At 63.6% G+C, this 229,738-nt stretch carries 203 protein-coding genes, 5 tRNA genes and 1 pseudogene (2 of these 209 running past the window's edge); 102 read left to right on the forward strand and 107 right to left on the reverse strand.

Going from position 1 to position 229,738, the window contains the following annotated elements; genetic code table 11:
- From CLV78_RS05700 to CLV78_RS05720, 5 genes are all read left to right on the forward strand, one after another.
- Positions 1-334, forward strand: the 3' portion of a protein-coding gene (locus CLV78_RS05700) for a carbohydrate ABC transporter permease (protein ID WP_106203835.1). Its footprint begins 545 nt before the window's first position; 334 of the gene's 879 nt are visible here — the last part of the coding sequence; the start codon falls outside the window, past its left edge; it ends in the stop codon at positions 332-334.
- Positions 331-1,212: a carbohydrate ABC transporter permease gene (locus CLV78_RS05705; protein WP_106203836.1), complete on the forward strand. Its 882-nt coding sequence runs from the start codon at positions 331-333 to the stop codon at positions 1,210-1,212. Before CLV78_RS05700 ends, CLV78_RS05705 begins: the two co-directional genes overlap by 4 nt.
- 4 nt (positions 1,213-1,216) lie before the next feature.
- Positions 1,217-2,329, forward strand: coding sequence for an ABC transporter ATP-binding protein (locus CLV78_RS05710; RefSeq protein ID WP_106203837.1), 1,113 nt, complete (start codon positions 1,217-1,219; stop codon positions 2,327-2,329).
- Between the two features lie 13 nt (positions 2,330-2,342).
- Positions 2,343-3,029, forward strand: a complete 687-nt coding sequence (locus CLV78_RS05715; RefSeq protein ID WP_106203838.1) for a D-lyxose/D-mannose family sugar isomerase — start codon at positions 2,343-2,345, stop codon at positions 3,027-3,029.
- Between the two features lie 641 nt (positions 3,030-3,670).
- Positions 3,671-5,458, forward strand: a complete 1,788-nt coding sequence (locus CLV78_RS05720; protein WP_106203839.1) for a sodium:solute symporter family transporter — start codon at positions 3,671-3,673, stop codon at positions 5,456-5,458.
- A gap of 78 nt (positions 5,459-5,536) precedes the next feature.
- Here the strand turns inward: CLV78_RS05720 and CLV78_RS05725 are convergent, their stop codons facing one another.
- The 3 genes from CLV78_RS05725 to betC form a co-directional block, all read right to left on the reverse strand.
- The gene (locus tag CLV78_RS05725; RefSeq protein WP_106203840.1) at positions 5,537-6,283 is read right to left on the reverse strand and encodes a maleate cis-trans isomerase family protein; all 747 of its coding nucleotides are present in this window, start codon (positions 6,281-6,283) and stop codon (positions 5,537-5,539) included.
- 9 nt (positions 6,284-6,292) lie between these two features.
- Positions 6,293-7,450, reverse strand: coding sequence for a M24 family metallopeptidase (locus tag CLV78_RS05730; RefSeq protein ID WP_106203841.1), 1,158 nt, complete (start codon positions 7,448-7,450; stop codon positions 6,293-6,295).
- Positions 7,451-7,718: 268 nt separating this feature from the next.
- Positions 7,719-9,224 carry a choline-sulfatase gene (gene betC / locus CLV78_RS05735; RefSeq protein ID WP_106203842.1) on the reverse strand — a complete coding sequence of 502 codons (1,506 nt, stop codon included), beginning with the start codon at positions 9,222-9,224 and terminating at the stop codon, positions 7,719-7,721.
- Positions 9,225-9,496: 272 nt separating this feature from the next.
- Between betC and CLV78_RS05740 the strand changes: the two genes are divergently transcribed.
- Together CLV78_RS05740 and CLV78_RS23605 are read left to right on the forward strand one after the other, a co-directional pair.
- The gene (locus CLV78_RS05740; RefSeq protein WP_106203843.1) at positions 9,497-9,892 is read left to right on the forward strand and encodes a hypothetical protein; all 396 of its coding nucleotides are present in this window, start codon (positions 9,497-9,499) and stop codon (positions 9,890-9,892) included.
- A 474-nt stretch (positions 9,893-10,366) separates the two neighbouring features.
- Positions 10,367-10,696, forward strand: coding sequence for a hypothetical protein (locus CLV78_RS23605; protein WP_146136642.1), 330 nt, complete (start codon positions 10,367-10,369; stop codon positions 10,694-10,696).
- Between the two features lie 515 nt (positions 10,697-11,211).
- Here CLV78_RS23605 and CLV78_RS05750 read toward each other — a convergent pair.
- Positions 11,212-11,847, reverse strand: coding sequence for an acyl-homoserine-lactone synthase (locus CLV78_RS05750; RefSeq protein ID WP_106203845.1), 636 nt, complete (start codon positions 11,845-11,847; stop codon positions 11,212-11,214).
- A gap of 96 nt (positions 11,848-11,943) precedes the next feature.
- Complete coding sequence (locus CLV78_RS05755; RefSeq protein WP_106203846.1) at positions 11,944-12,570, reverse strand: helix-turn-helix transcriptional regulator; 627 nt, start codon at positions 12,568-12,570, stop codon at positions 11,944-11,946.
- A 112-nt stretch (positions 12,571-12,682) separates the two neighbouring features.
- On the opposite strand from CLV78_RS05755, the gene CLV78_RS05760 reads away from it, so the two are divergent.
- Positions 12,683-13,174 (forward strand): autoinducer binding domain-containing protein, encoded by a 492-nt coding sequence (locus CLV78_RS05760; protein WP_106203847.1) that lies wholly within the window; start codon positions 12,683-12,685, stop codon positions 13,172-13,174.
- A 271-nt stretch (positions 13,175-13,445) separates the two neighbouring features.
- Here CLV78_RS05760 and CLV78_RS05765 read toward each other — a convergent pair.
- From CLV78_RS05765 to CLV78_RS05805, 9 genes are all read right to left on the reverse strand, one after another.
- A tRNA-Val gene (locus CLV78_RS05765) sits at positions 13,446-13,521 on the reverse strand.
- Positions 13,522-13,654: 133 nt separating this feature from the next.
- Positions 13,655-15,889 carry a sialate O-acetylesterase gene (locus tag CLV78_RS05770; protein WP_106203848.1) on the reverse strand — a complete coding sequence of 745 codons (2,235 nt, stop codon included), beginning with the start codon at positions 15,887-15,889 and terminating at the stop codon, positions 13,655-13,657.
- 545 nt (positions 15,890-16,434) lie between these two features.
- The gene (locus CLV78_RS05775) at positions 16,435-17,157 is read right to left on the reverse strand and encodes a helix-turn-helix transcriptional regulator (RefSeq protein ID WP_158263449.1); all 723 of its coding nucleotides are present in this window, start codon (positions 17,155-17,157) and stop codon (positions 16,435-16,437) included.
- A 67-nt stretch (positions 17,158-17,224) separates the two neighbouring features.
- Positions 17,225-17,785: a histidine phosphatase family protein gene (locus CLV78_RS05780; protein ID WP_245924850.1), complete on the reverse strand. Its 561-nt coding sequence runs from the start codon at positions 17,783-17,785 to the stop codon at positions 17,225-17,227.
- Between the two features lie 159 nt (positions 17,786-17,944).
- The gene (locus CLV78_RS05785) at positions 17,945-18,931 is read right to left on the reverse strand and encodes a GGDEF domain-containing protein (RefSeq protein ID WP_106203851.1); all 987 of its coding nucleotides are present in this window, start codon (positions 18,929-18,931) and stop codon (positions 17,945-17,947) included.
- Between the two features lie 68 nt (positions 18,932-18,999).
- Entirely contained in the window at positions 19,000-19,605 is a 606-nt protein-coding gene (locus tag CLV78_RS05790; protein WP_106203852.1) for a heme NO-binding domain-containing protein, read from the reverse strand.
- Positions 19,606-19,686: 81 nt separating this feature from the next.
- The gene (locus tag CLV78_RS05795) at positions 19,687-21,285 is read right to left on the reverse strand and encodes a trimethylamine methyltransferase family protein (protein ID WP_106203853.1); all 1,599 of its coding nucleotides are present in this window, start codon (positions 21,283-21,285) and stop codon (positions 19,687-19,689) included.
- 108 nt (positions 21,286-21,393) lie between these two features.
- Entirely contained in the window at positions 21,394-22,107 is a 714-nt protein-coding gene (locus tag CLV78_RS05800) for an HAD family hydrolase (protein ID WP_245924851.1), read from the reverse strand.
- A 7-nt stretch (positions 22,108-22,114) separates the two neighbouring features.
- Positions 22,115-22,393 carry a DUF3572 domain-containing protein gene (locus CLV78_RS05805; protein WP_106203855.1) on the reverse strand — a complete coding sequence of 93 codons (279 nt, stop codon included), beginning with the start codon at positions 22,391-22,393 and terminating at the stop codon, positions 22,115-22,117.
- A 121-nt stretch (positions 22,394-22,514) separates the two neighbouring features.
- Between CLV78_RS05805 and CLV78_RS05810 the strand changes: the two genes are divergently transcribed.
- The gene (locus CLV78_RS05810; protein ID WP_158263450.1) at positions 22,515-23,915 is read left to right on the forward strand and encodes a diguanylate cyclase; all 1,401 of its coding nucleotides are present in this window, start codon (positions 22,515-22,517) and stop codon (positions 23,913-23,915) included.
- A gap of 47 nt (positions 23,916-23,962) precedes the next feature.
- Here CLV78_RS05810 and CLV78_RS05815 read toward each other — a convergent pair whose 3' ends face one another.
- From CLV78_RS05815 to CLV78_RS05830, 4 genes are all read right to left on the reverse strand, one after another.
- Entirely contained in the window at positions 23,963-24,535 is a 573-nt protein-coding gene (locus tag CLV78_RS05815; protein WP_106203857.1) for a periplasmic heavy metal sensor, read from the reverse strand.
- 12 nt (positions 24,536-24,547) lie between these two features.
- The gene (locus CLV78_RS05820) at positions 24,548-24,928 is read right to left on the reverse strand and encodes a dihydroorotate dehydrogenase (RefSeq protein WP_106203858.1); all 381 of its coding nucleotides are present in this window, start codon (positions 24,926-24,928) and stop codon (positions 24,548-24,550) included.
- Complete coding sequence (locus tag CLV78_RS05825; RefSeq protein ID WP_106203859.1) at positions 24,918-25,517, reverse strand: RNA polymerase sigma factor; 600 nt, start codon at positions 25,515-25,517, stop codon at positions 24,918-24,920. The genes CLV78_RS05820 and CLV78_RS05825 overlap by 11 nt, the downstream gene beginning before the upstream one ends.
- Positions 25,518-25,618: 101 nt before the next feature.
- Positions 25,619-26,182, reverse strand: coding sequence for an EF-hand domain-containing protein (locus CLV78_RS05830; protein WP_158263451.1), 564 nt, complete (start codon positions 26,180-26,182; stop codon positions 25,619-25,621).
- Positions 26,183-26,606: 424 nt separating this feature from the next.
- On the opposite strand from CLV78_RS05830, the gene CLV78_RS05835 reads away from it, so the two are divergent.
- On the forward strand, positions 26,607-27,044 hold the full coding sequence (locus CLV78_RS05835) for a DUF983 domain-containing protein (RefSeq protein WP_106203861.1): 438 nt from the start codon (positions 26,607-26,609) through the stop codon (positions 27,042-27,044).
- Positions 27,045-27,047: 3 nt separating this feature from the next.
- Positions 27,048-27,722, forward strand: a complete 675-nt coding sequence (locus CLV78_RS05840; protein WP_106203862.1) for an NUDIX hydrolase — start codon at positions 27,048-27,050, stop codon at positions 27,720-27,722.
- A 99-nt stretch (positions 27,723-27,821) separates the two neighbouring features.
- Here CLV78_RS05840 and CLV78_RS05845 read toward each other — a convergent pair whose 3' ends face one another.
- The 3 genes from CLV78_RS05845 to CLV78_RS05855 are packed head-to-tail and all read right to left on the reverse strand — an operon-like array spanning position 27,822 to position 30,177.
- Positions 27,822-28,742, reverse strand: coding sequence for a DMT family transporter (locus CLV78_RS05845; protein ID WP_106203863.1), 921 nt, complete (start codon positions 28,740-28,742; stop codon positions 27,822-27,824).
- A 6-nt stretch (positions 28,743-28,748) separates the two neighbouring features.
- Entirely contained in the window at positions 28,749-29,102 is a 354-nt protein-coding gene (locus CLV78_RS05850; protein WP_106203864.1) for a hypothetical protein, read from the reverse strand.
- Between the two features lie 31 nt (positions 29,103-29,133).
- Positions 29,134-30,177: an aldo/keto reductase gene (locus tag CLV78_RS05855; RefSeq protein WP_106203865.1), complete on the reverse strand. Its 1,044-nt coding sequence runs from the start codon at positions 30,175-30,177 to the stop codon at positions 29,134-29,136.
- Between the two features lie 766 nt (positions 30,178-30,943).
- On the opposite strand from CLV78_RS05855, the gene CLV78_RS05860 reads away from it, so the two are divergent.
- The 15 genes from CLV78_RS05860 (at position 30,944) to CLV78_RS05930 (ending at position 50,639) form a co-directional block, all read left to right on the forward strand.
- A complete protein-coding gene (locus CLV78_RS05860; RefSeq protein WP_245924885.1) occupies positions 30,944-31,618 on the forward strand; it encodes an ImuA family protein in 675 nt (224 codons plus the stop codon).
- A gap of 706 nt (positions 31,619-32,324) precedes the next feature.
- A complete protein-coding gene (locus CLV78_RS05865) occupies positions 32,325-33,548 on the forward strand; it encodes an MFS transporter (protein ID WP_106203866.1) in 1,224 nt (407 codons plus the stop codon).
- Positions 33,549-33,683: 135 nt separating this feature from the next.
- Positions 33,684-35,402: a methionine--tRNA ligase gene (gene metG, locus CLV78_RS05870; protein ID WP_106203867.1), complete on the forward strand. Its 1,719-nt coding sequence runs from the start codon at positions 33,684-33,686 to the stop codon at positions 35,400-35,402.
- A gap of 712 nt (positions 35,403-36,114) precedes the next feature.
- Positions 36,115-36,771, forward strand: coding sequence for an ABC transporter ATP-binding protein (locus tag CLV78_RS05875; protein WP_106203868.1), 657 nt, complete (start codon positions 36,115-36,117; stop codon positions 36,769-36,771).
- Positions 36,768-39,179 (forward strand): ABC transporter permease, encoded by a 2,412-nt coding sequence (locus tag CLV78_RS05880; RefSeq protein ID WP_106203869.1) that lies wholly within the window; start codon positions 36,768-36,770, stop codon positions 39,177-39,179. The genes CLV78_RS05875 and CLV78_RS05880 overlap by 4 nt, the downstream gene beginning before the upstream one ends.
- Positions 39,169-40,284 (forward strand): lipocalin-like domain-containing protein, encoded by a 1,116-nt coding sequence (locus CLV78_RS05885; protein WP_106203870.1) that lies wholly within the window; start codon positions 39,169-39,171, stop codon positions 40,282-40,284. Before CLV78_RS05880 ends, CLV78_RS05885 begins: the two co-directional genes overlap by 11 nt.
- 240 nt (positions 40,285-40,524) lie before the next feature.
- Positions 40,525-43,593, forward strand: coding sequence for a valine--tRNA ligase (locus tag CLV78_RS05890; RefSeq protein WP_106203871.1), 3,069 nt, complete (start codon positions 40,525-40,527; stop codon positions 43,591-43,593).
- Positions 43,594-44,022: 429 nt separating this feature from the next.
- Positions 44,023-44,358, forward strand: a complete 336-nt coding sequence (locus CLV78_RS05895; RefSeq protein WP_106203872.1) for a DnaJ family domain-containing protein — start codon at positions 44,023-44,025, stop codon at positions 44,356-44,358.
- A gap of 116 nt (positions 44,359-44,474) precedes the next feature.
- Positions 44,475-44,858 (forward strand): hypothetical protein, encoded by a 384-nt coding sequence (locus CLV78_RS05900; RefSeq protein WP_106203873.1) that lies wholly within the window; start codon positions 44,475-44,477, stop codon positions 44,856-44,858.
- Positions 44,859-45,002: 144 nt separating this feature from the next.
- Positions 45,003-46,955 (forward strand): threonine--tRNA ligase, encoded by a 1,953-nt coding sequence (gene thrS / locus CLV78_RS05905; protein ID WP_106203874.1) that lies wholly within the window; start codon positions 45,003-45,005, stop codon positions 46,953-46,955.
- Positions 46,956-47,065: 110 nt separating this feature from the next.
- Positions 47,066-48,115: a Hint domain-containing protein gene (locus tag CLV78_RS05910; protein ID WP_106203875.1), complete on the forward strand. Its 1,050-nt coding sequence runs from the start codon at positions 47,066-47,068 to the stop codon at positions 48,113-48,115.
- Between the two features lie 158 nt (positions 48,116-48,273).
- Positions 48,274-48,567: a BufA1 family periplasmic bufferin-type metallophore gene (locus CLV78_RS05915; RefSeq protein ID WP_106203876.1), complete on the forward strand. Its 294-nt coding sequence runs from the start codon at positions 48,274-48,276 to the stop codon at positions 48,565-48,567.
- Positions 48,568-48,651: 84 nt separating this feature from the next.
- A complete protein-coding gene (locus CLV78_RS05920; RefSeq protein ID WP_106203877.1) occupies positions 48,652-48,945 on the forward strand; it encodes a BufA1 family periplasmic bufferin-type metallophore in 294 nt (97 codons plus the stop codon).
- A 93-nt stretch (positions 48,946-49,038) separates the two neighbouring features.
- Positions 49,039-49,893, forward strand: coding sequence for an MNIO family bufferin maturase (gene bufB, locus CLV78_RS05925; RefSeq protein WP_106203878.1), 855 nt, complete (start codon positions 49,039-49,041; stop codon positions 49,891-49,893).
- Positions 49,890-50,639, forward strand: a complete 750-nt coding sequence (locus CLV78_RS05930) for an HvfC/BufC N-terminal domain-containing protein (RefSeq protein WP_106203879.1) — start codon at positions 49,890-49,892, stop codon at positions 50,637-50,639. The genes bufB and CLV78_RS05930 overlap by 4 nt, the downstream gene beginning before the upstream one ends.
- Here the strand turns inward: CLV78_RS05930 and CLV78_RS24435 are convergent.
- On the reverse strand, positions 50,626-50,835 hold the full coding sequence (locus CLV78_RS24435; protein WP_245924909.1) for a hypothetical protein: 210 nt from the start codon (positions 50,833-50,835) through the stop codon (positions 50,626-50,628). The two genes, CLV78_RS05930 and CLV78_RS24435, sit on opposite strands and share 14 nt — an antisense overlap.
- On the opposite strand from CLV78_RS24435, the gene CLV78_RS05935 reads away from it, so the two are divergent.
- From CLV78_RS05935 to CLV78_RS05945, 3 genes and pseudogenes are all read left to right on the forward strand, one after another.
- On the forward strand, positions 50,771-51,262 hold the full coding sequence (locus CLV78_RS05935; protein ID WP_245924886.1) for a DoxX family protein: 492 nt from the start codon (positions 50,771-50,773) through the stop codon (positions 51,260-51,262). The genes CLV78_RS24435 and CLV78_RS05935 overlap by 65 nt on opposite strands.
- A gap of 164 nt (positions 51,263-51,426) precedes the next feature.
- Positions 51,427-51,632: pseudogene (locus CLV78_RS24440) on the forward strand (cold-shock protein).
- A gap of 183 nt (positions 51,633-51,815) precedes the next feature.
- The gene (locus tag CLV78_RS05945) at positions 51,816-52,088 is read left to right on the forward strand and encodes a hypothetical protein (RefSeq protein WP_146136644.1); all 273 of its coding nucleotides are present in this window, start codon (positions 51,816-51,818) and stop codon (positions 52,086-52,088) included.
- Between the two features lie 455 nt (positions 52,089-52,543).
- On the opposite strand, the gene CLV78_RS05950 is transcribed toward CLV78_RS05945, so the two are convergent.
- The gene (locus tag CLV78_RS05950) at positions 52,544-52,876 is read right to left on the reverse strand and encodes an arsenate reductase family protein (protein ID WP_106203882.1); all 333 of its coding nucleotides are present in this window, start codon (positions 52,874-52,876) and stop codon (positions 52,544-52,546) included.
- A gap of 144 nt (positions 52,877-53,020) precedes the next feature.
- On the opposite strand from CLV78_RS05950, the gene pepN reads away from it, so the two are divergent.
- From pepN to CLV78_RS05965, 3 genes are all read left to right on the forward strand, one after another.
- Positions 53,021-55,573, forward strand: a complete 2,553-nt coding sequence (pepN, locus tag CLV78_RS05955; RefSeq protein ID WP_106203883.1) for an aminopeptidase N — start codon at positions 53,021-53,023, stop codon at positions 55,571-55,573.
- A 249-nt stretch (positions 55,574-55,822) separates the two neighbouring features.
- Complete coding sequence (locus tag CLV78_RS05960) at positions 55,823-56,698, forward strand: 1-acyl-sn-glycerol-3-phosphate acyltransferase (protein WP_106203884.1); 876 nt, start codon at positions 55,823-55,825, stop codon at positions 56,696-56,698.
- An 80-nt stretch (positions 56,699-56,778) separates the two neighbouring features.
- The gene (locus CLV78_RS05965; protein ID WP_106203885.1) at positions 56,779-57,843 is read left to right on the forward strand and encodes a pyridoxal phosphate-dependent aminotransferase; all 1,065 of its coding nucleotides are present in this window, start codon (positions 56,779-56,781) and stop codon (positions 57,841-57,843) included.
- 12 nt (positions 57,844-57,855) lie between these two features.
- Here CLV78_RS05965 and CLV78_RS05970 read toward each other — a convergent pair whose 3' ends face one another.
- The 4 genes from CLV78_RS05970 to CLV78_RS05985 all read right to left on the reverse strand — a co-directional run bounded on the left by CLV78_RS05970 (position 57,856) and on the right by CLV78_RS05985 (position 60,998).
- Positions 57,856-58,500, reverse strand: coding sequence for a LysE family translocator (locus CLV78_RS05970; RefSeq protein ID WP_106203886.1), 645 nt, complete (start codon positions 58,498-58,500; stop codon positions 57,856-57,858).
- Positions 58,490-58,957: an Lrp/AsnC family transcriptional regulator gene (locus tag CLV78_RS05975; RefSeq protein WP_158263453.1), complete on the reverse strand. Its 468-nt coding sequence runs from the start codon at positions 58,955-58,957 to the stop codon at positions 58,490-58,492. Before CLV78_RS05975 ends, CLV78_RS05970 begins: the two co-directional genes overlap by 11 nt.
- A gap of 111 nt (positions 58,958-59,068) precedes the next feature.
- Positions 59,069-59,749 (reverse strand): transglycosylase SLT domain-containing protein, encoded by a 681-nt coding sequence (locus CLV78_RS05980; RefSeq protein WP_342751802.1) that lies wholly within the window; start codon positions 59,747-59,749, stop codon positions 59,069-59,071.
- 124 nt (positions 59,750-59,873) lie between these two features.
- A complete protein-coding gene (locus CLV78_RS05985; protein WP_146136645.1) occupies positions 59,874-60,998 on the reverse strand; it encodes a J domain-containing protein in 1,125 nt (374 codons plus the stop codon).
- A gap of 339 nt (positions 60,999-61,337) precedes the next feature.
- Here CLV78_RS05985 and gatB point away from each other — a divergent pair, with 339 nt between their 5' ends.
- The 3 genes from gatB to CLV78_RS06000 all read left to right on the forward strand — a co-directional run bounded on the left by gatB (position 61,338) and on the right by CLV78_RS06000 (position 64,470).
- Positions 61,338-62,846, forward strand: coding sequence for an Asp-tRNA(Asn)/Glu-tRNA(Gln) amidotransferase subunit GatB (gene gatB, locus CLV78_RS05990; protein WP_106203889.1), 1,509 nt, complete (start codon positions 61,338-61,340; stop codon positions 62,844-62,846).
- Between the two features lie 310 nt (positions 62,847-63,156).
- Positions 63,157-63,669 (forward strand): DUF4177 domain-containing protein, encoded by a 513-nt coding sequence (locus CLV78_RS05995; RefSeq protein WP_106203890.1) that lies wholly within the window; start codon positions 63,157-63,159, stop codon positions 63,667-63,669.
- A gap of 66 nt (positions 63,670-63,735) precedes the next feature.
- Complete coding sequence (locus CLV78_RS06000; protein ID WP_106203891.1) at positions 63,736-64,470, forward strand: sulfotransferase family protein; 735 nt, start codon at positions 63,736-63,738, stop codon at positions 64,468-64,470.
- 160 nt (positions 64,471-64,630) lie between these two features.
- Here CLV78_RS06000 and CLV78_RS06005 read toward each other — a convergent pair whose 3' ends face one another.
- Genes CLV78_RS06005 through CLV78_RS06020 form a run of 4 tightly spaced genes read right to left on the reverse strand, consistent with a single transcriptional unit; the run spans position 64,631 to position 68,546 of the window.
- Positions 64,631-65,557, reverse strand: coding sequence for a metal ABC transporter permease (locus CLV78_RS06005; RefSeq protein ID WP_425427920.1), 927 nt, complete (start codon positions 65,555-65,557; stop codon positions 64,631-64,633).
- Complete coding sequence (locus tag CLV78_RS06010) at positions 65,557-66,762, reverse strand: metal ABC transporter permease (RefSeq protein ID WP_106203893.1); 1,206 nt, start codon at positions 66,760-66,762, stop codon at positions 65,557-65,559. Before CLV78_RS06010 ends, CLV78_RS06005 begins: the two co-directional genes overlap by 1 nt.
- Positions 66,763-66,766: 4 nt before the next feature.
- On the reverse strand, positions 66,767-67,576 hold the full coding sequence (locus CLV78_RS06015) for a metal ABC transporter ATP-binding protein (protein ID WP_106203894.1): 810 nt from the start codon (positions 67,574-67,576) through the stop codon (positions 66,767-66,769).
- Between the two features lie 7 nt (positions 67,577-67,583).
- Positions 67,584-68,546, reverse strand: coding sequence for a metal ABC transporter solute-binding protein, Zn/Mn family (locus CLV78_RS06020; RefSeq protein WP_106203895.1), 963 nt, complete (start codon positions 68,544-68,546; stop codon positions 67,584-67,586).
- A gap of 474 nt (positions 68,547-69,020) precedes the next feature.
- Here CLV78_RS06020 and CLV78_RS06025 point away from each other — a divergent pair.
- The 6 genes from CLV78_RS06025 (at position 69,021) to CLV78_RS06050 (ending at position 78,395) form a co-directional block, all read left to right on the forward strand.
- Positions 69,021-69,104: transfer RNA gene (locus CLV78_RS06025), tRNA-Tyr, on the forward strand.
- Between the two features lie 114 nt (positions 69,105-69,218).
- Positions 69,219-70,862 (forward strand): tyrosine-type recombinase/integrase, encoded by a 1,644-nt coding sequence (locus CLV78_RS06030; protein ID WP_106203896.1) that lies wholly within the window; start codon positions 69,219-69,221, stop codon positions 70,860-70,862.
- 450 nt (positions 70,863-71,312) lie between these two features.
- Positions 71,313-73,691: a hypothetical protein gene (locus CLV78_RS06035; RefSeq protein ID WP_106203897.1), complete on the forward strand. Its 2,379-nt coding sequence runs from the start codon at positions 71,313-71,315 to the stop codon at positions 73,689-73,691.
- A gap of 550 nt (positions 73,692-74,241) precedes the next feature.
- On the forward strand, positions 74,242-74,841 hold the full coding sequence (locus tag CLV78_RS06040) for a recombinase family protein (RefSeq protein ID WP_106204480.1): 600 nt from the start codon (positions 74,242-74,244) through the stop codon (positions 74,839-74,841).
- 304 nt (positions 74,842-75,145) lie between these two features.
- Entirely contained in the window at positions 75,146-76,954 is a 1,809-nt protein-coding gene (locus CLV78_RS06045; RefSeq protein WP_211300953.1) for a type I restriction-modification system subunit M, read from the forward strand.
- Positions 76,947-78,395 (forward strand): restriction endonuclease subunit S domain-containing protein, encoded by a 1,449-nt coding sequence (locus tag CLV78_RS06050; protein WP_106203899.1) that lies wholly within the window; start codon positions 76,947-76,949, stop codon positions 78,393-78,395. Before CLV78_RS06045 ends, CLV78_RS06050 begins: the two co-directional genes overlap by 8 nt.
- Before the next feature lie 87 nt (positions 78,396-78,482).
- Here the strand turns inward: CLV78_RS06050 and CLV78_RS06055 are convergent, their stop codons facing one another.
- Positions 78,483-79,340, reverse strand: coding sequence for a DUF7946 domain-containing protein (locus CLV78_RS06055; RefSeq protein WP_146136646.1), 858 nt, complete (start codon positions 79,338-79,340; stop codon positions 78,483-78,485).
- A 543-nt stretch (positions 79,341-79,883) separates the two neighbouring features.
- On the opposite strand from CLV78_RS06055, the gene CLV78_RS24255 reads away from it, so the two are divergent.
- The gene (locus CLV78_RS24255) at positions 79,884-80,024 is read left to right on the forward strand and encodes a hypothetical protein (RefSeq protein WP_211300954.1); all 141 of its coding nucleotides are present in this window, start codon (positions 79,884-79,886) and stop codon (positions 80,022-80,024) included.
- Positions 80,025-80,781: 757 nt separating this feature from the next.
- On the opposite strand, the gene CLV78_RS06060 is transcribed toward CLV78_RS24255, so the two are convergent.
- Both CLV78_RS06060 and CLV78_RS06065 read right to left on the reverse strand, forming a co-directional pair.
- Positions 80,782-82,146, reverse strand: coding sequence for an ArsB/NhaD family transporter (locus CLV78_RS06060; protein ID WP_106203901.1), 1,365 nt, complete (start codon positions 82,144-82,146; stop codon positions 80,782-80,784).
- A 12-nt stretch (positions 82,147-82,158) separates the two neighbouring features.
- Complete coding sequence (locus tag CLV78_RS06065) at positions 82,159-82,674, reverse strand: CBS domain-containing protein (protein WP_106203902.1); 516 nt, start codon at positions 82,672-82,674, stop codon at positions 82,159-82,161.
- Between the two features lie 560 nt (positions 82,675-83,234).
- Between CLV78_RS06065 and CLV78_RS06070 the strand changes: the two genes are divergently transcribed.
- Positions 83,235-83,309: transfer RNA gene (locus tag CLV78_RS06070), tRNA-Glu, on the forward strand.
- Positions 83,310-83,415: 106 nt separating this feature from the next.
- Here CLV78_RS06070 and CLV78_RS06075 read toward each other — a convergent pair.
- On the reverse strand, positions 83,416-84,972 hold the full coding sequence (locus CLV78_RS06075; RefSeq protein ID WP_106203903.1) for a glutamate synthase-related protein: 1,557 nt from the start codon (positions 84,970-84,972) through the stop codon (positions 83,416-83,418).
- Between the two features lie 351 nt (positions 84,973-85,323).
- Positions 85,324-85,806, reverse strand: coding sequence for a MarR family winged helix-turn-helix transcriptional regulator (locus CLV78_RS06080; protein ID WP_106203904.1), 483 nt, complete (start codon positions 85,804-85,806; stop codon positions 85,324-85,326).
- Positions 85,807-86,027: 221 nt separating this feature from the next.
- On the opposite strand from CLV78_RS06080, the gene ectA reads away from it, so the two are divergent.
- From ectA to CLV78_RS06105, 5 genes are all read left to right on the forward strand, one after another.
- Positions 86,028-86,558 (forward strand): diaminobutyrate acetyltransferase, encoded by a 531-nt coding sequence (gene ectA / locus CLV78_RS06085; RefSeq protein ID WP_106203905.1) that lies wholly within the window; start codon positions 86,028-86,030, stop codon positions 86,556-86,558.
- 53 nt (positions 86,559-86,611) lie between these two features.
- Positions 86,612-87,898: a diaminobutyrate--2-oxoglutarate transaminase gene (ectB, locus tag CLV78_RS06090; protein ID WP_106204481.1), complete on the forward strand. Its 1,287-nt coding sequence runs from the start codon at positions 86,612-86,614 to the stop codon at positions 87,896-87,898.
- Positions 87,899-87,902: 4 nt separating this feature from the next.
- A complete protein-coding gene (locus CLV78_RS06095; RefSeq protein WP_106203906.1) occupies positions 87,903-88,304 on the forward strand; it encodes an ectoine synthase in 402 nt (133 codons plus the stop codon).
- 3 nt (positions 88,305-88,307) lie between these two features.
- The gene (locus CLV78_RS06100) at positions 88,308-89,726 is read left to right on the forward strand and encodes an aspartate kinase (protein ID WP_106203907.1); all 1,419 of its coding nucleotides are present in this window, start codon (positions 88,308-88,310) and stop codon (positions 89,724-89,726) included.
- 328 nt (positions 89,727-90,054) lie between these two features.
- Positions 90,055-91,836, forward strand: a complete 1,782-nt coding sequence (locus tag CLV78_RS06105; RefSeq protein WP_106203908.1) for an SLC13 family permease — start codon at positions 90,055-90,057, stop codon at positions 91,834-91,836.
- A 271-nt stretch (positions 91,837-92,107) separates the two neighbouring features.
- Here CLV78_RS06105 and CLV78_RS06110 read toward each other — a convergent pair whose 3' ends face one another.
- Complete coding sequence (locus tag CLV78_RS06110) at positions 92,108-92,299, reverse strand: PLDc N-terminal domain-containing protein (protein WP_106203909.1); 192 nt, start codon at positions 92,297-92,299, stop codon at positions 92,108-92,110.
- 278 nt (positions 92,300-92,577) lie between these two features.
- Here CLV78_RS06110 and CLV78_RS06115 point away from each other — a divergent pair, with 278 nt between their 5' ends.
- Positions 92,578-93,504 (forward strand): PRC-barrel domain-containing protein, encoded by a 927-nt coding sequence (locus CLV78_RS06115; protein ID WP_106203910.1) that lies wholly within the window; start codon positions 92,578-92,580, stop codon positions 93,502-93,504.
- 407 nt (positions 93,505-93,911) lie between these two features.
- On the opposite strand, the gene CLV78_RS06120 is transcribed toward CLV78_RS06115, so the two are convergent.
- Positions 93,912-94,325: a hypothetical protein gene (locus CLV78_RS06120; RefSeq protein ID WP_106203911.1), complete on the reverse strand. Its 414-nt coding sequence runs from the start codon at positions 94,323-94,325 to the stop codon at positions 93,912-93,914.
- A gap of 166 nt (positions 94,326-94,491) precedes the next feature.
- On the opposite strand from CLV78_RS06120, the gene CLV78_RS06125 reads away from it, so the two are divergent.
- A complete protein-coding gene (locus CLV78_RS06125) occupies positions 94,492-95,508 on the forward strand; it encodes a hypothetical protein (protein ID WP_106203912.1) in 1,017 nt (338 codons plus the stop codon).
- 257 nt (positions 95,509-95,765) lie between these two features.
- On the opposite strand, the gene CLV78_RS06130 is transcribed toward CLV78_RS06125, so the two are convergent.
- A complete protein-coding gene (locus CLV78_RS06130) occupies positions 95,766-96,608 on the reverse strand; it encodes a c-type cytochrome (RefSeq protein ID WP_146136647.1) in 843 nt (280 codons plus the stop codon).
- Positions 96,609-96,937: 329 nt separating this feature from the next.
- Here CLV78_RS06130 and CLV78_RS06135 point away from each other — a divergent pair, with 329 nt between their 5' ends.
- The gene (locus tag CLV78_RS06135) at positions 96,938-98,230 is read left to right on the forward strand and encodes an O-acetylhomoserine aminocarboxypropyltransferase/cysteine synthase family protein (RefSeq protein ID WP_106203913.1); all 1,293 of its coding nucleotides are present in this window, start codon (positions 96,938-96,940) and stop codon (positions 98,228-98,230) included.
- 1,321 nt (positions 98,231-99,551) lie between these two features.
- Here the strand turns inward: CLV78_RS06135 and CLV78_RS06140 are convergent.
- The 3 genes from CLV78_RS06140 to CLV78_RS06150 all read right to left on the reverse strand — a co-directional run bounded on the left by CLV78_RS06140 (position 99,552) and on the right by CLV78_RS06150 (position 102,161).
- Positions 99,552-100,136, reverse strand: a complete 585-nt coding sequence (locus CLV78_RS06140; RefSeq protein ID WP_106203914.1) for a hypothetical protein — start codon at positions 100,134-100,136, stop codon at positions 99,552-99,554.
- A gap of 4 nt (positions 100,137-100,140) precedes the next feature.
- Positions 100,141-101,346 (reverse strand): hypothetical protein, encoded by a 1,206-nt coding sequence (locus tag CLV78_RS06145; RefSeq protein ID WP_106203915.1) that lies wholly within the window; start codon positions 101,344-101,346, stop codon positions 100,141-100,143.
- A gap of 101 nt (positions 101,347-101,447) precedes the next feature.
- Positions 101,448-102,161, reverse strand: a complete 714-nt coding sequence (locus tag CLV78_RS06150) for an SIMPL domain-containing protein (RefSeq protein ID WP_106203916.1) — start codon at positions 102,159-102,161, stop codon at positions 101,448-101,450.
- A gap of 160 nt (positions 102,162-102,321) precedes the next feature.
- Between CLV78_RS06150 and CLV78_RS06155 the strand changes: the two genes are divergently transcribed.
- Positions 102,322-105,447 carry a hypothetical protein gene (locus CLV78_RS06155; protein ID WP_106203917.1) on the forward strand — a complete coding sequence of 1,042 codons (3,126 nt, stop codon included), beginning with the start codon at positions 102,322-102,324 and terminating at the stop codon, positions 105,445-105,447.
- A 394-nt stretch (positions 105,448-105,841) separates the two neighbouring features.
- Positions 105,842-107,776 (forward strand): cation:proton antiporter domain-containing protein, encoded by a 1,935-nt coding sequence (locus CLV78_RS06160; protein WP_106203918.1) that lies wholly within the window; start codon positions 105,842-105,844, stop codon positions 107,774-107,776.
- 460 nt (positions 107,777-108,236) lie between these two features.
- Here CLV78_RS06160 and cobT read toward each other — a convergent pair whose 3' ends face one another.
- Positions 108,237-109,259: a nicotinate-nucleotide--dimethylbenzimidazole phosphoribosyltransferase gene (cobT, locus tag CLV78_RS06165; RefSeq protein ID WP_106203919.1), complete on the reverse strand. Its 1,023-nt coding sequence runs from the start codon at positions 109,257-109,259 to the stop codon at positions 108,237-108,239.
- Positions 109,260-109,336: 77 nt separating this feature from the next.
- Here cobT and cobS point away from each other — a divergent pair, with 77 nt between their 5' ends.
- Positions 109,337-110,095: an adenosylcobinamide-GDP ribazoletransferase gene (gene cobS / locus CLV78_RS06170; protein WP_106203920.1), complete on the forward strand. Its 759-nt coding sequence runs from the start codon at positions 109,337-109,339 to the stop codon at positions 110,093-110,095.
- Positions 110,096-110,335: 240 nt separating this feature from the next.
- Here the strand turns inward: cobS and CLV78_RS06175 are convergent, their stop codons facing one another.
- The 5 genes from CLV78_RS06175 to CLV78_RS06195 form a co-directional block, all read right to left on the reverse strand.
- Entirely contained in the window at positions 110,336-110,848 is a 513-nt protein-coding gene (locus tag CLV78_RS06175; RefSeq protein WP_106203921.1) for a CarD family transcriptional regulator, read from the reverse strand.
- A 325-nt stretch (positions 110,849-111,173) separates the two neighbouring features.
- The gene (gene fdxA / locus CLV78_RS06180) at positions 111,174-111,509 is read right to left on the reverse strand and encodes a ferredoxin FdxA (RefSeq protein ID WP_106203922.1); all 336 of its coding nucleotides are present in this window, start codon (positions 111,507-111,509) and stop codon (positions 111,174-111,176) included.
- Positions 111,510-111,557: 48 nt separating this feature from the next.
- Positions 111,558-111,932, reverse strand: a complete 375-nt coding sequence (locus tag CLV78_RS06185) for an RNA-binding S4 domain-containing protein (RefSeq protein ID WP_106203923.1) — start codon at positions 111,930-111,932, stop codon at positions 111,558-111,560.
- Positions 111,933-111,960: 28 nt separating this feature from the next.
- Positions 111,961-115,002: a helicase-related protein gene (locus tag CLV78_RS06190; RefSeq protein ID WP_106203924.1), complete on the reverse strand. Its 3,042-nt coding sequence runs from the start codon at positions 115,000-115,002 to the stop codon at positions 111,961-111,963.
- A 198-nt stretch (positions 115,003-115,200) separates the two neighbouring features.
- Positions 115,201-115,719 carry a tetratricopeptide repeat protein gene (locus CLV78_RS06195; RefSeq protein ID WP_245924852.1) on the reverse strand — a complete coding sequence of 173 codons (519 nt, stop codon included), beginning with the start codon at positions 115,717-115,719 and terminating at the stop codon, positions 115,201-115,203.
- A 119-nt stretch (positions 115,720-115,838) separates the two neighbouring features.
- Between CLV78_RS06195 and CLV78_RS06200 the strand changes: the two genes are divergently transcribed.
- The 6 genes from CLV78_RS06200 (at position 115,839) to CLV78_RS06225 (ending at position 120,511) form a co-directional block, all read left to right on the forward strand.
- Positions 115,839-116,132, forward strand: coding sequence for an SCP2 sterol-binding domain-containing protein (locus CLV78_RS06200; RefSeq protein WP_425427921.1), 294 nt, complete (start codon positions 115,839-115,841; stop codon positions 116,130-116,132).
- Positions 116,133-116,138: 6 nt separating this feature from the next.
- Positions 116,139-117,077 (forward strand): alpha/beta fold hydrolase, encoded by a 939-nt coding sequence (locus CLV78_RS06205; protein ID WP_106203925.1) that lies wholly within the window; start codon positions 116,139-116,141, stop codon positions 117,075-117,077.
- 321 nt (positions 117,078-117,398) lie between these two features.
- Complete coding sequence (gene ribB, locus CLV78_RS06210; RefSeq protein ID WP_245924853.1) at positions 117,399-118,502, forward strand: 3,4-dihydroxy-2-butanone-4-phosphate synthase; 1,104 nt, start codon at positions 117,399-117,401, stop codon at positions 118,500-118,502.
- A 4-nt stretch (positions 118,503-118,506) separates the two neighbouring features.
- Positions 118,507-119,058 carry a 6,7-dimethyl-8-ribityllumazine synthase gene (locus tag CLV78_RS06215; protein WP_106203927.1) on the forward strand — a complete coding sequence of 184 codons (552 nt, stop codon included), beginning with the start codon at positions 118,507-118,509 and terminating at the stop codon, positions 119,056-119,058.
- A complete protein-coding gene (gene nusB / locus CLV78_RS06220; protein ID WP_106203928.1) occupies positions 119,055-119,510 on the forward strand; it encodes a transcription antitermination factor NusB in 456 nt (151 codons plus the stop codon). Before CLV78_RS06215 ends, nusB begins: the two co-directional genes overlap by 4 nt.
- Positions 119,511-120,193: 683 nt before the next feature.
- Positions 120,194-120,511, forward strand: coding sequence for a hypothetical protein (locus CLV78_RS06225; RefSeq protein ID WP_106203929.1), 318 nt, complete (start codon positions 120,194-120,196; stop codon positions 120,509-120,511).
- Between the two features lie 410 nt (positions 120,512-120,921).
- On the opposite strand, the gene CLV78_RS06230 is transcribed toward CLV78_RS06225, so the two are convergent.
- A complete protein-coding gene (locus CLV78_RS06230; protein ID WP_106203930.1) occupies positions 120,922-121,347 on the reverse strand; it encodes an SRPBCC family protein in 426 nt (141 codons plus the stop codon).
- Positions 121,344-121,664: an ArsR/SmtB family transcription factor gene (locus CLV78_RS06235; protein ID WP_106203931.1), complete on the reverse strand. Its 321-nt coding sequence runs from the start codon at positions 121,662-121,664 to the stop codon at positions 121,344-121,346. Before CLV78_RS06235 ends, CLV78_RS06230 begins: the two co-directional genes overlap by 4 nt.
- A 277-nt stretch (positions 121,665-121,941) precedes the next feature.
- Here CLV78_RS06235 and CLV78_RS06240 point away from each other — a divergent pair, with 277 nt between their 5' ends.
- Complete coding sequence (locus CLV78_RS06240; RefSeq protein WP_245924854.1) at positions 121,942-122,376, forward strand: MmcB family DNA repair protein; 435 nt, start codon at positions 121,942-121,944, stop codon at positions 122,374-122,376.
- Here the strand turns inward: CLV78_RS06240 and CLV78_RS06245 are convergent, their stop codons facing one another.
- Positions 122,377-122,568, reverse strand: coding sequence for a DUF6324 family protein (locus tag CLV78_RS06245; RefSeq protein WP_106203933.1), 192 nt, complete (start codon positions 122,566-122,568; stop codon positions 122,377-122,379).
- A gap of 124 nt (positions 122,569-122,692) precedes the next feature.
- On the opposite strand from CLV78_RS06245, the gene CLV78_RS24855 reads away from it, so the two are divergent.
- Entirely contained in the window at positions 122,693-123,613 is a 921-nt protein-coding gene (locus CLV78_RS24855; RefSeq protein WP_158263456.1) for a bifunctional helix-turn-helix transcriptional regulator/GNAT family N-acetyltransferase, read from the forward strand.
- Positions 123,614-123,667: 54 nt separating this feature from the next.
- Positions 123,668-123,744 (forward strand) — tRNA-His (locus CLV78_RS06255).
- A 277-nt stretch (positions 123,745-124,021) separates the two neighbouring features.
- Here the strand turns inward: CLV78_RS06255 and CLV78_RS06260 are convergent.
- Both CLV78_RS06260 and CLV78_RS06265 read right to left on the reverse strand, forming a co-directional pair.
- On the reverse strand, positions 124,022-125,050 hold the full coding sequence (locus tag CLV78_RS06260) for a DUF1254 domain-containing protein (protein WP_106203935.1): 1,029 nt from the start codon (positions 125,048-125,050) through the stop codon (positions 124,022-124,024).
- Positions 125,047-126,054, reverse strand: coding sequence for a DUF1254 domain-containing protein (locus CLV78_RS06265; protein WP_106204485.1), 1,008 nt, complete (start codon positions 126,052-126,054; stop codon positions 125,047-125,049). Before CLV78_RS06265 ends, CLV78_RS06260 begins: the two co-directional genes overlap by 4 nt.
- Before the next feature lie 159 nt (positions 126,055-126,213).
- On the opposite strand from CLV78_RS06265, the gene CLV78_RS06270 reads away from it, so the two are divergent.
- A complete protein-coding gene (locus CLV78_RS06270; protein WP_106203936.1) occupies positions 126,214-126,915 on the forward strand; it encodes a Crp/Fnr family transcriptional regulator in 702 nt (233 codons plus the stop codon).
- Between the two features lie 298 nt (positions 126,916-127,213).
- Here CLV78_RS06270 and CLV78_RS06275 read toward each other — a convergent pair whose 3' ends face one another.
- Together CLV78_RS06275 and CLV78_RS06285 are read right to left on the reverse strand one after the other, a co-directional pair.
- Positions 127,214-128,758, reverse strand: coding sequence for a Ppx/GppA phosphatase family protein (locus tag CLV78_RS06275; RefSeq protein ID WP_106203937.1), 1,545 nt, complete (start codon positions 128,756-128,758; stop codon positions 127,214-127,216).
- Between the two features lie 1,237 nt (positions 128,759-129,995).
- A tRNA-Leu gene (locus CLV78_RS06285) sits at positions 129,996-130,082 on the reverse strand.
- A gap of 137 nt (positions 130,083-130,219) precedes the next feature.
- Here CLV78_RS06285 and lipB point away from each other — a divergent pair.
- Both lipB and CLV78_RS06300 read left to right on the forward strand, forming a co-directional pair.
- Complete coding sequence (gene lipB / locus CLV78_RS06290; protein WP_106203939.1) at positions 130,220-130,918, forward strand: lipoyl(octanoyl) transferase LipB; 699 nt, start codon at positions 130,220-130,222, stop codon at positions 130,916-130,918.
- Positions 130,919-131,377: 459 nt separating this feature from the next.
- A complete protein-coding gene (locus CLV78_RS06300; RefSeq protein ID WP_106203941.1) occupies positions 131,378-132,289 on the forward strand; it encodes an AEC family transporter in 912 nt (303 codons plus the stop codon).
- Positions 132,290-132,571: 282 nt separating this feature from the next.
- Here the strand turns inward: CLV78_RS06300 and CLV78_RS06305 are convergent, their stop codons facing one another.
- Positions 132,572-133,939: an MATE family efflux transporter gene (locus CLV78_RS06305; RefSeq protein ID WP_106203942.1), complete on the reverse strand. Its 1,368-nt coding sequence runs from the start codon at positions 133,937-133,939 to the stop codon at positions 132,572-132,574.
- A gap of 100 nt (positions 133,940-134,039) precedes the next feature.
- The gene (locus CLV78_RS06310) at positions 134,040-134,636 is read right to left on the reverse strand and encodes a VPLPA-CTERM sorting domain-containing protein (RefSeq protein WP_211300955.1); all 597 of its coding nucleotides are present in this window, start codon (positions 134,634-134,636) and stop codon (positions 134,040-134,042) included.
- Positions 134,637-134,924: 288 nt separating this feature from the next.
- On the opposite strand from CLV78_RS06310, the gene ctaD reads away from it, so the two are divergent.
- Positions 134,925-136,598 (forward strand): cytochrome c oxidase subunit I, encoded by a 1,674-nt coding sequence (ctaD, locus tag CLV78_RS06315; RefSeq protein WP_106203944.1) that lies wholly within the window; start codon positions 134,925-134,927, stop codon positions 136,596-136,598.
- Between the two features lie 208 nt (positions 136,599-136,806).
- A complete protein-coding gene (locus CLV78_RS06320) occupies positions 136,807-137,268 on the forward strand; it encodes a GatB/YqeY domain-containing protein (RefSeq protein ID WP_106203945.1) in 462 nt (153 codons plus the stop codon).
- An 843-nt stretch (positions 137,269-138,111) separates the two neighbouring features.
- Here CLV78_RS06320 and CLV78_RS06330 read toward each other — a convergent pair.
- Positions 138,112-139,026: a glycosyltransferase family protein gene (locus tag CLV78_RS06330; protein ID WP_106203947.1), complete on the reverse strand. Its 915-nt coding sequence runs from the start codon at positions 139,024-139,026 to the stop codon at positions 138,112-138,114.
- A 4-nt stretch (positions 139,027-139,030) separates the two neighbouring features.
- The gene (locus CLV78_RS06335; RefSeq protein ID WP_106203948.1) at positions 139,031-139,543 is read right to left on the reverse strand and encodes a DUF2244 domain-containing protein; all 513 of its coding nucleotides are present in this window, start codon (positions 139,541-139,543) and stop codon (positions 139,031-139,033) included.
- Between the two features lie 397 nt (positions 139,544-139,940).
- On the opposite strand from CLV78_RS06335, the gene carA reads away from it, so the two are divergent.
- Both carA and CLV78_RS06345 read left to right on the forward strand, forming a co-directional pair.
- Positions 139,941-141,098: a glutamine-hydrolyzing carbamoyl-phosphate synthase small subunit gene (carA, locus tag CLV78_RS06340; protein WP_106203949.1), complete on the forward strand. Its 1,158-nt coding sequence runs from the start codon at positions 139,941-139,943 to the stop codon at positions 141,096-141,098.
- Between the two features lie 263 nt (positions 141,099-141,361).
- Positions 141,362-143,263, forward strand: coding sequence for a glycosyltransferase (locus tag CLV78_RS06345; protein WP_245924855.1), 1,902 nt, complete (start codon positions 141,362-141,364; stop codon positions 143,261-143,263).
- Here the strand turns inward: CLV78_RS06345 and CLV78_RS06350 are convergent.
- A complete protein-coding gene (locus CLV78_RS06350) occupies positions 143,260-143,910 on the reverse strand; it encodes a GntR family transcriptional regulator (protein WP_106203951.1) in 651 nt (216 codons plus the stop codon). The two genes, CLV78_RS06345 and CLV78_RS06350, sit on opposite strands and share 4 nt — an antisense overlap.
- Before the next feature lie 134 nt (positions 143,911-144,044).
- On the opposite strand from CLV78_RS06350, the gene CLV78_RS06355 reads away from it, so the two are divergent.
- Entirely contained in the window at positions 144,045-144,689 is a 645-nt protein-coding gene (locus CLV78_RS06355) for a pyrimidine 5'-nucleotidase (RefSeq protein ID WP_106203952.1), read from the forward strand.
- An 18-nt stretch (positions 144,690-144,707) separates the two neighbouring features.
- Here the strand turns inward: CLV78_RS06355 and CLV78_RS06360 are convergent, their stop codons facing one another.
- On the reverse strand, positions 144,708-146,147 hold the full coding sequence (locus CLV78_RS06360; RefSeq protein WP_158263458.1) for a calcium-binding protein: 1,440 nt from the start codon (positions 146,145-146,147) through the stop codon (positions 144,708-144,710).
- 296 nt (positions 146,148-146,443) lie between these two features.
- Here CLV78_RS06360 and CLV78_RS06365 point away from each other — a divergent pair, with 296 nt between their 5' ends.
- Positions 146,444-146,680, forward strand: coding sequence for a hypothetical protein (locus CLV78_RS06365; RefSeq protein WP_106203954.1), 237 nt, complete (start codon positions 146,444-146,446; stop codon positions 146,678-146,680).
- Positions 146,681-146,764: 84 nt separating this feature from the next.
- Positions 146,765-147,964 carry an FAD-dependent monooxygenase gene (locus CLV78_RS06370; RefSeq protein ID WP_106203955.1) on the forward strand — a complete coding sequence of 400 codons (1,200 nt, stop codon included), beginning with the start codon at positions 146,765-146,767 and terminating at the stop codon, positions 147,962-147,964.
- A 69-nt stretch (positions 147,965-148,033) separates the two neighbouring features.
- Here CLV78_RS06370 and CLV78_RS06375 read toward each other — a convergent pair whose 3' ends face one another.
- Complete coding sequence (locus tag CLV78_RS06375; RefSeq protein ID WP_106203956.1) at positions 148,034-149,158, reverse strand: aminotransferase class V-fold PLP-dependent enzyme; 1,125 nt, start codon at positions 149,156-149,158, stop codon at positions 148,034-148,036.
- 124 nt (positions 149,159-149,282) lie between these two features.
- Here CLV78_RS06375 and CLV78_RS06380 point away from each other — a divergent pair, with 124 nt between their 5' ends.
- Positions 149,283-150,074 (forward strand): hypothetical protein, encoded by a 792-nt coding sequence (locus CLV78_RS06380; protein WP_106203957.1) that lies wholly within the window; start codon positions 149,283-149,285, stop codon positions 150,072-150,074.
- Here the strand turns inward: CLV78_RS06380 and CLV78_RS06385 are convergent.
- Together CLV78_RS06385 and CLV78_RS06390 are read right to left on the reverse strand one after the other, a co-directional pair.
- Positions 150,043-150,510: an Lrp/AsnC family transcriptional regulator gene (locus tag CLV78_RS06385; RefSeq protein WP_106203958.1), complete on the reverse strand. Its 468-nt coding sequence runs from the start codon at positions 150,508-150,510 to the stop codon at positions 150,043-150,045. The two genes, CLV78_RS06380 and CLV78_RS06385, sit on opposite strands and share 32 nt — an antisense overlap.
- The gene (locus tag CLV78_RS06390) at positions 150,507-150,962 is read right to left on the reverse strand and encodes an Lrp/AsnC family transcriptional regulator (RefSeq protein ID WP_106203959.1); all 456 of its coding nucleotides are present in this window, start codon (positions 150,960-150,962) and stop codon (positions 150,507-150,509) included. The genes CLV78_RS06385 and CLV78_RS06390 overlap by 4 nt, the downstream gene beginning before the upstream one ends.
- 137 nt (positions 150,963-151,099) lie before the next feature.
- On the opposite strand from CLV78_RS06390, the gene ilvC reads away from it, so the two are divergent.
- A complete protein-coding gene (gene ilvC, locus CLV78_RS06395) occupies positions 151,100-152,122 on the forward strand; it encodes a ketol-acid reductoisomerase (RefSeq protein WP_106203960.1) in 1,023 nt (340 codons plus the stop codon).
- 320 nt (positions 152,123-152,442) lie between these two features.
- The gene (locus tag CLV78_RS06400; protein ID WP_245924856.1) at positions 152,443-153,351 is read left to right on the forward strand and encodes a DMT family transporter; all 909 of its coding nucleotides are present in this window, start codon (positions 152,443-152,445) and stop codon (positions 153,349-153,351) included.
- 51 nt (positions 153,352-153,402) lie between these two features.
- On the opposite strand, the gene glmM is transcribed toward CLV78_RS06400, so the two are convergent.
- From glmM to CLV78_RS06440, 8 genes are all read right to left on the reverse strand, one after another.
- On the reverse strand, positions 153,403-154,746 hold the full coding sequence (gene glmM, locus CLV78_RS06405; protein WP_106203962.1) for a phosphoglucosamine mutase: 1,344 nt from the start codon (positions 154,744-154,746) through the stop codon (positions 153,403-153,405).
- Positions 154,743-155,768, reverse strand: coding sequence for a dihydropteroate synthase (gene folP / locus CLV78_RS06410; RefSeq protein WP_106203963.1), 1,026 nt, complete (start codon positions 155,766-155,768; stop codon positions 154,743-154,745). The genes glmM and folP overlap by 4 nt, the downstream gene beginning before the upstream one ends.
- 30 nt (positions 155,769-155,798) lie before the next feature.
- Entirely contained in the window at positions 155,799-156,713 is a 915-nt protein-coding gene (locus CLV78_RS06415; RefSeq protein WP_106203964.1) for a dihydroneopterin aldolase, read from the reverse strand.
- A gap of 128 nt (positions 156,714-156,841) precedes the next feature.
- Entirely contained in the window at positions 156,842-157,468 is a 627-nt protein-coding gene (locus tag CLV78_RS06420; protein ID WP_245924857.1) for a cell wall hydrolase, read from the reverse strand.
- Positions 157,469-157,715: 247 nt separating this feature from the next.
- Positions 157,716-160,283: a putative PEP-binding protein gene (locus CLV78_RS06425; RefSeq protein ID WP_106204486.1), complete on the reverse strand. Its 2,568-nt coding sequence runs from the start codon at positions 160,281-160,283 to the stop codon at positions 157,716-157,718.
- An 82-nt stretch (positions 160,284-160,365) separates the two neighbouring features.
- Positions 160,366-162,594 (reverse strand): glycine--tRNA ligase subunit beta, encoded by a 2,229-nt coding sequence (gene glyS, locus CLV78_RS06430; RefSeq protein WP_106203966.1) that lies wholly within the window; start codon positions 162,592-162,594, stop codon positions 160,366-160,368.
- A 10-nt stretch (positions 162,595-162,604) separates the two neighbouring features.
- On the reverse strand, positions 162,605-163,813 hold the full coding sequence (gene gltS, locus CLV78_RS06435; protein ID WP_106203967.1) for a sodium/glutamate symporter: 1,209 nt from the start codon (positions 163,811-163,813) through the stop codon (positions 162,605-162,607).
- Positions 163,813-164,280: a DUF6446 family protein gene (locus tag CLV78_RS06440; protein ID WP_106203968.1), complete on the reverse strand. Its 468-nt coding sequence runs from the start codon at positions 164,278-164,280 to the stop codon at positions 163,813-163,815. Before CLV78_RS06440 ends, gltS begins: the two co-directional genes overlap by 1 nt.
- 89 nt (positions 164,281-164,369) lie before the next feature.
- Between CLV78_RS06440 and CLV78_RS06445 the strand changes: the two genes are divergently transcribed.
- The gene (locus CLV78_RS06445; RefSeq protein WP_106203969.1) at positions 164,370-165,005 is read left to right on the forward strand and encodes a MarC family protein; all 636 of its coding nucleotides are present in this window, start codon (positions 164,370-164,372) and stop codon (positions 165,003-165,005) included.
- A 128-nt stretch (positions 165,006-165,133) separates the two neighbouring features.
- On the opposite strand, the gene CLV78_RS06450 is transcribed toward CLV78_RS06445, so the two are convergent.
- Positions 165,134-166,060: a glycine--tRNA ligase subunit alpha gene (locus tag CLV78_RS06450; protein ID WP_106203970.1), complete on the reverse strand. Its 927-nt coding sequence runs from the start codon at positions 166,058-166,060 to the stop codon at positions 165,134-165,136.
- 646 nt (positions 166,061-166,706) lie between these two features.
- Between CLV78_RS06450 and CLV78_RS06455 the strand changes: the two genes are divergently transcribed.
- Complete coding sequence (locus tag CLV78_RS06455) at positions 166,707-168,509, forward strand: serine protease (protein WP_106203971.1); 1,803 nt, start codon at positions 166,707-166,709, stop codon at positions 168,507-168,509.
- A 476-nt stretch (positions 168,510-168,985) separates the two neighbouring features.
- Positions 168,986-170,434 carry a TrkH family potassium uptake protein gene (locus CLV78_RS06460; protein WP_106203972.1) on the forward strand — a complete coding sequence of 483 codons (1,449 nt, stop codon included), beginning with the start codon at positions 168,986-168,988 and terminating at the stop codon, positions 170,432-170,434.
- A 330-nt stretch (positions 170,435-170,764) separates the two neighbouring features.
- Here CLV78_RS06460 and folE2 read toward each other — a convergent pair whose 3' ends face one another.
- From folE2 to CLV78_RS06475, 3 genes are all read right to left on the reverse strand, one after another.
- Complete coding sequence (gene folE2, locus CLV78_RS06465) at positions 170,765-171,868, reverse strand: GTP cyclohydrolase FolE2 (RefSeq protein ID WP_106203973.1); 1,104 nt, start codon at positions 171,866-171,868, stop codon at positions 170,765-170,767.
- A 110-nt stretch (positions 171,869-171,978) separates the two neighbouring features.
- Positions 171,979-172,719: a glutamine amidotransferase gene (locus tag CLV78_RS06470; RefSeq protein WP_106203974.1), complete on the reverse strand. Its 741-nt coding sequence runs from the start codon at positions 172,717-172,719 to the stop codon at positions 171,979-171,981.
- A 336-nt stretch (positions 172,720-173,055) separates the two neighbouring features.
- Positions 173,056-173,919 carry a helix-turn-helix domain-containing protein gene (locus tag CLV78_RS06475; protein ID WP_245924858.1) on the reverse strand — a complete coding sequence of 288 codons (864 nt, stop codon included), beginning with the start codon at positions 173,917-173,919 and terminating at the stop codon, positions 173,056-173,058.
- 115 nt (positions 173,920-174,034) lie between these two features.
- Between CLV78_RS06475 and CLV78_RS06480 the strand changes: the two genes are divergently transcribed.
- Complete coding sequence (locus tag CLV78_RS06480) at positions 174,035-174,298, forward strand: DUF2061 domain-containing protein (protein WP_106203975.1); 264 nt, start codon at positions 174,035-174,037, stop codon at positions 174,296-174,298.
- Between the two features lie 188 nt (positions 174,299-174,486).
- On the opposite strand, the gene metZ is transcribed toward CLV78_RS06480, so the two are convergent.
- On the reverse strand, positions 174,487-175,665 hold the full coding sequence (gene metZ / locus CLV78_RS06485; RefSeq protein WP_106203976.1) for an O-succinylhomoserine sulfhydrylase: 1,179 nt from the start codon (positions 175,663-175,665) through the stop codon (positions 174,487-174,489).
- 779 nt (positions 175,666-176,444) lie between these two features.
- Between metZ and CLV78_RS06490 the strand changes: the two genes are divergently transcribed.
- The 3 genes from CLV78_RS06490 (at position 176,445) to CLV78_RS06500 (ending at position 181,000) form a co-directional block, all read left to right on the forward strand.
- Positions 176,445-177,119, forward strand: a complete 675-nt coding sequence (locus CLV78_RS06490) for a DnaA/Hda family protein (protein ID WP_106203977.1) — start codon at positions 176,445-176,447, stop codon at positions 177,117-177,119.
- 82 nt (positions 177,120-177,201) lie between these two features.
- A complete protein-coding gene (locus CLV78_RS06495) occupies positions 177,202-179,376 on the forward strand; it encodes an RNA degradosome polyphosphate kinase (protein ID WP_106203978.1) in 2,175 nt (724 codons plus the stop codon).
- 49 nt (positions 179,377-179,425) lie between these two features.
- Positions 179,426-181,000, forward strand: coding sequence for a Ppx/GppA family phosphatase (locus CLV78_RS06500; RefSeq protein WP_106203979.1), 1,575 nt, complete (start codon positions 179,426-179,428; stop codon positions 180,998-181,000).
- Between the two features lie 36 nt (positions 181,001-181,036).
- Here CLV78_RS06500 and CLV78_RS06505 read toward each other — a convergent pair whose 3' ends face one another.
- The 7 genes from CLV78_RS06505 to CLV78_RS06535 form a co-directional block, all read right to left on the reverse strand.
- Positions 181,037-181,414 (reverse strand): hypothetical protein, encoded by a 378-nt coding sequence (locus CLV78_RS06505; RefSeq protein ID WP_106203980.1) that lies wholly within the window; start codon positions 181,412-181,414, stop codon positions 181,037-181,039.
- A gap of 24 nt (positions 181,415-181,438) precedes the next feature.
- On the reverse strand, positions 181,439-182,470 hold the full coding sequence (locus CLV78_RS06510) for an endonuclease/exonuclease/phosphatase family protein (RefSeq protein WP_106204488.1): 1,032 nt from the start codon (positions 182,468-182,470) through the stop codon (positions 181,439-181,441).
- Positions 182,471-182,643: 173 nt separating this feature from the next.
- Positions 182,644-183,324, reverse strand: coding sequence for a molecular chaperone DjiA (locus CLV78_RS06515; RefSeq protein ID WP_106203981.1), 681 nt, complete (start codon positions 183,322-183,324; stop codon positions 182,644-182,646).
- Between the two features lie 9 nt (positions 183,325-183,333).
- Positions 183,334-183,831 carry a GNAT family N-acetyltransferase gene (locus CLV78_RS06520; RefSeq protein WP_106203982.1) on the reverse strand — a complete coding sequence of 166 codons (498 nt, stop codon included), beginning with the start codon at positions 183,829-183,831 and terminating at the stop codon, positions 183,334-183,336.
- A complete protein-coding gene (locus CLV78_RS06525; protein ID WP_106203983.1) occupies positions 183,828-184,433 on the reverse strand; it encodes a VOC family protein in 606 nt (201 codons plus the stop codon). Before CLV78_RS06525 ends, CLV78_RS06520 begins: the two co-directional genes overlap by 4 nt.
- 95 nt (positions 184,434-184,528) lie before the next feature.
- Complete coding sequence (scpA, locus tag CLV78_RS06530) at positions 184,529-186,670, reverse strand: methylmalonyl-CoA mutase (RefSeq protein WP_106203984.1); 2,142 nt, start codon at positions 186,668-186,670, stop codon at positions 184,529-184,531.
- Positions 186,667-187,590 (reverse strand): hypothetical protein, encoded by a 924-nt coding sequence (locus tag CLV78_RS06535; protein ID WP_106203985.1) that lies wholly within the window; start codon positions 187,588-187,590, stop codon positions 186,667-186,669. Before CLV78_RS06535 ends, scpA begins: the two co-directional genes overlap by 4 nt.
- 184 nt (positions 187,591-187,774) lie before the next feature.
- Here CLV78_RS06535 and CLV78_RS06540 point away from each other — a divergent pair, with 184 nt between their 5' ends.
- On the forward strand, positions 187,775-188,374 hold the full coding sequence (locus CLV78_RS06540; protein ID WP_342751806.1) for a DUF4174 domain-containing protein: 600 nt from the start codon (positions 187,775-187,777) through the stop codon (positions 188,372-188,374).
- Positions 188,375-188,525: 151 nt separating this feature from the next.
- Here CLV78_RS06540 and CLV78_RS06545 read toward each other — a convergent pair whose 3' ends face one another.
- From CLV78_RS06545 to CLV78_RS06570, 6 genes are all read right to left on the reverse strand, one after another.
- Positions 188,526-190,523 (reverse strand): acetyl-CoA carboxylase biotin carboxylase subunit, encoded by a 1,998-nt coding sequence (locus CLV78_RS06545; RefSeq protein WP_106203987.1) that lies wholly within the window; start codon positions 190,521-190,523, stop codon positions 188,526-188,528.
- A 194-nt stretch (positions 190,524-190,717) separates the two neighbouring features.
- Positions 190,718-190,927 carry a hypothetical protein gene (locus tag CLV78_RS06550; RefSeq protein ID WP_106203988.1) on the reverse strand — a complete coding sequence of 70 codons (210 nt, stop codon included), beginning with the start codon at positions 190,925-190,927 and terminating at the stop codon, positions 190,718-190,720.
- Positions 190,928-191,243: 316 nt separating this feature from the next.
- Complete coding sequence (locus CLV78_RS06555; protein WP_106203989.1) at positions 191,244-191,630, reverse strand: hypothetical protein; 387 nt, start codon at positions 191,628-191,630, stop codon at positions 191,244-191,246.
- A gap of 45 nt (positions 191,631-191,675) precedes the next feature.
- Positions 191,676-192,050 (reverse strand): DUF6497 family protein, encoded by a 375-nt coding sequence (locus CLV78_RS06560; protein WP_106203990.1) that lies wholly within the window; start codon positions 192,048-192,050, stop codon positions 191,676-191,678.
- Positions 192,041-192,400: a hypothetical protein gene (locus CLV78_RS06565; protein WP_106203991.1), complete on the reverse strand. Its 360-nt coding sequence runs from the start codon at positions 192,398-192,400 to the stop codon at positions 192,041-192,043. Before CLV78_RS06565 ends, CLV78_RS06560 begins: the two co-directional genes overlap by 10 nt.
- 87 nt (positions 192,401-192,487) lie before the next feature.
- Positions 192,488-194,020 (reverse strand): acyl-CoA carboxylase subunit beta, encoded by a 1,533-nt coding sequence (locus CLV78_RS06570; RefSeq protein WP_106203992.1) that lies wholly within the window; start codon positions 194,018-194,020, stop codon positions 192,488-192,490.
- Between the two features lie 192 nt (positions 194,021-194,212).
- On the opposite strand from CLV78_RS06570, the gene CLV78_RS06575 reads away from it, so the two are divergent.
- Positions 194,213-195,433, forward strand: a complete 1,221-nt coding sequence (locus CLV78_RS06575) for a multidrug effflux MFS transporter (protein WP_106203993.1) — start codon at positions 194,213-194,215, stop codon at positions 195,431-195,433.
- A gap of 48 nt (positions 195,434-195,481) precedes the next feature.
- Positions 195,482-196,867 carry a helix-turn-helix domain-containing protein gene (locus CLV78_RS06580; protein WP_106203994.1) on the forward strand — a complete coding sequence of 462 codons (1,386 nt, stop codon included), beginning with the start codon at positions 195,482-195,484 and terminating at the stop codon, positions 196,865-196,867.
- A 27-nt stretch (positions 196,868-196,894) separates the two neighbouring features.
- Here the strand turns inward: CLV78_RS06580 and CLV78_RS06585 are convergent, their stop codons facing one another.
- Positions 196,895-197,137, reverse strand: coding sequence for an HP1242/YdcH family protein (locus tag CLV78_RS06585; protein ID WP_106203995.1), 243 nt, complete (start codon positions 197,135-197,137; stop codon positions 196,895-196,897).
- A 208-nt stretch (positions 197,138-197,345) separates the two neighbouring features.
- On the opposite strand from CLV78_RS06585, the gene CLV78_RS06590 reads away from it, so the two are divergent.
- The 4 genes from CLV78_RS06590 to CLV78_RS06605 all read left to right on the forward strand — a co-directional run bounded on the left by CLV78_RS06590 (position 197,346) and on the right by CLV78_RS06605 (position 202,292).
- Entirely contained in the window at positions 197,346-198,584 is a 1,239-nt protein-coding gene (locus CLV78_RS06590) for an aspartate kinase (protein WP_106203996.1), read from the forward strand.
- 196 nt (positions 198,585-198,780) lie between these two features.
- On the forward strand, positions 198,781-199,263 hold the full coding sequence (locus tag CLV78_RS06595; RefSeq protein ID WP_106203997.1) for a phosphatase domain-containing putative toxin: 483 nt from the start codon (positions 198,781-198,783) through the stop codon (positions 199,261-199,263).
- A gap of 218 nt (positions 199,264-199,481) precedes the next feature.
- Positions 199,482-201,731, forward strand: a complete 2,250-nt coding sequence (ptsP, locus tag CLV78_RS06600) for a phosphoenolpyruvate--protein phosphotransferase (protein WP_245924859.1) — start codon at positions 199,482-199,484, stop codon at positions 201,729-201,731.
- Between the two features lie 252 nt (positions 201,732-201,983).
- Positions 201,984-202,292: a hypothetical protein gene (locus CLV78_RS06605; RefSeq protein ID WP_106203999.1), complete on the forward strand. Its 309-nt coding sequence runs from the start codon at positions 201,984-201,986 to the stop codon at positions 202,290-202,292.
- Here CLV78_RS06605 and CLV78_RS06610 read toward each other — a convergent pair.
- Complete coding sequence (locus tag CLV78_RS06610; protein ID WP_106204000.1) at positions 202,265-202,780, reverse strand: GNAT family N-acetyltransferase; 516 nt, start codon at positions 202,778-202,780, stop codon at positions 202,265-202,267. The two genes, CLV78_RS06605 and CLV78_RS06610, sit on opposite strands and share 28 nt — an antisense overlap.
- Positions 202,781-202,854: 74 nt before the next feature.
- Here CLV78_RS06610 and CLV78_RS06615 point away from each other — a divergent pair, with 74 nt between their 5' ends.
- Entirely contained in the window at positions 202,855-203,460 is a 606-nt protein-coding gene (locus CLV78_RS06615; protein WP_106204001.1) for a flavin reductase family protein, read from the forward strand.
- A gap of 12 nt (positions 203,461-203,472) precedes the next feature.
- Here CLV78_RS06615 and CLV78_RS06620 read toward each other — a convergent pair whose 3' ends face one another.
- Together CLV78_RS06620 and CLV78_RS06625 are read right to left on the reverse strand one after the other, a co-directional pair.
- Positions 203,473-204,066 (reverse strand): SAM-dependent methyltransferase, encoded by a 594-nt coding sequence (locus CLV78_RS06620; protein ID WP_106204002.1) that lies wholly within the window; start codon positions 204,064-204,066, stop codon positions 203,473-203,475.
- 248 nt (positions 204,067-204,314) lie between these two features.
- Positions 204,315-205,940, reverse strand: a complete 1,626-nt coding sequence (locus CLV78_RS06625) for a SulP family inorganic anion transporter (protein ID WP_245924860.1) — start codon at positions 205,938-205,940, stop codon at positions 204,315-204,317.
- Positions 205,941-206,237: 297 nt separating this feature from the next.
- Here CLV78_RS06625 and CLV78_RS06630 point away from each other — a divergent pair, with 297 nt between their 5' ends.
- From CLV78_RS06630 to CLV78_RS06645, 4 genes are all read left to right on the forward strand, one after another.
- Positions 206,238-207,083, forward strand: a complete 846-nt coding sequence (locus tag CLV78_RS06630) for an NmrA family NAD(P)-binding protein (RefSeq protein ID WP_106204004.1) — start codon at positions 206,238-206,240, stop codon at positions 207,081-207,083.
- A gap of 83 nt (positions 207,084-207,166) precedes the next feature.
- The gene (locus tag CLV78_RS06635; protein ID WP_106204005.1) at positions 207,167-208,036 is read left to right on the forward strand and encodes an S-methyl-5'-thioadenosine phosphorylase; all 870 of its coding nucleotides are present in this window, start codon (positions 207,167-207,169) and stop codon (positions 208,034-208,036) included.
- Positions 208,037-208,046: 10 nt separating this feature from the next.
- Positions 208,047-208,430 (forward strand): hypothetical protein, encoded by a 384-nt coding sequence (locus CLV78_RS06640; protein WP_106204006.1) that lies wholly within the window; start codon positions 208,047-208,049, stop codon positions 208,428-208,430.
- A 148-nt stretch (positions 208,431-208,578) separates the two neighbouring features.
- A complete protein-coding gene (locus tag CLV78_RS06645) occupies positions 208,579-209,118 on the forward strand; it encodes an adenine phosphoribosyltransferase (protein WP_106204007.1) in 540 nt (179 codons plus the stop codon).
- Positions 209,119-209,346: 228 nt separating this feature from the next.
- On the opposite strand, the gene CLV78_RS06650 is transcribed toward CLV78_RS06645, so the two are convergent.
- From CLV78_RS06650 to coxB, 11 genes are all read right to left on the reverse strand, one after another.
- Positions 209,347-210,762: an FAD-binding oxidoreductase gene (locus tag CLV78_RS06650; RefSeq protein WP_106204008.1), complete on the reverse strand. Its 1,416-nt coding sequence runs from the start codon at positions 210,760-210,762 to the stop codon at positions 209,347-209,349.
- Between the two features lie 47 nt (positions 210,763-210,809).
- The gene (locus tag CLV78_RS06655) at positions 210,810-211,652 is read right to left on the reverse strand and encodes an MBL fold metallo-hydrolase (RefSeq protein ID WP_106204009.1); all 843 of its coding nucleotides are present in this window, start codon (positions 211,650-211,652) and stop codon (positions 210,810-210,812) included.
- A 188-nt stretch (positions 211,653-211,840) separates the two neighbouring features.
- Entirely contained in the window at positions 211,841-212,425 is a 585-nt protein-coding gene (locus tag CLV78_RS06660) for a GNAT family N-acetyltransferase (protein ID WP_211300956.1), read from the reverse strand.
- The gene (locus tag CLV78_RS06665) at positions 212,425-213,687 is read right to left on the reverse strand and encodes a M16 family metallopeptidase (protein ID WP_106204011.1); all 1,263 of its coding nucleotides are present in this window, start codon (positions 213,685-213,687) and stop codon (positions 212,425-212,427) included. Before CLV78_RS06665 ends, CLV78_RS06660 begins: the two co-directional genes overlap by 1 nt.
- Positions 213,684-215,072: a threonine synthase gene (gene thrC / locus CLV78_RS06670; RefSeq protein ID WP_106204012.1), complete on the reverse strand. Its 1,389-nt coding sequence runs from the start codon at positions 215,070-215,072 to the stop codon at positions 213,684-213,686. Before thrC ends, CLV78_RS06665 begins: the two co-directional genes overlap by 4 nt.
- Before the next feature lie 124 nt (positions 215,073-215,196).
- On the reverse strand, positions 215,197-215,868 hold the full coding sequence (locus CLV78_RS06675) for an SURF1 family protein (RefSeq protein ID WP_106204013.1): 672 nt from the start codon (positions 215,866-215,868) through the stop codon (positions 215,197-215,199).
- A gap of 91 nt (positions 215,869-215,959) precedes the next feature.
- On the reverse strand, positions 215,960-216,760 hold the full coding sequence (locus CLV78_RS06680) for a cytochrome c oxidase subunit 3 (protein WP_106204014.1): 801 nt from the start codon (positions 216,758-216,760) through the stop codon (positions 215,960-215,962).
- A 25-nt stretch (positions 216,761-216,785) separates the two neighbouring features.
- Complete coding sequence (locus tag CLV78_RS06685) at positions 216,786-217,355, reverse strand: cytochrome c oxidase assembly protein (protein ID WP_281261134.1); 570 nt, start codon at positions 217,353-217,355, stop codon at positions 216,786-216,788.
- A complete protein-coding gene (locus tag CLV78_RS24130; protein ID WP_170111653.1) occupies positions 217,352-217,522 on the reverse strand; it encodes a hypothetical protein in 171 nt (56 codons plus the stop codon). Before CLV78_RS24130 ends, CLV78_RS06685 begins: the two co-directional genes overlap by 4 nt.
- Entirely contained in the window at positions 217,519-218,463 is a 945-nt protein-coding gene (gene cyoE, locus CLV78_RS06690) for a heme o synthase (protein WP_106204015.1), read from the reverse strand. Before cyoE ends, CLV78_RS24130 begins: the two co-directional genes overlap by 4 nt.
- A 29-nt stretch (positions 218,464-218,492) precedes the next feature.
- A complete protein-coding gene (gene coxB, locus CLV78_RS06695; protein ID WP_106204016.1) occupies positions 218,493-219,386 on the reverse strand; it encodes a cytochrome c oxidase subunit II in 894 nt (297 codons plus the stop codon).
- A gap of 188 nt (positions 219,387-219,574) precedes the next feature.
- Between coxB and tldD the strand changes: the two genes are divergently transcribed.
- From tldD to topA, 4 genes are all read left to right on the forward strand, one after another.
- The gene (gene tldD / locus CLV78_RS06700) at positions 219,575-221,005 is read left to right on the forward strand and encodes a metalloprotease TldD (protein ID WP_106204017.1); all 1,431 of its coding nucleotides are present in this window, start codon (positions 219,575-219,577) and stop codon (positions 221,003-221,005) included.
- The gene (locus CLV78_RS06705) at positions 221,002-221,487 is read left to right on the forward strand and encodes a GNAT family N-acetyltransferase (RefSeq protein ID WP_106204018.1); all 486 of its coding nucleotides are present in this window, start codon (positions 221,002-221,004) and stop codon (positions 221,485-221,487) included. Before tldD ends, CLV78_RS06705 begins: the two co-directional genes overlap by 4 nt.
- Before the next feature lie 174 nt (positions 221,488-221,661).
- A complete protein-coding gene (dprA, locus tag CLV78_RS06710) occupies positions 221,662-222,816 on the forward strand; it encodes a DNA-processing protein DprA (protein ID WP_483860569.1) in 1,155 nt (384 codons plus the stop codon).
- Positions 222,817-222,954: 138 nt separating this feature from the next.
- Positions 222,955-225,576, forward strand: coding sequence for a type I DNA topoisomerase (topA, locus tag CLV78_RS06715; protein ID WP_106204020.1), 2,622 nt, complete (start codon positions 222,955-222,957; stop codon positions 225,574-225,576).
- 510 nt (positions 225,577-226,086) lie between these two features.
- Here the strand turns inward: topA and CLV78_RS06720 are convergent.
- Both CLV78_RS06720 and CLV78_RS06725 read right to left on the reverse strand, forming a co-directional pair.
- Positions 226,087-226,776, reverse strand: coding sequence for a helix-turn-helix transcriptional regulator (locus tag CLV78_RS06720; protein ID WP_106204021.1), 690 nt, complete (start codon positions 226,774-226,776; stop codon positions 226,087-226,089).
- Entirely contained in the window at positions 226,776-227,183 is a 408-nt protein-coding gene (locus tag CLV78_RS06725) for a VOC family protein (protein ID WP_106204022.1), read from the reverse strand. The genes CLV78_RS06720 and CLV78_RS06725 overlap by 1 nt, the downstream gene beginning before the upstream one ends.
- Before the next feature lie 398 nt (positions 227,184-227,581).
- Here CLV78_RS06725 and CLV78_RS06730 point away from each other — a divergent pair, with 398 nt between their 5' ends.
- From CLV78_RS06730 to CLV78_RS06740, 3 genes are all read left to right on the forward strand, one after another.
- Positions 227,582-228,286, forward strand: a complete 705-nt coding sequence (locus CLV78_RS06730; RefSeq protein ID WP_106204023.1) for a CoA transferase subunit A — start codon at positions 227,582-227,584, stop codon at positions 228,284-228,286.
- Entirely contained in the window at positions 228,286-228,912 is a 627-nt protein-coding gene (locus CLV78_RS06735) for a 3-oxoacid CoA-transferase subunit B (RefSeq protein ID WP_106204024.1), read from the forward strand. Before CLV78_RS06730 ends, CLV78_RS06735 begins: the two co-directional genes overlap by 1 nt.
- 259 nt (positions 228,913-229,171) lie before the next feature.
- On the forward strand, positions 229,172-229,738 hold the 5' portion of the coding sequence (locus CLV78_RS06740) for a lysylphosphatidylglycerol synthase transmembrane domain-containing protein (protein WP_245924862.1). The gene runs 423 nt beyond the window's last position; the window shows 567 of its 990 coding nt (coding positions 1-567); it begins with the start codon at positions 229,172-229,174; its stop codon lies beyond the right edge, outside the window.

Below are 229,738 nucleotides of genomic sequence, written 5' to 3' on the forward strand. Positions count from 1 at the left end.
CAACGAAATCATCAAGGCGGCACAGGTCGATGGTGCCAGCGGGTTCCTGATCTATCGCAAGATCATCATCCCGTTGATGCGCCCGGTCTTCCTGTCGGCCTTCGTCGTGCTCACCCACCTGGCCATCAAGTCCTACGACCTCGTCGTGGCGATGACCGGAGGCGGCCCGGGCCGGGCGACCGAGATGCCGGCGACCTTCATGTATTCCTACACGTTCACCCGCAACCAGATGGGGGTCGGTGCATCCTCGGCGATCATCATGCTGATCATGATCTTCTCGATCATCATCCCCTATCTCTACAGTGAAATCCGGGCGGGAGGAGACAAGCGATGAGCATTCCCAGTCAGGACAATGCCATCCAGTCCGGCCGCCTGATGCGCGTGGCGATCTACGTGCTGCTGATCTTCTTCGTGATCTACTACCTGTTGCCGCTCTGGGTCATGGTTTCGAACTCGCTCAAGACCCTGGACGAGATCCGCGGCGGCGACATGCTCGCGCCGCCAAAGGACATCACCTTCGAACCCTGGCGGCAGGCCTGGTCGCAGACCCAGATCGGCGTCGAGGCAACCGGGCTCAAGCCCTATTTCCTCAACTCGATCATCATGGTCGTGCCGGCCGTGACCCTGTCGACATTCCTCGGCGCGCTGAACGGCTACGTGCTGACGAAATGGGCCTTTCGCGGGTCGAACCTCGTCTTCGGACTGATGCTGCTGGCCTGCTTCATCCCGTTCCAGATCGTGCTGATCCCGATGGCGCGCATCCTCGGCATGCTGGGGCTGGCGGGCACGCTCGGCGGGCTGATCCTGGTGCACACGGTCTACGGGCTCGGCTTCACCACGCTGTTCTTCCGCAACTACTACGCGGCCTTCCCGACGGAACTGGTGCGCGCGGCGCAGATCGACGGGGCGAGCTTTTTCCAGGTGTTCTGGCGAATCCTCGTGCCCTCCTCCGGGCCGATCTTCGTCGTCACCATCATCTGGCAGTTCACCAATGTCTGGAACGACTTCCTCTTCGGGGCGTCATTCTCGGGCTACGAGTCGACGCCCATCACGGTGGCGCTCAACAACCTTGTGAACTCCTCGACAGGGGTGAAGGAATACAACGTGCACTTCGCCGGCGCGATCCTCGCCGCCCTGCCGACCCTCATCGTCTACATCGTCTCCGGACGCTACTTCGTGCGTGGCCTGATGGCCGGCGCCGTGAAGGGATAAGCCCATGGCCTCTCTGACCATTGACAACCTCGTGAAAAGCTTCGGCTCGGTCGACGTGCTGAAGGGGATCAACCTTGAGATCGAGGACGGCGGCTTCCTCGTCCTCGTCGGGCCCTCGGGCTGCGGCAAGTCCACCCTGCTGAACTGTATCGCCGGCCTGGAAAAGATCACCAGTGGCGAGATCCGCATCGGCGATCGCAACGTGGAAGGCTTGCACCCCTCCAAGCGCGACATCGCCATGGTGTTTCAGAGCTATGCGCTCTACCCAAACATGACGGTGCGCGGGAACATCTCCTTCGGGATGGAGATCCGTGGCATCGACAAGGTGGAACGGGACAAGGCGATCCAGGAGGTCGCCGACATGCTCCAGATCGGCAACCTGCTCGACCGCAAACCCTCGCAGCTTTCCGGCGGTCAACGCCAGCGGGTCGCCATGGGGCGCGCGCTTGTCCGCCATCCGCAGGTCTTCCTCTTCGACGAGCCGCTCTCCAACCTCGATGCAAAGCTGCGCGTGGACATGCGCACGGAGATCAAACGCCTGCACAATCGCATGGCGACGACCATCGTCTATGTCACCCACGACCAGATCGAGGCGCTGACGCTCGCCACGAAGATCGCGGTTCTGGAGGCGGGCTACCTGCAACAGTTCGGCACCCCGGACGAGATCTACAACGACCCCGCCAACATGTTCGTGGCGGACTTCATGGGGTCGCCGTCGATGAACCTGATCAATGGCACGCTGGAACAGGTCGATGGGTCGTTGCAGGTCCGGATCGAAGGGCACGGCGGCAGCTCGATCGCCCTGCCGGTGCCGGAGACGGACGAAATGCGCGCCCATGTCGGTGGTCCGATCGTGTTCGGAATTCGCCCGGAGGCAATGACCGATCCCGACGGCGCCGACCGCACCTCGCCCCATATCGAGACCCGCGACTGCTTCATCGAGGTCAGCCAACCAGCCGGTTCCGACACCTTCGCGCTGACCCCACTGGGAGGCAAGGAGTGCATTGCCCGTTTCCGCGCCGACGCCAGGATCGAGTTGGGCGCCTTCTCCCCGATTTCCTTCAACATGGCCAAGGCCGTGTATTTTGACCCCGCAACAACCAAACGCATCCGCTAGAAAGCCTGCCCCGATGAAACGCTCCACGATCAACGAGATCATGGCCGCCGCCGACGATATGATCCGGCACTACGGCTTTGTGCTTCCCCCTTTCGCTTACTGGACGCCGGAAGAGTTCCGGCAAAAGGCCCAATCCGCCAGCCGCGTGATCGACGCCCGCATGGGCTGGGACATCACCGACTATGGCCAGGGGGATTTCGACAAGCTCGGGCTGTTCCTGTTTACCCTTCGCAACGGCGATCTGGGCGACCTGCGACGCGGCGGCGGCATGTGCTACGCCGAGAAGCTGCTGATTTCCCGACAGGACCAGATCAGCCCCTGTCACACGCACGTCATCAAGGCCGAAGACATCATCAACCGCGGCGGCGCGACCATGGCCATCGAGCTTTATGGTTCCGACGCGGACGGCAATTTCGACGAAACCGCCGGCGGTACAGTGATGTGTGACGGATTGCCCCGCAGCTTCACGCCCGGCGAGGTCCTGTTGTTCCAGCCGGGCGAAAGCGTGACCCTGATGCCGGGCGACTGGCACGCATTCTGGGGCGAAGGCGGCGACGTGCTGATCGGAGAGGTCTCCACGGTCAACGACGACCTCACCGACAACATATTCCGCGAACCTCTCGGGCGCTTTGCGGAGATCGAAGAAGATGTCGACCCGACCCACCTGCTCGTCAGCGACTACGACCGCTGGCTCAGGTGACCGACGCCGACTCGGTGCGGGCGGCCGTTTTCCGGCGCGCCCGGGCCAGTCGACACGGTTTCCGCATGGCCTTTTTCAACCCGACCGGGCTGCGGCGTTTCGTCCGCTAAAGCCTTGCTTTCAGGTGAAAACCGCCATGCGCCCGTCGAAACTCTGACCCGGAAATCCTGCGCCCACCCGTGGCTCCGGCCACTATGGCTGGCGACCCAATCGGCCGCCACGACCGTCGTGCTACCTCTTGCCCGAAGCATGGTTTTTTACATTGTTTGGGAGACGATTTACAAATAATATCAAATTATTCCCTGTCCCTAGGACCAACCGGACCATTGCTGAATCCCGGCCTGCCCCGTCATCCGCCACTCGTTGCGCCGCAAGCGGCGCCTCTGACGTTGCCGCAAGTATACCGACCCCTGGTGCCGCCGCGTCGCATTCAGGTCGTGCAAATGCGGGCTTGCCGATTCCCGCAGAGCCCGGTAGCGCCGCCGTTGACAAGCGCGCGCCCGCGCGAGTCTGGCACTTCCCCGGGACACGGACGTCGACTTCTCCATCCGGGCAAGTCGATGTAGCCGACGACCCGATCTCATCCCACGTCGCCCTTCGGGACCCCCCGTCCGGGCATTCCGCGTTTTCAAGGAGAGCCCATGGAAAACGAGCTGTTGGTATCCCTGCTTGAGCGAAGGGTCGATTTTGCCCTCGTCGTTCTCTACCTCGTGTTCATCGTCGCCATCGGATTGCTGTTCAGCGGCAAGTCCAACACCCCCAGCAACTACTTCCGCGGCGGCGGAAAGCTCCTGTGGTGGATGACGGGCGCCTCGGCTTTCATGGTGCAGTTCAGCGCCTGGACCTTCACCGGGGCCGCCGGCAAAGCCTACAACGACGGCCTCGCGGTCGCGGTCATCTTCATCGGCAACTCGATCGGGTATTTCGTATCGTTCCTGCTGGTGGCAGAGATGTTCCGCCAGACCCGGTGCATCACCCCCGTGGACGCCATCCGGAGACGCTATGGCCCTGTAAACGAACAGTTCTTTACCTGGGCCCAAGTGCCGCTCGGCGTTATCCAGGCCGGGATCTGGCTCAATGGTCTTGCGATCTTCACCTCTGCCGTGTTCGGTATCTCCATTGAATGGACCATCGTGATCACCGGCATGATCGTGATGTTCGTGTCGCTGACAGGGGGCGCCTGGGCGGTTGTCGCCTCCGACTACGTGCAGATGCTCGTGATCATGGCAATCTCGATCACCGCGACGGTGTTCGTCGCCGCCGAGTTTGGTGTCGGCACGGTGATCGCCGAGTTCCCCAACGACCTGCTCACCAATGACATCAACTACTTCGGCCTCTTCGTCGTGTGGGCGCTGATGTCGATCTCCAAACAGATCTTCTCCACCAACAACATGTACGACGCCTCTCGCTACCTGGTGGCGAAGGACAGCAGCCACGCCAAGAAGGCAGCGCTGCTGGCCTCGGTTCTGATGTTCGCGGGCACGTTCATCTGGTTCCTGCCACCGATGGCCACGGCCGTCATGGGCGTGGACCTGGCCGCGCAATACCCGACGCTGGGGAACAAGGCCCCCGACGCCGCCTACCTTGCCTTCGTCGATTTCGCGATGCCGGTCGGGATGGTGGGCATCATGATGGCCGCGCTTTTCTCGGCCACGATGTCGTCGATGGACTCCGGGCTGAACCGCTCCGCCGGGATCATGTGCATGAACTTCTACCAGCCGGTCATCAAGCGCGGCCGGGCCACCGATGCCGAGCTTATGGTCGTGGGAAAGGTGATCACCTTCTGCTTCGGCGTGGTCATCGTGCTGGTCGGGCTGTTCATCTCCTCTCTCAAGGAGATCAGCCTCTTCGACATCATGTTGCAGATGGGCAGCCTGATCCAGATGCCGATCCTGATCCCGCTGTTCCTGGCCGTGTTCGTCAAAAAGGTACCGGACTGGGCGCCCTGGGCAACTGTCCTGGTCGGTGTGGGCGTCTCGCTGCTGTCGAAATATGTGCTCACCTCGGACGTGCTCGGCGGCATCTTCGGCGTCGAATTCACCAGCCGCGAAGGCAGCGACCTGGTGTTCATCGTCTCGATGGCCCTGCACCTGACCGTCACCACCGGCTTCTTCTTCTTCACCCGCTTCTTCTACAACGGGTTGACGGATCGGCGTCATGACGAGGTCGATGCGTTCTTCGAAGATATCGCCACCCCGGTGGTCTCCGAAGAAGGTGTCAGCCAGACCGATCTGGAGCAGCGCAACAAGCTGGGCACGCTGGCGATGATCTACGGCGGCACGATCTTCCTTCTGCCGCTGATCCCGCAGCCGGATGGTCGCACGGCCGCGGTTCTGGGCTTCGCGCTCGTGGGCGGGATCGTTCTCGGGATCGGAGCGCTGCTGAAGCTCTCGGCCAGACCGAAGGCGGGCCAGCGCGTCATTCCCTGACGCCCGGGACGCCAGCCAGACAACGCGGCCCGCTCCGAACGGAGCGGGCCGCTATCACATCGCCGCGCGGCCCGGGTCTCAGGCAGACGCGAACAACCGCCCGGCCGTCGGGAACGACCCCTTGAGCCCGGACAGTTTCAGCATATGCCAGCCAAGCGCCAGGTTGCTGGACAGCACGGGCATGCCGATCCGCGCCTCGATCTCCGGGATCACGGCAAGACAACGAAGGTTGGTGCAGGCGATCACCAGCCCGTCGCAGGACGCCTGCGACGCAACCTGCTCCGCCGCAGCCACGATTGACGGCTCAGTGATGCGGCCGACGATCCGGTCATCGGCCTCCTCGAACGAGCCGAAACCGGCGATCGCGAACCCCGCCTCTTCCAGTTTCGCACGCATCCGAACAGACACGTCGGGCACATAGGGTGTCACGAAGCCCAACCGCCGCAGCCCGAGCTGCCGCCCTGCCGCGATCAGCGCGGCGAGAGGATCCGTTACCTGCGCCCCGGGGAAGACAGATCGAATGGCCAAAGCCACCCGATCCGAACCGATCACCGTGGCAGCCGATGTGCAGGCGTAGCCGATCACAGCGAAGTCGGGCGCGCCGGGCAGGAGCCGGGCCGCATCCGGCAGCGCGGCTTCCATGCGCGCAAGCGTGTCGGTGGCAATCTCCGCGACCATGGGAATGCGGCTGTGATAGAGCGCCACCCCGTCCAGCGCCATCATGCGCGCAAACTCGGGCTCCACGGTTTCATCCGCCTGAAGGACGATCAGCCCCAATGTCGCGCGGGCACCAATCCCGGCATCGGTTTCGAATTGCAGTTTCATTTCGCCTCCTCAGATCACCGGCAACTCCGGCGCAGCGCGCTCGGTCAACAGCTCCGCCCCGCCCGCGCGAACGACGATGTTCTCTTCGTGAACCATGACATGCCCCGCACCATGGACAAGCGACGGCTCAAGGGTCAGCACCATGTTCTCCTGCAGCACCGTCTCGTCAAAACCGGCAATTGAGGGCCATTCCGTCAACTGCATCCCCAGCCCGTGGCCAAACCGCCCGACGGTACTGCCCTGCGGGCCAAGCTCCGCCTGCATGACCTCCTGCAATTCCCGGCAGGGGACGCCAGGGCGGACGGCAGCGATCGCCGCCTCCGTCGCGCGCCAGAGCGCGGCATAGGCACGACGCGCGGCGGCATCGGGAGTGCCAACGGCGTAGTTCCGGTTGAAATCGCAGAAATATCCGTCCCAGGTCGCGCCGGTGTCGAGCATCAGGATATCGCCCTTTCGCAAGGGTTTCCGGGTGGGCGGAGAGATCACGTCGCCATAGCCGCCCTGCCCGGCCCCACCGACAAGGTAGGGCACATCGTCGGCCCCCTGCGCCAGCGCCTCCTGCCGAAACTCCCGGAACAACGCCTCCAGCGGCTGGCCATCCCGGGCCAGTGCGGGAACGCGGGCAAAGGCGCGGGACCCGATGGCGCAGATATGGGCGATCTTCGCAATCTCGGTGTCGGACTTCACCATCCGCAATGACCGAAGAATTCCGGTGGCATCGACGATGTCGAGACCGGACAGACGGGCAAGCAGGGTTTCAAAGTCCCCAAGCGGCATGCGCAGATGGGTCTCCGGCCCCTTCGGAAGACCGACCCGCGCACCTTGCGCGGCCAGCGGGGCAAGGATGTCGGTCAACAGGCCAAGCCCGTCGTCCTGCGGTCGCGGAGCGGGCCATGTCCGGATGTCCTCGATCCAGCATCGCCGCATCAGCGGGGCGCCGATCTCCGGGATGATCGCAATGGGTTTGCCTTCTGCGGGCAGAAACAGGAACCACGGCCGTGTCGGACTCTGCCAGAACAGCGTGTGAAAACCACTGAAATAGCGCACCTCCGCTTCGGTCGTCAGCAACAGCCCGGACAGCTCCTGCGCAGCCATCAGCGCCTGAGCCCGCGCGGTGCGCGCGGCGTATTCAGCCACCGGGAACCCCTGCTCCGGAGCGTCAGACATGTGCCTTGCTCCCCGTTGCCCCTGCACGATACGCCACCGTTTGCGCGCGGAGCTGCCCTTCACTGTCACCTGTCACGTCAGCCCCTCCTCTGCATGTCCTTGCGGCCATCCTCGCAGGTCTCGGCGTACCGTGCGATTGCCATGCCCCTCGGCCACGCAAAACCTGCGCGACCGCTTGGGGATGCCGCGCGCGAAGCGGTGGCCGCCGCCGCCTGCCCCGGCACCTGGCTGGCGACGACGTCGGAAGCCCCGGCGTGGGCATGCGCGGTCAGTCTCCGCGCGGGTAGCGCGCACGGTGCTCGACCTCGTTGAGGTCCATGTGGTTGCGCATGAAACGTTCGCTGGCCCGTTGCAACGGCTGGTAATCCCAAGGAAAATACGCACCGTTCCGCAGCGCCTCGTAGACGACCCAGCGACGCGCCTGGCTCTTGCGGACAGCGGCATCGAACCGCTCAAGGTCCCAGCGGGCGTCGGCCTCGGACCGGAAACGCGCCAGCACCTCCGCGTGAGCCGGCGCGGCCACGAGATTGGTCAACTCGTTGGGGTCGGCCTCAAGGTCGAAAAGCTGTTCTGGATCGAGCGCACAGCGTGTGTATTTGAACCGCCCCGCGCGCAGCGCGACCAGCGGTGCATAGGATGCCTCGGCCGCATATTCCATCGGCACCATCCCACGCTCCGCCCCCCCGATCACGGGCAAAAGGCTGCGGCCCTGTGTCCACGGAGCGATTTCCTCCATGCTGATGCCGGCGAGGTCGCACAGCGTCGGGCAGACATCGATGGTCGAGACCGGATGGTCGATCCGACCAGGCGCCAGCCCCGGGGCACTGATCATCATCGGCACCCGCGCGGACCCTTCGAAGAAGGTCATCTTGAACCAGAGCCCGCGTTCCCCCAGCATGTCCCCGTGGTCGGAGACGAACAGGATGGTCGCCTCCTGATCGGTCGCCTGCAGGATGTCGAGGAACTCTCCGATCTTCTCGTCGAGATAGGAGATATTGGCGAAATAAGCGCGACGCGACCGGCGAATGTCGTCCTCGGAGATATCGTAGCTGCGCCAGTCGTTGGCATCGAATATCCGCTGCGAATGCGGGTCGTGCTCGGCATAGGGCATTGCCGCGACCTCGGGCAACAGGTGCTCGCACTCCTCGTAGAGGTCCCAGAACCGGCGACGCGCCAGATAGGGATCATGCGGATGGGTGAAGCTGACCGTCAGGCACCACGGCCGCTCGTCGTGGCGTCGTGCCAGATCGTAGAGCTTGCGCGAGGCGCAATGGGCGACCTCGTCGTCGTATTCCATCTGGTTGGAGATTTCCGCCACCCCGGCCCCGGTCACCGACCCCATGTTGTGGTACCACCAGTCGATCCTCTCACCGGGCTTGCGGTAATCCGGCGTCCAACCGAAATCGGCCGGGTAGATATCGGTGGTCAGCCGCTCCTCGAACCCGTGCATCTGGTCGGGTCCGACAAAGTGCATCTTCCCCGAGAGCGACGTGTGATAGCCCGCCCGCCGCAGGTGGTGGGCATAGGTCGGCAGGTCCGAGGGAAACTCGGCGGCATTGTCGTACACCCCGGTGACGGACGGCAACTCCCCCGACATGAAGCTTGCCCGCCCCGGCGCGCAGAGCGGTGAGCCGGTATAACAATTGGCGAAACGCACCGAACGCTCCGCAAGGCGCCGAAGGTTAGGCGCGTGCAGCCAGTCGGCCGGGCCGTCCGGAAACAATGTCCCGTTCAATTGATCGACCATCAGGATCAGGATATTCGAGCGGGTCATTGCGGGGCCTCCGGTTCTGGGTTCGATCGGCACGCTACATCGGTCACGAGGCGCGCTCCAGCGTTCCCGAACCGCGCGTCAGGTCCGCGCTGCCAGTGTCACGATTGAATTACCGAACCGGGTCTCTGGCTTTGCCCTTTCGGGCAACTCGCGCCCTCCAACTGGCGCAGCCCCGGCAACTGTTGGCTACCGTATCCTACAGGCAGGCACCTTCCGCGATCCCGTGGTTGCTCCCATCTGTTCAAGGGAAAGCAGATGAGGAGACAGAAACAATGGACCGTATGCAGCAACTCGCAATCCTTCGCGGGCAGTACCCGTCGACGACATCGGCGGCCCAGACCCTGTTTGTCGTTGCCGGCGACCTGAAGGACAACAACGTGGTTCCGGCATGGACTGATGCGGATGGCGTCGACCTTGCCCCTCGGTTCTTCGAGGACTGCCTCGACGAGACCATCGGCTGGGCCGTCCGCGAGAGCGGCGAGACCGACCCGAAACGGTTGCTGGCCTTCCTGGAAAGGATCCTCGCGCAGTATTTCGATGCCTGTCCCGATGCCGGCATTTCGCAGGGCCGGGTCGTCAATCGTCTGTCCGAGAGGATCGACGAAGGCTGTGTGGCATTCCGCGAAGCCAAGAAAGCGCTGGACGCCGACGCCCGCAGCGCCGCCTGATAGACCCGCGGCAGAACTCGCTGCGGAGTTTCGGCCCCGCAGCAACCTACGGTGCGACCCGCGCCCACGGCAGCCCACCACCATAGAGAGTAACCCCCCGGGAGGCCGCTTGGTCGCTGGGGCTGAGCAGTTTGAGGGGCGCGCAGATCCAATCCTTCGAATCCGGTGGGCTTTGCGGGCAGTGGCGCGCTCGTTGCCATATCGGTGCCAGGGCCACAGGGATGTCCGGTACGCCAAGGAATCATCGATAGTCCCGTTGGAGGCACTTGCAAATGGGTGAGGGTGCAGCCTCGGCCACATGCGGACCCGCCCCCCGAACGAACCGTGGCAAGTGGTTGGCCAATCGAGCCCCATGCCCTTGCAGGGAAGACCCCGAGTGGCGTGCATGTCCCGACTGCGACGCCGGTAGCGCTCCATCCCTGTGGCGCCGCCACCTAAGACAAGATAAGAACAATTTGCAGACAATTGGTCTGATTGTTCGAGAATCTACCGGCACTCTGCACCTTTGAACATGGTGCGCCACGAGCCAGGATCGCCAATTATCCAATGGCGGGGGGACGGGTATGGCAGGTGCTGGAAATGGGTGACTTACTGGTGATAGGCGGAGTTTTATTGTTCTTTGTTGTTATTCTGTATCCGAATATCCCAACCTGGTTCCGGCGCCTGTCATACTTTGTGCGCAACCTTGCGCTCGATGCCGTGGACGAAGCCGCGAGGCTCTCCCGCTTCGTCAAGGCCGGTGCGCGCAGGCTGAAGCTGTCCGGCTCGACGGCCTGCACATCGGAGGAGTCCCCCGACAGGTGAATTCCATTGATTGAACAAGCCAGTTCCCAGCTTCCGCCTCTATTGGACCGGAAGTTGGTATTGTCCCTGGGAAGGCGGAGTTGAAACGTGAAGTATTCTGTTGAAGTTTTAGATGATTGCTGGTTCGCGTTTCTCGCACCGAGTGCGAATACCAACCGTCAACTGCGGTCGCCGAGGAAACGCTTTGAAACCAACCCTAAAATGGAACGCTCGCCGACAAAGCAGTTGCCTTTGAACTCGGCTTCCGACCGCTCAAACCTCGCATCGACATAATCGTTGGAGAGACTTGGGAGGTTCCTTTCCCCGAACAGACGCGTGCAATGCACGTTCACCGGGGCGCAGTTTGCGCCCTCCGGTGGGGTCTTTTTCGATAGGGATTGTGTTTTCGCCATATGCCTGCAGCCCGTTTGCAAGCCCCCGCAACGTGACGGTTGCATGGAAAGCTAGCGTTGATTAAGGCCCAATCAGGAAACAAACCATTTCCCCGGACCGGTTCCGTCCCGGTGTAGCTGCCGCTACGACACCGCGCGAAGCCGCGGCGGACGATGGTGCGCACTTGCCTGGCTGGAGGTCAGCGCCGGCATGCTCAGTAGCGCATAGCTGCGGCCATCGTTCTCACAGCGATAGACACGACCGATCTGCAGGACGTTGTGACCGAGTTTTCGCAACGCCCGCAATAGTGCAGGCGGCGACAGGGACACCAGGGTGGTGGCGCCGTTCGCAGTTGCAATCTTGGCAAGGCCATCCACGATCAGGTCAAGACAACGGGTCCGGTCCTCGGCCCCCGAGATCTTGTCGGAAATCGCCAGCCGGGTGCATTCCCAACTGACCGAAGGCTCGAAAGGTCCGTCTATCAGGTCGGCAGGAATGCCATCCAGCAGCCCCATCGATGCGTCCTTGAACATGCTCGTATGATGACCCCAGTTGGCGTCCACCGGCATCGTTCTCGCGCCTCCGACAACCTCGCCATCCTGCACGACCAGCGAGAAATGTGCCAAGGGATTGTCGTACTGGTCCATCTCGACCACATCATTATGTGGTATGTCCCAGTTCAGCGTATCCACGAAGAGTTTCTTGCGAAGCCGCAGGAACCCGTAGAACGCGTCTCCATGCTCATGCATGGATGCCATGTCGAAGCAGATGTTTTGCATCGGTCCCCACCGTTTCTCTCGGGCAGAATGACAAGGTTGGATGCGTTGTGAAACGAAATCTCCGGGCGAGCTCGGATAAACTTGGGTCAGTGGCAATTATGCCATTCTGAACAAGCCCCTACGCTCCGCAATTGTCACGGCGTGAATGGTGTTCCGGGCATCGAGCTTGGTCTTCACGCTCTTCAGGCGCTGTTTCACCGCGCTCTCGCTGATCTCCAGTTCATGGGCAATCTGCTTGGTCAGCAGCCCGTCCCGAAGCATGCGGAGAGTCTCGATCTCGGCATCGGTCAGGATCAGCGCGATCGGTTCCTGCCGGTGGAGTCGGGCAAGGTGCGCCGTGAGCGTGGCAATCTCCTCGTCGGTGAAATCGGTGTCCGACCGGGCAAAGGTGCCGAACGTGCGAATGCCCGGTTCGTTCTCGTCGACCACACAGATCGCGGCGCCAAACGTCAGCCCGTGGTTCGCGGCCAGTGCGAGGACGTTTCGAGGATCGTCCAGCCCAATCTCACTCCACCTCACGGAGCCGGTGTTCTCGTAGATCCATCGGGTCACCGGGTCGTAGAGCATCAACGCGTCCCGCGTGTAGACACAAACCCAGGCGCGCGGCAACGTATTCCATTCATATTCCGGAAACGCGAAACCAACACGGACGGCGACGTGGAATCCGGCGGGCGCCAGCATTTCCAGTACATCCTTGTCCTGTTCGATTTCGTCTCGTGCCATTTCTACTGCCAGATCGTTTGTTGTCGAACTTTCGAGACTTCTGCTAGGCTGCAATCACGCGGCCGTATAGATCCACTCACAATCTAGGCCTACCGGGAAACAAAGGCAAAAAATGGACGACATAGGTCAAGTTCGTGTCATTCTGGCGGAGATCAACGATGCGTGCAGTGCTGGCTTCGCCGTTGCGCTTCATGTCAGCTTTTCAACACCGAAATTTCTGTTTCAGACCTACCGTCCGGACTGGGCAAAGGTCTATTCCGAGAAAGGGCTGGTCATGCACGACCCCACGGTCAAGTGGGGCTTGCAAAACGAGGGAATCATCGATTGGTCGGAGCTGGAAGGTGACGATCCCGCCAATGTCATCGGCCTTGCCCGGGAACACGGCATCGAACACGGTTTCACTGCCTCGGTAAATGATGTCGGAACGCGCAGCGTCGGCAGTTTCGCAAGGACGGATACGCCGTTTTCCGAGGAGGATCTCCGCGCCATCAACGACAGCTTTGTCCGCCTTCACGGTCTCACGAATGTTGACGGAGCCGATGACAAGGCGCTCGCGGAGTTCCTTAAAAACCTGTCGGTCGAACTGACCCACGGCTGGGCCTAGGGCGCGTCAGCAGTTTTTTTTGTCGCAACGGATCGGTTCCGGCAGTCGTTGACAACAGCTGGAGCGGCCTTCGCGCCGGGAGGCTGCATCTGCCTCGTCGACTGGGCCCTCACCGGTCGATGACGGCAGAAGCTGCCGCGCCCGTCTGTCCCCGTGCATATCACGCTCGGAATCGGCCATAGCAGTCGCAACGCGCATGGCCCTCTGCGGCGCCATGCGCGTTGAACACTGCGGGCCGATATAACTCGCAAGGTTTTGATTTCATGAAAAATGGTGGGTGATGAGAGGCTCGAACTCCCGACATCTTCGGTGTAAACGAAGCGCTCTACCAACTGAGCTAATCACCCTCGCGGCGGTTCATACCGCATCATTGGCAGAGCGTGCAACCCCGTCGCGACCGCGATCACACGGGGCGACATATCCCCGTGTCAATGCTTCCCCCGGGTGCAAAGGCTCCGGCACTCTGGCCCGCCCCATATCTCAAAGCGCAACGACCGGTGAATCCGCGGCGAGGGCTTCGCGGATCCCCTGGCGCGCTGCCTGATCCGGAATGGCGCGCAAGGCCACGAGGTTGAATAGCGCGGACGCCCCGGCACCAACTCCGCTGGTCGACCTGTGAATCCGCAGAACCTGCGTTTCAAAGGCCGACTTGTTCCCATGGGGCACCATCACGGGAGCCGTGCCGTTGATCGAGAACACCAATGCCGTCGTTGTCGACAGAACCTCCAGAACAAAGGCGCCGGGGGGAGGTGTCCCGTAGGCCGTCGTTGTCCCTCGATTCGGTCCGATGACACCGGAACTCTGACAGGAAATGGCGCTGATGAACCGATCGTCGTTCCAGTCATCGTCCCCCGGCAAACCGATGGAAACCAGCCGGCTGTTGGAGGCAAGGAACTCAGGCCGCACCGCTGCGGCCAGATAGAGTTCACTGCCCGAATGCACAAACGGAAGGTCCATGCAATCGTCCACCCCGTCGCCGACGATGGCCGGGTGCCCGTCCACCAACCCAAGCGTAGGTCGCGTCTCCAAGCCCCCCGCCTGCAAGGCCTGCCCCCACTGCCCGACCGGATCGCCGATGACCGTTGATGTCGTGGCGGAAACGTCCTGCCAGATCTGCCCCGCACTCAGGCTCTCTGCCACCGACAGTGCAACACCCGACGGATCCGCCGCGAGGGCCAGATCGCGTGCCTGATCAAAGGTCACCGCCATCGGCGGGATTTCTCCGGACAAAGCGATCCCTCTCACGGCCAGGCGCGACGCGGACCGCGCGAACACCTGTCCAATCTCAGCACTCGACAGAGCGGTGTCGAAATAGACCATCTCGGCGATGTCGTAGGCACTGTCGAAGCCGGGAATCTCGTTCACGAAGTGCACATCTCCGACGGCCAGCTTCAGGCCGGCATCATTGATCGCGCGCGGCGCCGAGCCGGTTGTGACGACATTGCCCCCGTCGTGAGACTTGAAACCGACGAACTCGCCGGTGGAGGCATGCGACCAGGCGACAAAAAACCACGACCCCGGCACGTAGGGGGCGGCGTGAATATCGTTGTTGGTGATCCCGCCGGTGCTGTTGACCGTGTTGCACCGAATGTGTCCGGTGCTAGGTGGGATCACGAAGGAACAGCTACCGGGACTGCCACTTGCCCGCATTGCGCCTCCGGAAATGACACCGAGCCCACCCGTGGGCATCCGGATCGCCATACACATCGTCATGTCCTGCGGTTCTTCCAGGTCGGACAGCAGCCCGTTCTTGTGGCCCGGCGCCAGGGTCATGTAGCCATCCGAGAGAGCCGGCGGATCTCCGAACTCGTTCAGACTGTTTCCAGCCTGCCCGTCGTGGTTCGGGTTGTCGGCCCCGAACATCCAGTGTCCAATGGCCTCGGTTTCCACGTGATCGACCTCGGCGTCCACCAGTTCGCTGTTCAGGTCCGAAAGCGCCGTGTGGAACCGCCCACCGAGAAGACGCAGACTTGCCGCATCGAAATGGAGGTCGTCGCCAATGTCGGTCAGGCCATCGGAACTCGCAAATGCCACATGGGTCAAACGCGTCTGGATTTCCTTGAGGGTGTCCTGAACCGTCGCCGAATATGGGAAAGCGTCGACGGGAATAGACGGCAAAAGGCCACCACAGACGAAGGGGGTCGTGGCACTGGCCGCGGTCACATCGTTCCGCAGACTAGCAACCATCGCCGCCAGCCGATCGCCATAGGCCTCCGCAGCCTCGACGCTCTTTGAATCCGCCTCTCCCTGTTGCCAGAGAATCCCCGCCAGTCGGAATGTCGGGTTCTCGGCAAAAAGCGTGTTGGCACGCGCGACGAGATCTTCGTACAGGTCATCTCCCGAGTTCCAGTGGCCGTCGGCGAAACCGGATCCGCCTTGCGCTGCGGGCAGGAGCACCAGATCGCGGTTCGGCCTGGCGGTCGTGTAGTCGATGGCAAACTGCAAGCTGAGGCCCATGCTGCCAGCCTGCGGGCTGTGGTGGTCGAGCGGTGGCGTCGCCGCAACAAGGGTGCCGGCGCGCGTATACTGCATGACCCCTGTCGGATAGAGTTGCCCCCCATCGAAATCCGCTCGCCCAGCCATGTTGGACTGACCTGCCAGCAGGAACACTTCGGTAATCCTTGAGGTTCCGCCTGGCCCATTCCCGCGACCACCGGGGATGGGCGCCGACATGGAGGTCGAGAATGGTCTCACAAGGGAACGGGTGGTGCTCATGGGAATCTCCTGAATTCGGACGCATTCCACGAGAGGCGGATTTCAGCAGCGCTAATCCCGCGCACGAACCGTTAACCGGTTGTTTGCAAATCGGAGCCGTACCCGCGACCGTGTCCGTTTTCTCGGGCCGGCCTGAAAGGTCGAACTTCCGACCGGCCTCAATCCGCCCGCCTTCCAGCAAGCCACTGTTGTCATTAAAATAAAAAGAGGGCGACAGGCCATCCCCATGAGCCTGCCGCCCTCGCGCCACCCGCAGGTGCTGCACGTGAGTGGTGCATAGTTCGCTCCTTCGAGAAGGAACGCCCCTTCGGCCGAAACGAGAAAAGGCCACCGGGGTGTTCGGGCTGACGCGTCACCTGGAATTGGACCGGTATCCGACATCGTGTTCGGCTGGGCCCGTCGCAGCTCTGCGGCGTGCTCGTCAAACCCGTGTACCGGCCACATCAGGTGGCGTCCTGCCTTCGATGAAAGGGATATAGTGGGTTCGAACCACTCGGATCAGTCCCGAACCTGCGTGACACCGGTTCGGGGGCGTCGGATTTCGCCTAGGCGGCGGGTTGCAATACCCCGACGCCAAGCCCTTTGACTGCGGCTGTGGTGCGATCGTTCACGCCGAGTTTTCGGAAAATACGTCGCACATGCGTATCGACCGTATGGATCGATATCCCCAGAATATCGGCAATGACCGAGTTCGACTTGCCCTTTGCAATCCACGCAAGAACCTCCTTCTCGCGGTCGGTCATGCCGTGGCTGTCCACTTGTCCGCGCTCCGACATCTTGCAGTAGGTCAGATGTGCCAACTGCGCACCGAGCTGAATCACACGCGCGTCCCGTTGGCTGGTTGCCGGGCGGGCGCCGCCATAGGCCAGTTGAAACAGGCCATTGCGCGAGGTCGGACCGAACACCGGAATGGCTAGGCCGTCACCGAGGTTCTTCTGGAGGACGTCGTCAATAAACGCCGTTTCCTCCTCCAGAAGGTCCGACATGCGCGCGACATCAGACCAGAACATGGGCTCAGTGGAGCGTGAGACGATGTCCGGGATCGGGTTAAGCAGATACAGCCGCTCGTTCAGAATCCGTTCGAGGAAGGCTTGCGGGATGCCATCGGTCGCCATCACCGGCACTTCGTTGGGGTCAGGGAGGCCCACGAAGTACCGATATCCGACCATCCTGACGCCAAAGCCATGAAAGAACTCCAGCGAGAGCGCCCAGAGCATGTCAGTGTCCTGAACCCTCTGGGCCCGGGTAATAAACTCACGCAACTCCATGCAGCTCACCGCTCCGGCAAATCGTGACGACTGGAGAGTAGCATGAAAGCAGCGGGGCACCAGAGATCTATGTGCGCTCCAGCCGGGTTTGCTGGCCATCTGCGACGCGATAGACCGCGCCCTGTCCGTCCCTGTAGCATGCCATTTCTTCGAGGTCGGCGCCGAGCAACTGCCCCCGGAGAAGGAGCGCCGTCACACCGTGGGTGACAATCACTGCCGACGCGGGACAGTCGGACAAAAAGGAGCGGACACGAGCCTGAGCGGCCTCCAGACGTTCTCCGCCGGGCGCGAAGAACTTCCACAGAAACGGGTGCGGGTCCGTCAGCGCGTCGGGCCATCCCTCTTCGATCTCGTCCATCGTGAGCCCCTGCCATTGACCCATGGCAACCTCGCACAAGCGCCCGTCTTCCCGGATGGGGGCACCGGGCAGAGCGATCCGCGCGGTCTCGATCGCGCGCGGCTGTGGACTACAGAAGACCGGAAGCTCACTCCCGCCGTTGGCCCGCAGGACGTCTCCCTGGCATTGCGCCTGGCCGCGCCCGCGCTCGGTGAGCGGCGAATCCTGGCTCCCCTGCATCCGGCCCTGCACGTTCCAGCGTGTCTCACCGTGGCGGAGGATATAGAGCATGGAGCCATCCATCTTCGATACACCGGCCCCGTCCAAACACACGCGTTGCACGCGGGAGGCGCCGGGGCCGAGCAGGACAATGGACCAAGCGGCGGCCGGTGACAAACCGCAATGTCGATCTACGAGTCCCGGCCGGCACAGTACTCGCCATCCCCTACGTCATTCCTTTACTATCGAGAAAACCGTACACCTCCCGCGGCCTGCAGCCTTGGAGCGATAGAGCGCAACGTCGGCGTCTTTCAGCATCGTGTCGGCCGAGACCGCGCCAGGTCGGATGAGGCTGGTGGTGATGCCGACACTGGCGGAGATACAGCACAGATCGTCGTGGTACGGCACCGGCTGCTCAATCCGGGCAATCAGACGCTTGGCCAGTTTCGTGAGCACTTCCGCATCTGTCAGCCTTTTGAAAATAATAACGAACTCGTCTCCGCCTAGCCGGGCAACGGTGTCGGTATCTCTGGTTTCCACGGCGAGAGCCTGCGCCGCGACCTGCAAAACCTCGTCACCGGCGGCATGACCATAGGTGTCATTCACCTGTTTGAAGAAGTCGAGGTCCACATGCATCATCCCAAACGGCACACAATCGTCGATCAGGCGTTTCAACACGTGATCCAGGGCGCGACGGTTCTTCAAACCAGTCAGCGTATCCGTAAAAGCCTGCTCCTCCGCCGCCACCTTGGCGCCCTGCAGGCGAAGGTTCAGCTTGCGGGATTCGTGCAAGGCAGCGGACTTGGCCTCCACAAGGTAGAGCATCTCGACCGCGAGATCCGTGGACGCGAAATCACCGGCTGTCAGATCGTGGTTGCGAACGGCATCAATCACGGAGAATCCGAAGGACAGGTTGAGCAACCCTCCAGCCTCGCAGGGCAACGGCACGATGAGCCCCTTGAAACTCTCCTTCGACCCCTCCCGAAAGGAAAGGGACACGCGCCCACCATCGCTTGCCAGCAAATCCCCGACGGTGCAGCAGTCACGGGGCCTCCGAATATCGAACAGATCGAACAGAGCCGCCCCCTGCAGGCCGATGTCCGGGCGAAGCTTGCGCAGCGTCGGGCCGGTTCGCAGGATGCGTCCGTCCTGCGAGACAGCCAGGTGCATGGGCATCATCAGGTCGAGTGAGTCCAGCCGGATCGAGAGGCCCGCCATGCAGCCGTGCTTGCCACATGTCTCCTTCCAACAGGGCAGCCTTTCCAAATGGGGCACAGCCGGCTTGTTCAACGCCCATCCCTCCCCGAGGCACCCGAGGGGTTGGCAAGGCTGAACGCCCTGCCCTCGCTGAAGTCGGAGTCGAATATCCGGATCAGTATGATCGACCGGTCTGCTCCGCTTTCCTCCAGATCCATCAACACGAGGGCACCGTAGTCGTCCGCAAGGGCACGCAATACCCCCAGCAGAACACAAGCAAATCCTGGATGTCCGGTGACGCTCAGCGTCAGGATTCCGTCCTCCCCGTCGGCAACTTCCAGTTGCGGGATCTCGAGGTCCGGAACGGCAAGCCGCGCACGATCGGGCAGATCGTCCAGAGAGTTGAGGAGTTCCGAAAAGGTGTCGCCGCCGAACCGGAGAAGCCGTCGAACCGCCTCGGCTTCCCGGTTGCTGATCAGGTAGGTTCCCACATCTTCCAGTACCATCGCCTCAGGCTTGTGGAGCCGCTCGGAAATGGTCGCGATCATTCGCTCCGTCAGTTCGTCATCATAGCTGAAAAGGGCTTCGAATCCCTCCGGCTCGATCCCTATCGCGGCTGCGACCTCTCCCCAGAGGTCGAGACCATAGGTATCTCGAACGAAACATTGAATGGAACGGTTCACCAGTCCGTGCATGGCCCACACCTCTTCTGATCAATGAGGCTAGTTCGCGTGGTTTAACAAAAGACGAAGCCGGGGCGAGAAATCTTTGCGGGGTCAGAAGTCGGTTGGCGCGCCGCCCTCGGACTTGCGACGGGCAACGAAATCAGAGAGTTGCTCTGCGATCGCAACGTCCATGGCGGGTGGCTCGAACTCGTTCACGATCTTCTTCCAAATCTCGTGCGCACGCGCGGCAGTCCAGGTGCCGCCCGCAAGGTCCCACGCCTCGTAGTTGCGCAAATCCGACAGAAACGGCTGGTAGAAGGCCGTGGTATAGCGCTCCTGCGTGTGCGGCGTTCCGAAGAAATGGCCGTTTGGCCCAACCGCTGCGACCGCCTCCACGGCGACATCCTCGGGGCCGGTGGCGACGATCCCGGGCTCAAAATAGCGCTGGATCTGCTGGATGATCTCGCAATCCATGACGAATTTCGCGGGGCTCGCAATCAGCCCCCCCTCCAGCCAACCGGCAGCGTGATAGACGATGTTGGTGCCCGATTGCACCGCCGACCAGAGCGCATTGGACGTTTCCCAGGTTGCCTGTCCATCCGGCACATTTGCCGCGCAGGACCCGCTGGCACGCATCGGCAGACCGTAGAAGCGCGCCATCTGTCCCGTCATCTGTGTCGCGCGCATGTATTCGGGAGTGCCAAATGCCGGTGCGCCGGATTTCATGTCGACGTTGGAGGTGAACGTCCCGATGACGCAGGGACACCCGGGCCGCACCCATTGGAACAGGGCGATTGCGGACAGCGCCTCCGCGATGGATTGTGCGACGGCCCCCGCCATCGTCACGGGCGCCATCGCCCCTGCAAGGGTGAAGGGCGTCACGAAGACCGCCTGCCCCCTGCGGATCAGCCGCAGGCAGCCATCGATCATGGGAATGTCGTGTTTGAGCGGCGATGTGGAGTTTATGTTGGTGTACATCCGGGGCGTGGCCTGAAAGGCCTCCTCCGACAATCCGCCTGCAATCTTAACCATCTCCACGACATCCTCGACGCGCTCGGGCCCAAGGGAATAGGCGTGCACCACCTTGTCGGTCAGCATCAACTTGTCATGAAGCACGTCGAGATGACGGACGGAGGCGTGAATGTCCACCGGCTCGACCGGATAGCCACCGGCAAAGTGGATACAGTTGAAGTATTGGGTGAGCTTGAGCAGATCGCGGCACTGGCTACGGGTGCCGGGGACTTTTCCGGTCTCCGCATCCCAGTAGTTGGGAGGGGAAGAGACATTGCCGAACAGGATCGTGCGCCCGCCCACGGTGAGCGTCCGATCCGGGTTGCGGGGAGTGAGCGTGAAACTGGAGGGAGCCTTGCCCACCATCTCCATGACCCAGTCGCGCCCCATGCGGACATTGGTGCCCGAGACCGTGCACCCCGCGTCCCGGAAAAGCGCCAGCGCCTCGTCGTTGAGGAACTCGATTCCCACCTCTTCCAGAATGCGCATTGCGCCGGCATGGATCGCCTGTACGCCGCCCTCGTCGAGCGGCTCGGTCGGACGGTCGGTGTTCTCTGGCAGGCGCCACGGCATCTGCTCGATCACGCCCGTCGCCACCCGCCGGGCATTACCCGCTCGCCCGCCGCTGCGCCCACGCCGTCGTGGCTGGCCTTCCCTGGACGGGACGCCGGAAGTGTTCGCAGGGGTCTCGGCAGTCATCACGGTCCTCCATCGAGCCCTCGAATCATGACGATGCCCCGGCAGAGCGAGCCTGCCGAAACCGACTGTCCGTGTCGCAAATGGCTCAGGCCGGGACGCCTCGCGCGGTCAGACCACGCCGAGCCATGCCGGAAGGTGACCGATATCGGGCAACACGACCTCGGCATGGGACGACAGGTCTGCTTCGCTCGCGGTGCCTGTCAGAACGGCAACGGGGACCATTCCGGCCGCGGCACCGGCGAGCAGGTCATGGGTACTGTCCCCGATCATGGCCACCTCGCCCGGCGCCACGCCAATGGCATCGGCAAAGGCCAGGCATTGCCCGGGGTCGGGTTTTGCCCCATGTCCCGAATCTGCCCCGATGATCAACTCGAAAACGCTTTCGACCCCCAGCCCGGCAAGCTGGGCGCGGGCTGGATCCTCCGAATCGTTGGTTGCCACGCCAAGCAGGAACCCAGCCTCCTTCAGTTGCGACAAAAGCGGTGCGAGCGGTGCGGCCTCAACCGGGGCCAATCCCCGGGACCGCTCGATCATCGTGAAGAGGATTTCGTCCTGCGACAGGTGCGGCAATCCGGGGTGCAGCGCGGCGGCGGCTTCGTCGGCGGTGCCAGCAATGGCAACGCTGTCCGGGTAAAAACGCCGGGCAGCGCGGTCCAACCGGATCAGCGCAGACGCGGCATCGGCCAGATCGGCGTCATTCCCCGCAAGCTCCAGAACGAGATCCGCGGCCCAGCCGCCCCAGCTCGCCTGGAAATCGAACAGCGTGCCGTCCTTGTCGAACAGCAGGCCGCGCAGACCTTTTCTGGTGGCTATCCCGGTCACGAAAACGTCAGGTCCAGTTGCGAACCAAGCCGCCGGGCAACGCCTGACGCGCCTCGAGCGGTGCTTCGAGGGGCACGCCGGTGCTTTCGCTGAATGCGGCGATCCAAGCGTCATCCATGATCAGGAAATCGAGAACGGAGGCAAGGAATTCAGGATCTTGCGCCCGGTTCTTCACATCGTCCAGCGAAGCGCCGGTGGCGCCGAGAAAGACCGGAAGCATGTCGTCGCTCCCAGCCAGCCAGGCCAGTGCCGTCAGGGCGAGTGTCTCGGCGCTTTCTTGCTTCATTCAGGCCTCCCCGGGCTTTTCGACCCTTTGCGTCGATGGCGTTAAAGGTTTCCTTAACCAATCCCAACAAAAGATGATCACGACAAGGGCCGGTGGAAGCCTATCACAGGAGTGCGTCGCAATGCCCGGAAGAATTCTGGTCGTCGACGATGTTGCGACCAATCGCATCATACTGAAGGTCAAGCTGACCAATGCGTGTTATGACGTGTTGCAGGCTGGCGGTGGACGTGAAGCGCTTGAGATCGCCCGGCGCGAACGACCGGAGCTGATCCTCCTTGACATGGCGATGCCGGACATGGACGGGCTGGATGTCTGCCGCGCGCTGCGGTCCGACCCCGCCACCGCGGATATCCCCGTGATCGTGGTAACGTCCCATACCGAAATGGATCTGAAGCTTGCGGCGCTGAAAGCGGGTGCCGCGGAATTCCTGTCCAAACCCTTTGACGAGATGGAGTTGCTGGCCCGCATCCGCAGCCTGCTTCGCGCCCGCGGTGTCGCGGCCGAACTTGCCCTGCGGGACGGCACCAGCCAGGCCCTTGGCTTTGCCGAACCGGCCAGCAGCTTCACCCCCGCCGGCCGCATCTGCCTTGTGGGTGCGGGGCACAAGGGTATGCAGCCGCTGAAACAGCAGCTGACCGACCTGACCAGCGACCGGATCGAGCTGCAAAGCCGCGAACAGGTTCTTAGTGGCGAAGAGCAGATGGACCTCTTTGTTGTTCCGGCCGATCTCGATTGGCCCGGCGGTGGTCTGCTCCTCCTGTCCGAGCTGCGCTCCCGCCCGGCAACCCGTCACGCCGGCATCGTCATCGTGACCGAACCCGGAAGCAGGCAATCCGCCACCATGGCGCTCGATCTGGGAGCATCGGACATCGTCTCGATGCCAATCCATGCCGACGAGTTGGTCTTGCGCCTGCGCGCCATGATGCAGCAGAAACGGCAGGCTGATCGGCTGCGCAGCAAGGTTCGCGACGGCCTTCAGATGGCAGTGACCGACCCCCTGACCGGGCTCTTCAACCGGCGCTATGCGATGTCGCACCTGAGCCGCATCCGCGAACAGGCGGAGACCGCAGAGCGGGCTTTTGCCATCATGCTCATCGATCTTGATCACTTCAAACGGGTGAACGACACCCATGGCCACGCGACTGGCGACCATGTGTTGAAGACCGTAGCCGAAACCCTCTCGGCCAACCTCCGCAACGTGGACCTGATTTCCCGCATCGGCGGGGAAGAGTTCCTAGCAGTGCTTCCGAACATTTCTGCCGCCGCTGCGGTCAACGCCGCCGAAAGACTCCGCGGGGCTGTTGCAAGTCAACGGTTCCGGGTGCCGGCGGTCGACGGCGCCCCGAAGCCGGCACCATTGGAACAGACCATCTCCATCGGGCTCGTGGTCTGTCAGCCCGATCCGCGCGGGCGGGAAAGGACCTCCAGCCTTCTCGACCGCGCGGACAAGGCTCTCTATGCCGCCAAGGCCGAGGGTCGGAACCGGGTCAATACGCATCAGACCAACCGGGCGGCGGCGTGATCGGAGCGGTCCAGCATCAGGACCCACTCAAGACAGCCTGAAGGCAATCAATCTGCGTGAGAACGCGGCCCCTCTCCGCGATCGCCCTTGCGATGACCCTCGCCGTTGGGCGGTTCGCCCTTCCGCCAGTCCCGGCCCCGGATCCCGTTTTCCAGATCATCGGCAAAGGCCCGGCGCGCCTCCGGAGACATCTCGCCCAGCCGCGCGACAAGGATGTCCTGTCCGAGCCGCCAGCCGGAAATCGCCTGCCTGTTCTGGATCTCCAGAAGGTCCGCCATGCGCATCGCATCAAAGGGGTCGGATCGCAACACGGCAAGGCTCTCCGCGAAGGCCTGCCGCCATGCGTTGCGCCCCTCCCGCAGGCTGTCTTTCCGCGCCCGCGAGGCCTTCAGGATTGCCCGGCGGTCATCTTTTTCCAACGCCATGAGATAGGGTCCAAGACCGAGTTCGCGGGAAATCCGGATCGGCCGATCCTCGTCATGGCGCCAGGTGCCGGATACCGCGCCCCCGACAAGTCCGAGGATCGCGAGGTTCAGTGCCAGCGAAACGAACAGCACCACCCGCATCCACACAGGGCTGCGACGGCGGGTCGGGTCGGGCGTTTGGGGCCCATGGGTCATGTCTTGCGGTTCCTATTCATCGGCCAGCAGCAGGTCATATGCAGGCAACGTTCCATCCAGCGGCAAACCATACCCACTGTCGAGAACGTCCAGCGAAAGGGTTTCGAGCGCGAGCGGGGGGCTGTAGCCGATCCAGACACCTGCCATCGTCGCCGCGGCAAGTCCGGTCATTGCCGGCCATCCTCCCATGGCCTCGATCGCCCCGGAAAGCCAGCCACGGCGCGGCGCTTTCGCGGGTGCGGTCACTGCAGGCCCGGGCGCCGGTTGCTCCTCATAGGCGTCGGCCAGAACGCGCGCCATCAGATCCGCAGAGGGATCGCCATCCACGTCACGGGCGGCCTTGAAGAACGTTTCCAGTTCCGTATCGACGGTTTCGGCAGACTTACGTGTCATCGCTCAACCCCAGTTCTGCCCTGCGTCCCAAAAGCCGGGACGCAAGAGCGCGCTTTCCTCGGGCGGTCAGGCTCTCGACCGCCTCGACGCCGATGTCCATCACAGCGGCAATCTGAGGGTTCGACAAGCCCTCGAGATGCCGGAGCACCACGGCCTGACGCTGCCGATCCGGCAATTCCGCCAGCGCCGCGCGCAAGGCTGCGGCGCGGTCGCGCTCCAGAAGGCGCTGGTCGGCACCGGGTCTTTCGTCCTCCGGCTCTCCGCCGTCGCCAAAAACCTCGTCGAGCCCCACCCCGCGCCGACGGCGCAACCGGTCGATGCAGAGATTGCTCGCCACCCGATAGAGCCAGGTCGAAACCAGCGCTTCTCCATCGCGCCACTCGGGCGCGATCTTCCAAAGCCGCAACATCGCTTCCTGTGCCACGTCCTCGGCCTCTGCCCGGTCGCCCAGCATACGCAGCGCCTGGGCCAGAACCCGCGGCGTCAGCCGGATCGTCAAGACGCGGGCCGCCGCCCGGTTGCCGCTCGCATAGAGCGCCAAGAGGGCTTCGTCCGATGTCTCGGCTTCGGCGTCAAGCGGCATGGTCATGGTATCCGTGGCCTAGACCTGAACTGGATCGGAACGCAATGCCCGGTAGTTAGAGCCCCGCGCGACCGCCGGCCGCGCGGGACATTGCCAGAGACCGTGCCTCAGTTGTTCCAGAACGGCATCCGGTCGCCGCCGCGCTTGCCGTCGCGATCGCCACGACCGCCCCGTTCCCCCTTGCCGCCGCGCATCTGCATGAATTTCTGCGCCTCGGCGAACTCCGCCTCGGAGATCGCTCCATCCTTGTCAGTGTCGAACCGCTCAAGGAAGCGGCCGCCCGGCTCCGCCGACCTGCGCTGTCCGGCGGCGGCCACCATTTCCTCCCCGCTGATGGCGCCGTCCTTGTCGGTATCCAGACGCGCGATCATGCGATCGACCCGCGCGGCCTGGCGATCCGAACGCGCCGTTTCGATCGCCGCGCCCATCTCCGCCTTCGAGATCTTGCCGTCGCCATCGGTATCTGCGGCCTTGAACCGTTCGGCCATCTTCGCGGCGGGGAAGGCCGCCATTTCCTCTGCCGTCACCTTGCCGTCGCCGTTCGTGTCCAGTTCGGCGAAAGTCGGGGCCTCCATGGGGCCACCCCTGCTGCCAAAGCCACGCGCCTGAACGTCGCTCGTCGCGGCGAGTCCGACGACGATGGCGGTCGAGAGAAGTGCAATCCGGATCATCACGTGTATCCTGTTCTTCGTTTCTGGTCCTACCCGGCTGTTCGCGCCGTGTATGGTTCTCCAACGCCGCGATGGCCGCGTTCCGTCGGCGACGGCAGTTTTTTCTTCGCTGCTGTGCGGGCAGGATCGGAGGGAAGAGGTTGGCGGCTGCGGAAAAATGCACTTCAGGGCACTGATATTCATGAATTTATCTCGAATTCACGACTGCGGAACCGCCCGCCACCCGGATGCCATCACATGAACGTGAGGCGCGATCCGGGTGCCGTGCCAGCGCCGCCCGGCGCGTTCAGGCATAGCCCGGCCCTGTTCGCGACATCCCGCCGCAAGCGGCGCCAACCGCTTCGCTTCCCCGTTCGAAACTGTCATCCTGCCGGCGCGAACGGGTGCGGCTCCGGAAAGGCCGCCAGACACAGGAGACGTGGGTATGCAAACCCCGAACACGGGCGCGGCCCTTGCAGCCGTCGAAGAGCGCCCGCTGAAACGTGCCATGGCGCGCGGGTGGCGCCGACGCTGCCCCAAATGTGGCAGCGGTCCGCTGTTTTCCGGCTATCTGAAGGTGGCTGACCATTGTGCTGTCTGTGGCGAAGCCTTCCACCACCAGAGAGCGGACGACGGGCCGGCCTATCTCACGATCCTGATCGTCGCGCACATGGTCGGTTTCGCGCTGCACCTCCTTTATTCCCAGTTGCGGCTGGACCCGCTGATCATGGCCACGGTCCTGAGCATTCTCTGCGTGGCTGCCTCGCTCTACCTGCTTCCGCGGATCAAGGGGGCCTTTGTCGCGCTGCAATGGTCGCGGCGGATGCACGGCTTCGGCCGGGAGCCCGCGCCGCCCGCAAAAGGGCACGAGACCGGAGCCTGAGACGTGAACCCAGACAAAACGGCACTCCGCGATGCCTCGACCGTGATCCTGTGGCGCCAGGGCGGCAGCGGCCCGGAGGTGTTGATGGGGCAAAGGGGGGCCGGTGCTGCCTTCATGCCGAACAAGTTCGTCTTTCCAGGCGGAGCTATTGACGACGACGACGGCGAGGTGCCGCTGGCGGACCTGCCGGATCCGACCTGCCTGAGGCGACTTGGCCAACAGGCGAGCGCCGCACGGGTTCCGGCGCTGCTGTCCGGCGCTATTCGGGAGGTCTGGGAGGAAACCGGGCTGGTTCTGGGTCGGAAGCAAGGGTGGTCCGCACCGGGTCCGGATTGGGAGAGCTTCGCCGCCACCGGGCACGCGCCCTCCGCGGCACATCTGTCTTTTGTGTTCCGCGCCATCACGCCCCCCGGTCGGCCCCGCCGCTTCGACGCGCGGTTCTTCCTTGTCCCTGCCAGCGCCGTAGCCGGCGATCCGGACGATTTCTCCGAGGCCTGTGACGAGTTGCGGCACCTGCAATGGATACCGCTCTCGGAGGTGCGCGGCTTCGATTTGCCGTTCATAACCGAAGTTGTTCTGGCGGAGGTGGCGCCGTTGATCTCCCGCTCTGGACCACCGCAAACCGTGCCGTTCGTACGCAACGACGACATGGTCTCCGGCATCACGCGCCTGCGCTGAGGGGCGGGCGGCTCCCGCCATCGGCGGACGCGGGCAAGCCGCGCCACGCAGATGTTGGGCCGGGCGGCGGCTGCGCCGCCGTGGCGCGTCAGGGAACCGTCATACCAACAGGACGAGCAGGACGAGGCTGACGAACAAGAGCGCGATGCCCGCGATCTCCCGCCGCGACAACCGCTCGCCAAAGAGTATGGCGCCACCGGCAATGGAGAACAGCAGTTCCACTTGCCCGACGGCGTAGACATAGGCCGCGTTCTGCAGGGCGAAGGCCACGAACCAGCAAAAACTCCCGGCGAGGCTGGTGAGCCCCATCACGACACCGGGGCGCCAGGCACGCAGCACGGTGCCGATCTGTGCCCGGTCGCGGGCGATAAACCAGACAGCCATCAGCAGGGTCTGGGCCATCGTCACCAATGCGAGTGCAAGGGCGGCACGGAAGACCACCGGCCCGTCGCCAAGTGCGAGGGTTGCGCCGCGATACCCGACACCTGCAAGCGCGAAGAACGCGCCACTGGAAAGCCCCAGCGCAACCGATGGGGTCAGGAACCGCCGCAGACCCTGCCCTCTCGCGTCGCCATCGACCTCTCCTGACAGCACCAGCAATGCGACGAACCCCAGGGCCAGCGCGCCGAAGCCGCTCGCGCTGACTGTCTCTCCGAGAAGCAGCCAGCCGACGAGAACCGTCTGCAACACTTCGGATTTCTTGAAGGTTATCCCCACCGCGAAGTTGCGCCGAGAAAACAAGGCGACGACGCAGATCGTGGCAAGGATCTGCGTCACGCCACCGGCAAGCGCAAAGGCCCAGAAACGGGCCGTGATCGGCGGCAGGTCGACCCCGGACACCGCCAGCCAGCCAACCATGCCGCAGCCAAGCAGTGGTGCGGACCACACGAACCGCGCCCAGGTTGCGCCCGTGGCGGACAGCCCGGCCAGTTTCAGCCGTTTCTGAAGGGCGAAACGTGCCGTCTGAAACAGCGCGGCGGCGATCGTGGCGACGATCCACAGGTCGGGCGCGGCGCTCACCCTACATCAGTCCAGACAGTTGGTGGCCAGTTGCCCGTTGTCCATGATCACCTCATGGCAGCCAAAGAGCGGCACCGCAGGGGCGCAGGTCTTGGACCGTGCGAGGCAGAGCCCCTCGCAATCGGCCCCGGTCGTACATGCCTGGTTGGCATCCCTCGGCGTGATCGTGCAGACCCGAAGAGCGCCACCGGGCCGGGTCGCAAGGTAGCCACCCCTGGCAGTGCAGCTTGCCTCGGCCTGCTGCACGGCTTCCGGCGTCCCCGGCAGGATCGGCGCGGGGTCTTCCTTTTCCGCCGGGAGACAGCCCGACAGGATGGCTGTCAGGGCAAGGCTTGCGAGTATCAGAGTGCGGTTGCGCATGGATTGTCCGGTGAATGTGGTGAGGGCGCGATCAATAGGGCATGGGGTGCCCGCGATGGGCCTCGTTGATATCCTTCAGCGTTTCCGCGTCGAGCACAAGGTCCCGACCGGCCAGGATGCGTTGCAGTTGCTCGCTGGTCGTGGCGCCGAAGATCGCCGACCCCATGAAGGGACGCGACCGGCAGAATGCCAGTGCCATGTGCACCGGATCGAGGCCGCGCGCCTGCGCGATGCCGACATAGGCGGCGACAGCGGCCGCGGAGCGTGGCGTGTTGCGCCCGCCGAGAGCGGCGTTGATGTCCATGCGACTGCCCTCCGGCACCTTGCCGTCAAGGTATTTTCCCGTGAGCAAGCCTGTCGCGAGGGGGGAATACGCCAGCAGCCCAACGCGCTCGTTGACACAGAGTTCGGCGAGGTCGGTGTCGAAGAGGCGGCACATCAGCGAGTATTCATTCTGGATCGAGATCATTCGCGGGCCGCCGGTCTGCGTGGCAAGACGCAGCCATTCGGAGGTGCCCCAGGCGCTCTCGTTCGAAAGGCCGACCTCGCGGATCTTGCCCTGGCGCTGCAGCCGACCGAGCGCCTCCAGGACGAGAACCATGTTGGCCTCGGTCTCGGCACGGTTCTGCGTGGACGGATCGAAGTCCCAGTATTGGCGGAAGTGGTAGGATCCGCGGTTGGGCCAGTGCAGCTGGTACAGGTCGATCACATCCGTCTTCAACCGCTGGAGCGAGCCATCGACGGCCTCTATCAGGGTTTCTGCGTCGATCCCCCGACCCTCGCGGCAGATACCGCCGTTGGCGCCGGTGATCTTGGTGGCAAGCACGATATCGTCGCGCCGTCCAGACGTGGCGATCCAGTTGCCGATGATCTCCTCGGTCTTGCCGATGTTCTCGGCGCGGACGGGATTGACCGGGTACATCTCGGCCGTGTCGATGAAGTTGATCCCGGCGGCCAACGCCATGTCGATCTGCCGGTGGGCATCGACCTCGGGTGTCTGGGTGCCGAAGGTCATAGTGCCAAGGCACAGGTCGCTGACCTCCAGGGCGGAGGTTCCAAGGGGGTGCTTCTGCATGATCGTTTCCATTCCTGCGGTTGCGCGGATTCATACCTATCGTCCGCCGGTGGGCAAGCCCGGAGCGACATTGCATGGGGCGAGGCACTCCCGCCCGTCGTCGATGCATCACAGATGCACCTCCTCCCGTTGGGCCGGGCGCCCTTCGGGCGCGGCGTCGCCCGATGTCTGACCAAACGCGGAGCTTTCAGGCACAATGCCCGGTTCCGCACTGCTCCAAGCCCGGTTCCAATGTCGCGGTCAGCCGCTCGGGTTTTTGTGCGCGGATTCGGGGGCATGGCGGGGCTTCGGCGTCGGGGCCTACACCGCGCAGCGGTGCTTTCGCCGCTCGAGCTCCGCTCGGTGGCAGTCCCCCCTTCCGCCGGCGCGTCGGTTTGTGGGGAGCGTTTTGCGGTCTCCCCGTCTCGCCTGCACCTATCGACTCCGAAGGCCACTGTGGACCATTGGCGTCGGCCTGCCCTGATGGTTTCGCGACCACATCCGTCGCTCCCCTTTCGATGGGCATCGCCCCCGTTTCCTGCGCCCTGCGGTCTCTCGGTGATCCGAAAAATCCCCGGGAGGATCGGGCTGGGCATGCCATGTCGCGAGCGCTGCCGGGGCTCCTGACGGGTCAGTTGCCTCCGGTCTTCTCTTGATCTGCCGGAACAATCGCTTCGCCCGTGGATCGGCACGTTCAGGCGCGCTACACGCGGGTGTCGCTGTGTTCCGGGCGTTCCTGCACTGCTCTGCACTTGAGAACATAAAGGGAACACTCTACACTTCCTCCATGAGCCGCCACGCTGCCCTGCTGTCCCGCACGTCCCAGCCCTCCCGTCCCGCGCTGCCGGTTCTGGGGGACATGACATTGTCGCTCGCCCGCGCCCACGAAATCTGCGGGCCGGCCCGGCGCACGCTGGCGCTGGACGTGGCGGCGGCCTGCGACGGGCCGGTGCTCTGGATCGCTCCCGCCTGGCTCCCGGAGCGGCTGAACGGCGAGGGGGTGACATCCCGCATCGATCCCGGTCGCCTGCTGGTCCTGCACCTGCGCCGGTCGGAAGACCTGTTGTGGTCGATGGAAGAGGCGCTGCGCAGCGGTGCGGTGCCGCTGGTGGTGGCAGATCTGCCGGGGCCACCGGGTCTCACCCCTGTGCGCCGACTGCACCTGGCCGCGGAAACCGGCATGGCGGAGGGGGCGGTTTCGCCGCTGGGATTGCTGCTCACGCCGGGGGATGGAGGCGCGGCCGGCGTCGAGAGCCGCTGGCACATCGCCCCGCACCACAGCGCCAGCGAGAGCCGTTGGACGCTGGAACGTCGACGTGCCCGTGCGGCGCCCCCGGGTCGCTGGCAGATCGGGCAGAGTTCCAAGGGATCCGAGCAGCGCCTGCGCCTGACCCCGCCGCCCGCCACCGAGACGCCAGAACCACGGGAGCCACGCGCCACGGTTCGTTCGCCCGAGCCATGAACGGGTTCACCACGCCGGGAATACGCCCCCGCCCGGCGTCAGTATCAGGCAAGGCCGGCGGTCCCGGCGCGCCTTCACAGCGTCCGACGGGATGCGGTCCAGAGACATCTCCTCCGGACCACCAAAACACCACGGTGCCGACGGCCGGCCGGAACTCACGGCGGAGACCGGGTTGAGAGACACGGCCACCGGACCGACGCAATCCAACGTGCCGAGACCGGACGAGCCCGTTCGAACGACGCGCCTTCGGTGGCATCCGCTGCAAGTCGGTCGCGGGAACCTTGTAGGGGCGCAAAGGGCCACCAGGTCACCCGGCGGACATGACGGCGCGAGGAATCGTCGAAGCAGGCACCTGTACGCGGCCTGAGACCATCTGCCCGACGCCCCGACCAACCGGCGAGTGCCGCAACCGATGCCGGCCAACCAGACACCCGGACGGCCATCGACGGACCGATCACCTCTCCACCACGACCAACGCAACCACGTAGCCTTTTCGGAACCGCCCAACGTTTGCGCAGCTTCTGTCGAACCGGGCCGCCCTCTCCTCAAAAAATCCACGCGTCGGCATTGCCCTGCTTTGACAAGCCAGTCGCACCCGGTCTATTGGCCCTGCGGGTCCCCAATCCGACACCGCCGTCGCAAACGGGCCAGAATCCCACCGACCCGGCGCCTAGAGCGGACAGGTCCATTACCAAAGCCTGATCCCATGCGCCTGCTGATCTCCTTCGCCGCCCTGTTCCTGTCCGTCTTCCTGTTGCAACTGTCTTCCGGCGGCGTGGGGCCTCTCGACGCGCTCTCCGGGCTGGCCCTTGGCTTCAGCACCGCGCAGATTGGTCTGCTCGGCTCGGCGCATTTCGTTGGTTTTTTCATCGGCTGCTGGTGGGCACCGCGGCTCCTTGGGACAGTCGGCCACTCGCGCGCCTTCGCCGCCTTCACCGCCGCGGGCGCCATCGGACTGCTCTCCCACACGTTGACCGAGAATCCCTACGCCTGGACCATCTTCCGGGTGGCCATCGGCATCTGCATTTCCGGCAGCTACACGGTGGTCGAGGCCTGGCTACAGGCCAAGGCCCGCAATGCCAACCGTGGACGTGTCATGGGCGTCTACCGGATCGTCGACACGGTGGGGTCGCTTGCGGCACAGTTGATGATCGCGGTGCTGGAGCCGGCGGCCTATGTTTCCTACAACATCCTCGCGCTGCTCTGCATGGCGGCGCTCTTTCCCCTCACGCTCAGCCAGGTTCGCCAGCCCCGGACACCGAAGGCACCGCGCCTGAGGCCCGGGCTAGCCTGGCGGCTGTCACCGCTCTCGGTGGCCGGGGTCATCGTCGCAGCGGTCTCAGCCGCGTCCTTCCGGATGGTCGGGCCCGTCTATGGCCAGGAGGTCGGACTCTCGACCGGGCAGATCGCTTGGTTCCTCGCGGCCTGGGTGCTGGGCGGCGCCATGGCGCAATGGCCCGTGGGCTGGCTCGCGGACAAGTTCGACAGACGCAACGTGCTGATCGGCCTGTCTGTGGCCTCGATCGTGAGTTGCGCAACCACCATCGCGCTCGGCGCGGCGGGCGATTTGGCCGTTTTTGCCAACGCCACGATCTTCGGAATGGTGAGCTACCCGATCTACTCGGTCTCCGCCGCCCACGCCCATGACTTTGCCGACAGCTCGGAGCGGGTGGAGCTTTCGGCCGGGCTGATGTTCTTTTTCGCCGTGGGGGCAATCGGCGCGCCCTACCTCTCCTCCACGCTGATCCAGGGCTTTGGTCCGGCAGCATTGTTCGGGATGATCGCCGTGGCCCATGCCGGGCTGATCCTCTTCGGGATGGTGCGACGCCGTGCCCGCCCGACGGTCGAGGACAGGACACCCTATGTCTATTCGCCGCGCACCTCCTTCACCATCGGCCGGCTGCTGCGCGGGCAACGCGACACGAAATAGGCCCGGCACCTCGCAGCCTGCCCTTGCTGCGCGCGAGCTGCCCTGCGCGACACAATCGGGCGGTGCGCAACGCTGGCACTTCTGGCGGGCTTGGTCTAAAGGCTCGTGGCAAGACGAAATGGAGCCTCACGAGACATGTCGCGCATCCTCATCACCTCGGCCATTCCCTACATCAACGGGATCAAGCACCTGGGCAACCTGGTGGGCAGCCAGCTGCCCGCGGACCTCTTTGCCCGCTACATGCGGGCCCGTGGCAACGAGGTCCTGTTCCTCTGCGCCACCGACGAGCACGGCACGCCCGCCGAGCTGGCCGCCGCCAAGGCCGACATGCCGGTGGACGAATACTGTGCCCAGATGCACCGCACGCAGGCGAAACTGGCGGCAGGGTTCCGGCTGTCCTTCGATCATTTCGGGCGCTCATCCTCGCCGCAGAACCATCGCCTGACGCAGTATTTCGCCGGAAAGCTGGCGGAGAACGGATTCGTAGAAGAGGTCTCGGAGAAGCAGGTCTATTCCAGCGCCGACGGTCGTTTCCTGCCGGACCGCTACATCGAGGGCACCTGCCCCAACTGCGGCTACGACAAGGCCCGTGGCGACCAGTGCGAGAACTGCACCAAGCAGCTCGACCCGACCGACCTGATCGACCCGCGCTCTGCCATTTCCGGCTCCACCGATCTGGAAGTGCGCGAGACCAAGAACCTGTACCTCCGGCAGTCGGCGCTGAAACGGGATCTGGACGCCTGGATCGACAGCAAGGCCGACTGGCCGGTGCTGACCACCTCGATTGCCAAGAAATGGCTGCATGACGGTGACGGCCTTCAGGACCGTGGCATCACCCGCGACCTCAACTGGGGTATCCCGGTGAAGAAGGGCGAGCAGGATTGGCCCGGCATGGAAGGCAAGGTCTTCTACGTCTGGTTCGACGCGCCGATCGAGTACATCGCTTGCGCCGCCGAGTGGGCCGAAGCGCAGGGCAAGGACGAGGAAGACTGGTGGCGCTGGTGGCGCACCGACGCGGGCGCGGAGGATGTGCGCTACGTGCAGTTCATGGGCAAGGACAACGTGCCCTTCCACACCCTGTCCTTCCCGGCCACGATCATGGGCAGCAAGGAGCCGTGGAAGCTCGTCGATTACATCAAGTCCTTCAACTACCTGAACTACGACGGTGGCCAGTTCTCCACCAGCCAGGGCCGTGGCGTCTTCATGGACCAGGCGCTGGAGATCCTGCCGGCCGACTACTGGCGCTGGTGGCTGCTGTCGAACGCGCCGGAGACGTCGGATTCGGAGTTCACCTGGGAAAAGTTCCAGGCGGGCGTGAACAAGGACCTGGCCGACGTCCTCGGCAATTTCGTGAGCCGGGTGACGAAATTCTGCCGTTCCAAGTTCGGCGAAACCATCCCGGAGGGTGGCACCCTGACCGAGGAGGGTGCGAAGCTGGTGTCCGATCTTTCGGAGGGCATGAAGGCCTATGCAAGCCACATGGATGCCATCGACGTCCGCAAGGCGGCAGCCGAGCTGCGCGCGATGTGGGTGGCGGGCAACGAGTTCCTGCAAACCGCCGCGCCCTGGACATCCTTCAAGACGGATCCGGAACGCGCCGCGGCGGACATTCGCCTCGCGCTGAACCTGATCCGCGTCTATGCGGTAATCTCTGCGCCGTTCATCCCCGATGCCACCGCACGCCTGCTGGAAGCGATGCGCACGGACGAGGCCGACTGGCCCGAGGACATGCAAGCCGCGCTACAGCTCCTCCCGGCCGGGCATGGCTTCGCCGTCCCAGACACGCTGTTTGCAAAGATCACGGACGAGCAGCAGGAAGAATGGGCGCAGAAGTTCTCTGGCGTCAGGACCTGACCCGAGCCAGCGACCTGTATGCGGCCGGCTGGACGAAACCGGCTGCAGACCTTCCGGGCGTACCTTTGACGCGATCGGTCTGACCGCCCCCCACCGTCTTCGGTGGCGCCGCGATGAAGCGGTTTCGCACCACGCTCAGGAACCGTGTCCCTTGACGGACCTGAGTGCGGCGCGGGGCATGCCCGCCAGCCCGCAAGAGCAATACAACGCCGGGATGCGCCCAGTGTGGCTCCGCCGATGCCCGCCCGACGATCCCCCGCTTCGACCGCCGCCGGGCCGACTGTGTCGATGACCAACGCGCCTTGACCACAGGCCTTGACCACGGGCCAGGTGTTTGATCTCGGGTCTTGATGGTGCGATCCGTGATTTGGAATGGGAGGAAGCCCTATGGCACAGGTAGGCCAAGGCTTCGCCACGATCGCGTTGACCCCCGGGCCAATGCCCGTATTCACCGAGAGGCGCGCCCGTCCTCAGAGCAGCAATTCTGCGATGGCAGGCTTCACGATCTGTATCCAATAGCGGTGCCGTTCTGGGTGCCGACCAATGCCTCGGCGCGAACGGGTGGCATTTCCACCGACCGCCACGCGACACCGCCGCCGCAGCATCGCCGGATGACCCGGCCAGACGCACGCCTTGCGGGGCACCCTTTTCCTTGGCTGTGCAACGGGCTAGGTCTCCACTGTGCACGTGAGCGCAAGTGACAAGGCCGACCATGCTGATCGACGCCCGGGACCTCCACAAGAGCTACATGACGGCAGAAGGGTCTGTGCCCGTTCTGTCCGGTGTCTCGCTTACCCTGGGAGCCGGTGAAACCCTTGCCCTGACCGGAGAATCCGGCAGCGGCAAGAGCACGCTGCTCCACTTGATCGCGGCTCTCGACCAGCCTGACCGGGGCGAGGTCCGGCTCGGCGGCACCTCCCTGACCGGACAGACCGACCGACAGCGCGCGGAGATGCGCCGCAAATCCGTCGGTCTCGTGTTTCAACAGTTCAACCTCGTTCCCTCTCTGACCGTCGCCCAGAACCTTGCCTTTCAGGCCCGTCTGGCCGGCCGGTTGGACTCCGCTTGGCTCGACCGGCTGACCGGGCAACTGGGCCTCTCCGGGATGACCGACCGCTACCCCGAGCAGCTCTCCGGCGGACAGCAGCAACGGGTCGCCATCGGGCGCGCACTCGCCGCGCGTCCCCCCGTACTGCTGGCCGACGAACCCACCGGCAATCTCGACGAGGCGACAGCCGATACCGTCCTCGCGCTGATCCTCGAACTGGTCACGGAAACCGGGGCGGGGCTGCTGCTCGTCACCCACTCCGATCGCCTTGCCGGGCGGCTTTCCCGCAGGCTGCACCTTCGTCAGGGCCATATCGCATGAGACGCGCCGCCCTGCAGGCGCTGCTGTCGCACTGGCGGAGGCAGCCGTTGCAATTGCTCACACTGCTGGCAGGGCTTGCGCTCGCCACCGCGCTCTGGTCGGCCGTTCAGGCCATCAATGCCGAGGCCCGCCGGTCCTATGCGCAGGCCGCCTCCGTCCTTGATCGCGGAACCCTCGCCAACCTGACCGCTCCGGGCGGAACGATAGCGACCGACACCTACGCCGCCTTGCGCCGGGCCGGCTGGAAAGTCTCCCCTGTCATCGAGGGGCGGATTGTTCGCGGCGGCCAGAGGGTCGCGATCGTCGGGCTGGAGCCCCTCACCGCCCCACAGGGCGCCCTGCCAGAGACGGTCGGGCCGGCGGTGCCGCCGCAGGAGATGTTCTCCCATCCCGGTGTCGGCTTTGCTGCCCCGCAGACAGTTGCGGCGCTTGCCGACCTGCCCGACAGCCACGACCTCCCCCGCCTTGTCGCCGCCGCCTCGATGCCACCCGGCCAGATCCTGACCGACATCGCGGTGGCCGGACGGCTCCTCGATCTGAAGGGGAGCATGCATCGCCTGATTGTCCTGCCGGAGCAGCCTGCCACCCGCCGCCCGCTGGAGGACGTGGCCCCGGACCTGACCCTCACGCCACCGCGAGACGGCGGTGATCTCGCCCGTCTGACCGACAGTTTCCACCTCAACCTCACGGCCTTCGGATTGCTGTCCTTCGCCGTCGGCCTGTTCATTGTGCATGGTGCCGTGGGCCTCGCCTTCGAGCAGCGCCGGCAGGTGTTCCGCACCCTGCGTGCGCTTGGACTGCCGCTCGGCACGCTTCTCGGCATGCTGCTGGCGGAATTGTTGATCCTCGCTCTGATCGCCGGGAGTTTCGGGGTCACCGCCGGCTACCTGATCGCCGGCGCACTGTTGCCCGATGTCGCCGCCACATTGCGCGGTCTCTACGGCGCTTCGGTCCCCGGCAGCCTGACCTTCGATCCGGGTTGGGCCGTGTCCGGGCTGGGCATTGCGCTGCTGGGCACGCTGGTCGCCGCCGCAAACGGGTTGCTCGCGGTCCGGCGCATGCCGCTTCTAGCCAGCGCCCAGCCCCGCGCCTGGGCCACGCTTTCGGGCCGCGCCGTGCGACGGCAGGCCGTCGCGGGCGCGGTCCTTGCCACGCTGGGCGCCCTCGCTCCATTGCTGGCAGATGGCCTCGTGGCGGGGTTCGTCCTGATGGGCGGCCTGCTTCTGGGCGCCGCTCTGGCCTTGCCGTTTTTTCTGACCACCGTTCTCGGGATCTGTGCCGGGCGGGCCCGTTCGGCAACATGGGAGTGGTTCTGGGCCGACACGCGGCAGCAATTGCCCGGCCTGTCGCTGGCGCTGATGGCGCTGCTGCTGGCGCTGGCGACCAATATCGGCGTGACGACGATGGTCTCCTCCTTCCGCCTGACCTTCACCGGGTGGCTGGATCAGCGGCTGGTCTCCCAACTCTATGTCACGGCCCGCAACGAAGCCGATGGCGAAGCCTTGCGCGCCTGGCTGACCCCGCGCGCCGAGGCGGTGCTTCCGATCTGGTCGCTGGAGCTGCCGCTCAATGGCACGGTCGGAGAGGTCTATGGTATCATCGACCATCCCATCTACGCCGAAAAGTGGCCCCTGTTGGCCAAGGTACCGGACGCCTGGGACCGGCTGGCCTCCGGCACCGGCGTTCTGGTCAACGAGCAACTGGCACGCCGCGAGGAGGTGTCCCTTGGCGATCCACTGTCCATCGGAGAGGACTGGACGCTGCCTGTGGTTGCCATCTACTCCGACTACGGCAATCCCCTGGGGCAGGCGATCACGGGGCTGGACCCGCTTCAAGCCGGCCACCCTGAGCTGCCGCGACTGCGCCATGGGGTCCTCACCGACGATCCCGACGGCTTGCTCACCGCGCTACGCGAAGACTTTGGCCTGCCCGACGCCAACATGACCCATCAGGCGAACCTCAAGGCTTTCTCGATGCAGGTATTCGAGCGTACCTTCGCCGTGACCGCCGCTCTCAACGTGCTGACACTTGCGGTGGCGGCCTTCGCGATCCTGACCTCGCTGCTGACCCTCTCAGCGATGCGCCTGCCACAGCTGGCGCCGGTCTGGGCGCTCGGCCTCACGCGCAGTCATCTTGCCCGGATGGAGGTGGTCCGCAGCCTCGCCCTCGCCGCGCTCACCTTCGTGCTTGCCCTGCCGACCGGGCTGTTGCTCGCCTGGGCGTTGCTGGCCGTGGTGAATGTCGAGGCATTCGGCTGGCGGCTGCCGATGTTCCTCTTCCCGGCGCAATGGCTCGCACTCTTCGCCCTTGCTCTGCTGGCCGCCCTGATCGCCGCCGCGCTTCCCGTGCGCCGCCTCGCCCGAACCGCACCGGCCCAGTTCCTCAAGGTCTTCGCCGATGAACGATAACCTCGCGCACCCGTTTCCCCGCGCCGGATGGCGCAATGCCCTCGGCGGTCTGCTTCTGGCGGCCACGGCAAGCCTGGCACACGCCCCGGCGAGTGCCCAGGGCTACGCGGGGCTCGGCACCGAGGCCGAGGGTTTTGCCCTGCCTTCGCCGGAGACCAACTTCTCCTTTCCCCGCGACCATGGCCCGCATCCCGATTTCCGGATCGAATGGTGGTATCTCACCGCGAACCTGAGTGGGGAGGACGGGAACGAATACGGGATCCAATGGACGCTTTTTCGCTCCGCTCTCCAGCCGGGCGAGGCCGACGGCTGGGACAGCCCACAAATCTGGATGGGCCATGCCGGCCTGACGACACCCGATGCCCACTTCGTCGCCGAACGCCTTGCACGCGGCGGGATCGGACAGGCCGGCGTCTCCGCACATCCTTTCGAGGCCTGGATCGACGACTGGCAGATGCGCCAGACGGGCGGATCAACCGCAACGCTGGGCTCCCTGTCGCTTTCGGCGCGCGGAGAGGGGTTCGGCTACGACCTCTCCCTGCAATCCGACGGGCCGCTGGTTTTTCAGGGAAACGACGGATACTCGGTGAAATCCCCGGACGGACAAGCCAGCTACTACTACTCGCAACCGTTTTACCGGATCACCGGCACGCTTTCGCTCGCCGACGGCCCTGTGCGGGTAACCGGCGAGGGTTGGCTCGACCGGGAATGGTCCTCCCAGCCGCTGTCGGAAACACAGGACGGATGGGACTGGATCTCGCTGCATCTTGCCACCGGGGCAAAGCTGATGGGATTCCGCCTTCGGGACCGGGCGGGAGAGCCCTTCACTTCCGCGACATGGATTGACCCGGACGGCACGGCATTCCCCTATTCCGACGGGCACCTGAGCTTGACCCCGCTGGCGGCGAGCGACGTGTCCGGCGCCGACATTCCGACCAGCTGGCAGGTCGACCTGCCGGACCGGGCGCTGTCGGTGACGCTCTCCGCACTGAACCCGCAAAGCTGGATGTCGACCTCCTTCCCCTATTGGGAAGGGCCCGTCATGATCAGCGGGACCCATTCCGGGCGCGGCTATCTGGAGATGACCGGATACGGTCCGGAATAGCCGACGGCGACACCACGCGGCTGACAGGTAACGCACCTCCCCCGCCTGCCCCCGCCCAGACGCCGTCGGCACAACCTGAGCGGGGCAGATCGACAGGCGGCAACGGCCCGCAGGGCGCAGGGGGAATGCGCCGCAGGCGCGCATTTTGGCAGCCTATCCCGCCTTTTGGGAGCCAGTCCGCCTTTTCCTTCCCGCCGGGTTTCTGTACACGAGGCGCGACGCTCGCGAGGGATCAGACCAATGCCGATGGAAAAGACATTCGACGCCGCTGCCGCAGAGCCGCGCATCTCAGCCGCCTGGGAACAGGCCGGTGCCTTCCGCGCCGGGGCCAATGCCTCGCACGAGGAGAGCTTCTGCATCATGATCCCGCCGCCCAACGTGACGGGCGCGCTGCACGTGGGCCATGCCTTCAACAACACGCTGCAGGACATCCTTGTCCGCTGGCACCGGATGCGCGGCTATCACACGCTCTGGCAGCCGGGTCAGGACCATGCGGGCATTGCCACGCAGTTGCAGGTCGAGAAGATGCTCGCCGCCCAGGGCAGCGAAAGCCGCCGCGAGATGGGCCGCGCGAAGTTCCTCGACAAGGTCTGGGAGTGGAAGGGCGAATACGGCGGCACGATCATCAACCAGCTCAAGCGGCTGGGCTGCTCCTGCGACTGGGACCGCAACGCCTTCACCATGGCCGGCGCTCCGGGCGACCCGCGCACGGGCCACGAGAACTCGCCGAACTTCCACGATGCCGTCATCAAGGTCTTCGTCGACATGTACGAGAAGGGCCTGATCTACCGCGGCAAGCGGCTGGTCAACTGGGACCCGCATTTCGAGACCGCGATCTCCGATCTGGAGGTCGAGAACATCGAGGTCGCGGGCCACATGTGGCACTTCAAATACCCGCTCGCCGGCGGCGAGACCTACACCTATGTCGAGAAGGACGAGGATGGAAATGTCGTGCTCGAAGAGGAGCGCGACTATATCTCCATCGCCACGACGCGGCCTGAAACCATGCTCGGAGACGGCGCCGTTGCCGTTCACCCGTCGGATGAGAGATACGCTCCAATCATTGGAAAACTCTGTGAAATCCCAGTCGGCCCAAAGGCGAATCGCCGCCTGATCCCGATCATCACCGACGAATACCCGGATCCGGACTTCGGTTCCGGCGCGGTGAAGATCACCGGGGCGCATGACTTCAACGACTACGGCGTCGCCTCCCGCGCGAACATCCCGATGTATCGCCTCATGGACAGCCGCGGCCACATGCGCTCCGACGGCGAGGGCTACCTGAAGGACATCGCAAAGATCGACGATATCGAGGGCGACGGCAGCGTGGCCGACATCGCCTTCATCGACGACATCAACGTGGTGCCGGACGAGTTGCGGGGCCTCGACCGCTTCGAGGCGCGCAAACGCGTGGTGCAGCAGATCACCGACGAGGGTCTCGCCGTCACCCACCAGATCACCCGGACCGACAAGGAGACCGGCGAGGAAATCACCGAGACGGTTCCTTACGTCGAGAACAAGCCGATCATGCAGCCGTTCGGTGATCGCTCCAAGGTGGTAATCGAGCCGATGCTGACCGACCAGTGGTATGTCGATGCCGAGAAGGTCGTCGGCCCCGCTCTTGAGGCCGTCCGCAACGGCGACACGAAGATCCTGCCAGAAAGCGGTGAGAAGACCTATTACCATTGGCTGGAGAACATCGAGCCCTGGTGCATCAGCCGGCAGCTCTGGTGGGGCCACCAGATCCCGGTCTGGTACGCGCCCGCGCTCTTCGATCATGAGGGCGAGCCAGAGGCCTTGTGGCGTCCGTTCTGCGCGGCAACGCAGGAAGAGGCGATGGCGAAGATGGCCGAGTACTACGGCCACAGCGATTTCAAGCTGGTCACCGACAAATCGGAGGCGGAGCAACTTCTGCGTGCCGCCGTGGGCCGGACCCGGACCGAAGGCCGCATTCGCTCTCCGCAGGAACCTTCTGCCCTGCCCTTCTACCGCGACCCGGACGTGCTCGACACCTGGTTCTCTTCCGGGCTCTGGCCGATCGGCACGCTGGGCTGGCCTGAAGATACCGAGGAGCTGAAGCGCTACTTCCCGACAGATGTGCTGATCACCGGCTTCGACATCCTCTTCTTCTGGGTCGCCCGGATGATGATGATGCAACTTGCCTTGGTCGATCAGATCCCGTTCCACACCGTCTACCTGCACCAGCTCGTCCGCGACGAGAAGGGCAAGAAGATGTCCAAGACCACTGGCAATGTCATCGACCCGCTTGAGATCGTGGACGAGTATGGTGCCGACGCCCTGCGTTTCACCAACACCGCGATGGCGGCACTCGGCGGCGTTCTGAAGCTCTCCAAGGAGCGTATCGCCGGCTATCGGAACTTCGGCACGAAGATCTGGAACGCCGCACGGTTCGCGGAGATGAACGGCTGCTACGAAAGCGACGTTCCCGCGCTCGATCTGGCCCACCTGCCGGCGGCGACAGTGAACCGCTGGATCATCGGCGAAACCGCAAAGGTCCGCGAAGAGGTGGATGCGGCCCTGGAAAGCTACCGCTTCAACGACGCCGCCCATGCGCTCTACGCTTTCGTCTGGGGCAAGGTCTGCGACTGGTATGTCGAGTTCTCCAAACCGCTGTTGCAAGGCGAGGATGCCGCCGCCCGGGCGGAGACACAGGCAACCATGCGCTGGGCCCTGGACCAGTGTTTCACGATGCTGCATCCGATCATGCCGTTCATCACCGAGGAGCTCTGGGGCACGCTCGGCGACCGGCAGAAGATGCTCGTGCATGCCGACTGGCCGACCTACACCGCGGCGGATCTGGTCGACGAGACCGCGGATGCGGAGATGAACTGGGTCATTCAGCTCATTGACGGGGTGCGCTCGGCCCGCGCGCAGGTGCGCGTGCCCGCCGGCCTACAGGTGCCAATGGTCCATGTCGGGCTCGACGCTTCCGCGCAGGCGGCATGGGACAACAACGAAGCGCTGATCAAGCGCATCGCCCGCATCGATTCCCTCGAAGGCTTCGACGAGATGCCCAAGGGCTGCATCACGGTGCCGGTCCCGGGCGCGACCTTTGGCCTTCCGGTGGCGAACATCATTGATGTTGCCGAGGAAAAGGCCCGGTTGGAGAAGAGCCTTGCCAAGCTGGACAAGGAAATCGGCGGGCTGTCGAAGCGGCTCGACAACCCGAAGTTCATCGCCTCCGCGCCCGAAGAGGTGGTCGAGGAAGTGCGGGGCAATCTCGCCGCGCGCAGCTCCGACCGGGAGAAGCTGGCGGAGGCGCTGCAGCGACTGGCCGAACTGGACTGACATCAGCCGACGAGACCGAACACGACGGCCCGGGTGCAACGCCCGGGCCGTTTTGCGTTCGCCCCCGGGTGAAGGCGGCAGCATCGCCCCGTGTGACCGGCGGGATTTGGTGCAACGGCATGGCGCATGTGTCTGCACAGTTGCGAAGAACCGTTCATTGCGCCCTACATTCCACACGGTGGCAGGATGCCCACAGATTCCGCCTGCCCCGGTCACGCCTTCTTTGCTCACACCTCCCCTGGTGCCCGTCCGAAACGAAGCAGACCGCTCCTTTGATGACTTTGAGGTCCCCTTTCCAAGCCCGACCCACCACGCTCTGACGTGAACGTGACCAACGGGCCACCGACGGCCGCTGCTGGATTGCCCCTTGAACTGGCGCAGCGCACCACGACCTACAGTGGTGGCAGGTCTCGCCGGAAGGAGAACGAGATGGTGACGCGCTGGGACAAGATCTCGGAACAACGTATGCGCAAGGCAGAGGCCGAGGGGCACCTCAAGGGGCTCTCCGGCGAGGGCAAACCTTTGCCGCATCGACCCGAAGCGGCATTGATCGACAGCGGCACCGCCGTGGGGCACCGGATCATGGCAGAGGCCGGGGCATTGCCACGGGAGATTGAGCTCAAGAAACAGATCGCCGCCCTTCACGAACGGCTTGCACTGGAAACGGATCCCGCAGCGCGGCGAGCATTGATGGCCGAGGTGTCGACGCTCCAGACGAGGCACGCGATGGAAGCAGAGGCGCGCCGCAAGTTCATGGGCATGTAGCCCCCCAACCAGCACCTCCGGGGAGCCTGTCCCCAAGTTCAGGGACTCGCCATCCGGCCGGGCGATATGCTTGTTGTTCTCCCGGACCCAGTTCCTTCCCGTTGGAAAGCCTCCTGATGCTCGAATTCGACATCACCCGCGGTGAGACCGCCGCGGCGCGTCGCAACCCGTTTCTGTTTGCCCAGGTTGTAAACGAGGCAACCCGCCCCCCCGCCATGGACGAACCAAAGCTGCGTGCGCTCTACGAAGCCCAGAACCCCAACGGGATCGTGCGCCGATACCTTGCCGCGACGAGCGAACACCCAGCATCCGGCGCGCCGGCAGAGGCTCTGCACTTCCTGATGCGCTTCGGCGGCCCCCAATGCCTTCACGCATGGCCGGAACGCCAGGGGCTGCACAATGCCATCCGGGTGCTCGAAACCCATCTGGCCCTGCTGGGGCCGCGGGGCCACGGAACAGATGCAGTCGACGGTACCCCGGTCACGCCCGTCCTGGACTGAGGCCGGAACGCGCGGGAGGCGCGCAGAGTTTGCCGCCACCGCCGGTTTCCGTTGACTTCCGCCCGACACGGGAGCACAGAGACGCCGCACATATATCCTGCAACCGGGCGTTCCGTGGGCGCCAAACCGACGAGGAGAGCCAAGATGGCCAACATTTCCCTCACATTCCCCGATGGCGCGAGCCGAGACTTCCCGCAGGGCGTAACGCCCGCCGAAGTCGCCTCTGCCATCTCCACCTCGCTGGGCAAGAAAGCCATCTCGGCACTGGTCAATGGCCAGCACTGGGATCTCCAGTGGCCGATCGAAACCGACGCGAGCGTTGCGATCAACACAATGAAGGACGACGGGCCGGCGCTGGAACTGATCCGGCACGACCTTGCCCATATCATGGCGCGCGCCGTGCAGGAGATCTGGCCCGACGTTCAAGTCACCATCGGCCCGGTCATCAAGGACGGCTGGTATTACGATTTCGACCGTGAAGAGCCCTTCACGCCCGAGGATCTTGGCCAGATCGAGACCAGGATGAAGGAGATCATCAACCGCCGTGACCCGGTCACCACCGAGGTCTGGGAACGCGAGCGGGCGGTGAAGTTTTATGCCGCCAACAACGAGCCCTACAAGGTCGAGCTGATCGAGAGCATCCCCGGCGACGAGCCGATCCGGATGTACTGGCATGGCCATTGGCAGGACCTGTGCCGCGGCCCGCACCTTCAGCACACGGGACAGGTCCCGGCGGACAGCTTCAAGCTTATGAAGGTGGCCGGCGCCTACTGGCGCGGAGACAGCAATCGCCCGCAGTTGCAGCGGATCTACGGCGTGGCCTTCCAGAACCGCAAGCAGCTCAAGGAGTACTTGACCTTCCTCGAAGAGGCCGAGAAGCGCGATCACAGGCGCCTTGGCAAGGAGATGGAGTTGTTCCACTTCCAGGAGGAAGCGCCGGGGATGGTCTTCTGGCACCCCAATGGCTGGACCATCTACCGCGAGATGGAAGAGTACATGCGCCGCAAGCTGGACAAGGCCGGCTACAAGGAGATCAAGACGCCGCAGGTCGTGGACCGCAAGCTTTGGGAAGCCTCGGGCCACTGGGACAAGTACCGCGAAAACATGTTCATCACCGAGATTGATGAGGAACATGCCAATGAAAAGCGGATGAACGCGCTCAAGCCGATGAACTGCCCCTGCCACGTGCAGGTGTTCAATCAGGGCATCAAGAGCTATCGCGACCTGCCGCTGCGGCTGGCCGAGTTCGGCTCCTGCCATCGCTACGAGGCGCATGGCGCGCTGCACGGGCTGATGCGCGTGCGCGGCTTCACGCAGGACGACGCGCATATCTTCTGCACCGAAGACCAGATCGAGCAGGAATGCGCGGCGTTCATCGACTTGCTGTCGGACATCTACCGCGACACCGGCTTCTCGAAGTTCGATATCAAGCTCTCGACCCGCCCCGAGGTTCGGGTTGGCTCCGACGAAGTCTGGGACAAGGCGGAAGCCGCACTGGAGAAGGCGATTCTCAAAGTGCGCAACGATTTCGAACTGGACCCCGGCGAAGGCGCTTTCTACGGGCCGAAGCTCGACTTCAAGCTGACCGATGCAATCGGGCGCGAATGGCAATGCGGCACCTTCCAGGCCGATTTCAACCTGCCCGAACGGCTCGACGCCCATTACATCGGCCAGGACAGCGAGAAGCACCGCCCGGTGATGCTGCACCGCGCCATTCTTGGCTCCTTCGAGCGGTTCATCGGCATCCTGATCGAGAACTACGCCGGCCGCATGCCGATGTGGCTTGCACCCCGTCAGGTGGTCGTGGCCTCGATCGTCTCGGATGCGGATGAGTTCGTTCTGGAGGCGGTGAAGACGCTGCGGGATGCCGGACTGCGCGCCGAGGCCGACATTCGCAACGAGAAGATCAACTACAAGGTCCGGGAGCACTCGGTGGGCAAGGTACCGGTGATCCTCGCGGTCGGGCAACGGGAGGTCGAGGAACGGACTGTCACCCTGCGCCGCCTTGGAGAGAAGCGCACAACAGTCGTGCCGCTCGACCAGATCGTGACGGAGCTGGCCCGCGAAGCCCTCCCGCCCGATCTCGCGGACGCCTGATAGCTCTGCTGGCGCGGCCCCGATCGGGGCCGCGTTTTTTTTGAGCCCATAAACCAATTCGAAACGCGCGCCGTTGCATGACCGAACTGGCTGCATGCAAGTGAGGCGCTATGGCGGAGAATTGGTTAACCTGTTGGAAACTTTCCGACTTTGACGGATTGATCTCCGGCGATTCAAAATCGGCGGAGACGGTGGGCCGATCGCTGGTGGGGTCGCGCGCCGAACTGTCGGACACGGCCAGCCAGGTCTCCTTCAAGGTCTCCGACGACGACAACCTGTTGCAGGACGCCTACAAGGAAACGGGCGAATACTCGACGCTGGCGCAGGATCTCGTGATCGACGGCATCACCTTCGCCGCGGACTCTACCTATATCGAGGCGGAGTATCGCCTCTACACGGACGACGATCCCGCGATCGAGTTCACCGTGATCGCAATCGGCGACAGCAGTTCGAACACAACCTCCAGCGGCACCAAGCTGAACTACCTCGTCTACGCGGACCAGCCGCTTGATCCCGGCGCGACCTACACCTTCGCAAAGCACTCAGACGGACCGTCGCTCGGATACGAAGGACCTCCCGACACCATCTGCTTTGCAGCGGGCACCATGATCGATACGCCGCACGGTCCCGTTGCGGTCGAGGCCCTTCAGCCCGGCGACAAGGTCCTGACCCGGGATTCCGGCGCCTTGCCGATCCTGTGGACCGGCCAGCGCCATTTCACGGGCAAACACCTGCATCTGGCCCCGCACCTGGCGCCGATTCGGATCCGCGCCGGTGCACTTGGCCCCGGAAGCCCGGCGAATGACCTCCTCGTCTCGCCCCAGCATCGCGTCGCGATCGAGAACTGGCGATGTGAAACATTGTTTGGCGAGGCGTCGGTACTGGCCCCGGCCAAGGCGCTCTGCGATGATTGCAATGTAACAATCGAAGGCTCTGCCGATGGCGTCACCTATTGCCATCTGCTTCTGGAGAGCCATGAACTTGTACGCGCAAACGGCCACTGGGCAGAGACGCTGCTGACAGGACCACAAGCACAGGAAGCCCTCGGCACCTCGCAGATCCTTGAAATAGAAGAAATTTTTCCAGAGCTTATCACCCAGGCCCAGATCCCGGCCTGCCCGATCCTGACCGTCTATGAAGCGCAGTTGCTGATGAACTGACACCCTGCCGCCGTTCACGAAACCTGTTTCACGGGATGACGGGGCTGTGTCACACGGCCCTGTGAATGGCAGTTGAACGGCCCCCCTGCCTAATCTTTGTTCATGCCCCGCAACGACGCGGCGGCTGACTGAACACGAGAACAGGAAAAGGGATCCCCATGTCCAACCACATGAAAACGCTCGCTATCGTCGGAGCCGTCGCCGCGGCCGTGTCCGCAACCGCAGCCACGCAGGCTGTCGCGCAGGACGGAAAGGAAAAGTGCTACGGCGTTTCGATGGCCGGCAAGAACGACTGCGCCGCGGGCCCCGGCACCACCTGCGCCGGCACCTCCACCGTCGACTACCAGGGCAACGCCTGGACGCTCGTCGATGCCGGCACCTGCACGTCGATGGAACTGCCGGACGGCCGCATGGGTTCGCTCGAACCGCTGGACCGCGACTTGCCGGCATAAAATGCAATCGTGCCCGGCGCGGACACCGTCGGGCACGCCGTGCCCACATTTTCAAGTGACCTCAGGACCTGGAGGAGAGATTCCATGACCAAGCATGTAAAGACACTCGCAATTGTCGGCGCTGTCGCCGCCGCCATTTCGGCCACCGCGACCACCGAGGCCGCCGCCCAGGACGGCAAGGAGAAGTGCTACGGCGTATCGATGGCCGGCAAGAACGACTGCGCCGCGGGCCCCGGCACCACCTGCGCCGGCACCTCCACCGTCGACTATCAGGGCAACGCCTGGACGCTGGTCGATGCCGGCACCTGCACGTCGATGGAGTTGCCGGACGGCCGCATGGGCTCGCTTGAACCTCTTGACCGGGACCTGCCGGCGTAATTCCCTTGTGTGACCCGGGCATATCGCCCGGGTATGGTTCCGATGCCCGGCAGCCCCCCTGCCGGGCATCTCCCGACCCCGACGGAGATTCCCATGCTCGATGCCACCACCCACGACGCCCTCCCCCTGGCTTCCGGTGTCGGGTACAAGCCACAGCATTTCAGTGACATCGTTGCCGATCCCGGGCCGGTCCGCTGGCTGGAAATCCACGCCGAGAACTACATGGGCGACGGCGGTCGGCCGATTGCCCAATTGCGGCACCTGGCGGAGCGGTTCCCGATTTCGGTGCACGGTGTCGGTCTTTCGATCGGCGGCGAGGGCACACTCGACACCGATCATTTGGCCCGCTTGCGGCACCTTGTGGACTGGTTGAAACCGGCCAGCTTCTCGGAACACCTGGCCTGGTCCACACATGACACCGCCTTTCTCAACGATCTGCTGCCGCTTCCCTATACGGAGGCGACATTGACCCGTGTGGCCGAGCACATCGACCAGGTGCAGGAAACGCTTGGCCGCGAGATGCTGCTGGAGAACCCCTCCACATATCTCGCCTTCGCCGAAAGCGAGATGGCAGAGACTGATTTTCTGCGCGAGGTCACCCGCAGGACAGGCTGCGGCCTGCTTCTTGATATCAACAATGTTTTTGTCTCCTGCACCAACCAGAAGCTCAACCCGCGCGACTACATTGCCAACTTCCCCCTCGATCTGGTGGGAGAGGTGCATCTCGGCGGGCATGACGCGCAGGAGGACGAGCACGGCGCGCCGCTGCTGATCGACTCCCATGGCACCGAAGTCGTGGACCCGGTCTGGACGCTCTACGCGGAAACCGTGGTCGCGATGGGCCCGCGTCCGACCCTGGTCGAGTGGGACAACGACGTGCCCGATTGGCCGGTGCTCGCGGCCGAGGCCGAACGCGCCGCCCGGATCCTGGCCCCGGTGCTGCAATGAACGTCGACCAGACACAGTTTCGCGCCGCCGTTCTCGATCCGGCCCGAACAGTCCCCGACGGGTTGATCGACCCCGAGGGTAGAAGGGCCGGAAAACGGTTCGACGTCTATCGCAACAACGTCGTCGTCAGCCTGTCGAAGGCCTTGGCGGAGGCTTTCCCGGTGATCTGCAAGCTCATCGGTGACAGTAACTTCAGCATCCTCGCAGGCCACTTCGTCCGCCAGCATCCGCCCGAAAGCCCGCTGATTGCCTTCTACGGCAGCGCGATGCCAGAGTTTCTCGCCGGGTTCGAACCGCTTCGGAACCTCGGCTACCTGCCCGACGTTGCCCGGCTGGAACTGGCCCTGCGGGAAAGCTACCACGCCGCCGATGGCACGTCGTTCGATCCAGTGATCCTTCAGGACCTGCCACCGGAGCGCCTTCTGGCCGCCCGCTTCACACTCGCCCCCGCGCTGCGGCTCGTGTCCTCCGACTGGCCGATTGCCGCGATCTGGCACTTCAACACGACCGACGGTCCCAAGCCGGAGATGACGCAAGAGGCGGCACTGGTCACGCGACCGGGGTTCGACCCGGTAGTCACGGCGCTGTCCCCGGCCGGCGCGGCCTTTGTGGAAGCGCTGACATCGGGGGAGACCTTCGGGACAGCCGTGGAGGCCGCCACCGCAATCGACCCCGAGTTCGACCTGACTCCAACTCTCGGCGCCCTTGTGTCCGGCGGCGCCCTCACCGCCATCATCGAGGATTGATCCCCATGTCCGACGCCAGCACCTCGCCCACCTCTTCGCGCAGCCACGCCGCCAGATCGGCCTTCACCGCAATTGTCTCGCTGCACAACGCGATCTTCTCCCGGATCGACGCTGCGCTGTCGTCCTGGGCAATACCGACGCTCGCACGTTTCACATTTGCCGCCGTGTTGCTGATGTATTTCTGGGCGTCGGCCATGACCAAGCTCGGCGACGGGATCTTCGGGCTCTTCAGCCCCTCCGTCGGCGCCTACGCGCAGATCTTCCCGCAGAAGGCCGAAGCGGTTCTATACGACACGTCCCAGTTCTCGATCTTCGAGAAGCTGGTGATCCTGGCCGGCACCTGGGCGGAGTTCATCCTCCCTTTCCTGCTGGTCATCGGCCTCTTTACCCGACTGGCCGCGCTCGGAATGATCGGATTCGTCGCTGTGCAATCGCTGACCGACATTCACGGTCACCATGCCGATGCCGCCACGATCGGCACCTGGTTCGACCGCGCATCCGACAGCCTGATCATGGACCAGCGCGCCTTCTGGATGTTCGTACTTCTCGTGTTGGTGCTACGGGGAGCAGGTCCGATCTCGGTTGATCGTTTCATCGGTATCGACAGGCCGAAAACCGGGTGAAGCCGGGACCGGCGGTTGTCTTGTTGCAAATCTCCGGCACCATCGGATCCGTGACGATGCCATACAGGTCCCACTGGCGCTGGCCTGAAGGAAGTCCGGCGACGTGACCACGCCGCCGCAATTTCTCGCGGGCGGAGAAAGGTGAGAAGAAGCGGACGCGGGAAATGCCGACAGGCGCCGTGAAATGATTTAACACTGCAAACGGTTACGGTTTTGTCGCCCCCGAAGACGGCGGCAAGGGTATTGTTCTGCCTATTTCATCCGTGGAACGGTCAGGCCCCACCGGCTACCGGACGACATGAAGGTAGAGTTGGACTTGCGCGAAGGGCGCGACGGACGCATGTCAGCCGTCGATATCGAGCCCGATTAGCCCGTCAACCGGCCGTCCGCCAAACGCGGGAGGCCCTTCCACTGCCCTGGGAAACGCCGCATTGCGGCATTTGCATGTCTCCCGGCCCACCGTTTGCGATAGATTCCCCACAGCGGGAGGGAGTCTTGCTGGCGAGGGCTCACCTTTCGATCGGAGTTCGGCCCTTGCCAGATGGAGCAGGAAATGCCGGATCTCTTGAAAATTCTTGCCTTTTACCAACTCGTTCTCACGTTCTCGATGGCCGGCGCCCTGCCGGGAGAATGCCGGGCAGCGGCCGAGCCGGAGCGGTCGCGCGTTTGCGAAGCCTTCCTGTCTCGCTCCGAGCGGAATGATCTTGCATCTGCGGACCCACGCCTGCGAGATGCCCGGCTTCGAAAGGGATACCTTCGGTTCGAATCCTGGGAGCGCGCAAATCCGGACATTGTTGCCGTGCTCATGCGCAAGGCCGCTACATGACTCAATAGTGACAGCAATTGCCTTTCTTCTGGGCAGTTTTGCTGGATGCCGCCGTGCATTTGATCAGTTTGATCACGACCCGATACGCCAAATGATCTCAGGCGCCAAGCATGCTGCGCTGCAGCATTGTTTGTGGTAGGAAAAACCCATGCGTCAACCCTTTGGCGCGGATCCAACGGAGGCAGGAACGCCACGCGCGGCTACTCCCTACTGCGCGGCATCCCCCCGGACCGCTTTCCTGCCTCCTACCGCTGTGGACCGTCAGCCTCGGCAAGCCCATTCCGGGCGTTCCAGCCGGCAGTTCAAGCCCTCAATGGCCATCGCCGCTTCGCCGGACTTCGGGACAAGGTCACTTCACTTCGCATGACCCCGCGATCCCGCTGAGTACCCATCGCCTGCCCTTCAGTGTCGCACCGAACCCGACCCTTGTGATCAAAGGGCGTGCGCCCCTGCGCTCACGCCTCGCACCCCCAGGTCGCCTTCGCAGCCGCATCCCAACCGAGCGTCCGTTTGCCCTTCGCTTCGATAACCGGCCGCTTCATCAACGTCGGATGGGCCCGCAAAAGCGCCGCAGGATCGCCCGCGCGGTCACTGTCCGACAGGCCCTTCCAAGTCGTGGATCGCCTGTTCAGCAAGGTATCTCCGAACTGCTCCAGCAAGGACACCCAGTCCGCCTCGTGCAGCGGTTCCTTGCGAATATCCCGAAAGGTGACGTCATGGCCGGCGGCTTCAAGCGCCTTGCGTGCCTTGCGGCAAGTGTCACATGTGGGAATGCCATAGAGGATCATCAGGAGCTCCGGAGTCGGGGGAAGAGGACGGGTTGCTGGACGCTATCGCGCGAGGCCTGTGGCGACAAGCCAGGCGTCCATTGCCGATTGCAGCCTGAACGCGGCCCCCATAAGTTGCGCGCACCTGAAGGGAGGCCATTTGCGATGCCCGATTCCGATCCCCGGACCATTTATCTCGCCGATTACACGCCGTTCACGCATGTCGTGGAACAGGTTGAGCTGACCTTCCGACTTGCCCCCGCGACCACGAGAGTTCTTTCGAAGATCACCTTCGCTCCGAATCCGGAGAGCGACGGCGGCACGTTTTTTCTGCATGGTGAAGCATTGAAGCTCATCAGTGCCAGAATTGACGGTGCAGCCGTCGAGGTCCGCCCCGTCGAGGGAGGGCTTACCTGTGATGTGCCTAGCGGTCGCTTTGTCTGGGAGGCGGAGGTCGAGATTTCCCCGGAGAGCAACACCGCGCTCGAAGGGCTCTACATGTCGAATGGCATGTACTGCACGCAATGCGAGGCCGAGGGCTTTCGCAAGATCACCTACTACCCAGACCGCCCCGACGTGATGGCCCCGTTCAAGGTTCGTATCGAAGGCGACTTGCCGGTGCTGCTGTCCAATGGCAATCCCGTGGCGCAGGGCGAAGGCTGGGCCGAATGGGTGGATCCCTGGCCCAAGCCCGCCTACCTCTTCGCGCTGGTGGCGGGCGAGCTGGTCAACCATCTCGACAGCTTCACCACAGCCTCCGGAAAGCAGGTGGAGCTGAACATCTGGGTGCGCCCCGGTGACAAGGACAAATGCGCCTTCGGAATGGACGCGCTGAAGCGCTCGATGGCGTGGGACGAGCAGGTCTACGGGCGCGAGTATGACCTCGACATCTTCAACATCGTCGCCGTGGACGATTTCAACATGGGCGCGATGGAGAACAAGGGATTGAACATCTTCAACTCCTCTGCGGTGCTCGCCAGCCCCGAAACCGCGACCGATGCCAATTTCGAGCGCATCGAGGGCATCATCGCGCATGAGTATTTCCACAACTGGACCGGCAATCGCATCACCTGCCGGGACTGGTTCCAGCTCTGCCTGAAGGAAGGGCTGACAGTTTTCCGCGACCAGCAATTCACCGGCGACATGCGCTCGCACCCGGTCAAGCGGATCTCGGATGTGCTCGAATTGCGCGCGCGGCAGTTCCGCGAGGACAACGGCCCTCTCGCGCACCCGGTCCGGCCGGAAAGTTTCGTGGAGATCAACAATTTCTACACCGCCACGGTCTACGAGAAAGGCGCCGAAGTCATCGGCATGCTCAAGACGCTTGTGGGCGACACGGGATACAAGGCGGCGCTGGATCTGTATTTCGAGCGACACGATGGCGATGCGGCGACGATCGAGGACTGGCTGAAGGTTTTCGAGGATGCCACCGGGCGCGACTTGTCGCAATTCAAGCGCTGGTATAGCCAGGCAGGCACACCGCGTGTCGGCGTGGAGGAGGCCCTCAGCGATGGCACCTACACATTGACGTTGACCCAAGCCACACCGGCGACACCGGGCCAGGAGGTGGCGGAGCCGCTGGTCATCCCGGTTGCCGTCGGATTGCTGTCGCCAAATGGGGACGAGGTGGTCCCGACGCAGGTGCTGGAGCTGACGGAGACACGGCAGGAGTTCACATTCGAGGGGCTCGGTGCAAAGCCGGTCCTGTCGATCCTGCGCAACTTCTCCGCCCCCGTGATCCTCGAGCGCGACAGCCCCAACGCGGAGCGCGCCTTCCTGCTGGCCCATGACACGGACCCGTTCAATCGCTGGGAGGCCGGCCGGGCACTGGCCAAGGATGTCCTGGTGCGGATGATCACTGAAGACGCCGCGCCTGCCCCGGACTATCTCTCTGCGCTGAACACCGTCGCGCGAGACGAAACCCTCGATCCTGCTTTCCGCGCCCTCGCGCTCGGACTGCCGAGCCAGGACGACCTTGCGCAGACGCTGTTCGAGGCCCGACGCACGCCCGATCCGCTCGCGATCCGCAGGTCCGTTCGCGCGCTGTCCCGGGCCATCGCCGAGCATTCCGGCGAAACCCTCTCGGATCTCTATGACGACATGATCGTACCGGGCCCCTATTCGCCGGATGCCGAGGCCGCGGGACAACGTGCCCTGCGCGGCGCCGCACTCGGCTACCTGACGCTTGTCGACGACGGCACCCGGGCGCGGGCACAGTTTGAAACGGCCGACAACATGACCGAGCAACTCGGCGCGCTTGCCGCGCTGCTGAATATCGATGCCGCCGAAAGCGAACTTGCGCGGTTCCGCGCGCAGTGGCAGGGCGACCGGCTGGTCATGGACAAGTGGTTCGGGCTCCAGGCTTCCATGGCGCCACCCGATCAGGCCGCCGAGCGGGCGCAGTGCCTGACCGAGGACAGCGATTTCGACTGGAAGAATCCCAACCGGTTCCGGGCCGTGATCGGCGGTCTGGCCATGAATGCGGCGGGCTTCCACGCGCCCACCGGCGCCAACTACCGGCTGGTCGGAGACTGGCTGATCCGGCTCGACCCCGTGAACCCGCAGACCACGGCCCGGATGACGACGGCTTTCCAGACCTGGCGGCGCTACGATGCAGATCGGCAGGGCATGATCCGGGAGGTGCTGGAGAAGATCGCCGCCACCGAGGGGCTGAGCCGCGATACCACAGAAATGGTTGGACGAATCCTTGCCGGGTGAGGCAGCGCGACCGGACGGGATCGCCGGGACCTGCGCCCGGCGCGCAATTCGGGTTCCAGGGCCAGAAAAGTGAGCGTCCGATTGCCGTTGTCCGCTCTGGGGGCTGTAAATGCTTCACAAAGACGTTAAGTTAGGGCTGTAGAGCGGGCGGACCGCACAAGCGGAACGCCGACAAGGCCGGGGTCGTCTCGATTGGAACAGACATTGGGTATTGCCCCCAGATGCCCCGAAACGGGGAGGTTTTGAGAGATGCGTGAGCGAATCGATCCCCTGATCGAGGAACGTGCCGCGTGGCTGTTCCAGGACAACCTTGTCGCCCGGAGTGCCCACAGTCTTCTCAACCATATGCTCGGCTACGAGCGTACGGTGGAACTCGGCCGTCAGCTGCAGGACGAACCCACCGACGTGATCATGGCCCATATGGCCAGGATGATCGCCAAGGATGTGGATATTTCCGGGCTGGAGAATGTCCCTTCGAATGGCCCCGCCCTGGTGGTTTGCAATCACCCGACCGGCATCGCCGACGGCATCATCATGTGGCACGCAATCACCCAGTCCCGCGCCGACCCGTTCTTCTATGCCAACTCCGACATCCTGCGGGTGCTGCCGCAGATGACCTCCATGATTGCCCCTGTCGAGTGGCGGCTTGAAAAGCGCAGCCATGCCAAGACGCGGGAGACGATGGCCTACACCCGCAAGGCCATCGAGGCGGGGCGTGTCGGTGTGATCTTTCCTTCTGGCCGGCTGGCAAAGCGGCGCTGGCTGAGGCTGCACGAACGGGACTGGATGGCCTCCGCCGCGATGATCGCGCGCAAGTTCGATCTCGATGTGATCCCGGTGAACGTCCGCGCCCGCAACTCGGCGCTGTTCTACCTGTTCGACATGATCCATCCGAGCCTGCGCGACATCACGTTGTTCCACGAGACGCTGAACAAGGACAGACAGCCCTACCGCCTGAACTTCGGCCGCCCGATCCCCGCGAAGTCGCTGTCATCGAATTCGAACGAGGCGATCGAGGAGTTGAAAGCGGCGACGCTGAAGCTCGGTGGCCGTCATGCGCCGACGGTCTCGCTGGCGGAGATGACCCGCCGCCCGCGGTGGGTCCGCTCGACAATGTCGGCCTGATCACAAGCCCATAGAGATGACAGGGTGACGTGGCCATGGGCAACGCGCCCGGTCCATTCCCCGCGAGAGAAAGCAGTGCCATGAGCCGGTTCTGGAGCCCGTTTGTCGAGACGCTTGCCCCCTATACGCCCGGCGAGCAGCCGCGCGGCAGGCGCTTCATCAAGTTGAACACGAACGAGAACCCCTACGGTCCCTCGCCCGCCGCGTTGGAAGCGATGCGCGCAGAGATCGGCGATACGATGCGTCTCTACCCCGATCCGATGGCAACCGACCTTCGCGCGGCGATTGCCGATGCCCATGATCTGGACCCCGGGCAGGTCTTTGTCGGAAATGGCTCCGACGAGGTCCTGGGGCACGCATTCAACGCCTTCTTTCGCGACAAGGGGCCGGTTCGCTTCCCCGATGTGACATACAGCTTTTATCCGACCTGGTGCGGCCTGCATGGCATTCCTTTTGCAACCGTCGCACTGGACGAGGCGTTCCGCTGGCGCGCCGATGCCTTCGATGGGCCGTGCGGCGGGATCGTGTTGGCCAATCCGAACGCGCCGACCGGGATTGCGGCCCCGCTGTCAGCGGTCGAGGCCGTGTTGTCGGCCCATCCCGACACCGTGGTGATCGTGGACGAGGCATATGTGGACTTCGGAGGCGAAAGCGCCGTGGGGTTGGTGCCGCGATATGACAACCTGCTGGTGGTGCAGACCTTCTCCAAGTCGCGCAGCCTGGCCGGGCTTCGTGTCGGCTTCGCGCTTGGGCAACCCGAGTTGATAGAGGCGCTTGTCCGCGTCAAGGACAGCTTCAACTCCTACCCGCTGGGCCGTGCCGCGCTCGCGGGGGCTCAGGCGGCCTTCGAGGACCGGGCGTGGTTCGAGGAAACCTGCGGCCGGGTCATCGTGGATCGGGACCAGATCGCAGAGACCCTACAGGGGCTTGGCTTCACGGTCCTGCCCTCCTGCGCCAATTTCATCTTCGCTTCCCATGCAACTGTTCCGGCAGAGGAAATCCTTTCCGGCCTTCGGGAGCGGGGGATCCTCGTGCGGCATTTTCCGCAGGAACGGACCCGCAACTGGTTGCGGGTTTCCATCGGGACGGCGACAGAATGCGATGCGCTGGCAGAGGCGCTTTCGTCGGTGGTGGCAACAGGCTGAGACGATGCCGGCTCAGAGGGCGGAGAGAACACTGGTTCCCCCCCAAAGCAGCAACACGATCCCGGACCCGAGGTCCAGCCAGCGCGTCGCGCCGGGGGTCAGCCGGGTCCGGGCCACAAGGGCCATCTGCACCAGCAACAGCCACCAGAGGGCTGATCCAGCGAAGACGCCGCCGACCAGCCAGTACGGGGCCGCCGGCTGTGAAGCGGCGGCCGAGCCGAGGGCAGCCACCATGCCGACAAAGGCAAGGATCGTCATCGGGTTCGAAAGCGTCAGCGCGAAGGTGGTCGCCCAGGCGGACAGGACACCGCGTGCCGGGTGGTCATGTCCCACCGGCAAGCCCGCGGTCAGTCCAGCGACCGGCGCCCGCAGGAAGCCCCGCACCGACATCAGGCCCAGCCAGGCGATCAACATCCCCCCACCTATTGCAAGCGGCCGGGCATGGGAGACCAGCACCCCGGTGGCCGCGAAGCCTGCCGCCACCATCAGCCCATAGACCGCATCGGCCGTCGCCGCCCCCGGGCCGGTGGCCACACCGGCCGCTCGCCCGTCTACAAGTGTGCGCCGGATACACAGCAGGCCGATCGGACCCACCGGCGCGGCGATGGCAAATCCGATCCCGACCGCGCGCAGGAATATGTCGAGGCTAGCGACCACTGTCCGACTTTCCTGAGATGGGAACTGTCAGCGTCTCCTTCAGTGTCGAGAGCGCTATCACGCTTTCTGTCCGCTGGACCGCCCGAAGGGGTTTGACCACATCGTTCAGAAAGGATTGCAGCGCACGTGTGTCCGGCAGCCGCAGCTTCATCAGGTAGGAATGCGCGCCCACCACATGATGCAGTTCGAGCACCTCAGGCCGGGCCACCAGGACCTCGCAGGCCTCCGCCTCTCCCTCGAAGGCCATGTCCAACCAGACATGTGCGCAGAGCGCCGCGCCGGCGGCCTGACGGTCCAGCACCGCGTGCCAACCCTGCACGACGCCCTGCGCGGCAAGGCGGCGGATGCGCTCATTGGCGGAAGAGACAGACAGGCCAACAGCCTCCGCAACCTCGGTGCTGGAGGTGCGGGCGTTGGCTTGGAGAAGCGCGCAAATTTTCCGGTCAGTGGCATCCATGTCCGAAAATTTGCGGGCATCCCCGTAGAGAGTCAACATATACTACGGCCATATCATGCAAGGGCGGCACATATTCCGGGAAAACACCCAGACTCCCGGAAGCGTTCCGCCCTAGCCGTTCATGCCTTTGAACAGTGTCGCCGGGCCCTTTACCTCCGGCTTCGGCTGGCAGAAGGGCTGCGCGTTCGTCCAGGCGATCATGTCATTGCGCTTCTTGGAGGAATGGAACGGCCCCCAATCCGCCGCGACGCCCCGCATCCCGCGCGAGACAACGCCATCGCGCGGCACGGTGCGGGACATGATGCGGATGGCACAGGAGACGTTCTGGGAGCCATTCTTCAGGGCCGTTCCGCTGCGCGCCTCGCAGCCATAGAGCCGCGCGGTCGAAGGCGCGATCTGCACCAGCCCGAACCAACGCCCCCCACCGCCCACGGCAGCCGGGTTCCATGTGCTCTCGTGCTTGGCCAAGGTCGAGATCAGCCCGATCCAGAACGCCTCGCGGTCCTCAAGGCTGGCGGTTGCATAACCCGGACACCAGGTCTCGATGTCATGCGGCACCAGCGAGGGCAGGACGGATCCGTGCGAGCGCAGAGCCTCCAGAGCCGTGTCGGTCCAGTTGTCGGATTCGGGGCGGTGGTCCCACCGCATGTTGTGATTCTTCGAGGATGCCGTCGCGGTCTTGGTGGCATCGCTTGCGTCATTCATCGCCTCGGTGGTCGAACAGGCACTGATCGACAGGCCGAGGCCGAAAACGAGGGCGACCTTGAGGACGCGGAGGGAAAACTGGGTCATCAGAACATCTCGTGGCAGCACCGGCAGGCTCCGGCGCGGCAAGTTCTAGCCGATCCGGGACGAACGGCAAAGGTGACACGGGCTCCCATCGGCATCTTCCTGCCCCCGGCGCGGGGAAACCGGCCTATCGGAACACGCCGCGATAGCGCACACCCGCGGTCGCGCACAGCTCTGGGGCCGCCGGTTCACCCTGCATGTCGAACTGCAAACGCAGCGGGCGCGCTGTCGATGCCTCAAGCCGGAAGCCGTAGCGACGCCAGTCAGTTGCGGATATTTCAAGCGTTTCGACCCCGTGTGGAACGTCCCTTAAAAGCGCCTGAACCGAGCCAGTCGGGCGGATCGCTCCCGCCTCGATCCCGCAGACGGGAAGCACGAGGATATTCGGACCGGGTTCCAACGGGCCGGGACAGCCCATGCAGAGCGCCCCGCCCTCGACCCAGATCTCCCGTGGCAGGTGAAGGGCCGGGCAGTGGCCGGGCAGCCGCAACCCCAAGGCCACCGCCATGCGCCGGCGGGCCGGATCTCTCGGCAGGCCCTGCGCATGCTCCAGCCAATCGTCCAGCGCGGTCAGCGCGATGTCCTGCATCGCCGCGCGCAGGAGTTCGTCCGGGACCATCCTGTCCGGGATTTCGGGCGCTCCGGAAGCGTCACTTGAGGGCTGGTCGGTACGGGTGTTTTGCCCGGGGCGGGCAGAAGGGCGTGCGCCGCTGTCCTCCGGTTGACCCGACCAGCCCCCCGAGAAAGGGCCGGACGTGTCCGCCCCCCCGTCCGCCCGCGGCATTTCAGGGCGCTGCGCCGCACCGCCCGAGTGGGCCCAGCTCGCCTCTGCCGCACGGCGCGCGGCATCCGAACGATGGCGTTCCATTGTCGGGTCGGACTCGGGTTGCGGGTCATCCTGGGCAAAGGGCCGGCTTGGCGCCCGCGCTGACGGATAGCCCCGAGCGTTGTCGGCGGATTGCACCCGCTCCTGCGCTTCGGCCCATTCCATCGCCTCGTCCCAGGCGCGGCGGTCTTCACCGGCGCGATCCCGCCCCGCAGTGCCTATGCCGCCTGGGTCCCTGTCAGCACGGCGCAGCGCATCGTAGGTCGCGTTGATCCGCGCCATGGCCTCTCGCGAGGCGCGCTCGCTTCCCGCGTCTGGATGATACCGCCGTGCAAGACGGCGATAGATCTTGCGCAACTCCTCCGGTGGCAGCCCCGGCCGGAGCGCCCCGATATCGGCCACAAGTCCCTCTGCACGGCCGCTCATGGCGCCCGCCATCGGCGCAGCACAAACGCCGGTCGTCCGAGGAGATACGGCATCCCCAGCCCCCTTTGACCATCGGGCCCGCACCGGCCCGCACCTTTTCCCATTGTTCAGGCTCGGGCCGGATCGAGGCAGAAATCTGGCGACGGGCGGATGGCGGGCGGGCGAGACCGGCAGATTTGGCGCAAATTCGGAAGGTTCGACGCCGGCGGAGCGGGTATTGGCTGGCAATCACCGCCGCACGGAGCGAAAACGCCCTCCCCGGCCGCCATGCCCTTGCCCCTGCGCGGCGCCTCCCCTAATACCACGTGGACTTCGGCCACCCGCTCCAAGGACGCTGCAATGCTCGACCTCACCTATGAAGCCCCCAAGCCCAAGGTCATCGCCGGGGCCAAGGAAGACTGGGAACTCGTGATCGGGATGGAGGTGCACGCGCAGGTGTCCTCCAATGCCAAGCTGTTCTCCGGCGCCTCGACAACGTTCGGTGCCGAGCCCAATTCCAACGTGGCCTTCATCGACGCCGGCATGCCCGGCATGTTGCCGGTGATCAACGAGTTCTGCGTGGAGCAGGCCGTGCGCACAGGCCTCGGCCTGAAGGCCGAGATCAACCTGTTTTCCGCATTCGACCGGAAGAACTACTTCTACCCGGACTTGCCGCAGGGCTACCAGATTTCGCAGCTCTATCATCCCATTGTGGGCGAAGGCGAGGTTCTGGTCGACATGGGACCGGGCGTGGCCCGCGAGGTTCGCATCGAGCGCATCCACCTGGAGCAGGACGCGGGCAAATCGATCCACGACATGGATCCGCACATGTCCTTCGTGGACCTCAACCGGACCGGCGTCGCGCTGATGGAGATCGTCTCCCGTCCCGACATTCGTGGCCCGGAAGAAGCGGCGGCCTATGTCGTAAAGCTGCGGCAGATCCTGCGGTATCTCGGCACCTGCGATGGCAACATGCAGAACGGCAACCTGCGGGCGGACGTGAATGTCTCTGTCTGCCGCCCGGGCGACTACGAAAAGTACCGCGAAACCAATGACTTTTCGCACCTTGGTACGCGTTGCGAGATCAAGAACATGAACTCGATGCGCTTCATTCAGCAGGCAATCGAGTACGAGGCCCGCAGACAGATCGCGATCCGCGAGGATGGTGGCGAGGTGGTGCAGGAGACCCGCCTGTTCGATACCGCGAAGGGCGAAACACGGTCGATGCGCTCCAAGGAAGAGGCGCATGACTACCGCTACTTCCCTTGCCCCGACCTGCTGCCGCTGGAGATCGAACAGGGATGGGTTGACAAGATCGGCAGCACTCTCCCCGAGCTTCCGGACGAGAAAAAGTCCCGTTTTGTGAGCGACTTCGGGCTGACGGAATATGACGCATCCGTTCTGACCGCCGATGTGGAATCGGCGGACTACTTCGAGGAAGTCGCCGCAAACCGGGACGGCAAGCTCGCGGCGAACTGGGTGATCAACGAGCTGTTCGGCCGGCTGAAGAAAGAAGATCACGACATCACTGAAAGCCCGGTGTCCGCGGCTCAGCTTGGCGGGATCATCGACCTGATTTCCAAGGGCGACATCTCCGGCAAGATTGCCAAGGAACTGTTCGAGATCGTCTATACCGAAGGTGGCGATCCTGCTGAAATCGTTGACAAACGCGGTATGAAGCAGGTTACAGACACCAGTGCGATCGAAAAGGTCGTCGACGAGATCATCGAGGCAAACCCCGCCCAGGTGGAGAAGGCCAAGGTGAACCCAAAGCTTGCCGGGTGGTTTGTCGGCCAAGTGATGAAGGCCACTGGTGGCAAGGCCAATCCGAAAGCGGTGAACGAGATCGTCGCGAAGAAGCTCGCCTAAGGCGCCGGCCCGAAGCGAGCGGACTGACGCTCGAAACCCGCCGGCGGGCGGCAACGTTGCGCCGGGTTTGCAGTGTGCATGCTCCGGCGCGTCCTGATCGTTTGGAGCGAACCCCGACAGACCCAGACAGCGGTGCAACGTCCCACGTCCCGGTATCGACGAGGTGCGCAAACGGCCGTTTCTTGCCGGTGGGCCGCCGGAACCGGCGCTGGTCGGCCAGAGGTCTCCGGTCCAGACGCACAGCAGTTTGGACCTTCCCGGGCGAATCGGTTAAGAGACGGGCTTTCACGCGGTATCGACGGAGCCCGAAATGCCCATCTTCGAATACAAGGTCATCCCGGCCCCGGCCAAAGGCCAGAAGGGCAAGGGCGTAAAGGGCGCCGCCGGACGCTTCGCCAACGCGCTCGAGGCGCGGATGAACGAGCTTGGTGCGCAAGGCTGGGAATATGTCCGCGCAGACACGTTGCCGGCGGAAGAACGTAGCGGCCTGACTGGGTCGCAAACGGTCTACATGAACATGCTGGTGTTCCGTCGCGCCAAGGGGGAAGCGGTGGCCAGCCCTGCCCCACAGGCCGCCGCAACCACTGCGCCGGCCCCGGCACAGGTCGCTACCGCACCGGAGCCTGCCGCGCCGGATACCTCCATCGCTCCCCCGACGCCTGTGGCCAAGCACCCGACGGAAACCACCACGGCGGCGGCTGCCGCTGCGGCTGCGGCGCTGACGGCCTATCGTGAAGCGTCTCCAAATGCGCCCAAGGTCGGCCCGGCGACCGGCGACTCCGGTCCCGACGACGAGGACTCCCGCGAAGTGGCCGCGCAATAGCAGCGGTCCCGGATCGCGGTGCTCTGCGGTCTTGCACCCACGCGCCGACCGGGGCACAGGTGGCACATGACGTATTTCGTGATCCTCGGCCTGCCGCGCAGCGGCACCACGTATCTGCAGACGCTTCTGAATTCCGACCCGCGCATCCAGTGCCGGGGGGAGAGTTTCGACCCCTGGCAGATTGACGACGACGGCCAGAAGATCAACGATTTCGACAGACTTGTGGCGCGCGATGCCAACCCTGCGGCGTTTTTCGACGAGCGGTTGAGCCTGCGGAAATGGGGGACCAAAGACGCGCTGGAGGCGGTCGGAATCAAGGTGCTGTTCCAGCACAACCCCCGTCTTTTGTCGGACATTCTGCCGTCACGTCCGGATCTGAAGCTGATCTTTGTGCACCGGGCAAACAAGCTGGCGCAGTTCGCATCCATGCGACACACCGAGATCACCGGCGAGTGGACCCGTACCGGCGCGGGACAGCCAGCGCCGAAGCTGAAGGCACATGTGCATTGGCTCACGTCGCAGTGCAACGAACTGGCCAACAAGGATTTCCTCCTGGGGCACTGGCTCCAGACATTACCCAACCAGCTGTTGACGGTGGAATACAGGGATATGTTCGCGCCGGGGTTCGACCGCCGAGTGCTGGAACATCTCGGCTTGCCACCCGGTGCCGGGCTTTCCAGCCCGCTGCGCAAGCAGGGCAACAACACGGTCGTTGAGCGGTATGAGAATGCCGACGAGATCGCGGATTACCTGACACGGGTCGGCAAGGCCAATTGGCTGGGGCCGGAGCTTCAGGCTTAGGAGATCCTTCCTCGGCACGCGCCCCCTGCCATGACGGGGATCACCGTGATCTGCGGTTGGACGCGGCAACGGATCACCGTGCCATCTGCACTGGTCGGCAATCAGCCGCAGAACCCGCAAACGGCGAAGCCTTTACCTGCCCGGCCCCGCGAACATGACCTCACCCCTCCGCGCTTGCGCCGGTGCGTTCACGACAGGGGCCAAAGGCGACGGCCAGCGCGAGGATGAGGCCGGAGACCGTGGCGATCATGCCAGCGGCGGAAACCGCGTCGGTGCCCCCCAGCCACAGCGGTCCGTACCCCGCCAGGACATATCCCAGAATGGCGGAGATCACCGCAAACACGACTGACCACGCGACCTGATGTTCAAGCCGGTTGGTCATCAGGCGCGCGGCAGCAGGCGGGCAGATGAACATCGCGATGACGATGATAGACCCGACGGCATCGAAGGCAGCGACTGCTGCGATGGCGGAGACGATCACCAGCGCCATACCGAGCGCGCCGGTGCGCATCCCGATCACGCGCGCGAAGCCCTCATCGAAGGTGGAGATCTTCAGCGGGCGCCAGAACACCCAGAGGAAGCCGATCACACCCAACATGGTCAGGAATATCCGCAGTAGCTCGGGCGGCAGACCGGCAAGTGCAACGGGATCAACAAGGCTCTCCCAGCCGGTCGCATCGAGCCAGATCAGGGATTCGAGGTTCCCCATAAGCGCATGTTCGACGTCGAGATGCACGGTTGAGGTGTCCGACCGTTCAAGCAGCAGCACGCCACCCGCGAACATCGAAGTGAAGACGACGCCCATGGCCGCGCCGGTCTCGATCCGACCAAGGCGGCGGATCGCCTCGATCAGGATCACGGCGAGGATAGAGGCGGCGGCCGCCCCGATCATCATGGGCCAGGTCCCGACAGTGCCGGTGACAAGGAAGGCCACGACGATGCCGGGCAGAACGACATGGCTGATGGCATCCCCGATCAAAGCCTGTTTGCGCAGCACGAGGAAGTTCCCCGGCAGCGCACAGGCGATCGCGGTGAAGATGCCGATCAGGATCGGAGTGAGGCTGAGGATGACAAACTCGGCTCCCATTATGCAGTCACCCCCTTCGGACCGCCGATCGTTGCGTCGATCTCGCTGATCTGGTCGCTGGTCAGGACGGTCTCGATGTCCCGCAGCCCGTCATAGAGACTTGCCGCACCTTCGTATTCCGGCAACCGATGCACGACCTGCCAGCGACGCTCGTCCCGCAGGGCTTTCGCCGCGCGTGCCTTGCCGGCCTCGGTCGGCACGCCATCAGGACGCGCGAGCCCCTCGCGAGCGAGAAGACGCCGGGTGAGCGGTTCGTAGACCGGCTGCTGCTGGGCAAGCGCAAGCAACCCCTGCCGCAGGTGGACCCGCTTCTGGAAGCGGCGATGGCGTAGGAAGGCCGCCAGCACCCCGCGTTCGGGGGCGAGGAAGAGCGAGAGGACGAAAAGCGCAAAGCAGGTCAGCACGATGATCGGACCGGTGGGCAGCGCGGGCGCGGAGGCAGAGATCGCGGCGCCGACATAGCCGGACACTCCGCCGATGGCACCGGCGATCAGCACGACGTTGGCGCTCTTTTCGGTCCAGAAACGGGCGGTGACGGGCGGAATGATCAGCAATGCCACGATCAGGATGAGACCAACGATCTTCAGACCGACCACCGTGACCGCCATGACAAGGCCCATGGTCATCATGTCCACCCGGCGCGGATCGATGCCGATGGACGTGGCGTATTGCGGATCGAAAGCCACCAGCGTCATCGGGCGGCGCAGGAGCAGCACCAGCGCCAGCGTGATGGCGCCACCGGCGGCGATAATCAACGCATCCGCATACAACATGCCGGCGGTCGAGCCCAGAAGCAGCCCGTCCAGCCCCGCCTGTCGGCCGGATGACATGGTCTGGATCACGGTCAGAAGCACCACGCCGAAGCCGAAGAACACGGAGAGGACCGCGCCGATGGCGGCATCTTCGGCGAGCCGCGTCTTGTGAGAGATGACCTGCACGCAGACCAGCCCGAGCCACGCGGAGACCGCCGACCCCAGCATCAGGCCGGCCAGGTTGCGCCCGTCGCCGCCCAGCGTGGCCATTAGGATGAAGGCAAGGCAAACACCCGGCAGAGTGGCGTGGCTGATCGCGTCACTGACCAGCGCGCGTTTGCGCAGAAAGAGAAACGTCCCCGTGACCCCGGCGGAGATCCCCAGCAGGGCGGCGCCGATGGCAACCAGCGTGGCGTTGTAGCCGAGCTGGAGCGTCAGGGCATCAACAAGCATGGATCTACCCGGCGGCCAGCGCCAGTTCCTCGATCTGGCCGGTGCCGAGGCGTCCGCCGTAGGCGTCCTGGAGGTTGGCCGACGTGAAAGTGGTTTCCACCGGTCCTTCGGCAACCTTGCGGACATTGATCAGGAAGACGTGGTCGAAATACTCGGTCACGGTCGACAGGTCATGGTGCACCGCAACCACGGTGCGGCCCTGATCCTTGAGGGATTTCAGAACGTCGATAATGGCCTTCTCGGTGGCGGCATCGACACCGGCAAAAGGTTCGTCGAGCAGGTAGAGGTCGGCCTCCTGGGCAAGCGCCCGGGCGAGGAAGACTCGCTGTTGCTGGCCTCCGGAGAGCTGCCCGATCTGCCGTTCGGCAAAATCCGTCATGCCCACCCGGGAAAGGCAGTCGAGGGCGGTCTTCCTGTGGCTGTCCCGGACCCGGCCGAGCAGGCCCAGTTCCCGCGACAGGCCCATCAGGACCACATCGATCACCCGTGCCGGGAAGTCCCAGTCGATGGAGGCACGCTGCGGCACGTAGGCAACGCGTGCGCGCTGGATGTCGAGCGGCTGACCGAAAACGGTGACAGTACCGGACAATGGCGAGACCACGCCGAGGGCAGCCTTCAGCATCGTCGACTTTCCGGCGCCATTCGGGCCGACGATGGCGGTCATCGAGCCTGGCGCGATGGTTGCGTCGATGGAAAAGACCGCCGGTTTCTCGCCGTAGGAGACCGTGAGGCCGCGAATAGCCAGCGGGCTGTCGGCGGCGGGGGCCTGAGCGACGGGATGTCCGTGGTCTGCAGCGAGTTCGAGATGGGTCATGTCTGCCTCACAATCCCGCGGAAAGCTTGCCGGAGACACCCTGCGCGGGCGCCTCCCCGCCGAGCGCACGGGTGATGGTGGTGACGTTGTGGTCGATCATGCCGAGGTAGCTGCCCTCGTAGGTGCCGGGCGTGCCCATGGCATCGGAGAACAGCTCGCCCCCGATGGAGACCGTGTGGCCCTGCGCCGCGGCGCCTTCGATCAGCGCACGGATATTGCGGTCAGAGACGGAGCTCTCGACGAAGACCGCGCCGATCCTGCGTTCGACAAGGGTGTTCACCAACGTGCCGATGCGGTTCAGCCCGGCCTCCGATTCCGTGGAAATACCCTGGATTCCCATGACCTCGAAGCCATAGGCCGCGCCGAAATAGGAGAAGGCGTCATGCGCGGTGACAAGAACGCGGCTCTCTGTCGGGATGGTCGCGGTGGCCGCCGCCGCATAGTCGCCCATCGCCAGAACCTCCGTGCGGAAGCTTTCGGCGTTGGCGGCAAAGGTCTCCGCATGGTCCGGCAATGTTGCCGAAAGGGCATCGCGAATGACGGGGATCACATCGGCCCAGAGCGTCGGTACCATCCAGACGTGGGGATCGAACTTGTCGTCATAGTCGGGATGGCTGAGCAGTTTGTCCCTTGGCAGCCCCTCGGCGACCGCGACGACATTGCCGCGTTTGCCCAGCTTGTGGAAGAAGTCCTCCATCTGGGCTTCGAGGTAGAGTCCGTGCCAGAGCACGAGGTCAGCCTTTGTAATGGCAACGATATCCGTTCGCGTCTGTCGGTATCCGTGCGGGTCGACGCCCGGTCCCATGAGGCCGCGGATCTTCACGAGGTCACCACCGATCCGCGCAGCCGTGTCGGCAATCATCCCGGTGGTCGCAACAACGGATATCTGGCCAGTAGATGCGCGGGCCGGCATCGCAACGAGCGCCATGGCGGCCGCACCGCTCATTGCCATGAAGTCGCGTCGTTGCATGCAATTCCCCTTTTTTCATCCGTAGCCATGGCGGACTCCGCCCAGTGTCGTCCGGTTCTATATGCGAGTCTCTCGCAAGAAGTCAATGCAGTTGCGAGTGATTAGCATCTGCAAAACGCGCATGCCTGCTATCTGCTGACGACAAGGGCAATCCACCAGAACTGCGCCCAGTTTGCAGGCGTCATTCGAATGCGCCCCCCGCATTTTGTGCAAACCAGACAGTGCCCCCTTTGGAAGGCCCACCCCCAGCCCGAGCGTCCCCGCCAGGCGAGACCGCCGCCCATGGCTAAACTGCTATGCAAAATCGCACTTGGATGCCCCAAACCCGCGCGCCGATCCATGGCGGGACTCCCGTGCCCGAAGCTCTGCCTGTCCCCTGTACACGAGAATCTCCGCCCTGCCCCATCGATCTGCGGGAAAACCGGATTTTCCGGTTGACCGCGTTTTCCGGTTTGGCTATTTCCGCCCGGCGTCGGGCGACGTGCTGCAAGGTGCGGCAGCGGACTGTAACTCCGCCGGGGAGACCCATGCCTGGTTCGATTCCAGGGTCGCCCACCATCTTTCCAAGATGTTGGTTTTCCTAAAAAATCCCCAAGGCACGAGCCGCAAAGTGCCTCAGATATCGTACTTTTTTGCCTTGATATCGTACTTTTGCTCTCAGACCATGGGGGCATGACCCAGCAAAAGATCCGATACCTGACCCCCGGAAACGACCGAAACTTCTACTATCAGCGCAAGGTGCCAAAGGCGCTCGTGCCGGTCCTCAAGATGTCCCGTTGGTATATCCCGCTCGGCGATGACTTCGAGACGGCGAAGGATCGGATTACCGATCTGAAGCGGGAACACAACGCGATGATTGCCGCCGCCAAGGCCGACCCCGACTACGCCACCAAGATTCGACGCGAGGCCGAGGGCACCCAACGCGCTAAGCGTGCGAAAAAGGCTGAGCCACTTCAAGAGTTCATGACGCAGGTGGAGAGCGGGATAATCGACTGCTACGCCGCGCGGGCGGAACTTGCCTTTCAACAGGCACTAGCCGAAGAGCGCGGCCCGGAGTGGAAGCACACCACCGGCTTCCTTGCCGATCTAAAATCGCTCCGAGAGCCATGGGTAGAGATGACGACCCACTCCCCACGCGAGACCCCTGTTAGCGAGCAGGAGGCGGAAGCTGCACTGGACAAGCACGACGACTTAATTCCGCGCGATGTTCGTCAACGTTGGCGTTCAATCATGGTGGGCAGCACCGCCAATCATAGACTGACCCGTATCGAACCGATATCGGACTCGGAATACTGCGACCGACTGCAAGAGCACCTTGATACGTTTTTCACTCCCAACAACGCCCCCACCGATGAGGAGGAGCGGATGGAATGGGACCTTTTCAAGATGCGCATTGAGCGCCTTATCGCAGCCAACGCGCAGGACCCGGACCGGCTGTCGGCGGTCTTCGAACGCTTCCTGCGTTTCAACGCCATCAGAACCGAGGACAAATACCGCCGTAGCTTCCGCCAGTTCACTGACGAGGTGGGAGACATACCGATCTCTCACGTCACGACAAAGATGCTCCGTGAGTATCGGGACCAGATGTTCAACCGGGGCGTCAAACTCGCCAGCGTGAAGGCGGCTTTCTCTCCCATCAAGAGCTTGTTTAGGTACGCATGTGACGAAGAGATTGTGGACTTGGACCCAACCTCCGCCGTGACTTTTCCTCGGGAAAAGCGCGGGATCAGCGAGGTCAAGCACCTGCCCTTTTCGCCAGACGAAATGGTGCGCATCCTCGACACTATAGACGACCGTTGGATGCACAATGTCCGATACCTGTCCAAGGATCGTGCCGCTGCCCTACGGCAGGCGGTGCGTGCAATGGCGTTCACTGCATGCCGATCCAAGGAAATCCTTACACTGGAACCCGGCGACGTGACCGATACAGCCATTCACATCCGCGTTTCAAAAACGGAAAGTTCAACACGCTACATTCCCGTACATCCCGAGATTTCCGACTTCCCAGCATTCGTCCGGTCTGGCGGATTGAAGTGCTTGCAGACAGCGGAAAAGGACCCTGTCTCGCCGGTTCGGCACAACTTCATCCGCATTATCCGCAAGATCATGGACCCACCAATACTGGAACCTCGCAAGTCGCTCTACAGCTTCCGTGCGACTTTCCAAGATGCTTTACGCCGCGCTGGTGCACCGGAGGATGTGCGCAAAGCGGTTCTAGGGCACAGCACCCCCGGAGCGATGAGTCACTATGACAGTGGGCCGGAGTTCGACGATCTGACGAAATGGGTTCATGCTGCCGACCCTCGCACTAGTTGACCATGCGTCCGCGTCAGCGGACCATCTCAACTCTGCTCTGAGCTTGCAGTGTAAGTGACCGAGGGACCCGCACGGGTATCCCCCGGTACGATTTCGGCCCCTTCGGCACCCGTTTGTATCTGTTGTAGCAACTGTTTGTTTTCGGTTGCATGGGGTCAAATGTGAGATCTCGCCAAGCCCATGAAATAACTCAAGATTCACGCCCAAAAATTTCAACAGAAGAACAGGAATCATTGCAACTGGAGCTTAACCAGACAAGAAAGCACCTCGTCGCCGGTTGAAAAATTGAAGGAAAGAGTGCATTTAGCCGCCCATCGCAACAGCCGCTCGCCCCGGCACAATGAACCAAGGGCGCTCACAAGGAGACGTCTGATGACGCATTCAAATCAAAATCGCCGGAGGCTCTCCCTGTAAGTTGCGGGGTCCTCCGCCCAAAATAGGAGGATCCAATTGTCCTTAGATCACGCTGAATACACCAAGCTTCGAGTCCAGATTGGAAATGCCGAGAGGCGTCAATACGATCAGGATGCCGAAGAAATTCCAGCGTTTGTGAAGGTGTTGACAAGAGCTTCTACCGATCAAGCGTCCTTGGCGGACGATTTCTGGGACGGCGTTCAAGATGTATTGAACCGCCCCACATCTGATCCCAGAGAGGATTGGGAATCCATCGCATATGATTTGGCAGGTCATGAGCTACTTTCCACCGGCGGCCTCTGTGTCGACGAGGACTGTCAGAACTGGCAACCAGTTCAGTATCACGCCGATGTTCTGAATCAGTTTGTTTCAGATCACTTCGCAGAGTGGCCGCAGGGTGATCGCTCCCACGATTTCGCACTTCGTGATGCGCGCTGCATTCTTTTTCAGGAAAAGTACAACCTTCTTCAGCGTGAGTTATCATCGCAGAAGAAAAAGGCACACAGTCAAAAGAAGACGAAGCAGCCCGAAGCCTTCCGCTTGATCAACAGAGAAATTTCAACACTTCAAGGCCCTATCGACAATTTGGAACTCGACGCAATAGTGCGGCGACTTTCGAGAAAGATTGGATTCTCCAAGGATCTGCAAGCCTTCAATTATCTGGTGGAGGGATTGGCGCAATGCGAACACATCCACTTAGGAAAGCGAGACGCTCGAAAGCTTGTCGATAGGATTGTCAAAGAGCAAGCCAAGGCAAACCGTCCCGTTAATCAACGCGATGCGGTTCCGATTGTAAACGAATGGTCGGACCACGAAATGGCTGACTTTGCGCAAGACCGGCTTTCCGAACAGACGGATCTGAATGGGGACCCTGTCGTGTACCACTTCAATGACGACGTATGCGACCTGCGCGATGGTACACGCCGCATGCTGACGGAAGCACAATTCGCAGCCGTTCTGGATACCCACACTCGGTGGGCGCGACGAAACGGAGAGGGCGATCTTAGGGGTGAATTTGCGCCAAAGCAGATCGTAAAGCACAACTTTCACCGTTCCGAGAAGAAGTACCCCGTTCTTTCTGAAGTGAAATCTTCACCCTTCTTCACGTCAACTGGTCGCCGCGTGGATGTATATGGGTATGACGAACCGTCTGAGACCTTTCTCGATTTCGACCTCGACGTGCCGACTGTAAGCTCTGCGCCTTCGATGCAAGAGGTCATCGAAGCAAAGACGCTCATAATCGATGAAATGATGGGAGACTTCCCGTTCGAAGGCATTGTAGATCGGGAAGAACGGATGGAGCGCGCGCTAAATAACAAGCCCGGCACCGTGCCGATGCCATCGGTCGCGCATGCAGTTTGCATGTGTCTCGAGAGATCTGTTCGCGATGTCATCAATGGTCCGACACCGGTATATGCTCCTACAAAGCCTCTTCCGGGAACTGGTGCTGGTAGACTAATCGGCGCCGCAACGCTTGCCGCTACAGGACGGAAGGCTGCGGCAGAGCCAATGCCGACATCAGATGAAGAATATGCCAAAGTAATGGGAGCGCACATCAGTCAATCGGCGGAGTTTGCATTCTTCGACAACATGAACGCAGCACTGACCCTCGGTTCTTTCGCCTCTAATGTCTCTGAGGGCCGCGTCCGCACGAGGCTCTTGGGTTCGAGTCGAATGATCGAAGCAGATGTCCGGCACACCTGGATCGCCGCAGCGAATAACATCAAGGGTACAAGTGAAATTCTACGGCGCATGGTAATGATAGAACTCGACGCCAAGACCCCGAATCCCGAAAAGCGAAGCGGATTTAGGCATGCCGATCTGGAGGCATGGGTGGCCGATAACCGCCCCAAGCTCGTGTGGGCAATTTTGACCTTGGTTCAGAACTGGATTGCCAAGGGAATGAAGCCGTGGACCGGAAAGCCAAAGGCAAGCTTTGAGGCGTGGAGCCGCGTAATGGGTGGCATTCTTCGCGACGCCGAAATTCGCGGCTTTCTAGAAAATGAAGACCGTTTGCGATCATACGGCTCCACTGGCGGAGATAGTGGGCTCGAAGTGTTCATCCAACATCTCGCGACTCATCATAGCTCGGGGGCGCTGTTTCGCGCGGGCGGCACTTCAGAGATCCGTGGTCGAATGGGCGATGCAGTCTATAGCATCAAGGACGAACTGAACCGGGCCGATGACGGTAAGCCCTTACTTTTGGATGGGTGGGGCTACAATCGCGAAGACGGGCAGTACAACCATGCACGAGGGATCTCATCCCAGTTCCGAGAGGCAGCACGACGAGCTTACGAGGTGACCTTGTTCGAGAGCGAACGACCTGTGCGATTTGCGATCAGCTTCACTGAAGAGCCTGACCCGCAGTCGCCAAAGCAGTTCTACTGGGAAATGACGAAGGACAAAGTCAACTAGAACATCAAGAGAGCATCGTCCCCGCGTCAGCGGGGCGATATGCGGTGTAAGAGCGGCGCCAAACCCTCTGCGGTCAACGTTCATCGATGCGGGCGTGCGCGGTCGTGCATGTCCGCAACCCCGCAGACCTGTTTTTAAAGGGGAGTCTTTCCTCCTTTCCGCTGTGCGGACAAGTATCTCGGTTCAATGGCCCTACTGGTGGAATTTTTTTCTGGGCCCTGCAGCGACCTCATCGTCGATGCCTCGCTTCACGCTTCTCGAAAAAAGAGCCTCACTCGCCAAGCAGCCAACCTAGACCCAGAGCCCCGCAAGCCCGCAGGTTCCTGTTTAGCGATTGAAATAATAACGAATTTTGACGCGGCCTTATGCCCGCCGCACCCCGCAATACGTCCGCACACTACGCAAGCCAAGAGCAAGCGGTGTCCGAATTGCGTACACTCTGACGAGACGCCGAAAATTCCCCCCAGAATGTCCGATTAGGCTTGCGAATCACTTATCGGACATTGCAGTATTTACAGGACACCAAATGAGACACTTGGAGAGTTTGTTCATGGGCGAGTTGATTGGATATGCGAGAGTCAGCAGCAAGGGGCAAAACCTGCAATCGCAAATCGATGCCCTAACGGACGCCGGGGTTCAACAAGAACACCTCTATTGCGAAAAGGTCTCGGGAACGACCCGCGCTGGGCGTACGGAACTCGAGGATTTGCTTTCTCGCGGCATTCGCAAGGGGGACACAGTCGTGTGCGTCCGCCTCGACAGATTAGCTCGATCGACTCGAGATCTCCTCCAGATCGCTGAGACCTTGGAGGACAAAGGTGTTCATCTGAGGTGCTTAGAGCAACCCATTGATACGACCACACCGGAAGGACGCTTGTTTTTCACGATGCTCGCCGCATTTGGACAGTTCGAGACAGAGATACGGAAAGAGCGGCAACGCGAAGGAATTGAGGCCGCAAAGGCACGAGGCCCGCAAAGCCCGTTCAAGGGTCGCCCCGCGAGCATAGACGCCCAGAAAATTGCTCTTCTACATCAGCAGGGCATGACGCCCACTGAGATTGCGAAAGAACTTGGGATCGCTCGTTCATCGGTTTATCGCCTCTTCTCCAAACGCGGAGCCGCACCCAAGACAACTCAATATGCTCGATGATTGACGCAAGGCGCGCGGCAAAAGTGCTCTCCGCAAGAAAACTTGCACGATTGCCAAACCCAAAAAACCGGACTGTATCGAGAATCTGGCTTTCACATGCTCCTTGAGAACCGAGAAGCTGTGAAGCGCACTACATGCAAGCCCACGTGAGTTGCCTCGCCAACTCACATCGCTCCCAACCGAACGTCTGCGTCGATGATTGTCGCTTCAAATGTTGACGGCCCCATCATATGGTGCCGAACACGAAGAAAAACACGAGCCACCAATGGACGGCGTTGCTGGCGCAACGGACCAGAGAGGCAGAATGCTAGTGACCGAAGAAGAAACTCGGGACGGGTATGTCCGTGACATAGTGTCAGGACGTGAAGTACGAGCGACCCCAGAAGAAGTCGAAGCCGTACAGGTCTTCGCGCGTCGACTCATTGAAGACTTTGACTACCCCAAGAGCCATATTCAGACGCGTCCGCAGTTTCGGGTCCGGGCACGACCATCTGAAGAGCGGGCAAGGACGTATCCAGTGGACATCGCAGTTTTCTCAGCCGAGAGAAAGCTAGAAGATGATGTAGATATCATCGTCGAATGCAAAAGAAAAAACAGAAGCGATGGAGAGAAACAACTTAAGCTGTACCTTTCCATGAGTTCGGCTCGGATCGGCGTGTGGTTCAATGGCGACGACCACCTCTATCTATATAAGCGCTACAAGACAGACGGCACTCTAGAATGGTCTGTGCTGCCAAACATTCCGAAATTTGGCCAAACTGTAGAAGATATCGGCCTTTTAAAGCGTCGAGAACTGCAAGCGCCTACAGATCTAAAAGCCCACTTCAGAACAATCAGAAACTACCTTGCAGGAAACGCAACTGGTATTACCAGAGACCAATCGCTTGCCGAAGCGATCATGTCTCTACTCTTCTGCAAGATCTACGATGAGCTAAACACGCCACCAGAAGACCTCCCACGATTTAGAACTGCTGTCGATGAACCAGTCGAAAGGGTTTTCTCGCGAGCTACAGAGCTCTTTCAACATGTCAAAGAAGAGTATCCGGATGTATTTCAAGAACATGAAATCATCGCGCTCGACCCTGAAAGCTTGCAATACGTAGTTGGCGAGCTACAAAACTTCGCAATTACCGAAAGCTCGCGGGACGCAATAGGTGATGCGTTTGAAGTATTCATAGGTCCGGCGGTTCGAGGTGAGGAGGGGCAGTTTTTTACGCCTCGAAATGTTGTCCAAATGATGGTTGATATACTCGACCCTCAACCGAATGAAACTCTAATTGATCCATCATGCGGTTCTGGCGGTTTTTTGGTGGTTGCTCTTGAGCACGTCTGGAAAAAGATGGAGAATCAAGGAGAAAGGAATGGTTGGTCGGAGACCGTTCTAGAACGACGAAAACGAGAAGTCGCCAGTCGAGGTTTCAGAGGCTTGGATAAGGATAGCTTTCTAACCAAGGTTACGAAGGCATATATGGCGATCATTGGCGACGGTCGAGGCGGAGTGTTCTGCGAAGACAGTCTTGCCGAACCTCAAAACTGGTCAGCTATGACTCAGGAACGGACAAAACTGGGTTCGTTCGATGTGGTGATCACCAACCCTCCATTTGGCTCAAAAATAAAGGTCACCGGGCGGCAGAAACTCTCTCAATACAGGCTGGGTCACAGATGGAGGCAACCCAGAGGAGAAGACTGGCGAGAGGAAGGTTCGGTTCGAACAGACCAGAGTCCGCAGGTCCTGTTTATTGAACGATGCATTCAGCTCCTTAAACCCGGAGGGCGCCTAGGCATTGTTCTACCAGAAAGCCTGTTTGGCATGTCAAACTATGGGTATGTCCAGAAGTATCTCCTTGAGAACTTTAAGTTGATCTCCTTCATATCTCTTCCAGATGAGGTTTTCCAGCCATACACGCACGCAAAAACTTGCGTCGTGATTCTGGAGAACTCCCCTCCTAGCGATGACGACATCCATATGGCCATCGCGGATTGGTGTGGTCATGACAGCCGTGGCAAGCCAACCAACCGCGTGAATGACGACGGCTCGATTGAGTTGCTGGATGACTTGCCCAAAATTGCAGAGAACTTGGCACCATTGATGGATTGGCACTCAAATGACTGATCATTTGAGGTTTTCCATTAAGCGCAGCGAGTTGCGATCTCGAATCCTAATTCCGAAGTATTATGACCCGGAACTGGGCGAAAATGCAGAGCTGGCTCAATCCGAATTCACGCTGAAACCTCTTGGAGAGCTACTTGAAGAGGGTCCGCAAGGGAGCCGTTTAGGGCATTGGGTGAGGCGCGACAACTACGGAACTGGAAGCATCCCTTACGTCCGAACCAGTGATTTGGAGGCGTGGCGTATAAGGCCAGACTTTAAAAAGGGTCTGAGCGAAGAAGTATACGAACAGTTCCGAGACAAGCAAGATGTACGTCCCTACGATCTTTTGTTCGTTGCGCATGGTACATACTTGGTCGGAAACGTGGGGATTGTGCTCCCCGGTGAAGAACGCTTAGTCCTTCAGGATCACGTGTTTCGCCTGCGGCTCTCCAATAGCGCCGAGATATCGCCGCATTACCTATTGGCGGCTCTCTCAACTTCATTTTGCCGACGTCAAGTCCGAGCGAAACAGTTTTCAGCAGATATTATTGACAAGATTGGAAACAGACATCTTGAAGTTCTCATCCCGATTCATAAAGAACGCACTATTAGAGAAGATGTAAGCCGGAGCGTCGAAGAGTTACTTTCAGAACAGAACTCGATATCTCAGAACGTGTCGAGGATCATTGGCGCTGATTTTCGTATGCTAAGGGAGAGACCTGAAACTAATCTTGGATTTAGAATTAAACCATCAGGGATAAAGTCCAGAATCCTAATTCCGAAGTACTATGATCCATCGCTTGTTGCGGACATCGAAGCGAAGGCTGCTGAACACGACGCAAACTGGATTGAGATTTCTGAACTTGTAGCTAGCGGACTGCTCTCGGTCACCACCGGTGTCGAGGTCGGAAAGCTCGCCTATGGCACAGGGGAAATTCCCTTTTTGCGGACATCGGACATCGCCGGCTTGGAGGTCCGACATGATCCGAAGCACTGCGTAAGCCACGCAATCTTTGAGCAATACGAAGACAAGGCTAGCTTGGAACCAAATGACATTCTCCTCGTGCGCGACGGAACGTATCTGGTGGGATCGTCTGCTCTGGTCGGCAACGAGACTGGGCCATCGCTGTGTTGCGGTGGAATGTATCGTCTGCGCTCCAACAACAAGGACGAACTTGATCCGATTGTGTTGCTAGCACTTTTGAACCAACCGCTTAGCAGAAGGCAGATGAGAGCAAAGCAGTTTACTCGAGACGTAATCGACACGTTAGGGAAGCGGCTGCTCGAAGTCTTGATCCCTTCTCCATTTTCGCCAAATTCGCTTGAGATGGGAGCAAGACTAAGTGCAGAAATGAGGCGAAAGGCCAGAGTCCGACTAAGACTTCAGGACGCAACGGGCCAAATTGAACCGGACATCCCGGATCGTTCAATAGGGCGTCCCGGCTGGTCAATGCGAGCGTAAAAAACGTACACGAGTAGAGTGCACGCTGAAGAGGTCCGAGATCGGCATGCACCGGAGGTCACTTCGCATTTCCAGAAAGAGCTGGTTCTATTCCTCAGGCGCTCTCTGGCAATCTACTAGCAGCAACCGCTTTATTTTTCCGCTTGCTGAGCTGACGCGACGAATCCTCATGTCTAGTTTGTTTCGGGTACCAATATTACTCCCATGTAGCGACCAAGTTAGCAAAGAAAGGTCACCCACGGAGAAATCGGCGTCAGGTCGAATGGGGATCACACGGTCGAACTGATCAACAAAGACCCGAGCGTTTCGCGATAGTGAATTGTAGCGGGTGACATTGCCGCGCACAACTTCTAGGCCGACCGACTCTTCTTGCGTGTTAACCCAATCTTTTGTGTCCTCGTTGAACTTGACAAGCTCGTTTCTTGCGGAACCAATAGAAATACTGGAAATTGTGCCCTCAGCGCCTATCGGGCGGTGTGCCGCTTGAAGGCTGCCCTCTAACGTTTCGGACAGCTCGTCAAAGTCTACCGGTGGCTTCTTAAGGGGAGGCGGTTGTTTCCGTTCATAAATCTTCCTGAGGGGTGTAGTCTGTGGCTCTGCATCAAGCGCGCCAGTTGCCCTGCTGAAGGCCGTCTTGATGAAGTCGTAGAACATCGGGCCACCCACAGAGGCCGCCAAGGCTGACATTGCGGGATAGGCTTCAATTAACACGATCAACTCGAAGATGAAGCTGCCTTGTCTGGCGGGCTTCAACAAAATGGACGCCTTTTTTAGAGCGGTGGCCCGTGTCGTGACTTCGCCAGTCATGTAGGCGTGAGTAGCGATATGCATAGCGCGAGCAATGCCGTCGATAGATGTGGCGCCATCATAGCCGGGGAGCACGTTTTCGTCGGCCAATCCGCCCATGTATTTGATTTTAATGCGATGTTCGGATAGTGTAACCATGTGCTGCCCCAGTGCTTTTGACTTTTGGGGAACGCTAGATCGTGTGAGCGCTTGATGCATCAAAAAAAGGAGGAAATCTGGCGCCCCAAATCCAACAGTTGACAAACCGCATGTGTCCATAAGGGGACGGCAAGGCTCTGGATGCATTGATCGAGTTGTCTGCTCTGTCCGCACGGGCGACTGTCGCTCCCAAAAACTTCTGCGGCGATATCGAAGGACCGATTCCAGTTTCGACACCGCTGCATTGAAGCTTGTTTTGCCAACCGAAAGTCCACCCTCCTTCCGTCCGCTATCTACGTATTGCCGCTGCTAGCGAACCCCGCAGCAGCTATCAAGCAGGCTCGCAACGGGCTTTTGCCGCACCGGCCACGAGCGGCTGATTCCGGTTTCGCGATGGCAAACCTTTCGAAAGCTGCTCTTGCGAAAGAGAAACGTTGTTCCAGTATGGAGAAAGCGAAGCCAATCGCTGCTCTCCCCTCCACCGAAATATCGCGGTTATTGCTTAAGGACGTGTCCGTACGCCTTGTGGTCCGGATGGATTGGGTGTCCGTCATTCTCCGCCGTGGCCGCAAGGACCCCGTGGATATGACCGGCAGCGAAGGCGAGGCCAGCATGACCAACATCGGCATGGCCCTGATTTACAACATCAACACGCCCGATGTGGACGGCTTCCGCAAAAGCTAAACTTAAACTGACGCGGATACATTCCGCTCCACGTTGCGTGCCGCCAGCAGGAACTGAAGGAGAGATGACCGAGCAAAACATCGACCTACAACGAAGCCCCATACCCTCTGGGGCAGCACCGCCCGGTGATTGAGAAGATCCGGCTGCGACTGAGATTGGACAAGAACGGCTTCAAAATTGACCGCCGCGCACGAGAACCGGAAGAGGAAGAAGGCGACGATTCCGACACCTGACTCTGCTCCCAATATCGTACTTTTTGCCTCCGATATCGTACCTTCTGCCTTAGGCGTCGGATTCCCTGTTGCTTTTATTTCCGTTTTTCAATCCCTTACAGGGTGCGTCAGACTTTCACACTTAGATTCCAGGGTCGCCCACCACCACATCGTGTGGTTTCCACTCCCCCCCCAAAAAACTTGATGCGTGGGCACCAGCGCCCCCTCGGGCCCGGGAGTTCCCCGCATCACGTGGTGCCTCTGGAGTCCACAAAGCGCTCCGCCTCAACAGTCTCTGAAGTCAACGCCGGCAATCCCTGCCATGTCGCTTCGCCTGGGCGACGTTTGCGCAAATGAACTGCGAAGCTCATCGGGTGATCCCCGGAACGCTCAGGGTTCAGGCTATCGCCGCGAGAAACAGCAATCCACGGAGCCGAGGACGCCCCGCATCCTCCTCTCCGCCGCAATCGCCTCACAAGCTGATCTCCGCTTCGGCGAAGCCGCGGCAGCGACCAGCAGCATCGCCTCCCCTGTCACATCCCGGTTCAGAAGTACCTCACCCACAGGTAGCCATTTGCGATCACCAGGGTCAGCACCATGATCGGGAAGGAGATCCTGGCGAAGGCGACAAATCCGATGGGCTGCTTGGCCTTTTCGGCAAAGGCCGCAACGGTGAGGTTGGCCGAGGCCCCCAACAGCGTGCCATTGCCGCCCAGACACGCGCCGAGCGCAAGCGACCACCAGAGCGGCTCGATCGCCTCGGCGCCACCGAAGGTATCGGCCGTGGATTGGATCAGCGGGATCATCGTGGCCACGAAGGGGATGTTGTCGAGGATCGCGGACAACAGGCCGGATGCCCAGAACACCAGGAAGGAGGCCTTCATCAGGTCGCCATCAGTCAGTTCCAGCACCTTTTCACCCAGCATCTCCAGCAGGCCCACGTTCTCGACACCGGCAACGATCACGAAGAGACCCCCGAAGAAGAAGATCGTCACCCACTCCACCTCGGCAAAGATATCATGCACTGATTCCGACTGCTTGTCGGCACCCTGACGCCCGAAGGCGAGCAACATCAGCAACGCTGCTCCGCCAAGCGCAGCCGTTCCGGGCGCGATCCCGTAACCATGGCCAAGGGTGAAACCCGCGAGCACCAGTGCCAAAACGAACAGCGACTTGACCAGGAGCGCGGTATCGGTGATCGCTTCCGCTTCGTTGAACTTCATGATCCGTTCGGAGGCCGAGGCCGGGATCCGCGACAGCGGGCCTCGGTTCATTAGGTAGATGATAATCGTCACCACGACGAGCAGGATCGCCGAGATCGGGGCAAGGTTGACGATGAAATCGTTGAAGCTGAGGTTCGCCGCCGACCCGATGATGATATTGGGCGGGTCGCCGATGAGCGTGGCGGTGCCGCCGACGTTGGAGGCCAGGATCTCCGCCACGAAGAACGGAAAGACCCGGGTCTCCAACGCCTCGGTGATGAGCAGCGTGATCGGTGCGATGAGCAGCACCGTGGTCACGTTGTCGAGCAAGGCCGAGAAGATTGCCGTGATCAGGGTCAGCATGATCAGGATACCGGTCGGATTGGCCTTGACCACCTTCGCCGCCTTGATCGCCGCCCATTGAAAGAGGCCACATTTCGAGGTGATGCCGACAATCACCATCATGCCGATCAACAGGGCCAGCGTGTTGGCATCCACTCCCGCAACTGCCTGTTCCTGGTTGATGATCCCGAACAGAACCATCAGCGCGGCGCCCAGCATCGCGAGGATCGCGCGGTTCAGCTTCTCGGTGATCATGACCGCGTAGATGGCAATGAGAATGCCGGTCGCGATCCAGAGCGGATCTATGCCCAGCAGGTCGGCGACGGAGAGGCCGGGCTCTCCGTGCGATGTCGTGTGTTCGGTCATGGTCGGTGTCCGCTAGTGGGGTTCGATGAGAACGTGATCGAGGAGGGAGTTGGCGCTCATGGTGCCGACGAAACGGCCGGTTTCCGGTTCCACCAGGATCACGTGTCGCTTGTACTGGTAGATCAGGAAGATACCCTCCATGACCGGCGTGTTGGGAGCGATGACGGGGATGTTGTTGGGGTCGGACATGTTGTCAAAGACCTTCTCCCCCTTCAGCCGCTCCACCTGGGCATCGAAATCGGCTTCGTCGAGGCTCATGAAGCTGAGGTTGCCAAGATGCCCGCGCTTGGCCTTCGACTTCGACGAGATCGATCCGAGCGGCGACAGGGTCGCGGCCTTGGGCAGGATCAGCTTCAGCAGCGTCGGCGCAGTGAAAACGCCGAGGTATTTGCCGTCAGCGTCGACCACGGGCAGGAATCTCAGGCGAGTGTTCTTGATGATGTTCAGGGCCGCGGCGACGGACGTGTCCGGCGGCACGGTGTGCTGCTTGTCCGGCGGCACCATAACATCCTTGCAGGTCAGTCCCATCACGCTCCTCCAGCCTTTGAGGGAAGAGCAGCCAGCCTGCCGCAAATTCGGTTTCCCCGGAAGGGTCTGAGGGGTGGGAATGCACCTTCAGGAGGGCCGGGCCGCTCTTCGGTGAGGGTCATTCCACGACGCGGATCGTATTGCTACCCACCCGGACCATGCGCCGCAGGTGTGCGTTCGGCCGGACACACCGATATCGGACAGGTGCCAGACGGAAGAGTCAGGAGAGACGGGACTTGCAGGAAATGGCGCAGACTGCAAATTTATTGTTAAGTTTCAATTTGTTAAATCCAAAACCTCGAGGGCAGATCTGCCTCCGGCATTCCACGGATCGCCCCGGTCGGCACTGTATGAGCCGGATCCCTTGCCCTCGGTCAGCCCCTGACTTCACACAGGCGGAGAGCGGCTATTCCGTGACAGCATGCCCGATCCGATGCGTGCGGGCGCGAGATACCGCTTCCACGTTTCGTCCGAGCACCCGACGGTGAAATACCCGGCGCTTCGGTGCGGGGTATTGCAATTCTGCGAATCCCCGGCTAGTACACCGCGACTGTCGGCATGCTCCGTTCGTCTATCGGTTAGGACGCCAGGTTTTCAACCTGGAAAGAGGGGTTCGATTCCCCTACGGAGTGCCACGGTTCCCTCGAATGCCCCCATGCGCCTTGCCGTCCGGCCACGCTCGAACGACATCTGCGGCGCGGACCATGCCAAGCCCCCCAACCGCATCCTGATCCACCCGCGTCATTGCGATTGGCCCACGGGATGGAAAGAGACCCCTGCAAAGCGGACGCCGCTCAGCTCCGCCATATCGCGTTTCCAGGTTGCGATGTCGGCCTGGCGGAAATCCGACAGGCTGTGGTGGCCGCAGGCCCGGGCCAGAACCTGCATCAACTCGACGCTCGCGCCGAAATAGCGTGCAAGGCGGTCTGCACCGGTCTGCACGTCCAGCCTTTTGCGCAGTTCCGGCTTTTGGGTTGCGATGCCTGCCGGGCAATTGTTGGTGTTACACATGCGCGCGGCAACGCAGCCCACTGCCTGGATGGCCGAATTGCTGACAGCGACCGCATCCGCCCCGAGCGCCATGGCCTTGGCAAAATCCTCGGCGACACGAAGCCCGCCGGTGATGACCAAGGTCACCTCTCGCCCAGCCCGATTGTCGAGGTAACGTCGCGCGCGGGCCAGCGCGGGAATGGTCGGGACCGAGATGTGGTCGCGGAAGATCAGCGGCGCGGCGCCCGTCCCGCCGCCGCGGCCATCGAGGATGATGTAGTCGGCACTGGCCTCCAGCGCGAAGTCGATGTCGTCCTCGATATGGTTGGCCGACAGTTTGAAACCGATCGGAATGCCCCCGGACCGCTCCCTAACCTCGTCGGCGAGTTTCCTGAAATCCTCGGGCGAAACGAGATCTGGGAATGTCGCGGGCGAAACCGCCGGCTCTCCGGGCTCCAGCCCGCGCACTTCGGCGATCTTGCCGCGCACCTTGTCGCCCGGCAAATGGCCCCCGGTTCCCGTCTTGGCCCCCTGCCCGCCCTTGAAATGGAACGCCTGCACCCGTGCAACCAGATCGAGGTCCCAGCCGAACCGGGCCGAGGCCAGTTCGTAGAAGTAGCGGCTGTTCTCGGCCTGCTCCTCGGGCAGCATCCCGCCCTCGCCGGAGCAGATGCCCGTCCCGGCCAGTTCCGCGCCACGGGCAAGCGCGATCTTGGCCTCCTCGGAGAGCGCGCCAAAACTCATGTCGGAGACGAAGAGCGGTATGTCGAGGCGCAGCGGCGCCATTGCGCGCGGTCCGATCGTGACGTTCGTTGATACCGGAGTATCGTCCAGCAACGGTTTGCGGGCCATCTGCGCGGCGAGAATCTGGATATCGTCCCAATGCGGCAGATCCTTGCGCGGCACTCCCATGGCGCCCATTTCACCATGGTGGCCGAGCTTCGACAGTCCGTCGCGCGCAAGCGCGTGGATGCGCGCCACGGTTGGCTCTTCGGGTGTCGGGCTGGCCTTTGGCACGTCGCCGGTGCTCTCCGGCGCAGGATCGCCCACCTCATAGTCGCCCAATGCGGCATGGCTTCCATCGCAAAACGGCGCATTGCTGCTGGTCTTGCAGCGGCACAGCGTGGCGGACCCGGTCTCCTCTGCGGTGAACTTGAGCGGGGACAGGCCCGTTCCCTTGTGGCTGCCGTCACAGAAGGGCTGGTTCTTCGACCGCCCGCACCGGCACCAGAAATATTCCTTTCCTTCTTCAAGGTCGACCTGTGTCGGCGTCTTGGCGGCGATGATGGGAGCTTTGGAATCAGTCATGGCGGTGTCACCTCGTTACTGTTCGTCAAAGATAGGAGAGAGAAGCCTTCCGTCTAGCCAGCATTTTTCCGGGCTGCCGCGTCGGCGAAGCCCGGTGCTGCGCAAGGGGGCATTGCCTGACCGGGACACGAAGGAGCAGGAGCGCTCTTCAGCAAGACCAAGGGTCCGCACCGAAGGCGTCGGTGCAGACAACGGTGCCGGTCGACACGGTACGAAGCCACCGGTCACATCGCACCGCACCCGGACGCCCGCACCATCATGGAAGGGATGAGACGAAAGGCCCGTGCACGGCGGCTTGACAGTCCGGGGCAGAAACGACCGCCATGGCCGTTGCGCGGATGGCCCGCTCACTCAGGCGTCGGTTGCGCGCTTGATATCGCCGGTGTGCAGAACCGGTGCTGCATCGATATCCTCGGCGTCGAGCATTGCCGCCACCCGTTCGAGATTGGCGACCATCATGGCCTGCTCCCAATCGTCCAGTTCCGAGAATTTTCTCACGAACCGTTGCTGAAGGGGATCGGGTGCCTCGGAGAGCGTCTGCCGGCCCTTGTCCGTGACCAGAATATTCGTCTGGCGCCGATCGAGTGCCGATTTCTCCCGCACCGCCATGCCATCGCGCACCAGCTTGTCCACCAGCGAGGTGACCGTGGCCTGCGAGACGCGCATGCGCTGCGCAATCTCCTTTGCGGTGACCTGGCCCGTTTCCGCGATGATCTGCAACACGCGGAACTGCACCGCCGTGATCCCGGCGGCCTGCTTGAGCTCCCGTCCAAAAAGCTCCGTTGCCCGCAGGATGCGGCGAAGGGCGATCAGGCTGCTGTCGAGGCGGTCCATCGGTGTCCCGGTTGCGAGGAATGCTTTAGCATATTTAGAGCTTTTCGACGACACAATCCCGATTTTATTTTGATAAACGAAGCATAATTCTGATCGATCTCAACCAATATTAAGCCAAGATAAATAAAAACAGCTGTGACAGTGAGTTTTTTGATTAGCCTGTTGAAGTTCCCGCCTCAGTCCGTTACTTCGCCTATCGAAGCAACTGGAGACCCTCGACCATGCAGCACCCACGCGATATCGTCCGCCCCCCCCTGCCAAGCCTGCGCAGACCAAGGGCCGTGGATGGCGCCGCGATCTGGAAGCTCGTGCGCAGTTGCCGTCCGCTCGACGAAAACTCGATGTACTGCAATCTCATCCAGTGCGATCACTTCGCCGACACCTGCGTGCTGGCGGAACTCGACGGCGAAGCCGTTGGCTGGGTGTCCGCATATGTCATGCCGAACGACCCCGAGACGCTCTTTGTCTGGCAGGTCGCGGTCGGTGAACAGATGCGCGGCGCCGGTCTGGGCGCGCTGATGTTGCAGAGCATCCTCGGTCGTCCAGCCTGCGAAGGCGTGCGTCGCTTGCAGACAACCATCACCTGCGAGAACGAGGCGTCCTGGGCGCTGTTCCGCAAGTTCGGGCGCCTGCAGGGCAGCTCGCTCGACGTGCAGCCCTACTTCACGCAGGCGCTGCATTTCCAGAACCGGCACAAGACCGAGAACCTCGTCACCATCCCGCTGGCGAGGAAAATGGCCCGCGCCGCCTGATGTGGCGCCCGCCGGTTCTCACAACACCCATTCCCGAATTCGAAAGAGGTCGTATGTCTACGAAACCCTCCAACATTTCGGTGTTCAAACGCCGCGAATCCGAGGCGCGCAGCTATTGCCGCGGCTTCGACACCGTCTTCACCTCGGCCAGTGGCTCCGAGATGACCGATGCCTCCGGCCGCAGCTATGTCGACTTCCTCGCCGGCTGTTCATCGCTGAACTATGGCCACAACGACCCTGACATGAAGGCGGCGCTGATCGACCACCTTCAGGCCGACGGGGTGGCGCACGGGCTCGACATGCATACGGATGCCAAGGCGGCATTCCTGGATGCCTTCTGCACCAGGATCCTCGCGCCCCGGAGCATGGATCACAAGGTCATGTTCACCGGCCCCACGGGGGCGAATGCCGTCGAGGCTGCAATGAAGATCGCGCGGAAGTCCACCGGGCGCACCAACATCGTGGCCTTCACCAACGGCTTCCATGGTGTGACACAGGGCGCGCTGGCCGCGACCGGCAACGGCTATCACCGTGGCGGCGCCGGCACGACGCTGCATGGCGTGACCCGGATGCCGTATGACGGCTACATGGGTGACGCGTTCGACACTCTGGACCTGCTCGAAGCAATGCTGACGGACAATTCCTCCGGCCTCGACATGCCGGCCGCGATCCTGCTGGAGACCGTTCAGGGCGAAGGCGGGCTGAACACTGCGCGTCCCGATTGGCTCAAGCGCGTGGCACAGCTTGCCCGTGACCATGGGATTCTTCTCATCGTCGACGACATTCAGGCCGGCTGCGGCCGCACCGGGTCTTTCTTCTCGTTCGACGGGTTGGACATCGTCCCCGACATCGTGACGCTTGCCAAGTCGGTTTCAGGCTTCGGTCTGCCGATGGGGCTGGTGCTGGTCCGGCCCGATCACGACGTGATGGGCCCCGCCGAGCACAACGGCACCTTCCGTGGCAACACCCATGCCTTCATCACCGCCCGCGTCGCGATCGAGAAATTCTGGGCCGACGATACGTTCCGGTCGGATATCGAACGCCGGTCCGGGATCGTCGAAGATGGGCTCAAGCTCATCGCCGCGATGGTGCCCGGCGCACGGCTCAAGGGGCGTGGCATGATGCGTGGCGTCGATGTCGGCTCAGGCGACCTTGCCGGCGAGATCTGCGCCCGCGCCTTCCAGAAGGGGCTGATCGTGGAAACCTCCGGGCCGGACGACGAGGTGGTCAAGATCCTCGCGCCGCTCACCACGCCAGATGCGACCCTTCGCAAGGGTCTGAACATCCTGGCGGATGCCGCGCGCGACGTCGTGGGCCAATCCCGTATCGCAGCGGAGTGACATCATGATCGTCAGGGATTTCAACCAGATCATCGAGAACGAACGCAACCGCGTCACCTCCGACGCGAAATGGACCAGTGTGCGCATGTTGCTGGCGGATGACGGGATGGGGTTCTCCTTCCACGTCACCTTCCTCGAAGCCGGGTCCGAGCACACGTTCGAATACAAGAACCACTTCGAGAGCGTCTATTGCATGCAGGGCACCGGCTCGATCACCGATCTTGCCACCGGCGAGACGCATCACATCAAGCCCGGTGTGATGTACGCGCTGGACAAGCACGACCGGCACACGCTCCGCGCGGACGAGGAACTGGTGATGGCGTGCTGTTTCAATCCGCCGGTCACCGGCACGGAGGTGCATCGCGAAGACGGGTCCTACGCCGCGCCGGAAGACGTCGAGGCCTGACACATGGCACATACTGTGGAAAAGATCGGCGGGACATCCATGTCCCGCCTCGATCAGTTGCGCGATACGCTCTTTATCGACAATGACGGCCCGCGCTACGGACGGATGTTCGTTGTATCGGCTTTCGGTGGCATCACGAACCTGTTGCTGGAGCACAAGAAATCCGGCGAGGCCGGTGTCTATGCCCATTACGCCAACGCGGATGACGGTCATGGCTGGCACGATGCGTTGACCCGGACGGCCGAGGCGATGATCGCAGCCCACGAGGCCGTTCTCGATTTCCCCGGCGATGTAGAGCGGGCCACCGCCTTCGTGCAGGAACGGATCGAGGGGGCGCGAAACTGCCTGATCGATCTGCAACGGCTGTGCTCCTACGGGCATTTCCGGCTGAATTCGCACCTGCTTCAGGTCCGCGAGCTTCTGTCTGGCCTGGGCGAAGCGCATTCGGCGCTGGTTGCGACGCTGATGCTACAGCGTGCCGGGGTGAATGCGCGGCTGGTGGACCTGTCGGGTTGGCGGGACGAGGCCGAGAAACCGCTGGAGGCACGGATCCTGCACGCCATGGACGGCGTCGACCCGACCCGCGAAATGCCCATCGTCACCGGCTATGCGCAATGCACCGAAGGTCTGATGCGGGAATTCGACCGGGGCTATTCCGAGGTCACCTTTTCCCGGCTCGCCGCGCTCACCGGCGCCCGGGAGGCGATCATTCACAAGGAGTTCCACCTCTCTTCCGCCGATCCCAAGCTTGTGGGCGCGGAAAACGTGCGCAAACTCGGCCATACGAACTACGATGTGGCCGACCAGATGGCGAACCTCGGCATGGAGGCCATCCACCCCTCCGCCGCAAAGACCCTTCGCCAGGCGGGCGTGCCGCTGCGCATCGCCAATGCCTTCGAGCCCGACGATCCCGGCACGATCATCGACGAACAGCCTGCCGAAACCCCCGCGGTCGAGATCGTCACAGGCCTCGACATCATTGCGCTGGAAGTGTTCGAGCAGGACATGGTCGGTGTCAAAGGCTACGACGCCGCCATCCTCGACGCATTGACCCGCCACGACGTTCGTATCGTATCCAAGGTCTCCAATGCCAATACGATCACGCACTATGTCGATGCCTCCCTCAAGTCGATGCGACGCGTCGAAAGCGACCTGGCGACGCTTTACCCGCAGGCACAGATCTCGGCGCACAAGCTGGCGCTCGTATCAGTCGTGGGGCGCGATCTTGGCGGGTTGCAGGTTCTGGCGCGAGGTATGCAGGCCCTTGCCGGGGCTGGGCTGGAACCGCACGGGGCGTGTCAGGGACCGAGAAACGTGGACTCACAGTTCATCGTCGACCGGTCGGACCGTTCGGCAGCGATCCGCAGCCTGCACGCAACCTTTGTCGAGTCTACAACGTCGGATTTCGCGCTGGTCGCCTGACCGACCGAACCGCCGGAAACGTGGGCCAAACAGTGACAGCGCGGCGCGCAAGGCGGCGCCGCACCTCTCCGGCAGGCCAGTCGGCAGCGTCGTCGCGTCCAGAGTCCGACACCGCGAGGCCGCGCTGCAACTCCCCCTGATCTGCGGCGGTCTGTACCACCCCCGTGACGTCTTCGGTCGCGAGGTTGGTTCCCGCCCCTCCGTCCGCCCGCCCTGCGCCATCGCTTCCCTGATGTCATAGGCGGCCAGACCATTCAGCACGATCCTGCAGCAAGCCCCAGAACCACCGGGCATTTACGGATTGTCCGACACCGAATAGGCTCACGGCATGACAGCGGACCAGACACTCCTTTTTGCCCTGTTTGGTGCAGTCTTCGCGATGCTCCTCTGGGGGCGGTTCCGCTATGATCTGATCGCCTTCTCGGCGCTGATGGCCGCCGTCGTCCTGAACCTCATTCCCGCCGATGCCGCGTTTGCCGGCTTCGGCCACCCCGCCACGCTCGTGGTCGCGCTTGTGCTGGTGGTCTCGGCCGGGCTCGAACGGTCGGGCGCCGTCTTCCTGATCACCCGGACCCTCGTCGATTCCGCCCGCAGCCTCGGCGCGCACATCGCCTTCATGGGCGCGATTGCGGCGGTGTTGTCCGCCTTCATGAACAACGTGGCCGCCCTTGCCCTGCTGATGCCGGTGGACATCCAGACCGCGCGCAAGGCCGGTCGCTCCGCCCGGCTCTCGCTCATGCCGCTGTCTTTCTGCACGATCCTGGGGGGCATGGCGACGCTCATCGGCACCCCGCCGAACATCATCATTGCGGGTATCCGCCGGGACCAGCTCGGCGAAGGGTTCAGCATGTTCGACTTCGCGCCTGTCGGTGGCGTGGTCGCACTTGCCGGGCTTATTTTCGTGGCCCTGATCGGCTGGCGCCTGATCCCGAAAGCCGAGGGCGACGGTGTCCTGTCCGAGGCGCGCGAGCGGGTGAAGGACTACATCGCCGAACTGAAGATCCCCGCCGGATCTGCCCTGATCGGGCAACGCCTGTTCGAAACCTACGATGTGGCCGAAAAGAACGATGTTGCGATTCTCGGGCTGACCCGGAACGGCACTCGCCGCTATGGAACCCAGCGCAACACCGTTCTGAAGGAAGGCGATGCGCTGGTTCTTGAGGCGCGGCCGGAAGCGCTGGACGAATATCGTGCCGCGGTGGGGCTGGACTTCATCGATGGCGACGAGGGCAAGCGGATCGGTATCGCCGGCGAGGGTCTGTCCATCGTCGAAGCCGTCGTGCCGGACACCGCGCGGCTTGTGGGCAAGACGGCGCGACAAGTCGGCCTCGCCCGACGGCAGCGCACAGTCCTGCTTGGGATCTCCCGTGGTGGTCGGCGCATAACGAAAGAAGTCCGTAGGACCGAGATCCGCCCCGGCGATATTCTTCTTCTGCTGACACCCGAGGGGGACGAGGCCGTGGTGACGGACTGGCTCGGCGTCCTTCCGCTGGCAGACCGTGGCCTCGTGGTCACGGATTTCGGCAAGGTCTGGACCGCGATCGGCATCTTCGCCCTCGCCGTCGCCGCAGCTTCCTTCGGCCTGGTCTACCTCCCCGTGGCCCTCGGAATCGTCGTCGTCGCTTACGTGCTGACCGGGGTGCTGTCGCTTTCTGACCTCTACGACAATATCGAATGGCCGGTCATCGTCTTGCTGGGGTCGATGATCCCGCTGGGCGCGGCGCTGGACTCCGCGGGTGGAACGGCGCTGATTGCCAACGCGCTGGTATCACTGGGCGCCGGATGGCCGGCATGGGCATTGCTCTGCCTGCTGATGGTCGTGACCATGACGCTGTCGGATGTGCTCAATAACACCGCCACGGCCGTTGTCGCGGCGCCGGTCGCGATCCAGATGGCGCAGAGCCTCGGTGTCAGTCCGGATCCGTTCCTCATGGCAGTCGCGGTTGCGGCCTCTTGCGCGTTCCTGACCCCGATCGGGCACAAGAACAACACGTTGATCCTCGGGCCCGGCGGCTATTCCTTCGGCGACTACTGGCGCATGGGCCTGCCGCTCGAAATCCTCGTCGTTGCGATTGCCATCCCGATGATCCTGCTTGTGTGGCCGCTCTAGCCCCGGAAGGCCTTCGCGGAGCGGCCGGGCGAGGGCAACGCACGCTGATGATCCTCCCTTCAATGGCAGAACAGCGATTTCCGACCGCTTCGGGTCGTGACTACCAGGTATCATGGAGTAACCGAAGTACCGGGTCCTTGATTGCCCGGCAAACCACAGATGAAAAAGCGGCCACCGGGTGTGATTCCGGTGGCCGTTGCATGGTGCCTTTTCTCGGAACGCACCTCAGAGCGCAGGCCGGCCCGATTGCATCACACGAAAGCGACGCGCCTTACACGTTCGCATTGGCCGATCGCGGTCCGGCGACGAACCAGATCAGGAAGCCGACGAGCGGCAGCAGGACCACGAGCAGGACCCACAAGACTTTGCTCCCCGTGCTGGCAGTGGACCCGACGATCGAGATGATCGCCCAAATGTCGAGAACGAGCAGCAGGACGCCGAAGAAACCGGAAAGTTCAAACATCGAATGTCTCCCTTGAGGTCAATTAGTCTGCATTGGCAACGCGCAGCCAGAACGAATGTTCCACGGGGCTTGCCAGTCGGTGCGTGGCACTGATGCCTCCGGCGCAGCGTCGCGACGGGCAACCCCGCCGCGTTAGAACGTTTTGGCCCCCACTTTTGTTCCAGTAAATTTCGCAAATATTTCAAATCGATAGCAGGAACATCCCTGCGCCATTGGCGTTGGTGTGGTGGAAGCGGAAGGCACGTGCCATCCGCAAGGGAAACGAAAGGAGATCTTCGATGCGACGCCTTCTGACCACCACAGCAGTCGTGCTCATGACAGCCATGCCGGTCTATGCCGAGACACAGACTGGAACGACCGATGGCATCGACCACTCCACCGGGGATATGGGCAAAGCCGATACGATTGGCCACGTTGCAGCAGATGCCGGCGCGGCCATGGCCGACGATCCGTTCACCACGTCGGGTTCCCTGACGATCCACGCCTCGCACCTGATCGGTCAGCCGGTCTACATCAGGGGCGATGCACCGTCTGATGCCGACGTACCGGCGGCACTGCCCGAAGTTCCGCAGACATGGGACACGGTCGGAGAGATCGGCGACGTGATCCTGTCGCCCGATGGTGAGATCGACGCAATCACCCTGGACGTTGGCGGTTTCCTCGGCCTTGGCGAAAAGCACATTCAAGCGTCGATGGAAAACCTGGAATTCGTGAAGGAATCCGACGGCGGCGATACCTTCTTCGTGCTGTACCGGGGCGGCCGATCCGCGCTTGACCTTGAGCGCGACTACGATCTGTCGGCACTCGAACTGGATGGATACAGCATCTGGTCGGCGCAGCGGGAAACCGTCCGCATGGCCAACGAAAGCGCCGCGGAAGTTGGTGGGATGGCCGCCTCCGACGGTATGAAAGCGGCATCGAACACGCCGCTGACCGCGGCGGAACTGAAAGGCATGCCCGTGATCGGCGAAGGCGGTGATCGCGTTGGTGAGGTCTCGGAAATCGTCATTTCCGAGGGTGGCGAAATCGAGAAGGTGATCGTCGATGTGGGCGGTTTCCTGGGGCTCGGCGAGAAATCCGTGGCCCTTGCGTTCGACGACATCGAGATCGCGGACAACATGGGGACGGCCGGACTTGCCGAGCATGTCGTGCGGATCGACAGCACGGAAGAAGAGCTGAAGTCCATGGAGACGTGGCAAGGCTGACGTCCACACCAGACATCAGCAAGGCAAACTGAACCCGTGACGGGTGACATTCGCGGCGGTCGGCACAACGTGCTGGCCGCCTTCCCGTCTGACCCGGGCGAGAGTACGTCAATCAGTCGTCGCTCGGCGCTACAACGCGAGACATCCTTGACCAAATGGATCTCGCCTTCGATCCGAGGGACGGGAGTTGGGCACGTTTGGCCTCGCTCGCGCGTTTTCTCCGCCCAGCGGCATCAAACGACCCATTGCCAATGGTTCCGTTCCAAGCTTCCCGAAACGGCGTCAGGGATCGTGCCGGATGGCGATGGTCGCGAAAGCCACCCCCGACACCACTGTGCGATCCTCCAAGCCGGTCGCGCATTCGACTCCCCGAGCCGGTCGGACTGTCCCAGCTCAAAACCCGCAGGCTACGGCATCAGAACCGCTGCGCGATCCCAACGCCCCTCTTCCGTCGTGCCGTCGTCAAACACGAGGCGCAAACTGATGCTTTCGACACTCCCGAGCGGCGCGGTGATGTAGATCTCGTGCCCTTCTCCCGTCAGCGCATTCGGCGCAGGCGTCCCCTCGTGACAGGGCTCCATGTCCAGCGCGACCTCGGGCGCGGCCCCGTTCAATCCGTAGAAAATGCCATCCAGCCCACAGCGCCAACTCAGGACAGCGGTAAAATAGACCAGATCCTGACCATCGAACTCGCGCACCGCGACCCAGCGGTCCTTCTGCATTCCGAGGATCGGCTTGACCTCGGCCGCAGTTGTGAAGTTTTGCGCCGCGACGGGCGTTGCCCCCAGGCCTAGGCAGATCAAGGCCATTGCAAGTCTCATGTGGCTTCCTTTCCCGCCCTCTCGGGCCGGTTTGCTCCGCGGTCGCCGCCAGTCTGCAACCGCGCGGAGGATCCGCCAACCCCTGCGGCCTTGGCGCCGCTGGCGGCATTCGCCATAAATCCGGCAAGGTCGCGTGGCAGGACGGGGCTCAAGCAAGGGATCGGCAATGGCAACGCAGTCGGAAGCGCAGGGAAGGCAAGCGACGCGGTTCAACGTCGCCGCCATCGTGCAGGGCGGCCGGTTGCAGTACGAGGCGCTTCTGCTGGCGGCCTCCCTGCGCGCCTCCGACCCCGATTTCGCGGGTCGCCTGATCCTGCTTGAGCCGCAGCCCGGCGGCGCCTGGCCCGAGGACCCGCGCATCACCGGCGACGCAACGCGTGCCGCTCTTGATCGACTGGGCGCGGAGATCGTGCCCTTTGACGCGCGCCATTTCGGCGCCAGCTATCCCTACGGCAACAAGATCGAGGCACTGGCCGCCCTGCCCGCCGGCGAACCGTTTCTCTTTCTCGATACCGACACCTTGATCACCGGGCCGCTGAGCCGCGTGGATTTCGATTTCGCCCGGCCCAGCGCCTCGATGCGGCGAGAAGGCACCTGGCCCGAGATCGAACTCTATGGACCCGGCTACACGGAGATCTGGAGCAGCCTCTACGATCGTTTCGGACTGGATTTCGCGCGCTCGCTCGACCTGAGCTGGCCGGACGAATACTGGCAGCGCTACCTCTATTTCAACGCGGGCTGGTTCTTTCACGCCGATCCGCATGTCTTTGGCGCGCGGTTCCTCGACTATGCTCGCAATGTGCGCGATGACCCGCCCGCCCAACTCGTCTGCCAATCGCTCGACCCGTGGTTGGACCAAGTGGTGCTGCCACTGGTGATTCACTCCCTCGGCGGGGGACGCCCGGGGCCGAGCCTCGCCGGTCTCGACGGTGAAATCACCTGTCATTGGCGGGTCCTGTCACTGCTCTATGCCCGTGAAAGTGTCAGGGCGGTGGACCTGTTGGAAGAGATCGCCCGGACGAACTGGATCAAGAAAGCGTTGCGGGAATACGAGCCGGTCCGGCGGCTGGTCTACCAGGGCAAGGGGCGACTGGTGCGGGACATGTTCGACCGCCCCAACCTGCCCCGGCCCGAACAGAAGATCCGCCAGAAGATCAAGGCGGCGGGCCTCTGGCTGCGATAGGACTTTCGGCCTGTGCGGGGCGCGTAGGCGACAGCGGACAGGCACGGTGAACACACCCACCCCGACAGGCCCGGACGCGCCAGACGTTTTCCAATGCGTATCATGCGCTGCGTGACCGTGCTCTGGCGTCACGACCATGGGCCTGACCACATGCCGCGACAGGTCGCAAGGTCATCGCCAGGACTGCCCCTCGAACCCGGGAGGCCCGGCAAATGGCAGCCTGGCCGGCTCAACTTGCCCGCCCCGCTTCGATCCGTTCAGCTTTTGTCCGGCAGAGGAGGAAGGGTCCGCAGATACATGATGATAGCCGCAAGATCATCCTCGCTCATCCGAGCAAGATACCCGTAGGGCATGGGCGGCATCAGCGGATTGCCATCAGCACCGAGTCCCTCGGTGATCATCGCCGCGATCTGCTCGTCGGAATATCCGGCCAGCCCATCCTCGTGGCTGGTCAGGTTCGGCGCGTGGGAGGTGCCCCATGGCCCATGGAAGGCGAACCCACCCCGGCCAAAGTCGGTCTCCAGCATCGGCCCTTTCGGCCCGAAGGGCGTATGGCACTCCATGCAATGGGCAACAGGCCCGGCGAGGTATTCGCCGTATTCGACCGTGACGCCACGCGGGATGTCGGCGACGCTCTCTACTGGAGGGCCGTATGCGGGCGGCAGGGGCATGTTGTAAACGGATGAACCGAGATCGTTTTCGACCGCCGGAAGGGTTCGCAGGAAAGCAACCATCGCGGCAGCGTCACTGTCGGAGAGGCCGCGGTACATTGCATAGGGCATCGGCGGCCCGATCAGCGAGCCATCGGGGCGAAGCCCCTCGCGGATCGCGCGTGCCAGTTCCGCATCGGTCCAATCCGCGATCCTGCCGGCCGGGGTGAGGTTTGGTGCGATGGCAGTGAATGCCTCGGTTTTCTCCACCAGTCGCCCGGCGAGTTCCTGATCCGCGAGAGGACCGTCCGGGCCCATGGGTGTGTGACAATTCCCACACCCGGCGATGCCGCGGACGAGGTATTCTCCCCGCTCCTCGGGCGTTTCCGCCTGCGCGGACAAGGCTGAAATCAATGCGCTGGCAAATAGGATACCTGCTGACCTGAACATACGTTTCTCCAATGCTGGACTGTTCGCGGCGGGATCGTAGCACAGGCGGGGCCATTCCCACAGCGCGGCGGACAAGGCCGGAGGAGCATTGGCCCGTGGTCGGGTCACGGTCAGATCTGAGCCGCGCTCTTCGAGGGCGCGGGACAGAGGATCGGTCAAGCCTGATAGGTGGTCCGCAGGAACAGTTCACCTGCGATTTCCCATGCACTCGGACAGAGCAAAACCTGCCCCCGGGGCGGGAACCGCGCGCTGCATCCTCCCGCCATTGTTCCCGCGCCCACCATCCCCTAGTCTCCGCGCGACGCAATGCACCATCCTTGGAGGACACCATGACCGACGACCGCCAGCAGGGCTTCGACACGCTGCAGATCCACGCAGGCGCCAGCCCCGATCCGGCCACGGGCGCGCGGCAGACGCCGATCTACCAGACCACAGCCTATGTCTTCCGCGATTCCGACCACGCGGCGGCGCTCTTCAACCTTCAGGAAGTCGGCTACATCTATTCCCGCCTGACCAACCCCACGGTCTCGGCATTGGCGGATCGGATCTGCGCGCTTGAGGGCGGCGCGGGCGCGGTGTGCTGCTCCTCGGGCCACGCGGCGCAGATCATGGCGCTCTTCCCGCTTATGGGTCCGGGCTGCAATATCGTCGCCTCTACCCGGCTTTACGGAGGCACGATCACTCAGTTCAGCCAGACAATCAAACGCTTCGGATGGTCCTGCACCTTCGTCGACACCGATGATTTGGATGCGGTCAAATCCGCCATCGACGAGAATACCCGCGCGGTCTTCTGCGAATCCATCGCCAACCCGGGCGGGTACATCACCGACATCCCGGCGCTGGCGGCCATCGCCGACGATGCCGGCGTGCCGCTGATCGTGGACAATACGTCCGCCACGCCATACCTCTGCAACCCGATCTCGCTCGGCGCGACGCTGGTGGTGCATTCCACGACCAAGTACCTAACCGGCAATGGGACCGTCACCGGCGGGGCCATTGTCGATTCCGGCAAGTTCGACTGGTCCGCCTCCGACAAGTTCCCGTCGCTCAGCCAACCGGAGCCAGCCTATCACGGGCTTGCCTTCCATCCCGCACTCGGCCCGATGGCCTTCACCTTCCATTCCATCGCCGTCGGCCTGCGTGACCTCGGCATGACGATGAACCCACAGGGGGCGCATTACACGCTGATGGGGATCGAAACGCTGTCGCTGCGCATGCGCAAACACGTCGCCAATGCCCAGAAGGTCGCCGAATGGCTGGAGAATGACCCGCGGATCGACAGTGTCACCTACCCGGGGCTGCCCTCTTCGCCATATCACGACCGGATCGAGAAGATTTGTCCGAAGGGGGCCGGCGCACTTTTCACTTTCGCGGTCAAGGGCGGCTACGACGCCTGCGTCAAGCTCGTCGACAGCCTGGAGCTTTTCAGCCATGTCGCGAACCTCGGGGACGCGCGCTCGCTGATTATCCATTCGGCATCGACGACGCACCGCCAGCTGTCGCCGGAACAGCAGGAGGCCGCAGGCGCGGCACCGAACATGGTGCGGGTCTCCATCGGGATCGAGGAAGCCGAGGACATCATCGCAGACCTAGACCAGGCCCTGGCCAAGGCCACCGCCTGATCGCACAAATAAACTTGCCCGCTCCGGATCCATTCCGGAGCGGGCATCGGTCGAGGGTCTGGGCCGCCCTTGCAGGCACCTGTTGTGTCCACGAAGGAAACGCCGTTTCACGGAACCGTTTCCGAGAACCAAACAAGCCTGTGCACCGTCGTTGTCGACCAATGCGAATGCAGGCCGCGAACGCCCGGTGAACGGACATGGCTTTTCTGTCCGGCAATTCTGTCAGTACCGCAATCAGCCCAAGTTGTCGGCGCACCGTGCCGAAAAGCCCAATGGTTTCACTACCCGGCCGGCGACACGGTTCGCCTGCATTGCGCAAACGGCCGAATGCGCCCCTCTGTCTCCCAATCACAGCAATGCGTTGGCCCTTCTGGAGTGAGGTTGCCGTGAACGGAGCCACGGCAGACTCGGGGTATCGCGCACCACCCGCAGATCCCTTTACCCGCCCGCGTGAGACCCTCGCAGCGCGGTCTGCGTAGTATTGCATCTCAAACCAACATGTCGTTCCAACCGTGACCGCTCGCCGGGCTGCAATCGGCATTGCCGCCAGTGACAGTGTTAGATGCTCAAGCGCCGCGCAGTGAACGACTATCGACCCGGCCGCGAAACCGCCGCAGCAGCCCGACAGAGAAAGGCTCCGCCTTTGGTTTCAACACGCATCGAATGCTCGCCTGCTTGGCGAAGAGCGTATAGCTTCTCTTCCCGATCTTGGTCGCCGTGGCGTCCTCAAGACGGTCGGCAACTCCGGACGGGTTCAATTGGGTTCGCAGGCGGGTTTCCGGTTCACCGGCCCAACCTTCGAAGGCATGGCATCGCCGGAACCGTGAGGAAGGGCGTTGCTTCGAACACTGGCTTGGTCCGGGGGGAAACATTTCGCGTGTACGAACCCAACGATCCCGCTCCTACTTTGTTTTGGAAAGAGGTGTGGTCGTCCCGGGGAGCGCCCCACGTCCGATGGGGCCGTGAAATGGCGCGCGCAGACTATGTCCGAACCGGCCTTGCGGTTCAGGAAACGCGCTCGACTACATTGGCGAGACGGGCCAGGGCACCGCCTCGGCGATGCAACCCCGAGAATGGAGAATTCGGACGGCCAGCCAGCGCGGCAGGTAGCCCGGCAAAACTCCGAGGTCCCGATGCCCGACACTACTTCAACCCTACGCGCGGAGATCCCGCCGTCGCACGGAATTTGGCTGTCCCGGATGTGGTTCCGATCCGAAAGGGAGTTCATGATTGGGTGGCTCGTGTCGAGTCTGCTCGCGCTGTACGGGTACAGTTCACCAGCCCGCCGCGGAAGGGACCACACCTGTTTCTGGCAGGTCGGCTACCTCGTCAGGGCGGCCCGGCTCACCTCGTATGGGGACTGGACCCGCGCCCTTGCTCCGAACTCCTCGAACAGGCGCTCGCCCAGTGTCAGCGGGCGGCGGGCTTTCTCCGCAGCGGCGGCCTCCCGGCGCAGACGCGCCTTCGCACCTTCCATCCGGTCAGCCTCGCCCATGGCGGCGCCGATGGCGTTCGCCCAGTCGATTGCATTGTCTCGCTCCACGGCAACCCGTTCCAACGCGCCGACAAGCCCCAGCCCCGGGTCGGCGGAGGCCAGCTTCTCTCCACTGGGACGAATACCGACCATTTCCAGCATCTTGTCGAAGATCGCGGCAGCGCCGGGTGCTCCCCCGTCATCCTGCTGCGCCGCGCTGTCCGTCGGGTTGGACGCAGCCTCCCCCGGGGTTACGACGATGCGGCGGGCACCGGTCGCCGCGATCTCTCCCGATTGCAGCAAGGTATCCCGTGCACCGACATCATTCGGCATGCCGAAAATCCCGGCGCCAAGACAGAATGCGACCAGCATCGTGCGTCGCAGAACGTAAAGAAGGAACCCGCGCAGCTGCTCAAGGGTGAAATCGTCCATCCGTTCACTCCATCTCCGCTTTGGCGGTTTGCGCCAGCACTTCGACCTGGTCCTTCACCATCCGGTCGATGGCCTGTCGAGCCCGCATCGGGGTTCGTGTAATCACGTATCCCGTCTCGCCCATGGTGACACGAGCCCCCTTAAGAGAATGATACTGCACGCGGTCCTCGGCGCTGGTCGGGAGCGGTCCGACAACCGCCATGATCGCGGCTTCGTCATACCCGATGCGGGTCGTGTCGGACCGCAAACCGAACTGGCCCGCGAACCATTCGTTCCAGCGCTCCACCCGCGCGGCACGTTCCTCCAGCCCGGCCCGCGCGCGGGCCTCGGACACGGTGCCAGCATCGATGACGGTGAAAACCGGGTCAGTGGCCAGCGGCAACCGCGTGCGATCGATCCCGCACCGGACGAGGTCGGCATTGTCCAGGATTTCCACCGGGACGGAACGCGGCAGGTTGGCGACCCCGGGTGCCTCGCCGCCCAGCAGCGACACACCGGATATCCGCGCGTCCCCGACCTTGTGGATGTTCCAGAGAACCCGTCCCGCCCCGGCCTGCAGGACAAGGTGCACCGGGTGCTCAACCTCTGTCACGACTACTTCCATGACGGTGTACTGGACCTGCTGCCAGAAGGGCACCGGGCCGCCATCGGTCTGCCCCCCTGAGAAGGCCACCATGCCTCCGGTCGAGGCGGCGGGGGCCGCCGCCGCAGATTTCCGCCGGTCCTGTGCCGCGCGCGCCGCGAGCGTGACATCGATCTCGTCGAAGGCATAGAGCGAGATGCTCTCAAGCGTGCCATTGGAGAAGATGTTGGCGAGCCGCGCCTTGCGGGCTGGCGGGGTGAAGGTGCAATCCTCGCGTGCGGCAACCTGAACCGGCCGGGCGGGCACCTCGCTCGCCACCGGATCGGCATAGGCCTCCATCACCTCGTCGATGAAGACGGGGCGCAAATGCTCTGTCGCAGCGACCGGACCACCCACGATTTCGCGCCCGTCCACCTCGCGCACGAAACTGGCCGGATCATTCAGGTCATAGCCTTCGCGCACCAGCGTCTGGCGAATCGCCTGGTGGCGAAGGTCGACGACCATTCCCGTCCCGACCGGACGGGACGTGGTGGGCGAGCCACCACCCAATGAAAACTCCTGTTGGCCAAGAAAATAGACGCCCCCAAAGAGCGCCGCAAACATCACGAGCAGTACCTTGCCGTCCATCCTGGCCCCGAAATCTTCACAGTTGGTTTCGAATACCCGGGAAGGATGAGCGGACAAGATGGCAGCGATGAGGCGGCAATCCGCAAAAAGGGCGTCGCGCCTCAGCGCGGTTCGAGCGCGTAGACGATGATGACGGATGCGGTGACGGCAAGCTCGCCGGCGGCAACCTGCACGCCAGAGGCGCCGACGCCCGCGTCCATCTCCGCGCGCATCATGAGGGGCCTGGCATTCCCCTGCTCTGCGATGGAGAGGATCGGCCCGAGCGTCACGCCAGCGGCCTCGGCATAGAGCGCGGCCTTGCGGGCGGCCTCGGCCACGGCCGCCCGGCGCGCATCGTCCTCCCGTGGCTGCGGGTCCTGCAGGCCGAAGCGCAGGCCGTGCAACAGGTTGGCACCGTCCCGGGCCGCCCGGTCAAGCACGGCACCGAGCCGGTCAAGGTCACGAACCCGCACTGTGATTTCGCTGGAGGCCGTGAACGTCTCGATGGCGCGACGCCCGTTCGTGTCATAGCTGCGATCCGACCAGCGCGGCTGCACCGACAGGCCGCTGGTCTGCAGGTCCTCGGGGGAAATCCCGGCCTCCCGCAGCCGTGCCAGCACTGCCTCCAGATCGGCACTCATGGCCGCGACCGCCCGGGCGGCCTGCTCGTCCTCGGCCAGCACGCCAAGACTGATGGTTGCCATGTCGGGCGCGGCAGTCACCCGCCCTTCCCCGACCACGGTCATCCGCGGCCCTTCGGTGATCACAGTATCCGCCAGCGAGACCACCGGCGAAAGAAGTGCTATTCCAAGGGCAAGTGCCGTCACGATACGCATTTCATCGATCCTTCCACCATCGGCGTTCTTCTGCCGTTCCTTGCCAGCGGGGCGCCACCTCGCGGGCTGCTATCTGTTTCTTTCATGGCAGTCCTGCGATACAAAGAGAAGACACCGCTTCGCGGTCCCACGCCTTGCCGAGAGAACTGCCGAACCGATCATGATCCCGACCTTTTCCCTGATCCTCGACGAAGACGGAATTGCCCTCGAACACCGATCCTCCGCCGGTTGGGAAAGACTTGGCAGCGTATCCATCGACACGCCGGACCTGACCGGCGCTCTGGCCGCGCTCCGGGCGCAGGCGATCGCCTTGGCCGGAGACACGCCACTGCGCAGCCGCCTTGTCATCCCGAACTCGCAGATCCTCTATACCTCGACCCCGGCCAGCGGCCTTGGGGATGACGCCGACGAGGCGCGTATTCTGAGTGAGCTTGATGGCGCAACTCCCTACGATGTCGAGGAAATCACCTTCGACTGGCATGCCGATGGAGAGCTGTTGCGAGTTGCGGCGGTGGCGCGTGAAACCCTTCAGGAGGCAGAGGATTTTGCAGCCGGGCACGGGTTCGCGCCGGTCTGCTTCGTCTCCATCCCGGAGGATGACGGGTTTGCGGGCGAGGCCTATTTCGGCAAGACGCAACAGGCCGCGATCCTGTCCTCACCGGACACGCTGAACGCAGCCGAGGCGGCCGCGACTTTCGACGACGTCGCCGAACCGGTTGCGATCGAAGAGCCCGCTCCGCAGGTGGATTGGCAAGACCAGGCCGAGACCGCTCCGGACCCCGAGCCCGGGACCGGTGCCGATGTTGGCGCACCGCCTGCCGATCCGGCCATTGGCCAGCCCCAAGCTACAGCGGCTGCGCCTGACCCCGTTGACGTGCCAGTTGCGACGGCTGCGGACGCCCCGACGGATCATTCCGCGTCTGAACCTGCTGCTGAAGCCGACACGGATCCGGCGGATCTGGCAGCCGCGATTGGTCCGGCAATAGCAAAGCCCAAGCCGGAAGCGGACCTCATTGCGGAGTCTGAGGACCCCGACATTGCAAGTTCGGACAGGGCAGCCACGAAAGGCGCCCCGGCGGAACCGGACAATGAACCCCGGCCATCTGCGACAGATGCGGGTCCGGCAGCGGACGCTCCCGCCGCTCCGCCGGCGACGGAGCCGCCCGAAGAGGTCAAACCGCTTGAACCTCTGATCGCCTTCAGCTCGATCCGGGGGAACTACGACACAGCAGGCGCTGCAACCAGCGAGGACAAGTCACCCACATCGACAGCCGAGCCAACACCGCCAGCACGGACGCCTCAAACCGTCAAGGATACGGCCGCCGACACGCAAAAGGGCAAGACCAAGGCCGGTAGGAAAGCGAAAGCCAGTGCAAAGGGCAAAGGCCGAAAAACGCCGAAGGTCACTGCGGCGGCACGATCAAGCACGGCATTGCCGACAGAGCCGGCGCTGACATCGCAGGCGCCCAGCACGCCGTCCCCCGCCGCGCCCAAGGTTGCGGTTGCCGTTCGGGGGGCCGTGCAGTCCGGTATGTCGGAGGCGGAGGTGCTTACGGTCTTCGGGGCGCGAAAGTCTGCGGCCGGGCGGCGTAGCGGTCGGGCAATCGGCCTCGCTGTCGCTGCCTCGATTGCTGCGGTCGTGGGACTGGCCGCGCTCTGGGCGGTGGCCTTTGCACCGTCCGTTGACATCACGTTGGCCCCAAATGCGGAAACGGAGTCTGCGTTGCTGTCGCCGGAAGCGGTGGTGCCACTTCAGGACGAACGCCCCTCGCCCGCTGATGCGCTGATCACGCCGGCCCCGCAAGTGCCCGAAGGCGAGGAAAGTGCCCTCTCCCTTCCCGGAACCGAGGGCGCTGCGCCCCGGACAGGGGCGGAAGGCGCTGCGCCCGGGCTGACCACGGACCCAGAGCCCGACAGCCCACAATCGGTCGCCGAACCGGTGCCCCCCGTGGTTCCGACAACGCTCGATCCCGATGCCGCCCGCGCCGCCTATGCTGTCACCGGAATCTGGCAACGCGCGCCGGAGCGGGGGTTCCTGCCGGAAGACGACCAGCTGGACGATCTCTACGTGGCTTCGATCGATCCCGAAGTAATCCCGCAAGACCCGGTCGCGCTTCCCCAGACATCGTCCGACAGTGATATCGACCCGACACTGCCCAGATCGCCCAACGCAACGCAGACGGCACCGAACGAGGGCGACACCGTCTCCCTTCGCGATGCGCCGACCGCGCCCGGGTTGAGCGACACTCCTGCGACCCTGGATGGGACGGAGCCGCTTGCGGAAAGTAGTGCGACAGGGGCGGAGGGTGTGATCGTCCGGAAAGGCCGCCCCTTCGTGGTACCGCCGCGCCGGCCGGAGACGCTCGACACCTCGACCGCAACGCTCGTGCCCGAAGCGGAGAACCCGCTGGCCGAGTTCAATCCTCGCCGACGCCCGGGCGACCTTGTCGAAACCAACGAGAAGGCCACGCTCGGCGGGCGGACCCGGGCACAGCTGGCGCGTATTCGACCGGCACCGCGACCGGCCTCCACTCAGGAGACGACCATCGCGCTTGCCGAGGCGGCGCGCATGGCCGACGCGGAAACCGAACGGGGCCAGGAAGCCATCGCCGCCGAAGATCCCCTGACACCCGAGCAGAAGGCCCTCGCCGTGGATCTGGCGACCGCCACGAGGCGTGCGGTCCCCGTTTCCCCGATGCCGCGGCTCAAACCCGCCAACATCTCCCAGATCGCCAACCGCGCGCGTTTGCAGCAGACCATCGTGGAACAGCAAGCCGCGGAAGCGGCTGCGCTGGCTGCGCAACAGCAGCGCCTGACAGACCAGCAGGCAGCCGAGCAACGCAAGCTGGCCGCCGCGAAGGCCGCCGAACAGCAGAAACTGGCCGTTGCAAGAGCCGCGCAGGAGGCGGAACGAAATAAACAGGCTGCGATCGCGGCCGCCAAGCAGAAGCAGGCTGCCGAGAAAGCCGCCGCTGCCTCCGCCGCCCGAAGCTCCGGCCCTGCCGTGTCCCGTGCCCAGCGTGCCAAACCGACCGCGCCAAGCTCCAAGGCCGTGGCCCGGCGCGCCACCGTGAAGAACGCGCTGGCGCTCAACAAGGTTTCGCTGATTGGTGTCTACGGCACGTCGAGCAAGCGCCGGGCGCTGGTTCGCCTGCCATCCGGACGGTACGTGAAAGTGAAAGTGGGAGACCGGCTCGACGGTGGCCGCGTCGCCGCCATCGGTCAGGGAGACCTGCGCTACAAGAAGGGCAGCCGGACCGTGACGATCAAGATGCCCAAGGGCTGACCCCGGCCAGAGGTGCTTGAGCCGGGGGCACGCCAGCCCGCCGGCCACCGGCTTCGTCGTCTATTACGACGATTGAGGGCACCACACTGATATGTCGGGGCGCCATGAACGCAACCAACATCCCGGCGCCGATTTATGTGGAACCGCCTTTGCCCATCGGCTGAGCCGTGCAAGCAAGGTCGGCGCGTATGCCGGGGCCGGCCCATGCGCGCCGAGAGTCCGGTCCACGGCAACGGGTTGGCAATCGGTATGCACAGGGAGAGTCCAAACGCTGCGAGTTTCGTCCCCGGGTCGGGCTTTTTGCACACCGCCGGTCACAGCCCTGTGCCAGGCACTTGCGTCATTGCGACTCGGCATGGGATGACAGGCAGAGACGCCCAACGAGGATCACCGGATGGAAGGCTTCTTCGACGACGCCACGATATTGCTCGGCGCCGCCGTGATCGGCGTGCCGATTGCGGCACGCCTCGGCCTCGGGTCGGTGCTGGGCTACCTGCTTGCGGGTATCGCCATCGGGCCGCTGCTGACGCTTGTCGGCGTCGAACCGGAAACGCTCCGTCACTATGCCGAATTCGGCGTGGTGATGATGCTGTTCCTGATCGGGCTCGAGCTGGAACCGCGCACCCTCTGGGCCATGCGCCACACCCTGATCGGGCTCGGCGGGATGCAGATCGCGCTGACGGTGGCCGTGGTGACTGCATTGTCCTACCTGATGGGCGAATCCCTGAACATGTCGATCGCCATCGGCATGATCCTTGCGCTATCCTCCACCGCCATTGTCCTTCAGACACTTTCCGAGAAGGGCCTGATGAAGACACCGGGGGGGAAGGCCACCTTCTCCGTTCTGCTCACGCAGGATATCGCCGTCATCCCGATGCTGGCGCTGATGCCCTTGCTGGCCATGCCCGCAGTCCCGCAACTCGATCCCTCGGGGATCATCCTGCGGGCCGGTGAGGCTGCTGCCCACGCGGATGAGCATGGGCACGGCGCCCATTTCTCCCTGATCGAGGGGCTCGCGGGCTGGCAGGCCACAATGGTGATCGTGACAGTCATCGTCACCGTCATCCTCGCCGGCATGTACCTATCGCCCTTGCTGTTTCGCTATGCCCACATGGCAAAGCTGAGAGAGATCCACACCGCCACCGCTCTGCTGGTCCTTTTCGGGATCGCCTACCTTATGGTGTTGATCGGTCTTTCTCCTGCGCTCGGCGCCTTCCTTGGTGGCGTTGTGCTGGCCTCCAGCGAGTTCCGGCACGAGCTGGAATCCAATATCGAGCCCTTCAAGGGCCTGCTGCTCGGCGTTTTCTTCATGTCGGTGGGCGCGGGCATCGACTTCCGCGTGATGTTCGACGACGCCGCCAACATTCTGGGATTGACGGCTCTGCTGGTCTTCGTGAAGGCCGGAATCCTTCTGTTCCTCACGCGCCTCTTCGGCCTGCATAAACGGGACAAATGGCTCTTCACCCTCGGACTTGCCCAGGCCGGGGAGTTCGGTTTCGTGCTGATTTCCTTCTCGTTGCAGGAAAACGTTCTGCCCGAGCGACTTGCGCAGACGTTGCTGCTGGTCGTGGCACTTTCGATGCTGATCACACCCCTGCTCTTTATTCTCTACGACTGGATCTCGCACCACCTCGGCGAGCATACCGAGGCCACGGACGTCCATCGCAAGCATGACGAGATTGACGAGGATGCCCCGGTGATCATCGCCGGAATCGGGCGTTTTGGTCAGGTGGTGAACCGGATGGTGGAAATGGCGGGCTTGAAATGTACCGTTCTCGACCACGATCTCGCCGCTATCGAGTTGATGCGGCATTTCGGTTTCAAGGCCTTCTACGGCGACCCGACCCGACCGGTTCTGCTGCATGCGGCGGGATTGAAGACCGCCCGGGTGCTGGTTGCCTGTCTCGACGACAAGCACGCCAGCACGCGGCTTGTCCGATATGCCCGTTCGCAACGACCGGACCTGCATATCGTCGCCCGGGCCCACGACAGGGTGCATGTCTACGAACTGTACCAGGCCGGTGCGGATGATATCGTGCGGGAAATGTTCGACAGCTCACTCCGGGCAGCGCGCTACGTGCTTGAGAACATGGATTTCTCCGAGTTCGAGGCCAACGAGATGGAGCGCACCTTCTACAAACATGATCGGATGACACTGCGCGAGTTGGCACCGCTCTGGGAGCCCGGGCGCGCGCTGAAGGACAACCCGGCCTATCTGGCCCGGGCGCGCGAGCTCAACAAGGAACTGGAAACCGCGCTTGTCGCCGCTGTCGTCGATGAGGAAGCCGAGGACAAGGCAACGGAGACGCGACCCAAAACGGTAGAATAGGCGCCGCTCCGCCCCGGACCTGACGGGGCCGGGAAGATCGGTTTCGTGTCGGTAATGGGGATGCATCGGCCGTAGACACAGGACCGAAGCGCAAGAGGTCAATCGACCGCGGACTCAACGCGCGCGTCTACGTGCCACCGCCAGCGGTGATCGTAAACTCACCCATTGGCCGGACAGCCAAACGGTTGGAATGCAGGCTGTCGCGGCAACGCATCAGGACAAAGGTGCGCCTTGAATCGACCAGAGCAGCCAAAGCTATCAGAGCGAACTGAGCCACTGCTCCGCCGTGCGGCTCACTGACACCACAGGCGGTGCGGGCATCGTCAAACGCCGTCTTCGCCACCCGGCATGGCGCGCCTCATGGGCACGCGTCTGCTTTGCGTATCGGAGTCGTTCGGTCTCCCCGGTTTGCGTCAGCCGCAACTGTGGGCCGACGCCATACCGGCAGAGGACCTGGCCGCTATCCGTCGGAAACGCCCGCTTCTGCGAAGCTCGCCATGCCGGAATGGCACGCCACCGCGCCTTTCAACACGCCTATCGCCAGCGCCCCGCCGGATCCTTCGCCGAGTCGCAGGCCAAGGCTCAGAAGCGGTTCCTTTCCCAGCTTCTGCAACATGGCCGAATGCGCCCCTTCGGCAGAAACATGGCCGGCCACGGTGTGGTCCAGCGCGCCGGGTGTGACCGCCTCCAGCACCGCGGCGGCGGCGGTGCAGATGAATCCATCGAGGATCACCGGGATCCTGTGGTGACGTGCAGCGAGGATGGCACCGGACATCGCCGCGATCTCCCGTCCGCCAAGCCGCCGCAGGACCTCAAGCGGATCACCAAGGGCATCGGCATGCACCGACAGCCCTTCATCGACCACGGCACGTTTGCGGGCGAGCGCCTCGTCGTTGACGCCGGAGCCGCGACCGACCCAGCCTGCGGCCCCACCGCCGTAGAGACCCGCGGCAATCGCGGCCGCCGAGGTCGTATTGCCGATCCCCATCTCGCCAACGACCAGCAGGTCCGCTTCGGGAGAGACAGCTTCCCAGCCCGCCACCATCGCGGCCACGAAGTCTGCCTCGCTCATCGCCGGGCTTTCGGTGAAATCCGCCGTCGGCCTGTCGAGGTCGAGGGCCACCACGCTCATGTCCGCTCCGAAGGCCTTCGAAAGCTGGTTTATCGCGGCACCGTCATTGTGGAAGTTCGCCACCATCTGCACCGTGACTTCAATCGGGAAGGCCGACACACCTTTCGCGGCGACGCCGTGGTTCCCCGCGAAGACAATGGTCTGCGGTTTCTCCAACTTCGGTCTCGCGTCGCCACGCCATCCGGCGTACCAGATCGCCAGTTCCTCAAGCCGCCCGAGCGCCGCCGGCGGCTTGGTCAACGTCGCGTTCCGCGCATCGGCGCCTGCGGTCGCGTTGGCGTCGGGTTTCGGGAGGTCGGACAGGGCGGCGCGAATTCCGGCGATGTCGGTGAAGGGAGGCGTTCTGGTCATGGTATACCCCGTGGCTTGTTTCCCCGCTTCTGCCGCCATATGCCTGCCGGGACAAGAGCTTGCGGAGCATTCCACCTATGCCGAACCAGCGACCCTACAGCCCGTTGCGCGACATCGCGCTGGCCACCGCCCTGCTCTCCCGCCTGCCAGTGCCGGTAGATGCGGATTTCGCCCGGTCTCGCGGGGCCAAGGCCGCCTGGGCCTATCCACTGGCGGGACTGTTTGTCGCTGCAATCGCGGGCGGTCTTGGCCTTCTGCTCCTCTGGCTCGGGCTGCCGGGATCGCTCGCCGCCGGAATTGCGCTCGGCGCACAGATCGTCATGACCGGCGCGATGCACGAGGATGGGTTGGCAGATGCGGCCGATGGCCTCTGGGGCGGATGGGACAAGGAACGGCGGCTGGAGATCATGAAGGACAGCCGCATCGGCACCTACGGAGTCATCGCGCTGGTGCTGTCCGTCGGGTTGCGCTGGAGCGCCCTGACGGCACTGGCCGACCACCTGCTGCCCGCCATGCTTGTTGCCGCGCTGCTGAGCCGTGCTGTCATGCTGTTCGTCATGGCCGCGCTGCCGAACGCGCGGGACGGCGGGCTGTCGAAATCCATCGGCCGCCCGGACCTGATGACGGCGACCATCGGGGCGGGCCTCGCCTTTGCGGTCTCACTTGCAATCGTCGGCACGACCGGCCTGCCGCTTGCTCTGGTGACACTGCTGGCCGCGCTGGCCTGTGCGGCCATCGCCCAGACCAAGATCGGCGGCCAGACCGGCGATATCCTCGGTGCGACACAGCAAATCAGCGCGATCTGCTGCCTTGCCGCCGCGACTGCCCTTATGTGACGGCCAAGTCGAACGGGAGACCGGTGGTTCATACCGTCAGAGGTTGGTGATCCAGATGAAGTCCGGGGAATGCGCACCACATTGCTTGCAAGAGCGGAGACCAGCGGACACCGGGAAACCCCGCTCACCCTCCCAAAGCGCCACGCGCAGGCTGGACTGACGATTCTGCGCGGATATGGCATCGCAGAAACGAAAGAAGGGGCCCGAGGGCCCCTCCAGATACCGCTGATCGACGTCGGTTCAGGCAGCCACGCGGCTCACGAGAACGTCGTCGATCTGCTTCTGCGCATCAACCTCGCCGAGACCGGAGACCGCGGCGATTTCGCGGGTCAGGCGCTCCAACGCGGCCTCGTAGAGCTGCCGTTCGGAATAGGATTGCTCCCGCTGGTCATCCGTGCGGTGCAGGTCGCGCACGACTTCCGCAATCGCGATCAGGTCGCCGGAGTTGATCTTCTGCTCGTATTCCTGGGCGCGGCGGGACCACATCGCCCGCTTCACCTTGGCCTTGCCCTTCAGCGTGGTCATCGCCTTGGACACGACATCGGGAGAACTGAGTCCACGCATGCCGACGGCCGTGGCCTTGTTGGTCGGGACCCGCAAGGTCATCTTGTCCTTCTCGAAGGAGATCACGAACAGCTCAAGCGAGATCCCGGCGATCTCCTGCTCCTCGATGGACACGATTTGCCCAACGCCATGGGCGGGGTATACAACGTAGTCGTTCGGACGAAATTCGGGTTTCTTGGTCTTGGTCATATGTACCCCTCGAGTGGACCCCCGCCAGAGCCAAAAAAAGCTTCTCCCGGAAAACCATCTTTCCGGAGAAGCTACATTTCAGGGCCCATGATTTCCACCTTACTGGTGAGCAGCCCCAGCAGGCGGGTGTCAGAATTCAAAGCTCATCGCTTATCAACATAGCAAATTCGGGGTCCTTTTTAAAGTGCCGCAGTGCGGCACCACCCGAATATCCCTTGTTTTCCTAAGCAATGCGCAAATTCTTGCCACCGGCTGCTTGCGCAATCCGGCGCATATTCGCCACTGCGATCTGCGCGAATCAGTTATTGGATACGACGATTCGGTGTCAGCCGCCCTCGCCCGGCTCCTCGGACAAAAGCTCCAGCTTGCCCGGCTTGCCGTCCATCTCGTCGGCAGTGGGCATCGGGTCCTTCTTGGACACGATAACCGGCCAGAGTTCGGCGTATTTCCGGTTCAGTTCGACCCATTTCTCCATGTCCGGCTCAGTGTCCGGGCGGATGGCGTCGGCGGGGCACTCGGGCTCGCAGACGCCGCAATCGATGCATTCGTCGGGATGAATCGCCAGGAAATTCTCGCCTTCGTAGAAACAGTCCACGGGGCAGACTTCCACGCAGTCGGTGTATTTGCAGGCAATGCAATTGTCCGTGACGACATAGGTCATGACTGTCTCCAAACTAGGCTAGGCCGTCACCTAGCCGGTTGGCGTCCGCTATTCAAGCGGATCGGGTCGAGAATTGATGAGTCTGCGACGTTCCTTTTTGGTCGGCCGCGGACCGCTGCGTTCAAGTGGTCGCTGGGAGGGCTGTTCGGAGGGCGGCGAAAGGTCCTCGTAGAGCGCCTGCGCCTCCGGCGCGGGGCCGCGCCGGGCGCCGAGGGCGAGGATCTTCACAACCCGGATCGCATTGGCCTGCGGAAAGGTCAGAACGTCCCCAGCGGACACGCTCCGCGCCGGTTTCGAGATCTTCTGCGCATTGACACGGACCTTGCCCTCCGAGACCTGTTTTGCGGCGAGGCTGCGCGTCTTGAAGAAACGCGCATGCCAAAGCCACTTGTCGATCCGAAGGCTGTCGGGGGCCTCAGTCATTGCGCCCGGCCCCGGTTCGCGCGCCGGCTCACTTCTTCTCCGTGAGCCCCATCAGCGCAGCGGCGAAGGGGTTGTCGGGATCAATGGGTTTTTCCTTTCTCGGCGGGCGGGCCTGGTAGGTCTTGCCGCCCTGCGGCTTGCCCCCCTTGCCACGCGGACCTTTTCCACCCTCGCCCTTCGGCGGGCGTTTGCCCTTGACGCGAGGCTTGTCGCCCTGGCGCTCAGGGCGATCGCCCCTGCCCTGCTCGCGCCGCGGGCGTCCGCCCCCCTGACGCCGCGGGGCCCAGGTAAAGGTATAGAAGACCTCCACTTCGGGTTCGGCGGGCTCGGACGGTTCGGAAGCGACGTCCGGTTCCCCGGCATCGGCATCAGATTCAGCTTGGGTTCCGGCTTCGGCTTCGGCTTCGGAGGGTTCAGCAACCGGCGCTTCCGTGTCTTGCCCGACCGCGGGGGGCACTTCAGCGGCACCTTCGACAGCCGTCGGCGTATCTTCGGCCGGAGCGCCTGCGTCGGGTTGCGCCGTTTCATTGGCGGTTTCCGAAGCGGCAAACTCGGGCGCTTCTTCGCCGGCCTCCTCCACCGGAGCGGCGGCAACCGCGTCCCCATCCGTTGGCGCGGCATCTTCCGGGGCAGCAGCATCGGCTTCGGCGTTGTCGGATTGCGCCTCAGGCTCCGCTTCGGCCGGAGCTGCCTTCACCTTCGGGCGTTCCGCTTTCTCCGCACGGTAGCCGAGCCCCTGCATCAGGTCGGCGAATTGCTCCAGCGTCATGCCGGTGATCGACAACATGTCCGGCAGGGCCTCGAATCCGCCACGGCTGTCCTGGCTACGCAACTGGTCGGCCAGCCGCTCCAGCATGTCGATGCGGATCGCACGGGCACCGGCGATGCGGTATCCCGACATCGCGGCATGCTCCTGCGGTGTGTCCGCAGGCACCGGCACGGTCACCAGACCCGGCGGCGGAGCTTCGGGGAAGGTGTCCAGATCGTTCCAGAGCGACCACAGCACCAGCCGCAAGCGCGTCGGCGCAGGCTTCAGCAACAGCGGCATGAAGATCGTATATTGCCCGAAGCGCACGCCATGCTTGCGCAACTGGCCGCGCGCATCCTGATCGAGCGCCTTCACATCTGCCGCAACGCTGTCGCGGGACAGCACGCCGAAGGCCTCAAGCAACTGGAAGGCGAAGCCGCGCGGCAAGCCGGTCAGCGTCTCGTCTTTACTCATGCCGAGCAGCGGCTCGAAAAGCGTCGCCACCTTGCGGTCAATGAAGTGCTGCAACCGGCGCGTCACCTTTTCGGTCACGTCATGCCCGGCTTCCTCGTCGACGAAGGCCACGACCGTCGGCTTGAATGCCTCGCCGCCCTTCACCAGCTTGCCGACAGCATGCTCGCCCCACATCAGGCCACCCTGCTCCGTAAAGTCGAGCTCGGTGTCGGGGGAATTGTAGAACCGGTCCGCCCGCAGGTGGAACTCCGGTCTGAGCGCGGTCATCGCTGCCTGACGCAGCATCTTCGCCTCTTCGGGCGTGGCTGTCGGGTCCTGGCTGAACCGGAACCCCTCAAGACGGCCCACGAATTGCTCCGCGACCGTCACCTCGCCCTTGTCGTTCACCTCGGCCACAAGGCTCTCCTTCTGCTTCAACCGGCGCATCAGAACACTCGTGCGCCGGTCAACAAATCTCTGTGTCAGTGCCCCGTGCAGGGCATCCGACAGGCGGTCTTCTACCGCGCGGGTTTCGCCGCGCCAATGGGTTTCGTCATCCACCCAGCCCGAACGTTGTGCAACATATGTCCAGGTGCGAATATAGGCCAACCTCTTGGAGAGCGTGTCAATGTCGCCCTGTGTCCGGTCGATGCGTTTCACCTGACGGGCAAGCCAATCGTCCGGCACCCGCCCAAATTCATGAAGATAGGCGAAGATCCGCTCCAGGAGCGAGGCATGCTCTGCGTGGCTGATTCCGCGGAAATCCGGGATTCGGCACACATCCCAGAGCAGCATCACGCTGCGCGGGTTGCGGATACGGGTCATCACTTCCGGCATCCCTGCGAGCGCCTTGAGCGCCATCAGGTCATCGGATTCACGGGTTCGGGTGAGCCATTCGTCATCCGTTCGGACCTCCAGCGAGCCGACAAGCCGATCCACCGAACCGAACTCGAGGTCAGAGTTGCGCCACTGCAACTTGCGGATCGGGGTGAAATGGTGATTGGTGATCGCCTCCACCACCTCGTCGTCGAGCGCCGGGGCCTCTCCGGTCACCCCGAATGAGCCGTGTGTCTTGTAGCGCCCGGCCCGACCGGCGATCTGCGCCAGCTCGTTGGGGGCCAGCTCCCGCATCCGGCGACCGTCGAACTTCCGCAGCCCCGAAAACGCCACATGCGTGATGTCCAGGTTCAGACCCATGCCGATGGCGTCTGTCGCTACCAGGTGGTCAACGTCACCGTTCTGGTAGAGCTCCACCTGGGCATTGCGCGTGCGCGGCGAAAGCGCGCCCATCACCACGGCCGCCCCGCCTTTCTGACGGCGCAGCAACTCGGCGATGGCATAGACGTTGTCCACCGAGAACCCGACAATGGCGGAACGCGGCGGCATCCGGGAGATCTTCTTGCTGCCGCCATAGGTCAGTTCCGAGAACCGCTCCCGGCGCATGAACTGCACCTTGGGCACAATGGCGGCGATGGCCCCACGCATGGTGTCGGCGCCGAGGAACATGGTCTCGTGCAGGCCGCGGGCGTGCAACAGGCGGTCGGTGAAGACATGGCCACGCTCGGGGTCGGCACAGAGCTGGATTTCGTCGATTGCGAGGAAGTCGGCCCCTATCTCCACCGGCATCGCCTCAACGGTGCAGACCCAGTAGGCGGCCCGCTCCGGCACGATTCGCTCCTCGCCGGTCAACAGGGCGACCACGTTCGGTCCCCGCAAGGCCACGATGCGGTCATAGACCTCCCGCGCCAGCAGGCGCAGCGGCAGCCCTATGACACCGGTCCGGTGCGCCAGCATCCGCTCGATGGCGTAATGGGTCTTTCCGGTATTGGTCGGGCCCAGAACCGCCGTGACAGTGGTGTTCTTCAGCATGTCGGGGCCTTGTGTTGGAAGGGGATTAGAAAGCGGGGTCGGAGAGCGCCGATCAGCGTGCATCAGGCAGCAGGCGCGCTACACCACCGATCCCGTGCAAAAACACATGCCGCGCATCCCAGGGAATCGAGGCAACAGCCGGCTTCGAAGGACGTCCAGATCAAACATCTCAGGTTCCCCCTTGCCCAGGGCGAGCCTTCAGAGCGCCTCGCCCTCGACGGTCTTTTGAAGCCGGTCGATGGCTTCCAATACCTCCGGCCTGTGCGGATGTATAGCCAGAATGGCGCGATAGACCTCCAGCGCCTCGGGTTCGTATCCAAGCTCCTCGAAGATCACCGCAAGCCCGGACATGGCCCCGAAATGGCGCGGGTTGAGCGCCAGCGTCCGCTCGATATCGGCCACAGACATGCCCAGTTCGCCCGCATGGAAGAAAGCCGTGGCACGTCCGTTCCACCCCTCCGCGAACCCTGGCGCGTGATCGGTCAGGGCGGAAAAGTGATCGATCGCGGCCATCATGTTGCCGTCGGCCATCGCTTCCTGGCCACGCTGGTACAGCAGGTCCATGGCAGGAGAACCCGACTTTGACCATTCCAGAAGAATGCTATCCTCGATCTGTCGCCAACCGGGCTGCTCCGGGCGGGCGAGCTGTTCGAAGAGCCGGTCAACCTCCGCCTCGTCCACCGCCCGGGCCGGCTGCGGGAGCAGAAGGATCAGCACGACAGGAAGTGCCGTAACGAATTTGTTGAGACCACGGAGCATAAGAACCATAACGATGCGAAGTCTAGCGCAGTTGCGGGAAAGAACAATTCCCCCCGCAATCACAACCACTGGAGGATATGCGTGTGAGTGACCTGATCGAAAAGGCCGTTTCGGCCCTGAGCGAACGTCTGGACGGCGGTTTTGCGGGTTCCGCGAAATTCATCATCAACGGGGAAGGCGCCATCATGATCGACGGTGGCGGCGTGCGTGCCGGTGACGAGGATGCCGACGTCACCCTGTCCGCCGATGCCGATGTCTTTCAGGCGATCCTCGAAGGGGAAACCAACCCGACGGCCGCTTTCATGACCGGCCAGTTGACCGTTGACGGCGACATGGGCATGGCGATGCAACTCGGCAACGTGCTGAGCTGACCGAGGATGGAGCCGGCTCCGTTTCATCACGACATTGCCGCAGCGCCAGAGGGCGCCAGGGCTTTCTGGGTGACGGCTCCCGATGGGGTACGCCTGCGGCTTGCGTTGCTGGCGCCCCCGCCCGACACGTCCCGGGGAACGGTACTGCTGTTTCCCGGCCGGACCGAATACGTGGAGAAATACGGACCCGCAGCGACGGCGTTCCTCGCGCGGGGTTTTGCCTGCCTGTCGCTCGACTGGCGCGGCCAGGGGCTGACCGACAGGCCGCTGGGCGATCCGGCCACTGGGCACGTCGCCCGCTTCAGCGAGTACCAGACCGATGTCGCGGAGGTGATCGGGGCCGCGCGTGCCCTCAAGCTGCCCGAGCCATACTTCCTTCTTGGCCACTCCATGGGCGGGGGCATCGGGCTCAGAGCATTGCACAAGGGTCTTCCGGTCAAGGCCGCCGCCTTCACCGGCCCCATGTGGGGCATTGCGCTTCCGGCGGTTTTCCGACCCATCGCGCAACTGCTGGCAGCACTCACCCATTCCTCCGGCTTCGGTCATACCTATGTGCCGTCGACCAAACCCGGCACCTACGTGCTCGACGCGCCCTTCGCGGACAATACGCTGACAACGGACCCCGAAATGTATGGCTGGATGCGCCGCCAGCTGGAAACCCACCCCGAGCTTGCCCTCGGCGGACCATCCATGACGTGGCTCAACGAGGCGCTGAAGGAACTGCGCCAGTTGCGAAGCCTTGCGCCGCCCGCCGTGCCCTGCCTGACCTGGATCGGCACCAACGAACGGATCGTGGAGATCGAGGCCGTCCGCCGCCTGATGCGCAACTGGCCCGGCGGCACCCTGAAAGAGGTCGAAGGCGCCGAGCACGAGCTGATGATGGAACCGCCCGCCATACGGGATGCTTTCTTCGACGCCGCGGCGGAGCATTTCGCCGCCTCCTGACACTTACGCGGCCTCCCCTCGACATACGTCCATCACGGTTGTGTCGCCCCGATCCGACACGAGTCCCGCGAGCCGCGAAACGGTATTGCCGAATCCCGCCCGCTGGCAGCCGCCGCCGCTTGCTTCTGCATCGACCGCCCCGCGCGGTGGTGCGCCCCGTCACCCGCATCCATTCCCCACGGCTGACAGATCCACGCGGATGCGAGCCTGCGTCGCGACAGCAAGCCGTGGGCGCCACCTGCCTTGTGCCGCAGCGGACCCTCTGGTAATGCGCGCCACCTTGGGCTATCTGCCAGCCCAACTTCTCCCCGGGGGCCGATCGTGAAAACCGCCAGCAAAGACATCTATTCCGAAGCCGTCTCCACCATCGAGGAGATCATCGAGGACGCCCGCAACGGCCGCATGTTCATCCTCGTCGATCATGAAGACCGGGAAAACGAGGGTGATCTCGTCATCCCGGCGCAGATGGCCACGCCGGACGCGATCAACTTCATGGCCACCCATGGCCGCGGCCTGATCTGCCTGACCCTGACCGGAGACCGCGTAGACGCGCTTGGACTGCCACTCATGGCCTCCTACAACTCGTCGCGCCATGAAACCGCCTTCACCATCTCCATCGAGGCCCGCGAGGGCGTCACAACCGGGATCTCCGCCGCGGACCGGGCCCGCACCATCTCAGTGGCCATCGACAGCGCCGCGACCGCTTCCGATATCGCCACGCCGGGCCACGTCTTTCCGCTGCGCGCCCGTGATGGCGGTGTGCTGGTCCGCGCGGGCCACACCGAGGCGGCGGTCGATATCTCTCGCCTGGCCGGTCTCAACCCGTCCGGCGTGATTTGCGAGATCATGAACGAGGACGGCACCATGGCCCGGCTGCCCGACCTCGTCGCATTCGCGCAACGCCACGGGCTGAAGATCGGCACAATCTCGGATCTCATCGCCTACCGCCGACGCCACGACAACCTCGTGCACGAGACCGCCAGCCGCGATGTCACCTCACTCTTTGGCGGCGACTGGACGATGCGCGTCTTCACCGACGGCACCGAAGGCACCGAGCACGTGGCGCTCGTCAAGGGCGACATCTCCACGCCGGAGCCGGTTCTGGTTCGTACGCACGCGCTCGACCCGCTGGCCGACCTGCTCGGCATCGGTGTGGAGCAACCCGACACGTTGGGCCGCGCGATGAAAATCATTGCCGAGGAAGGCCGTGGCGTGGTCTGCCTGTTCCGCGAACCGCACCCGAAGCTCCAGGAAGAGGAGGAGGAGGGGCCGCGCACGGTGAAGAACACCGGCCTTGGCGCGCAGATCCTCTCCGAGCTGGGCCTCAACGAACTGGTGTTGCTGACAAATTCCCCCGCCACCCGCTATGTCGGCCTGGATGCCTACGGGCTGACCATCACCGGCACTCGCCCGATCACGGAGTAACCCGATGGCACAGGCCGAAACCCACTACACGCTGCCGCTTCCCGAGTTCGACAGGCCGGCGAAACTGCTGATCGTGGTCGCGCCCTATTACAAGGACATCGCTGATCAACTGGTTGCGGGCGCCAAGGCAGAGATCGAGAAAGCAGGTGGCAGCCACGAGGTCATCGAGGTTCCCGGCGCGCTCGAAGTGCCGACAGCGATCCGCATTGCCTACCGGCAATCGAACTTCGACGGTTTTGTTGCGCTCGGCTGCGTGATCCGTGGCGAGACGACCCACTATGAAACCGTCTGCAACGACAGCTCCCGGGCCCTGCAACTTCTCGGGCTGGACGGCGCCTGCATCGGCAACGGCATCCTGACCGTGGAGAACCGCGAGCAGGCCGTGGTCCGTGCAGAAGCCGCCGGGCAGAACAAGGGCGGTGGCGCCGCCGCTGCCGCGCTGCACCTGATCGCCTTGACCCGTCGTTTCGGGAACGGAAACAAGTCCATCGGTTTCAAGCCGTTGCGTGATGAAATTCAACTGGCAGGCGACGCGGAAGGCCCGGCAAGCGCATGACCGACAAGAAACAGATGAAGTCCGCCTCCCGCCTCTACGCGGTGCAGGCGCTGTTCCAGATGGAAGTCTCCGGACAGACTCGCGAGGCCGTGGTGCGCGAGTTCCTCGACCTGCGGTTCGGTGCGTCCTACGAGGAAGGCGAGTTTGCCGAGGGCAATCCCGAGCTTTTCCAGACACTGGTTTTCACGGCGGTCAACGAGCAGGCAAAGATCGACCAGATGACCGACCGGGCATTGGTGGCGAAGTGGCCCATAGACCGGATCGACCCGACGCTGCGGGCGCTGTTCCGCGCCGCCGGTGCGGAGCTGCTGGAAAAGGCAACGCCTCCGAAGGTTGTGATCGTAGAATTCGTGGATGTCGCCAAGGCGTTCTTCCCCGAAGGTCGTGAGCCGAAGTTCGTGAATGCGGTGCTCGACCACATGGCGCGCGAAGCCCAGCCGGAAAAGTTCTGATCCAGCATCGCCGTCTGTCCCACTGCGCAGCGCCCGCGAGGGTATGCTGAACGGGTCGCGGCGCTTTGCCGTGGATCTTTCCCCGACCGTATAATCGCCCCCGACCGCGCCACTTGCGCGACTTTGGTCGGATCGACCGGGTCTGTTGCAGGGAAAAAGGACTCCGGTCGCCGCGAAGGGGTTTTGCCCTCCTGGCAACCGGAGCCAAACATGTGCCTTGCCGACCGGACCCTGACGGACACGAGGGTATCCGACAGCTCTCGAACCTGCGCTCCCAGGCATGCGATAATGCGCCTCGGAGAGGATGTGCAGGCGTCACTTTCCACCACTCACGGAACTCGGTCAGCAGACACGCCGCAGACCATGCGCCGGAACCTGCCCAAAAGGCTAGGTCCCGGAACACGGGACAGCGCGCCAAGAGACCTCTTTGACACAGTTTATTGCCCGGATTCGCCGGGACGTAACGTAAATGTGAAAGCCCGCTGGACACCGGCTTGGGAGATTGCCGGACTGCCCCTGCGGAAGTCGGGGATTTCCCCGGAATCGTGCGAATCAGGTGGGGCACAGGTCTTGGCCCCGATACATATTCAAGAAGGGGATTGGATCGTGTCCGACCCCACGCTATCTTGCAATGAAAGAGATTGTCATCGCCCACCACGGGCCGTCACCCGGAAGGAACGTCCATGCCGAAGCTCGTTCACCTCTACATCCGCCAGGTTGCCATCGGCTACCTGCTGTCGGCCTGTTTCGTGGCGTTGCTGCTGTGGTTGAATGTTGCCAATCTCTGGCATCTCGTGACCCACACCGATGGCGGTTGGGTCGCGGTCGGGATGCTCTGGATCTTCAACGGCGTGGTCTTTGCCGGCGTGCAGTTCGGCATTTCGGTGATGCGCATGGGCCGCGACGACGACGATACAGGGCGCGGCAAACGTATCACCTTTGCGACGCCAACCGTCCCCGAAGACGGCAGGCTGGCTGTTTCGACCGACGAGCCACGCTGAGGGAACAGAAAGCTCCCAAGGCGACCACGTCGGCCCCAATAGTTTCGTTCTTACCGATAGCTTGCACTCGCACACCGCATTCCAAGGCGTTGAAAAGGAGCGCCAGTCGACGCGCGATACCAGTGGGAGGGGACGTGTGGGCGCTGCGCACCGTTTCGGCCAGGGTCGAAAGAGCCTGACCGAAACCGGTGAACAGATGCCCGAAGGCGTGGCGGGGACCGTGCGCAACCGTGAGGGCGACTCATTCCCGAGGACCTGTATATACAGGTGGGCGCCAGGTAACCGAACCAGGGTCCGGACAGAGCCAGCTCCCTCGGAATTGCTTAAGGCCACTGGAATTTGGCCCCGGCACGGGAAGGACAGATCCGCCGACAGCCTACGTAGGGCGCGGACCATGGCCGCGCAAGGGGTCAGGCCGCTCTTTCGTCCTCTTTTGGCGCCAGCACACGCATGCGCCGCAGGTGGTCGTCCCAGCCCTCGTCTAGAGCGAGCGTGAGCCCGAACGCGGCCTCGCCCTCCGGCAGCTCCGAGTGCTCCAGACTGAGCCGCGTGCCCCCCGGCACATCTTCGAGCTGCCATTTGACATGGCTGCTGGCGCCGTTCATCGGCTTGATCGTGAAGGTGTATTCCAGCAGATCATGAGGATCGGCGCGCAGCACCTCGCCCCACATGAGCGCCTTCCCGCTCTCTGTCCCGCACATTTCGTAGGGTCCGGGCGTCAGTGTCGCGGCCGGCTTGTGGAACCAGAGCGACAGTTTCTCAGGATCGGTCAGGAAGGCCCAGACGCGCTTCTTCGGGGCGGCCAGATAGATGCTTTTCCGGATCGTGTTGCTCATTGCGTTTCCTCCTCAATGGCAGCTTTGAGAGAGGCGAGGCGGTCATCCCAGAAGGCATCGAAAACGGTGAGCCAGTCGAGAACGGGCGCCATGCCCAGTGGATTCAGTCGGTTGTATCGTTCGCGCCCTTCCGCGCGGGTCGTGATCAGCCCGCCGTCGGCGAGAACCGTCAGGTGTTTCTTGACCGCCGCCCGGGTCATGTCGAAATTCTCCGCCACCTGGGCGATGGTCATTTCCCTGTCTCGGAGCAACACGAGGATCTCCCGCCGCGTCGGATCGGACAATGCGCGAAACGCTGGTTGCGGGGCGAGGTTCATGGTGCCTTTCCTTCCCGAATTGACCGGCCGATTACGATACCTATCGGTATCACTTTCATACGATACCAAATGGTATCTCGTCAAGTGTCGTTCCGACTCACCGATCTGCCCGGGCTTTCCCTGCGGGCGACCGCCAAATCCAACGGCTTTACTCCGCTTGATCGCTCTCCCACCCTTGGATCGGGAAGCCAAGCCGCCAACAGGCCTTGCCAAACGTTCACGAATTGTTCACTCTGCCCGCATGAACGATCCCCTGCCCTCTCCCACCGAGGCTATGATGCCCGGGCAACTGCTGGCGCGAGGCGTGTGCAGGCATTTGCCAAGTCATGGTTTCGTAACGGTCGAAGAGTTGGTGCCGACGCCCGGGTTGCGGGTGGATGTCATGGCGCTTGGCCGCAAGGGCGAGATTTGGGTCGTGGAATGCAAGTCCAGCCGCGTCGATTTCACATCCGACCACAAGTGGCAGGGATACCTGGAGTGGTGCGATCGTTTCTTCTGGGCTGTGGATGAGGACTTTCCGACAGAGTTGCTGCCGGAAGAGACAGGGTTGATCCTCGCCGACGCCTACGATGCAGAGATCGTGCGCATGGGCCCCGAGTCCAAGCTGGCCGGAGCCCGGCGCAAGGTCATGACGCAGAAGTTCGCACGCCATGCCGCGAGCCGGCTACAGACCTATCGCGACCCCGGCATTCGCGGCCTGATCGAGGGCTGACTACTTCTTTTTCATTGCCTGGGCGCGCTCCGCCGCGCCGCGCAATTCCTCGGCAATCTCCAATGCCTCGTCGGGCTCGAAATCCAGCGGCAGGTCGACACCTTCCGCCTCGACGAAAATCCGGACCATTCCGAGCGACGTGGGGCCGATCTGAAGATTGGCGGCGATGTCGCTTTCCTTGTCGATCCCCATGGGAGCCTCCTGTGACGTGGTCTGCCCGCCCTAGCGTGGCCATCGGGCGGGAGCAAGGGGGCTTTCGGCCATTTACTTGACTGGATCAAGTATTTGATCGATGGTTTCGCCGAAGGAGACCCGGATGGACCAGATCGACCGCATCCGTGCATTCAACCGCCGTTACACGCGCGCGTTGGGGCTGCTCAATCGCAGCTATCTGGACTCCGGACTGACGTTGACGGACGTGCGCGTGCTGCATGACATCGGCCTGGGCGATGGCGCCGTCACGGCCCGGGACCTGTGCAAGGGACTTGGTCTGGACGAGGGCTATGTGAGCCGGATCCTGACCCGGTTCGAAAAAGACGATTGGATCGAACGCCTGGCGGACCTTGCGGATGCGCGCCGCCGTCTGCTCCGGTTGACCCAGGCAGGACGTGCGCGGCTTGCGCCACTGGAGGCAGCATCCCGGCGGGGTGTCGCGGCGCAGATCGCCCATCTGGAACCAGAGGACCTGGAGGCAACGCTCGACGCCCTAGATGTGGTCGCCGACGCCCTCGCACCAGAGCCGCCCCCTGCCCGGCCGGATTGCAGGCTTCGAACACTCCGGCCCGGCGATGCGGGCTGGATCATCCAGCGGCACGGCGAGTATTACGCCGAAGCGGAGGGGTTCGATTCCAGTTTCGAAGCCCTCGTGGCTCGGATTCTGTCGGAATTCGTCGCCAGTCACGACCCCGCCGAAGAGCGCGGCTGGATCGCGGAAACACCATGGGGGCGTCGCCTCGGCTGCATATTCTGTGTCCGGGACGATGCCGAAACCGCCCGGCTCCGCCTGTTTTTCCTGGAACCGGATGCCCGCGGACAGAAGCTCGGCCTGCGGCTGCTGCACGCCTGCATGGAGTTCGCCCGCGGTGTCGGGTACAGACGAATGGTCCTTTGGACACACAAGAGCCACGAGGCCGCCTGCGCGCTTTATGCCGCCAATGGATTTTCCTGCACGCGCGAAACCCCGGTCCACCACTTCGGCCATGACCTGGTGGAGCAAAATTGGGAAATCGAGCTTTGAGACCGAAACGGGGACTTGCACCCGGCATCGGCTCGCGATAAATGAGCGCCCTGTGCCGCCTTAGCTCAGTTGGTTAGAGCGCTGGATTGTGGATCCAGAGGTCCCCTGTTCAAGCCAGGGAGGCGGTACCAGAAAACCACCAATCCAAATCAATTGAGTATGCTCCAGAAGGCTATGCCGGTGAGCGATCTGGCCCGAAGACCCGACCGATCGCAGATCACCTGCGTCCGGCCTTCAGCGGGCGTTGGATCGTCGGCTCGGCCCGCATGACTTCAGTGGCATCGACACCATCGACAACGCCCGGCACCTTGGCGTGCTCGAGAACCCGGCAGTTCGGGGGCCGAGCTATCGATGGGATAGAGCACCCGCTTGGGCGCAGTAGTGTCTAAATGACATCATTAAGCACGATCACTCGACAGGCTCGACACGAACCTCCGCATTGATGCGCTGGACATAAGCGGAGATCGCCTCGGCACTTTCCGGTTGGTAGAGGCGAATAACCTGGGTCCAGCCGGGTTGCACATCGATGTTGTTCGGCTGGCCCGGGCAATTGTAGCGGAAGGTGATCGAGTCGTCCTCGTTGGCCTCGGCCGCGCGATCGTTCAGAGCGAAGTTCTCTTCTACGATCCAGCTCTCGGCGCTGTAGGTTGTAACCGAAAAGAAGGCGCCTTCGTCGTATTTCAGGGGTGGTCGGGGCAATGTCATTGCCGAACAGGCGCCCTCTGCGGACGCGCCTTCCGGCACGATGGTCGAGATGTAGACGGCGTCCTTGTAGGGCAACCCGCCCCAGCCCTTGGCAGTGGCAATCAGGAACATCTCGGGATCCACGTCTTCTGGGCGACCGAAAAACAACTCCGGTTTGTCGGCCTCCCCGGCACGCGCCACCAAAGACGCACGCACGGCATCCAGGCTCTCGCTGTCGAACCCCTTTGGGATGTAGGGCTCGGCGGAGCTTGCCTCGATCACAAAGCCGTCCTGGTGGGCGTGGGCGGCGGCAACTCCCGCATCGTCGGTCGATTTCAGCCCGGTTCGCATGTTGAGAAAAACGTAGCGCCCAGTGGTCAGGTCGTCCGGCGTCAGCGTGACGCTTTCGCCGGCATAGAGCACGTGCAGCGTATAGTGCGCCTCGTCGATGATCTGGATCATCGTGAGGTAGTCCCAATCGGGATTGGTGATCGTCACCCCACCTTCGGTGTCGACCACCGCATGGCTATAGAGCACATCCTTGTTCTCCGTGATGACGAACTGATTGTCTGGGCCAGAGGGGTCCCGCGCATGGCGGATCGTGTTGACTGCGTGTTCGGCCGAATGCTCGGTCATGTAGCGGTCGGTTTCGGCGATGGTGAAGTTCTCAAGCGTCACCTCAGTGCCGTCTGCGCTGGCAGGACCAACAAGGAAGGCGGCTGCGATGGCTGTTGCTACAAGTCGGGATTTCATCGGGAGACCTCTTCAACCTCGGGCAGTGTGTAGCTCCGCTCCAACACCGCCTGTCCGGGGCGGTAGATGCGCATCAGGAAGTTCCAGCCGTCGGTGATATCAACCCGGTTTGGCTGTTCGCCGCACAGCGCTTCGGACCCGTAGTGGACCGAGAAGGTGCCATCGTCGTTCAATGTCACGTTGCGGTCGTTGACGATGTTGTTGTCACTCTCCATGAACCCGTCGGCGCCATAGACCGTGATCGACCAGAATGCATCGTTCGGCGGGACGTCGTAGGTGGCCGTGTAGCACGCCTCCGCGGACGCGGGGCCGGTGTAGTTGATGTAAACGGCATCTTTTTCCGGAAAGAGCCCCCAGGCCCCGGCCACCGCGAGATGCCGCGTTTCCTCATTGACCTCACCGCGCGGCCCCATCCAGTCCGGTTCGTATTGGGCAAACTTCTGGAATTCTTTTTCGTACTCCGCGCGCAGGGCAAGCATGCTGTCCACGTCCCAGTTGGGTTCGGAGAACAGGTCGTGACTCGATGCATCGATCCTGAATCTGTTCTGCATCTCGTTGACCAGTGCCACGTCCTCCGGGTCGTCCGGGTCCATGATCTGTATGCGCATGATCAGTGACACGTACTTCGTATCGCCGGGAATGTCGTACGTGCCCGGCTCGTAGAACACGACCGGCGCGTAGTGGTCGTTGTCGATGACGAGGATAGAGAAGTAGCGGTCGTCGGGAAACTCCGGGATCGTGACTGTTGCTCCGCCCTCGGTGTCGACAACAGCGCCCGCATAGAGCGTATCGCGGTTCATTCGCACCACCGCCTGCGCATCAAGCGGAGTCGGTTTGCGAATATAGTAGAAGCGATTGACGTCGCTGCCCGCATTCAGCTGGAACTGCGCAAACGACATGTCTACCTCGGCACGGATGTAAGTATCCGGCGCGACCGCATCTTGTGCCAGGATCGGCGTTGCGGCGACGGCCACAAGGCCGGCCACTCCAGAAAAAAGCTTCATCAATCCCTCCTGTTCAACCGTCTCGGTACGGATGCCCATGAGAATTGTAGTTGGGCATCTCCATCCGGCAATGACCAAGGCTAGCAGACTCCACGACACACGATTGACAACCAGTGGTCAAATGCGTCCGATTCCCACATTTCTTAGACGGAGGTTGACGTGGACAGCGATGCAGGCATGGAGACCCTCTCCACCCGCGGATGGCTTGCCGGTACAGACCCGGAATTCCGGTCGAGCCTGCTTGCCGAGGCGGAGTGGCGACGGTTCGCAACCGGAGATCAACTGACCCTTGCAGGCGATGAAGGCGGCGACCTGATCGGTCTTGCCGACGGATTCGTCGCGTTCCACGTGTCCTTTGGTCAGCCGGCCTCTCCTATCCTGCATATTGCGCCTTCCGTCTTCTGGATGGGCTACCGCCCGATCGTGTCTGAACAGGCGCGGATCGCCACAGCCCTGGCGCGATCACCGGTCGCCTGCGCCAGGATTCCGCGCCACCGGGTACTTGCCCTGCTGGATGAACGACCGGAGTGGTGGCGCCATCTCGTTACCCTGTCACTCGAATACGGCGACACCGCTGCACTTGCCGGTGCCGACCTTTTGATCGCCGATTCAGAGGCGCGCCTGATCGCCGTTCTCTTGCGATTCGCTGGCCTGCGCGGTCGCGGCGCGTGCGATGACAGATCGGGTGCGGTGCCAGTCACGCAGCAGGACCTCGCGGGCGCCGCCAACCTCTCGCGCAACTGGGCCGGAACTATCCTGCGGCGGTTGGCGCGCCTCGGGTACGTGACGACAAGCTACAACGGCATTGCCGTGAACGACCCAAAGGCCCTGAACGCCATATTGGAGGACGCTTGCGCCTAGCGAGCGGTTTTGTGCAAGCAGCCTGCACCCTTGGCAGGCGCGTCTAAATCCGATCCGCGAAGGTGGCGACTTTCCAACCGCCGCAGGGACCAGGACCTTCGAAGTGTCAATTGCACTCTCATGGTCGTCATCGGGTTGGCTGAGATGCTGCTGGGCATTGATTTTGGCAATCTGTGCCGGTCGCACGAGAGCATTGCCCATGTACCATCTGATCCGAGGCCACTGGCGACGAGATCCAACGTACTGCTTGTGTCGGTCGCACGGAACCGAACATTCCCGTTCCCGAGCGCCCCCAGGCTCAGCTGGCCGGTGTGTCGATTGCCGCTTCCATGTCGAGAACCCTGGCCAGTTGGAACAACCGGGTTCTTACGGTGTCACTGTCAGGCACTTGCGAAGACCGAGATATCCCGAGCCTAACCGCATCAGACTCGATCCTGAGACTGGAGTGCCCGAGGATATCAGGTACGCTGGCGGAGAACCGGTGGCCAAGCAGCAACGCCCGGCCAAGGACCTCGGCCTTTCGCATTGCCGTCGGTGACAGGATTTCGGTGGCCCGGGTATCCAGCTTGGCTGGCTTTCCGCCGTATCGCGACATGATGGCGGTCGCCAGGAATGCCCGTTCCGGGTGTGAGATCCCGATAAACGGGAATTGCAGGATCCGCATGAAGCTCTCTGCTGCACGGATCTTCTGGTGATCGCGCCACGCGATATCGGTGAGCGCACAAACCGCAAGGCGCAGACGACGGTCACTTTGCGTCTCACCCGGAAAGAGGTCTTCCGTCCATTGCCCCAGCGCCTCCGAGAATTGCGGCACGCGCGCGTCTCTCAGGCCGATTGCAAGTGCCCCCTCGATCAATGGATCGCGATATCGTTCGGCCTCGCCCAGTTGCGCATAGAGCCACCCCTCCCGCAGCCCGAGCGCCGAGAACACGACACGCTCCGGCTCCAGCTTGCGCAGAAGACGCCACATCACCAATGCAGAGGCGGACAATGTATCGACCCTCCTGCCCGGCACATCGGGCAACTCCGCCACCTCCTCCGGCGACATGCGGGCAACAGATTTCGCAAGTTCGAGGATCTCTTCCGCAGGCAGTTCATACCCGTGGACGACACCGATCGGCCAATCCGTCATGGCCATATGGATCCGTGCGAGCGCCCGCCACCCACCGCCAACAGCATAGAACACGGGTTCCGTCAAAAGGGGCGGAAGACCGGCGTCGAGAATCTCGTCGACCTGCTTCTTCGACGCCTTTTGGCCCTGCTCCAGCATGGCACGAACCGGGAGCGCCCCGAGGGGCATACTGACCTTACGTTCGCCCACATGATCGCCGAGGACTTCCGCAATTTCGAGACTGCCGCCGCCAATGTCGCCAACGAGCCCACGCGGTTGGAAGAAACCGGAGATGACACCGAGCGCGGCATGTGTCGCCTCCTCGGCCCCCGACAGCAGCCGAGGCCTGAACCCGGTCTCTGCCTCAATCCTTGCGAGCAAATCGCTGCCATTCGTGGCCCGGCGCATGGCTTCGGTGGCAATGACATCCACCCGACCGACACCCATGGCATCGGAAATAGCCTTGAATCGGCCCAAGGCCGCCAATGCCCTATCCATCGCAACTTTGGTGAAGGCCCCATCCGCGTCCAGACCCTCCCCCAAGGCCACGAGCGACTTTTCGTTGAACCTCGGAAACGGAGCCCTGGACAGATCGTCATAGACCACAAGCCGCATCGAGTTGGATCCGACATCGATGACACCATAGTGGCTGGGTTCATGCCCCAGGACCCGGGCGGTCTCGATGTGTATCGTCCTTGGATCGAAATCGGCTCCTGGGCTTCCGATGGGCATGTGACACGACCTCCCCGACCTGAGAAGCCCAGCCTATCACGCAAGTACGCTTTCCGCGAAAACCTTTGGCAGGAGGGGGGGTCCAACCGGTGAACTGAAACTGGCACGCTCAGCGCCCCTCATCGGGCATCGCTCCTGGTGCCCCCGGACGCGCGACGCCGCGACACCGCGACACCGCGACACCGCGACACCGCGACACCGCGACACCGCGACACCGCGACACCGCGACACCGCGACACCGGCAATACGCCTTTGATCCCCAGTCACAAGCTGATGTCAGACCAAGGGAGACCACCAGAAAGAGTGGAAATCGAAAGCTATTCAGCCGGCCGCCTCGCACCTGCCACGGGGTCACCATCTGAAAGGACGGCGTGGTGGCTGAGCAACTGTGTTCGCCTTCGTGGGACGCCCACCCAGAAAGGCGACGGGAGCGCGCCGCAGACCCGCTCGGTCTGACTGTAGAGCCGTGGCTGACGGCGCGAGAGGCGGTTTCCTGAACCCGGCGACGATGAGACCCCCACACACATTTCAGGTGAGGCTTTGATCGACACGACCGCCTACTAGTTCTACCAAGTGGTGCAGTTGGTGTGGAGCGCGTTTCCTGAACCCGTGGTAGTACAATTGGTTCTTTCCGGGAACTTGACCTCGCCGGGCTGGTTCATCTCCTGAATGTCACGACCTGCGTCTGAGAATGCTTGCGACATGGTCTTCCGAGCATCGGATGCGCTGCCGTCTATTGACTGCATCACGCACATTCGCATGTCCGGCGAACCAGGCTGGAAACCGTAAGCCGAGCACTTCCTTGTGAAGTAGGCAACCTTGTTCTCCATCGACGTTGTTTGGTGCCAAGCGGGGCTTTCCACTACGCCCATGGACGTTGTTCCATCGGCATTGGTTGTACAGGCTGCGGCCAAGACAACGCCTCAAAGTGCCAAGATGATCTTCGCTTTCATCACTGTCTCCAGTTGGTTCGAAACGGACCGGACCAAGGGTCGCCTGACCTAGGGTCACTTGTCGCTCGATGCCAAACTGTCGAGACACGTGGTTTTTTCCAATCACGTAGTTCCGCTATGGCTGCCTGCGCGGCTGTGGAAAGCTACCAACACTGCGGAGGCCAAGGCGTTCAGGTAGGAGATCGGCAAGATGATCATTAACGCGAGGGACGAGGACCAATTGGCCCCTCTGGCGGATCGGTGCCAGACAAGCCATTGAACGGATTACCATTTCAAGAACTTGATGGTGCGGTCGAGAAGACTCGAACTTCCACGGGAGTTACCCCACAGCGACCTCAACGCTGCGCGTCTACCAATTCCGCCACGACCGCACGTGATCAGGTAGGCTCGGCGTATTTAGCGAAGCCTCCCGGGGAAGAAAAGCGGTTTTTTCACTTTTCCGCATTTGCGCCGCGACGAAGGTCGGCCTATCTGTGCCGGAGCCTTCAGACACTGGCAGGAGCGTTGCATGGTTGAGTGGATCGTCAGTCCGGAACAGGTTCCATACGAGGTCGCCGTTGCCGAAATGGAGCGACGCGTCGCTGCGATTCATGCCGGCAAGGAGGACGAGGCGATCTGGCTTCTCGAACACCCCCCGCTCTACACGGCGGGCACCTCCGCCCGAATCGAGGACCTGAAGGATCCCGAGCGATTTCCCGTCTTCGAGAGCAAGCGTGGCGGCCAATACACCTATCACGGTCCGGGGCAACGCGTCGTCTATGTGATGCTCGACCTCAACCGGCGTGGGCGCGACGTCCGCGCATTTGTCGAGGCTCTGGAACGATGGGTCATTGCCACGCTGGACACATTCAACGTCCGCGGAGAAACCCGGCCGGGGCGCGTTGGTGTCTGGGTGCAACGGCCGGAACTGGCCGCCTTGCCCGACGGCACCCCGCGTGAGGACAAGATCGCCGCGATCGGCATTCGCCTGCGCAAGTGGGTCAGCTTCCATGGCATTTCCATCAACGTTGAACCGGAGCTCGAGCATTTCGCAGGAATCGTTCCCTGCGGCATCACCGGGCATGGGGTGACCAGCCTGGTGGACCTCGGCCTGCCGGTCACGATGGCGGACCTCGATGTGGCCCTGCGATCGACGTTCAAGGACACCCTCCCCACACCTGTGGCAGATCCCGTGGCCGACCCGATCCATGCACGTGCGGCACCCTGACCGGGAAGCGACGCAAAGGATGTGAACGGAGACCAGGGATCCGACGTTCAAGCGATCGATTTCCTGCCCCGGCCATGGTGGGGCTGCGCGGCACCGCCATTGGCTGCCGGCCGACAGCTGGGCCCTCTCTGGGCTGCAACTGATGACAGAATGGGCTGTCACTGGCGCATTGCGCAGCCAGACACCGGCACACAGGACCTGCTGGGGTCCATCGCGGAGATCGTGGGAAAGCGAAGTGCCGGCGGATCTTCTGCCTTGGTTCACGAACCCGTGTTCCCGGACGTCAAACAGGGATTTGCCGCGCTGCGCGCGCCCCCGCAATGCAATGCGACCGGGGTGGCAGCAATGGCACATCAAGAAGATGCGCGTTCGGGCAGCGGACAGCGCGCGCCCGCAGGTGTACCAGTCCAAGGACGCAACTGGATGGACGCCTGGGCCGCGAGGCGCTAGGGCCATGCCATGATCACAATCTTCATTGCCATCGCCCCGGTGTTCCTGCTCATCATGACCGGCTACGGGCTGCGTCGGGGCGGCATACCGTCGACCGAGTTCTGGAACCTCAACGACAAGCTTGTCTACTGGGTCCTCATGCCCGCGTTGTTCTTCGCAAAGATCTCGGCGGCGGACCTGACCAGTCCGGAGATCTGGTCGCTTGCCATCGTGCTCTATGTCGGCTTCTTTGCTGCGATCGCTTGCGGATGGTTCCTCGGGCGCCGCTGGAGGGCAAAGGATGCGAGCTCGATCCTGCAAGGCAGCGCGCGTTTCAACACCTTCATCGGCCTGTCGCTGGCCGAGGCCCTTTTCGGTGCCTCTGGGCTTCAGACGGCGGTGCTCGGCTCGGCGCTGCTGATTCCGGTGGTGAACATTATGGTGGTCTCGCTTCTGTCGCAGCAACTTGGCAGCGGACGCGGCGGACTTCTGGGAGAGTTGGCGCGCAATCCCCTGATCCTGTCCATCATCGCCGGCGTTGGCTTCAACCTTGCCGGATGGAACGAAGTGCCCGTACTCCACGAGTTCGCACGTATCCTCGGAAACGCGGCACTGCCCATCATGCTGATGTGCGTGGGCGCCAATCTGAAGATCCGCGGCCTGCAAGGGGACGCGCTCGCAATCATCGCCGCAACCGTCGGAAAATTCGTGATTTTCCCGTCCGGCGTCTTGCTGGCATTGGCCCTTCTTCAGCCCGCGCCGCTGACAGCGGAGGTGGCGATCATCTTTGCGGCGCTACCGACGGGTGTCGCGGCATACACGCTTGCTCGGCAGATGGGCGGAAACGCGCCGCTGATGGCAGCGGTGATTACCGTCCAAACCCTGCTCAGCTTCGTGACGCTCCCGGTGACGCTGACACTTGCGCGGGCCTTTATCGGATGACTGTCGACACTCCCGATCCGGCCTGACTTCGGGCTGCAACAGGGATCGGCAGCCACGAACCCGAACAGGCATTCCGCCCGGAGCGCCCCCAACCCGCATTGCTGGCTGGTATCGGCAGGGACGAACGCGCCCCGGCCACTTTCCACCAGCAGCAAAACGCAAACAAGCGGGCTGGGATCTGGCAACGCCAATCCTTCTACGCGCCTCGCAAGTCGGCGCGGCCAGCACAGAATCCGCCTCGGCCGGCCGCAGGATGGCTCGTCGCGCGCGACCCAGAAGGGCCTAGTCGTCCTCTTTCAGGCCCTTCTTCCACTCGCCTTTCAGGATGCGACTGTGAAAAAACGGGAGCTTCACGAACTCCTCGAACAGAACCAGCGCGAAAACCCAGGTCACCGAGAGATCCAGCCACAGGATGAAAGCCGCCGTAAGCGGTAGCCGAACGAGCCACTGCGAACAGACATGCACCTTCATCGGATAGACGGTGTCACCGCTCGCGCGCAACGTATGACCGCACATCAGGTTCGACCCGCGCGGGAACGGCAGCACCAGAAGGAATGGCAGGAAACTCCAGAGCGCCGCCCGCGTCTGCGCTTCGAGCTGGCCATAGATCCCCTGGACCGAGAGCGACAAACCGAGGAAACAGAGTGACACCACGATCGCCGCAACGAAAGCCCCCCGCCACGCCCGTTTCAGAAACACCACCAGATCGTCACCCGGCACGTTGCTGCCCAGAAGCTGGGCCACGGCGATTCCCGTGGCCATGCCCCATGCGGTGCTGAAGTTGCCGGCCACAAGGACCCAAGGCTGGATCAGCGTCATCGCCGCAAAATCGTTCACGCTCATCTTCGCGTAGATCAGCATGCAGATGTTGTTGACGATGGTCATCGAAATGAACGTCCCGGCGATGGGCAGGGCGAAGACGAGGTGGCGGTGGATCGAGGCCCGAAGCGTCCCGTTCCGCCACCCCTCGACGCCGAGATAGGCACGGTTCATCCGCCAGAGTCCGGCGCCGAGAAACAGCATCCGTGTCATGGCGGCAATGGCGCTGCCCACGGCGGCACCGGACACGCCGAGTTCCGGCAGCCCCCAATGCCCATGAATCAAAACGTAGGACGTGACAACGTTGATCGGGATGGCGAGAAGATAGCTCTTGGCAGGCATCAATGTCTTGCCGCAGCCATTGAAGTGACTGCCCAGCACCTGCCCGAATGCCTCGAATACCACGACCAAGAGGAAGACTTGCAGGTAGCTGATGGCCTGATCGGCAATCCAGGGGGTGTGCGCGAAGGCACGGATGATATCATCGCCGAACAGCGCCACCAGGCCGATACCGAGTGCGGCGGAGGCGACGTTGATCAGGATACCGACATAGAGCCCCGTCTTGAGCGAGACCGGGTCACCGGAGCCGTACGCCTGTGCGATGCGGACCTGCGCAGCATTTGAGAACGCCATCAGGGTGCCGAGGATCAACCCGGCGATAGACGCCGCCAGCCCCATCGCCGCCAGCGCGGGCTCTCCGAGTGCGGAGACCAGCCACGCATCGATCACCACGATGCCGTGCAGCATCATGGCTTTGAGGCCCAGCGGCCACGCCATCCTGAAAATGGCCACGTTGGAAGGCGTGGCGGAGGGAGCCGCGATGACTGTCATCTGTGTCCGGAGTTACAAATATCGACAAATCCCCTACGCCCTTTGGGGACGAGGATTCAAGCCGAAACTCCGGATGAGAGGCCGGTACTTGCGGCGAGTGTCAGCCTCTGCGGCGCCTGCGGAGCACGACCGCACCGCCAATCGCAGAGAGCAGGAGCAACCCGCCGGCCGGAACCGGCACCGCGGCGATATCGCTGAAACTCAGGTCCTCCAGTACGCCGGAACTTGAACCGCCTGCGATCGAGACGCTCGTAAAGCTCCCCGAGAGGCTGAACGGCACATAGGCGCTGGACAGGTTGCTGACAACCTCTGCCGGACCGCCGGCGGAGGTGGTGATGCTCCAGTCGGTTTCGAATGACCCGCCGAGAAAACCGCTGATCTGCGAAATTGGCGCATCGAAGGTCATCGTCACGGTGTTCGTCGTAACTGACGTGTTGTAGGTCAGGAAGTTGGACCCGCTCAGAGCCGGGACGCCAAATCCGCCGCACTCGCCGAGGATATGCCAACCTCCGGAGAAGGTCACACCAAGCGCGGTGTATGCGTTGTCCAGCGGACCGGGGCTGCTGGCGTATGTGCAGGGCGCGGCGCCGTTTTCGTCGAAGGACAGGTTTGCGGCCTGCACCGCGCCCGCAGCAAAGCTGCCTGCACTCGCCAATGCGAGGCTCGCGGCATAGGTCTTCATGGACGACAAAATCATTCGTTTTCCAATGTGTTCCGAGATCGATTCGCTGAACACTACCATTGTGCGGAATCATCCGTCTACTCCTGTCGTGGGGACCAGGTTGGCCATTGGCCGTGCACATGTCGGCGCGGATTTGGGCCTTGACCGGTCATAGCATTCAGAATCACGCATATTGGCCATGCGGAAGGCGCATTGCTTGTTGCCGCTCCTTCCCGTTCACCCTAATGTCACCGGCGGACACGCGGGCGCCCGACAGGACAGGTGCGCCTCACGAACAGGACAAGAAAACTCCGGAGGAGCTACATGGCGGATGCAGCCATCCAGGGACATGATCATGAAGACGAGCGTGGATTTTTCACACGCTGGTTCATGTCCACAAACCACAAGGATATCGGGATTCTCTATCTCGTTGTTTCGGCCGCGGTCGGTTTCATTGCGGTGTTCTTCACCGTACTGATGCGGATCGAGCTGATGCAGCCCGGCGTCCAGCACATGTGCCTGGAGGGCTTCCGGGTCTTCGCGTCGAGCACGGAAGGTTGTACCCCGAACGGCCACATCTGGAATGTGCTGATCACGGCACACGGGATCCTGATGATGTTCTTCGTCGTCATCCCGGCGCTCTTCGGCGGTTTTGGCAACTATTTCATGCCGTTGCAGATTGGCGCACCGGACATGGCCTTCCCGCGGCTGAACAACCTCAGCTTCTGGATGTATTTCGCCGGCTGCTGCCTTGCCGTTGCGTCGGTCCTGTCTCCGGGCGGCAACGGGCAACTGGGTTCGGGCGTGGGCTGGGTGCTCTACCCGCCGCTCAGCGTCAACGAGGGCGGCTACTCGATGGATCTGGCGATCTTCGCCGTACACGTCTCCGGCGCCTCGTCGATCCTCGGTGCGATCAACATGATCACCACCTTCCTCAACATGCGCGCACCGGGCATGACGCTGCACAAGGTGCCGCTCTTTGCGTGGTCGATTTTCGTCACGGCCTGGCTGATTCTCCTGTCGCTGCCAGTGCTGGCGGGTGCCATCACGATGCTTCTGACGGATCGGAATTTTGGTACGACCTTCTTCGATCCGGCCGGTGGCGGTGACCCGGTCCTCTACCAGCACATCCTGTGGTTCTTCGGCCACCCGGAAGTCTACATCGTGATCGTGCCGGGCTTCGGCATTGCCTCCCAGGTGATCGCGACCTTCTCGCGCAAGCCAATCTTCGGCTACCTGCCGATGGTCTATGCCATGGTCGCCATCGGCGTGCTCGGCTTCGTCGTCTGGGCACACCACATGTACACCGTGGGCATGTCGCTCAGCCAGCAGAGCTATTTCATGCTGGCGACGATGGTGATCGCGGTGCCCACGGGCATCAAGATCTTCAGTTGGATCGCAACGATGTGGGGCGGCTCGGTCGAGTTCAAGACGCCCATGCTGTTCGCGATGGGCTTCCTGCTGCTCTTTACCGTCGGCGGCGTGACCGGCATCGTTCTCAGCCAGGCAGGCGTGGACCGGGCCTATCACGACACCTACTACGTCGTTGCCCACTTCCACTACACCATGTCGATGGGCGCAGCCTTCACCATCTTCGCCGGAGTGTATTTCTGGATCGGCAAGATGGGCGGCCGCGAATACCCGGAGTTCCTTGGCAAGGTACACTTCTGGCTGTTCTTCATCGGTGTGAACCTGACCTTCTTCCCGCAGCACTTCCTTGGCCGCCAAGGCATGCCACGCCGGTATATCGACTATCCGGAGGCCTTTGCGCAGTGGAACTACATCAGTTCGCTCGGGGCCTTCCTGTCCTTTGCGTCGTTCCTGCTGTTCTTCTACATCGTGTGGGTGACGCTGCGCCGTGGTGCAAAGATCACCGAGGAGAACTACTGGAACGAGCATGCGGACACGCTGGAGTGGACACTCCCCTGCCCGCCGCCGGAGCACACGTTCGAAACGCTCCCCAAGCAGGAGGAGTGGGACAAGAGCCCCGCTCACTGACCGCTTCGGTTCGGTATGCAAATGACCAGAAGGCCCCGGACCACCCGGGGCCTTTTTCATTTCCGCCCGCCGCATCGAATGTGCGATCACGGTCCTGGAAGGCCCCGGTCGGCCGTGCGAGCAAAGGGCGATTGTGCGACAGCTTGCCTCCGGTGCCCCGAACCGATAAAGACGTTCTTCGAGGTTGGGGAACCCAAAGGACATCTCAATGACGCAACTGCGAGACCGGGTCAGCGCGGCACTCAAGGACGCCATGCGCAACAAGCAGGCGGATCGCCTGTCGACCCTGCGGCTGATCTCGGCCGCCATCAAGGACCGTGATATCGCGGTTCGCACGGAGAATTCGACAGAGGGCGTGCCGGATTCAGAGCTGCTGGTCATCCTGGGCAAGATGGTCAAGCAACGGCTGGAGAGCGCGCGTGTCTACGAGGAAGGCGGGCGGCTGGAACTGGCCGAGAAGGAACGTGCCGAGATCGAGGTCATCGAGGAGTTTCTGCCGCGTCAACTCAACGACGACGAAATCCAGAAGGCAATTTCCGCCGCGATCACCGAAACCGGCGCGCAGAGTATCCGCGACATGGGCAAGGTCATGGGCACACTGAAAGCCAAATACATGGGCCAGATGGATTTTGGTGCCGTTGGCTGCCAGGTGAAGACCCATCTGAGCTGAGCGATGTCGCAGGCAAGGAATACGTGAGGAAGGATCGGCCCGGGAGGCCGGTCTTTTTTTGTCTCTCCGCCCCGGGGAACCGATCGGAACAGGGGCCGTGCAATCGGCACCGGGCAGGCTATGCAACCGTACCGAGGGCGACCAGCGGCAAACCTGAACGTCCGTTTCCACCGGGCAGCCCGACACCGGAGCCCGAGCCATGGCCCTCCGGTCTCGCGCCGTGTCCTACCCGTGCAATCGGTCGCCTTCTCGACTCCAGACTGGAGCGAGGGCCGGTGACGCCTACATCAGCCAACATTCGCCGGGATCCCTGAGTTGAACGAGGCTTGAACGTCCCGTGCACAACACGTCTGCGAATCGGCGGTGGAGGCCGAAGTCGTGCACTCTGATTTCAATGCGGGCTGGACCCTTCGGGCTGTTCCCGAAGAGTCCAATCAGCCGTCGCGCTTTCCGGTTCCGCGAGTCCGATCAGACACCTCGCGAACCCCGCTGCCCTGCTGCAAGCTTCACCCGACCTCCCGGCACCGGCTTCTGCGCTCATTGTGCGTTCCGTGCCCCAAGCCAACGGCGCTCTTTCGATGGTTCCAGTCGGGTCATACCAATCAAGGACCCACCGCAGGCATTCCCGTCGGCACCGGCAGAGCCCCGGCGGCAGCCGCTTCGAGCATCAGCGGCGGCAGCGTCACGCGCCTTGCGGGAAGATACCGAAGAGCGCCAACCCTTCCCGACATGCATGCAAACCGCAAAACAAGCTCCTCAACCCGCTCCCGGCGTGACCCGGCGGCACGTTCGCGGTGCTGCGGCGGCAGCCAACCATTGCAGACCCGGACCATACGGCCCGGATCACGCCATCGGGAAATCGGCTTCGATCCGGGCGCGTTGGGCGTCGGATGTGACGGGAAAGCGGGTGACATAGCGGGTCTTGAATCCGACCCTGCCTCGACGAACCCCAAAGTTCTCGCCGTGATTGACGATATACATCGCGCCGTCCTGGTTGAGGGGCGTCATGGGCCGACCGGCGAGCGCGGCGAGATAGGGGAACATTCGGTGTTCATGTGCGGTGGCGGCGGCGAGGAACTCTGCGTCGCGGGTGTCCACGCTAAGGTCGAAACGCCATGCCGCGCAGCTGCCGCACATCTTCCAGAAGGCCTTACGCCCCGGTGCCAGCAGCGATTGCGGCGCGCATTGGCCGATCTGGCGGCTTTGCGCATCGAGCACCAGACCACGGGTGACGAGGTATCCACCGGATGCCTTGCGCCGGACCATCTCCTCTACCGCGCGTCGGTTCAGAAGGTCGTCGGCATCGAACGTCATGGCGTAGCCCGACGTGACCCCGAGATGCGGAAGTGTCTGGCATAGCTGCGCGAGCTTGGCCCATTTGTCATTGCCCGGGACGGGCGTCGTGAACCGATGGAAACGGATCTGATCGTTGAAAGGGATAGTGTCGGGCGCATCCTGCCCGCAGATCACCGCCACCCAGCGGTCCGATGTCTGGCCAATCAGGCTGTCGACGGTGGCCCGCAGCCGTGCCTCGACATCGGCCCAGTTGCCCACATGGTGCCTGCCGACAAGTGGGATCAGGAAAACCACAGCCGGGTCATGTGGCGGCCGGGCCGCACCGTCCGCGCGCCGCTCCAGGGCCTGCCGCTCGGAGGACTGCAGGTCCATGTGGTCAAGCGTCCAGCGCGGACCCAGCGTTGCTGCCGCAAGCCGCGTCATGGCGCGTCGCGCCTTTGGTGTCGCCGGTACCTGGGCCATCTGGCTACCCCCTCGCGGGCAGGTATCGCGACAGATCGTTGAAAAGGTCAAGCCGTTCCTCCCGAGAGAGGAAGGCGCCGATCTCAACTTCGCGCCCGGCCCCGCGCAGCGTGACGTAGTTTGGCACCGGACCGCTGGTGTCATGAATCTTCACTTCGACCCAATGCGGGTTGGCCTCCCAATCCTGGGTTGCCCGGTGCGGCATGTGGCGCTCCAGGTGGACCCGGTCATGCCAGATGCGCAGTTCCTCCAGCACCTCACCGTCGCGGTAGCTTTTTTGAATCGCCCAATAGAGCAGAGCCAGCGTCCCCATCAGAAAGGGCAGCAGCCCCCAGAGCACTGGCGACCCTAGCGCGGGATAAAGCGGCACCAGCAGCAGCAGGAACGTCATGGCGATGAAGAACACGAAGCCCCTCTTCGGCAGCGACCGGTGCGGCCAGAGGTGCAACTCCCGCAGCGGCGGGTCGATCTGGTCCGGTTCGGCGCAGGGATCTGGGTCGATCCACTCGTAGGGCATGGGCGGTCGGTCCGTGGGGTTTCAGGTCCCGCAGATGTAGCGTGTTTCACACGCACAGGGGAGAGAAAGGCGCACTTCGGGCCGGCAACGGTTTGCCCCCCATCAGCGTGCCACCGGATGTAGCTTCGGCTTCCACCGCGATCCTTCCCTTGCCCCGCGCCAGACTACCCCAAGATACTTCTGTATCTCACCTCCCCACACCTTCGATACCGCGATAGAGTGATCCGCAGGCTCCGGCCCACGGGCGTGCCAGCCGCCGCCGTGCATGGGCGTACCCTACCCCGCACGCCTCTCCGACCAACTGCCTCAGACCACTCCACCCGACGCTCCGCACTCCCGCTTGACGGGGTGCCTCACGCCCCATAGGTTGCCGCCGATTTGCCCGCAGGAGTCGCACATGTCCCAACCCACCCCCACCGCGTGCCTCGCGCTTGCCGATGGCACCCTCTTCTACGGATACGGTTTCGGGGCCACTGGGCGACGCGTGGCGGAGCTCTGCTTCAACACCGCAATGACGGGCTACCAGGAAATCATGACGGATCCGTCCTATGCCGGACAGATCGTGACCTTCACCTTCCCTCACGTGGGCAACGTGGGCGTCAACCCTGAGGACGATGAGACCGGGGACCCGGTGGCCGAGGGGATGGTGGTCAAGTGGGATCCCACCGAACCATCAAACTGGCGCGCGGCCGAAAACCTCAAGCCCTGGCTGGAGCGGCGCGGCCGCGTCGGCATCGGCGGGATCGATACCCGCCGCCTGACCCGCGCAATCCGGCAGCAGGGCGCCCCGCATGTCGCCATCGAGCACAACCCGGAGGGGGTCTTCGACATCGAGGCGCTGGTAGAAGAGGCACGCGGATTCTCCGGACTGGTCGGGCTGGACCTGGCCAAGGTGGTGACCTGTGCGCAATCCTACCGCTGGGACGAGAAACGCTGGGCCTGGCCGGACGGCTACACCCGTCAGCAGGCCCCGTCCCACAAGGTCGTTGCGCTCGATTTCGGCGCCAAGCGCAACATCCTGCGCTGTCTGGCCTCTGCCGGCTGTGACGTGACCGTTCTGCCGGCCACCGCAACCGCCGAAGAGGTGCTGGCGCATTCTCCTGACGGGATCTTCCTGTCCAACGGCCCCGGCGATCCGGAAGCCACTGGTGAATACGCGGTACCGATGATCCGCGAGATCCTGGACACCACCGAGCTGCCCGTCTTCGGCATCTGCCTTGGTCACCAGATGCTGGCCCTGGCGCTTGGTGCGCGGACCATCAAGATGAACCACGGCCACCATGGCGCGAACCATCCCGTGAAGGACCTGGAAACCGGCAAGGTCGAGATCACCTCGATGAACCATGGATTCACGGTGGACAGCCAGTCGCTGCCCGCGGGCGTCAAGGAAACGCATGTCTCTCTATTCGACGGGTCGAACTGCGGCATCCGCATGTCCGAACGCCCGGTCTTTTCCGTGCAATACCACCCGGAGGCCAGCCCCGGCCCGCAGGACAGCTACTACCTTTTCGAACGCTTCGCAGCCGCGATGACCGCCCGTTCCGAGGCCGCCTGACGGTCCACGCCGCAGGCACATCGACACGCGTTGTGCTCGGTGGCCCCGGCAGGACCGCCCCCTGGGCGTGCAACCGCGCCGCAAAACGGCCGCACCCGCAGCAGATCACCGCAGGCCCGCGCTTGGTTAACACCCTGTTAACCGAGACCTTTCCACAGTCAGGGCGGAAGTGCCCCGATTCTGTGTGTTCGATGACTGCCCCAACCCGAGTGTTACGGCCTGCGCGTATCGCCTCCCTGAGCTCCCTTGGGGGCGTGCGGGTCGTGTCCGGTCAGCCGGCTCGTGTTATCGAGGGGGACGCCCCGGACCGGAAACTCCTTGGTCAACGCCTGCTGGAAAGTCGCCGCGTCGAGCCTGGCAACATGGTCAAGGCGCTGGCCATGCAGGCGCGTCAGGATGCCCGGCTCGGAGATATCCTGCTGTCCAACGGCATGATCTCCGAAGGCGCGCTGATGAAGACGCTGTCGGAGCAATGGGGCACCGAGGTGATAGACCTCGACACACGTGCCCCCGATGCGCGGATGATCGACAGCTACGGCGCGGTCCGCTGCCTGCGTGACGGTTTGGTTCCCTGGCAACGGGCTGGCTCGACCGTGATCGTCGCCACCTCCCGCCCGGAGAAGTTCGCCAACCATCGCCCGTCGCTGGAGGCGGAATTCGGCTCTGTCACCATGGCGCTCTGCACAGAGGGGGCCCTGCACCGCTCCGTCTGTGCTCTGCGCAATCCGGCGCTGGCTGCCCGGGCCGAACACCTGGTGCCACCCGACCTCTCCTGCCGCCGTTGGCGGGGTGGCGTCTCCGAGAAACTGATCGCGGCAGCCTGTATTGCTGCCCTTGTGCTGGCACTGCTGTTTCCGGTCCCGGTTTTCTCGGCCTTGGCAATCTGGGCGGTTGTGACCCTTGGGGCCACCCTTGCTTTGAAAACCGGCGCCCTCGTGGTCGCCTTGCGTCGCGCCGCTCTTGGGCGCGGGACCTTTCACACACAACGCGAGTCCGGCCCGACGATTGCACGATTGCCGACGGTCTCTGTCATGGTGCCGCTTTTCAAGGAAGAGGACGTCGCCGGCAGGCTGGTCAAGCGTCTGTCCCGCCTTGCCTATCCCAAGGAGTTGATGGACATCCTGTTGGTGGTGGAGGAGACCGACAAACAGACGCAGGACGTGCTGGCCGCAACCGAGCTTCCCCGCTGGATGCGGGTGGTGATCGTCCCCAAGGGCGGCGTGCAGACCAAGCCAAGAGCCCTGAACTACGCGCTGGATTTCTGCCGTGGCCAGATCGTCGGGGTCTGGGATGCCGAGGATGCGCCGGAGGCCGACCAGCTGCACAAGGTCGTGCGCCGCTTCCACGAGCGCGGCCCGACGGTCGCCTGTCTTCAGGGCGCGCTGGACTACTACAATGCGCGGACCAACTGGTTGAGCCGTTGCTTCACCATTGAATATGCGAGCTGGTTCCGTGTCGTCCTGCCCGGGCTACAGCGGATGGGGTTGGCGATGCCGCTTGGCGGAACGACACTCTATTTCCGCCGGGAAGCGCTGGAGAAGATGGGCGGCTGGGACGCCCACAACGTGACCGAGGATGCCGATCTGGGAATGCGGCTGGTGCGCATGGGCTACCGGACCGAGATGGTCGACACCACGACCCACGAGGAGGCCAACTGCCGGGTCCTGCCCTGGATCAAGCAGCGGTCGCGATGGCTCAAGGGTTATGCGATGACATGGGCGGTCCACATGCGCGACCCGCGCCAGCTCTGGCAGGATCTGGGGCCATGGCGGTTTCTCGGGTTCCAGATCCTGTTTCTTGGCACGCTGTCGCAATTCGTGCTGGCGCCAGTCCTGTGGAGCTTCTGGGGGCTTGCCCTCGGCCTCCCGCACCCGCTCGCCGGCGTCATCCCGGCGCTTCTCTTCTGGCCGATGGTCGCGGTCTTTCTGGGCTCCGAGGTGGTGAACCTGCTGGTCGGAATCCTGGGCGCAAGGGCGGTCAGACGGGCGCATCTCTTCAAGTGGGTGCCAACGATGCACGCCTATTTCCCACTCGCCGCATTCGCCTCCTACAAGGCGTTCTACGAGATCCTCACCCGGCCCTTCTACTGGGACAAGACCTCCCACGGCTTCCATGACGAACACGACGACCTCGCGGCGCGCGCCCAAGACGTCGACGCGGCCTAGAGGCTAACGGGCGCGTCGCTGTCGAGCGTCAGGCGCTGCACGAAGGCGCTGGAGATATGCTCCTTGAGCGCATCGTAGGCGGCTTCCTCGTCGCGTGCCTTGATCGCGGCGACGATGGCCTCATGCTGGGCCAGGGCCACCTCGCCCCGCCCCTCCGCTGCCAGCGAGGTGGTCGCCATCAGCGCCATGGAGCGATAGACGAGGTCGAGTTGCTGCACCAGGAAACGATTGTGGGACGCAAGGTGGATCTGCCGATGAAAGCGCCGGTTCGCCCGCGCAAGGGCAGAGGGATCGCTGACCAGCTTCCGGTCAGCCTCGATCAGCGCCTCAAGGACCTGCACTTCTTCCGCGGCGGCGTGCCGTGCGGCGAGGCGGGCGGCCAGACCCTCCAGTTCCGAGCGCACTACGTAGAGCTCTGCCAACTGGTTGTGATCGAGCGAAGCCACGATCAGGCTGCGCCCGTCGCGGGCCAGCAGCGATTGCGTCTCCAGCCGTTGCAATGCTTCGCGGATCGGCGTGCGCGACATGCCGAAACGTTCGGCCAGTTCCGATTCGACCAGCCGGTCACCGGGCTTGTAGACGCCGACGTCAATGGCCTCCAGGATCAGGTCATAGGCGTCCTTCTGCGGGGTCTTTTCGCTCGACATGGGAATGTCCGTACTGATTGCGCCCCCCACGCTACAAGACGGCATCGGGAAATCAAGGACTTGGCCGACGGAGCCACCCATGCGTGGCCAGGATGCCGCTTGCCAGCCTAAGCCTGCGCTCCTAGGGTCCGCCCATGGTTGCCGATCGCTTCTCCCATGTCCGCTCCTGGGTCTTTGACCTCGACAACACGCTCTATCCACCGCAGGCCCGCCTCTTCGACCAGATCGAAGTGCGGATGACGGCATGGGTGATGCGCGAACTCGGCGTCGACCGCGCCGAGGCGGATCGCCTGCGTCAGGTTTACTGGCGCGACTACGGCACGACGTTGGCCGGGCTGATGCAGGTTCACGGCGTGGATCCGGGACCCTACCTGACGGAAGTGCACGAGATCGACCTCTCGCACCTCGTCCCCGACCCGGCCCTGGCAGATGGGATTGCAGCGCTTCCCGGACGGCGGATCGTCTACACCAACGGCTCCCGCCCCTATGCGGAACGGGTGGTCGCGGCGCGTGGGCTGTCGGACCTCTTCGACGCGATCTACGGCGTCGAACATGCTGATTTCCACCCCAAGCCGGAGCGTGCGGCCTTCGAGGCGGTCTTTGCTACCGACGGGCTCGACCCCACCTTATCGGCGATGTTCGAAGACGATCCCCGCAATCTGGCGGCGCCGCACGACATGGGGATGCGCACGGTCCACGTTTCCGAGGCGCCGGAACCGGCGCCCCATATCCATCACCACACCGACGATCTGGCAGGTTTCCTGGGGCGCCTGCGCTGACCGCCGGAGCCGAACCGATCAGATGAGCTCAATCGCATCCGTGACGGCGGAGAGCCTGTTGATATTGCTGAAGATCAGGATATCGCCGGTATCGAATTCGAGTGCCTTCTCACCCTCGATCTCGGTTCCGTAGGCGCGCACCACACCGGCCGCGGTCTGGTTCTTGCCGATGTCGAGCGCGGTGCGTTGCAGCTCGACCGTGTCGAAGGCCTTCTCGAAATCGAGGATCGTGTCGACGCCCGCAGCGAAGACAAAGGTGTCCGATCCCCGCCCGCCCTTCAGATCATCCGAACCGGCCCCTCCGTCGAGCCGGTCGCCACCGGCACCGCCAATGAGCCTGTCGCCGCCGGGCCCGCCGCTGATCACGTCGCGCCCGAGCCCGCCATTGGCCGTGTCCGCGCCCTTGCCGCCCGCGAGCGTATCGTTGCCGTCCTGACCATCCAGAATGTCGTTGCCGTTCCCGCCACGAAGCTCGTCGCTGCCGGAGCCGCCACGGAGCGTGTCGTTGCCACCGCCGCCGTCGAGCACGTCCGCACCCTTGTCGCCGCGAAGATCGTCGTTGCCGCCCCGGCCAAGAAGCGTGTCGTTGTCAGCGCCGCCTTCGAGCCGATCGGCGCCCGCGCCACCGTCGAGCCGGTCGTGACCGGAACCGCCCTTGAGCGTGTCGTCGCCAGCGCCCCCCTTGAGGGTATCGCGCCCACGCCCGCCGTCGAGCGTATCATTGCCGCCGCCACCGAGGAGGAGGTCGTTGCCATTGCCGCCCTTTACGGTATCGCGACCGGCACCGCCGTCGGCCCTGTCATCCTGGCTGCCGCCGTCGAGCATGTCATTTCCGGCCCCCCCCAGAAGCTTGTCCTTGCCGGCATCGCCAAAAACCATGTCGTTGCCGTCCTGCCCGTTGACGGTATCCTTGCCCTTGCCACCGCGAACCGTATCGGGCCCGGCGCCGCCACGTACGGTATCATCGCCATTGAAGCCATTCAGGTCGTCCTCGATCGACCCACCCTGGATGGTGTCCCTGCCGCTGAAGATGGATCGGTTCAACGCAAGGTTGTCACTGTTGTCGTAGGTCTTGCTGACCCTGAAGAAATCTTCCGCCTTCAAGTTCAACCCCTTTACCTCGGTCCGGTAGTTGTTGCCGACCTCAAGGTAGCGATTGATTACCCCCACGTAGGGCGTCGACATCCCGTGGCCTTCGTGGCGCACGGTCCGGTATTTCAAACCCGCGCCGAACCACTGGTCGTCGGGGTTTTCGGCAACCGGGATCGTGGGAATTCCCGGGATATTGGGAAGGTTGGGCGTGCCCGGAATCTGTCCGCCCGGATCGAACCGGACCTTGAAACCCGATGCCGACATGGCGAAGGGTTCTGCCTTTCCCTGGAAATAAAAGGACGGAAATCCCGGAACGCCCTTGGATTGCTGGTTCTCGATCGGTCCGCTTGCAATGAAATCAACCATATCCATGCTCCAACGCTGAATTCTCCGAACGGTACCCCGCAGCCGCTCCTCGCGGCAAGTCCGCAGACCCCGCATCGCGGTGAATGCCTGGGATGCCATCATTCGGGTGGGAGAAAACCGCTCCGACGCCGGCTGCGCCGGTCGCGCGCGCGATGAGAGCGCAATGTGAGCCAGCCGCGTGCAGCGCGGGGAAAACCCGACACCTGCGGCATGATGCACCCGACGCAGCCCGGAAAAATGCGCTATCCTGCGCGGCAAAACACCGATCCGGCAAACGACACCTGGAGAGACCCGACATGAGCGATGAACACGCCACCCCGACCGAAAGCCTCACCCCCTATTCCGGCGATCGCGGCTGGAAGGGCCTGGAGCGCAGCGCCGGCGAAGGCGCTTTCTTTGCCATCGTTGCCGCGCTTCTTGTCGTGGCCGTGCTGGCCGGCGTGACCATGGGCGTGGCCGGTGTTGGTGTCGTCTTTGTCCTCCTGACCTTCGTGTCGCTCGCGGCGCTGGTGCTGATCTCCATCGGGCAATAGCCTGGCCCGGTCCCTTGCGGGACCGTTTGCCGCTTGTGCAGGGTGGCCGTCCGGCCCTACATCCGGGTGCAGGAGGGTCCTGACATGGCACGCACCGAAACCGACATCCTGATTGCCGGCGGCGGGATCGCCGGCCTCACCGCCGCGCTGACCTTTGGTCGCGCGGGATTTCGCGTTGTGCTGGTCTCCCCCGAGCCGCCGGTGACGGAGGGCGATGCGGATGGCTCCGACCTGCGCTCCACCGCTTTCCTGCAACCGGCAAAGGTCCTCTTTGAACAGATCGGGCTTTGGGATGACCTCGCGGGCACGGCAACCCCGCTTAACGTGCTGCGGGTCGTGGACACCGTCGGGTGGCCGCCGCAGATCCGCGACAGCCGGGAGTTTCAGGCAACCGACCTGGGCGAGAGAAGCTTCGGCTGGAACCTGATGAACTGGCGCGTGCTGCAAGGGTTGGCGCGAACGCTGAACGGGCTCGATAACGTTGTGCTGCGCTTCGGCACATCCTTCGCGTCGATGGTGGCGCGGGACGCAGGCGCAATCGTTCAACTCAGCAGCGGCGATTCGGTGGCCGCAAAGCTGGTGGTGGCCGCAGACGGGCGCAATTCGGCTGTGCGCGAAACCGCCGGGATCGGCGTCAAGACCACGCGCTACGGCCAGAAGACACTGGCCTTCGTGGTCGGGCATTCCAAGCCGCATGCCAATGTCTCCACCGAGATCTACAACGAGGGCGGCCCCTTCACGCTGGTGCCCCTGCCCGATCTCGATGGTCAACCGGCCTCTGCGGTGGTCTGGATGAACCCGGGCGCGCGGGCCGAGGAGCTTGCCGCAATGGACTGGGTCGCGTTCGAGGCACGGATGTCCGAGCGGTCCTGCTATATCCTCGGGCCGCTGCACCTGAAGTCGGAGCGCAGGCTCTGGCCGATCATCAGCCAGCGGGCGGAGCGTCTGGCTGCGCCGCGCGTCGCGGTGATGGCAGAGGCCGCCCATGTGATCCCGCCAATTGGCGCACAGGGGCTGAACACCTCACTCAACGACCTTGTCCTGCTGCGAGACCTGGCACTGATGGCCGGACGCGAGGGGCTTGGCGGCGACGATATGCTGGAGCGCTACGACCGCACGCGCGGCGCCGACATCCGCAAGCGGGTCCGCGCGATCGATGCCTTCAACCGCATCACCAGGTCGCCCAACCCACAGGTGCAGATGCTGCGCCTCGCAGGGATGAAGGCCGCGCATGACCTTGGCGGCTTGCGGCGCGCGATCATGAAGGCCGGGATGGGCCACTAGCGGCACCGGCCGCGCTGCCATCGGAGGCGCCTCCCGGAGGATCTCCGGAAGACGGCGTCGCAGTCAGTTTCAGAACACTTCGTCGATTGCCGCCTGCAACCGGGAGAGCGCGCCCGGCACGTCATAGAGCTTGTCGAGCCCGAAGAGCCCGAGGCGGAAGGTGCGGAAATCTTCCGGCTCGTTGCACTGGAGCGGAACACCTGCGGCGATCTGCAGGCCAAGCGCCGCGAATTTCCGACCCGTCTGGATCTCCGGATCATCGGTGTAGGAGACTACCACACCCGGCGCACCGAACCCGTCGGCGGCCACGGATTTCACGCCTTTCTGCGCCAGCATTTCGCGCACCCCGTCGCCAAGTGCCCATTGCGCCTCCCGAAGGCGCTCGAAACCGTGTTCCCGCGTCTCCAGCATCGTGTCGCGGAAGGCGCGCAGACTATCGGTCGGCATGGTGGCGTGATAGGCATGGCCGCCGTTTTCATAGGCTTCCATGATCGTGCGCCATTTCTTCAGGTCGAGTGCAAAGCTGCTGCTCTGGGTCTCGGCCAGCCGGGCCTGCGCGCGCGCGTTCATCATCACGAGGCCCGCACAGGGCGTGGACGACCAACCTTTCTGCGGGGCCGAGATCAGGACATCCACACCGGTCGCTTTCATATCGACCCAGGCTGCGCCCGAGGCGATGCAGTCGAGCACAACCAATGCGCCGACCTCATGCGCCGCCGCAGCCATTTGCGTGATGTACGCGTCCGGCAGGATCAACCCGGCGGCGGTTTCGACGTGGGGCGCAAAGACGACGTCGGGCCTTGTGTCGCGGATCCTGGCGACGACTTCCTCGATCGGCGCCGGCGCGAAGGGCGCGCGGGTGTCGTTGCCGGATTGCCGCGCCATCAGCACCGTGGTCTCGGACGTGAACTTGCCCGCATCGAAAATCTGTGACCAACGGAAGGAGAAGAAACCATTGCGCACGATCAGGGCGTGGGCATCGGTGCCGAACTGGCGTGCGACGGCCTCCATGCCACAGGTCCCGCCGCCCGGAACAATGGCCACGGCGTCAGCCTGGTAGACCTCCTTCAGCATCTCGTTGATATCGAGCATGACGCGTTGGAAGGCCGCCGACATGTGGTTGAGCGAGCGGTCTGTGAAGACGACGGAATATTCGAGAAGGCCGTCGGGATCGACGGTATCGAGCAATGCCATTGGGACCTCCGTGGTTTTAAGGCGTGGTAGCGCGTGTGGACGGTCGGGGAAAGGGCGCGATTGGCGCACGTCGGCCAAGACGCTTGACACCCCGGGGGTCCGCACCAGATGCCTTGGAGATCGAATGCACGGGGTCGGCATGAGCGACGGCGGTGGAATTGTCCTGATGATCGGCAGTGGGCCGGACGCCACGCGGTGCCGCGATTGGCCTCGCGGCGCCATTTCCACCATCGTGGCGATCAACAACGCCTGGCAGCTACGGCCGGATTGGGACTACCTCGCCTTCCCCGATGATTTCGCGGAGGACCGAAAACCCCACCGACAGGCGCCGTCCCAGCGAATCGTCCGGTCCGACGCCTATGTGCCGGCCAACAACACCTATGGCGGTGTCTTGTTCGCCGGGGGCACGATGGCCTTTTCCGCCGCCTACTGGGCGCTGGCCGCGTTGAAGCCTCGCGTCCTGGCCTTTCTGGGTTGCGACATGGTGTACCCAGCCACCGGGCGAACCCATTTCTACGGCACAGGATCCGCAGATCCGCTACGCCGGGATGTCAGTCTGCGCGATCTGGAGGCCAAGTCCGCACGGCTGGAGCTGCTCGCCGCACAGGACGGTTGTGCCTGTGTGCGCCTTTCGGAAGGGGACAGCCGCCTGACATTCCCACCGGTCGCGCCTGCCGCGCTGTCGAAGGTCGCGCGCCCCGTGCTCCGGAACAGTGGGCACGCCATCCGCGCGGCGCTGGACGCAGAGATACGGTCGGGCATGAGATTCGACAGTGGCCGCTACTGGGACCATCTCGCGGAAATCGACATCCCCGAAATTGACGAGATCGACCGGCTCTGGCGTCATGCCTTCGCGTCAGAAACCGGCCGCCACATCGATCGAGCTAGATCGGACCGGGCAGCCGTTCTTCGCTGAGCAACACATTCGCCTCGACGTTTCCCACCCCTGGCAGCGTCATGATCCGCCGACGCAGCACACGTTCGAAATCCGCGAGGTCCCGCGCGACGACCCGTAAACGGTAGTCGTAAAGACCAAGCACGTGCTCGACGGTCTGCACTTCCGGAATGGCGCTGGCCGCCCGTTCGAACTCGTCAAGGCTCACCCTGCCCTTCGTGGCCAGCTTCACGCCCAGAAAGACCGTGACGCCGAAGCCCAGCGCCTCCCGGTCGAGCACGAGGCGTCGACCGCTCAGCACGCCGGCCTCCGTCAACCGCTTCACGCGGCGCCAGGCGGCCGGTTGCGACAGGCCAAGCCGGCGGCCCAGTTCGCCGGTGCCCAGCGTAGCGTCCTCCCGGAGTGCGCGGAGCAACGCGCGATCCTGATCGTCGAGTTCGAACGAAGGCTCGGTCATATCGGAAGTTCCTCGTCGGCCTTGATGGTGGCGACATGTACAAGTGCCTCGATATCGGCGATGTGCGGCAGGGTCAGCAGGCGGGTTCGATAGAGATGCTGATAGTGGGCCATGTCGCGGGCGATGACCACGAGGCGCAGATCCACACGACCAAGAAACGTTTGTATTTCAAGAACCTCCGGAACGTTTCTCGCCTCCCGGATGAAGATGTCAAAGGCGTTGGTCTCGGTCTTGTCGAGCGTGAACCGCAGGCTCACGTGCACGGTGTAGCCAAGGGCCCGCCAGTTGATCACGGCTTCCTGTCCCTTCAGGATGCCCCTGTCGCGCAGCCGGGCGATCCGGCGGGAACAGACCGCGGAAGTGGTGCCCGCAGCATCGGCAAGCTCCGCCATCGCGATTCCCGGATCGGGCTGAAAATGGCGCAGAATGCGTCGGTCGAGGTCGTCAAGCATAATTTTTCCGGGTTTCCACTAAAACACGAATGATCGAGCGCAAGATTATTCGATTTCGCCACAAATCGAAACGTCTATTCGACCAAAACCCATATGATGCGCTTCATCAACACCGCTCAATGCTGAAGGAAAAGAACATGCGCGTGTATTATGATCGCGATTGCGACATCAACCTGATCAAGGACATGAAAGTCGCCATCCTCGGGTACGGCTCGCAGGGCCATGCCCATGCCCTGAACCTGCGCGACAGTGGCGCCAAGAACGTGGTCGTGGCGCTCCGCGACGGCTCCGCCTCCAAGGCGAAGGCCGAGGGCGAAGGCCTGCAGGTGATGGAAATCGCCGAAGCCGCCGCCTGGTGCGACCTGATGATGTTCACCATGCCCGATGAACTCCAGGCCGAGACCTACAAGAAGTACGTGCGCGACAACCTGCGGCCCGGCGCTGCGATTGCGTTCGCCCACGGCCTGAACGTGCATTTCGGCCTGATCGAGGCGCCCGAGAGCGTCGACGTGATCATGATGGCCCCGAAAGGCCCCGGCCACACCGTGCGTGGTGAGTATACCAAAGGGGGCGGCGTGCCCTGCCTCGTGGCGGTGCACAACGACGCCTCCGGTCGCGCACTGGAAATCGGCCTCTCCTATTGCTCCGCCATTGGTGGCGGCCGCTCCGGCATCATCGAGACCAACTTCCGCGAAGAATGCGAAACCGACCTCTTCGGTGAACAGGCCGTCCTGTGCGGTGGCCTTGTCGAACTGATCCGCATGGGCTTCGAGACGCTGGTCGAGGCCGGCTACGCCCCCGAGATGGCCTATTTCGAGTGCCTGCACGAGGTGAAGCTGATCGTGGACCTGATCTACGAAGGCGGCATTGCGAACATGAACTACTCCATCTCCAACACCGCGGAGTATGGCGAGTATGTCTCCGGGCCTCGCATCCTGCCCTACGACGAGACGAAAGCGCGTATGAAGGCCGTTCTGAACGACATCCAGACCGGCAAGTTCGTGCGCGACTTCATGGCCGAAAACACCGTCGGCCAGCCGTTCTTCAAGGGCACCCGTCGCCTCAACGACGAGCACCAGATCGAGCAGGTCGGCGAAAAGCTGCGTGCCATGATGCCCTGGATCTCTGATGGCAAGATGGTCGACAAGGCGCGGAACTGATCCGCAGACCGGCACGAATGCGGAAAACCCCGGTCATTCGACCGGGGTTTTCTTTTCTGTCCGCGCGCGCTGCCCCAATGCCGGACAATATCGGGGCACGCACTTGACCCGAACATCCCCGGAAGAGTGATCGGATTGACGCGGAACCAAAACAGCGCACGACACGCCACCCTGAGGGTCATATCTCGCCGCGACGCCACGTGCCCAAGCCGCCCGGACCGGGGCGGCTTTCCCGGCGCACAACGCCGTAGCCTCTTGATCCCGCGATGGTTCTCACGGAAAGGTCGCACATGAGTTCCCCTACGCCGCAGAACCCTGGCATGAGCAACTGGCTCCTTATCACCTTTCTCGGCGTGATCTGGGGCGCCGCGTTCATGACACAGGCAATCGCGTTGGAGGGGTTCGCGCCATTGACGCTGGCGGCGCTACGCACCTCCATCGCGGCGGTTTTCCTCTGGGGAGTCGGCGCGATGGCAGGGCAACCGCTTTCCAGCATCACGCGGCAGGCCGGCGCGCGGGGCTGGAGGTTCTCTTTCGTGATCGGGCTGGCGTCCTTCGCCGTGCCCTTCGTGCTGCTGGCCTGGGGATTGCAATTCGTTCCCTCTGCCTTTGCGGGCATCACCATGGGCATGCTGCCACTCCTGATCCTGCCGCTTGTGGCGGTGTTTTCACCCGAGGAAGGCATCGGACCGCGCCGCATCGTTGGCGTGACGCTCGGTTTCATCGGCTTGATCATTCTGATCGGTCCGGAGGCAATCCTGGCGAGGGCGGGCGACAACGGGCTTTGGGGGCGACTGGCCTGTATTGGCGCTGCTTGCTGCTATGCCATTGGCTCCGTGGCTACGCGCCTGGCCCCGAAGATGCCGCCCATCGCCTTCGCCGCGGCGACCCTTGGTGCGGCGGGCTGCCTCCTTATGCCGCTCGCCCTGGCCGTCGAGGGGATACCAAACGACCTCAGCCTGCGTCCGGTGCTCGCCTTGCTCTACGTCGCCCTGCTGCCCACAGCCATCGCCGGTGTGATCCGGATCCGGGTCATCACCACGGCGGGATCCCTTTTCATGAGCATCACCAACTACATGGTACCGGTCTGGGCAGTGATCTTCGGCGTCACCCTGATGCGGGAGGACCTGCCTGCACAGATGTATGTCGCGCTGGCGTTGATCCTGCTCGGCATTGCTGTCAGCCAGAGTCGCGCGATCCAGGCCAGTGTTCGGGCGCGACGCCGTTAGGCCATGCTCCCGGACGCGTCCGGGAGGCGCCGCGGTTCCATGGCCGCGCCGTCAGACGGCGGCCTGCACCGCGTCGACGACCGAATCAACGACGCGTTCAAGCAACTGCGCATCCTCGCACTCTGCCATCACGCGGATGAGCGGCTCGGTGCCGGACTTGCGGATCAGCAGCCGCCCATTGCCGGTCAGCTTGGTTTCGGCGTCCGCAATCGCAGCCTTTACCCCATCGGTGTCGAGCGGGGCCGCACCGGCCTCGTAGCGCACGTTCTTCAGCAATTGCGGCACGGTCTCGAAGCTCTTGGAGAGTTGCGAGGCCCGCTGGTTCGTCTCTGCCATCGCGGCGAGGAACTGCAGCGCCGCGATCAGCCCGTCGCCGGTTGTCGCATAGTCGGTCATCACGATGTGGCCGGACTGTTCACCACCAAGGTTCCAGCCCCCTTCGCGCATGCGCTCCACGACATAGCGGTCGCCGACAGCCGTCCGCTCCAGACGCAGCTTCTGATCCTCGAGGTAGCGTTCCAGACCAAGGTTCGACATCACCGTTGCAACCAGCGCGTCGCCCTTAAGTTGCCCGTGCTGCGCCCATCGGGCCGCCAACAACGCCATGATCTGATCGCCATCGGCCACCTGGCCATTCTCGTCGATGATCATCACCCGGTCGGCATCGCCATCGAGGCAGATGCCCACATCCGCACCGTGGGTCAGTACAGCCGCGGCCGCGGTCGCCACATGGGTGGAGCCGCAATCCTTGTTGATATTGACACCGTTGGGTGTCACGCCAAGCGGAATGACATCGGCGCCAAGCTCCCAGAGCACCTCCGGCGCGGTCTTGTAGGCGGCGCCGTTCGCACAATCCACAACCACTTTCAGCCCCGAGAGCTTCAGGTGGTTGGGAAAGCTCGCCTTGGCCCGCTCCAGGTAGCGGAACCGGCCGTCGTCAATCCGCCGCGCACGGCCGATATTCTCCGCGGCCGCAGGCTCCACACCGTTGCGGACCATCTCCTCGATCTCCGCCTCCGCCTCGTCCGAGAGCTTGAAGCCGTCGGGGCCGAAGAACTTGATCCCGTTGTCATGATACGGGTTGTGGCTGGCGGAGATCATGATCCCCACGTCTGCCCGCATCGAGGTGGTCAGGTATCCGACTGCCGGTGTCGGGACCGGCCCCAGCAGGTAGACGTTCATTCCGGTCGAGGTCAGCCCAGCCGTCAGCGCGGTCTCGAACATGTAGCCCGACAGGCGTGTGTCCTTGCCGATCACCACCCTGTGTTCGGCCTTGCCGTCGCGGCGGAAGAACCTGCCCGCCGCAGCACCGAGCTTCAACGCCGTCTCGGCGGTCATCGGATGGCTGTTCGCCCGGCCTCGCACGCCATCGGTGCCAAAAAGAGTTCTGCTCATATCGCCTCCCTCGGGGCTGTGCCGCTGCCGACGGCCTGAAACAGACGCAGCGCCTGCCGCGTTTCAAGCACATCATGCACCCGTAATATCTGCACTCCCTGTGCCACACCCGCAAGGGCCACCGCAACCGAGCCGGGCCCCCGGTCGCACGCCTCCGCCGCCCCGCCGATGGTTCCGATGAAGCGTTTTCGCGAGGCGCCAAGCAGGATCGGGCAACCGAGTGCGTGAAACAGCGACAGTCGCGCAAGCAGGGCGAGGTTGTGCTCCAGCGTCTTTCCGAAGCCGATCCCCGGATCAGCAATGATGCGCCTGCGTGCAATCCCGGATGCCTCGGCTTGCGCGATCCGCGCTTCGAGGGCGTCATAGACATCGAGCAGCACATCGTCATAGCGCGGGTCGTCCTGCATGGTGACCGGTGTCTCGATGGAATGCATGATGCAGACAGGTACGTCACGGCTCGCCACCAGCGGCGCGAGTTCGGTGTCGAACCCCAGCCCGGCAACGTCATTGACAAGATCCGCCCCGGCATCCAGCGCCGCCGCTGCGACCGGAGCCTTGCGGGTGTCGATGGAGATCGAAACTTTGAGCCCCGCGTCCCGCATCGCCGCAATAACGGGTGCCGTGCGGGCGATCTCCTCCTCGATTGCGACTTCGGCGGCCCCGGGGCGCGTGGATTCGCCCCCGATATCAATGACCTCCGCCATCTGCGCCATCTCCGTGGCACGGGCCAGCGCAGCGGTCGGCGTGTGATGTCTCCCACCGTCGGAAAAGCTGTCCGGCGTCACGTTCAGGATCCCCATGAGGGACGGGCAGTCCATGCGCAACAGCCCGAGATCGGGCCTTGGCCCGGTCAGGCGCCGAAGCGCATCGCCGGGGATCTCTGCCGCTGGCACGACTTGCGGCGCAGCGTCCCGCCGCAACACTTCAACCCGGTCGAACCAGCACCAGCCTCCAGCCAGCGATTCGGCCGTCGCGGGGCGCGCGATGTCGAATTTCGGGATCGGACGATAGTAGAGCCTCATGACACCTTCCCCCGGCACGAACCGGAACGATCACAGCATCAGTTTATCGGCAAGCGCCAGGTGCGTGCCACCCGGCACGTCGGCACCAAGGCCAAGCAGGCGCTCCGCGTCGAGGGTCCCGGCGAACCACGCGGAGAGCGCAGCGGCGTCCCGTGGGTCCACTTCCGGCCGGTCGACGGTATCCAGCACCACTTTCGACGGCGCCCAGACAACGATCCGTCCGGAGGTGATCGCATGCGTGATCTCGGTCCGGCTGTCGACTACGATACATCTAACGTCCCGTGCGGCCAGCACCCACGCGTTCTGCTCCAGCGCCAGGAGATCGATCCGCCGTTGCGGAAGCGGCGCCCCCGCGACCGGTATCGACGTCTCCGGCAATCCCACGGTCAGCACAACCGGTCGCTCAAGCGCCTCAAGCGCGTCCAGCCAGGTCGCAAGTCGCGCGTCGGCAATCGCCATGTTGGACAGGTGGACGACCAGCGGCCGCGTCTGCTCCTCCGCGACGGGTTCGGCAACCCGGGCGGTGTCGCGCGTGCGTTCGATCTCAACGCCCAGAGCAAAGGGACCCCGGTCGAGTTTGTCGATGCGGACGAAAACGCGCCGGGCCCGCGGCTCCAGCAGCAGGGTCTCCGCGATCCGCTCCGCCAGCGTCTCCAGCAATGCCAAACGCTCTTCGGAAAGGGCGCCCTCCACCGCCTCCGTGATCGCGTCATAGCTCAGGATCCGGTCCACATCGTCGGCAAGCGGTGCGCTTGCCCGACCGACCTCAACCACAACGTTGAAGCGCAAGCGCTGTGTGACCCCTCGTTCTTCCTGGAAGGCACCGATCTCGACCTCCCGCACGTAGTCACGCAGCGCAATCCGGTCGCGCGGGGCGCCTTTGGGCGCGGTTGCCGCCGCGCGGTCTTCAGGATGAGCGAATGCCAGGGGGAGATCGCGTGTCATGGCGCCTTCATGACAGATGCCGCACCGCTTGCCACGTCACAATCGACAAAAGGCCGCCCCTAGGCGACCTTGTCACGTCCGGATCGGCACGTTTCACCTGCCCGAAGCCCACAGGCTCCGGTTCGCGGTCAGGACCGGGGATGGCGATAAAAATGGTGCACACCGATCGAAGCCGTTCTGGCGAACTTCCGCGACCAGGAGGGGCGCACGGCGATGGTGTGATAGTGCGTTGCACCACTTGTCAGCAGCTTCGGCGCCCCTTCCAGCATCAAACGGGCTACCTTGCCCACGCGCTTGAACGCTTTCGGTTCCGAGATACGCTCCGGGTTGCCGTCGCAGGTGTAGGTGAACTGGCATTGATACTTTTTGCCCGTGCCCTGGTTGATGACACCACAGACCGTGTTCGGGTAGAGCGGGCTCTTCACCCGGTTCAGGATTACTTCGGCCACGGCGAACTGGCCCTTTACGCTCTCGCCGCGCGCTTCGAAATAGAGCGCCTCGGCAAGGCACTTCCACTCCGCGCCGCCGCTGACGTGGGGTTGCTTGTCCAGCCAATTGCGCGAGTAACTTACGGACTTGAACTCCCGCGGTCGCGGCATCGCGCGCACCGAAGTCGAAGGGCTCAGGCGCCCCAGATGCTCGTCGCTCAGCGAAGAAAGGACGCGGTTCTCCATCCCGAGGAGTGTTTCCAGCCGGTCAGAAGCAGCCGCGGTCGGATCGGTCGAGGTCGACAGCCGGGCCTCCGCCACGGCCATGGATCCTGTCCCCAACAGGAGTCCAGACAATAGAAATACAGCACGCAAAAGCGTCATTTTCAGTCCCACCCAGTATTGCGGAATCACCCCGCAGCAAGCCGGGAGCGGCGATAGCAATTCTGCAACAGGGTTGTAAATGCCATGGAGCCGGAAATGCGGTCACTGTGTTGACGCAGGGTCGGAATCAGGTGTTTTTGGGCAAATTTTGGCAGATTCTCGCCGAACGCCGGCGAAAAGCTGCGTGTTTTCAATCTTCTGACTCGTAGGCCTTGGCTGGCCCGAGCGCCAGGTGAGCCGCCGCGAGTCGGGCCACGGGCACCCTGAACGGCGAGCAGGACACGTAGTCGAACGACGCTTCACGGCAGAATGCGATTGTGTCCGGATCGCCTCCGTGCTCGCCGCAAACCGACAACACCACTTCCGGAAGGGTGTCCCGGCCGCGCTCTGCACCGATGTGCAAGAGCTCGCCGACGCCCTCCTTGTCGAGGGTGTGAAACGGATCTTCGTGAAAGACTTTGTTGCTCACATAGGTGCCCATGAACCGGCCGGCATCGTCGCGCGACAGCCCGTAGGTCATCTGCGTCAAGTCGTTGGTACCGAAGCTGAGGAAGGACGCGTGGGCCGCGATCTCGCCGGCACGCAGGGCCGCACGGGGTGTCTCGACCATGACCCCAAGCCGGTAGTCGAGCGCCTTCCCGGTTTCGATCCGCACTGCCGCGGCGACGGAGTCGATCCGCGCCTTCACCAGTTCCACCTCCCGCTTGGCCGAGACCAGCGGGATCATCACCTCCGGCACCACGGTGGCGCCGGCTTGCTGGCTGGCCTCCACCGTCGCTTCGAAGATCGCACGCACCTGCATGTCGTAGATTTCCGGCACCGTCACGCCCAGCCGCACCCCGCGCATGCCAAGCATCGGGTTGAACTCGGACAGTGCCTCCACCCGCCGGGTCACATCAGAGACTGGCAGATCGAGCGATTCCGCGAGCCCCATGAGCCCCTCGCGATCCTTGGGCAGAAACTCGTGCAAGGGCGGATCAAAGAGACGAATACAGACCGGAAGCCCGGCCATGATCCGGAACAACTCCACGAAGTCGGCCCGTTGCATCGGCAACAGCCGGTCAAGGGCGGCCCGGCGGTCGGTTGCGCTGTCGGTGAAGATCATCTCCCGCATCGTGATCAGGCGCGCAGGCTCGAAGAACATGTGCTCCGTCCGGCAAAGTCCGATCCCGTCAGCAGCAAAGGCGTGCGCCATTCGGGCATCGTCCGGCGTGTCCGCATTGGCGCGGATACCGATGTCGCGGACCTCGTCGGCCCAGCCCAGCAGGGTGCGGAAAGGCCGGTCCAGTGCCGGTTCGAGCATCGGGACGGCTCCGGCAAGGGCCTCGCCTGCGGAACCGTCGACCGTGACCAGGTCCCCCTCCTTGAAGACCCGGCCGTCCGGCGTCGTGATCTGTTTCTTGCGCCGGGAAACCCGCAGCCCAATGGCGCCAACGATACAGGGCAGTCCCAGCCCGCGCGCGATCACCGCCGCATGGCTGGTCATGCCCCCGCGCTCGGTGATGATCCCGTGGGCGGCGTGCATCCCGCGGATATCCTCCGGCGTCGTTTCCTGTCGGACAAGGATACAGGGGATCTCGTGGCTGGCGGACAGTTGCGCCGCCTGGCTCGAAAAGACCAGCTGCCCCGTGGCGCCACCCGGGCTCGCGGCGATCCCCTTCAGGATCACGTCCCGCTTCGCCTCGGGATCTACCTGGGTGTGCATCAGCTCGGTCAGCGATTGCGGCTCGACCCGCAAGAGCGCCTCCCGGGTCGAGATGATGCCGTCTTCGGCCAGCGACACCGCCACGCGCACATCCGCTCGCGCGGAGCGCATCACCCGCGTGGCGTCCAGCACGTGCAACTCGCCCTCGGTCACGGTGAACTTGATCTCCATCTCCTCGCGCAGCCGCTCCCGGCAGCGCAACGCGACGGTCTCAAGCTGTGCGAAGACCTCTGGCGCGACGCTCTGCATCGAAGGGCCGCGCGGATCCTCGGCGAGATACATGATCTGCCTGTCCAAGCCCCCCTGCCCCTTGCCCGGGCGCTTGTGCTTGTAGCGGCCGGTAACCTGTTTCTCCCCGGTCACGATGTCGATCATGCGCATCACGCCGGAGCCGCTCTCGTTCGGCCCGATCCCGTGCACCATCTCCTGCACCACGAGGCCCAGCCCGGCATCCACCGGCGCGCCGCGAGCCTGCCGCAACAGCCGGGCGCTCACCCCTTCCCACGCCCGCGCCATCGACCGGAGCACCTCCGAAAGCTGCCGGGCGGGGTCCTGTGGGAAGGGCTCGTCGGCCTCATCCTGGTAGATCGCCAACACGGAGCGAAGGGCATTCTCACCCTCTTCCTCGACGGCCTCCTCGAAGGGTTCGGGATCCAGCCGCGCGACTTCCATCGCGAAGGCCATGATGAACTTGAGGTATATGAACTCCGCGGCCGCCTTGCCGATCCGCTTGCCCATCTCCGCGCAGAGCGTGTCGTTCATGCCGATGTTCAGGATCGCTCCCGGCCCCCCCCAGTCGGGATCGGCACTCGACGGCCGGACAGAGACCAGTGGCGTCCGCCCGAACGCCGAGAGCAGCCGTGGCGTGTCCGGGCGCTCACCCTCCGCGATCCGGTGGACCGCATCGAAGGACAGCGCCACCGTGCGCGGCACGGGCATGTCGAGCCGGACCAGCCGTTGCAAGCACTTCGCCCTCCCGCCGTGGGTGGGTATGCTCACGTCCGCGGTGGGCGTAATCAGGGTGAAATCCTTGATATCGTCGGGCTTCAGCACGTCGGTCCGGTCCTTCTCTGCGCGGCTGCAGGATACGCGAAGCCGGCCATGCGGCAAATGCCGCACGGCTCTCCGACAGATCTTAGCCCTCGATACGTGTCAGATCCGCCGCTTTCAGGCAGATTTCACGGATCCGGTGCAGCAGGTTGAGCCGATTGCGCCGCACGATCTGGTTGTCGGTATTGACCTGAACCGCCTCGAAGAACGCATCTATCGGGGCGCGCAGGGAGGCCATGCTTGCCATGGCCGACGCGAAATCCTCGGCCTCGATGGCCGAGGAGATCGCCCCCTCCGCCGCATCGAGTGCCGCGAAGAGCGCCCGCTCCTCGTCCGTCTCTGCAAACTTCACATCCGGACCATACTCATAGGAGACCCCATCGGCCTCCTCGGCCTGGGTCAGGATGTTGTTGGCCCGCTTGAATCCCTGCAAAAGGTTTTCGCCTTCCTCGGTCTTCAGGAAATCCGACAACGCCTCCGCCCGCTTCACCAGCAGCACGAGGTCGTCATTGCCCGGCATCGCGAGACAGGCGTCGATAACGTCGTGGCGGATACCCTCGTCGCGCAAGTGGACCTTGAGCCGGTCATGAATGAAACCAACCAAATCTTCAGTTCTGAATGCAGCAACTTGACGGAGGTTTGGCAATGCCTCCTTTGTTGCAGCGATCCTTTTGTCAAACTCAGCTTCAAGTGCCGGCAAAACCTGATCAAGCAGTTCAACGGACTTCGCTTCTTCAGCCAATTCCGCCAAAGGCGTCGTGTCAGCAATCGATGTCATAGCCCCCATCACTGGTGCAAAGTGCGACCAAATCTGAGGGGCAAGCGACCCACGAAGTTTGTTCACAAGCAGCAACCTAATAACCCCCAACGCCGCCCGTCTCAGCGCAAACGGGTCCTTCGACCCTGTCGGCTTCTCGTCGATGGCCCAGAATCCGGTCAGCGTGTCCAGCTTGTCGGCCAGCGCCACGGCGACGGAGACGGGCGCGGTGGGCACGTCGTCGGAGGGGCCGAGCGGGGAGTAGTGCTCTTCGGCGGCGGCGGCGATTGCCGGGGAGAGGCCAGCGGCCTCAGCGTAGTAGCGACCCATCGTGCCTTGCAATTCCGGGAACTCGTAGACCATTTCCGAGGACAGATCCGCCTTGGCCACCTGTGCGGCCCTCTCAGCCTCCTCCGGGTCGGCGCCGACCAGCGGGGCGATTTCCTTCGCCAACGCCGCAATGCGGTCGATCCGCGCCTTCTGGCTCCCGAGCTTGTTGTGGAACGTCACGTTGTCGAGGCTTTCCAGCCACGGACCCATCCCGGCCCTGGCCACGCGCAGGTCGTTCTCCCAGAAGAACTTGGCGTCGGACAGCCGCGCGTACAGCACCTTCTGATTACCGGCAAGAATGGTCGCGCCACCATCTTCGGTCACCATATTGGCGACGGTGACGAATTTCTCGATCCGGCCAGTCTTCGGGTTCCGCACCGAAAAAAACTTCTGGTGCTCTTTCATGGAGGTCTTCAGAACCTCCGGCGGCAGGCCCAGGAAATCCTCGGCGATATCGCCCATCAGCACGACCGGGCATTCCACAAGCCCCGCGACCTCCGCCAGCAGGCCCTTGTCCTCGACAACTTCGAGACCTTGCGCGAATGCCATGTTGGTCGCGTCATGCCAGATCGTGTCGGCCCGCTCCGCCGGGTCGAGGACCACATGCGCGCGCTTGAGCTTTGCCACGTAGTCGTCAAACCCGGTGACGGTGAACGGCTCTGGCGCCAGGAACCGATGGCCACGCACCACGTCACCGGCCGCGATCCCGTCGACGTCGAGCGGTACAACGCTGGCGCCCCCCTCGTCGGACAACAGGCAGACAATGGAATGCAGCGGACGAACCCAGCGCAGGTTCCCCGCCCCCCAGCGCATCGATTTCGGCCAGGGGAAGTCGCGGATCGTCGCGTCCAGAACCTCGGCCACGATTTCCGCGGCGGGTCGCCCGGCCCGGGTGATCTGTGCGAACCACACCTTGCCCTTCTTGTCCTCGCGCGCCTCCAACTGCTCCTTCGACAGCTCCGTGGCCCGGAGGAACCCGGCCAGCGCCTTCTCCGGCGCGTCGACGCGCGGCCCCTTACGCTCCTCGGTCACGGTCGGACTCTCCGCCGACAGCCCTTCCACCGTCAACGCCAGCCGGCGCGGCGTCGTGAATGCCTGCGCCGAGCCATAGGTCAGACCGGCCTCGACCAAACCGTCGGTGACGAGCTTCTTGAGGTCCGCCCCGGCGCGGGTCTGCATCCGGGCGGGGATTTCTTCGGAAAAGAGTTCGATCAGCAGATCGGGCATTGGCGGGTCCTCAGAGCGGCAGGAAGAACTGGATCGCGAAGGAGTTCACGATGTCCACGAAGAAGGCCGAGACGAGCGGCAGGATGACGAAGGCCATGGGCGACGGCCCGTAGCGCTTGGTAACAGCAGTCATGTTGGCGATGGCGGTGGGCGTGGCGCCCAGCGTGACCCCTCCGAACCCGGAGGCGAGAACGGCGGCGCGATAGCCGCGCCCCATCGCCGGAAAGAGGATATAGATCGAAAAGACGATGGAGAGAAGCGTCTGCGCCCCCATCACGACGATCAGCACCAGACCCATGCCTTGCAGGGTCCACAGCTGAAGCGACATGAGCGACATCGCAAGGAATGTGCCAAGGGCAAAATCCGAGATCATGGCCAGTGTCGGGGTGCGGCTGATCGGTGCCGCACGGGGCAACAGCAGCGGCTTGAGGTTGCCGACCACGATGCCCATGAGCAGGCAGGGCACGAAAGGCGGCAGCCCGACACCCGCCTCTTCAAGAACCTCGAACAGCGACCAGCCCAACGCGATGGTCACATGGACCCAGAGCATGACCTGCATGAAGGTCAGATGGTTGATGGTCTCGGATTCCTCCTCGTCGAACCCAACACCGATGGTGTGTTCCTCGTCGGGGCGCTCGGGCTCGAGCTGGCCGCGATTGATCAGGAACTTGGCGATCGGACCACCGATCAGCGCGGCACAGACCAGGCCGATCGTGGCAACAGCAACACCGATTTCGCTCACGCCGGCCGCACCGCCGGTCATTTCCTCGATCCGAGGCGTCCAGGCGATCACCGTGCCATGCCCGCCGATCAGGGCCGCGGAACTGAGCAGCACAGAGAACTCCCGTGGCAGGTCGAAGATCCGGGCCCCGGCAACACCGATGAGGTTTTGCAGGATGACATAGAAGATGGTCAGCGCCAGAAGGATCGCCAGCGGCAAGCCTCCCTTGAGCAGGTCACTGAGCCGGGCATTGAGCCCGATGCCGGTGAAGAAGACGATCAGGAAATAATCCCGCGCGGCGAGGTCGAACTCGACAGGCCGCCCCCAGACAACGAAGACGGTCATCGTCAGCACCGCCGCCAACAACCCGCCGGAGACCGGTTCGGGAATGTTGAAATCCCGCAGGACGGCAACCCGACGGGTCAGCGCCGCGCCCACGAGGTACACGAGGAATGCCACCGTGACTGAAACAAAGGGGTTCAGGAGGATCGGGTCCATTACTTCTTCATCTCCTCGTTCACCTGGTGCCAGACGTAGCCGCGCCCATCTCCGAAGATGGCAACCACACGATCCACGCCATGGGCGAAGTTTCTTTCGCCGAGAAACGCCAGCGCCTCGCCCTGCTCCAGCGCCAGTCCGATTTCCTGCGAGTCGAAGCAATCGAACCAATGCGGCGCGTTGAGCGGTTCGGCCTGGGGGTAGGGCTCGTAGGTTTCGGTCAGCATGGCCTGGCTCATGGGCGTGGTGAAACAGGCACGGTAGCGGATCGGAGAGGAGGTGGCGTCGATGGCCTCGATCCCCTCGGCGAGGATCGGCTCGGGGGCACCGTACAGCAGGGTCAACATGACCTGCTCGCCAGAGGCGTCGACCTCTTCGTAGTAGTGGTAGACTTGGAGGTAGTAGATCGCGATCCCCGCGATAATCGACAACACTACGATACCCCCTGCAATGATCTTGCCACTCATGACACGACCCTCCGAGCGGCGCGGGGGTTCCGGGGCGCGCCTGTGCGTGCTAGCGCAAGGGCATACATCCCCAGAGTGAGGCCCGCAGCATGGACCCAGAACTCGCAGTCAAGTTCTTCGGCGCGCTCTTCGCGATCATGAACCCCGTAACGAACCTGCCGATCTTCCTCGGCGTGACCGATGGCGCCAGCCCGTCCGAGCAACGCGCCATCGCGATCAGGACGGCGGCCTACGTGTCCGTCTTCGGCATTGCCGTGGCGCTCATGGGCACGCAGTTGCTGAATCTGTTCGGGATCAGCGTCGACGATTTCCGTGTCGCCGGCGGTCTGGTTTTGCTCCTGATCGGGCTCAACATGCTCAACGGCAGCGAGAGCAGGTCCCACCATGGCACCGACGGAGAGAAAGCGGCCTATCCCGATGCGGCAACGGTCGCCTTCTACCCGATGACCTTCCCGATCCTCGTCGGTCCGGGCACGATCACGACGATGATCCTCTTTGCGCAGCAGGCACAGGGCCTCGGCGACTGGATCACCTACTTTGGGGTCTTCGGTGCAATCGTGGGCGCAATTGCAATTGTGTTCTGGTTTGCGGGCGATCTGGGCAAACACCTGTCCGGCACTGCGAAAGCGATCATGAGCCGGTTGATGGGCATGATCCTGGCCGCCATTTCCATTGACATGATCGCGACGGGGCTCAAGGCATTGCTGCCCGGACTCGCGGGGTAGAAGCGCATAATAAACGGTCGCGCTACGCGGCAGCCTGCCCGGACGCAGCCCGAAACGTCGCCGCACGCGCGCGCGCGGCTCGCCCCGGCTCGGGGCAGCGCCATGCAAAGGTTGCCCCCCGCGACGCATCAGGCGCTCCAGCCCCCGGCCTCGGTCGACACGAAAGCATCCGCACATTTCTTCGCCAGCGCACGCACACGCCCGATATAGGCCTGTCGCTCGGTGACGGAGATCACACCACGCGCGTCGAGCAGGTTGAACAGGTGGGAGGCCTTGATGCACTGGTCATAGGCGGGGTGCGCCATGACGATGCGCTTGCCGGTCTTGGGGTCCTGTTCCGGATGCGTCAGGATGTGATCGCAATGCGCTTCCGCTTCTTCGAACTGCTTGAGCAGCACGTCGGTATCGGCAATGTCGAAATTCCAGCGGGAGTATTCCGCTTCGGTCTGGCGGAAGACATCGCCATAGGTCAGCGGGATCGGCGCGTCGGGGCGGTTGAAGGGCATGTCCATCACGTGATCGACGCCAAGCACGTACATCGCCAGCCGCTCCAGCCCATAGGTCAGCTCTCCGGAGACAGGTTTGCAATCATGGCCGCCGACCTGCTGGAAATACGTGAACTGGCTGACCTCCATGCCATCGCACCAGACCTCCCAGCCAAGTCCCCAGGCGCCAAGCGTCGGGCTCTCCCAGTCGTCCTCGACGAAGCGGATGTCGTGCAGCGCCATGTCGATCCCGATCGCTTCCAGCGACCCCAGGTAAAGCGCCTGAAGGTCGGGCGGGCTCGGTTTGATCAGCACCTGGTACTGGTAGTAATGCTGAAGCCGGTTCGGATTTTCGCCGTAGCGGCCGTCGGTCGGCCGACGCGAGGGCTGCACATAGGCAGCGGCCCAGGCGTTCTTGCCCAGCGCCCGCAGGGTGGTGGCCGGATGGAATGTGCCGGCCCCAACCTCCATGTCATAGGGTTGCAGGACGGCGCAGCCCCTGTCGGCCCAGTAAGTCTGAAGCCGCAGGATCACCTCCTGGAAACAGGTGGGTCGGGTGGTCTCGGTCATTGCATTGCCCCGGTGGTCTCAGGTGTCGCGCCTCAATAGGCGCGAGGAAGCGGAGCGTCAATCAAAGCGCGGAAATGCGAAGGATCCGGACTGCATGAGCGCCCTGGTTGGCGCGGTGAGGGTGTCGGTTCCCGAATGATGCCAACCATCGAGGTGGCGCGGAGCGACCACGTGCCAAGTGGCCCCGCAACTTCGCCCGACAAGGGAGAGGCACGCCCTGGTGTCGGTCCCGGTGATTCCCGGCGACAAGAGGCTTGCACGATCAGCCCGCAGCGGGTCGCATTTACTGATCCTGCAGCGAGCGCGGCCCCCTGCCCCCTTCGCAATTCCATGCCGGCGCGCCGCATGGCATGGCGCGCAGGCGGCCGCTGGCTCCCCAACCGCACCTTTAGGCCGGGCCATACCGCGTGCATGGACGCAGGTTTTCCCTGGCCCTGCCGCCACGGGTCGCAGATCCGCCACACCTTCTCCGCTCCAGGCCGATCCTCCAGAATTGAGGTGCGCCTCCCCGCGCCTCTGCTAGATTGGGCAAAATGCCCGGCCGGGCTCCGGTCGGACGACATTTGCCCTCGGGCACAAAGCATCCGGCCTTTCGGCCACCAGGACAGCCCGTTTCGGGCAATCGGACATTTCGGGGACCCGTTTCGTGTACCACTTCAGACTGTTTCTCTCCCTCGTTCTAACCCTATTCCTTGCAGCGGCGCCGGGCGCGGGCAGGGCGCAGGACAGCGCCTGGGTCCAGATCGAGGCGCTGCGCACGCTGGCAGAGGCCGAAGCCCGCGCCCGCGCCTATTCCAGCGCCTTCCAGAACGTGAACGGCTTCCGGATGCCGGGGGGCTGGTATGGTATCGTGCTCGGCCCCTATTCCCGCTCGGGCGCGCAGGCGGAACTCAACGCGCTCAAGACCGGGCGGCTCATCCCGGCAGACAGTTACCTTACCGACGGGAGCCAGTACCGGCAGCAGTTCTGGCCGGTCGGTGCCGACACGCTCGCCGCCGCCCCGGTCGACACGCAAAGTAGAGCCTTGACCGCCGCTCGTCCCGGGGCACCTGTCCCGGTGGCGCAGCCGAAACAGACCGATCAGCCGGTTGTCCCGCCGCCGCCGCCCTACATCCCCGATGAGACACCGCAACAGGCCCGCGCCTCCGAACGTCTGCTCGATGCGGCGCAACGCCGGCAATTGCAGGAGGCACTCAAGTGGGAGGGGTTCTACGCCTCAACCATCGACGGGGCTTTCGGCAATGGCACGCGCCGGGCGATGGCCTCATGGCAGGAGGCGAAGGGGTACGACGCAACCGGCGTGCTGACCACTGCCCAGCGGAACGAACTCGTGGCAGATTGGCGCGCGCCCTTTGACGCCCTTGGCCTCGCCGCCATCACCGATGACGCCGCCGGGATCGAGATAATCCTGCCCGCCGCCAAGGTCGCCTATGCCCGCACGGAGGCACCTTTCATCCACTACGATGCCGCCGACGAAGATGGCATGCGCGTGATCCTGATCAGCCAGTCCGGCGACGAAGCCACGCTCTTTGGCCTCTACGACATCCTGCAAACTCTCGAAATTGTCCCCCGGGACGGGGCCCGCGAACGCAAGAAAACCAGTTTCCTGCTGACCGGTCAGTCCCCGGATCTTCATTCGCATACATACGCGGTGCTGTCCGATGGCGCGGTGAAGGGGTTCACGATCGCATGGAAACCTGGCGGAGACCCGCGCGTGATGCAGCCCGTCGTGCGCACCATGCAGGACAGCTTCCGGCCGCTGAAAGGCGTGGTATTGCCCGATACGGCGGCAACTGAGGCCGGGACCGAGCAGCGCATTGACCTGATGGCCGGGTTGGAAATCCGCCGCCCCGAACGTTCGCGCACCGGTTTCTTCGTCGATGGCACCGGCGCTGTGCTCACGACGACCGACCTGCTCGACCAGTGCCGCTCCGTCACCATCGGCGAAGAGATCGAGGCCGAAATCGCCGCACGCGACGATACGCTTGGCCTGGCGCTGCTCAAGCCCAGCCAGACGCTCGCCCCAGTCGGCGTGGCCCGGTTCACCAGCAATGTGCCCCGGATCAACTCTGAGATAGCGCTGGCCGGGTTTTCCTACGAGGACGTTCTCGACCTGCCGGTCGTCTCCTACGGCACTCTGGCCGATATTCGCGGCCTCCAGGGCGAGGCATCACTCGACCGGCTGGAGATCACCACCCTGCCCGGCGACGCCGGTGGCCCGGTCTTCGACAGCACGGGCGCCGTGCTTGGCATGTTGCAGGCCCGCGAGACCGGTAGCCGGCAGCTTCCGCCCGACGTGGGATTCACCGTCGATGTGCCCGCGCTTGCCGAGTTCCTCTCCGGCGCCGGTCTGTCCCCTGTCGCCTCGGAGGACACCGCGTCCATCGCACCCGAAGACCTCGTCGCGCTGGCCGGTGACATCACCGTGCGCGTGAGCTGCTGGAACTGACACCGGCGAAGGCGGGCTGCGGCGCGGCGAACAGGTCAACGCCCTGCGGGCCGCCTGGCGGACGGCGCGCACCGGTTTCGCGCGGGCGATGCCTCATTGGGCACCCTGCGCCGGTCCGCCCCACCCCACCGTTCCGCGTAGCCTTTGCCGCGTTGCGGAGATCACACCGCCGGCGCCCCCCAAGCCAGTGAACCACGTCCCCGCCCACTTCGTCCCGGCACCACCCGGATGGTCCCGCACCGAGCCGCTTCGCGTGACGCAATGACCGCCCGGGACCGAGGCTTTCGGTGCCACTGCCCGCTCTCCACGCTGGCCATAGCGCGGGCGACGCCTTCGCCCCGACCACCACCTGTTGCAGGTACACTGCGGCGCCACGCGCCGCTCCTTTGCCCTCTGCGCAACGTCCGCAGTCAACCCTGCCCGCGCCGTCCTATCCGTCTTGACACTGCATCAACATGGGGCCAACGCTTCGGCCCATGTTCGACATCCGCCCCGTGGGATATGTCATCGGCCTGCTGGTGGCCGCGCTCGGTGCGACGATGCTGTTGCCACTGTTGCTGGACCTGTTGTCCGACAACGGACACTGGCCGGTTTTCCTGGAATCCGCCTTCATCACTATCCTGTTCGGCAGCCTTCTGGCGTTGTCCTGCCAGAATGCCGTCGGCGAAGGCCTGACAATCCAGCAAACATTCCTTCTGACCACCGGGGTGTGGGCCGCACTGCCCCTTTTCGGCGCCCTGCCCTTCGTCATCGGCGCCACCGATGCCAGCTTCACGGATGCCTATTTCGAAGCCATGTCCGGTCTCACGACCACCGGGGCGACCGTTTTCTCGGGCCTCGATGAACTGCCGGCGGGCTTGCTGTTGTGGCGCTCGCTCCTGCAATGGCTGGGCGGCATCGGCATCATCGTCGTCGCCATGGTCTTCCTCCCCGAACTGCGGGTCGGCGGCATGCAGATCTTCCGCTCCGAAGCGTTCGACACCCTGGGCAAAATCCTGCCTCGCGCCGCCGAGATTGCCTCGCAGATCACCTGGATCTACGTCTTTCTCACCGTGGTGACGATCCTGCTCTACGCCGGGCTCGGCATGTCGTTCTTCGATGCGGTGAACCATGCCTTGACGTCGATCTCAACGGGCGGTTTCTCGACCCACGACGCCTCTTTCGGCGCGTTCCAAGGGGCGCCAGAATACGCGGCCTCCGTGGTCATGCTGCTCGCCAGCCTGCCCTTCGTCCGCTACATCCAACTCGTGAACGGCTCCGCCAAACCGATGCTGCGCGACAGCCAGATCCGCACCTACCTCACCATCATCCTGGTCGTGGCTGTGGTGCTCGCCCTGTTCCAGGTCTTCTATGATCGTCGCGGGATCGAACCGTCCATCCGCGAAGCGCTGTTCAACGTCACATCGATCATTTCCGGCACTGGCTACGCCAGCGTCGACTACCAGGAGTGGGGCACCTTCGCTGCGATGGTGTTCTTCTTTCTCGGCCTGATCGGTGGCTGCGCCGGGTCTACCGCCTGCTCGGTCAAGATCTTCCGATACCAGATCCTGTTCAGCGCCGTGGTCAACCAGATCAAGGCGCTGCACAGCCCGAAGGGTGTCTTCATCCTGCGCTACGATGGCAGGCCGATCGGCGACGATGTCGTCAACTCGGTGATTTCCTTCTTCGTGCTGTTCACGGTCTCGCTGGGCCTGTTTGCGGTTGCGCTCGCGATGACAGGGCTGGATTTCACAACTTCGATTTCCGGGGCTGCGGCGGGGCTGGCGAATATCGGCCCCGGTCTTGGCGACACCATCGGCCCTTCCGGCAACTTCTCCAGTCTGAACGCCACCGCAAAGTGGATCATCTCGGCAGCCATGTTGATCGGTCGGTTGGAGCTGGTCGCGGTGTACGCGCTGCTGACGGCGGCCTTCTGGCGAGCGTAGGCGCTGGCTTCACTGCAACGCCCTGTTTGCCGCCCGCACTTCTGGCCGGTGACTGCGCGTCCCTCACCTCGGTAACCGGAAACAGGCCATGAATGGACTGCGGGATCCCGGGGATTGCCAATACGCGACGAAAGCCGCTGGCGGGATCGAACCGCAGGGTGAGCCGCCGATATGCCCGACTCTCGCAGCGATATCCGCGTCTTTGCTCACCGGAGGGACGCCTGCAAGCTCATCAACCTGCCAGTGTGTCAGGGCGGGCCGATACCCTCGCTAGGCGTACGCAGATCCCGGGCCCGCCCTCTCGTTCCAAACAGGATGCCTCGAAAAAGGTCAGCCGACGTGGATCAACCCGGAAAACGTCCGCGGATCGAAGCTTGCAGTGTCGAAAGTCGGCCCCTCGACCAGCACTGAAATCGCATCATGGCTGTGCAGGCTCTCCTGGTGGCTTGCGATCACCCGGAAATCGCCAATCCGCGTGTCTGCCCGCAGCGCCTCGGCAAAGAGCCGCACGGCATCTTCCACGAAGATCGGATTGGCTGCGTTCAGCTCTGCGAACGCCTGCTCGTCCTCGCGTTTCACCATCACCTGTGTTTCGGTCGGGATCGCACGACGGCAGAGTTCCACCAGATCCTCGAACCACAGCACATCCGTGTCCGGCTCCACCACCAGCGAGATCCGCGCCACAGAGCGCTGGGAATGGGGCGTCGCCATCTGGCCACGCTCCCGGCGGGCGTGTTCGGAAAGCTCCAGAGAGCAGGGACAGGTCGACGAATAGACGTAGTCGAGATGCATCACTTTCAACCGCTCGCCGTCACGGTCGATCATCTCCAGCGTGATGTCGTAATACTGGTAACCTTCGAGACCGGAACGCAGCGAGCCAACCTTCATCGGGAAGGAAAAGCGCATCGCGATCCGCGCGTCACAGCTTTCCAAGTCGCGCTTGTAGGCGCCGAGCGCGTCTTCCATCACTTCGAAACTGAAAGTACGCTCCGCTGATCCGTAGAAGCTGCGCATGATCCGGGACATGTTTATGCCCTTCTTGTCGGCCTCAAGGCTGACGGTTCCTGTCACGCTTGTCTCAAGCGTCAGGTCGTCGCCATCGCGGCGATGAAAGCGGATCGGCAACCGAAAATTGGATATCCCGACATGGGCAATCTGCTGGCGTGCCCCCTTGATCAGGCTTTCGGGCCCGTTCTGAAGGTCGGGCATCGACGCGCGGTAGGCCGTATCGACCTCGAAATCCTCCGGGTAGGAGCGGCTCAGCGCGGGATAGGTGTTGGAGACACTCTCCGGCGCCAGACGCGCCACCACCGGATCGAGGTCGGCAACTTCCACGTCGGAGGCACTGCCGAGCCAGTTGCGCAGCGTCCTGAGCGCCGCCTCGGCCTCGTCTCGGGTGGGGCTTTCGGCGAAATCGGGCGCATGGATATTCATGTCAGGTCCTCGCGGTCTCTCCGGCATCCTTCATAGGTCGGCATGCAGGCAGGGTTTGTCCAGTCGCTTCTCTGGATTTACTACGCTGTCCGCCTGCGACCGGATCGTTTTTAGTTGCCCCGATAGCGCTCGACGAAATTGCGCAGGATGAGAGGAGCGGTGTCGACCTCGGCCGCCATGACCTCTTCGGTCAGTGTGGCGGCGGTCTCCGGCGGGAAGTAGCCCTTGTGCTTGTAGATCTCGATCCGCACCGCGAAGACCTCACCATCGGCCTCGGGGTGGAACTGGGTCGCATAGACGTTCTTGCCATGCCGGATCATCTGGAACGGACAGGGGGCGGAGGCCAACAGGTGCGTGCACCCCGGTGGCAAGTCCTGCACCGCCTCCTTGTGGCCGACCAGCGTGTTGAACTGCTCGGGCAGCCCTGACATCACCGGATCGGCCCTGCCTGCCTCTGTCAGAGTGCAGGCCACGGCACCGGGCGGCTCGAAATAAGCCTCCTTGCTGACCCGCGCCCCAAGGTGATGCGCGAGAATGCCGATACCGTAGCAGCAGCCCATGAAGGGAATATCCTGCTGCGTGATCTGTGGCATCAGCGCAAGGATCTCCTGCTCTATCTTCTTCTCGACCGGGGGTTTGCACTCATCCGGATCGGAGATGCAGCCCGGCCCGCCACCGACAATAACGCCCGCGAAATCGGCAAGGTCGAGGTCTGCTGGGATCGCCTCCCGCTCCAGCCGGATCCGTCGTGTCTCCTCCGGCCGTAGCCCGCCCTTGGCAAGGAACGCTTCATACTCGTTGTCCGAGGCGTCGGGCTCCGGGCGCAATTGCAGGATCAGAAAGGGTTTCATCCGCACTCCTCGTGGCTTCGGAGCATCTGCCAAAGGGAGACGGCAAAGGTCAAGCGTGCTGTCACGGCGTGCGGGTGTGGCGGCCTGGGATGCACCACGTGCTTGCGGTGACCATTGGAGCCTGCGAACTGCCGACCACACTGGACCCACGCGCCTCCGAAGCGCGCCTTGTGTTGGTCCGACGCGAACAAGGTTTGAGCGCGGTGCCCACTTGCCTGAACAGACACCGTCGCGTTCAGGTCGCGTGGCCCTTCGGTCCAATGCTCGGACGACGCGTCGATGCGCATTGCCTATGAAGGTGTCAGGACGCGTGCGCCCCGGCCCAACATACCGTTTTCAGCCGTCTTCGATCCCGTCCCGCAGCGCCTGCAACCACGGCACCACGCCCCGCGACCCGATCTCTGCCTCGCGAACCAACCCGTCGAAATGCTCCGTCAGGGACCGCACCCTGTCCCGCGAGCGAAAGGCGAGGTAGAACCGCCCCACGTAGACCACGCCGAGGAAGCTCCCGAAAACAGTCACCGGCGCGCTGAACATCCGCCTGGAATCATAGAGAAAAAGCCGCAACGAGGGATAGAGGCTCTCCCCTGCCTCGATCATCGCATCGACTTGCTCGCGCCGGATATCCGCGGCAAGCCCGTCGTAGTAGCCGGTGCCGCTGGCAAAGGCCCGCAATTCTCCCATGGAGATGCCGATTTCGTAGTCCGACATATGCTCGCCGATCAGCAGGTAGCGGTCCTGCATGGCGCCGATGGCCTGTTCGGGCGTCTTGCCAAGGTGCCGCTGGTATTCCCAGCCGAGCATGGCCTTCGTTTTCAGGACGTCAGGTAGCGTCGCGGGCACGTGCCGGATCTTGTACCCCGCGGCCTCCCGGTGCCACTCGTGCAACTGCGCATCTGCCGAGGATCGCGCGGCCTCCGTCACGGTCACCGCCGCCGCAAGCACGTCCCCGGGCCGCTCCGGGCGGTCGGAGAGGCCCAGAAGCCAGTCGGAACTGACACCGAGGACGCGCGCACATTCCGCCGCCAGATGCGCATTGGGCAGCCGCGCCGTGCCCTCCGACAGAAGTTGCGCCACGGTGGACCGGTCCACCCCGGTGGCGCGCGCCAGGGCGCTTCGGTTCATCCCCAGCACCGCCATCTGAACGGCGAGCCGGTCCCGGAACACCACGGCCCGATCGCGTTTGTCCATGATTTTCATAGTTGCAGATTTTTCTCAACATCGTGGAGAAAAGCAAGAGTATTTCCAGAATTCCCTTTCCTCAACTCCGGCGCGATAGAGGGCTGAATGAAAACGGAAAAACCGGAGGCAGGAGATGAGCGAAACCCCAGCACGCAGTATCGCGAAAGCCGTGACATGGCAGGTCCTGGGACTGGCCGTGATGACCCTGATCAACTGGTCGGTGACGGGCTCCGTCGCGAAGGGCGGCATGATCGCGGCTCTCGGGGCGGGGTGTGGCCTGTTCACCTACGTGTTGCATGAACGCGCATGGGCGCAGGTGGATTGGGGCCGCCGCGCCAGCCACGAACGGACACACCAACAGCAGCCCCATCAGGATTGGGCCGCCGAAAACCATTGACCGATGTCCACCTCTGCCACAGCGAAAAGGCACGTCGGGCGCCAGCGAAACCGGGACCAGAATCGACGCCGAGCCCATTGACACAGCATTCGACCTGCGACGCCCAACCAGACCCGGCCCGATCCATCCGGTCGGCTGCACACTGCGCGTAATGGTACGAGGCGGCAGGGCCACTGCCGCCCATCCGCTCAGACCGCGTCGAGCGCCTGCTTCACGTCGGCAATCAGGTCGTCGGTATCCTCGATCCCAAGGCTCACCCGAACCAGGCCCGGAGTGATCCCCAGTTCCGCCTTGCGCGCGTCGCTCAGACGCTGGTGGGTGGTTGTCGCCGGATGGGTGACGATCGACTTCGCATCTCCGAGGTTGTTGGAGATCACCATGATCTTCAGCGCATTGATGAAGCGGAACGCGGCCTCTTGCCCGCCCTTGATATCGAGCGACAGGACCGTCCCCGGCTTCTCCAGCAGGTTCATTGCCAGAACATGCTGCGGGTGCTGTTCAAGGCCGGGGTAGATCACGCGTTCCAGACGCGAATCCCATTGCAGTGCTTCGGCCATGGCCTGTGCTGTCGCGGCCTGCGCCCGGGCACGAAGGTCCAGCGTTTCCAGTCCCTTGAGCATCACCCAGGCGGTAAACGGGCTCATCGAGCCGCCGGTGTGCTTCATGTAGGGCTCGACGGTTCCGCGTATGAACTCCTGCGTGCCGAGGATCACACCGCCAAGCGCGCGCCCCTGCCCGTCGATATGCTTGGTCGCCGAGTAGACCACCACATCGGCGCCCAGTTCCAGCGCGCGGGAAAAGACCGGGGTCGCAAAAACGTTGTCCACGATGACCGTCGCACCGACGCGGTGCGCCATCTTTGCCACTGCCGGCAGGTCGATGACCTCCAGCGTCGGGTTGGACATGGTCTCCAGGAAAACGGCCTTGGTGTCCTTGTTGATCGCCTTCTTCCAGGCGTCCAGATCGGTGCCGTCGACGAAGGTCACGCTGACACCATAGCGGCTCAGCACATCTTCGAGGATGTAGAGGCAGGACCCGAAAAGTGCGCGGGCCGACACAACGTGGTCGCCCGCCTTCAGCATCGCCGTCAGCGCCCCGCTCACCGCCGCCATGCCGGACGCCGTGGCAAAGGCGTCCTCGGCCCCTTCGAGCGCGGCGATCCTGTCCTCGAACATCTTGACCGTGGGGTTGCCGTAGCGGGCGTAGATGAACTCGTCCGGCCCGCTCTCCAGAAAGCGTGCCTCCGCCTGCTCGGCGCTGTCGTAGACAAAGCCCTGCGTGAGATAGATTGCCTCCGCCACCTCGCCATACTGGCTGCGGCGGATCCCGGAGTGGATGAGTTTCGTGCGTGTGTTCCAGTCGTCCATGGTGCTGTCCCGAAAATGTCCCACCGAATGCCGGCGTCGGGGCCTCGTGGCATCCCCGTGCGCGGTGGCGGGTTGTCTGGCATGGCCCGCGAGACTACCTGCGGGCGGTTCATTCAACGTGCGTTGACTACGTCACATATCCATTTGTGCAATCTGACGCATTCGGGCGTTCGAATGAAAACTGGACAGGTGTCCCATGGACACCCGCCTTGCATCGGCCGGGCAGATAGAGGAGGCACTCGTCTCCGACATTCGTCAAGCTCCCAAGCGGTCGTCACCACGTCACCAATCGCAAACGCGGGATCTGCCGAACTGCGGCGTCCGACACGATGATTGCGTCAAGGGCGCAGGCTCTGCAGATCCATGCGGGTATAGAGGCGGAGGGTATGGCGGTCAAATGGCAAGTCAGCCCGATTGGTTTTCCGGCCACCCTTGCTGCGCTGCGTGCGCAGCAAAAAACCGAACCCCACAGGAGGATCCGGTGCCCTTTCGCGCGGCGCGCTCGCCCCCCGTTTCGTCGGCCGGCCTACGCATCAATCGGCCACGAACCGGGCACCGAGTGCCCCATCCGTGTTGACTCTGGACAAGAGACCGTTTGTATCGCCGCGATCCCCTGCGGGAAATTGCCAGAGGTTTCCGGAAGTGCGCACCCAGTCTCTCCAACCTGCCCCGAGGTGCAGCAGCCCCTGGTTGCACCGCGCGTCTTGCGCGCAAGCAACCCGGACGGGAAACAGCCGCTTGCCGTACACTCAGCCCAAGATGGACATTGCGGTCGCCTGATGCCCGAGCAGTTGACCATTCCCTTGCCGGTGCGTCCCGCAACCGGGCGCGAGGATTTCTTCATCTCGCCCTCCAACGCCCTCGCCGTGGCCGAGGTCGATCGCTGGCGGGACTGGCCCGCCGGAAAGCTGGCGTTGATCGGGCCGGAAGGGGCGGGCAAGACACATCTCGCGCATGTCTGGGCAACCGAGGCCGGCGCCCGCATCCTGTCGGCAAGGGATCTCGCCGGACAGGCACCGGACCCCGGCAACGTCGTGGTCGAGGACGTGCCGGAGATTGCGGGCGACGACGCGGCGGAGCGTGCGCTCTTTCACCTCCACAACCTTGTGCTGGCAGAAGGTGGGCGCCTGCTGGTGACGGGCGCGACGCCCCCTGCCCTTTGGAAGATCGCCCTGCCCGACCTCGCCAGCCGGATGCGCGGAACCCCGAGCGCGCGGCTCGATCCGCCCGACGACATGCTGTTGCAGGCCGTACTCCTGAAGCTCTTTGCCGACCGCCAGATCGCCCCGCGCCCCACGCTGCTGCCGTGGCTGCTCAAGCGCATGGACCGCTCCTTTGCGGAAGCCGGACGGGTCGTCGCGACGCTCGACGCTGCTGCCCTCGAAACAGGCAGCGAAATCGGCCCCAGGCTAGCCGCGGAAGTCTTGGACCTGCCGCCGGAACCGGGTAGATAATTCAGACACATCCGGTGGCATCCCCGCCGCGGATGCCACCGGCCGCCCGACCGGACCGCCCGATAGCAGAAAGACACATGCGATGACCCAGGCCGACTTCCTCAAAGCCCCGTTTCCCAAGCCCGTCGAACTGCCCGCAGCCCATATCACCGGCCCCAAACGGTTCTTCAACCGGGAACTCAGCTGGCTGGCCTTCAACTGGCGGGTGCTGGAGGAGGCGACAAATCCCAAGGTCCCGCTGCTGGAACGGGTCCGGTTCGTCTCGATCTCGGCCACCAACCTCGACGAGTTCTACACCGTCCGTGTCGCCGGCCTGCGGGAACTGGCGCGAGAAGGGCACATGACACCCGCCGCCGACGGGCTCACCCCGACCGAGCAACTGGCACAGATCAACGACAACGCCCGTCGGCTGCTCATGGAGCAGCAAGGCAGCTGGAACAAGCTCAAGCGGGAGATGGAGGGCGAAGGCATCAAGTTGCTGACGCTGTCCAAGCTCAACCGCACCGACAAGGCGCACCTAGAAGGGCATTTCCTGTCCCAGGTTTTCCCCGTCCTTTCGCCGCTGGCGATCGACCCGGCGCACCCATTCCCCTTCATCCCGAATGCGGGCTTCTGCCTTGCGCTTCAACTGACCCGCACCTCCGATGGCGTGGCGCGACAGGCACTTCTGCCGATCCCGGCGCAGGTCGACCGCTTCGTCCGCCTTCCCTCCGGATCGCACGAGCACCGTTTCCTGCCGTTGGAGGACCTGCTGATCCTGCACCTCGGCTCGCTCTTCCCCGGCTACAAGCTGGATGGCCATTGCGCCTTCCGCGTGTTGCGTGACAGCGATCTTGAAGTCGAAGAGGAGGCCGAGGATCTCGTGCGCGAGTTCGAAGTGGCGCTGAAACGCCGCCGCCGCGGCGAGGTGATCCGGATGAAGATGACCGCCGGCGCGCCGGAAGCCCTGCGGGAGACGATAATGGAGGAACTCGCCGTCACCGAGGACGAGGTGGTGGAGGTGAAGGGGCTGTTGGGTCTTACCGATCTCAAGGAGCTGGTGCTCGACAACCGTCCCGACCTTCTGTGGCCGACATTCACGCCGCGCGTGCCGGAGCGGGTTCAGGATTTCGACGGCGACATGTTCGAGGCGATCAAGCAGAAGGACATGCTGCTTCACCACCCCTACGAGACCTTCGACATGGTTGTCCGCTTTCTTGCGCAAGCCGCCCGCGACCCCAACGTTCTCGCCATCAAGCAGACCCTTTACCGGACTTCGAAGAACTCGCCCATTGTCGACGCGCTCTGCGAGGCGGCGGAGGACGGCAAGTCCGTTACCGCGCTGGTGGAACTCAAGGCCCGCTTCGACGAGGCCGCCAACATTCGCCAGTCCCGAAAGCTGGAGCGTGCGGGCGCACATGTGGTCTACGGTTTCACCAACTACAAGACCCACGCCAAGATCAGCACCGTGGTCCGGCGCGAGGGCGACCGGCTGGTGACCTATACTCACTACGGGACAGGCAACTACCACCCGATCACGGCGAAGATCTACACCGACCTGAGCTTCTTTACCTGCGACGACGCGCTGGGACGCGATGCGACCAAGGTTTTCAACTACCTCTCTGGCTATGCAAAGCCGGCGGTGCTGGAGAACTTGTCGATCTCGCCGCATTCGCTGAAGCCCAAGCTGGTCGAGATGATCGGCAAGGAAGCGGAACTGGCACGCTCCGGCAAGTCGACGGAGATCTGGGCAAAGATGAACTCACTCATCGAGGCCGAGGTGATCGACGCGCTCTACGCGGCCAGCAACGCGGGCGTGAAGATAAACCTCGTGATCCGCGGCATCTGCGGGCTCAGGCCCGGCATCAAGGGCCTGTCGGAAAACATCCGGGTGAAATCCATCGTCGGACGCTTCCTCGAGCATTCGCGCATCGTCTGCTTCGGCAACGGCGCAGGCCTCCCCAACAAGCGCTGCAAGGTCTTTATCTCCTCCGCCGACTGGATGGGCCGAAACCTCAACCGCCGGGTCGAGACCCTGGTCGACATCCGGAACCCCACCGTCAAGGCGCAGATCGTCAGCCAGATCATGGCGGCCAACATGGCCGACGAGGCGCAAAGCTGGGTGCTGAAGCCCGACGGCACATTCGAGCGACAGCCTCCGGGCAAGGACGGAAGCGGTTTCAACTGCCACCGGTTCTTCATGGAATACCCGTCGCTTTCGGGGCGTGGCTCGGCGGGCGCGGCGGATGTGCCGGAGTTGACGCACTCGAAGGATTGACCTTTCGTTGCGCAACGGCGCAAGTAAAGGTGCGACAACGGAGGCTGCGATGCACGACGGGACACCCGATTCATCAGGTGATTGGGGGCCGTTCGGCCGTCCTATCTTCAACGATCCTGCCGCCCGTGCGCTGTCCCGTGTGGGAGTGATCGACGTCGGGTCGAACTCTGTCAGGATGGTCATTTTCGACGGCGCCGCCCGCAGCCCTGCTTACTTCTACAACGAAAAGGTCATGGCCGGGCTCGGTGCTGGCATGGACAGGACCGGACGGCTGAACCCGAAGGGCCGGCAGAGGGCACTTGACGCGATCCGCCGGTTCACAGCGGTCGCCGCGGCGCTGAATGTCCCGCCGCTGACGGCGGTGGCCACGGCGGCGGTACGCGTCGCCGAAGACGGCGAAGAGTTTCGCCAGCAGGTCGAGGCGGAGACCGGGCAGGTCGTTCACGTGATCGATGGCGAGGAAGAAGCCAGGCTCTCCGCGCAGGGCGTTCTGCTCGGCTGGCCCACCGGTGAGGGGCTGGTCTGTGACATTGGTGGTTCCTCGATGGAACTGGCTCGGATCGAGGGCGGGCTGGTGCGGGAACGCGCCACCAGCGCCCTCGGGCCACTGCGGTTGATGACCATGAAGGGGGGCAAGAAATCCCGGACCCGGGAGATCAAGTCCACCATCGCCGAACTCGACGACCGCATTGAGCGCCACGACCGGCTCTACCTCGTCGGCGGCTCATGGCGCGCCATCGCGCGGCTCGACATGGTGCGCAAGGACTATCCGCTTTCGGTCCTGCACGACTACCGCATGACGCCGAAGTCCATCCGCGCAACACTCGACTGGATCGATGGTCAGGACCTGGAGCAATTGCGCCAGCGCGCCAGCCTGTCCTCTGCCCGGATATCGCTGGTGCCGATTGCCGGGGAGGTCTTGCGGCGGCTGATGAGCACCTTCCGTGTGAGCGAGATCATCACCTCGGGCTACGGCATTCGGGAGGGGTTACTCTATGAGCAGATGCCCCACCGGATCCGCAGCCGCGACCCGCTGCTGGAGGCCGCGAGCCATTCCGAACACACCTCTGCCCGGCTGCCGGGCTACGGACGCACCCTGCATGGGTTCATCCAACCGCTCTTTCGTGGCTCCCGCACGGATCCGCGCTGGATCAAGGCGGCCTGCCTGCTGCACGACGTCAGCTGGCGCGCGCATCCCGACTACCGGGCCGAGATCTGCTTCGACAATGCCACCCGCGGCAACCTTGGCGGCATCGACCATCCGGGCCGGATCTTCCTCGGTCTCGCGCTGGCACACCGCTATCGGAATGCCCGTCCCGGCGGCCGTTTCGACGCGCTCCTGACCCTGCTGAACGAAAAGCAGATCCGCGAAGCGGAGGTGCTCGGCAAGGCGATGCGGTTCGGCGCAATGCTGACAGTCGTGGACGCCACCCGCATGGGCGAATTACGTTACCGGCCGAAAAAGCGGATTCTTGAACTCCACCTGCCTCAGGAATCGGAGGCACTGTTTGGAGAGGTCGCGGCTGCACGCTTCGTCACACTGGCCCGCGCCCTGGAAGTCGAAACTGAGGTCAAGATCCAGAAAAAGGCGGCGAGGAAGCCGCCTGCGAAAGCCAGCGGATAGCCCGGCGTCAAGTCACCGGCCGGGACGGCGTGCCGATCAGATATCCACTTCCCCGCCCTCTGCCTCGTCCTGCGGCCCATTCTCCAACGGGATCTTGCGGCGCAGGATGATATCGCCATTGGGCAGCTTCTCGGGCGGGTGATACTGGTTCAGGTCGCCGATCAGGGATTCGAATTCCTCAAGCATCGGCAGCAGGTCCTCCGCGAAGGCACGCAGCTTTGGCTCCATCTCGATCGCCAGGTCCTTCATCATTGGCTCGATCTCATCGGATAGCCCGCGCAGCAGCAGCTTCGCACCCTCCTCGATCAGGCTGAACCCTTCCTCGACACCGCCGTCCCCATCCTCCTGTGCGATGGAGCAGACGGGCGCCGTGGCAAGCGCGATCACGAAGGCGGCAGTGGCAAAGTGTTTCATGCCGCCACTATAGTCCGCGGAAGGTCACAGGTCGATGTCGAGCGTCACCGGGAAATGGTCGGACGCGACAAGCAACGCCTCACGCAGTTCCGGCGTGCGGTAGACCCCCGCGTCATCGAAGGGATGCCAGATCCGCCAGATCGGGTTGCGCTGAAGCAGGTCGGGGGAGAGCATCACGTAGTCTAGCAATGCGGACGTGTAGCGGCGCGTCGCCTCGTCGTAGAACCGCGCCGTCGCATGCCGCGCCGTGGTCGGCCCGGTCAGCGCCGGGCGCGCATGGGGATCGAAGAGCCGCTCCGTCGACGGCCGCGTCTTGCCCAGAACGATCTCCAGCCCGGAACGGCCGAAAAGCGCCTCGTATTCGTCAAGCCCCGGCCCGTCATTGAAATCCCCCAGAACAATCAGCGGATCGCCATCGGCAAGATGCATGTCGATCCGTTGCCGGAGCCAGATGCACTGGGCCAGTTGCTTGCGCCGGTTTGCGATCGATCGCTGCATGACCTCGGCCGGGCTGGCCGCGCCATGCGGGGCCTTGGATTTCACATGAACACCGATCATCCGAAAGGCAAAACCGCTCGCGGCCTGGATCGCCAGCTCCAGCGGCGGCTTGGAAAACTGCACCACGTCGGGCTGGTTGTCGACATCGAGGTCGATCCGGAACGACCCATCGAAACGGGGGCCATCCTCGCTCCCCTTCTTGCCGACGAAATCGCCCATGGGGGCGTGGGTCGCCGCCAAGGCGTCGGGATCGTGCAGCAGCGCGATTTCCTGTTCGGTGTGGTTCCCGAAGCCGATCACCGCGCGGCGCTGGCGTAAACCGAACAGCGCCGCGAATGCCTCTAGCGCGCGCACGGTGCTGCGGCGCCGACTCTGGTCGGGCGCCTCGACGATCAGGATCGCATCCGCGTCGATGGCCGTGAAGACAATCCCCAGCGCTTCGAGTTGCTGGGCCCGGGTGATGTTGTAGCGCGCGGACCATGCATCATCTGCCAGCGGTTGCCCGTCGTTGTCGAACAGGGCGTTCATCCACTCCACATTGTAGGTCGCGATCCGCATGGCCGTCATATTTTCCTTGCTTCGCAACGGGTTGAGGTGGCCCTCATCCTCGCTCATCCATCTATGCGGCGTCATTGGCGGCGGTCAACTGGCAAGGCCCGACGCGTGGCCTGCAGGATGAAAGCGGTGTTGGCGATCTGCGAAGTCCACCCGCGCGCTCCGAGCGTGCCCCGTCAGGCCGCCTTGGCGGAGATTTCCTCCCAGGCCCGGTTGAGCGCGATCAGGCGCTGTTCGGCCATCCGGATCGCTTCTTCGGGCACGCCGCGTGCGATCATCACGTCGGGGTGACTTGCCCGCACCGCCTTGTGCCAGGCCTTGCGGATCTCTGTGACCGGCATCTCAGGTGTCACACCGAGAACCTCGTAGGGATCCGGCGCCGCATCGGGCACGGAGCGAGCACGCAGGCTGCGGAACTCGCGGTCGTCGATACCGAAGATCCGCGCCACCTCCGTCAGCACCGCGTCCTCGCGTTCGTGGTAATCTCCATCCGCCATCGCGATATGGAACAGCCCCTCCATCAGGTCGCTCAGAACCTCCGGACGGCCTTCGAACAGAGAGGCAATGCGGCGGGCGTAGACGTCGAAACCTGCAACGTCCTGCCGGGCCATGTTGAAGACACGCGCAGCGTTCTCTTCTTCATCGGGGGGGATGATGAAAACCTCGCGAAAGGCGCGAACCTCGTCACGTGTGACGGCTCCATCCGCCTTGGCCAGCTTCGCGCCAAGCGCGATCACCGCGATGGCAAAGGCCACGGAACGTTCGGGCGGGGTGCGCAGGCGGTCGAAAACCTCCGACAGCGACTCCCCGGAGGCCAACGCCGAAAGCGCGGCGGAAATGCGGGTCCAGATCGACATGAACGCACCCTAGCCCGTTGATAACACGTCCGACAGGATTTTTTGCATGAGCACGAGATCGTGCCAACGGCCGAATTTCCAGCCGACTTCCGGCAGGCGGGCGACCTCGCGAAAGCCAAGCGCCGTGTGAAAATCGATCCCGGCGCGGTTTTCGCCGCTGACGCCGGCAAAGACGGAATGAACGCCCTGCGCGGACGCTTCCGCCAGCATCACGTCCATCAGGCACCGGCCGGCCCCTTGCCCACGCGCAGACGGCAGGAGGCCGATTGTGTGCTCCCGCGTGCGGGCGTATCCGGGACCGCTCCGGAATGGAAACAGGGTGGCATAGCCGACGATGCCGCAGGAAGCCTCCGCGACCCAGAACGGCTGGCCGTCCTGCATCGCCTGCACCGTGCCGGCGACGCTCTTTTCCTCGGTGGTGAACGTGATCACCGTGTCCCGGATGATCGGGTTCGCGATGGCCACGATCCCCCCGGCATCCCCGACCTGCGCCCGGCGGATTTTCACGGCAGACGCCGTGTCCCGGAGGGTGTCGCAATTTCCGCCCGCAGGCCTGGTGCACCGTTTTCGAATACGATCCTCGGATCGGACAGCGCGAGGATCTCCGCCAACTGCGCCGCCTCCGGATGGGAGACGATCAGCCGATGCAGCCGACAGCCGCTTTCGGGCAGGTTGGGCGCCGGGTGCGCACTCTCCCAGGAGATCAGGGCCGGGTGCAGGGTGTCGAATGGCAACCGCCCGTCGTCCGGCACCGCCATCTGCCAGCGATAGGGCCCGCGTTCGAGCGCCACCGGCGCGCCGGCGCCCGTGCCGAGCCGGTCCAGTTCTGCCGACAGCGAGGGACAATTCATGATCCAGTTGGTGAGGCGAGGCGCCCCGGAGAAGTGATCGAGGTCGAACCAGCGCGGGCGCCCGAGCGGAGGGGCCTCCGGGTCGATGGCAATCACTTCGAGGTATTCTGTCCCGCCCAGCGACAGCAGCCGGTTGTGGGTGCCGAAATACGGATGATGTCCGACCGGACCCAAAGGGACGCCAAGGGCGGCATCGACCGCGGCCGTTCCGTCCGCCAGCGCCTCGCACGACACCGCAAGATGATCGAATGCCAGCATGGGCACCTCCCCGAACCGAAAAAGGGCAGGCCTGCGCCCGCCCTTTCTCTTGGACCAACTCCCCCGGCCAATGGCAAGGGGCGACGCGCTGCCGATCAGGCAGCGCTGTCCTTCTTGTTGCCGATGATGTCCATGATCTCCTGCGCGGCGGCCGGGATGTTCGTGCCCGGACCGAAGATCGCGCTGACGCCGGAATTGTAGAGATACTCGTAGTCCTGGTGCGGGATGACACCGCCACAGATCACGATGATATCCTCGGCTCCCTGTGCCTTCAGCGCCTCGACGAGGCGCGGGGCCAGCGTCTTGTGACCCGCGGCCAGGGAGGAAATCCCGATGATATGCACGTCATTGTCGATGGCATCCTGCGCGGCCTCCTCCGGCGTCTGGAAGAGCGGCCCGACATCGACGTCGAAACCGATGTCGGCGAAGGCGGTGGCAATCACCTTGGCGCCGCGGTCATGGCCGTCCTGGCCCATCTTGACCACGAGCATCCGCGGGCGGCGGCCTTCCTTCTCGGCAAAGCTCTCGACCGATTTTTGGATGGCGGCGAAATCGTCGTCACCCTCGTAGGCTGCGCCATACACGCCGGCCAGTGTCTTCACCTCGGCCCGATGGCGGCCGAACACCTTTTCCATCGCCATGCTGATCTCTCCAACAGAGGCCCGCGCACGGGCGGCTTCGACGGCGGCCTCCAGCAGGTTGCCGCCTTCGGTTGCGCGACGGGTGACTTCTTCGAGGGCTGCCTGGCAGGCAGCCTCGTCCCGTTCGGCGCGCATTTTTTCAAGCCGGGCGATCTGGCTCTCCCGCACCGCGACGTTGTCGACATCGAGAATGTCGATCTCCGCTTCTTCGGCCAGCTTGTACTTGTTGGTCCCGACGATCACTTCCTCGCCACGGTCGATCATCGCCTGCCGCTTGGCCGCCGATTCCTCGATCCGCATTTTCGGCATGCCGGAGTTCACGGCGGCGGTCATGCCGCCCATCTCCTCGACCTCCTCCATCAGCGCCCAGGCCTTCTCGACCAGCTCGTTGGTCAGGCTTTCGATGTAGTAGGAGCCGGCGAGCGGGTCGACGACACGGGTCACCTGCGTTTCTTCCTGCAGGATGATCTGCGTGTTGCGCGCGATACGTGCGGAGAAGTCCGTCGGCAGGGCGATCGCCTCGTCCAGCGCGTTGGTGTGCAGCGACTGCGTGCCGCCCAGCGCCGCCGACATCGCCTCGTAGGCGGTGCGGATGACGTTATTGTAGGGATCCTGCTCCTGAAGCGACACGCCGGACGTCTGGCAGTGGGTCCGGAGCATCTTCGACCGCGGGTTCTTCGCGCCGAACTCGTCCATGACACGAGCCCAAAGGGTCCGGGCGGCCCGCAACTTGGCGATTTCCATGAAGAAGTTCATGCCGATGCAGAAGAAGAACGACAACCGGCCGGCGAACTTGTCGACCTCCATGCCCGCCTTGATCGCGGTGCGGACATATTCGCGGCCGTCGGCCAGCGTATAGGCCAGTTCCTGCACGAGGTTCGCGCCGGCTTCCTGCATGTGGTAACCCGAGATCGAGATCGAGTTGAACTTCGGCATCTCGTTGGCGGTGTACTCGATGATATCACCGATGATCCGGATCGAGGGTTCAGGCGGATAAATATAGGTGTTGCGGACCATGAACTCCTTGAGGATGTCGTTCTGGATGGTCCCGGCGAGAACCGCCTTGTCGTGGCCCTGCTCCTCACCCACGACGATGAAGTTGGCGAGCACGGGGATCACCGCGCCGTTCATGGTCATGGAGACGGAAACCTTGTCGAGCGGGATGCCGTCAAACAGGATCTTCATGTCCTCGACGCTGTCGATGGCCACGCCGGCCTTGCCGACATCGCCTTCCACGCGGGGGTGGTCACTGTCGTAGCCGCGGTGCGTGGCGAGGTCGAAGGCCACGGAAACGCCCTGCTGCCCGGCGGCAAGCGCCTTGCGGTAGAAGGCGTTCGATTCCTCGGCGGTGGAGAACCCGGCATACTGGCGGATCGTCCATGGGCGCCCGGCATACATCGTCGCCTTCACGCCGCGGGTGAAGGGTTCGAAGCCCGGGAGCGTGTCGAGGTCGAGCTCGGCGGTATCCTCCGCCGTGTAGAGAGGCTTGACCTTGATGCCTTCCAGAGTCTCCCAGGTGAGTGCGTCGAGCGGCTTGCCGCGTAACTCCTTGGTGGCCAGTTCGGCCCAGTCCTGTGTGGTTTTCTTCGTGGTCATCGGGGTGAGATCCTCCAGTTAGAGTCACTGCGGATAGGTTGGGGGGTATCCGCATGTTCGATGAGGGTTGCGAGCCCACCTGCGCCACCGCGCAGCCAGGCAAGATCTTCGGAGTATTGAGCAAGCAGCGCAGTGCGCTGCAGCTCGTCGAATGGATACCAGCGGCCGGAGCCGTCGGCGCGCACCGGCGCCTCCTGACCGCGGTCGCGCAGCAGTGCGCGCATGCGGTCGGCCGTGGGGCTGCGCCGATGCCATCCCCTTGCCTCTGCCATACGGGACACCTGTCCCGGAAGAAAGGTGATGCCGCTCAGGGCGGCGAACTGGCGCTCCGGCAAAGCGCAGAACGCCTCCTGCGCCGCAAGGAAAAGGCGCGCTCGCGGAAATACATGGGCCACCTCTGCGATCAGGTGCCGCCAGCGCAGGGGCTGGGTGACAAGCCGGTCAAGAGCGGCCGCGTCGGGGAAACGATAGCCCTCCGCCAACCGCGAGGCCAGCAGCGAGGTCCAGAACCGGTCATAGGACCGGATGGAGATAAGGATTCGGTCGCAACGGTCGGCAAAGGCATGTTGGAATTGAAGCAGACGCTCGCCGGCCCAGGGGTAGAGCCTCCCGCTGCGCAGGCAGGTGCCCGGCGTGCCGATCATGTAGGGCTCACTCACGATCAGGCGTGCCCTGCCCTGTTTTTCCAGCCGGTCCTGCCGCAGGCGCAATAGACCCACGGAGCGGCGGCCGGTCCTTTCGTCCTTCAGGCTGACCGCCTCCGGGCGGCGCACGAGGCCGGAGATCATGCCCGCGCGCAGCTCGGGCGAGACCCAGGCGGCGATTCGGTTCGCGTGCAGATCCCGACGGTTGGCCAGCAGGAACCGCTGCAACGTGGCGACGCCGGTGCGGTGGGCCCCCAGGTGGAGGGTGACATGCATGTGCAAGCGGGCTCCCGAACGGGGCCGACGCCGTCCGTGCCGGCCCGGGTGAAGATCCCCAGGGCATAGCGCCGGCCTGCTTTCCGTTGGGTTAAGACCTTCGCCTTGCGAAAGGTTGAACGATTTGCTCTTAGCTTTCGGCGGATGCTCGCCTATATCTCTTGCAAGACGAGGAGAGACGAGATTGCCCCGTAGCCCCCTGACCCTGTTGCTGTGCCTTGCCCTTGTGGCGGGGATACCTGTCTCCGCGATGGCGCAGTCGGCAGAGGCGGCCGTTGCTGCCGAAGACAAGGCGACCACGCCCGCGTCCGAACGAGAAGCTGTGCATGCGACCGCCGAGGCCGAAAGCGAAGCTGTGCAGGCAACCGCCGAGGCCGAAAGCGAAGCGTTGCAGGCGACGGCCGAGACTGCCAGTGATCTGCAGTTCCTCGACGCCGCCGACGTGGTGCTGGACGACTTCCTCTGGACCAAACGCGTGTTGCTGGTCTTTGCCGAGACCGAGGCCGACCCGCGGTTCATCCAGCAGTTGCAGCTTATCAACCAGCGCCCGCAGGACCTCGTCTCGCGGGACGTTGTGGTGGTGCTCGACACCGATCCCGGTGCGAAATCGGATGTGCGCAAGACATTGCGCCCACGCGGTTTCGCATTGGTGATGGTGGACAAGGACGGCGTGGTGAAGCTGCGCAAGCCGTCACCCTGGTCCACGCGGGAGATCGGGCGCACCATCGACAAGACCCCGCTCCGCCGGCAGGAAATCCGCGACCGGCATGGGAGCGCCGGGTAGACGTTCAACGCCTCCCCCCCGACATCCTGTCCCCGATGTGCCGCCGGCGCCACGTCGGACGCTGGCGCGCGCACGAAAAACGGCACCGACGGCACGCCGGCAGGGGCCGGGAACACCGGCCCTCCGCGTCCGTCTATGCCATCAGGTGAGATCATTCGAACTCCATGATCACATCGTCCACGGCGAGGCTGTCGCCCGGGGCAGCGTTTATCTTTGCGACCACGCCGGATTTCTCCGCGCGCAGGATGTTCTCCATTTTCATGGCCTCCACCGTGCAGAGCGCCTGCCCCTCCTGGATCGTGTCGCCGGCCTCGACATTCAGCTTCACGATCAGGCCCGGCATCGGGCAGAGCAGCATCCTGGAGGTGTCCGGCGGCAGTTTCTCCGGCATCAGCCGGGCCAGTTCAGCCTGGCGCGGCGTAAACACCTTGACCGTCATATCGGCCCCCCGGTAGCGGATCCGGTAGCCCGACGTGAACTTGTCCACCTTGAACGCGTGTTTCGCGCCGTCGATCTCGACAACGGCCAGCGAATCGCCGGGCGTCCACTTGCTCTTCATCGCGATCCTGCGGTCGTCGAAGATCACGGTGGTGCCGTGCTTGTGCGCCTCGATGCTGACCGGGAATTCGGTGCCGTCCACGACGACAACCCAGTCGATGCCCACCTTGCGGCGGTGATTGTCGACGGTGCCGGTGATGCGCGTGCGCCGGATCTCCGCCACGCGGAACATGCCCGCCGCACAGGCAGCCACCCGCTTCAGCGCATCTTCCGGAAGGGTCACCCCCTGAAAACCGTCCGGGTACTCCTCTTCGATGAAGGCGGTGGTGATGTTGCCGTCCAGAAACCGCTGATGGTCCATCACGGCAGACAGGAAGGGGATGTTGTGTCCGATACCTTCGACTTCGAAACTGTCGAGCGCGTTGCGCATGGCGTCGATAGCGGCACCGCGCTCCGGCGCCCAGGTGCAAAGCTTGGCGATCATCGGATCGTAGTACATCGAGATCTCGCCGCCCTCGTAGACGCCGGTATCGTTGCGCACGGCCAGATCCGGGCGGTTCACTTCCGCGGGCGGACGATAGGCCGTCAGACGTCCGATCGAGGGCAGGAAACCGCGGTACGGGTCCTCGGCATAAAGCCGGCTCTCGATCGCCCAGCCCTTGATGCCGATATCCTCCTGCGTGATGTCGAGCGGTTCGCCATGGGCGATCCGGATCATCTGCTCCACTAGGTCGACGCCGGTGATCAACTCGGTCACGGGGTGTTCCACCTGCAGGCGGGTATTCATCTCCAGGAAATAGAAGTTCTTGTCGGAATCAACGATGAACTCCACTGTCCCGGCCGAGCAATAGTCGACCGCCTTCGCTAGTGCGCAGGCCTGCTCGCCCATCGCCTTGCGTGTTTCGGGGTCGAGGAAGGGGCTTGGCGCCTCCTCGATCACCTTCTGGTTGCGACGCTGGATCGAGCACTCGCGCTCATTGAGGTAGATGCAATTGCCGTGCTTGTCCGCCAGCACCTGGATCTCGATGTGGCGGGGCTGGGTCACGAACTTCTCGATAAAGATCCGGTCGTCCCCGAATGAACTCGCCGCCTCGTTCTTCGAGGACTGGAAGCCCTCGCGCGCTTCTTCATCGTTCCAGGCGATCCGCATGCCTTTGCCGCCGCCGCCGGCAGAGGCCTTGATCATCACAGGGTAGCCGATCTCGTTCGCGATCTTCACGGCTTCGTCGGCATCCTCGATCAGGCCCATGTAGCCCGGGACCGTGCTGACGCCCGCCTCCTGCGCGATCTTCTTGGAGGTGATCTTGTCGCCCATGGCTTCGATGGCGGAAGCGGGCGGGCCCACGAAGGCCACGCCCTCGGCCTCCAGCGCCTCGGCGAACTTGCGATTTTCCGACAGGAAGCCATAGCCCGGGTGAACGGCCTGGGCGCCCGTCTGCCGGATGGCGTCCATCACCTTGTCGATGACGATGTAGGATTGGTTCGCGGGCGGTGGTCCGATGTGAACGGCTTCATCGGCCATGTGCACGTGCAGCGCATGCCTGTCGGCATCGGAAAAGATCGCAACCGTCTCGATTCCCATCTTTCGTGCGCTTTTGATAACACGACAGGCGATCTCCCCCCGGTTGGCAATCAGAAGCTTTTCAAACATTTCCGTCCCCTCTCAAGTGTCCCTTGGGGCAGCCTGGCTGCCCTTCGCGTTCGCAAACACAGGAAAGGCCACCGGAGTCTTTCGCTCCGATGGCCCCCAAATATCTCAATTTCCGGGCGAAATCTCCGCCCAATTCGGTATTACCGGGTTGCGGCCGCTGCATCCTCTGCGGCCGCAGTGTCGGAATCGGACCGCTAGCGGGCCGCCTTCTTGACTTCGTTGGTAAGGGCGCCTGCCGCCGCGCCGATCGCGGTTCCGGTGGCGACACTCGTGCCGGTAACGGCCGCCACGCCGGCGCCGGTTGCGGCGCCGATGCCAGCATTCTCCAGGTTGGTGTTGGAATCGCAGGCGGCCAGGAGGCCCACGATGGCGATAGCTGCAAGAATCCTGAGAGAGTGTGCCATTTTTCTGCTCCGTTTTTGGTTTGGCTGTCGGAGGCTATGGCGCATTTGGCGACGGGCTTAAATCCCGCGTTCACAGGTCTCGGCAACAAACAGCCGAAACTGCGGCCACGGAAAAGCGGCGGCCGTGTCTTGCTGGAACACGGCCGCCAAAAGTAGAAAGGGGTACGTCTGTAGTTACCGGGCCAGTGGGGGGGGGTGCTGGGATGCGACCGGCCCAGAGCCACGCTTGCGCAGCGCGTGCAATCTGCCAAGAGGCAGTATTTCAACACGCCACGATCAGCCGGAACCTGCCGGTTGAGAGATCCCGTCGGCGACTTCACGCCCAATCTTCTCCCGCGTCATCCTCGATGATGTCGAACTTGTCGAGCACATCGGGAAAAGTCCGTTTGATCACCGAGAGATCGACGACCAGCATGGCCTCGTAGGATGCCGGGTCGAACGGGTCCTCTGCCGGCACGACTTCCTGTCCGAACAACCAGCTCAGCCGACCGGCGTCCAGATTGCCTCGTTCGAAGGGTTGATCACCGAAATGCTCCAGGATCGCCTGCAGGAAGGCCGCGTCGGCGCGTTTGTCCGCCGGTTTCCTGTCGGCGTGCCGTTTGCGCGCCTTCAGCGGGGTCGCGCCGCCCTTGTTCTCGCGCCGCAGCGTGAACTGGAAATCGGTCCCGGTCAGTCGCCCCGGGAAGCCGCGGTGCTTCAGCATGTCATTCTCCTTGCGGGCGCATCGGCCCCTGCTCCTGCCCTCTAGTCATTGCCAGACGCAGCCATCCGCCGTCGGCTTGTAGGCGCCGATATACATGGTTGCCTCGGGGTCGTAGACGCCGCGCTCGATCACGCGATCCATCAGGGTGATGTAGACCTGATCGGCGCCGCCGCTTTCCTCCACCGCCGTCATCCCATGCAGATCGCACAGGCGGTCCAGATCGCCGGCAACTTCCTCGTACCCCAGCTCGCCATCCTCCGGGCCGATCCTGGGAGAGACGAACCGAAGCGTCAGCCAGGTCTGGCCATCCGATTGCTGTTCGACGATCAGGTCGTGGAACGACGCCTCCAAGCCGGCATCCTGCGCCACGGCTGCGGCGGCAAAAAAGGCCAATGCCCATCCCAGTCCGATCAGGCGCATCCCGTCCCCCGTCCCTTTCCGGCCACGCGGCACCAGCGATCCCGCCGCGCCGGGTCTTCCAGCACGGCGCGGATCCGGCCCTCCAGCGCGCATCGGCTGAAAGCGCCATCCACACGGCCACCTGCACGCACCCGAAGTCCACCAGCGATCGTCGTCACCTCGACGACCGGGGAAAACCCGCGCTGGTGCTGCAATGCCCGCCAGAGGTCCTGCCGGATCTGGCTCGCCACTCGTTGACGTCCGCCCGGCGGTAGTTCGGTGGCGACCGCGACATCGAAGCGCGCCGGCAGCCGGCGGGCCAGCGTCAGCACCGGCCCATCGCGCCGGATGTGCCAGCGATCCCGGCTCATGGCTGTCCTCCTGACGTCATTCGCAATCGTCTCCGTCTGTCTTTGTCGCCACATCGCGTGCGGCCGGTGTGGCCGCCCCGAGCCTACTCAGAGTGGAATGTTGTTGTGCTTCTTCCACGGCATCGCCCGCTTTTTGTTGCGAAGGCTCGCGAAGGCGCGTGCGACACGAAGTCGGGTCCGCCGCGGCAGGATGACTTCATCGATGAAGCCCCGCTCGGCCGCAACGAAGGGATTGGCGAAGCGGTCCTCGTAGCTCTTGGTATGCCGTGCGATCTTCTCCGCATCGCCAAGATCCGAGCGATACAGGATCTCCACCGCCCCCTTGGCGCCCATCACCGCGATTTCGGCCGTCGGCCAGGCGTAGTTGATATCGCCTTTCAGGTGCTTTGAACTCATCACGTCGTAGGCGCCGCCATAGGCCTTGCGGGTGATCACAGTCACCTTCGGCACCGTGGCCTCACCAAAGGCAAAGAGAAGCTTCGCGCCATGCTTGATAACGCCGCCATATTCCTGATCCGTGCCAGGCATGAAGCCGGGCACATCGACCAAGGTCAGGATCGGGATTTCGAAGGCATCGCAGAAGCGGACGAAACGGGCCGCCTTCTTGGAACTGTCGATGTCGAGGCACCCCGCCAGCACCATCGGCTGGTTGGCAACGACGCCCGTGGTCTGCCCCTCCAGCCGGATGAACCCGGTGATGATGTTCTTTGCGTGCTCCTCCTGTATCTCGAAGAAGTCGCCCTCGTCCGCGATCTTGTTGATCAGTTCCTTCATGTCGTAGGGCATGTTGGCATTGTCGGGGATCAGCGTATCGAGGCTGTCGTCAATCCTGTCCGGCGCATCGAAAAACGGCCGGACGGGCGCTTTCTGCCGGTTGTTCGTTGGCAGAAAGTCGAACAGGCGCCGAATCTCTGCCAGTGCTTCGACGTCATTGTCGAAGGCACCGTCGGCCACCGAGGACTTTTTCGTATGTGTGGAGGCACCGCCAAGCTCCTCCGCCGTCACGACCTCGTTGGTCACGGTCTTCACCACGTCGGGACCGGTCACGAACATGTAGGAGGTGTCCTTCACCATGAAGATGAAGTCGGTCATCGCCGGCGAGTAGACGGCGCCACCCGCGCATGGCCCCATGATCACGGAGATCTGCGGGATGATGCCCGACGCCTCGATATTGCGCTGGAACACCTCCGCATAGCCCGCGAGGCTGTCGACGCCCTCCTGGATCCGCGCGCCACCGGAATCGTTGATCCCGATCACCGGGGCGCCATTCTGGACCGCCATATCCATGATCTTGCAGATCTTCTGCGCGTGAGTCTGACTGAGAGAGCCACCGAAGACGGTGAAATCCTGGCTGAACACGTAGACCATGCGACCGTTGATCGTGCCCCACCCGGTGACCACGCCGTCGCCGGCCGGCTTGTCGTCCTCCATGCCGAAATCGGTGCAGCGGTGGGTGACGAACATGTCGAACTCTTCGAACGTGTCCTCGTCGAGCAGAAGTTCGATTCGCTCGCGGGCCGTGAGCTTGCCTTTCTTGTGCTGGCTGTCGATCCGGCGCTGTCCGCCGCCAAGCCGTGCCGAGGCACGACGGGTCTCCAACTCGGCCAAAATGTGCTTCATGTTCCCGTCCCCTTAATTTCCCTTTCCATCGCCTAGCCCATGGACCGGGTGTGCCGGAAGTCCGAATTGGAAAATTTGCAAAGTGTTGACAGTCAAAGTTTGGCAAATCGCAAATCAGCAAACACCCATCATATTGGTCGGATTCCCCAAGCATAGATGGACTTTCTTTCGCCAGACACCTAGGTCGGGGGAATGACCACCCATGCACGGCCGGTTTTTCTCGACCGCAGCACACCGCCACATATCGTCACACTCGTTCTCCTGGCCGGTCTTTCGGCCATGAACATGAGTGTCTTCCTGCCGTCTCTGCCGGCAATGACGGAGCATTTCGGCACCGACTACACCGTCATGCAACTCTCGGTGTCGCTTTATTTGGCGACCACCGCCGTGATGCAGATCTTTATTGGCCCGCTGTCCGATCGCTTCGGACGCCGTCCGGTGGTGCTCTGGGCGCTCGTGGTCTTCCTGCTTGCGACACTGGGGTGCATGCTCGCGCCCAATGTGGAGGTGTTCCTGGCCTGCCGCATGGCGCAGGCCTTCGTCGCGGTCGGGCTCGTGCTGTCCCGCGCCGTGGTCCGGGATATGTACCCGCAGAACGAAGCCGCCTCCAGGATCGGCTACGTCACGATGGGCATGTCGCTGGTGCCGATGTTCGCGCCGATGATCGGCGGCCTGCTGGACGAGCTTTTCGGCTGGCGGGCGATCTTCGTCTTCCTGATGATGTCGGGCGGTGCGCTCGGCTGGCTCTGCTGGCGCGACCTTGGCGAAACGGCGACCAGCACCGGCATCCGCTTTGCAGACCAGATCAGGGATTATCCCGAACTGCTGCTGTCGCGCCGCTTCTGGGGCTATGCGATGTCCGCGGCCTTCGCCTCCGGCGCCTTCTTCGCCTTCCTCGGCGGAGCCCCCTATGCCGCCGACCACATCTTCGGGCTCACCCCGTTCTGGGCCGGGATCTGCTTCGGCGCGCCCGCCATCGGCTACACGTTCGGGAACTTCCTGTCGGGTCGCTTCGCGGCACGGGTGGGGATCAACCCGCTGATCCTCCTCGGGACGGCGATCGCCTCTGTCGGGCTGAGCGTCTCTGTCCTCCTTGGCGCCCTCGGGGTCTCCGGGCCCGTCCCGTTCTTTGCCTTCACCACCACTGTCGGCATCGGCAACGGGCTGGTCGTACCGAATGCCAGCGCCGGCCTTCTTTCGGTGCGACCGCAGCTTGCGGGGACGGCCAGCGGATTGGGCGGCGCGATCATGATCGGCGGCGGAGCCGCGCTTTCGGTTCTGGCAGGGGTGCTGCTGGAGGGCCGCACCACGGCAATGCCCTTGCAGATCCTCATGGCGGCCTCCTCCGCGCTGTCGCTGATCGCCATTATCTACGTGATTTTGCGGGAGCGGGAATTGCAGCTTGCAAGCTGAGCTTTGCAAAGCGTAGATCGCTGAAACGCGAAGCTGCAAAGAAACCCCATGGCCCAGAAGAAACTCTATGCCGGCGTCAAGCTGCACGAAATCCGCACCCGGCTCAGCCTGACCCAGAAGGCCTTTGCCGCCAAGCTTGGCGTATCGCTGCCCTATCTGAACCAGATGGAGAACAACCACCGGCCCATCTCCACCTCCGTGGTGCTGGCGCTGGCACAGGAGTTCGGGCTCGACGTCACAGAGCTCAGTTCCGGTGACACCGAACGCCTGGTTTCCGACATGCGCGAAGCTCTCGCCGATCCGGTGTTCTCCGACAGCGTTCCGCTGGCCGACTTGCGACTCGCCGCCTCGAATGCGCCAGCGCTCACGCGCGCCTTCCTGGAGCTGCACAGCGCCTACCGGCGGACGCAGGAACGGCTGGTCTCCCTCGACGCCGCCCTCGGTCAGGGCAGCGAGGATGTGGCCCAGCTTCCCTGGGAAGAGGTCCGGGACTTCTTCCACTACTGCGACAACTACATCGACGCGGTGGATCGCGCGGCCGAGCATTTCGCAGGCGCCGACCCGATGGCAGCCGCCAGAAAGGCGCTTGAAGAGCGCGGCATAACCCTTTTTGTCTGCGAAGAAACCGGATTGCGGACCTTTGATCCCGAGACCCGCCGCCTGACATTGTCGGCACGGGTCGGCGTGGCGACGCGGAACTTCCAGATCCTGCACCAGGTCGCCCTTCTGACACAGAACGACTTGCTGGAAGCGACATTGGATCTGGCCCGCTTCCAGACCGCGGACGCCCGCGCCATCGCGAGGATCGGGCTGGCCAACTACTTTGCCGGCGCGGCCTTGCTGCCCTATGGCCGGTTCCGCGCCGCCGCGCAGGAGACACGCCACGACATCGAACGGCTCGCGCAGCGTTTCGGCGCTTCGATCGAACAGGTGACGCACCGGCTTTCCACCCTGCAACGCACTGGCGACAAGGGGGTTCCGTTCTTCTTCGTCCGGGTGGACCAGGCCGGCACGATCACCAAGCGTCACTCCGCAACCCGCATGCAATTCGCGCGTTTCGGCGGCGCCTGCCCGCTCTGGAACGTTCACCGGGCGTTCGAAACGCCGTCCCACTTCCTGCGCCAACTGGCCGAGACACCAGACGGCGAACGCTACATCCTGCTGGCGCGGGATGTGTCGAAATCGGGAGGCGCCTGGGGCGCACCGGACCGGCGCTACGCCATCGCGCTCGGCTGCGAGGTCGCGCATGCGCCCAACCTCGTCTATGCCGACGGGCTCGATACCGGAACGCCCTCCGCCTATGAACCTATCGGAACCTCCTGCCGGATCTGCGAGCGGCGCTCTTGCCACCAACGGTCGATCCCGCCACTGGAACAGAAACTGCGCTTCACGCCGGACCGGCGTGACGTCCTTCCCTATGAAATCGGGGAGTGACGGGGCGGTTCGCCCGCCGCACGCCCCCTATGCCGCCGTCCGGAGCCTGCGGTAGATTTCGTCCTTGAGGAACATGCGCCGCTTGCGCAGTTGATGCTCGGCCAGTTCTTCCATCGGCCGCTCGTGAACCTCGGACTGGTGAACCCGAATGTTGAGGGCGGAGTATTCCTTCACCAGCGCGGCGAACACGGGGTCGCGATCGATCAGCGCCGGGATCAACTCCTGCTGTTCGGGGAATTCCTCCGCGAGCTCATGGGGGACGTGGGACATAGCGTCTCTCCTTCTGTTTTGCAGAAAATTTGTGACGCTCCCTGCAGGGCCCCGTCATTGACCTGCGTCAAACCCGGTATGCGTTAACGCCAACACCGGTCCCATTTGGCAACACGCCCCCGCGCGCGCCTTCTCCCCTGCCCTTGCGTCCGGTCCGCCCATCGCCTATGCCCGCCAGCGAAAAAGCAGGAAGGGATAGGCGCGCATCATGCCACTTCTGGTGATGAAATTCGGCGGCACATCGGTCGCCACGCTGGACCGCATCAGGCGGGCAGCGAAGCGTGTCGGCCGCGAGGTCGCCAACGGGTACGACGTGATCGTCATCGTCTCCGCCATGGCAGGCAAGACCAACGAACTCGTTGGCTGGGTCGAGGAGACCTCTCCGTTGTTCGATGCCCGCGAATACGACGCCGTCGTCAGCTCCGGCGAAAACGTGACCGCCGGCCTCATGGCCCTGACCTTGCAGGAAATGAACATCCCGGCCCGCTCTTGGCAGGGCTGGCAGGTGCCGCTGAAGACCTCCAGCGCCCACGCCTCCGCGCGGATCGAGGAGATCCCGACCGACAACATGAACGCCAAGTTCGCCGAGGGCATGAAGGTGGGGGTCGTGGCAGGCTTCCAGGGCATCTCGGAAGAGGGTCGTATCACCACGCTGGGTCGTGGCGGCTCCGACACCACTGCCGTGGCATTCGCCGCCGCCTTCGGTGCCGAACGCTGCGATATCTACACCGATGTCGATGGCGTCTACACCACCGATCCGCGGATCTCCGACAAGGCCCGCAAGCTCGACAAGATCGCCTTCGAGGAGATGCTGGAACTTGCCAGCCTCGGTGCGAAGGTCCTGCAAACCCGTTCGGTTGAACTCGCGATGCGCTACAAGGTGCCGCTCCGGGTTCTCTCCAGCTTCGAAGAATATGACCCCAACGCAGGCACGCTGGTCTGCGACGAGGAGGAAATCATGGAAAGCAATGTCGTCTCCGGCGTGGCCTACAGCCGCGATGAAGCCAAGGTCACGCTCGTATCTGTAGCTGACCGTCCCGGCGTCGCCGCCGCGATCTTCGGCACCCTGTCCGAAGGCGGGGTGAACGTGGACATGATCATCCAGAACATTTCGGAGGAAGGCCGTACGGACATGACCTTCTCCTGCCCCACCAACCAGGTGGCCCGCGCCGACCGCGCAGTGCAGGAAGCCCGCGAAAACGGGTTGATCAACTACCACGACATCGTCGTGGACAACGAGGTTTGCAAGGTCTCGGTCGTCGGCATCGGCATGCGGTCCCACACCGGCGTCGCGGCAAAGATGTTCGACGCGCTGTCCGACGAGGGCATCAACATCAAGGTCATCACCACGTCGGAGATCAAGATCTCCGTCCTGATCGACCGCAAGTACCTCGAACTGGCCGTGCAGGCGCTGCATGACACGTTCGAACTTGAGAAGACCGCCTGATCGAGACCTGATCGAATCGCGACATCCGCGCCCAACCGCGAGGGGTCGCCGCTGGCCGAGGTCACTTCGCGCTCGCGACCCCCACGCGCGGGATTGACGAGGAACACGCCGCCGACGCGCAGGCGCCCGCGCATTCGAGCCGGGCGCCGCAGGATCGGTGCCAGCGGCAAACACTGACGAAACGTGGGAGCGTCACATGTTCGAGATTGCGGCCGTGCCTTTGGAGCGTGGCACGCTCGGGGTTGCCCCGCTGCCGGGACATGAATCGTCGCTCGCCACGGATGTGGAAACGATCCGGGATTGGGGCGCCGCGGCAGTCGTCTCGATGACACCGACGGAAGAAATGCAGCGCCTCGGCGCGCAGGATCTGCCCATCGCGCTCGACGCCGCCGGCATTATCTGGCACGCGTTGCCAATCACCGACTTTGGCGCGCCGCAAGCAGCGAGCGACGCGCAATGGGCAAATCTTTCCAGAGCCTTGCATGCGGAACTTGATGCCGGACGCAAGGTTCTGCTGCATTGCCGGGGCGGTCGCGGCCGATCCGGAATGGTGGCATTGCGCCTGATGGTGGAACGCGGCGTCGATCCCGCTTCCGCGCTTGCCGAGCTTCGCACGCTCCGCCCGGGCGCGGTCGAGACGGAGGCGCAACTTGCCTGGGCCACCGCCGGCGTGCCGTAATGCCGCGGCACCGGGCACAACGGGAACGCCCCCCGCGCCCTGAGCCGCTGCCGCAGACCGGGCACGCCCAATCCTCGGGCACTCGCCTGCGCACGGCATGAGAGTGAAATCGTTAACGGTGTTACCGCCATCACCGGGGTGTTTGTTATTTTGTTTCGCGACGGACTATGGTCTACACAACGTGGTTGGCAGGAACCGGGACAGACGGAGAGCAGGCAGTGAAGCCGGAGAACAGCGACAGCAGCGGCAGCCGACGGCTGCTGGGCCGGCTGAAGCAGGCGCTTGCCGAGCCAGCCGAAGGACAGGAACGGCTTGACCGCATCACGGCGCTCATCGCCGAGGAAATGGCAACGCCTGTCTGTTCCATCTACCTGTTCCGCGATGCCGACACTCTGGAGCTTTGCGCCACCGAGGGCCTGAACACCGAAGCCGTACACAAGACCCGGATGCGCATGGGCGAAGGCCTTGTCGGGCGCGTCGCCGCCTCCACCCAGCCGATCAATACCGGGAACGCGCCGTCCGAGGCCGGGTTCCGCTACATGCCGGAGACCGGTGAGGAGATCTACTCCGCCTTTCTCGGCGTGCCCATTCAACGGTTGGGCGAGCGCCTTGGCGTGCTCGTCGTCCAGTCCAAGGAGCCGACGCCCTACGGCGAAGACGAGGTTTACGCGCTGGAAGTTGTCGCCATGGTGCTGGCGGAGATGGCGGAGCTTGGCGCCTTCGTCGGCGAAGGCGCGGCAATGGCCGCCCCGCACCAGCATTCGGTCATGGTGCGAGGGCTGTCCGCGCAGGAGGGCGCTGCCGAAGGCAACGTGCTGCTGCACGAGCCACGGGTGGTCGTCACCAACCCCTTCGCCGATGATTCCGAAGCCGAGCTTCATCGCCTGCGCAAGGCTGTGGACAAGCTGCGGATCTCCGTCGACGAAATGCTGACCGGCACCGATGCGACAGAGAAGGACCAGCGCGAAGTGCTGGAAGCCTACCGCATGTTCGCCAACTCCAAGGGCTGGTTGCGCCGGATGGAGGGCGACATCCAGCGCGGCCTTTCTGCCGAAGCCGCGGTGGAGAAGGAACAGACGGCGGCCCGGGCCCGGATGGAGCAGGTTCCCGATCCCTATCTCAGGGAACGGCTGCATGATCTCGATGACCTGTCCAACCGCCTTCTGCGTCTGCTGACGGGCCAGGGTGACGATACCGGCGTGGAAATGCCGGACAACCCGATCCTCGTGGCACGCAATATCGGTCCCGGCGAGTTGCTGGCATACGGTCGCGGCCTGCGGGGGATCATCCTCGAAGAGGGCTCCGTGGGCAGCCATGCGGCCATTGTCGCCAGAGCCCTGGCCATCCCGCTGGTGATCAACGCCGAACGCATCACCACGGAGGCGCTGAACGGCGACCACGTGTTGCTCGATGGCGACCAGGGGATCATTCACCTTCGCCCCGAGGATACGGTCGCCACGGCCTTCCGGGACAAGATGGCGATGGCCACCAAGGCCCAGGAACGCTACGCCTCCATCCGTCGGGTGCCGGCCACGACGGTCTACGGCCCGACCATCCGGCTCGACATGAACGCCGGCCTCATGGCCGACCTGCCGTCGCTGCGGTCGTCGGGTGCCGATGGTGTCGGCCTGTTCCGTACCGAATTGCAGTTTCTCGTCCGCTCCAAGGTGCCGCGCCGCGGCGAGCTGGCCAGCCTCTATTCCCGCGTGCTGGACGCCGCGGGCGACAAGCGGGTGGTCTTCCGTACCCTCGACATCGGGTCGGACAAGGTGCTGCCCTACATGAAGCCGCAGGACGAGCCCAACCCGGCGCTTGGCTGGCGGGCAATCCGTGTCGGGCTCGACAAGCCCGGCGTCATGCGGATGCAATTGCAGGCCCTGATCCGGGCGGCCAACGGGCGGCCGCTCTCCATCATGTTCCCCTTCGTTGCCCAGTTCGACGAATTCCGCACCGTGCGGCAACGGTTCTTCGACGAGCTGGAACACGAGGACAAGCTCGGCCACGTGCTGCCGGAGGAGGTCGAGGTCGGCGCGATGCTGGAGACCCCGAGCCTTGCGTTCGCACCCAAGCAGTTCTTCGACATGGCAGATTTCATCTCTGTCGGCGGCAACGATCTGAAGCAGTTCTTCTTTGCAGCCGACCGGGAGAACGAACGGGTGCGCCGTCGCTACGACACGCTGAACGTGTCCTTCCTGACCTTCCTCGAATGGATCGTCATGCGCTGCAAGGAATCCCGGACGCCCCTCAGCTTCTGCGGAGAAGACGCCGGGCGGCCCGTGGAGGCGCTGTGTTTTTCCGCCATGGGTTTCCGCACACTGTCGATGCGCCCGGCCTCCATCGGGCCGGTCAAACACCTGCTGCGCCGCTCCAACCTCTCGGAGGTGCGCGAGGTGATCGACGAGGCGCGGGCCAGCGGAGCACAGTCGGTACGTCCGGCAGTCATGGACTGGCTCCGGCAACAGGGCTGAGGTCCGCCACGACCGCGCCCTGCCCAACTCCGCACGCGCGCCTTTGTCAATCCCGTGTTTCGGTGACTTGCCCCGCCCTCTTCGGGTCGCGATGATGGCCGTTCCCGGATCAGGGATGCCGCGAAACACGCGACAGCCGGCGTCTCATCCCCAGCCTGCTCCGCGCGAACATGCAATACGGCCGGCCTGTTCTTGCCGGCCACGTGACGAGTGCGCCGTTGCGGCGTGCCACACCTGGGGAGACCAGAAAACGTGGATGATGTTCTGACGATGGAGATTCCGCGCAGCCGGAGTGAGCAAGCGCGGCAAGTTCTGGAGCGGATTTCCTGGCGCGGCTACATGCCGCCCGAAGCCGGACAGGCGACCGAGGTGCTCTGGGAAGTGCCAGCCGACCAGATCGACCTGATCCGGGCCGTCCTGCGCCGCAACCGGCGTCTGGCCGGAAGCTCGCCCACCAACTGGGGCTCAATCGACCGGGTTTGCGAGACGATTGCAGAGGCCTCTCGTCGGCTCGGTGTGCGACCGAACTACGGCTACGAAACCGGGTTTCCGCCGGCCTGATGGGCTGGCGGTGCGCCGGCCGCCGCCGCGCGCACGACGTTCCCCCGCACGCCCGTCCAGTCGCCGAAACCGAGCACACGTTCCGGGTTCGTGGGCGGCGGCATGATCACGTCGTCAAGCCGGCTGAAGCCGAAGCGACCGTAGTAGGGCGCGTCTCCGACCAGCAACATGCGATGCCAGCCGATCTCTGCACCGCGGGCAACCACGTCACGGATCATCGCCCCGCCTAGCCCTTCGCCCTGGTGTGTAGGGTGAACAGCCACCGGACCGATGAGGGCCGCCGAATGGCCGGAGATCCGCACCGGCCACGCGCGGATCGCCCCGGAGAGGATCCCGTCCTCCCGCGCGACACGGCAAAGCTCGGCGACCGGATCGACACCATCCCGCAACCGGTAGGAGGACAATGCCTCCCGGCCCGGAGCGAAACAGAGGTCGAACAGCGCCTCGACCTCCCACCAATCCTCGTCCAGCTCCTGTGTCAGCTCCACCGTGCTCGCCTCGTCTTTCCGGCTGGAAACAGCCCCCGCACAGCGTTAGGTCTTTTACAAAGGAGACGCCAGATATGTTCTATCGCCCTGAAGACGGCCACGGGCTGCCTCACAACCCCTTCAACGCCATCGTGGCCCCACGCCCGATCGGATGGATCGCCACGCGCGGCACCGACGGGTCGGAGAACCTCGCCCCCTATTCCTTCTTCAACGCCGTTGCCTACACCCCGCCGCAGGTGATGTTTGCAACCACCGGCAAGAAGCATGACCGCGACGGCACCAAGGACACGCTGGCGAACATCCGCGACACCGGGGTCTTCGCGGTGAACATCGTCGAATACGCCATGAGGGAGGCGATGAACCTGACGTCCGGCCCCTGGGACAAGGACGTCGACGAGATGGAGATGGCCGGGTTGCGGCGGGCCGAGTGCGAGAGCATCGACTGCGGTCGCGTGGCGGACGCGCCAGCGACGCTGGAATGCCGTCTGACCCAGATCGTGGAGCTGGAAGGGAAGTCGAACCTGGTCGCCTTTGGCGAGGTGACCGGCATTCACATGCGCGACGATTGTCTGAAGGACGGCCGGTTCGACGTCACCACCTTCCTGCCGCTTGCGCGGATGGGCTACCGCGACTTCACCCATGTCACCGAAACGTTCGAGATGACGCGCCCGGGCGAATGACCCTTCCTGGGGTCAGGGACCGGGCTGCACGGCAAGCATCTGCACGACGGCACCCGGCCCGTCGTGGTGCCGGCCTTCTTGAACATCCCGCACCGTTTCCTGCAGGATCTCGAAATCGAGCCCCTTGAGCTCGTCCCGCAGGCTTTCGGCATCCATCATCAACTCCGCGACCGGCGGGCCGCCCGTGTCTCGCTGCAACTGGTCGCGGGTGTAGGCTTCGAGCACCATCCTGCCGCCCGGTTTCAGGCCGGCCACGCATCCCTCGTGCACCTCGCGACGGAGTGCCGGCGGCAGGTGCCCGAAGATCTTGACGATTCCGTCCCAGACGCCGGGTTCGATGCGGAATTCTGCCAGATCTGCGTTGATCACGGTGATCTCGACGCCGCGTTCCTGTGCCAACAGCTCGGCCTTTCGGCACCCGACCGCCGAAGCATCCACAGCCGTCACCTTGTAGCCGTGTTGCGCCAGCCAGACGGCATTGCGCCCCTCGCCCTCGGCCAGGCACAGGATGCGCCCCATCGGCAAGCGATCGGCGACTTCGACAAGGAAGTCGTTCGGTTCCGTGCCATAGGCATATTCCTCGGCACCATATCGTTTGTCCCACATGTCACTCTCCCGTTGCCGTCGCACCGAGCCTACGCACTACGCCGGCAAAGACCAACAGCCCTCGCAGCCGCATTTTCAAACCGGGGAATGCTGGTCCGCAGCAGGGGTGCCACCATCGCGAGGCGGAACGCGGGCGCGGAATTTGCTGGCCGCGGGTTCGGATCGACGTGCGGCTGCAGCCGCCACCCTGAAACAGAACACCCCGCCAGTGGCGGGGTGCAGTAGCGTGCAAGCGAGGGCGAAGGAGGTCAGTGCCCCATGTGGAGCACCCCGGTGCGCACCTCGTAGTTCGCTGCGATCGCGTAGTCCGGATCGTCATCGGAGTCGACGATGAGCTGGCCGGCCTTCGACAGCAGCTCGTGGCAATCATGGCTGAGGTGGCGCAGTTCCAGCTTCTTGCCTGCTTGCTCGTATTTGCCGGCGATGGCCTCGATCGCCGTCAGCGCGGACTGGTCCGCCACGCGACTCTCGGCAAAGTCGATGACGACGCGGTCGGGATCGCTGGCCGGATCGAACAACTCGGTGAAGCCGTGGGTGGAACCGAAGAAGAGCGGCCCCTGGATCTCGTAGACCTTCTTGCCGTCGTCGGTTTCGGAGATCTTGGCATGGATGCGCGCCGCGTTTTGCCAGGCATAGGCCAGAGCGGAGACGATCACGCCCACGATCACTGCCGTCGCAAGGTCGGTCATTACCGTGACCACCGTGACCAGCACGATCACCACGGCGTCGGTCATCGGGACCTTCCGCATGATCGTCAGCGACTTCCAGGCGAAGGTACCGATCACCACCATGAACATCACGCCCACAAGGGCGGCCAGCGGGATCTGTTCGATCAGCGGGGCCGCCACGACGATGAAGGCCAGCAGGAACAGCGCCGCCGAGATGCCGGAGATCCGGGTCCGGCCGCCGGATTTCACGTTGATCATCGACTGGCCGATCATGGCACAGCCGCCCATGCCGCCAAAGAAGCCGGTCACGGTGTTTGCCACGCCCTGGGCAACGCATTCCTGCGAAGCGCCGCCGCGTTCGTGCACGATCTCTCCGACCAGGTTCAGGGTCAGCAGGCTCTCGATCAGCCCGATTGCGGCAAGGATCAGCGAATAGGGAAGGATGATTTCCAGCGTCTCCCAGGTGAGCGGCACCATGGGAATGTGGAACTGCGGCAGCCCCCCCTCGATGGAGGCCATGTCGCCGACACGAGGCACGTCGATGCCAAAAAGGATCACGATGCCGGCGGTGATGCCGATCCCCGCAAGCGGCGCCGGAATGGCGTTGGTCAGCTTCGGCAGGCCCCAGATAATGGCCATGGTCAGCGCCACCAGCGCCAGCATGACAATGAGCGGCCAGCCGGACAGCCATTCGCCTCCTGCCATGCCGTGGCCGGAGACTTCCGCGGTGCCGGGCACCTGGAACTGCGTCAACTGCGCAAGGAAGATGACGATTGCCAGGCCGTTGACGAAGCCCAGCATCACCGGATGCGGCACCAGCCGGATGAACTTGCCGAGCCTGAAGATACCGGCCGCGATCTGGATGATCCCCATCAGCACGACCGCCGCAAAGAGGTATTCCACACCGTGATCGGCCACGAGCGCGACCATGACGACGGCCAGAGCGCCCGTCGCACCCGAGATCATCCCCGGACGGCCACCGATGAGCGCCGTGATCAGGCCCACGATGAAGGCCGCATAGAGCCCCACCAGCGGGTGAACGCCTGCCACGAAAGCAAATGCGACCGCTTCGGGAACCAGTGCCAGGGCTACCGTCAGGCCCGCCAAGACCTCCGTCCGCATCCGGGCAGAGCTGAGTTTCTCGCCGGAGGAGAACTGGGCAAGGTAGTTGCTATCGGCAAGGGCTGCCATGATGGCTCGGGTCACGCGGGGCCTCGTTTGCAATGTGTCATCTGTCGGGTTTTCGCACCGACCGCTCCGCAGCTGCGAGCCGGGCCGGAGGCACGGTCATTCGATGGAACGGACCGCGGCACCCTATGCGACACGCCGGCAGCGCGCGACAATGGGACGCGATGATTGCGTTATCAGCTTCGGCATGGTGTCAGAAGGACGCCAAGCGGGAACCCGACATGCGTCACGCGCATACCTCATCGTCCGGGCGATGCATTGACGCAGTGAATCCGCGGACATAGGTCGGGATCAACGCAGCGCTGCGAGGGCTCGATGGCAAAAATTCTTGTGACCGGGGCGAACGGCAAGACGGGCCAACAGGTGGTTGCGGCACTAGGAAAGGCCGGTCTGTCCGCCCGCCGCGCCACGCGCCACCCGCTGGCGCCGGGAGACGTCCGCTTCGACTTTCTTGATCCTGCGACATGGGACGATGCGCTCGGTGGTGTTCAGGGCCTCTTCCTGATGCGCCCACCCGCCATCGCTCGGATCGACAGCACGCTGGCGCCGTTGATCGCAGCCGCGCGGGTGGCGGGGGTGCAACACATTTGTTTCCTGTCCGTCGCAGGCGCGGACCGGATGCGCTTCATCCCCCATGCCGCCGTCGAAAGGGCCCTGCGGGAGGGGCCGGCGGACTGGTCGATCCTGCGACCGGGGTTCTTCGCCCAGAACCTTCAGGATGCCTACATTCACGACATTCGGCACGATGATCGCCTCTTCGTTCCCGCCGGACGGGGCCGGGTCGCCTTTGTGGATTTGCGGGATGTCGGGTCACTCGCCGCCAGGATCCTTGCTGAGCCAGAACGCCACATCGGCGCCGCCTACACGCTCACAGGGCCAGTGGCGGCAACCTTTGACGAGGTGGCCGAGGCGCTGTCCCAGACCACCGGGCGCGCCATCACCTACCGGGCTGCGAGCGTCCCGGGCTATCTGGCGCATCTACGCAAGCAACGTCTGCCCGTCGCGCAGACACTGGTGCAGACGGCGCTTCACGTTGGATTGCGCTTCGGTCAGGCAGAGCGTGTCGATCCAACCCTTGCCACCCAATTGGGGCGACCTCCGCGGTCGATCTTCGACTACGTCCACGATCACGCGGAGGCATGGGTTCGGGTGGGCGGCTGACTGACACGCGGCATGGACATTCTGCCCAGGGAAATGCAGGCTCCGCGCGAATTTCGGGATTGAACAGACAGGCGGAGAGCGTGATGGACACGGTGATCGGCGTGATCGGAGGCAGTGGCCTCTACGAGATCGACGGCTTGGAGAACGCGGCGTGGACCGCGGTGGAGACCCCTTGGGGAACCCCTTCGGACGAGATCCTGACCGGAACACTCGATGGGGTGAAAATGGCGTTCCTGCCACGCCATGGCCGGGGTCATGTCCATTCGCCCACCACTGTCCCCTACCGCGCCAATATCGACGCCCTGAAGCGGATCGGCGTGACCGACGTGATCAGCGTCTCCGCCTGCGGCTCCTTCCGGGAAGACATGGCGCCGGGGCATTTCGTGGTGGTGGACCAGTTCATCGACCGCACATTCGCACGGGAGAAAAGCTTCTTCGGCACGGGCTGCGTGGCCCATGTGAGCGTTGCCCACCCGACCTGTCCCCGCCTCGGAGAGGCCTGCCTGGAGGCGGCAACGGCGCAGGGGATCACGGTTCACAATGGCGGGACGTACCTTGCGATGGAGGGGCCGCAATTCTCCAGCCTCGCGGAATCGAAGATGTACCGGGAGCAGTGGGGCTGTGACGTGATCGGCATGACCAACATGCCCGAGGCCAAGCTCGCCCGAGAGGCCGAGCTTTGCTATGCCTCGGTCGCCATGGTCACCGACTACGACAGCTGGCACCCCGATCACGGCGAGGTCGATGTGATGGACATCATCCAGACCCTGAGCGGCAATTCCACCAATGCACGCGGCATGGTCGCCCGCCTCCCCGCCCTGCTCGGGACCGAACGGCCCCCCTGCCTGCATGGCTGTGACCGGGCGCTCGAATACGCCATCATGACCGCCCCTGAGAAACGCGACCCGGCGCTGCTGGCCCGGCTCGATGCCGTGGCCGGGCGCGTCATCTGAGGAAATCGAAGTGTATTTGGTCAAGGTATCCGACGGTGATGTCCAGAAGCGCGACACATTCTGGGAACTCCTGACACCGAGAGTTCAGGCCGGAGTTGCCGCCCCGGTCGCGGGTGATTTGGCGTTCCTGTGGACACATGAGACTGGTCTGATTGCAGAAGTGTCGTTCTGTGATCCTGTGCGGGGGAACGCGGAGAAGATCCGGATAGTACCAAGGGCGATCTACCATCAACCTTACCTGAGACCTGAATGGCTCGCTGACGCAGATCGCGAGAAAACGACGATCCGCTCGAAGCTCAAATGCTACCGCCATTCACGAATCTGGGGGCTTTCAGACGACGAGGTCGATGAGCTGGACCGGTCTCGCAGGGAACGAGCCATTCCGGACAACTGAGCCTGTTTTCCGGTCGACGCTTGCCGGGCGGCATGTTGGCACAGTGGCGGGAGAAATCCCCTCTTCCCCCTTGCCCACACCTGTCCGGCCCTGTTGAGTGACACCGCCGCGAAACGGCGAGACAGACATTCGGAAGGAACACCTGACCATGGCCAGCCACAAGACGGTCAAGGACTACATCCGCACCATCGCCGATTTCCCGCACGAGGGGATCATGTTCCGCGACGTTACCACGCTCTTTGCCGATCCGCGCGGGTTGCGCATTGCCGTGGACCAGTTGCTGCATCCCTATGCAGGCAGGCCGATTGATTGTGTGGTCGGACTGGAAGCGCGCGGTTTCATCCTTGGCGGGGCGGTGGCGCACCAGCTGGGCATCGGGTTCGTTCCGATCCGCAAGAAGGGAAAGCTGCCCGGCCCGGTGATCTCGGAAGCCTATACGCTGGAATATGGCGAGGCCGTCGTGGAAGTCCATGACGATGCCATCGACCCCGGGGCCCGGGTGTTGGTGGTGGACGACCTGCTGGCCACCGGCGGCACCGCCGAAGCGGGCATCAAGTTGGTCGAGCGACTCGGGGGTGAGGTTGTGGGCTGTGCATTCGTCATCGATCTGCCGGAGCTTGGTGGCCGTGGAAAGCTCGAGGCCATGGGCATGGATGTCCATGCGCTCTGCGCCTTCGAAGGAGCCTAGCCGACCGCAATCAGGCAGAACTGCTGCGACAGGTCGTAGCCGGATGAGATGTCGGTCGCGCAGGACGGGATGCGCCCGGGTTGGAGCGCAACGCGTGGACTTTCTTTCGGGTGATCGCAATCACGGCTGGCAGCGGTCGCATCGCGCTCCACCACCGCTGGCTCAGTAATCAGCCCCGGCAACGGGCTCTGTCCGCCGACCTGTGACCAGCAGGCCAAGGCCCCTGCATCACCGGGTCAGAACCGCCCCCGGGTTCATGATCCCGGCTGGGTCCAGCGCGGCCTTGATGGCGCGCATCGCGGCCAGCCGACCCGGATCTCCGTAGTGCTCGAGGTCACCCACCTTCAGTCGCCCCACGCCGTGTTCGGCGCTGAAGGATCCCCCCAAGGCATGAACAAGGTCATGGACACGCCGCACTACCTCCGGTGCGCGATCCATGTAGGCTGAGCGCGCCTCGCCTTTCGGCGGGTAGACGTTGAAATGCAGGTTCCCGTCGCCGAGGTGCCCGAAGCAGTTGATCCGGAACGGGCCGACGTCCGGCACCAGCCGGAATGCGCGGTCGATGAACTCCGGCACAATGGAGACCGGCACCGAGATATCGTGCGAGCAGATGGCCCCGATCAAACGGTTGGCGACCGGGATCGACTCCCGCATTTCCCAGAACGCCAGCCGCTGCCGCTCGCTCTGCGCGACGACCCCGTCAGACACCAATCCGGCCTCGGCGGCCTTTTCGAAGATCTCCGTCAACAGCTCCTCCGGTGGCGGGCCCGCGGACACCCCCAACTCGATGAGCGTCACCCACTCGGGCAGCGTGCCAAAGGGCAGACGGACCTGCGGCATCACCTCGGCGAGAAACGCCTGCCCAGTCCGGTGGATCAGTTCGAAGGCCGATACACCCTCCGCGGCAACCTGACGGGTGATCTCCAGTAGCGACAACGCCGCCTTCGGGCTTTCCACCTGCAACACCGCTGCACCCGTGGCCCGGGGTCTGGGCGACAGCTTTAGGCTGGCTGCCGTGATGATCCCGAGCGTCCCCTCCGAACCACAGAGCAGATGGCGCAGATCGTATCCGGTGTTGTCCTTGTAGAGCCGCTTCAGCCCCCGCAGGACCGTCCCGTCCGGCAACACCGCCTCGATCCCGAGGCACAGGTCCCGGGCATTGCCGTAGCGCAGCACGTTCACGCCGCCAGCATTGGTCGCCAGCAACCCGCCGATCTGCGCCGTGCCCTCGGACGCCAGCGACAGCGGAAAGAGCCGCCCGGCAGCCTCGGCTTCATCCTGGACATGGGCGAGCACCGCCCCCGCTTCCACCTCGATCACGTTGTCCGCCGCATGCAGGGCACGGATCCCGTTCATCCGTTCCAGCGTCAGCAGGATCGGGCGAGGCAAGTCCGGCGCCACCTGGCCGCAGACCAGCCCGGTCCCGCCACCATATGGAACAACTGCCACCCGTTCACCCTGTGCGCGGCCGATGATTGTCGAAACCTCTTCCACCGATCCCGGCGCCAGAACCAGCGCGTCCGCGCCATGGAACTTCCCGCGCGGTTCCTCAAGGTATCGGGGCTCCAGCGGACGGAACACGGGCGCGGGCAAGGTGGCGCGCAGGGTCGCTTCAAAGGCCGGCGTGGCGGGGGTCAACTGCATGAATGTCTCCTCGTCCCGGTCAACCATGCTGCGGGAGGAGGATCAAGTCATCGGTCCAGATCGTCGAACCCGACATAGCGCGGTTGCAGGACGATGATCGTCGGCTCCGAGGGCAGGCTCCGCAGCGATACCTCCAGAGAGGGTTCCGGATGCTGCCGGATTCGGAAGTCGTCCTGCATACCGGCGAGAAACGCATTGAGCGAACCATAGGAGAACCAGTGCATCGGCAACACGATGGAGGCGCGCACGCGGCGCAGGATATCCATCATCACCGGCTGCGGCACAGTCATACCGCCATCGATAGGCGCCATGACCACGTCGAGCCTGCCAATGGCCGCGTATTGCTCTGGGCTCGGTTCGTGGTGCAAGTGGCCGAGGTGGCCGATGCAAAGCCCCGCCACCTCGAAGATGAAGATCGAGTTCCCGTCCTCCTCCACATCACCGCCAAACCGCCCGCGGATATCGGTGGGGACATTGCGCACCAGCATCTCGCCCAGATCGAGGTGGTGATCGGCAGGCCCGCCTTCCGGGTTCCATCCCGGCAGGACATTCGGAATGCGCGGATCCGGGGAGGCCGTCCAGTGCGAACTGTGGGCGTGGTTCATGGTCGCGACATCCGGCACGACGTCAGGCGTACCGATAAACCCCGCGTAGTCGGTCACGGCCGACAGGCCACCCTGTGTCTGAATGAGGTACATCGAATGATCGATATAACTGAGCCGCACCGTGTGATCGGGCAGAGGATCGGTGTAGCCCGCCTTCCAGACCACCTCCAGCCCCGGGGTGTTCTCCACCAGCGAAATGCAGTGGGACGGACGGCGCTCCTGCGCCTCCGCCCCCAGTGGAACGGCAAGAAACAAGGCAGCCGCGAGGGCCGTATATCTGATCATGGCGCGTCTCCGAAGGCTGGCCAACGGTCTACGGGGTCGTATGCCCCGGGATCTTCCCACGGAAACACCGGATCCCCGCATAAACTTTTCGTTGGCAGCGGTGCCGGATCGCGAAGCCCCGGCGTGTTGGGGGCAAAGGGCAAGCTCGGCCGGGCGGGTGGTTGGTCGTTTCGGCGCCTGCCGCAGACTCAACCGATCCCGGTACGTCCCCGGCGGTCGGCGCGAAGATTCGCGTAGAGCACGTGGTTGCGCCAGCGGCCGTGAATCTGCAGGTAGCTCTGCGCCACGCCCTCGTACTTGAAACCGCTCTTCTCCAGGCACCCGCGAGAGGCCGCGTTCTCCGGCAGGCAGGCCGCCTCGATCCGACTCAGGTCCAGCACGCTGAAAGCATGGTGGCTCAGGGCAGCGATGGCCTCGCGCATGTAGCCATTGCGCGCGAAAGGCGCACCGACCCAGTATCCGAACGTGCCCGATTGCGCCGGGCCGCGACGGATATTGTCGAGCGTGATCGCGCCGAGCAGCGCATCATCCGCTCGCCGTATCAGGAACAGCGGCAATGCGGTGCCCGCGGAAATCGAGCGTTGCGCCCAGAGCACCCTGTTGGTGAAGGCCTTGCGGCTGAGGTGGTCCGCCGACCAGAGCGGCTCCCACTTCTCAAGGAAATCCCGGCTGTCGCGGCGCAGGGAACTCCAGGCCCGGAAATCGGCATGGACCGGCGGGCGGAGGGTCATCCGCTCGGTCACGATCCGCACCTTCTTCCGGCCAAAGCCCATCAGGCGGCGAGCCTCTCCTGAAGACGGACCATGTCAGGCGCGTTGGCATCGGGACCGTAGAGCGCCATGGCGGATCGGCCCGACCCCGCCAGCTTTGCCGCGAAAGTCGCGACGGCCGCGCGATCCACGGCCTCGATCCGGGCGATGGTTTCTTCCAGCGGCGGCACGCGGTCCCATATCGAGACCAGCCGCGCAAGGCGTTCGGCGCGCGACGACGGGCTTTCCAGCCCCATCAGCAACCCGGCTTTCATCTGCGCGCGGGCGCGGTTGACCTCCGCGTCCGAGACATCGTCGGCGACCCGACGCAGTTCGTCGATGGTCAGTTCGGCCAACCGGCCGATATCGTCGGCGGAGGTGCCGGCATAGACGGTCATCATGCCGGTATCGGCATAGGCCCCCGCCTGCGCGAAAATGGAATAGCAGAGGCCGCGTTTCTCCCGAATCTCCTGAAAGAGCCGCGAGGACATGCCACCGCCAAGCAGCGTGGAATAGATCTGTGCGGTGTAGACATCCGCATCCGAATACGCAGGCCCTTCGAGCGCGAAGGCGAAATGGACCTGTTCCAGATCCTTGGCCTCCGATCGCTCGCCGCCGTGGAACACTGCTGTTTCATGGGTCGACAGCAGCGTGGGCTGAAGGTGTCCGAAGAGGTCTTCGGCCATCCGCATGATCTCGTCGTGATCCACCGCCCCGGCGGCGGAGAGCACCATCTGCCCCGGCCCGTAATGCTCCGTCACGAAGCGGGAGAGGTCATCGCGGTGAAAGGCGCTGACCCGCTCGGACGGTCCAAGGATCGTGCGTCCCAGCGCCTGCCCCGGATAGGCCGCCTCCTGCAACCAGTCGAAGATGATGTCGTCGGGCGTGTCGAGCGACTGGCCGATCTCCTGCAGGATGACACCGCGCTCAACCTCGATCTCGCCTTCCTCGAAGGCGGGGTTGAGGACGATATCCGCGATCACGTCCAGCGCCAGCGGCACGTCGGCCTTCAGCACCCGGGCGTAGTAGGCCGTGGTCTCGCGCGAGGTGTAGGCGTTGATGAAACCGCCCACGTCCTCGATCTCCTCCGCGATCTGGAGGGCCGTGCGCCGCGCGGTTCCCTTGAAAGCCATGTGCTCGAGGAAATGGGCGATCCCGTTCTGCTCCATCCGTTCGTGGCGGCCACCGGCGTTGACCCAGAGGCCGACAGCGGCGCTTTCCATCGAGGGCATGCGTTCGGTCACGACCCGAAGGCCATTCGATAATTTGTCCAGTCTAACCGTCAAACGGCGCGCCTTTCGCGTATCAGTTCTTCGAGGGCAGCGAGGTCGTTTTCCACGCGGCTCACACGTTCCGGACGCTCATACAGGTCCGCCATCCGATTGGGAAGGGGCGGGCGCTGGCCGGTCGCGGCCTCCACCGCATCGGGGAATTTGGCTGGATGCGCGGTGGCCAGCGTGATCATCGGGGTGGTCCCGAGGTGCTCCCTTGCGACCTTCACACCGACTGCGGAATGGGGGCAGAGGATCTCGCCGGTTTCGGCGTAGATCTGGCGGATCATCGCGGAGGTTTCCTCTTCCGAGGCGCGGCCGGAGGCGAAGGTTTCCTGCAACCCCTGAAGCGCGCCCTGGCTGATCCGGAACCCACCCTGCTCCTTCAGTTCGCCCATAAGCTGGCCAACGGCGGCGCCGTCGCGACCATAGGCATCGAAGAGCGCGCGCTCGAAGTTGGAACTGACCTGGATGTCCATCGACGGGCTGATCGAAGGCGTGACGCCGGAGGTCACGTAGCCCTGCCCGGAAAGTGCCCGGTGCAGGATGTCGTTCTGGTTCGTTGCAACCACGAGGGTTTCGATCGGCAGCCCCATGCGGCGGGCGATGTAGCCTGCGAAGATATCGCCGAAATTGCCCGTGGGTACGGTGAAAGACACCTTGCGCTGCGGCGCGCCAAGCGCCACGGCGGAGGTGAAGTAGTAGACGACCTGCGCCAGCACGCGGGCCCAGTTGATGGAGTTCACCCCGGCAAGCGCAACCTCGTCGCGGAACTCGAAATGGTTGAACATGTCCTTGAGGCGGGCCTGACAATCGTCGAAATGCCCGTCGAGCGCGAGGGCGTGGACATTGGTCTCTGCCGGGGTGGTCATCTGGCGCCGCTGCACCTCGGAGACGCGGCCATGGGGGAAGAGGATGAAGACATCCACCGCGTCGAGGCCGCGAAAGGCCTCGATGGCGGCCGAACCGGTGTCACCCGAAGTGGCGCCGACGATGGTGACCTTCTCGCCCCGGCGCTTCAGGGCAACCTGGAAGAGCTGTCCGATGAGCTGCATGGCGAAGTCCTTGAAGGCCAGCGTCGGCCCGTGGAACAGCTCCAGCAGGAAGTGGTTCGGCGCCAGCTGCACCATCGGCGCACGCGCGGCGTGTCCGAAGCCGGCATAGGCCCTGGAAATGATCTCCGCGAAGTCATCGTCCGAGAAACTGTCGCCGACGAAGGGACGCATGACGCGGAACGCGGCTTCCTCGTAGGACAGGCCGGCCAGCGCGGCGATGTCGGGCGCGCTCATCTGGGGAATGGTCTCAGGCACATAGAGGCCGCCATCGCGGGCGAGGCCGGTCAGCATGGCCTCCTCGAAGGAAAGGACGGGGGCCTGGCCGCGGGTGGAGATGTATTTCATGGCGTCTTCCTGATGGCTGCGGCGCCCTCGCACGGCGTCGCCGGGTGTGGCGAGCGCGGGAGCCTCCGGCGGGGATATTTGTGGAGAGATGATGACGGGCGGGCTGGGCCTTGCGGCTGGTGTTTCATGGGGTTCGGCGTGAGATACGCCAGAGTTGCAGCGCTGTCATCCCCAGCCAGACGATTGCCAGCCCGAACCATGTCACGGCGTAGCCAAGGTGATCGTTCGGAATGCCCGCGGTATCGACGGGCAGCGGCGTCACCGAACGCTTGGGCGGCACCGTGGCACGGGCCACGACGAGAATGGGCTCGGTTCCCAGTTCGGCGGCCATCCGGTCGAGATCGCGGGCGTACCAGTAGTTCGCCTCCACGTCGTTCTCCGGCGTGAAGCTGTCCCGGTCATCTGGCCAGTGAAGGTTGCCTCGGACGGTCAGAGCCTCGGCGGCGCGCGGCGCGTCCTTGTCCTCATCCGGAACCACGCCCTGATCGAGCAACACACGACGCCCGGACAAGGTCTCGAACGCCGTGACGATGCGGAAGCCGGGTCCGAGCTTCCGGGTGGAGATCAGCACGTGCAACTCCCGTTCGCCGGTGTGGCCCGACATCTCCACGGGCAGGTAGAGGTCGGTTTCGGCGGATGGATTTGCGGGAAGGGCCACGGGATCCGCGACGATGCGCGCCTCGATCTCGGCCAGCACGCCTTCCTTCCATGCCAGTCGCTGGACCTGCCAGACACCGAGGCTCACCAGGATCGCCGCACCGATCAATCCGATCAGCAATGTGGGTACAAGCCGCATCTTTTCCCCTGAACAAACGAAGGGGCGCGAGTTCCCCCGCGCCCCTTGGTGTTGGATCAAATCCCCTCGCCGGAGGCAAGTGATCTCTGGCTCAGCCGCCCCAGATGTAGACAGCAAAGAACAGGAAGAGCCAGACCACGTCGACGAAGTGCCAGTACCAGGCGGCGGCCTCAAAGCCGACATGGCTCTCCGGTGTGAAGTGGCCCTTGCGCACCCGCAGGTAGCACACGAACAGGAAGATCGTACCGATGATGACGTGGGCGCCGTGGAACCCCGTCGCCATGAAGAAGTTGGCGCCGTAGATGTTGCCGGCAAAACCGAAGGCGGCATGGCTGTATTCGTAGACCTGGAAGAAGGTGAAAAGCACGCCGAGCGCAACGGCCAGGATCAGCCCGGTCGCCATATCCTTGCGGTTGTTTTCGTGCACCAGCGCGTGGTGGGCCCAGGTCGCCGCACAGCCGGAGCACAGCAGGATCAGGGTGTTGATCAACGGCAGGTGCCAGGGATCGAAAGTCTCGATGCCCACAGGGGGCCAGACGCCGTCAACGGCCGGGCTTTCAGGGCCCATCGGGTAGAGCGCGTGCTTGAAGAAGGACCAGAACCATGCCGCGAAGAACATCACCTCGGACATGATGAAAAGGATGAAGCCGTATCGCAGGCCAATCAGCACGACGGGCGTGTGGTCGCCGGCCTCGTTCTCGGCAATCGTCTCCGACCACCAGGCGAACATGGTGTAGAGCACCGCCAGGAAACCGGCGAAGAAGAGGAACGGCGCGCCGCCGTGCATCCACATCACCGCGCCGAACAGCATGATGAAGGCGCCGGCAGCGCCTACGAGCGGCCAGATGGACGGCGGCAGGATGTGGTAATCGTGGTTCTTTTCATGTGCCATGTTGGTCTGTTCCCTCGCGCGTGGGTTATTTGGCAATCACAAGTGCCGCCTGCTCTTGGGGCAGGTCGATTTCATGGAAGGTGTAGGACAGCGTGATCTTGGGGGCGAATTTCGCATCCCGGTCGTTCACGATCTCCGGATCGACGTAGAAAGAGACCGGCATCATGACGCTCTCCCCCGGTTGCAGCACCTGCTCTTCGAAGCAGAAGCAGTCGATCTTGACGAAATAGGCGCCGGCATCGAACGGCGTGACGTTGTAGCTGGCCGATCCCGCGATGGGACGGTCGGTCGGGTTGCTGGCCTCGTAGAAGGCGAGGCCGGTTTCGCCGATGCGGATTTCCATCTCTCGCTGCATGGGCTTGAACTGCCAGGGCATTCCTGCCGCGAGCGAACCGTCGAAGCGAACCTTGATGGTCTTGTCGAGGATCTCCTCGGAGCCACCGTCCGCGGTATTGGTCGTACCGCCATAACCGGTGACCCGACAGAAATAGTCGTAGAGCGGCACGGATGCCCAGGCCAGAGACCCCATCAACACCACCACGCTCACCGTCTGGGCAAGCGTCCGCTTCGGTCCCTTGAGCCTCGAGAAGATCACTGACCGGCCTCCTGTGTGACCATACCGGTGCCCAGCACATCCTCGCCGTTGCCCACCTTGACGATGGTCATGCCGAACACGATTCCGACAAAGGCGATCAGCACCAGGCCAAGCCCGAGGTTGCGCGAGCGACGGCGGTCGTGGATTTCATGGGTCGCGCGGATCATGCCGCACCTCCGGTCAGTCCGAGTCCCCGCAGGGCGGCATCCGCCAGCAGGGCCGAGAAATGCAGGAACAGGTACCACAGCGACAGCTTGAAGAAGCGCTTTTCCTCGCCATAGGCATCCGCCTCGGCTTGCGGCGTGTCCCGTTTCCAGAGCTTCCAGGCCCCGACGAGGAACCGGAAATTCAGCACCAGCGCGGCGGTCAGGTAGACCGGCCCGCCAATCGTGGTGAAGGCCAACCCCAGAGAACATGCAGCCAGAAGCACCGTGTAGCCCAGGATGTGGCGTCGGGTGGCGTCGTGCCCGTGAGTCACGGTCAGCATAGGCACCCCGGCGTCGTCGTAGTCGGACTTCATGAACAGTGCCAGCGACCAGAAATGCGGCGGCGTCCAGATGAAGATCAGCATGAACATCAAAACCGACTCGACCGAAACTCCACCCGTGGCGACGGCCCAGCCGATCATCGGCGGGAAGGCCCCTGCAGCACCGCCGATCACGATGTTCTGAGGAGTCCAGCGTTTCAGCCACATCGTGTAGATCACAACGTAGAAGAAGATGGTGAATGCGAGCAGTCCCGCCGCAACCAGATTGGCCGACAGCGCCAGCATCATGACCGACAGGCCCGACAATGCCAGGCCAAGCCCCAGCGCTTCGCCCTCGCTGACCTTGCCAGAGGGGATCGGGCGCTTGGCCGTGCGGCGCATGATGCGGTCGATATCGGCGTCCCACCACATGTTCAGTGCCCCCGAGGCACCACCGCCGATTGCGATGAAGAGCACCGAGGTAAAGACGATGAACGGATGCACCGGAACCGGCGCAACCAGCAGCCCCACCAGTGCAGTGAAGACAACCAGCGACATCACGCGGGGCTTGAGCAGCGCGACGTAGTCGGCAAACTCCGGTTCCGCGCTGCGGGTCAGGTTATGAAGGCTCGTGTCACTCATGGCTTACCCCTAGGCCGGCAAGGGCCGGCTTACTCGGCCGCGGCGACGTTGATGGCGCGCGGGGTGCCCGCGTATTCCTCGATCGCCTCGTCAAGCCAGGCCTCGTAGGCCTCCTCACTTACCACCTTCACGGTGATCGGCATGTAGGCGTGGGCAATTCCGCAAAGCTCCGAGCACTGGCCGAAATAGACGCCCTCTTCCTCGGCCTTGAACCACAGCTCCGCAAGGCGGCCCGGGACGGCATCCTGCTTCACACCGAAGGCGGGAATGGTCCACGCATGGATCACGTCGGCGCCGGTCACCTGCATGACGATGGTCTTGTTCACGGGCACAACGACCGCGGTGTCGGTTGCGAGCAGGAAGTGCTCCTTCTCGTAGCCTGCCTCGACAAGCTGTGCCTCGACTTCCGGGGTCAGCTTGTTCTCGGCATCGGCCCCGATCATGTAGCTGTCGAAGGCAAAATCGTGGTCGGTGTACTCATAGCCCCAGTACCATTGGTAGCCCGTCGCCTTGATGGTGACGTCCGCTTCCGGGATGATCTGCTGCTTGAACAGGACCGGCAACGAGAACGCACCGATGAAGACGAGGATCACGATCGGAACGATGGTCCACGCGACCTCAAGCGGAGAATTGTGAGTGAAACGCGCAGGCTCCGGATTGGCCTTGCGGTTGTGGCGAACGATCACCCAGCCCATCAGCGCCATCACGAAAATCACGATGGCAAAGATGATGTAGTTCAGCAGCCCATCCAGCCACTGCAGGTCGCGGGCCAACTCGGTGGCGGCGATCTGGAAGCCGGTCCCACCGGGCTCGGGCGCCCCTTTGATCTCCAGCGCGGGTGTCTCTTGCGCCATGGCCGTGCCAGCCGTCACAAGTCCCGCAAGGGCAGCCGATAGGCCGCTCTTCAGCATCGAAATTCGCATCAATTCTTGTCCCGTTCGCTTTTCGGCCGAAACCGAACAGGGCCTCCTCCCAGATGGCCTTGGCCGTCGGGTCGGAAGTAGCCCGTTGTGTCCTGCGGTCTAGAGACCATATTACGCAAAACTGCACAACCCGGTGATTTGCGTCAACGAGTCACCTGCGAATATGTTGATTTCACGGAGGTGCCACCTTGACCGAGCCTGACAATTCCGCCTTCCGCCCCTTCGAGACGCTCCTCGATGCGGACGCGGCGCTCGCTACCCTGAAGGCGGCCACCGATGGTGCCGATGACGGTGAACTTTTCCTTGAACGCAAGCGTTCCGAAGCACTTGTCTTCGATGATGGCCGTGTGAAGACGGCCAGCTATGATGCGTCCCAGGGCTTTGGCCTGCGTGCCGTTCGAGGCGAAACCGCCGGCTATGCCCATTCGACCGAGATCACCGAAAACGCCCTGAAACGCGCCGCTGAAACGGCACGGCTTGCCGTGGGTTCCGGTGGCGGAACGCTTGCCGGGCCACCTCAGGCCACGAATCGCAAGCTCTACGCGGATGCCGATCCGATCGCCGATGCGACCTTTCCCGTGAAGATCGATGTCCTTCGCGAAATCGATGGCTTTGCACGCGGGCTGGACAAGCGCGTCGTTCAGGTCTCGGCCACCCTCGCCGCCTCGCTCCAGGAGGTCGCGATCCTGCGCCCCGACGGCACGTTGGTGACCGACTGCCGCCCCATGAGCCGCCTGAACGTGAGCGTGATCGTGGAGCAGGACGGCCGCCGCGAGCAGGGCGGAACCGGCGGCGGCGGTCGATCCGGCCTCGATGGCCTGATCGACCGCTCCCACTGGGAAAGCGTTGCGCGAGAGGCGCTGCGGATCGCACTCGTCAACCTCGAAGCTGAACCCGCCCCCGCGGGCATCATGGACGTGGTGCTCGGCCCGGGGTGGCCCGGCATTCTGCTGCACGAGGCCATCGGTCACGGGTTGGAAGGCGACGCGAACCGCAAACATACGTCCGCCTTCGCCGGACTCATGGGCCAGCAAATCGCCTCGAAGGGTGTAACCGTCCTCGACGACGGCACTATTCCCGACCGCCGCGGCTCCATCAGCGTAGACGACGAGGGCACCCCCTCCGCCCGCAACGTGCTGATCGAAGATGGCGTTCTCACCGGTTTCATGCAGGACCGTCAGAACGCACGCCTGATGGGAGTGGCTCCCACCGGCAACGGTCGCCGCGAAAGCTACGCCCATCCACCTATGCCGCGCATGACCAACACCTACATGCTCGCAGGCGACGCCGAACCGTCCGCGATCCTGTCGGACCTCAGGGACGGCCTCTATGCCGTCGGGTTCGGTGGTGGCCAGGTCGATATTACCAACGGCAAGTTCGTCTTCTCCTGCACTGAAGCCTACCGGGTGAAGGACGGAAAGATCGGTGCGCCCGTCAAGGGGGCGACCCTGATCGGCGACGGCCCCACCGCGCTGCGCAACATCACCGCCATCGGAAACGACATGGCGCTCGACCCCGGCATCGGCAATTGCGGCAAGGCGGGCCAGTGGGTGCCGGTCGGGGTTGGCCAACCGACGCTCGCAATCGGCGGCCTCACCGTTGGCGGCTCTGCGGCGTGAGTCACCTGCGTGATGCGACGGTCGGCGATATCCCTTCGCTGACCGATCTCTGGCACGCCGGGTGGCACGAGGCCCATGCAGACCATGTGCCCCCGGCCCTTTTGCAACAGCGTACCCAGGACAGTTTCCGGGTCCGGCTGGGGCGAATGATCTCCAGCATTCGGGTTGCCGTGGACGCCACCGGCGGGATTGCCGGTTTCTGCGCCATCAGGACGGCGGACCAGGGGGAGTTGGATCAGCTCTTTGTTTCTCCGGAGGCTCGTGGAGGCGGCACAGCTGCCGCCCTGCTTGCTGATGGCGAGCATCGTCTCAGGGTCAGCGGATGCGCCACTCCGACTCTAAAGTGCCTGCCGGAAAACACCCGCGCTGCACGGTTTTATGCTCGGCAGGGATGGCTGTCGCGCGGCGTGTCAGAGGTCAAAGTCGAGACCATTGACGGCCCCTTCCCCCTCCGGTGCATCGTCTTCCAGAAGAGTCTTTGAGCCCCCGGACAAGGGCCGATCCGACGCCCTTTGCGGCGGACAACAGTGGATCCGACGATCATCCTCTCGGACCTTTTTTGTTTTCCTCAAACTTTCCGAATGTCGTTTACCGCTGGTTAACCGTTTCCTAATAGCCATGGTGTCAGCAAGAGACGGAGCGGCGACGGTTTGGATTTGTTTTCTTCCCCACCCCCCCTCGCACCACCCACCTCGGAAGGACATATCCGCGCTCGCCTCCGTCTCTTGCGCTCCCACAGAGTTGGAATCCAGACCTACAAACGTCTGATGGCCGAGCATTCCGGCGACGCGCAGGCCGCTCTCGCTGCCCTCCCCCAACTTGCCCGATCGGCTGGCGTGAAAGAGTACACAGCCTGCCCGCCGGGGCTAGTCGACCGCGAACTCGCAGCCGCCCGCCGGGTCGGGGCACGGATGCTCTGGCAAGGCGACCCGCTCTACCCATCCGCCCTGCTCGACCTGCCGGATGCGCCGCCGATGCTCTGGGCAAGAGGCGTGCGCGACTTGCTTGATCGCCCCGCGGTCGCCCTCGTCGGTGCACGAAACGCATCGAGCCTTGGCCGCCGAATGGCCGCATCGCTGGCGAAGGGGCTGGGCGACAATGGCTTGGTTGTCGCCTCCGGCCTTGCGCGTGGCATCGACAAGATCGTCCACGAAACCGCCCTTTCCACCGGGACCATCGCCGTTGTCGCAGGCGGCGTCGACGTCATCTACCCCCGCGAAAACGCGGCCCTGACCGGGCTGATTGCGGAACAGGGTCTGATCCTCTCCGAAATGCCGATGGGCGTGCAGCCGCAGGCCCGCCACTTCCCGCGCCGAAACCGCATCATCTCCGGCCTGTCGCGCGCGGTGGTTGTCGTAGAGGCGGCCGTCCGCTCCGGCAGCCTCATCACCGCGCGGGATGCGCTTGATCAGGGACGGGAGGTCATGGCGGTGCCAGGACACCCGTTCGATGCCCGCGCCGCCGGATGCAACCTGCTGCTCCGCGACGGCGCGGCGCTGGTGCGCGGTCCCGACGACGTGCTGGAGGTGCTAGCGTCGCTTCCACAGCCCTCCATCCGGAACGTGGTGGACAGGACACCGGCGCCGTCCCCGCCCCGACTGCTTCGCGAAAGCGCGCCGGATCGATCAAATGTCGGTGATCCGGTGCGGGACAGAATCCTCACTTTTCTGGGCCCCTCCCCGATTGCGGAGGACCAGCTCGTGCGCGACTTGGCCCTTCCCGGGCAGGCCATAGCCGAAGAACTGCTCGCGCTGGAGATGGATGGCGCCGTCATTCGCCAGCCGGGCGGCTTGCTGGCGCGCTCCGCCTGACGCCGGTTCGCCGCGCGCGCAGGTGACGCAGCGGCAAGTTTCTGTCACATCCCCGCCGTGACGCCGCATTGACAAGGCGGGGAACGCACCACATGTTCGCCCGCCAATTGCCTGACTCGGATTTCAAAGGTCTCATCCATGCCCGTTGTCGTCGTCGAATCGCCTGCAAAGGCCAAGACAATCAACAAGTATCTCGGCGACAACTATACCGTTCTTGCCTCCTACGGGCACGTCCGGGACCTCCCCCCCAAGGACGGGTCGGTGGACACCGAGCAGGATTTTGAGATGACCTGGGAGGTCGCCAACGATTCCCGGAAGCATGTGAAGGCCATTGCCGACGCCCTCAAGGACGACAATGCGCTGATCCTCGCAACCGACCCCGACCGCGAGGGAGAGGCGATCAGCTGGCACCTTGAGGAAACCCTGCGCAAGCGCCGCGCGATCAAGAAGGACACCGACGTCAGCCGCGTGGTCTTCAACGCGATCACCAAGTCCGCGGTGACCGAGGCGATGCAGAACCCGCGCCAGGTGGATCGGCCTCTGGTGGATGCCTACCTCGCACGCCGGGCGCTCGACTACCTCGTGGGCTTCAATCTTTCGCCGGTTCTCTGGCGCAAGCTCCCCGGATCGCGGTCGGCAGGCCGCGTGCAATCCGTCTGCCTGCGGCTGATCGTTGAGCGCGAGATGGAGATCGAGGCCTTCAAGCCGCAGGAATACTGGACGGTGAAGGCCCTTCTGGCCACGCCGCGCGGCCAGACCTACGAGGCCCGCCTCACCGTGCTCGCCGGCAAGAAGCTCGACAAGTTCGACATCGCCAATGAAACCGCGGCCGAACTGGCGGTTCAGGCCATCACCTCCCGCGACCTCTCGGTCAAGGCGGTCGAGGCGAAACCCGCGAACCGGAACCCGTCTGCGCCTTTCATGACCTCGACCTTGCAGCAGGAGGCAAGCCGGAAGTTCGGCATGGGCGCCCGCCAGACCATGAGCGCGGCCCAGCGACTCTACGAAGCCGGGTTGATCACCTACATGCGGACCGACGGCATCGACATGGCGCCGGAAGCCGTGGCCGCCGCGCGCGACGCAATCAAGGACCGGTATGGTGCGGACTACGTCCCCCAAAGCCCGCGCATCTACAAGAACAAGGCGAAGAACGCACAGGAAGCGCACGAGTGTATCCGCCCGACGGACATGTCGCGCGATGCGGCAAGCCTGAAGGTTTCGGAGGCCGATCAGCGCAAGCTCTACGACCTGATCTGGAAGCGGACACTTGCCAGCCAGATGGCTGCCGCGCGGATGGAGCGGACCACCGTCGATATCGGCAGCGCCGATGGCCAGGTCGGCCTGCGGGCCACCGGACAGGTGGTGCTGTTCGATGGGTTCATGCGCGTTTATGAGGAAGGTCGCGACGACGTGGTCGTGGACGACGATGACAAGCGTCTGCCGGCAATCATGCAGGGCGAGGCCGCGGACAAGCGCGAGATTACGCCGGAGCAACACTTCACCCAGCCGCCGCCGCGCTACACCGAGGCCACGCTGGTCAAGCGCATGGAAGAACTGGGCATCGGGCGCCCCTCCACCTATGCCTCCATCGTGACCACGATCCAGGATCGCGGCTATGTACGGAAGGACAAGAACCGGCTGATCCCGGAGGACAAGGGTCGGCTCGTCATCGCTTTCCTGATGAACTACTTCCGCCGCTACGTAGGGTACGATTTCACGGCGGGCCTGGAGGAGGAACTCGATCACGTCTCCGCCGGCGAGGCGGATTACAAGGAGCTGCTGGCCAAGTTCTGGCGCGACTTCTCCGCCGCGATTGCCGAGACATCGGAATTGCGCATCACCGATGTGCTGGAAAAGATCAACGAGGTGCTGGAACCCCACCTCTTCCCGCCGACTGAGGACGGGAGCGATCCGCGCCTGTGCCCGAACTGCGGCAACGGTCGGCTGTCGATGCGCACCGCACGGTCGGGCGGCGCCTTCATCGGCTGTTCGAACTACCCCGAATGCCGGTTCACCCGGCCCTTCGGCCCGCCGGGCACCGAGGAATCCGGCATCGGCCCCGACGGCAAACTTCTGGGCTATGACAACGAGGACAAGATCACCCTGCGGGATGGCCGTTTCGGACATTACGTGCAGCGGGGCGACGCGACCGAGGAAAACCCGAAACCGCCGCGCTCCAGTCTGCCGAAGGGCTGGAAGGCGGAGGATATGGACCTCGAAAAGGCGCTTGTCCTCCTCAGCCTGCCCCGGAAGATCGGTGAACATCCCGACGGCGGCACGATCACCAGCAATTTCGGCCGCTTCGGCCCCTATGTCGCGCACCAGCTGCCCGATGACGCCAAGCCCGTCTATGTCAATCTCAAGGATCCCGCCGAGGTCTTCGAGGTCGGCATGAACCGCGCGGTGGAAATGCTGGCGGAGAAGCGCGCCAACCCCGGTGGCCGTCGTGGCGCGGCAGCGAAGCCTCTCAAGGAGTTGGGCGAGCATCCCGAGGACGGTGGTCCCGTGAACGTCATGGAGGGGCGCTACGGTCCCTATGTGAAGTGGGAAAAGATCAACGCGACGCTGCCAAAGGACACCGACCCGCAGGAGGTGACCATGGAACAGGCGGTCGAGCTGATCGCGGAGAAAGCGGCCAAGAAGGGCACGCGCAAGACCTCCAAGGCAAAGAAGAGCACCGCGAAAAAGGCGACGGCCAAGAAGCCGGCAGCCAAGAAAGCGCCCTCCAGGAAGAGCGCGGCCCAGAAGGCATCCGAATAGGTAGCCACCGCCGGGAGACCGGCGGCGGTGCCCTGGCGACAGCCGCAACAAGCGACCACAACGGATCGGAGACATCGGTCGGATGGTCGCGACTTGCCGATCTTGGAAGGCGAGCTGCCCGTTACAACGAGTGTCGTGCCCACTTCCGGGACATCGCCATTGTATCGATAGGCTGGTGAGAGCGGCTTCAAGCGGCTCGGCCCGCGCGGAAGGGCCGGTTGACAGGCCCTTTTCTGGCGGGGATCGGGACTCCTCTTTCAACGCCAAAGCGCGCGTGGCGTTTGGCTAGGTGCATCTTTCGAACCGATTGGCAGGCCTCCGTCGTTCCGGAGCTCTTTGCGCGGCGGATCCGCTGCGGACCACTGCCAGGAGTTGCGGTCGCCGCTGGTATGGCCTCACCCGCCAAAACGGTCGCACGGCCAGCCGACATCGCCCCCAAGGCTCGCAATTCGACCACGATGCACGGGCCACACGACAGGCGGACAATCGCCCCGGCTCTTGCACCTTGCGTCAGCCATGACGTTTGTCTTCCATCAGTTGAAAAAACGCCGCGAGGGTCTTTCCGCGTTCGGCGCGGAATGCTTCGCCGGTGTCTTCGAGAAGACTGATGCGATCCAGACGGAACATACGGAAGTCGTCGCGCAGCTCACACCAGGCCACGAGTGTCCAGACCTTGCCCCAGAACCAAAGACCCAGCGGCCGGATTCGCCGCGAGCTGAAAGATCCCGCGGCGTCCTCGTAGCGGATCGACAGCACGCACCGCCCGTCTACCGCCGCCTCCACCCGGTCGATCCGCTCGCGGAGGTCGTCGGTCATTTCCGGCGCGATGGATCGGACTTGTACTGCGCGGGCACGGGCGCGTTCGGCGTCCGGCAGCACGCCTTCGATCTTGATCAGCGCTTCTTCCGCTCCGCGGGCCATCGCGGCTCCACCCCAGGCGCGGATCAATCGTGCGCCCGCCACAAGGGCCACGATCTCGTTGCGGGAGAACATCAACGGCGGCAGCTCGAAACCTCCCTGCATGACATAGCCAACCCCGGCCTCGCCATCGACGGGGACCCCGGACGCCTGCAAATCGGCAATATCGCGGTAGATCGTCCGCTCCGAGACCTCCAGCCGATCGGCAAGTTGCCGGGCGGTGACGAGCCGACCGCCGCGCAGAAACTGCACGATCTGGAAAAGGCGGTCGGCCCGTCGCATCAGGTTGCGGCCCCGTAGGTGGCGTCGGGATCGGTTTCAAAGAAGCTGACCGAGTTGCCATCCGGGTCCTGGCAATAGAAGAAACGCCCCGGCGGTATGGTGATGATCGGCGAGAAACCGGTCCCGCCGGCTTCTTTCACACGATCCATGGTTGCCTCGAGCTTGCCGGGGGTGGCCAGATGCACCGTCGGCCCGGACCCGTCACCGGCCGGCTTGCCCGGATAGAGGTGGCCGGCCACGCCCTTGCCCTCGGTTTCATTGACAAACATGGCAATCGGGTTGGGTTCCATGTCGGTCACCTTGTTCAATGCCATGCCGGTGGTCGCGCTATAGAATTCCATCGCCTTGTCGAGGTCGGTCACGGGGATTTCGATCCAGACGGTGGCATTTTCGGGACGGTAAGTCATCGGGGGAAACTCCTGTTGTCATCAAATCCGATAGCACTGTTATGGCACAGCCCTCCTGACACCGTTCTGTCAGGAGCCGTCAGGATCGCCGGAAACAGTTTTGCTCAGCGGCGGACAAGCTGCGGAGGGGGCGATCGACACGTTTCGGCGCCTCAGTGACCACCCACTCGCCGATCAACCCCACGCGGTGCGCGTGGCCCGGTTCGCAGCGACAGTTTGCAACTCTCCGGGCGCACGCTGCCCGGGAAAGGGCTCGGTAAGGTGGATCGCACCCCGGCAACCGCCGGAGCCCCTTGCCCGTGCATTCGCGGGCCGGCGCCTGCCGCGGCGCAGCATTCATTTGACAGGCCCGGTATCTGCCGTCAGAAACCTCTCCCAAAGGCAATGGGAGGTTCTCCATGGACAAGGTATACGGCAGTGCCGCCGAGGCACTGGACGGTTTGCTGCAGGACGGCATGCTGATCGCCGCCGGCGGTTTCGGCCTCTGCGGCATTCCCGAGCTTCTGCTCAACGCGATCAAGGACAGCGGCGTGAAGGATCTGACCTTCGCATCGAACAACGCCGGCGTGGACGAGTTCGGCATCGGCATCCTGCTGCAAACCCGGCAGGTGAAGAAGATGATGTCCTCCTACGTGGGCGAGAATGCGGAGTTCATGCGCCAGTATCTCTCCGGCGAGCTGGAGCTGGAGTTCAACCCGCAAGGGACGCTGGCCGAGCGTATGCGTGCGGGCGGCTGCGGAATCCCAGGCTTCTATACCAAGACAGGCGTCGGAACGGTCATCGCCGAAGGCAAGGACCATCGGGAGTTCAACGGCGAGACCTACATCATGGAGGAAGGCATTTTCGCCGATCTCTCCATCGTCAAGGCGTGGAAGGCCGATCCGACCGGGAATCTCGTGTTCCGCAAGACGGCACGCAACTTCAACCCGCCAGCGGCGATGTGCGGCAGGACCTGCGTCGTCGAGGTGGAGGAGATCGTTCCCACCGGCGCGCTGGACCCCGATACGATCCACCTGCCCGGCATCTACGTCCATCGCATCGTCCAGGGCGAGCACGAGAAGCGCATCGAACAGCGCACCACCCGTCAGAAGGAGGCGTCGTAATGCCCTGGGATCGCAATCAGATGGCGGCCCGCGCCGCGCAAGAGCTTCAGGACGGCTGGTATGTGAACCTCGGCATCGGCATCCCGACGCTGGTCTCGAACCACATCCCCGACGGCATCGAAGTGACGCTTCAATCCGAAAACGGCATGCTCGGCATGGGCCCCTTCCCCTATGAGGGAGAAGAGGACGCCGACCTGATCAATGCCGGCAAGCAGACGATCACCGAGCTGCCGCAGACGGCCTATTTCGACAGCGCCCAGAGCTTTGGCATGATCCGCGGCGGCAAGATCGCCATGGCGATCCTCGGCGCCATGGAAGTGGCGGAGAATGGCGACCTCGCCAACTGGATGATCCCCGGCAAGCTCGTGAAGGGCATGGGCGGAGCCATGGACCTTGTCGCCGGCGTCGGCCGCGTTGTGGTGGTCATGGACCACACCAACAAGAAGGGCGAAACCAAGGTGCTCAAGGAATGCACGCTGCCGCTGACCGGCACCGGCGTCGTTGACCGGATCATCACCAACCTTGGCGTTCTCGATGTGGTCGAAGGTGGATTGAAGATCGTCGAATGCGCTCCGGACGTAACCGAGGACGATATCCGCGCTGCCACCGAGGCGACGCTGGTCTAGACCGAACCAGGGCACCGGGGCGGGAGCAAACCTGACCCGGTGCCACTTGCGCCGCACACGCCTGCCGACCTGGTTTGGGTCGGGTTTGGCCCTATCGCGCGCAGGATGCGCCGCCCTGCCCTTGCGTATTGCTCTGGCAGGCCTGTGTCCCGAGGCCCCGTCGCCCGAGATTTGTACTGCCTCTGGAAACATTTTCCACAATACCGCCCCAATTACCCCCTAACCCGTCACCAACGACACAAGAACGAGCAGGTCCAACGTGACGTCCAACACCGCATCGCCCGGCCGGCGCTGGCACGAGATGGCTCTCGTGGTGGCTTTGCTGGGTCTTTTCCTTGCCGGGCTGGCCGGATTGGCATTCGCCACCGGCTGGGAGGAAACGTTGGAGCAGGTGGGACGTCTCGGCTGGATCCAGGTGGTGGCACTACTTGCCTTGTCGCTGGTCAACTACATGTTTCGCGGCGGCCGCTGGCACCTGTTTGCCCGCGCCCTCGGCCTGCCCACGGCTCTGGCCCAGGACCTTCGCCATTTCTTCGGCGGCTTCGCGATGACCGTCACCCCGGGACGCGTCGGCGAATTGATCCGCATGCGCTGGCTTCGACGGGAGACCGGCTGGCCGGTCGAGCGCACCGCGCCGCTTGTCCTCGTGGACCGTTCCTCCGATCTCGCCGCGATGGCCGCGCTGCTCGGGATGTCTCTGGCACTGTCGACGGTCGGCATATCGGGCGCCCTTCCGGTCGCGATCCTGTCGATGGGCGCCGCGATCCTTGTCACCCGCCCGCGTTTGCTGACGGCCTTCGTCACGCTGGCCTATCGGATGCTGGGA

It is taken from the genome of Aliiruegeria haliotis (assembly GCF_003003255.1).
GTDB classification, from domain to species: domain Bacteria; phylum Pseudomonadota; class Alphaproteobacteria; order Rhodobacterales; family Rhodobacteraceae; genus Tropicimonas; species Tropicimonas haliotis.

Excerpts from the sequence above, each read along its gene's own strand:
- CLV78_RS05705 (WP_106203836.1), top strand. The coding sequence starts at position 331 with ATGAGCATTCCCAGTCAGGACAATGCCATCCAGTCCGGCCGCCTGATG.
- CLV78_RS05710 (WP_106203837.1), top strand. The coding sequence starts at position 1,217 with ATGGCCTCTCTGACCATTGACAACCTCGTGAAAAGCTTCGGCTCGGTC.
- CLV78_RS05715 (WP_106203838.1), top strand. The coding sequence starts at position 2,343 with ATGAAACGCTCCACGATCAACGAGATCATGGCCGCCGCCGACGATATG.
- CLV78_RS05720 (WP_106203839.1), top strand. The coding sequence starts at position 3,671 with ATGGAAAACGAGCTGTTGGTATCCCTGCTTGAGCGAAGGGTCGATTTT.
- CLV78_RS05725 (WP_106203840.1), bottom strand. The coding sequence starts at position 6,283 with ATGAAACTGCAATTCGAAACCGATGCCGGGATTGGTGCCCGCGCGACA.
- CLV78_RS05730 (WP_106203841.1), bottom strand. The coding sequence starts at position 7,450 with ATGTCTGACGCTCCGGAGCAGGGGTTCCCGGTGGCTGAATACGCCGCG.
- betC (WP_106203842.1), bottom strand. The coding sequence starts at position 9,224 with ATGACCCGCTCGAATATCCTGATCCTGATGGTCGATCAATTGAACGGG.
- CLV78_RS05740 (WP_106203843.1), top strand. The coding sequence starts at position 9,497 with ATGGACCGTATGCAGCAACTCGCAATCCTTCGCGGGCAGTACCCGTCG.
- CLV78_RS05750 (WP_106203845.1), bottom strand. The coding sequence starts at position 11,847 with ATGCAAAACATCTGCTTCGACATGGCATCCATGCATGAGCATGGAGAC.
- CLV78_RS05755 (WP_106203846.1), bottom strand. The coding sequence starts at position 12,570 with ATGGCACGAGACGAAATCGAACAGGACAAGGATGTACTGGAAATGCTG.
- CLV78_RS05760 (WP_106203847.1), top strand. The coding sequence starts at position 12,683 with ATGGACGACATAGGTCAAGTTCGTGTCATTCTGGCGGAGATCAACGAT.
- CLV78_RS05770 (WP_106203848.1), bottom strand. The coding sequence starts at position 15,889 with ATGAGCACCACCCGTTCCCTTGTGAGACCATTCTCGACCTCCATGTCG.
- CLV78_RS05775 (WP_158263449.1), bottom strand. The coding sequence starts at position 17,157 with ATGGAGTTGCGTGAGTTTATTACCCGGGCCCAGAGGGTTCAGGACACT.
- CLV78_RS05780 (WP_245924850.1), bottom strand. The coding sequence starts at position 17,785 with ATGCTCTATATCCTCCGCCACGGTGAGACACGCTGGAACGTGCAGGGC.
- CLV78_RS05785 (WP_106203851.1), bottom strand. The coding sequence starts at position 18,931 with ATGGCGGGCCTCTCGATCCGGCTGGACTCACTCGACCTGATGATGCCC.
- CLV78_RS05790 (WP_106203852.1), bottom strand. The coding sequence starts at position 19,605 with ATGCACGGACTGGTGAACCGTTCCATTCAATGTTTCGTTCGAGATACC.
- CLV78_RS05795 (WP_106203853.1), bottom strand. The coding sequence starts at position 21,285 with ATGACTGCCGAGACCCCTGCGAACACTTCCGGCGTCCCGTCCAGGGAA.
- CLV78_RS05805 (WP_106203855.1), bottom strand. The coding sequence starts at position 22,393 with ATGAAGCAAGAAAGCGCCGAGACACTCGCCCTGACGGCACTGGCCTGG.
- CLV78_RS05810 (WP_158263450.1), top strand. The coding sequence starts at position 22,515 with ATGCCCGGAAGAATTCTGGTCGTCGACGATGTTGCGACCAATCGCATC.
- CLV78_RS05815 (WP_106203857.1), bottom strand. The coding sequence starts at position 24,535 with ATGACCCATGGGCCCCAAACGCCCGACCCGACCCGCCGTCGCAGCCCT.
- CLV78_RS05820 (WP_106203858.1), bottom strand. The coding sequence starts at position 24,928 with ATGACACGTAAGTCTGCCGAAACCGTCGATACGGAACTGGAAACGTTC.
- CLV78_RS05825 (WP_106203859.1), bottom strand. The coding sequence starts at position 25,517 with ATGACCATGCCGCTTGACGCCGAAGCCGAGACATCGGACGAAGCCCTC.
- CLV78_RS05830 (WP_158263451.1), bottom strand. The coding sequence starts at position 26,182 with ATGATCCGGATTGCACTTCTCTCGACCGCCATCGTCGTCGGACTCGCC.
- CLV78_RS05835 (WP_106203861.1), top strand. The coding sequence starts at position 26,607 with ATGCAAACCCCGAACACGGGCGCGGCCCTTGCAGCCGTCGAAGAGCGC.
- CLV78_RS05850 (WP_106203864.1), bottom strand. The coding sequence starts at position 29,102 with ATGCGCAACCGCACTCTGATACTCGCAAGCCTTGCCCTGACAGCCATC.
- CLV78_RS05855 (WP_106203865.1), bottom strand. The coding sequence starts at position 30,177 with ATGCAGAAGCACCCCCTTGGAACCTCCGCCCTGGAGGTCAGCGACCTG.
- CLV78_RS05860 (WP_245924885.1), top strand. The coding sequence starts at position 30,944 with ATGAGCCGCCACGCTGCCCTGCTGTCCCGCACGTCCCAGCCCTCCCGT.
- CLV78_RS05865 (WP_106203866.1), top strand. The coding sequence starts at position 32,325 with ATGCGCCTGCTGATCTCCTTCGCCGCCCTGTTCCTGTCCGTCTTCCTG.
- metG (WP_106203867.1), top strand. The coding sequence starts at position 33,684 with ATGTCGCGCATCCTCATCACCTCGGCCATTCCCTACATCAACGGGATC.
- CLV78_RS05875 (WP_106203868.1), top strand. The coding sequence starts at position 36,115 with ATGCTGATCGACGCCCGGGACCTCCACAAGAGCTACATGACGGCAGAA.
- CLV78_RS05880 (WP_106203869.1), top strand. The coding sequence starts at position 36,768 with ATGAGACGCGCCGCCCTGCAGGCGCTGCTGTCGCACTGGCGGAGGCAG.
- CLV78_RS05885 (WP_106203870.1), top strand. The coding sequence starts at position 39,169 with ATGAACGATAACCTCGCGCACCCGTTTCCCCGCGCCGGATGGCGCAAT.
- CLV78_RS05890 (WP_106203871.1), top strand. The coding sequence starts at position 40,525 with ATGCCGATGGAAAAGACATTCGACGCCGCTGCCGCAGAGCCGCGCATC.
- CLV78_RS05895 (WP_106203872.1), top strand. The coding sequence starts at position 44,023 with ATGGTGACGCGCTGGGACAAGATCTCGGAACAACGTATGCGCAAGGCA.
- CLV78_RS05900 (WP_106203873.1), top strand. The coding sequence starts at position 44,475 with ATGCTCGAATTCGACATCACCCGCGGTGAGACCGCCGCGGCGCGTCGC.
- thrS (WP_106203874.1), top strand. The coding sequence starts at position 45,003 with ATGGCCAACATTTCCCTCACATTCCCCGATGGCGCGAGCCGAGACTTC.
- CLV78_RS05910 (WP_106203875.1), top strand. The coding sequence starts at position 47,066 with ATGGCGGAGAATTGGTTAACCTGTTGGAAACTTTCCGACTTTGACGGA.
- CLV78_RS05915 (WP_106203876.1), top strand. The coding sequence starts at position 48,274 with ATGTCCAACCACATGAAAACGCTCGCTATCGTCGGAGCCGTCGCCGCG.
- CLV78_RS05920 (WP_106203877.1), top strand. The coding sequence starts at position 48,652 with ATGACCAAGCATGTAAAGACACTCGCAATTGTCGGCGCTGTCGCCGCC.
- bufB (WP_106203878.1), top strand. The coding sequence starts at position 49,039 with ATGCTCGATGCCACCACCCACGACGCCCTCCCCCTGGCTTCCGGTGTC.
- CLV78_RS05930 (WP_106203879.1), top strand. The coding sequence starts at position 49,890 with ATGAACGTCGACCAGACACAGTTTCGCGCCGCCGTTCTCGATCCGGCC.
- CLV78_RS24435 (WP_245924909.1), bottom strand. The coding sequence starts at position 50,835 with ATGGCCGACGCCCAGAAATACATCAGCAACACGGCGGCAAATGTGAAA.
- CLV78_RS05945 (WP_146136644.1), top strand. The coding sequence starts at position 51,816 with ATGCCGGATCTCTTGAAAATTCTTGCCTTTTACCAACTCGTTCTCACG.
- CLV78_RS05950 (WP_106203882.1), bottom strand. The coding sequence starts at position 52,876 with ATGATCCTCTATGGCATTCCCACATGTGACACTTGCCGCAAGGCACGC.
- pepN (WP_106203883.1), top strand. The coding sequence starts at position 53,021 with ATGCCCGATTCCGATCCCCGGACCATTTATCTCGCCGATTACACGCCG.
- CLV78_RS05960 (WP_106203884.1), top strand. The coding sequence starts at position 55,823 with ATGCGTGAGCGAATCGATCCCCTGATCGAGGAACGTGCCGCGTGGCTG.
- CLV78_RS05965 (WP_106203885.1), top strand. The coding sequence starts at position 56,779 with ATGAGCCGGTTCTGGAGCCCGTTTGTCGAGACGCTTGCCCCCTATACG.
- CLV78_RS05975 (WP_158263453.1), bottom strand. The coding sequence starts at position 58,957 with ATGGATGCCACTGACCGGAAAATTTGCGCGCTTCTCCAAGCCAACGCC.
- CLV78_RS05980 (WP_342751802.1), bottom strand. The coding sequence starts at position 59,749 with ATGACCCAGTTTTCCCTCCGCGTCCTCAAGGTCGCCCTCGTTTTCGGC.
- CLV78_RS05985 (WP_146136645.1), bottom strand. The coding sequence starts at position 60,998 with ATGAGCGGCCGTGCAGAGGGACTTGTGGCCGATATCGGGGCGCTCCGG.
- gatB (WP_106203889.1), top strand. The coding sequence starts at position 61,338 with ATGCTCGACCTCACCTATGAAGCCCCCAAGCCCAAGGTCATCGCCGGG.
- CLV78_RS05995 (WP_106203890.1), top strand. The coding sequence starts at position 63,157 with ATGCCCATCTTCGAATACAAGGTCATCCCGGCCCCGGCCAAAGGCCAG.
- CLV78_RS06000 (WP_106203891.1), top strand. The coding sequence starts at position 63,736 with ATGACGTATTTCGTGATCCTCGGCCTGCCGCGCAGCGGCACCACGTAT.
- CLV78_RS06005 (WP_425427920.1), bottom strand. The coding sequence starts at position 65,557 with ATGGGAGCCGAGTTTGTCATCCTCAGCCTCACTCCGATCCTGATCGGC.
- CLV78_RS06010 (WP_106203893.1), bottom strand. The coding sequence starts at position 66,762 with ATGCTTGTTGATGCCCTGACGCTCCAGCTCGGCTACAACGCCACGCTG.
- CLV78_RS06015 (WP_106203894.1), bottom strand. The coding sequence starts at position 67,576 with ATGACCCATCTCGAACTCGCTGCAGACCACGGACATCCCGTCGCTCAG.
- CLV78_RS06020 (WP_106203895.1), bottom strand. The coding sequence starts at position 68,546 with ATGCAACGACGCGACTTCATGGCAATGAGCGGTGCGGCCGCCATGGCG.
- CLV78_RS06030 (WP_106203896.1), top strand. The coding sequence starts at position 69,219 with ATGACCCAGCAAAAGATCCGATACCTGACCCCCGGAAACGACCGAAAC.
- CLV78_RS06040 (WP_106204480.1), top strand. The coding sequence starts at position 74,242 with ATGGGCGAGTTGATTGGATATGCGAGAGTCAGCAGCAAGGGGCAAAAC.
- CLV78_RS06045 (WP_211300953.1), top strand. The coding sequence starts at position 75,146 with ATGCTAGTGACCGAAGAAGAAACTCGGGACGGGTATGTCCGTGACATA.
- CLV78_RS06050 (WP_106203899.1), top strand. The coding sequence starts at position 76,947 with ATGACTGATCATTTGAGGTTTTCCATTAAGCGCAGCGAGTTGCGATCT.
- CLV78_RS06055 (WP_146136646.1), bottom strand. The coding sequence starts at position 79,340 with ATGGTTACACTATCCGAACATCGCATTAAAATCAAATACATGGGCGGA.
- CLV78_RS06060 (WP_106203901.1), bottom strand. The coding sequence starts at position 82,146 with ATGACCGAACACACGACATCGCACGGAGAGCCCGGCCTCTCCGTCGCC.
- CLV78_RS06065 (WP_106203902.1), bottom strand. The coding sequence starts at position 82,674 with ATGGGACTGACCTGCAAGGATGTTATGGTGCCGCCGGACAAGCAGCAC.
- CLV78_RS06075 (WP_106203903.1), bottom strand. The coding sequence starts at position 84,972 with ATGACTGATTCCAAAGCTCCCATCATCGCCGCCAAGACGCCGACACAG.
- CLV78_RS06080 (WP_106203904.1), bottom strand. The coding sequence starts at position 85,806 with ATGGACCGCCTCGACAGCAGCCTGATCGCCCTTCGCCGCATCCTGCGG.
- ectA (WP_106203905.1), top strand. The coding sequence starts at position 86,028 with ATGCAGCACCCACGCGATATCGTCCGCCCCCCCCTGCCAAGCCTGCGC.
- ectB (WP_106204481.1), top strand. The coding sequence starts at position 86,612 with ATGTCTACGAAACCCTCCAACATTTCGGTGTTCAAACGCCGCGAATCC.
- CLV78_RS06095 (WP_106203906.1), top strand. The coding sequence starts at position 87,903 with ATGATCGTCAGGGATTTCAACCAGATCATCGAGAACGAACGCAACCGC.
- CLV78_RS06100 (WP_106203907.1), top strand. The coding sequence starts at position 88,308 with ATGGCACATACTGTGGAAAAGATCGGCGGGACATCCATGTCCCGCCTC.
- CLV78_RS06105 (WP_106203908.1), top strand. The coding sequence starts at position 90,055 with ATGACAGCGGACCAGACACTCCTTTTTGCCCTGTTTGGTGCAGTCTTC.
- CLV78_RS06110 (WP_106203909.1), bottom strand. The coding sequence starts at position 92,299 with ATGTTTGAACTTTCCGGTTTCTTCGGCGTCCTGCTGCTCGTTCTCGAC.
- CLV78_RS06115 (WP_106203910.1), top strand. The coding sequence starts at position 92,578 with ATGCGACGCCTTCTGACCACCACAGCAGTCGTGCTCATGACAGCCATG.
- CLV78_RS06120 (WP_106203911.1), bottom strand. The coding sequence starts at position 94,325 with ATGAGACTTGCAATGGCCTTGATCTGCCTAGGCCTGGGGGCAACGCCC.
- CLV78_RS06125 (WP_106203912.1), top strand. The coding sequence starts at position 94,492 with ATGGCAACGCAGTCGGAAGCGCAGGGAAGGCAAGCGACGCGGTTCAAC.
- CLV78_RS06130 (WP_146136647.1), bottom strand. The coding sequence starts at position 96,608 with ATGTTCAGGTCAGCAGGTATCCTATTTGCCAGCGCATTGATTTCAGCC.
- CLV78_RS06135 (WP_106203913.1), top strand. The coding sequence starts at position 96,938 with ATGACCGACGACCGCCAGCAGGGCTTCGACACGCTGCAGATCCACGCA.
- CLV78_RS06140 (WP_106203914.1), bottom strand. The coding sequence starts at position 100,136 with ATGGACGATTTCACCCTTGAGCAGCTGCGCGGGTTCCTTCTTTACGTT.
- CLV78_RS06145 (WP_106203915.1), bottom strand. The coding sequence starts at position 101,346 with ATGGACGGCAAGGTACTGCTCGTGATGTTTGCGGCGCTCTTTGGGGGC.
- CLV78_RS06150 (WP_106203916.1), bottom strand. The coding sequence starts at position 102,161 with ATGCGTATCGTGACGGCACTTGCCCTTGGAATAGCACTTCTTTCGCCG.
- CLV78_RS06155 (WP_106203917.1), top strand. The coding sequence starts at position 102,322 with ATGATCCCGACCTTTTCCCTGATCCTCGACGAAGACGGAATTGCCCTC.
- CLV78_RS06160 (WP_106203918.1), top strand. The coding sequence starts at position 105,842 with ATGGAAGGCTTCTTCGACGACGCCACGATATTGCTCGGCGCCGCCGTG.
- cobT (WP_106203919.1), bottom strand. The coding sequence starts at position 109,259 with ATGACCAGAACGCCTCCCTTCACCGACATCGCCGGAATTCGCGCCGCC.
- cobS (WP_106203920.1), top strand. The coding sequence starts at position 109,337 with ATGCCGAACCAGCGACCCTACAGCCCGTTGCGCGACATCGCGCTGGCC.
- CLV78_RS06175 (WP_106203921.1), bottom strand. The coding sequence starts at position 110,848 with ATGACCAAGACCAAGAAACCCGAATTTCGTCCGAACGACTACGTTGTA.
- fdxA (WP_106203922.1), bottom strand. The coding sequence starts at position 111,509 with ATGACCTATGTCGTCACGGACAATTGCATTGCCTGCAAATACACCGAC.
- CLV78_RS06185 (WP_106203923.1), bottom strand. The coding sequence starts at position 111,932 with ATGACTGAGGCCCCCGACAGCCTTCGGATCGACAAGTGGCTTTGGCAT.
- CLV78_RS06190 (WP_106203924.1), bottom strand. The coding sequence starts at position 115,002 with ATGCTGAAGAACACCACTGTCACGGCGGTTCTGGGCCCGACCAATACC.
- CLV78_RS06200 (WP_425427921.1), top strand. The coding sequence starts at position 115,839 with ATGCGTGTGAGTGACCTGATCGAAAAGGCCGTTTCGGCCCTGAGCGAA.
- CLV78_RS06205 (WP_106203925.1), top strand. The coding sequence starts at position 116,139 with ATGGAGCCGGCTCCGTTTCATCACGACATTGCCGCAGCGCCAGAGGGC.
- CLV78_RS06215 (WP_106203927.1), top strand. The coding sequence starts at position 118,507 with ATGGCACAGGCCGAAACCCACTACACGCTGCCGCTTCCCGAGTTCGAC.
- nusB (WP_106203928.1), top strand. The coding sequence starts at position 119,055 with ATGACCGACAAGAAACAGATGAAGTCCGCCTCCCGCCTCTACGCGGTG.
- CLV78_RS06225 (WP_106203929.1), top strand. The coding sequence starts at position 120,194 with ATGCCGAAGCTCGTTCACCTCTACATCCGCCAGGTTGCCATCGGCTAC.
- CLV78_RS06230 (WP_106203930.1), bottom strand. The coding sequence starts at position 121,347 with ATGAGCAACACGATCCGGAAAAGCATCTATCTGGCCGCCCCGAAGAAG.
- CLV78_RS06235 (WP_106203931.1), bottom strand. The coding sequence starts at position 121,664 with ATGAACCTCGCCCCGCAACCAGCGTTTCGCGCATTGTCCGATCCGACG.
- CLV78_RS06240 (WP_245924854.1), top strand. The coding sequence starts at position 121,942 with ATGCCCGGGCAACTGCTGGCGCGAGGCGTGTGCAGGCATTTGCCAAGT.
- CLV78_RS06245 (WP_106203933.1), bottom strand. The coding sequence starts at position 122,568 with ATGGGGATCGACAAGGAAAGCGACATCGCCGCCAATCTTCAGATCGGC.
- CLV78_RS24855 (WP_158263456.1), top strand. The coding sequence starts at position 122,693 with ATGGACCAGATCGACCGCATCCGTGCATTCAACCGCCGTTACACGCGC.
- CLV78_RS06260 (WP_106203935.1), bottom strand. The coding sequence starts at position 125,050 with ATGAAATCCCGACTTGTAGCAACAGCCATCGCAGCCGCCTTCCTTGTT.
- CLV78_RS06265 (WP_106204485.1), bottom strand. The coding sequence starts at position 126,054 with ATGAAGCTTTTTTCTGGAGTGGCCGGCCTTGTGGCCGTCGCCGCAACG.
- CLV78_RS06275 (WP_106203937.1), bottom strand. The coding sequence starts at position 128,758 with ATGCCCATCGGAAGCCCAGGAGCCGATTTCGATCCAAGGACGATACAC.
- lipB (WP_106203939.1), top strand. The coding sequence starts at position 130,220 with ATGGTTGAGTGGATCGTCAGTCCGGAACAGGTTCCATACGAGGTCGCC.
- CLV78_RS06300 (WP_106203941.1), top strand. The coding sequence starts at position 131,378 with ATGATCACAATCTTCATTGCCATCGCCCCGGTGTTCCTGCTCATCATG.
- CLV78_RS06305 (WP_106203942.1), bottom strand. The coding sequence starts at position 133,939 with ATGACAGTCATCGCGGCTCCCTCCGCCACGCCTTCCAACGTGGCCATT.
- CLV78_RS06310 (WP_211300955.1), bottom strand. The coding sequence starts at position 134,636 with ATGATTTTGTCGTCCATGAAGACCTATGCCGCGAGCCTCGCATTGGCG.
- ctaD (WP_106203944.1), top strand. The coding sequence starts at position 134,925 with ATGGCGGATGCAGCCATCCAGGGACATGATCATGAAGACGAGCGTGGA.
- CLV78_RS06320 (WP_106203945.1), top strand. The coding sequence starts at position 136,807 with ATGACGCAACTGCGAGACCGGGTCAGCGCGGCACTCAAGGACGCCATG.
- CLV78_RS06330 (WP_106203947.1), bottom strand. The coding sequence starts at position 139,026 with ATGGCCCAGGTACCGGCGACACCAAAGGCGCGACGCGCCATGACGCGG.
- CLV78_RS06335 (WP_106203948.1), bottom strand. The coding sequence starts at position 139,543 with ATGCCCTACGAGTGGATCGACCCAGATCCCTGCGCCGAACCGGACCAG.
- carA (WP_106203949.1), top strand. The coding sequence starts at position 139,941 with ATGTCCCAACCCACCCCCACCGCGTGCCTCGCGCTTGCCGATGGCACC.
- CLV78_RS06350 (WP_106203951.1), bottom strand. The coding sequence starts at position 143,910 with ATGTCGAGCGAAAAGACCCCGCAGAAGGACGCCTATGACCTGATCCTG.
- CLV78_RS06355 (WP_106203952.1), top strand. The coding sequence starts at position 144,045 with ATGGTTGCCGATCGCTTCTCCCATGTCCGCTCCTGGGTCTTTGACCTC.
- CLV78_RS06360 (WP_158263458.1), bottom strand. The coding sequence starts at position 146,147 with ATGGTTGATTTCATTGCAAGCGGACCGATCGAGAACCAGCAATCCAAG.
- CLV78_RS06365 (WP_106203954.1), top strand. The coding sequence starts at position 146,444 with ATGAGCGATGAACACGCCACCCCGACCGAAAGCCTCACCCCCTATTCC.
- CLV78_RS06370 (WP_106203955.1), top strand. The coding sequence starts at position 146,765 with ATGGCACGCACCGAAACCGACATCCTGATTGCCGGCGGCGGGATCGCC.
- CLV78_RS06375 (WP_106203956.1), bottom strand. The coding sequence starts at position 149,158 with ATGGCATTGCTCGATACCGTCGATCCCGACGGCCTTCTCGAATATTCC.
- CLV78_RS06380 (WP_106203957.1), top strand. The coding sequence starts at position 149,283 with ATGCACGGGGTCGGCATGAGCGACGGCGGTGGAATTGTCCTGATGATC.
- CLV78_RS06385 (WP_106203958.1), bottom strand. The coding sequence starts at position 150,510 with ATGACCGAGCCTTCGTTCGAACTCGACGATCAGGATCGCGCGTTGCTC.
- CLV78_RS06390 (WP_106203959.1), bottom strand. The coding sequence starts at position 150,962 with ATGCTTGACGACCTCGACCGACGCATTCTGCGCCATTTTCAGCCCGAT.
- ilvC (WP_106203960.1), top strand. The coding sequence starts at position 151,100 with ATGCGCGTGTATTATGATCGCGATTGCGACATCAACCTGATCAAGGAC.
- CLV78_RS06400 (WP_245924856.1), top strand. The coding sequence starts at position 152,443 with ATGAGCAACTGGCTCCTTATCACCTTTCTCGGCGTGATCTGGGGCGCC.
- glmM (WP_106203962.1), bottom strand. The coding sequence starts at position 154,746 with ATGAGCAGAACTCTTTTTGGCACCGATGGCGTGCGAGGCCGGGCGAAC.
- folP (WP_106203963.1), bottom strand. The coding sequence starts at position 155,768 with ATGAGGCTCTACTATCGTCCGATCCCGAAATTCGACATCGCGCGCCCC.
- CLV78_RS06415 (WP_106203964.1), bottom strand. The coding sequence starts at position 156,713 with ATGACACGCGATCTCCCCCTGGCATTCGCTCATCCTGAAGACCGCGCG.
- CLV78_RS06420 (WP_245924857.1), bottom strand. The coding sequence starts at position 157,468 with ATGGCCGTGGCGGAGGCCCGGCTGTCGACCTCGACCGATCCGACCGCG.
- glyS (WP_106203966.1), bottom strand. The coding sequence starts at position 162,594 with ATGCCCGATCTGCTGATCGAACTCTTTTCCGAAGAAATCCCCGCCCGG.
- gltS (WP_106203967.1), bottom strand. The coding sequence starts at position 163,813 with ATGGACCCGATCCTCCTGAACCCCTTTGTTTCAGTCACGGTGGCATTC.
- CLV78_RS06440 (WP_106203968.1), bottom strand. The coding sequence starts at position 164,280 with ATGAGTGGCAAGATCATTGCAGGGGGTATCGTAGTGTTGTCGATTATC.
- CLV78_RS06445 (WP_106203969.1), top strand. The coding sequence starts at position 164,370 with ATGGACCCAGAACTCGCAGTCAAGTTCTTCGGCGCGCTCTTCGCGATC.
- CLV78_RS06450 (WP_106203970.1), bottom strand. The coding sequence starts at position 166,060 with ATGACCGAGACCACCCGACCCACCTGTTTCCAGGAGGTGATCCTGCGG.
- CLV78_RS06460 (WP_106203972.1), top strand. The coding sequence starts at position 168,986 with ATGTTCGACATCCGCCCCGTGGGATATGTCATCGGCCTGCTGGTGGCC.
- folE2 (WP_106203973.1), bottom strand. The coding sequence starts at position 171,868 with ATGAATATCCATGCGCCCGATTTCGCCGAAAGCCCCACCCGAGACGAG.
- CLV78_RS06470 (WP_106203974.1), bottom strand. The coding sequence starts at position 172,719 with ATGAAACCCTTTCTGATCCTGCAATTGCGCCCGGAGCCCGACGCCTCG.
- CLV78_RS06475 (WP_245924858.1), bottom strand. The coding sequence starts at position 173,919 with ATGAAAATCATGGACAAACGCGATCGGGCCGTGGTGTTCCGGGACCGG.
- CLV78_RS06480 (WP_106203975.1), top strand. The coding sequence starts at position 174,035 with ATGAGCGAAACCCCAGCACGCAGTATCGCGAAAGCCGTGACATGGCAG.
- metZ (WP_106203976.1), bottom strand. The coding sequence starts at position 175,665 with ATGGACGACTGGAACACACGCACGAAACTCATCCACTCCGGGATCCGC.
- CLV78_RS06490 (WP_106203977.1), top strand. The coding sequence starts at position 176,445 with ATGCCCGAGCAGTTGACCATTCCCTTGCCGGTGCGTCCCGCAACCGGG.
- CLV78_RS06495 (WP_106203978.1), top strand. The coding sequence starts at position 177,202 with ATGACCCAGGCCGACTTCCTCAAAGCCCCGTTTCCCAAGCCCGTCGAA.
- CLV78_RS06500 (WP_106203979.1), top strand. The coding sequence starts at position 179,426 with ATGCACGACGGGACACCCGATTCATCAGGTGATTGGGGGCCGTTCGGC.
- CLV78_RS06505 (WP_106203980.1), bottom strand. The coding sequence starts at position 181,414 with ATGAAACACTTTGCCACTGCCGCCTTCGTGATCGCGCTTGCCACGGCG.
- CLV78_RS06510 (WP_106204488.1), bottom strand. The coding sequence starts at position 182,470 with ATGCGGATCGCGACCTACAATGTGGAGTGGATGAACGCCCTGTTCGAC.
- CLV78_RS06515 (WP_106203981.1), bottom strand. The coding sequence starts at position 183,324 with ATGTCGATCTGGACCCGCATTTCCGCCGCGCTTTCGGCGTTGGCCTCC.
- CLV78_RS06525 (WP_106203983.1), bottom strand. The coding sequence starts at position 184,433 with ATGCTGGCATTCGATCATCTTGCGGTGTCGTGCGAGGCGCTGGCGGAC.
- scpA (WP_106203984.1), bottom strand. The coding sequence starts at position 186,670 with ATGACCACGAAGAAAACCACACAGGACTGGGCCGAACTGGCCACCAAG.
- CLV78_RS06535 (WP_106203985.1), bottom strand. The coding sequence starts at position 187,590 with ATGCATGTCACCCTCCACCTGGGGGCCCACCGCACCGGCGTCGCCACG.
- CLV78_RS06545 (WP_106203987.1), bottom strand. The coding sequence starts at position 190,523 with ATGTTTGAAAAGCTTCTGATTGCCAACCGGGGGGAGATCGCCTGTCGT.
- CLV78_RS06550 (WP_106203988.1), bottom strand. The coding sequence starts at position 190,927 with ATGGCACACTCTCTCAGGATTCTTGCAGCTATCGCCATCGTGGGCCTC.
- CLV78_RS06555 (WP_106203989.1), bottom strand. The coding sequence starts at position 191,630 with ATGCTGAAGCACCGCGGCTTCCCGGGGCGACTGACCGGGACCGATTTC.
- CLV78_RS06560 (WP_106203990.1), bottom strand. The coding sequence starts at position 192,050 with ATGCGCCTGATCGGACTGGGATGGGCATTGGCCTTTTTTGCCGCCGCA.
- CLV78_RS06565 (WP_106203991.1), bottom strand. The coding sequence starts at position 192,400 with ATGAGCCGGGATCGCTGGCACATCCGGCGCGATGGGCCGGTGCTGACG.
- CLV78_RS06570 (WP_106203992.1), bottom strand. The coding sequence starts at position 194,020 with ATGAAGCACATTTTGGCCGAGTTGGAGACCCGTCGTGCCTCGGCACGG.
- CLV78_RS06575 (WP_106203993.1), top strand. The coding sequence starts at position 194,213 with ATGACCACCCATGCACGGCCGGTTTTTCTCGACCGCAGCACACCGCCA.
- CLV78_RS06580 (WP_106203994.1), top strand. The coding sequence starts at position 195,482 with ATGGCCCAGAAGAAACTCTATGCCGGCGTCAAGCTGCACGAAATCCGC.
- CLV78_RS06585 (WP_106203995.1), bottom strand. The coding sequence starts at position 197,137 with ATGTCCCACGTCCCCCATGAGCTCGCGGAGGAATTCCCCGAACAGCAG.
- CLV78_RS06590 (WP_106203996.1), top strand. The coding sequence starts at position 197,346 with ATGCCACTTCTGGTGATGAAATTCGGCGGCACATCGGTCGCCACGCTG.
- CLV78_RS06595 (WP_106203997.1), top strand. The coding sequence starts at position 198,781 with ATGTTCGAGATTGCGGCCGTGCCTTTGGAGCGTGGCACGCTCGGGGTT.
- CLV78_RS06615 (WP_106204001.1), top strand. The coding sequence starts at position 202,855 with ATGTTCTATCGCCCTGAAGACGGCCACGGGCTGCCTCACAACCCCTTC.
- CLV78_RS06620 (WP_106204002.1), bottom strand. The coding sequence starts at position 204,066 with ATGTGGGACAAACGATATGGTGCCGAGGAATATGCCTATGGCACGGAA.
- CLV78_RS06630 (WP_106204004.1), top strand. The coding sequence starts at position 206,238 with ATGGCAAAAATTCTTGTGACCGGGGCGAACGGCAAGACGGGCCAACAG.
- CLV78_RS06635 (WP_106204005.1), top strand. The coding sequence starts at position 207,167 with ATGGACACGGTGATCGGCGTGATCGGAGGCAGTGGCCTCTACGAGATC.
- CLV78_RS06645 (WP_106204007.1), top strand. The coding sequence starts at position 208,579 with ATGGCCAGCCACAAGACGGTCAAGGACTACATCCGCACCATCGCCGAT.
- CLV78_RS06650 (WP_106204008.1), bottom strand. The coding sequence starts at position 210,762 with ATGCAGTTGACCCCCGCCACGCCGGCCTTTGAAGCGACCCTGCGCGCC.
- CLV78_RS06655 (WP_106204009.1), bottom strand. The coding sequence starts at position 211,652 with ATGATCAGATATACGGCCCTCGCGGCTGCCTTGTTTCTTGCCGTTCCA.
- CLV78_RS06660 (WP_211300956.1), bottom strand. The coding sequence starts at position 212,425 with ATGGGCTTTGGCCGGAAGAAGGTGCGGATCGTGACCGAGCGGATGACC.
- thrC (WP_106204012.1), bottom strand. The coding sequence starts at position 215,072 with ATGAAATACATCTCCACCCGCGGCCAGGCCCCCGTCCTTTCCTTCGAG.
- CLV78_RS06675 (WP_106204013.1), bottom strand. The coding sequence starts at position 215,868 with ATGCGGCTTGTACCCACATTGCTGATCGGATTGATCGGTGCGGCGATC.
- CLV78_RS06680 (WP_106204014.1), bottom strand. The coding sequence starts at position 216,760 with ATGGCACATGAAAAGAACCACGATTACCACATCCTGCCGCCGTCCATC.
- CLV78_RS24130 (WP_170111653.1), bottom strand. The coding sequence starts at position 217,522 with ATGATCCGCGCGACCCATGAAATCCACGACCGCCGTCGCTCGCGCAAC.
- cyoE (WP_106204015.1), bottom strand. The coding sequence starts at position 218,463 with ATGAGTGACACGAGCCTTCATAACCTGACCCGCAGCGCGGAACCGGAG.
- coxB (WP_106204016.1), bottom strand. The coding sequence starts at position 219,386 with ATGCGAATTTCGATGCTGAAGAGCGGCCTATCGGCTGCCCTTGCGGGA.
- topA (WP_106204020.1), top strand. The coding sequence starts at position 222,955 with ATGCCCGTTGTCGTCGTCGAATCGCCTGCAAAGGCCAAGACAATCAAC.
- CLV78_RS06720 (WP_106204021.1), bottom strand. The coding sequence starts at position 226,776 with ATGCGACGGGCCGACCGCCTTTTCCAGATCGTGCAGTTTCTGCGCGGC.
- CLV78_RS06725 (WP_106204022.1), bottom strand. The coding sequence starts at position 227,183 with ATGACTTACCGTCCCGAAAATGCCACCGTCTGGATCGAAATCCCCGTG.
- CLV78_RS06730 (WP_106204023.1), top strand. The coding sequence starts at position 227,582 with ATGGACAAGGTATACGGCAGTGCCGCCGAGGCACTGGACGGTTTGCTG.
- CLV78_RS06735 (WP_106204024.1), top strand. The coding sequence starts at position 228,286 with ATGCCCTGGGATCGCAATCAGATGGCGGCCCGCGCCGCGCAAGAGCTT.